The organism is Brevibacterium sp. FAM 27836, from assembly GCF_051351055.1.
Taxonomy (GTDB): domain Bacteria; phylum Actinomycetota; class Actinomycetes; order Actinomycetales; family Brevibacteriaceae; genus Brevibacterium.
Window position 1 is genome coordinate 230,687 of the sequence record NZ_CP195711.1, and the last position, 224,279, is coordinate 454,965.

The 224,279-nt window shown below is 65.1% G+C and carries 214 protein-coding genes, 3 pseudogenes, 1 riboswitch and 1 other annotated feature (2 of these 219 running past the window's edge); of the genes and pseudogenes, 86 read left to right on the plus strand and 131 right to left on the minus strand.

The genetic code is table 11. From position 1 onward, the window contains the following. On the minus strand, positions 1-251 hold the 5' portion of the coding sequence (locus ACSE4D_RS01075) for a YchJ family protein (RefSeq protein WP_135538345.1). 112 nt of this gene lie to the left of the window's left edge; the window shows 251 of its 363 coding nt (coding positions 1-251); its start codon is at positions 249-251; its stop codon lies off the left edge, out of view. A gap of 75 nt (positions 252-326) precedes the next feature. Between ACSE4D_RS01075 and ACSE4D_RS01080 the strand changes: the two genes are divergently transcribed. The 3 genes from ACSE4D_RS01080 (at position 327) to ACSE4D_RS01090 (ending at position 2,565) form a co-directional block, all read left to right on the plus strand. Further along, entirely contained in the window at positions 327-932 is a 606-nt protein-coding gene (locus tag ACSE4D_RS01080; protein ID WP_436326472.1) for an HhH-GPD-type base excision DNA repair protein, read from the plus strand. A 137-nt stretch (positions 933-1,069) separates the two neighbouring features. Then, complete coding sequence (locus tag ACSE4D_RS01085) at positions 1,070-1,714, plus strand: IMS domain-containing protein (protein WP_436326473.1); 645 nt, start codon at positions 1,070-1,072, stop codon at positions 1,712-1,714. A gap of 497 nt (positions 1,715-2,211) precedes the next feature. Continuing rightward, complete coding sequence (locus ACSE4D_RS01090; RefSeq protein ID WP_436326474.1) at positions 2,212-2,565, plus strand: hypothetical protein; 354 nt, start codon at positions 2,212-2,214, stop codon at positions 2,563-2,565. Between the two features lie 59 nt (positions 2,566-2,624). Here ACSE4D_RS01090 and ACSE4D_RS01095 read toward each other — a convergent pair whose 3' ends face one another. After that, positions 2,625-4,130, minus strand: a complete 1,506-nt coding sequence (locus ACSE4D_RS01095) for a DHA2 family efflux MFS transporter permease subunit (RefSeq protein WP_436326475.1) — start codon at positions 4,128-4,130, stop codon at positions 2,625-2,627. 98 nt (positions 4,131-4,228) lie between these two features. On the opposite strand from ACSE4D_RS01095, the gene ACSE4D_RS01100 reads away from it, so the two are divergent. Continuing rightward, positions 4,229-5,506 carry an oleate hydratase gene (locus tag ACSE4D_RS01100; protein ID WP_436326476.1) on the plus strand — a complete coding sequence of 426 codons (1,278 nt, stop codon included), beginning with the start codon at positions 4,229-4,231 and terminating at the stop codon, positions 5,504-5,506. 6 nt (positions 5,507-5,512) lie between these two features. Here the strand turns inward: ACSE4D_RS01100 and ACSE4D_RS01105 are convergent, their stop codons facing one another. Next, positions 5,513-6,181, minus strand: coding sequence for a hypothetical protein (locus tag ACSE4D_RS01105; RefSeq protein ID WP_436326477.1), 669 nt, complete (start codon positions 6,179-6,181; stop codon positions 5,513-5,515). Between the two features lie 110 nt (positions 6,182-6,291). Between ACSE4D_RS01105 and ACSE4D_RS01110 the strand changes: the two genes are divergently transcribed. Beyond that, entirely contained in the window at positions 6,292-7,008 is a 717-nt protein-coding gene (locus ACSE4D_RS01110; RefSeq protein ID WP_436326478.1) for a PIG-L deacetylase family protein, read from the plus strand. Positions 7,009-7,120: 112 nt separating this feature from the next. On the opposite strand, the gene tpx is transcribed toward ACSE4D_RS01110, so the two are convergent. The 7 genes from tpx to ACSE4D_RS01145 form a co-directional block, all read right to left on the minus strand. Further along, entirely contained in the window at positions 7,121-7,621 is a 501-nt protein-coding gene (gene tpx, locus ACSE4D_RS01115) for a thiol peroxidase (RefSeq protein WP_436326479.1), read from the minus strand. Positions 7,622-7,743: 122 nt separating this feature from the next. Continuing rightward, positions 7,744-8,751 carry a DUF368 domain-containing protein gene (locus tag ACSE4D_RS01120; RefSeq protein ID WP_436326480.1) on the minus strand — a complete coding sequence of 336 codons (1,008 nt, stop codon included), beginning with the start codon at positions 8,749-8,751 and terminating at the stop codon, positions 7,744-7,746. Between the two features lie 43 nt (positions 8,752-8,794). Then, positions 8,795-9,313: a DinB family protein gene (locus tag ACSE4D_RS01125; protein WP_436326481.1), complete on the minus strand. Its 519-nt coding sequence runs from the start codon at positions 9,311-9,313 to the stop codon at positions 8,795-8,797. A 77-nt stretch (positions 9,314-9,390) separates the two neighbouring features. Further along, positions 9,391-9,762, minus strand: a complete 372-nt coding sequence (locus ACSE4D_RS01130) for a VOC family protein (RefSeq protein WP_135538327.1) — start codon at positions 9,760-9,762, stop codon at positions 9,391-9,393. A 107-nt stretch (positions 9,763-9,869) separates the two neighbouring features. Then, positions 9,870-10,688: a thioesterase family protein gene (locus ACSE4D_RS01135; protein ID WP_436326482.1), complete on the minus strand. Its 819-nt coding sequence runs from the start codon at positions 10,686-10,688 to the stop codon at positions 9,870-9,872. Between the two features lie 223 nt (positions 10,689-10,911). Beyond that, positions 10,912-13,095: a trypsin-like serine protease gene (locus ACSE4D_RS01140; RefSeq protein ID WP_436326483.1), complete on the minus strand. Its 2,184-nt coding sequence runs from the start codon at positions 13,093-13,095 to the stop codon at positions 10,912-10,914. A 264-nt stretch (positions 13,096-13,359) separates the two neighbouring features. After that, positions 13,360-15,282, minus strand: a complete 1,923-nt coding sequence (locus tag ACSE4D_RS01145; RefSeq protein ID WP_436326484.1) for a S1 family peptidase — start codon at positions 15,280-15,282, stop codon at positions 13,360-13,362. A gap of 244 nt (positions 15,283-15,526) precedes the next feature. Between ACSE4D_RS01145 and ACSE4D_RS01150 the strand changes: the two genes are divergently transcribed. Genes ACSE4D_RS01150 through ACSE4D_RS01160 form a run of 3 tightly spaced genes read left to right on the plus strand, consistent with a single transcriptional unit; the run spans position 15,527 to position 17,328 of the window. Next, positions 15,527-16,006 carry an META domain-containing protein gene (locus ACSE4D_RS01150; protein ID WP_436326485.1) on the plus strand — a complete coding sequence of 160 codons (480 nt, stop codon included), beginning with the start codon at positions 15,527-15,529 and terminating at the stop codon, positions 16,004-16,006. Next, positions 16,003-16,323: an META domain-containing protein gene (locus ACSE4D_RS01155; protein ID WP_436326486.1), complete on the plus strand. Its 321-nt coding sequence runs from the start codon at positions 16,003-16,005 to the stop codon at positions 16,321-16,323. The genes ACSE4D_RS01150 and ACSE4D_RS01155 overlap by 4 nt, the downstream gene beginning before the upstream one ends. Beyond that, positions 16,324-17,328, plus strand: coding sequence for a DUF808 domain-containing protein (locus ACSE4D_RS01160; protein WP_436326487.1), 1,005 nt, complete (start codon positions 16,324-16,326; stop codon positions 17,326-17,328). It abuts the gene before it with no gap. A 79-nt stretch (positions 17,329-17,407) separates the two neighbouring features. On the opposite strand, the gene ACSE4D_RS01165 is transcribed toward ACSE4D_RS01160, so the two are convergent. The 6 genes from ACSE4D_RS01165 to ACSE4D_RS01190 form a co-directional block, all read right to left on the minus strand. Beyond that, the gene (locus ACSE4D_RS01165) at positions 17,408-18,229 is read right to left on the minus strand and encodes an ABC transporter ATP-binding protein (protein ID WP_425119447.1); all 822 of its coding nucleotides are present in this window, start codon (positions 18,227-18,229) and stop codon (positions 17,408-17,410) included. Beyond that, positions 18,226-19,239: a FecCD family ABC transporter permease gene (locus ACSE4D_RS01170; protein ID WP_436327149.1), complete on the minus strand. Its 1,014-nt coding sequence runs from the start codon at positions 19,237-19,239 to the stop codon at positions 18,226-18,228. Before ACSE4D_RS01170 ends, ACSE4D_RS01165 begins: the two co-directional genes overlap by 4 nt. 86 nt (positions 19,240-19,325) lie before the next feature. Continuing rightward, positions 19,326-20,393: an iron chelate uptake ABC transporter family permease subunit gene (locus tag ACSE4D_RS01175; protein ID WP_425119448.1), complete on the minus strand. Its 1,068-nt coding sequence runs from the start codon at positions 20,391-20,393 to the stop codon at positions 19,326-19,328. Positions 20,394-20,491: 98 nt separating this feature from the next. Next, the gene (locus tag ACSE4D_RS01180) at positions 20,492-20,977 is read right to left on the minus strand and encodes a SufE family protein (RefSeq protein ID WP_135538309.1); all 486 of its coding nucleotides are present in this window, start codon (positions 20,975-20,977) and stop codon (positions 20,492-20,494) included. Beyond that, on the minus strand, positions 20,977-21,885 hold the full coding sequence (locus ACSE4D_RS01185; RefSeq protein WP_436326488.1) for a sulfurtransferase: 909 nt from the start codon (positions 21,883-21,885) through the stop codon (positions 20,977-20,979). Before ACSE4D_RS01185 ends, ACSE4D_RS01180 begins: the two co-directional genes overlap by 1 nt. 74 nt (positions 21,886-21,959) lie before the next feature. After that, on the minus strand, positions 21,960-22,748 hold the full coding sequence (locus tag ACSE4D_RS01190) for an alpha/beta fold hydrolase (RefSeq protein ID WP_436326489.1): 789 nt from the start codon (positions 22,746-22,748) through the stop codon (positions 21,960-21,962). Positions 22,749-22,842: 94 nt separating this feature from the next. Here ACSE4D_RS01190 and ACSE4D_RS01195 point away from each other — a divergent pair, with 94 nt between their 5' ends. Then, positions 22,843-23,307: an NUDIX hydrolase gene (locus tag ACSE4D_RS01195; protein ID WP_135538304.1), complete on the plus strand. Its 465-nt coding sequence runs from the start codon at positions 22,843-22,845 to the stop codon at positions 23,305-23,307. 87 nt (positions 23,308-23,394) lie between these two features. On the opposite strand, the gene ACSE4D_RS01200 is transcribed toward ACSE4D_RS01195, so the two are convergent. The 3 genes from ACSE4D_RS01200 to ACSE4D_RS01210 all read right to left on the minus strand — a co-directional run bounded on the left by ACSE4D_RS01200 (position 23,395) and on the right by ACSE4D_RS01210 (position 27,234). After that, the gene (locus tag ACSE4D_RS01200) at positions 23,395-24,348 is read right to left on the minus strand and encodes an iron-siderophore ABC transporter substrate-binding protein (protein ID WP_436326490.1); all 954 of its coding nucleotides are present in this window, start codon (positions 24,346-24,348) and stop codon (positions 23,395-23,397) included. A 38-nt stretch (positions 24,349-24,386) separates the two neighbouring features. Next, positions 24,387-25,871, minus strand: coding sequence for an amino acid permease (locus tag ACSE4D_RS01205; protein WP_436326491.1), 1,485 nt, complete (start codon positions 25,869-25,871; stop codon positions 24,387-24,389). Between the two features lie 61 nt (positions 25,872-25,932). Next, complete coding sequence (locus ACSE4D_RS01210; protein WP_436326492.1) at positions 25,933-27,234, minus strand: FAD-dependent oxidoreductase; 1,302 nt, start codon at positions 27,232-27,234, stop codon at positions 25,933-25,935. Between the two features lie 152 nt (positions 27,235-27,386). Here ACSE4D_RS01210 and ACSE4D_RS01215 point away from each other — a divergent pair, with 152 nt between their 5' ends. Further along, positions 27,387-27,998 carry a TetR/AcrR family transcriptional regulator gene (locus ACSE4D_RS01215; RefSeq protein WP_436326493.1) on the plus strand — a complete coding sequence of 204 codons (612 nt, stop codon included), beginning with the start codon at positions 27,387-27,389 and terminating at the stop codon, positions 27,996-27,998. Here ACSE4D_RS01215 and ACSE4D_RS01220 read toward each other — a convergent pair. Further along, positions 27,976-29,247, minus strand: coding sequence for an alpha-hydroxy acid oxidase (locus ACSE4D_RS01220; RefSeq protein ID WP_436326494.1), 1,272 nt, complete (start codon positions 29,245-29,247; stop codon positions 27,976-27,978). The genes ACSE4D_RS01215 and ACSE4D_RS01220 overlap by 23 nt on opposite strands. Positions 29,248-29,378: 131 nt before the next feature. Between ACSE4D_RS01220 and ACSE4D_RS01225 the strand changes: the two genes are divergently transcribed. Then, entirely contained in the window at positions 29,379-29,954 is a 576-nt protein-coding gene (locus tag ACSE4D_RS01225; RefSeq protein WP_436326495.1) for a histone deacetylase, read from the plus strand. Here the strand turns inward: ACSE4D_RS01225 and ACSE4D_RS01230 are convergent. Continuing rightward, positions 29,908-30,855, minus strand: a complete 948-nt coding sequence (locus ACSE4D_RS01230; protein WP_436326496.1) for a 2-dehydropantoate 2-reductase — start codon at positions 30,853-30,855, stop codon at positions 29,908-29,910. The genes ACSE4D_RS01225 and ACSE4D_RS01230 overlap by 47 nt on opposite strands. Beyond that, entirely contained in the window at positions 30,852-31,535 is a 684-nt protein-coding gene (gene thiE / locus ACSE4D_RS01235; RefSeq protein WP_436326497.1) for a thiamine phosphate synthase, read from the minus strand. The genes ACSE4D_RS01230 and thiE overlap by 4 nt, the downstream gene beginning before the upstream one ends. Before the next feature lie 11 nt (positions 31,536-31,546). After that, positions 31,547-31,650, plus strand: a riboswitch (TPP riboswitch). On the opposite strand from thiE, the gene thiO reads away from it, so the two are divergent. From thiO to moeB, 4 genes are all read left to right on the plus strand, one after another. Further along, positions 31,640-32,767 (plus strand): glycine oxidase ThiO, encoded by a 1,128-nt coding sequence (gene thiO, locus ACSE4D_RS01240; RefSeq protein ID WP_436326498.1) that lies wholly within the window; start codon positions 31,640-31,642, stop codon positions 32,765-32,767. It overlaps the preceding riboswitch by 11 nt. Then, the gene (thiS, locus tag ACSE4D_RS01245; protein WP_346763074.1) at positions 32,760-33,101 is read left to right on the plus strand and encodes a sulfur carrier protein ThiS; all 342 of its coding nucleotides are present in this window, start codon (positions 32,760-32,762) and stop codon (positions 33,099-33,101) included. Before thiO ends, thiS begins: the two co-directional genes overlap by 8 nt. Position 33,102: 1 nt before the next feature. Beyond that, complete coding sequence (locus ACSE4D_RS01250; protein WP_436326499.1) at positions 33,103-33,870, plus strand: thiazole synthase; 768 nt, start codon at positions 33,103-33,105, stop codon at positions 33,868-33,870. Further along, complete coding sequence (moeB, locus tag ACSE4D_RS01255) at positions 33,867-35,090, plus strand: molybdopterin-synthase adenylyltransferase MoeB (RefSeq protein WP_436326500.1); 1,224 nt, start codon at positions 33,867-33,869, stop codon at positions 35,088-35,090. The genes ACSE4D_RS01250 and moeB overlap by 4 nt, the downstream gene beginning before the upstream one ends. Positions 35,091-35,136: 46 nt before the next feature. Here the strand turns inward: moeB and ACSE4D_RS01260 are convergent, their stop codons facing one another. Then, entirely contained in the window at positions 35,137-35,622 is a 486-nt protein-coding gene (locus ACSE4D_RS01260) for an SRPBCC family protein (RefSeq protein ID WP_436326501.1), read from the minus strand. Positions 35,623-35,645: 23 nt separating this feature from the next. On the opposite strand from ACSE4D_RS01260, the gene ACSE4D_RS01265 reads away from it, so the two are divergent. Continuing rightward, positions 35,646-36,290: a mismatch-specific DNA-glycosylase gene (locus tag ACSE4D_RS01265; RefSeq protein WP_436326502.1), complete on the plus strand. Its 645-nt coding sequence runs from the start codon at positions 35,646-35,648 to the stop codon at positions 36,288-36,290. A 58-nt stretch (positions 36,291-36,348) separates the two neighbouring features. Here ACSE4D_RS01265 and ACSE4D_RS01270 read toward each other — a convergent pair whose 3' ends face one another. From ACSE4D_RS01270 to ACSE4D_RS01285, 4 genes are all read right to left on the minus strand, one after another. Further along, the gene (locus ACSE4D_RS01270) at positions 36,349-36,933 is read right to left on the minus strand and encodes a thymidine kinase (RefSeq protein WP_436326503.1); all 585 of its coding nucleotides are present in this window, start codon (positions 36,931-36,933) and stop codon (positions 36,349-36,351) included. Further along, on the minus strand, positions 36,914-37,597 hold the full coding sequence (locus ACSE4D_RS01275; RefSeq protein ID WP_436326504.1) for a PepSY domain-containing protein: 684 nt from the start codon (positions 37,595-37,597) through the stop codon (positions 36,914-36,916). The genes ACSE4D_RS01270 and ACSE4D_RS01275 overlap by 20 nt, the downstream gene beginning before the upstream one ends. 136 nt (positions 37,598-37,733) lie before the next feature. Next, positions 37,734-38,195 (minus strand): VOC family protein, encoded by a 462-nt coding sequence (locus tag ACSE4D_RS01280; protein WP_436326505.1) that lies wholly within the window; start codon positions 38,193-38,195, stop codon positions 37,734-37,736. Between the two features lie 112 nt (positions 38,196-38,307). Then, entirely contained in the window at positions 38,308-39,090 is a 783-nt protein-coding gene (locus ACSE4D_RS01285; protein ID WP_436326506.1) for a hypothetical protein, read from the minus strand. 104 nt (positions 39,091-39,194) lie between these two features. Between ACSE4D_RS01285 and ACSE4D_RS01290 the strand changes: the two genes are divergently transcribed. Further along, entirely contained in the window at positions 39,195-39,482 is a 288-nt protein-coding gene (locus tag ACSE4D_RS01290; protein WP_135538273.1) for a YrhK family protein, read from the plus strand. Here the strand turns inward: ACSE4D_RS01290 and ACSE4D_RS01295 are convergent. Genes ACSE4D_RS01295 through ACSE4D_RS01320 form a run of 6 tightly spaced genes read right to left on the minus strand, consistent with a single transcriptional unit; the run spans position 39,415 to position 44,730 of the window. Continuing rightward, the gene (locus ACSE4D_RS01295; RefSeq protein WP_436326507.1) at positions 39,415-39,954 is read right to left on the minus strand and encodes an HXXEE domain-containing protein; all 540 of its coding nucleotides are present in this window, start codon (positions 39,952-39,954) and stop codon (positions 39,415-39,417) included. The two genes, ACSE4D_RS01290 and ACSE4D_RS01295, sit on opposite strands and share 68 nt — an antisense overlap. A gap of 47 nt (positions 39,955-40,001) precedes the next feature. Continuing rightward, the gene (locus ACSE4D_RS01300) at positions 40,002-41,402 is read right to left on the minus strand and encodes an ATP-binding cassette domain-containing protein (protein ID WP_436326508.1); all 1,401 of its coding nucleotides are present in this window, start codon (positions 41,400-41,402) and stop codon (positions 40,002-40,004) included. A gap of 1 nt (position 41,403) precedes the next feature. Next, positions 41,404-42,237, minus strand: coding sequence for an energy-coupling factor transporter transmembrane component T family protein (locus tag ACSE4D_RS01305; protein ID WP_436326509.1), 834 nt, complete (start codon positions 42,235-42,237; stop codon positions 41,404-41,406). After that, entirely contained in the window at positions 42,234-43,112 is an 879-nt protein-coding gene (locus tag ACSE4D_RS01310; RefSeq protein ID WP_436326510.1) for a histidine kinase, read from the minus strand. Before ACSE4D_RS01310 ends, ACSE4D_RS01305 begins: the two co-directional genes overlap by 4 nt. Then, complete coding sequence (locus ACSE4D_RS01315; RefSeq protein WP_436326511.1) at positions 43,109-44,242, minus strand: nucleoside hydrolase; 1,134 nt, start codon at positions 44,240-44,242, stop codon at positions 43,109-43,111. Before ACSE4D_RS01315 ends, ACSE4D_RS01310 begins: the two co-directional genes overlap by 4 nt. 26 nt (positions 44,243-44,268) lie before the next feature. Then, on the minus strand, positions 44,269-44,730 hold the full coding sequence (locus tag ACSE4D_RS01320) for a DUF2695 domain-containing protein (RefSeq protein ID WP_436326512.1): 462 nt from the start codon (positions 44,728-44,730) through the stop codon (positions 44,269-44,271). A gap of 119 nt (positions 44,731-44,849) precedes the next feature. On the opposite strand from ACSE4D_RS01320, the gene ACSE4D_RS01325 reads away from it, so the two are divergent. Further along, positions 44,850-45,755, plus strand: a complete 906-nt coding sequence (locus ACSE4D_RS01325) for a carbohydrate kinase family protein (RefSeq protein WP_436326513.1) — start codon at positions 44,850-44,852, stop codon at positions 45,753-45,755. Here ACSE4D_RS01325 and ACSE4D_RS01330 read toward each other — a convergent pair. The 3 genes from ACSE4D_RS01330 to ACSE4D_RS01340 form a co-directional block, all read right to left on the minus strand. Continuing rightward, positions 45,706-46,215: an SRPBCC domain-containing protein gene (locus ACSE4D_RS01330; protein ID WP_436326514.1), complete on the minus strand. Its 510-nt coding sequence runs from the start codon at positions 46,213-46,215 to the stop codon at positions 45,706-45,708. The two genes, ACSE4D_RS01325 and ACSE4D_RS01330, sit on opposite strands and share 50 nt — an antisense overlap. Beyond that, positions 46,208-46,540: a VOC family protein gene (locus ACSE4D_RS01335; protein WP_436326515.1), complete on the minus strand. Its 333-nt coding sequence runs from the start codon at positions 46,538-46,540 to the stop codon at positions 46,208-46,210. Before ACSE4D_RS01335 ends, ACSE4D_RS01330 begins: the two co-directional genes overlap by 8 nt. A 103-nt stretch (positions 46,541-46,643) precedes the next feature. After that, positions 46,644-47,033: a DoxX family protein gene (locus tag ACSE4D_RS01340; protein WP_426936444.1), complete on the minus strand. Its 390-nt coding sequence runs from the start codon at positions 47,031-47,033 to the stop codon at positions 46,644-46,646. Here ACSE4D_RS01340 and ACSE4D_RS01345 point away from each other — a divergent pair. Continuing rightward, positions 47,033-47,971 carry a sigma-70 family RNA polymerase sigma factor gene (locus ACSE4D_RS01345; RefSeq protein WP_426936445.1) on the plus strand — a complete coding sequence of 313 codons (939 nt, stop codon included), beginning with the start codon at positions 47,033-47,035 and terminating at the stop codon, positions 47,969-47,971. The genes ACSE4D_RS01340 and ACSE4D_RS01345 overlap by 1 nt on opposite strands. A gap of 12 nt (positions 47,972-47,983) precedes the next feature. Here the strand turns inward: ACSE4D_RS01345 and ACSE4D_RS01350 are convergent, their stop codons facing one another. Continuing rightward, positions 47,984-48,475 (minus strand): winged helix-turn-helix transcriptional regulator, encoded by a 492-nt coding sequence (locus ACSE4D_RS01350; protein ID WP_436326516.1) that lies wholly within the window; start codon positions 48,473-48,475, stop codon positions 47,984-47,986. A 120-nt stretch (positions 48,476-48,595) separates the two neighbouring features. On the opposite strand from ACSE4D_RS01350, the gene ACSE4D_RS01355 reads away from it, so the two are divergent. After that, positions 48,596-49,234 (plus strand): dihydrofolate reductase family protein, encoded by a 639-nt coding sequence (locus ACSE4D_RS01355; RefSeq protein WP_436326517.1) that lies wholly within the window; start codon positions 48,596-48,598, stop codon positions 49,232-49,234. A 109-nt stretch (positions 49,235-49,343) separates the two neighbouring features. Here the strand turns inward: ACSE4D_RS01355 and ACSE4D_RS01360 are convergent, their stop codons facing one another. Next, positions 49,344-50,030, minus strand: coding sequence for an NAD(P)H-binding protein (locus tag ACSE4D_RS01360; RefSeq protein WP_436326518.1), 687 nt, complete (start codon positions 50,028-50,030; stop codon positions 49,344-49,346). Positions 50,031-50,206: 176 nt separating this feature from the next. On the opposite strand from ACSE4D_RS01360, the gene ACSE4D_RS01365 reads away from it, so the two are divergent. From ACSE4D_RS01365 to ACSE4D_RS01380, 4 genes are all read left to right on the plus strand, one after another. Continuing rightward, entirely contained in the window at positions 50,207-50,788 is a 582-nt protein-coding gene (locus ACSE4D_RS01365; RefSeq protein ID WP_436326519.1) for a hypothetical protein, read from the plus strand. Positions 50,789-50,821: 33 nt separating this feature from the next. Further along, positions 50,822-51,427 (plus strand): 1-acyl-sn-glycerol-3-phosphate acyltransferase, encoded by a 606-nt coding sequence (locus tag ACSE4D_RS01370; RefSeq protein WP_135538243.1) that lies wholly within the window; start codon positions 50,822-50,824, stop codon positions 51,425-51,427. 1 nt (position 51,428) lies between these two features. Further along, entirely contained in the window at positions 51,429-51,872 is a 444-nt protein-coding gene (gene arfB / locus ACSE4D_RS01375) for an alternative ribosome rescue aminoacyl-tRNA hydrolase ArfB (protein WP_436326520.1), read from the plus strand. A gap of 61 nt (positions 51,873-51,933) precedes the next feature. After that, positions 51,934-52,428, plus strand: coding sequence for a mycothiol transferase (locus ACSE4D_RS01380; RefSeq protein WP_436326521.1), 495 nt, complete (start codon positions 51,934-51,936; stop codon positions 52,426-52,428). Positions 52,429-52,495: 67 nt separating this feature from the next. Here the strand turns inward: ACSE4D_RS01380 and ACSE4D_RS01385 are convergent, their stop codons facing one another. From ACSE4D_RS01385 to ACSE4D_RS01400, 4 genes and pseudogenes are all read right to left on the minus strand, one after another. After that, positions 52,496-52,714, minus strand: a complete 219-nt coding sequence (locus ACSE4D_RS01385) for a GNAT family N-acetyltransferase (RefSeq protein WP_436326522.1) — start codon at positions 52,712-52,714, stop codon at positions 52,496-52,498. Positions 52,715-52,834: 120 nt separating this feature from the next. Continuing rightward, positions 52,835-53,389, minus strand: coding sequence for a GNAT family N-acetyltransferase (locus ACSE4D_RS01390; RefSeq protein WP_436326523.1), 555 nt, complete (start codon positions 53,387-53,389; stop codon positions 52,835-52,837). Positions 53,390-53,423: 34 nt separating this feature from the next. Then, the gene (locus ACSE4D_RS01395; protein WP_436327114.1) at positions 53,424-53,867 is read right to left on the minus strand and encodes a serine aminopeptidase domain-containing protein; all 444 of its coding nucleotides are present in this window, start codon (positions 53,865-53,867) and stop codon (positions 53,424-53,426) included. Further along, positions 53,779-54,276, minus strand: a pseudogene (locus ACSE4D_RS01400) (alpha/beta hydrolase); the annotation flags it as partial. The gene ACSE4D_RS01395 and the pseudogene ACSE4D_RS01400, both read right to left, overlap by 89 nt. On the opposite strand from ACSE4D_RS01400, the gene ACSE4D_RS01405 reads away from it, so the two are divergent. After that, positions 54,175-54,405, plus strand: coding sequence for a hypothetical protein (locus ACSE4D_RS01405; RefSeq protein ID WP_436327151.1), 231 nt, complete (start codon positions 54,175-54,177; stop codon positions 54,403-54,405). The pseudogene ACSE4D_RS01400 and the gene ACSE4D_RS01405 overlap by 102 nt on opposite strands. Positions 54,406-54,463: 58 nt before the next feature. Here ACSE4D_RS01405 and ACSE4D_RS01410 read toward each other — a convergent pair whose 3' ends face one another. The 6 genes and pseudogenes from ACSE4D_RS01410 to ACSE4D_RS01435 all read right to left on the minus strand — a co-directional run bounded on the left by ACSE4D_RS01410 (position 54,464) and on the right by ACSE4D_RS01435 (position 58,571). After that, on the minus strand, positions 54,464-54,961 hold the full coding sequence (locus tag ACSE4D_RS01410) for a nucleoside deaminase (RefSeq protein WP_436326524.1): 498 nt from the start codon (positions 54,959-54,961) through the stop codon (positions 54,464-54,466). 95 nt (positions 54,962-55,056) lie between these two features. Beyond that, positions 55,057-55,170 (minus strand): annotated as a pseudogene (locus ACSE4D_RS01415) (YtoQ family protein); the annotation flags it as partial. A gap of 50 nt (positions 55,171-55,220) precedes the next feature. Further along, the gene (locus ACSE4D_RS01420; protein WP_436326525.1) at positions 55,221-55,610 is read right to left on the minus strand and encodes a hypothetical protein; all 390 of its coding nucleotides are present in this window, start codon (positions 55,608-55,610) and stop codon (positions 55,221-55,223) included. A 353-nt stretch (positions 55,611-55,963) separates the two neighbouring features. Further along, entirely contained in the window at positions 55,964-56,404 is a 441-nt protein-coding gene (locus tag ACSE4D_RS01425; protein ID WP_436326526.1) for a YtoQ family protein, read from the minus strand. A 138-nt stretch (positions 56,405-56,542) separates the two neighbouring features. Further along, positions 56,543-57,772: an alpha/beta hydrolase fold domain-containing protein gene (locus ACSE4D_RS01430; protein WP_436326527.1), complete on the minus strand. Its 1,230-nt coding sequence runs from the start codon at positions 57,770-57,772 to the stop codon at positions 56,543-56,545. A 205-nt stretch (positions 57,773-57,977) separates the two neighbouring features. Further along, positions 57,978-58,571: a TetR/AcrR family transcriptional regulator gene (locus ACSE4D_RS01435; protein WP_436326528.1), complete on the minus strand. Its 594-nt coding sequence runs from the start codon at positions 58,569-58,571 to the stop codon at positions 57,978-57,980. Positions 58,572-58,652: 81 nt separating this feature from the next. Here ACSE4D_RS01435 and ACSE4D_RS01440 point away from each other — a divergent pair, with 81 nt between their 5' ends. Next, positions 58,653-59,591 carry an NAD(P)H-binding protein gene (locus tag ACSE4D_RS01440; protein WP_436326529.1) on the plus strand — a complete coding sequence of 313 codons (939 nt, stop codon included), beginning with the start codon at positions 58,653-58,655 and terminating at the stop codon, positions 59,589-59,591. 402 nt (positions 59,592-59,993) lie between these two features. Here the strand turns inward: ACSE4D_RS01440 and ACSE4D_RS01445 are convergent, their stop codons facing one another. The 3 genes from ACSE4D_RS01445 to ACSE4D_RS01455 are packed head-to-tail and all read right to left on the minus strand — an operon-like array spanning position 59,994 to position 60,897. Next, positions 59,994-60,275 (minus strand): GNAT family N-acetyltransferase, encoded by a 282-nt coding sequence (locus tag ACSE4D_RS01445; RefSeq protein WP_436326530.1) that lies wholly within the window; start codon positions 60,273-60,275, stop codon positions 59,994-59,996. A 45-nt stretch (positions 60,276-60,320) separates the two neighbouring features. After that, a complete protein-coding gene (locus tag ACSE4D_RS01450) occupies positions 60,321-60,641 on the minus strand; it encodes a HigA family addiction module antitoxin (RefSeq protein ID WP_135538222.1) in 321 nt (106 codons plus the stop codon). Continuing rightward, positions 60,616-60,897 (minus strand): type II toxin-antitoxin system RelE/ParE family toxin, encoded by a 282-nt coding sequence (locus ACSE4D_RS01455; RefSeq protein ID WP_436326531.1) that lies wholly within the window; start codon positions 60,895-60,897, stop codon positions 60,616-60,618. Before ACSE4D_RS01455 ends, ACSE4D_RS01450 begins: the two co-directional genes overlap by 26 nt. 222 nt (positions 60,898-61,119) lie before the next feature. Between ACSE4D_RS01455 and ACSE4D_RS01460 the strand changes: the two genes are divergently transcribed. Then, entirely contained in the window at positions 61,120-61,509 is a 390-nt protein-coding gene (locus ACSE4D_RS01460) for a VOC family protein (protein WP_135538218.1), read from the plus strand. Between the two features lie 114 nt (positions 61,510-61,623). Here the strand turns inward: ACSE4D_RS01460 and ACSE4D_RS01465 are convergent, their stop codons facing one another. Both ACSE4D_RS01465 and ACSE4D_RS01470 read right to left on the minus strand, forming a co-directional pair. Further along, positions 61,624-64,224: a TrlF family AAA-like ATPase gene (locus tag ACSE4D_RS01465; RefSeq protein WP_436326532.1), complete on the minus strand. Its 2,601-nt coding sequence runs from the start codon at positions 64,222-64,224 to the stop codon at positions 61,624-61,626. A 143-nt stretch (positions 64,225-64,367) separates the two neighbouring features. After that, positions 64,368-64,511, minus strand: coding sequence for a hypothetical protein (locus tag ACSE4D_RS01470; protein WP_436326533.1), 144 nt, complete (start codon positions 64,509-64,511; stop codon positions 64,368-64,370). An 89-nt stretch (positions 64,512-64,600) separates the two neighbouring features. Between ACSE4D_RS01470 and ACSE4D_RS01475 the strand changes: the two genes are divergently transcribed. Next, positions 64,601-65,790, plus strand: a protein-coding gene (locus ACSE4D_RS01475; RefSeq protein WP_370035633.1) for an IS3 family transposase whose coding sequence is annotated in 2 segments (ribosomal slippage) — positions 64,601-64,885 and positions 64,888-65,790 — 1,188 coding nt in all. Because the reading frame shifts where the segments join, the coding sequence is not laid out codon by codon here. A 26-nt stretch (positions 65,791-65,816) separates the two neighbouring features. Here the strand turns inward: ACSE4D_RS01475 and ACSE4D_RS01480 are convergent. The 5 genes and pseudogenes from ACSE4D_RS01480 to ychF form a co-directional block, all read right to left on the minus strand. Then, a complete protein-coding gene (locus ACSE4D_RS01480; RefSeq protein WP_436326534.1) occupies positions 65,817-67,082 on the minus strand; it encodes a hypothetical protein in 1,266 nt (421 codons plus the stop codon). A 29-nt stretch (positions 67,083-67,111) separates the two neighbouring features. Further along, complete coding sequence (locus ACSE4D_RS01485; RefSeq protein WP_436326535.1) at positions 67,112-68,236, minus strand: helix-turn-helix domain-containing protein; 1,125 nt, start codon at positions 68,234-68,236, stop codon at positions 67,112-67,114. Beyond that, on the minus strand, positions 68,229-68,921 hold the full coding sequence (locus tag ACSE4D_RS01490) for a hypothetical protein (RefSeq protein WP_436326536.1): 693 nt from the start codon (positions 68,919-68,921) through the stop codon (positions 68,229-68,231). Before ACSE4D_RS01490 ends, ACSE4D_RS01485 begins: the two co-directional genes overlap by 8 nt. 403 nt (positions 68,922-69,324) lie before the next feature. Beyond that, positions 69,325-70,491 (minus strand): annotated as a pseudogene (locus tag ACSE4D_RS01495) (IS3 family transposase). Next, positions 70,165-70,293, minus strand: a sequence feature (AL1L pseudoknot). Its footprint overlaps the pseudogene before it by 129 nt. A 395-nt stretch (positions 70,492-70,886) precedes the next feature. After that, positions 70,887-71,972: a redox-regulated ATPase YchF gene (gene ychF / locus ACSE4D_RS01500; RefSeq protein ID WP_425119463.1), complete on the minus strand. Its 1,086-nt coding sequence runs from the start codon at positions 71,970-71,972 to the stop codon at positions 70,887-70,889. Between the two features lie 72 nt (positions 71,973-72,044). Here ychF and ACSE4D_RS01505 point away from each other — a divergent pair, with 72 nt between their 5' ends. Further along, a complete protein-coding gene (locus tag ACSE4D_RS01505; RefSeq protein ID WP_135538206.1) occupies positions 72,045-73,244 on the plus strand; it encodes a DNA recombination protein RmuC in 1,200 nt (399 codons plus the stop codon). Between the two features lie 52 nt (positions 73,245-73,296). On the opposite strand, the gene ACSE4D_RS01510 is transcribed toward ACSE4D_RS01505, so the two are convergent. After that, positions 73,297-74,283 carry a 4-hydroxy-3-methylbut-2-enyl diphosphate reductase gene (locus ACSE4D_RS01510; RefSeq protein WP_436327115.1) on the minus strand — a complete coding sequence of 329 codons (987 nt, stop codon included), beginning with the start codon at positions 74,281-74,283 and terminating at the stop codon, positions 73,297-73,299. Positions 74,284-74,471: 188 nt separating this feature from the next. On the opposite strand from ACSE4D_RS01510, the gene xseA reads away from it, so the two are divergent. After that, positions 74,472-75,818, plus strand: coding sequence for an exodeoxyribonuclease VII large subunit (xseA, locus tag ACSE4D_RS01515; protein WP_425119464.1), 1,347 nt, complete (start codon positions 74,472-74,474; stop codon positions 75,816-75,818). 91 nt (positions 75,819-75,909) lie between these two features. Further along, positions 75,910-76,149 (plus strand): exodeoxyribonuclease VII small subunit, encoded by a 240-nt coding sequence (locus ACSE4D_RS01520; RefSeq protein WP_135538202.1) that lies wholly within the window; start codon positions 75,910-75,912, stop codon positions 76,147-76,149. 67 nt (positions 76,150-76,216) lie between these two features. On the opposite strand, the gene ACSE4D_RS01525 is transcribed toward ACSE4D_RS01520, so the two are convergent. Beyond that, positions 76,217-76,786 carry a DUF4245 domain-containing protein gene (locus ACSE4D_RS01525; protein WP_240689613.1) on the minus strand — a complete coding sequence of 190 codons (570 nt, stop codon included), beginning with the start codon at positions 76,784-76,786 and terminating at the stop codon, positions 76,217-76,219. Between the two features lie 198 nt (positions 76,787-76,984). On the opposite strand from ACSE4D_RS01525, the gene glpX reads away from it, so the two are divergent. The 3 genes from glpX to ACSE4D_RS01540 all read left to right on the plus strand — a co-directional run bounded on the left by glpX (position 76,985) and on the right by ACSE4D_RS01540 (position 80,272). Next, a complete protein-coding gene (glpX, locus tag ACSE4D_RS01530) occupies positions 76,985-78,109 on the plus strand; it encodes a class II fructose-bisphosphatase (protein WP_205683308.1) in 1,125 nt (374 codons plus the stop codon). A gap of 67 nt (positions 78,110-78,176) precedes the next feature. After that, positions 78,177-78,803 (plus strand): carbonic anhydrase, encoded by a 627-nt coding sequence (locus ACSE4D_RS01535; RefSeq protein WP_135538200.1) that lies wholly within the window; start codon positions 78,177-78,179, stop codon positions 78,801-78,803. 65 nt (positions 78,804-78,868) lie between these two features. After that, complete coding sequence (locus tag ACSE4D_RS01540; protein WP_135538198.1) at positions 78,869-80,272, plus strand: class II fumarate hydratase; 1,404 nt, start codon at positions 78,869-78,871, stop codon at positions 80,270-80,272. Positions 80,273-80,379: 107 nt separating this feature from the next. Here ACSE4D_RS01540 and ACSE4D_RS01545 read toward each other — a convergent pair whose 3' ends face one another. Together ACSE4D_RS01545 and ACSE4D_RS01550 are read right to left on the minus strand one after the other, a co-directional pair. Then, positions 80,380-81,687 carry a PhoH family protein gene (locus ACSE4D_RS01545; protein WP_135538196.1) on the minus strand — a complete coding sequence of 436 codons (1,308 nt, stop codon included), beginning with the start codon at positions 81,685-81,687 and terminating at the stop codon, positions 80,380-80,382. A 243-nt stretch (positions 81,688-81,930) separates the two neighbouring features. After that, on the minus strand, positions 81,931-82,695 hold the full coding sequence (locus ACSE4D_RS01550; RefSeq protein WP_436326537.1) for an isoprenyl transferase: 765 nt from the start codon (positions 82,693-82,695) through the stop codon (positions 81,931-81,933). 103 nt (positions 82,696-82,798) lie between these two features. Between ACSE4D_RS01550 and trhA the strand changes: the two genes are divergently transcribed. Continuing rightward, on the plus strand, positions 82,799-83,584 hold the full coding sequence (gene trhA / locus ACSE4D_RS01555) for a PAQR family membrane homeostasis protein TrhA (RefSeq protein ID WP_436326538.1): 786 nt from the start codon (positions 82,799-82,801) through the stop codon (positions 83,582-83,584). Between the two features lie 49 nt (positions 83,585-83,633). Here the strand turns inward: trhA and ACSE4D_RS01560 are convergent, their stop codons facing one another. Both ACSE4D_RS01560 and mca read right to left on the minus strand, forming a co-directional pair. Further along, complete coding sequence (locus ACSE4D_RS01560; protein ID WP_436326539.1) at positions 83,634-84,014, minus strand: hypothetical protein; 381 nt, start codon at positions 84,012-84,014, stop codon at positions 83,634-83,636. Next, on the minus strand, positions 84,011-85,021 hold the full coding sequence (gene mca, locus ACSE4D_RS01565) for a mycothiol conjugate amidase Mca (protein ID WP_426936451.1): 1,011 nt from the start codon (positions 85,019-85,021) through the stop codon (positions 84,011-84,013). The genes ACSE4D_RS01560 and mca overlap by 4 nt, the downstream gene beginning before the upstream one ends. A 123-nt stretch (positions 85,022-85,144) precedes the next feature. Here mca and ACSE4D_RS01570 point away from each other — a divergent pair, with 123 nt between their 5' ends. Both ACSE4D_RS01570 and greA read left to right on the plus strand, forming a co-directional pair. Beyond that, the gene (locus ACSE4D_RS01570) at positions 85,145-85,570 is read left to right on the plus strand and encodes a DUF4307 domain-containing protein (RefSeq protein ID WP_436326540.1); all 426 of its coding nucleotides are present in this window, start codon (positions 85,145-85,147) and stop codon (positions 85,568-85,570) included. Positions 85,571-85,777: 207 nt separating this feature from the next. Next, positions 85,778-86,272: a transcription elongation factor GreA gene (greA, locus tag ACSE4D_RS01575; protein ID WP_135538186.1), complete on the plus strand. Its 495-nt coding sequence runs from the start codon at positions 85,778-85,780 to the stop codon at positions 86,270-86,272. A 57-nt stretch (positions 86,273-86,329) separates the two neighbouring features. On the opposite strand, the gene ACSE4D_RS01580 is transcribed toward greA, so the two are convergent. Next, positions 86,330-87,784, minus strand: a complete 1,455-nt coding sequence (locus tag ACSE4D_RS01580) for an AI-2E family transporter (RefSeq protein ID WP_436326541.1) — start codon at positions 87,782-87,784, stop codon at positions 86,330-86,332. A 76-nt stretch (positions 87,785-87,860) separates the two neighbouring features. On the opposite strand from ACSE4D_RS01580, the gene ACSE4D_RS01585 reads away from it, so the two are divergent. The 3 genes from ACSE4D_RS01585 to ACSE4D_RS01595 all read left to right on the plus strand — a co-directional run bounded on the left by ACSE4D_RS01585 (position 87,861) and on the right by ACSE4D_RS01595 (position 91,378). Then, positions 87,861-88,769, plus strand: a complete 909-nt coding sequence (locus ACSE4D_RS01585; RefSeq protein WP_135538183.1) for an SGNH/GDSL hydrolase family protein — start codon at positions 87,861-87,863, stop codon at positions 88,767-88,769. After that, a complete protein-coding gene (locus ACSE4D_RS01590; protein WP_436326542.1) occupies positions 88,766-89,443 on the plus strand; it encodes a Maf family protein in 678 nt (225 codons plus the stop codon). Before ACSE4D_RS01585 ends, ACSE4D_RS01590 begins: the two co-directional genes overlap by 4 nt. Positions 89,444-89,566: 123 nt before the next feature. Beyond that, a complete protein-coding gene (locus tag ACSE4D_RS01595; protein WP_436326543.1) occupies positions 89,567-91,378 on the plus strand; it encodes an acetyl/propionyl/methylcrotonyl-CoA carboxylase subunit alpha in 1,812 nt (603 codons plus the stop codon). Between the two features lie 70 nt (positions 91,379-91,448). Here the strand turns inward: ACSE4D_RS01595 and ACSE4D_RS01600 are convergent, their stop codons facing one another. From ACSE4D_RS01600 to ACSE4D_RS01615, 4 genes are all read right to left on the minus strand, one after another. Further along, positions 91,449-92,726 carry an RNA polymerase sigma factor gene (locus ACSE4D_RS01600; protein WP_436326544.1) on the minus strand — a complete coding sequence of 426 codons (1,278 nt, stop codon included), beginning with the start codon at positions 92,724-92,726 and terminating at the stop codon, positions 91,449-91,451. After that, complete coding sequence (locus tag ACSE4D_RS01605; RefSeq protein WP_436326545.1) at positions 92,726-93,067, minus strand: YciI family protein; 342 nt, start codon at positions 93,065-93,067, stop codon at positions 92,726-92,728. Before ACSE4D_RS01605 ends, ACSE4D_RS01600 begins: the two co-directional genes overlap by 1 nt. A gap of 122 nt (positions 93,068-93,189) precedes the next feature. Beyond that, positions 93,190-94,614 (minus strand): NAD(P)H-quinone dehydrogenase, encoded by a 1,425-nt coding sequence (locus ACSE4D_RS01610; protein WP_135538173.1) that lies wholly within the window; start codon positions 94,612-94,614, stop codon positions 93,190-93,192. A 136-nt stretch (positions 94,615-94,750) separates the two neighbouring features. Next, a complete protein-coding gene (locus tag ACSE4D_RS01615) occupies positions 94,751-95,302 on the minus strand; it encodes a gamma carbonic anhydrase family protein (RefSeq protein ID WP_436326546.1) in 552 nt (183 codons plus the stop codon). Positions 95,303-95,564: 262 nt separating this feature from the next. Here ACSE4D_RS01615 and ACSE4D_RS01620 point away from each other — a divergent pair, with 262 nt between their 5' ends. After that, positions 95,565-95,813: a WhiB family transcriptional regulator gene (locus ACSE4D_RS01620; RefSeq protein ID WP_009374875.1), complete on the plus strand. Its 249-nt coding sequence runs from the start codon at positions 95,565-95,567 to the stop codon at positions 95,811-95,813. Between the two features lie 182 nt (positions 95,814-95,995). Here ACSE4D_RS01620 and ACSE4D_RS01625 read toward each other — a convergent pair whose 3' ends face one another. Both ACSE4D_RS01625 and ACSE4D_RS01630 read right to left on the minus strand, forming a co-directional pair. Next, the gene (locus tag ACSE4D_RS01625; RefSeq protein ID WP_135538170.1) at positions 95,996-97,510 is read right to left on the minus strand and encodes a sensor histidine kinase; all 1,515 of its coding nucleotides are present in this window, start codon (positions 97,508-97,510) and stop codon (positions 95,996-95,998) included. 169 nt (positions 97,511-97,679) lie between these two features. After that, the gene (locus ACSE4D_RS01630) at positions 97,680-102,560 is read right to left on the minus strand and encodes an NAD-glutamate dehydrogenase (RefSeq protein WP_436326547.1); all 4,881 of its coding nucleotides are present in this window, start codon (positions 102,558-102,560) and stop codon (positions 97,680-97,682) included. A gap of 141 nt (positions 102,561-102,701) precedes the next feature. Here ACSE4D_RS01630 and ACSE4D_RS01635 point away from each other — a divergent pair, with 141 nt between their 5' ends. Further along, on the plus strand, positions 102,702-103,166 hold the full coding sequence (locus ACSE4D_RS01635; protein ID WP_436326548.1) for a DUF2505 family protein: 465 nt from the start codon (positions 102,702-102,704) through the stop codon (positions 103,164-103,166). Between the two features lie 13 nt (positions 103,167-103,179). On the opposite strand, the gene ACSE4D_RS01640 is transcribed toward ACSE4D_RS01635, so the two are convergent. From ACSE4D_RS01640 to ACSE4D_RS01650, 3 genes are read right to left on the minus strand one after another with little or no spacing between them, the layout of a single operon-like run. Next, positions 103,180-103,665, minus strand: coding sequence for a DUF6912 family protein (locus tag ACSE4D_RS01640; RefSeq protein WP_436326549.1), 486 nt, complete (start codon positions 103,663-103,665; stop codon positions 103,180-103,182). Between the two features lie 18 nt (positions 103,666-103,683). Beyond that, entirely contained in the window at positions 103,684-104,907 is a 1,224-nt protein-coding gene (locus tag ACSE4D_RS01645; RefSeq protein ID WP_436326550.1) for an AAA family ATPase, read from the minus strand. Beyond that, entirely contained in the window at positions 104,904-105,551 is a 648-nt protein-coding gene (locus ACSE4D_RS01650) for a hypothetical protein (protein WP_436326551.1), read from the minus strand. Before ACSE4D_RS01650 ends, ACSE4D_RS01645 begins: the two co-directional genes overlap by 4 nt. Before the next feature lie 141 nt (positions 105,552-105,692). On the opposite strand from ACSE4D_RS01650, the gene ACSE4D_RS01655 reads away from it, so the two are divergent. Then, the gene (locus ACSE4D_RS01655) at positions 105,693-105,914 is read left to right on the plus strand and encodes a helix-turn-helix domain-containing protein (protein ID WP_135538160.1); all 222 of its coding nucleotides are present in this window, start codon (positions 105,693-105,695) and stop codon (positions 105,912-105,914) included. A 37-nt stretch (positions 105,915-105,951) separates the two neighbouring features. Here ACSE4D_RS01655 and ACSE4D_RS01660 read toward each other — a convergent pair whose 3' ends face one another. Continuing rightward, a complete protein-coding gene (locus tag ACSE4D_RS01660) occupies positions 105,952-106,467 on the minus strand; it encodes a hypothetical protein (RefSeq protein ID WP_436326552.1) in 516 nt (171 codons plus the stop codon). Positions 106,468-106,616: 149 nt separating this feature from the next. Here ACSE4D_RS01660 and ACSE4D_RS01665 point away from each other — a divergent pair, with 149 nt between their 5' ends. Further along, complete coding sequence (locus ACSE4D_RS01665; protein ID WP_436326553.1) at positions 106,617-107,423, plus strand: LysM peptidoglycan-binding domain-containing protein; 807 nt, start codon at positions 106,617-106,619, stop codon at positions 107,421-107,423. Positions 107,424-107,515: 92 nt separating this feature from the next. Next, entirely contained in the window at positions 107,516-107,905 is a 390-nt protein-coding gene (locus tag ACSE4D_RS01670) for an Rv3235 family protein (protein WP_436326554.1), read from the plus strand. A gap of 18 nt (positions 107,906-107,923) precedes the next feature. Here the strand turns inward: ACSE4D_RS01670 and secA are convergent, their stop codons facing one another. The 7 genes from secA to mtrA all read right to left on the minus strand — a co-directional run bounded on the left by secA (position 107,924) and on the right by mtrA (position 117,734). Further along, a complete protein-coding gene (gene secA, locus ACSE4D_RS01675) occupies positions 107,924-110,614 on the minus strand; it encodes a preprotein translocase subunit SecA (protein ID WP_436326555.1) in 2,691 nt (896 codons plus the stop codon). A gap of 54 nt (positions 110,615-110,668) precedes the next feature. Further along, complete coding sequence (locus ACSE4D_RS01680; protein WP_135538150.1) at positions 110,669-111,910, minus strand: winged helix-turn-helix domain-containing protein; 1,242 nt, start codon at positions 111,908-111,910, stop codon at positions 110,669-110,671. Positions 111,911-112,008: 98 nt separating this feature from the next. Next, entirely contained in the window at positions 112,009-112,677 is a 669-nt protein-coding gene (gene hpf, locus ACSE4D_RS01685) for a ribosome hibernation-promoting factor, HPF/YfiA family (RefSeq protein WP_135538148.1), read from the minus strand. 66 nt (positions 112,678-112,743) lie between these two features. Beyond that, positions 112,744-113,466, minus strand: a complete 723-nt coding sequence (locus tag ACSE4D_RS01690; protein WP_135538147.1) for a ComF family protein — start codon at positions 113,464-113,466, stop codon at positions 112,744-112,746. Between the two features lie 43 nt (positions 113,467-113,509). Then, positions 113,510-115,234, minus strand: coding sequence for an LpqB family beta-propeller domain-containing protein (locus ACSE4D_RS01695; RefSeq protein ID WP_425119473.1), 1,725 nt, complete (start codon positions 115,232-115,234; stop codon positions 113,510-113,512). After that, positions 115,231-117,057, minus strand: coding sequence for an MtrAB system histidine kinase MtrB (mtrB, locus tag ACSE4D_RS01700; RefSeq protein ID WP_436326556.1), 1,827 nt, complete (start codon positions 117,055-117,057; stop codon positions 115,231-115,233). The genes ACSE4D_RS01695 and mtrB overlap by 4 nt, the downstream gene beginning before the upstream one ends. Further along, positions 117,054-117,734: an MtrAB system response regulator MtrA gene (gene mtrA, locus ACSE4D_RS01705; protein ID WP_135538143.1), complete on the minus strand. Its 681-nt coding sequence runs from the start codon at positions 117,732-117,734 to the stop codon at positions 117,054-117,056. Before mtrA ends, mtrB begins: the two co-directional genes overlap by 4 nt. 116 nt (positions 117,735-117,850) lie before the next feature. Between mtrA and ACSE4D_RS01710 the strand changes: the two genes are divergently transcribed. The 5 genes from ACSE4D_RS01710 to ACSE4D_RS01730 are packed head-to-tail and all read left to right on the plus strand — an operon-like array spanning position 117,851 to position 123,235. Further along, a complete protein-coding gene (locus tag ACSE4D_RS01710; protein WP_436326557.1) occupies positions 117,851-118,918 on the plus strand; it encodes a hypothetical protein in 1,068 nt (355 codons plus the stop codon). Further along, positions 118,915-119,616 (plus strand): DUF4129 domain-containing protein, encoded by a 702-nt coding sequence (locus tag ACSE4D_RS01715; RefSeq protein WP_436326558.1) that lies wholly within the window; start codon positions 118,915-118,917, stop codon positions 119,614-119,616. The genes ACSE4D_RS01710 and ACSE4D_RS01715 overlap by 4 nt, the downstream gene beginning before the upstream one ends. Beyond that, a complete protein-coding gene (locus ACSE4D_RS01720; protein ID WP_436326559.1) occupies positions 119,613-120,866 on the plus strand; it encodes a DUF4350 domain-containing protein in 1,254 nt (417 codons plus the stop codon). Before ACSE4D_RS01715 ends, ACSE4D_RS01720 begins: the two co-directional genes overlap by 4 nt. Then, the gene (locus ACSE4D_RS01725) at positions 120,863-121,948 is read left to right on the plus strand and encodes an AAA family ATPase (RefSeq protein ID WP_436326560.1); all 1,086 of its coding nucleotides are present in this window, start codon (positions 120,863-120,865) and stop codon (positions 121,946-121,948) included. Before ACSE4D_RS01720 ends, ACSE4D_RS01725 begins: the two co-directional genes overlap by 4 nt. Next, positions 121,949-123,235, plus strand: coding sequence for a DUF58 domain-containing protein (locus ACSE4D_RS01730; RefSeq protein WP_436326561.1), 1,287 nt, complete (start codon positions 121,949-121,951; stop codon positions 123,233-123,235). A gap of 68 nt (positions 123,236-123,303) precedes the next feature. Here the strand turns inward: ACSE4D_RS01730 and ACSE4D_RS01735 are convergent, their stop codons facing one another. Then, positions 123,304-124,302 carry a stage II sporulation protein M gene (locus ACSE4D_RS01735; protein ID WP_436326562.1) on the minus strand — a complete coding sequence of 333 codons (999 nt, stop codon included), beginning with the start codon at positions 124,300-124,302 and terminating at the stop codon, positions 123,304-123,306. Positions 124,303-124,369: 67 nt separating this feature from the next. On the opposite strand from ACSE4D_RS01735, the gene ACSE4D_RS01740 reads away from it, so the two are divergent. Further along, a complete protein-coding gene (locus ACSE4D_RS01740) occupies positions 124,370-125,194 on the plus strand; it encodes an RDD family protein (protein ID WP_436326563.1) in 825 nt (274 codons plus the stop codon). 108 nt (positions 125,195-125,302) lie between these two features. Here ACSE4D_RS01740 and ahcY read toward each other — a convergent pair whose 3' ends face one another. From ahcY to ACSE4D_RS01755, 3 genes are all read right to left on the minus strand, one after another. Continuing rightward, positions 125,303-126,763: an adenosylhomocysteinase gene (ahcY, locus tag ACSE4D_RS01745; protein WP_436326564.1), complete on the minus strand. Its 1,461-nt coding sequence runs from the start codon at positions 126,761-126,763 to the stop codon at positions 125,303-125,305. Positions 126,764-126,863: 100 nt separating this feature from the next. Further along, the gene (manB, locus tag ACSE4D_RS01750; RefSeq protein WP_436326565.1) at positions 126,864-128,354 is read right to left on the minus strand and encodes a phosphomannomutase/phosphoglucomutase; all 1,491 of its coding nucleotides are present in this window, start codon (positions 128,352-128,354) and stop codon (positions 126,864-126,866) included. Beyond that, a complete protein-coding gene (locus ACSE4D_RS01755) occupies positions 128,351-128,707 on the minus strand; it encodes a DUF3499 domain-containing protein (RefSeq protein WP_436326566.1) in 357 nt (118 codons plus the stop codon). The genes manB and ACSE4D_RS01755 overlap by 4 nt, the downstream gene beginning before the upstream one ends. An 88-nt stretch (positions 128,708-128,795) precedes the next feature. On the opposite strand from ACSE4D_RS01755, the gene ACSE4D_RS01760 reads away from it, so the two are divergent. Beyond that, positions 128,796-129,158 carry a hypothetical protein gene (locus ACSE4D_RS01760; protein WP_135538127.1) on the plus strand — a complete coding sequence of 121 codons (363 nt, stop codon included), beginning with the start codon at positions 128,796-128,798 and terminating at the stop codon, positions 129,156-129,158. 68 nt (positions 129,159-129,226) lie between these two features. Here the strand turns inward: ACSE4D_RS01760 and ACSE4D_RS01765 are convergent, their stop codons facing one another. Genes ACSE4D_RS01765 through ACSE4D_RS01775 form a run of 3 tightly spaced genes read right to left on the minus strand, consistent with a single transcriptional unit; the run spans position 129,227 to position 134,291 of the window. Continuing rightward, on the minus strand, positions 129,227-130,684 hold the full coding sequence (locus tag ACSE4D_RS01765; RefSeq protein WP_436326567.1) for a DUF5719 family protein: 1,458 nt from the start codon (positions 130,682-130,684) through the stop codon (positions 129,227-129,229). Continuing rightward, complete coding sequence (locus tag ACSE4D_RS01770) at positions 130,681-133,854, minus strand: glycosyl transferase (RefSeq protein WP_436326568.1); 3,174 nt, start codon at positions 133,852-133,854, stop codon at positions 130,681-130,683. The genes ACSE4D_RS01765 and ACSE4D_RS01770 overlap by 4 nt, the downstream gene beginning before the upstream one ends. Further along, on the minus strand, positions 133,851-134,291 hold the full coding sequence (locus tag ACSE4D_RS01775) for a WhiB family transcriptional regulator (protein ID WP_426937518.1): 441 nt from the start codon (positions 134,289-134,291) through the stop codon (positions 133,851-133,853). The genes ACSE4D_RS01770 and ACSE4D_RS01775 overlap by 4 nt, the downstream gene beginning before the upstream one ends. A 348-nt stretch (positions 134,292-134,639) precedes the next feature. Here ACSE4D_RS01775 and ACSE4D_RS01780 point away from each other — a divergent pair, with 348 nt between their 5' ends. From ACSE4D_RS01780 to ACSE4D_RS01795, 4 genes are all read left to right on the plus strand, one after another. Next, on the plus strand, positions 134,640-135,767 hold the full coding sequence (locus tag ACSE4D_RS01780; protein ID WP_426936458.1) for a coenzyme F420-0:L-glutamate ligase: 1,128 nt from the start codon (positions 134,640-134,642) through the stop codon (positions 135,765-135,767). An 88-nt stretch (positions 135,768-135,855) separates the two neighbouring features. After that, positions 135,856-136,554: a hypothetical protein gene (locus tag ACSE4D_RS01785; RefSeq protein WP_135538119.1), complete on the plus strand. Its 699-nt coding sequence runs from the start codon at positions 135,856-135,858 to the stop codon at positions 136,552-136,554. Continuing rightward, positions 136,542-137,312: a CoA transferase subunit A gene (locus ACSE4D_RS01790; RefSeq protein ID WP_135538117.1), complete on the plus strand. Its 771-nt coding sequence runs from the start codon at positions 136,542-136,544 to the stop codon at positions 137,310-137,312. Before ACSE4D_RS01785 ends, ACSE4D_RS01790 begins: the two co-directional genes overlap by 13 nt. A gap of 12 nt (positions 137,313-137,324) precedes the next feature. Next, positions 137,325-137,987, plus strand: a complete 663-nt coding sequence (locus ACSE4D_RS01795) for a CoA transferase subunit B (RefSeq protein ID WP_436326569.1) — start codon at positions 137,325-137,327, stop codon at positions 137,985-137,987. Between the two features lie 294 nt (positions 137,988-138,281). Here the strand turns inward: ACSE4D_RS01795 and manA are convergent, their stop codons facing one another. From manA to ACSE4D_RS01835, 8 genes are all read right to left on the minus strand, one after another. Continuing rightward, positions 138,282-139,631 carry a mannose-6-phosphate isomerase, class I gene (gene manA, locus ACSE4D_RS01800; protein ID WP_436326570.1) on the minus strand — a complete coding sequence of 450 codons (1,350 nt, stop codon included), beginning with the start codon at positions 139,629-139,631 and terminating at the stop codon, positions 138,282-138,284. Positions 139,632-139,916: 285 nt separating this feature from the next. Further along, a complete protein-coding gene (locus ACSE4D_RS01805; protein ID WP_436326571.1) occupies positions 139,917-142,769 on the minus strand; it encodes an NlpC/P60 family protein in 2,853 nt (950 codons plus the stop codon). Positions 142,770-143,031: 262 nt separating this feature from the next. Continuing rightward, positions 143,032-144,552 (minus strand): LCP family protein, encoded by a 1,521-nt coding sequence (locus ACSE4D_RS01810; RefSeq protein WP_436326572.1) that lies wholly within the window; start codon positions 144,550-144,552, stop codon positions 143,032-143,034. 304 nt (positions 144,553-144,856) lie between these two features. Next, positions 144,857-146,005 (minus strand): acyl-CoA dehydrogenase family protein, encoded by a 1,149-nt coding sequence (locus tag ACSE4D_RS01815; protein ID WP_436326573.1) that lies wholly within the window; start codon positions 146,003-146,005, stop codon positions 144,857-144,859. A 37-nt stretch (positions 146,006-146,042) separates the two neighbouring features. Beyond that, entirely contained in the window at positions 146,043-146,567 is a 525-nt protein-coding gene (gene purE, locus ACSE4D_RS01820) for a 5-(carboxyamino)imidazole ribonucleotide mutase (protein WP_436326574.1), read from the minus strand. A gap of 104 nt (positions 146,568-146,671) precedes the next feature. Then, positions 146,672-147,874, minus strand: a complete 1,203-nt coding sequence (locus ACSE4D_RS01825) for a 5-(carboxyamino)imidazole ribonucleotide synthase (protein WP_135538106.1) — start codon at positions 147,872-147,874, stop codon at positions 146,672-146,674. A 14-nt stretch (positions 147,875-147,888) separates the two neighbouring features. Next, positions 147,889-149,067: an alkaline phosphatase family protein gene (locus ACSE4D_RS01830; RefSeq protein ID WP_436326575.1), complete on the minus strand. Its 1,179-nt coding sequence runs from the start codon at positions 149,065-149,067 to the stop codon at positions 147,889-147,891. Then, positions 149,067-149,654, minus strand: a complete 588-nt coding sequence (locus tag ACSE4D_RS01835) for a DUF5998 family protein (protein ID WP_135538102.1) — start codon at positions 149,652-149,654, stop codon at positions 149,067-149,069. Before ACSE4D_RS01835 ends, ACSE4D_RS01830 begins: the two co-directional genes overlap by 1 nt. 98 nt (positions 149,655-149,752) lie before the next feature. On the opposite strand from ACSE4D_RS01835, the gene ACSE4D_RS01840 reads away from it, so the two are divergent. From ACSE4D_RS01840 to ACSE4D_RS01850, 3 genes are all read left to right on the plus strand, one after another. Continuing rightward, positions 149,753-152,425 (plus strand): bifunctional acetate--CoA ligase family protein/GNAT family N-acetyltransferase, encoded by a 2,673-nt coding sequence (locus ACSE4D_RS01840; RefSeq protein WP_436326576.1) that lies wholly within the window; start codon positions 149,753-149,755, stop codon positions 152,423-152,425. A gap of 272 nt (positions 152,426-152,697) precedes the next feature. Further along, positions 152,698-153,252, plus strand: a complete 555-nt coding sequence (locus ACSE4D_RS01845; RefSeq protein WP_135538098.1) for a TetR/AcrR family transcriptional regulator — start codon at positions 152,698-152,700, stop codon at positions 153,250-153,252. Between the two features lie 148 nt (positions 153,253-153,400). Further along, positions 153,401-156,193, plus strand: a complete 2,793-nt coding sequence (locus tag ACSE4D_RS01850) for a DNA gyrase/topoisomerase IV subunit A (RefSeq protein WP_135538096.1) — start codon at positions 153,401-153,403, stop codon at positions 156,191-156,193. A 23-nt stretch (positions 156,194-156,216) separates the two neighbouring features. Here the strand turns inward: ACSE4D_RS01850 and ACSE4D_RS01855 are convergent, their stop codons facing one another. Both ACSE4D_RS01855 and ACSE4D_RS01860 read right to left on the minus strand, forming a co-directional pair. After that, a complete protein-coding gene (locus ACSE4D_RS01855; protein ID WP_240689605.1) occupies positions 156,217-157,968 on the minus strand; it encodes an adenylate/guanylate cyclase domain-containing protein in 1,752 nt (583 codons plus the stop codon). Beyond that, a complete protein-coding gene (locus tag ACSE4D_RS01860; RefSeq protein ID WP_135538094.1) occupies positions 157,968-158,840 on the minus strand; it encodes a biotin--[acetyl-CoA-carboxylase] ligase in 873 nt (290 codons plus the stop codon). The genes ACSE4D_RS01855 and ACSE4D_RS01860 overlap by 1 nt, the downstream gene beginning before the upstream one ends. Positions 158,841-158,907: 67 nt before the next feature. Between ACSE4D_RS01860 and ACSE4D_RS01865 the strand changes: the two genes are divergently transcribed. Then, positions 158,908-160,488: an acyl-CoA carboxylase subunit beta gene (locus ACSE4D_RS01865; protein WP_135538092.1), complete on the plus strand. Its 1,581-nt coding sequence runs from the start codon at positions 158,908-158,910 to the stop codon at positions 160,486-160,488. Next, positions 160,485-160,898 (plus strand): hypothetical protein, encoded by a 414-nt coding sequence (locus tag ACSE4D_RS01870; protein ID WP_240689604.1) that lies wholly within the window; start codon positions 160,485-160,487, stop codon positions 160,896-160,898. The genes ACSE4D_RS01865 and ACSE4D_RS01870 overlap by 4 nt, the downstream gene beginning before the upstream one ends. A gap of 211 nt (positions 160,899-161,109) precedes the next feature. On the opposite strand, the gene ACSE4D_RS01875 is transcribed toward ACSE4D_RS01870, so the two are convergent. The 4 genes from ACSE4D_RS01875 to ACSE4D_RS01890 all read right to left on the minus strand — a co-directional run bounded on the left by ACSE4D_RS01875 (position 161,110) and on the right by ACSE4D_RS01890 (position 166,000). After that, on the minus strand, positions 161,110-162,903 hold the full coding sequence (locus ACSE4D_RS01875) for an MDR family MFS transporter (RefSeq protein ID WP_425119477.1): 1,794 nt from the start codon (positions 162,901-162,903) through the stop codon (positions 161,110-161,112). Beyond that, on the minus strand, positions 162,900-163,607 hold the full coding sequence (locus ACSE4D_RS01880; RefSeq protein ID WP_425119478.1) for a TetR/AcrR family transcriptional regulator: 708 nt from the start codon (positions 163,605-163,607) through the stop codon (positions 162,900-162,902). The genes ACSE4D_RS01875 and ACSE4D_RS01880 overlap by 4 nt, the downstream gene beginning before the upstream one ends. Positions 163,608-163,817: 210 nt before the next feature. Then, entirely contained in the window at positions 163,818-164,615 is a 798-nt protein-coding gene (locus ACSE4D_RS01885) for a nitrilase-related carbon-nitrogen hydrolase (RefSeq protein WP_436326577.1), read from the minus strand. A 188-nt stretch (positions 164,616-164,803) separates the two neighbouring features. After that, positions 164,804-166,000 carry an MFS transporter gene (locus ACSE4D_RS01890; protein ID WP_436326578.1) on the minus strand — a complete coding sequence of 399 codons (1,197 nt, stop codon included), beginning with the start codon at positions 165,998-166,000 and terminating at the stop codon, positions 164,804-164,806. 119 nt (positions 166,001-166,119) lie between these two features. Between ACSE4D_RS01890 and ACSE4D_RS01895 the strand changes: the two genes are divergently transcribed. Next, a complete protein-coding gene (locus ACSE4D_RS01895; RefSeq protein ID WP_436326579.1) occupies positions 166,120-167,796 on the plus strand; it encodes a DUF885 domain-containing protein in 1,677 nt (558 codons plus the stop codon). Positions 167,797-167,807: 11 nt separating this feature from the next. After that, the gene (locus tag ACSE4D_RS01900; RefSeq protein WP_425119481.1) at positions 167,808-168,527 is read left to right on the plus strand and encodes a GntR family transcriptional regulator; all 720 of its coding nucleotides are present in this window, start codon (positions 167,808-167,810) and stop codon (positions 168,525-168,527) included. Between the two features lie 67 nt (positions 168,528-168,594). On the opposite strand, the gene ACSE4D_RS01905 is transcribed toward ACSE4D_RS01900, so the two are convergent. The 6 genes from ACSE4D_RS01905 to ACSE4D_RS01930 form a co-directional block, all read right to left on the minus strand. Further along, the gene (locus ACSE4D_RS01905; protein WP_425119482.1) at positions 168,595-169,332 is read right to left on the minus strand and encodes an aspartate/glutamate racemase family protein; all 738 of its coding nucleotides are present in this window, start codon (positions 169,330-169,332) and stop codon (positions 168,595-168,597) included. A gap of 10 nt (positions 169,333-169,342) precedes the next feature. Beyond that, the gene (locus ACSE4D_RS01910) at positions 169,343-170,860 is read right to left on the minus strand and encodes an NCS1 family nucleobase:cation symporter-1 (RefSeq protein ID WP_425119483.1); all 1,518 of its coding nucleotides are present in this window, start codon (positions 170,858-170,860) and stop codon (positions 169,343-169,345) included. A gap of 199 nt (positions 170,861-171,059) precedes the next feature. Continuing rightward, on the minus strand, positions 171,060-172,541 hold the full coding sequence (locus ACSE4D_RS01915) for an MFS transporter (protein WP_425119484.1): 1,482 nt from the start codon (positions 172,539-172,541) through the stop codon (positions 171,060-171,062). Between the two features lie 108 nt (positions 172,542-172,649). Beyond that, positions 172,650-173,963 carry an MFS transporter gene (locus ACSE4D_RS01920; protein WP_425119485.1) on the minus strand — a complete coding sequence of 438 codons (1,314 nt, stop codon included), beginning with the start codon at positions 173,961-173,963 and terminating at the stop codon, positions 172,650-172,652. Between the two features lie 89 nt (positions 173,964-174,052). Next, a complete protein-coding gene (locus tag ACSE4D_RS01925) occupies positions 174,053-175,432 on the minus strand; it encodes an LLM class flavin-dependent oxidoreductase (protein WP_426936465.1) in 1,380 nt (459 codons plus the stop codon). 55 nt (positions 175,433-175,487) lie between these two features. After that, positions 175,488-176,819 (minus strand): MFS transporter, encoded by a 1,332-nt coding sequence (locus ACSE4D_RS01930; RefSeq protein WP_426936466.1) that lies wholly within the window; start codon positions 176,817-176,819, stop codon positions 175,488-175,490. Between the two features lie 318 nt (positions 176,820-177,137). Between ACSE4D_RS01930 and ACSE4D_RS01935 the strand changes: the two genes are divergently transcribed. Then, positions 177,138-177,668 carry a flavin reductase family protein gene (locus tag ACSE4D_RS01935; protein ID WP_135538071.1) on the plus strand — a complete coding sequence of 177 codons (531 nt, stop codon included), beginning with the start codon at positions 177,138-177,140 and terminating at the stop codon, positions 177,666-177,668. A gap of 85 nt (positions 177,669-177,753) precedes the next feature. Beyond that, positions 177,754-178,839 carry an Rv2578c family radical SAM protein gene (locus ACSE4D_RS01940; protein WP_135538069.1) on the plus strand — a complete coding sequence of 362 codons (1,086 nt, stop codon included), beginning with the start codon at positions 177,754-177,756 and terminating at the stop codon, positions 178,837-178,839. 100 nt (positions 178,840-178,939) lie between these two features. Here ACSE4D_RS01940 and ACSE4D_RS01945 read toward each other — a convergent pair whose 3' ends face one another. Then, complete coding sequence (locus ACSE4D_RS01945) at positions 178,940-179,596, minus strand: TetR/AcrR family transcriptional regulator (protein WP_425120623.1); 657 nt, start codon at positions 179,594-179,596, stop codon at positions 178,940-178,942. Positions 179,597-179,810: 214 nt separating this feature from the next. On the opposite strand from ACSE4D_RS01945, the gene ACSE4D_RS01950 reads away from it, so the two are divergent. After that, positions 179,811-182,204 (plus strand): ABC transporter permease, encoded by a 2,394-nt coding sequence (locus tag ACSE4D_RS01950; protein ID WP_426936467.1) that lies wholly within the window; start codon positions 179,811-179,813, stop codon positions 182,202-182,204. An 87-nt stretch (positions 182,205-182,291) separates the two neighbouring features. After that, positions 182,292-183,029, plus strand: coding sequence for an MgtC/SapB family protein (locus tag ACSE4D_RS01955; RefSeq protein WP_426936468.1), 738 nt, complete (start codon positions 182,292-182,294; stop codon positions 183,027-183,029). Here ACSE4D_RS01955 and ACSE4D_RS01960 read toward each other — a convergent pair. After that, positions 183,026-183,664, minus strand: a complete 639-nt coding sequence (locus ACSE4D_RS01960) for a TetR/AcrR family transcriptional regulator (protein ID WP_426936469.1) — start codon at positions 183,662-183,664, stop codon at positions 183,026-183,028. The two genes, ACSE4D_RS01955 and ACSE4D_RS01960, sit on opposite strands and share 4 nt — an antisense overlap. A 92-nt stretch (positions 183,665-183,756) precedes the next feature. On the opposite strand from ACSE4D_RS01960, the gene ACSE4D_RS01965 reads away from it, so the two are divergent. Together ACSE4D_RS01965 and ACSE4D_RS01970 are read left to right on the plus strand one after the other, a co-directional pair. After that, the gene (locus ACSE4D_RS01965; protein WP_426936470.1) at positions 183,757-185,118 is read left to right on the plus strand and encodes an ABC transporter permease; all 1,362 of its coding nucleotides are present in this window, start codon (positions 183,757-183,759) and stop codon (positions 185,116-185,118) included. After that, the gene (locus tag ACSE4D_RS01970; RefSeq protein WP_426936471.1) at positions 185,078-185,854 is read left to right on the plus strand and encodes a hydrolase; all 777 of its coding nucleotides are present in this window, start codon (positions 185,078-185,080) and stop codon (positions 185,852-185,854) included. The genes ACSE4D_RS01965 and ACSE4D_RS01970 overlap by 41 nt, the downstream gene beginning before the upstream one ends. Before the next feature lie 10 nt (positions 185,855-185,864). Here ACSE4D_RS01970 and ACSE4D_RS01975 read toward each other — a convergent pair whose 3' ends face one another. The 4 genes from ACSE4D_RS01975 to ACSE4D_RS01990 all read right to left on the minus strand — a co-directional run bounded on the left by ACSE4D_RS01975 (position 185,865) and on the right by ACSE4D_RS01990 (position 190,520). Further along, positions 185,865-187,016 (minus strand): fatty acid desaturase family protein, encoded by a 1,152-nt coding sequence (locus tag ACSE4D_RS01975; protein ID WP_426936472.1) that lies wholly within the window; start codon positions 187,014-187,016, stop codon positions 185,865-185,867. Positions 187,017-187,129: 113 nt separating this feature from the next. Further along, the gene (locus ACSE4D_RS01980) at positions 187,130-187,804 is read right to left on the minus strand and encodes a response regulator (RefSeq protein ID WP_436326580.1); all 675 of its coding nucleotides are present in this window, start codon (positions 187,802-187,804) and stop codon (positions 187,130-187,132) included. After that, a complete protein-coding gene (locus ACSE4D_RS01985; protein ID WP_425120021.1) occupies positions 187,801-189,063 on the minus strand; it encodes a histidine kinase in 1,263 nt (420 codons plus the stop codon). The genes ACSE4D_RS01980 and ACSE4D_RS01985 overlap by 4 nt, the downstream gene beginning before the upstream one ends. An 89-nt stretch (positions 189,064-189,152) precedes the next feature. Then, positions 189,153-190,520, minus strand: a complete 1,368-nt coding sequence (locus tag ACSE4D_RS01990) for a purine-cytosine permease family protein (protein ID WP_436326581.1) — start codon at positions 190,518-190,520, stop codon at positions 189,153-189,155. Between the two features lie 425 nt (positions 190,521-190,945). On the opposite strand from ACSE4D_RS01990, the gene ACSE4D_RS01995 reads away from it, so the two are divergent. Further along, entirely contained in the window at positions 190,946-192,217 is a 1,272-nt protein-coding gene (locus ACSE4D_RS01995) for an SLC13 family permease (protein WP_436326582.1), read from the plus strand. 36 nt (positions 192,218-192,253) lie between these two features. On the opposite strand, the gene ACSE4D_RS02000 is transcribed toward ACSE4D_RS01995, so the two are convergent. The 3 genes from ACSE4D_RS02000 to ACSE4D_RS02010 all read right to left on the minus strand — a co-directional run bounded on the left by ACSE4D_RS02000 (position 192,254) and on the right by ACSE4D_RS02010 (position 195,267). Then, on the minus strand, positions 192,254-193,759 hold the full coding sequence (locus ACSE4D_RS02000; protein WP_436326583.1) for an acetyl-CoA hydrolase/transferase family protein: 1,506 nt from the start codon (positions 193,757-193,759) through the stop codon (positions 192,254-192,256). Positions 193,760-193,889: 130 nt separating this feature from the next. Then, positions 193,890-195,023 carry a formylglycine-generating enzyme family protein gene (locus ACSE4D_RS02005; RefSeq protein ID WP_436326584.1) on the minus strand — a complete coding sequence of 378 codons (1,134 nt, stop codon included), beginning with the start codon at positions 195,021-195,023 and terminating at the stop codon, positions 193,890-193,892. A gap of 100 nt (positions 195,024-195,123) precedes the next feature. Beyond that, a complete protein-coding gene (locus ACSE4D_RS02010; RefSeq protein WP_436326585.1) occupies positions 195,124-195,267 on the minus strand; it encodes a GPGG-motif small membrane protein in 144 nt (47 codons plus the stop codon). Positions 195,268-195,572: 305 nt separating this feature from the next. On the opposite strand from ACSE4D_RS02010, the gene ACSE4D_RS02015 reads away from it, so the two are divergent. Next, positions 195,573-196,301, plus strand: coding sequence for a CDP-alcohol phosphatidyltransferase family protein (locus ACSE4D_RS02015; RefSeq protein WP_436326586.1), 729 nt, complete (start codon positions 195,573-195,575; stop codon positions 196,299-196,301). A 31-nt stretch (positions 196,302-196,332) separates the two neighbouring features. Then, positions 196,333-197,703 carry a GTP cyclohydrolase II RibA gene (gene ribA / locus ACSE4D_RS02020; RefSeq protein ID WP_436326587.1) on the plus strand — a complete coding sequence of 457 codons (1,371 nt, stop codon included), beginning with the start codon at positions 196,333-196,335 and terminating at the stop codon, positions 197,701-197,703. Here ribA and ACSE4D_RS02025 read toward each other — a convergent pair. The 5 genes from ACSE4D_RS02025 to ACSE4D_RS02045 all read right to left on the minus strand — a co-directional run bounded on the left by ACSE4D_RS02025 (position 197,621) and on the right by ACSE4D_RS02045 (position 201,933). After that, positions 197,621-198,487, minus strand: a complete 867-nt coding sequence (locus tag ACSE4D_RS02025) for a lysylphosphatidylglycerol synthase transmembrane domain-containing protein (protein ID WP_436326588.1) — start codon at positions 198,485-198,487, stop codon at positions 197,621-197,623. The genes ribA and ACSE4D_RS02025 overlap by 83 nt on opposite strands. Further along, positions 198,484-199,443 carry a hypothetical protein gene (locus tag ACSE4D_RS02030; RefSeq protein ID WP_436326589.1) on the minus strand — a complete coding sequence of 320 codons (960 nt, stop codon included), beginning with the start codon at positions 199,441-199,443 and terminating at the stop codon, positions 198,484-198,486. The genes ACSE4D_RS02025 and ACSE4D_RS02030 overlap by 4 nt, the downstream gene beginning before the upstream one ends. Next, positions 199,440-200,450: a glycosyltransferase gene (locus ACSE4D_RS02035; protein WP_436326590.1), complete on the minus strand. Its 1,011-nt coding sequence runs from the start codon at positions 200,448-200,450 to the stop codon at positions 199,440-199,442. The genes ACSE4D_RS02030 and ACSE4D_RS02035 overlap by 4 nt, the downstream gene beginning before the upstream one ends. After that, positions 200,447-200,830, minus strand: a complete 384-nt coding sequence (locus ACSE4D_RS02040) for a 6-pyruvoyl trahydropterin synthase family protein (RefSeq protein WP_436326591.1) — start codon at positions 200,828-200,830, stop codon at positions 200,447-200,449. The genes ACSE4D_RS02035 and ACSE4D_RS02040 overlap by 4 nt, the downstream gene beginning before the upstream one ends. 110 nt (positions 200,831-200,940) lie before the next feature. Then, positions 200,941-201,933 (minus strand): zinc-dependent alcohol dehydrogenase, encoded by a 993-nt coding sequence (locus tag ACSE4D_RS02045; RefSeq protein WP_436326592.1) that lies wholly within the window; start codon positions 201,931-201,933, stop codon positions 200,941-200,943. A 68-nt stretch (positions 201,934-202,001) separates the two neighbouring features. On the opposite strand from ACSE4D_RS02045, the gene ACSE4D_RS02050 reads away from it, so the two are divergent. Together ACSE4D_RS02050 and ACSE4D_RS02055 are read left to right on the plus strand one after the other, a co-directional pair. After that, the gene (locus tag ACSE4D_RS02050) at positions 202,002-202,769 is read left to right on the plus strand and encodes a 3-keto-5-aminohexanoate cleavage protein (RefSeq protein ID WP_436326593.1); all 768 of its coding nucleotides are present in this window, start codon (positions 202,002-202,004) and stop codon (positions 202,767-202,769) included. Positions 202,770-202,773: 4 nt separating this feature from the next. Then, complete coding sequence (locus ACSE4D_RS02055) at positions 202,774-203,565, plus strand: fructosamine kinase family protein (protein WP_436326594.1); 792 nt, start codon at positions 202,774-202,776, stop codon at positions 203,563-203,565. Positions 203,566-203,631: 66 nt separating this feature from the next. Here the strand turns inward: ACSE4D_RS02055 and ACSE4D_RS02060 are convergent, their stop codons facing one another. Continuing rightward, positions 203,632-204,450, minus strand: coding sequence for a DUF4352 domain-containing protein (locus ACSE4D_RS02060; RefSeq protein ID WP_436326595.1), 819 nt, complete (start codon positions 204,448-204,450; stop codon positions 203,632-203,634). 159 nt (positions 204,451-204,609) lie between these two features. On the opposite strand from ACSE4D_RS02060, the gene ACSE4D_RS02065 reads away from it, so the two are divergent. The 3 genes from ACSE4D_RS02065 (at position 204,610) to ACSE4D_RS02075 (ending at position 207,510) form a co-directional block, all read left to right on the plus strand. Continuing rightward, positions 204,610-205,926, plus strand: coding sequence for a sensor histidine kinase (locus ACSE4D_RS02065; RefSeq protein WP_436326596.1), 1,317 nt, complete (start codon positions 204,610-204,612; stop codon positions 205,924-205,926). Between the two features lie 112 nt (positions 205,927-206,038). Then, the gene (locus tag ACSE4D_RS02070) at positions 206,039-206,707 is read left to right on the plus strand and encodes a response regulator (protein WP_425120009.1); all 669 of its coding nucleotides are present in this window, start codon (positions 206,039-206,041) and stop codon (positions 206,705-206,707) included. 68 nt (positions 206,708-206,775) lie between these two features. Beyond that, positions 206,776-207,510, plus strand: a complete 735-nt coding sequence (locus ACSE4D_RS02075) for a phosphatase PAP2 family protein (protein WP_240689598.1) — start codon at positions 206,776-206,778, stop codon at positions 207,508-207,510. Positions 207,511-207,573: 63 nt separating this feature from the next. Here ACSE4D_RS02075 and ACSE4D_RS02080 read toward each other — a convergent pair whose 3' ends face one another. The 3 genes from ACSE4D_RS02080 to ACSE4D_RS02090 all read right to left on the minus strand — a co-directional run bounded on the left by ACSE4D_RS02080 (position 207,574) and on the right by ACSE4D_RS02090 (position 210,974). After that, complete coding sequence (locus tag ACSE4D_RS02080; protein WP_436326597.1) at positions 207,574-209,430, minus strand: acyl-CoA dehydrogenase; 1,857 nt, start codon at positions 209,428-209,430, stop codon at positions 207,574-207,576. 108 nt (positions 209,431-209,538) lie between these two features. Next, a complete protein-coding gene (locus tag ACSE4D_RS02085) occupies positions 209,539-210,297 on the minus strand; it encodes an SDR family NAD(P)-dependent oxidoreductase (RefSeq protein ID WP_436326598.1) in 759 nt (252 codons plus the stop codon). A gap of 68 nt (positions 210,298-210,365) precedes the next feature. Further along, entirely contained in the window at positions 210,366-210,974 is a 609-nt protein-coding gene (locus tag ACSE4D_RS02090) for an acetamidase/formamidase family protein (protein ID WP_436326599.1), read from the minus strand. A gap of 204 nt (positions 210,975-211,178) precedes the next feature. Here ACSE4D_RS02090 and ACSE4D_RS02095 point away from each other — a divergent pair, with 204 nt between their 5' ends. The 4 genes from ACSE4D_RS02095 to rraA all read left to right on the plus strand — a co-directional run bounded on the left by ACSE4D_RS02095 (position 211,179) and on the right by rraA (position 214,802). Then, complete coding sequence (locus tag ACSE4D_RS02095) at positions 211,179-212,522, plus strand: dicarboxylate/amino acid:cation symporter (RefSeq protein ID WP_436326600.1); 1,344 nt, start codon at positions 211,179-211,181, stop codon at positions 212,520-212,522. Between the two features lie 231 nt (positions 212,523-212,753). Beyond that, positions 212,754-213,230, plus strand: a complete 477-nt coding sequence (locus tag ACSE4D_RS02100; RefSeq protein ID WP_436326601.1) for a hypothetical protein — start codon at positions 212,754-212,756, stop codon at positions 213,228-213,230. Between the two features lie 36 nt (positions 213,231-213,266). Then, a complete protein-coding gene (locus ACSE4D_RS02105) occupies positions 213,267-214,289 on the plus strand; it encodes a D-cysteine desulfhydrase (RefSeq protein WP_436326602.1) in 1,023 nt (340 codons plus the stop codon). Between the two features lie 45 nt (positions 214,290-214,334). Then, complete coding sequence (rraA, locus tag ACSE4D_RS02110) at positions 214,335-214,802, plus strand: ribonuclease E activity regulator RraA (RefSeq protein ID WP_135538018.1); 468 nt, start codon at positions 214,335-214,337, stop codon at positions 214,800-214,802. Positions 214,803-214,909: 107 nt separating this feature from the next. Here rraA and ACSE4D_RS02115 read toward each other — a convergent pair whose 3' ends face one another. Both ACSE4D_RS02115 and ACSE4D_RS02120 read right to left on the minus strand, forming a co-directional pair. Next, complete coding sequence (locus tag ACSE4D_RS02115) at positions 214,910-215,407, minus strand: hypothetical protein (protein WP_135538016.1); 498 nt, start codon at positions 215,405-215,407, stop codon at positions 214,910-214,912. A gap of 133 nt (positions 215,408-215,540) precedes the next feature. Further along, positions 215,541-217,682, minus strand: coding sequence for a heavy metal translocating P-type ATPase (locus ACSE4D_RS02120; RefSeq protein ID WP_436326603.1), 2,142 nt, complete (start codon positions 217,680-217,682; stop codon positions 215,541-215,543). 144 nt (positions 217,683-217,826) lie between these two features. Between ACSE4D_RS02120 and ACSE4D_RS02125 the strand changes: the two genes are divergently transcribed. The 5 genes from ACSE4D_RS02125 to ACSE4D_RS02145 all read left to right on the plus strand — a co-directional run bounded on the left by ACSE4D_RS02125 (position 217,827) and on the right by ACSE4D_RS02145 (position 222,034). Beyond that, on the plus strand, positions 217,827-218,888 hold the full coding sequence (locus tag ACSE4D_RS02125; RefSeq protein WP_436327116.1) for a 2,3-butanediol dehydrogenase: 1,062 nt from the start codon (positions 217,827-217,829) through the stop codon (positions 218,886-218,888). A 355-nt stretch (positions 218,889-219,243) separates the two neighbouring features. Continuing rightward, entirely contained in the window at positions 219,244-220,131 is an 888-nt protein-coding gene (locus ACSE4D_RS02130) for a polysaccharide deacetylase family protein (protein ID WP_135538012.1), read from the plus strand. A 63-nt stretch (positions 220,132-220,194) separates the two neighbouring features. Further along, complete coding sequence (locus ACSE4D_RS02135; protein ID WP_436326604.1) at positions 220,195-220,974, plus strand: SDR family NAD(P)-dependent oxidoreductase; 780 nt, start codon at positions 220,195-220,197, stop codon at positions 220,972-220,974. 38 nt (positions 220,975-221,012) lie between these two features. Further along, positions 221,013-221,765, plus strand: a complete 753-nt coding sequence (locus tag ACSE4D_RS02140) for an SDR family NAD(P)-dependent oxidoreductase (protein WP_425120004.1) — start codon at positions 221,013-221,015, stop codon at positions 221,763-221,765. A 29-nt stretch (positions 221,766-221,794) separates the two neighbouring features. Further along, positions 221,795-222,034 carry a hypothetical protein gene (locus ACSE4D_RS02145; RefSeq protein WP_135538006.1) on the plus strand — a complete coding sequence of 80 codons (240 nt, stop codon included), beginning with the start codon at positions 221,795-221,797 and terminating at the stop codon, positions 222,032-222,034. A gap of 101 nt (positions 222,035-222,135) precedes the next feature. Here the strand turns inward: ACSE4D_RS02145 and ACSE4D_RS02150 are convergent, their stop codons facing one another. Together ACSE4D_RS02150 and ACSE4D_RS02155 are read right to left on the minus strand one after the other, a co-directional pair. Beyond that, positions 222,136-223,176, minus strand: coding sequence for a LacI family DNA-binding transcriptional regulator (locus ACSE4D_RS02150; protein WP_436326605.1), 1,041 nt, complete (start codon positions 223,174-223,176; stop codon positions 222,136-222,138). Positions 223,177-223,287: 111 nt separating this feature from the next. Further along, on the minus strand, positions 223,288-224,279 hold the 3' portion of the coding sequence (locus ACSE4D_RS02155) for an amidase (protein WP_436326606.1). It continues 349 nt past the right edge of the window; the window shows 992 of its 1,341 coding nt (coding positions 350-1,341); the start codon falls outside the window, past its right edge; it ends in the stop codon at positions 223,288-223,290.

Consider the following 224,279-nt stretch of genomic DNA (forward strand, 5'->3'; position numbering starts at 1 on the left):
ACCGTTCCGGTGGCATCGCCGACTCCCCCGTCCGTGGTGTGGAGGATCTCGAGACCGCGCCATTCCGTGTCCTCGTCGACGCCGAGGTCGACGGGCCGAGTCTTCGCGTGCCAGGTGCGGAAGAGGTGGTTCTCATCTCTGCGGACGAATGCGGTGTAGCGGGAGCGCATGAGCGCCTCAGCGGTGGTCGGCCAGTTCTCACCGTCGAGTGCCGGCCGGCAGCAATGGTCGTAGTCGGTGCCAGGCGGCATCCCAAAACAGGGGCAGATCATTCGACGATGATATCCGGAGATGAACGACCGGCGTTTGCGTGCGAGGATGGTCTCATGAGTTCAGTGTTCCTCTCTGGAGACCCGAAGGCCGATGCGCTGTTGGCCGAAGACCGTTTCGCTCTGCTCATCGGCATGCTGCTTGACCAGCAGGTGACCATGGAGAGCGCCTTCGCCGGGCCTGCGAAGTTGGCCGAGAGATTGGGGAAACTCGACGTCGATGAGATCGCCGAGATGAATCCCGACGACTTCCTCGACACTTTCGCGCAGACGCCTGCTGTGCACCGGTTCCCCAAGTCGATGGCGGCGCGGGTGCAGAAGTTGGCTGCGGCGATCGTCGATGACTATGACGGAGATGCCGAGGCGATCTGGACCACGGGTGATCCGAGTGGCGCCGAGGTGCTCAAACGCTTGAAGAAGCTGCCAGGTTTCGGTGATCAGAAGGCGAAGATCTTCCTCGCTCTGTTGGGCAAGCAATTCGCTCTCAATGCTGAGGGCTGGCAGGAAGCCGCGGGAGATTACGGGGCTGAGGGCGCCCGACGGTCGATCGCCGATGTCGTTGATGAAGACACACTGCTGGAAGTGCGTGCTTTCAAGAAGCAGCAGAAGGCTGCGGCTAAGGCCGCGAAGGCGGCGAAGGCCGCCAAGGCTGCGAAGAAGTAGGGTCGAATTCACTTCTCCGCAAGTTATCCACAGATTTGACTTCGCCTGTTCTAAAAGACGCGCCCGTCGAATAATGTAGGGGTTCCGGGTGTCGGCCGAAGGGGCCGCGCCACAGTTGCAGACCACAGAGGCGTGGAATGAGAACTGGAACGACCCGACCGCATCGTCGTCCTGCTCTGCTGTTCGTTGCTCTTTTTGCCGCATTGAGCCTGCTGTCTCTGGCGGGGTGCGCCGGCAGCTCCCCCGTGGCTGTGCCGACGTCGACTCTGTCTGAAGAGCAGCCTGATGATAGTTCGACAGATGGCACCGCCGAGGTGGAGGTCCCCAAATACGAGACTGACCTCGACCTATCGGAGGAAGAGAAGGAAGCTGTCGACGGCGCACTGGTGGCTTTTGCTGGCTACATCGAAACGATCAACCGCGTGTTCTCCTCGGGCGGGAAAGATTCACAACATACCGAAACATTTGCGCGGGACGGGTCGCTCAAATCCATCAATTCAGAGGCGCACGAGATGCGGTCTACTAATACCTATATGGCTGGCGAATACAGAGCGTACGACGTACAGATCGAAAGCGTTGAAATCGATTCAGCCCCTGCCGATCAAAAGGTATCTGTCTTGTTCTGCACAAAAGATTCAGAATGGAGTGTTGTACCTGACGGCGAGCCGCTCCCATCGTCCTCGCCAAAAGGCCTCACTATGCAGTATGAAATCACTCACACTGATGAAAAGTGGAAGGTCGCAAACCAATACTTGCGGAGTAAACAATGCGCGTCCGTTTGAGAAGCGCGTTTGTATTGTTGGCGGTTCTTACCCTCCTGTCAGTCTTTAGCAATGTCCAGATGGCGTTCTCATCTAGTCCCAGTTGCGGGTCTATGGCCGCCCGAGATTGCAGTGTCGTCAAACCTCCGGCACCGGCGCCACCCCCAGGGGGCGGCTCCGGCGGAGGTTCAGGAGGTGGCGGCTCAGGTGGCGGCGGTTCAGCTGGCGGTGACTCAGGAGGCGGATCCGGCGGCGGCAGTGGTGGAGGCGGCGCTGCACTCCCAGACTGCCCGACTGAAGTAGTCGGCCATCTCTGTGTCATCGAACCCGGCCCCGGCGGTGGAGGCTCCGGTGGTGGCGGTGCTCCGGCTCGGCCCGAACCGCCGACTCGGATCCCCGAGTCGCAGTTCCAGAACTTCGACATTCCTGCTCCGACGATCTATGCATGGCCGAAGGATTGGGCCGTCGTCGGCAAACCCGCGGCCTTCTGGACCGACACCGAAGTCAGCTACATCGACATGACTCTGCTGACCTACGCTGTCACGGTGAAGGTCATCCCGGAGCGGTACAACTGGGATTTCGGTGACGGCACTGGTACGACCACCTTCGCGAAGGGGGCGAAACCGCTGCCCGGAAACAGCCCCCAGATCGGACACGAATTCCAGAAGTCAGGGAAGGTCGCGGTGTCGATGACGGCAACATTCAGCGGAGAATTCTCCGTCGACGGAGGTCCCTGGCTGCCAATCGACGGATTCGCCCACGTCGCCAGCAACGACATCGGCATCGATGTCTACCGGTACCACCGCTACCTCGTCGACGAGGACTGCTACACCAATCCCCGCGGACCTGACTGCACCCGCTCTGCCCGATGACACCGACTCCGCCTGACATCTCGGTGTCGACGGGACCGCACCACATCGGGCACAGCGATTCAGCTGTGCACGCGCGGTTTCGGTCGTTCGAAGAACATGACAGCGATGAATCCGACGATGACCAGCCCGGCAGGCACCCACAGTGATTGCCCCATAGCATGAGCGAAACCAGAGGCGATGGCTTCCGGCATTCCTGCCGACGCTCCCCCGGTGGCCTCAGCGGAACCCGCACCCGCCTCGGCGCCGGCGCCACCGACCGCGCCGCTCGAGGAACCGATATTCGCCGCCAGCCGCGACTCCATCGCGACGGAGATCGCGGCGCTGCCGAGCACCGCACCGACCTGCCGCACCGTGTTGTACACGCCTGACCCGGCTCCGGCATGATGCAGCGGAAGGTTCCTCGTGGCCGTGGAGCTGATCGGTGCCCACATGAACCCGTTGGCCACACCCAGCAGCAGCACCGGCGGGATGATTTCCCACAGAGAAGTGTGCGCGCCGAGGATCGCCCCAAGCCAGAACAGAGCGACCGAAAACGAACCGAGTCCGATACCGGCCAACAGTCGCGGATTCCCATGATCGACGAGACGGCCGACGAACGGGGCAAGCACACCGGAGAGGATCGCCATCGGCGCCAACAGCAGCGCCGCCTGAGTCGGTGAGTAGCCGAGCACCGTCTGCGCCCACAACATGAGAGGGAACGCCATCGCCGTGACGCCGAACCCGACCGTCAGCATCGCGATGGCAGCAATCGTGAAATTGCGGTCTTTGAACAGCGACAGCGGCACCAGAACCTCTGAGCGGTTTGCCCTCTGCCACAGGACGAAGGCGATGAGGAACACCACCCCGCCGGCAAGAACGAATGGCACGGTCACCGGCCCGATGAGTGGGCCCCAGTTCACTCCGTGAGCCTGTTGGATCCCGTAGACCAACAGGAACATCCCGCCGGCAGAGAGCACGACGCCGAACCAGTCGAAACGGTGCGGATGCGTCTCGAGCCGTGGCACCAGCCAGATCGCCATGACCAGGGCGATGATGCCGACCGGAACGTTGATGAAGAAGATCCATTCCCAGCCGAGGGCGTCGACGAGCACCCCGCCGAGGATCGGGCCGACCAGGGTGGCGACTCCGGCGACAGCACCCCACATGCCCATCGCCGCACCCCGTCGGTCGGGTGGGAAGATGCGGGTGATCACGGCCATCGTCTGCGGAGTCATCGCCGAGGCGCCCAGCCCCTGCACGACGCGTGCGACGATGAGCGCAGCGACCGTGGTCGTCAGTCCGCACCACAGCGAACTGGCCGTGAACACGACAAGCCCGACGAGATACACGCGTTTCGGGCCGAACCGGTCCCCGAGACGGCCGGTGATGAGCAGCGGCACGACGTAGGCGAGAAGATACGCCGAAGTGGCCCAGATGACGGCGTTGATATCCGCGTCCAGGGAGTCCATGATCTCGCGTATGGCCACGGACACGATCGTCGAATCGACGAGGATCATGAAGAAGCCGAGGCACAGGGCCCACAGCGCCCGCCACGGATTCGATACAGCGTTCTGTTGAGAGCTCACCGCATCATCTTTCTCCCATTCCACCGTCTGGTCAATCCGAACGGTGGTCAGAGCACGCCGCCGGCGACATGGCCGTGGGAACCTGAAACAATGGCGCCATGGTGTGCCGAATAAACGAACTCCTCGTCGACTCACACTGGTCCGTCGTCATCATCGGCGCAGGCCAGGCCGGCCTGTCGGCGGCGCACTACCTGTGGCGCGACGGCTTGGTCCCCGGCAGAGACTTCATCATCCTCGACGCCGGAGACGGACCGGGCGGCGCCTGGCGTGAGCGCTGGGACTCCCTGACCCTGGGCACGACGAACCACATCTCCGACCTGCCCGGCTTCCCCCTCGGCCGGCCGAATCCGAATGTGCCCGCCTCGCGAGTCGTCTCGGACTACTATGACCAGTTCGAACGCGAACTCGAACTCTGCGTCGTCCGTCCCGCCGACGTCTCCTCGGTGACCTCTGAAGAACGCGGGGCGGGAATTCTCCACATCACCACCGACATCGACGGTCAGCGGGTACGGCTGTCGACCGATTTCCTCATCAACGCCACAGGGACATGGACCCAGCCGTATGTTCCCTTCGTCCCGGGGATCGGCGACTTCGAGGGCCGCCAACTGCATACGGTGAACTTCCGTGATGTCGAGGACTTCCGCGGACTGCGCACTCTCGTCGTCGGCGGCGGCATCTCCGCCACCCAGTTCCTCCTCCAACTCGCCGAAGTCACCGACACTGTGTGGGCGACTCGCCGTCCGCCGAATTTCACCACCAGAGAGTTCGACGGCCAATGGGGGCTCGAAGTCGAACGGGCCGTCCGCGAAAGGACACTGTCCGGTCTGGCCCCGGCCAGCGTCGTGAGAACGACAGGTCTGCCGATCCGTCGCGAATTCCGTGAGGGTGTCGACTCCGGGGTCCTCGTCTCCCGCGGAATGTTCGACCGCATCCTCCCCCATGGCGTGCACTTCCCCGGGACCACCGAATCCCCGCCGCCGACCACCTCGGACGGCCTGGGGCCATCAGCCAACGATGTCCTCGCGGTTCCCGAATCCTGGGCGCCGTTTGCCACCGCCCGGGTCGAGGAGATCGACGTGATCTTCTGGAACACCGGTTTCCGCGCCGCACTCAAACATCTTGCCCCCTTGCACCTGCGCACCCCCGAAGGTGGAATCGCCATGGACACCGAGGTGGCGGTCAGGGATGATCCCCGGCTCTTCCTCGTCGGCTACGGTTCGGCCAGCTCCACTCTCGGCGCCACCCGTGCCGGCAGGATCGCCGCGCGCGAGCTGCTCAAGCGGATGTCCGGCCGACAACGATCGCCACGTTCCTCGCGCCCGGAGGCCGGCGCTGAGCCGAGTCCCGAGCCGACAGGAAACACCGCCGAGAGCTGACCGAGCTCATGTGAGATCGGGCGCCCGGAGTTCCTGATCATCTAAGTGAACTGTCGGCAGCATCTGTCGGAAATCGTCGGCAGCTTCCGCATCATCGGCTGGCGCGAGCATGTCGACGCTGACTTTGAACAGTCGTCCGTCGACGGAGATCCCAGCAACGACTCCGAAGAACACCGAATCCTGTTTGTCCACGGCTCGCATGTCCTCAGGGGCGAGCCGGCCGTGAACGACCCAGTACTCGCCGCCGTCGAGTGCCCCGGCGGCTTCGCTGGCCCGGGCCGAACCTGGGGTGCTGAACATCCGCTCCCGGGCCTTGTCGACCAGCTTGCTCGCCGATGGCTCATCGTCTTCGAAGCAGTCGACCGTGATGATGGCTTCCGAACCGCTGGTGAAGAGCCGGTACCCGTCATACCCGGACTCATCCGTCCAGTCCGGCCCCACGGCGAAACTGACCTCGACGGGACATTGGCTGCCGAGGTCGACGGTGGTCTGGGTCATTCCGTCGGGGATCTGTGCTTTCGTCGGACTCGGCTGGGCGGTGGACTTGCCGTCATCGATTCCCACGTGCGCCGGTTTCGGTCCGGCCTCCTCGGTGCTGCTGATCTTCAGTGCCGAACACCCGCTGAGGATCATCGCCAACCCCACCATCGCCGTTACGAGCACGCTGTTCTTCATCGGCTGCCTTCAGTCGGTCGGAGATTCCTCCATATCGTACCCACGATCACTTTCGGACACCGGACCTCGCGTCTCTGGCGGAACCTTCTATTGCCGCCTAGCCTGGAGGCATGACTGAACTCCCGCTCTTCGAAGACAGCGATGTCGACCGGATCCTGTGCGTGGTCGCCCATCCCGACGATATGGAATACGGCGGTTCGGCGGCCGTGGCCAAATGGACCGATGAGGGAAAGGAAGTGTCGTACCTGCTGCTGACGCGCGGTGAGGCCGGTATCCGGAACATGTCTCCGGAGGAGGTGGCCGCTCTGCGAGCCGACGAGCAGCGGCGGGCGTGCAACCTCGTCGGTGTCGATGACCTGGAGATCCTCGATTTTCCCGACGGGCTCCTCGAACCCGATCATGAGCTCCGACGGGCGATTGCGCGCAAGATTCGCCAGTTCCGCCCCAATGCGGTGGTCGTCACGACCTTCGACCTCAAGGTGCGGTGGGGGCTCAACCATGTCGATCACCGCCATGCTGGCATCGCCACCGTCGACGGGATCCGAGACGCCGACAACCCGTGGATCTTCACCGAGCTCAAGGACGAAGGCCTTGAAGCGTGGAAGGCGGACCGTCTGCTCATCAACGGTGCCGAGCCCACCCATGCTGTGGCCCTGACAGCCGCACATGTCGACCGGGGTGTGCGATCGCTCGAAGCCCACGAGGTCTACCTCGAGGCGCTGCCCGACCATCCGGCTCCGAAGGACATGATTCCCGACATCACCGCCTCCGGTGGGGAGCTTGCCGGAGTCGACTACGCACTTCCGGTCACGGTCGTCAATATGTGAGCTTCGGACCCCATACGAGAACCGGGCGGGACGTTGGAGGACGTCCCGCCCGGTTCTGCTGTCACGCTGCTCGCCGAACGACCGATCGCCCGGCGGGGTCACCTGAGGTGACTCAGGCGCCCAGAGCGGCCATCGCTGCGTCGTAGTCGGGTTCGGTGGTGATCTCGTCGACGAGCTGCGTGTGGGTCACGGTGCCCTTCTCGTCGAGGACGACGACGGATCGAGCCAGGAGACCGGCCAGCGGACCGTCGACCATGGTCACACCGAAGTCTTTGCCGAAGGAGCTGCGGAATCCCGAAGCCGCGACGACGTTTTCGATGCCTTCGGCACCGCAGAAGCGGCCCTGGGCGAACGGGAGATCGTTGGACACACAGAGAACGGTGGTGTTCTCCAGCCCTGCCGCGAGTTCGTTGAATTTGCGCACCGAGGCGGCGCAGACTCCCGTGTCGACGCTGGGGAAGATGTTGAGCACGACGCGATTGCCCGCATTGTCCTGCGAGTTCACTTCGCCGAGGTCGCCACCGACGAGGCTGAAGGCCGGTGCCTGCTCGCCCTTGGCCGGCAGATCGCCGACGGTCTTGACCGGAGTTCCCTGAAATGCTGTGTTGGCCATGCTTGTCTCTCTCCTTCTTCAGAGCTGACTGCTGTCTCTCCCACTCTACGTGAGAGGCGCCCATGGTCGTTCCGACGTTCACCGTTAGGCTGCGAGCCACGCGCATCGAAGAGGTTGGCGACTCAAGATGAGCCGGCAGATGCACTGTCGGCTTCGGCCTTCTCGTCGGCGAACTTCGCTTCGACGATGATGAGGACCACGACGACGATCGCGCCGAGGGCGGCGAGCAGAACCGGGCCAAGCACGGGGTCGGCCGGGGCCAGCAGTCCCCCGGCGCCATGTGCTTCGCCGTCGGCACCGATTTCGGCTTCGGCCTGCCAGGGCCACAGGGCACGCAGTGAGCCGAGCATCAGTCCCGCCATGACGAGGAGAGTCCACCATCGGTGGTTGTGGAGGAAGTATTTGAGGATGTTGACGAAGACCGCCAGACCGAGGATCGCGCCGAGCATGAAGATCCCGAGGTATCCGAAGTCGCGGGCGTCGACGGCCCGCAGTGTCGTGGAGTACATGCCGACGGCGAGGAGGAAGAACGATCCCGAGACGCCGGGGACGACAAGAGCGCAGATGGCGATCGACGCGACGAAGAAGACAGCGATGAGCGGAGGATTCTCCACATCGGCTCCGCCGGCCAAGCTGGTCATCCAGAACGCGAGTGCTGCAGCGGCGAGGAACGCGAGGATCCCGAGGAGTATGGGTTGGCGTGGCCCGCGCGCCGGCAGCATCCGCAGGGGCACGGCGATGCTGGCGGCGACGAGGCCGAAGAAGAGTCCTCGGGCCAGCTCGGGGTTGGAGGAGACGAAGGACTCCATGACACCGGCGATGGTGAACACGGCAGTGGCCATACCGAGGAGGACCGGAATGACGAGGAACCAGTCCGTACGTCTCAGCTCGGCCAGGGCTCCGGAGACCCGGTGGGGTCCGGTCACCAGGGTTTTGGCCGCGGAGACGACGTGCGAGGCGGAATCGATGAGCTGGTCGTAGACTCCGGTCACGAGCGCGATCGTGCCTCCGGAGACTCCGGGTACGAGTTCGGCGCTGCCGATGAGGAAACCGCGGGCAAGGTCGAGCGGGATGAGCGCTTTGGGTCGATCGGGCGCGGTCTCGGCGCCGGCAGTCGGAGTATTCGTCATGGCTCCCAGCCTAGAGGATGCAACCTCCGCGCACGGTGAGGGCTCAGTCGCCCGTCTGGCCGTCGATGTCCTCGCGGATGAGGTCTGCGTGTCCGGCGTGGCGGGCATATTCTTCGACGAGGTGGATGAGGATCCAGCGGACGTTGAACTTCGTTCCGTCGTGACCGCTGCGCACGGTGAGCACGTCGAGGTCGTCCACCTCGGCGAGGATCTCACGGGAACGCTCACAAGCGTGTGCGTGCGTTGCCAGCAGTTCCTCGGCCGTCGAACCTGCTGCACTGTCGAAGTCCCAGTCCGGTTCGGACTTCCAGTCGACGCTCGCCCATGGTTCACCGAGTTCTCCGCCTTGGAGGACTTCGAGGAACCAGGACTCTTCGACGAGTGTCAGGTGTCGGACGATGCCGCCGATCGTCAGCGACGAGGATGCGACCGAATGGGTGAGCTGGGCCGGAGTCAACCCTTCAGCCTTGCGCCTCACGACCTGCCGGAAATAGTCGAGGAACTCTTCGAGTCCCTGCCGTTCGGCCGGGGCCTTGTTCGGGTCGGTCAATGGAAGTGTCACGCTGAGCCTCTCTGATCATGCGCAGACAAGTCCCCCGCTTCCCGACGGGCGCATCCGTCGGTCACGAGGTCGGGACATCAGTCTACTGTGCGACGGCCGATGTCGAAGACGTTTCCTTCGGGATCTTTCAGCGTGGTCCATTCGATTCCGTACTCGGAGAAGGATCCGAGTCGTTCCGCCCCCAGTGCCACCGCTCGATCGACATCCGCCGGATAGTGCGGGTCATCGAGGTCGATGTGCACGGGGTTCTTCCCCTCGACGCGTTCGTCGACCTTGAGGAAGAGCATGCCCGGTGTCGGTGATTCGGCATTGTGCACACCGCCGATGCTGGCAACGAATTCGTCGGCCCCGGGGTCGAGGTCCGCGCCGAGGAGCTCGGCCCAGAAGAGCGATTGCGCTTCGACATCGAGGCAGTCGAAGGTGATGCTCAGTGATGACAGCGACGCCATGAGCGTGGTCCTTTCACCGTAGGGTCAGAATGGTTCCGACTCTAGCCCCGACCACGGACACGGATCGCCGGCCTCGTCATCGACGGTTATCCTGCGTCATCTTCGGTTCAGCCGCGCGGCTGGCGTGCCAATTGGCGCGACTGCGCGACGAGGCGCCCGGAGGAGTCCCACAGGTCGCAGTCCTCTTCGAACATGCCACCGGCGATGTTCTTCGTGGAGATGCGGGCGCCGATCCAGCCTGGTGCCGGCAGGGCACGAACATGAGCGGTCAGCTCCATTGTCGGTGCCCAGTTGAATCGGCCGAGGTCGAACATCACCGGAGGGAAGGCATCAAGGAAAGTCAGCAGCGACAGCGGTTCCGGGTCAGTCCCATCGACGAGTCGGATCCAGCCCTGCAGCAGGCCCCTTCCGCTCGGTTTGCCCACGGCGAATCCGGCGGTCGCCGGGTCCAGGCGCATATCGAACCGATCGATGATCGGTGCCGCGTTCTTGAAGTCTTCGCTGGCCTCGGCGACACTGATGCACTCTTCCGGTGGCGGCATCTGCGGCGGCGTGGCGGTGGTGGCGACATCGTCGGGAAGCTCCCCGAGGTTGCCCATTGTGGCCATCGCTGCGATCGTCGGCGCCCCGTTCTGTGAGAGTTCGATGCCGTAGTTTGCCGTTGACCGGCCTTCGCGCAGTGTGCGTGTGGTGATGTCGACGGGGCCTTCTCTGCTTGGGCCGAGGTAGAAGGTGGAGATCACCAAGGGATCCGGGGTTGTCGGACGGAGGTCGCGCAGGGCACGTCCGGCGACGCCGAGCAGGTATCCGCCGTTGACAGCACCAGCGACCTTCCACCCGGCGTCGAGGTCGGCGGTGAAGCTGTGATCGCCGTTCCGTTCGACGGCGGTGGCGCGGGCGAATTCGCTGGAAGTGTCGTGGGTCATAGCGTAAGACTATCAAGCACTGAACGAACGTCCAGCCAGAATCATGGGATGGATGCGGCAACTTTCTTTCCGCCCAGCTCCATCACGGTGCGGCCGATGCGGCGGATGAGAAGGAGTCCGGTGATGAGCGCCAACGTTCGTCCGCCGATGTGAAAGTGCCCCCGACCAGGTGGTCGGGGGCACTTTCTGCTCGACGTTCAGCAGGTGACCATCAGAGCTGGTCTCAGTTGTTCTTCTTGCGACGCATGGTCAGAACGACTGCGGCTCCACCGACGAGGAGGAGACCGGCTCCGGCAGCGAGACCGGTGAGTTCGGCACCGGTGCGAGGCAGATCGGATCCGCCGTCATCGTTTCCGTCGTCATTGCCGTTGTCGTCACCGTCGTTTCCGCCGCCGTTGCCGTCTTCGTCGGCAACGACCTGGAACGAACCGGTCAGAGCGGACTCATCGGCGGTGTCATTGGCTCCGGTGACCTCGAGCTCGTACTTACCGAGGTAGGCCTCGGGGTTCGATGCGCTGGTGCCATAGATCGAGAAGCCGACGACGCCATCCGCGTTGGCGGTCTCGTCGAGGGTGATCCCCTCGACGTTCTCCGGACCGGCCACAACTTCAAGAGTGACCTTTTCGCCCTCTTCGAAGCCTTCAGCGGTGATCTGCACGCCCTTGTCTTCCTTCACGAAGTCCGCAGCGGAGATCTCCTTCGGATCGACAGTCAGCTTGCGCTCAGCGGGAGCCTCTTCGGCTTCAACGGTCACGGTGAACTCGGCTTCCGCGGAGTTCTGTCCGTTCACATTGACGACCGCTGTGTAGTTGTAGTCACCGGCTTCAGCGGGAGCTTCCGTCGTGAACTTGCCGTTGGCATCGGTCTTGACGGTGGTGCTGCCCTGAGCCGGTGCGGCGTGGGCGGAGACCTCAGAAGAACCGGCATTGGCGCCAGCGGGCTTCCACGTCAGCTTCACCTCGGCGTTCGGAGCAGCCTGACCGGTGATCTGTCCGCCTTCGACAACGGTCTGGTCGCCGACCTTAGGAGCTTCGGGCTTTTCGTTGCCGTCGGCGTCGGCGTCGGAATCAGCTTCGTCATCGTTGCCGTCGGCGGCAGCAGAGGAGTCTGCGTCCTTGCCATCCGCCTTTGCATCGCCTTCGGCTGCGGAACCGGCGTCCTTGTCAGCATCGGTGTCGGCCTTCGCGTCGCTGCCCTCGGCAGCCGAATCACCGTTGGCGTCGGAATCCGACTTCGCCTCGGCACCTTCAGCAGCGGAGCCACCGTCCTTGTCAGCACCTGCATTGGCCTTGTCATCGTCATCGCCGCCCTCATCGGGCTTGGTCAGCTGGAAGTCAATTCCAGCCTGATCCAAAGAATATTTCAGGTCGGAGACCCAGCTGTAGGAACCATTTCCGCCTGAGATCACTCCGACTGCAGTATCGCCCTGATAAACGGCACCGCCCGAGTCACCGTGATCAGAGAATGCACCGTTCTCGGGTAGAACCTTCATTCCGTGGACCAAGTGTCCACTGACGTTCGCATAGTCGAGCTCGCCCTCTGCAGGAGCGACGGTTCCGTGAGTGACACCGGTCGTCCTTCCCGACTTGGTAACCGACTCGCCCCTGACTGGGTTTCCAATCTTGCTGACCTCAACAGTGTCGAGCGACAGATCATCCTTTGACGGATCGTTCCATGTGGCCACTTCGGCCTTAGTAGTGAATCCATCGGCGACGTTGATGCTCGCAATATCGATCGCTTCGGCCTCGCTACCGGCGGGAGGCTCCTCCTCGTCCTCGTCTGCCAATAATCCGAACTGAGTCGTACCCCAGTCGCCGGGTGCACCGACACCGGCCAACGCAGACTGCTCGCTTCCAGCTGCCTCAGCGCTCGAGGGCAGTTCCATATCCCACAGAGGCGCTTCGCCAAGGCTGTTTGCAGCCTCATCAAGTTCTTCGGCACAGTGACCAGCGGTAATGACTACTTGTTTGCCACTGCTGTCCCAACCGGCAAATCCGGTCGAGCAAACTGCGCCCGCACCCTCTTCGCCATGGGGGGCCTTAGTGATGTAACCCGCCCCGCCTACAAGGTCTTTCTGGCCCTGGGCTTCATAAGACTCGAACTCAGGCCCGACTTCCACCTCAACGTTGTCATATTTGTTCTCGAGAGCCTCGACAGCGTCCGTCTTCTCGGTCGCCCCGATGTAGAGCGTATTTCCTTCGAAACCAAAACGGCCGATCTCTTCGGGAAGCTTCCCGTCCTCGTCTGCGAGGTACTGATCGAGAGCCTTCTGCATCTGGGCTTCGCTTTGAACCTTGAGCGTCTTCGCTGAATCAGCAACAGCCGGGCTCGCGACGAACGCGCCGCCGAGACCCAACGCTGCAGCCGCCGCCATCGCAAGCGAACTCTGCACGAGTTTCTTCTGCATAAGTAGTTGTCTCACTTTTCTGAGGGAGCAATATTACAAATCGATGACCTAAGTCACGATAAGATTACGGGCAATCCTCAGCAACCACCAAGAAAGTACGTCCGAAACTGTGAACTAAATGAACGAAACTTCAGACGGTGTAGGACCCTTCGGTTCCGTGACGTCCCCTTCGAGTCTGAGTGAATCGACGAAGCCCCCGGTCACACGACCGGGGGCTTCGTGCTGAGTTCTCAGCGGACCGTCATGCGGTCAGCATCACTGCACTCAGTTGTTGTTCTTGCGACGCATGGTCAGAACGACTGCGGCTCCACCGACGAGGAGGAGACCGGCTCCGGCCGCGAGACCGGTGAGTTCAGCACCGGTGCGGGGCAGATCGGATCCGCCGTCACCGTTTCCGTCGTCATTGCCGTCGTCGTTGTTTCCGTCGTCATCGCCGCCGGTTCCACCGCCGGTACCGTCTTCATCGGCAACGACTTCGAAAGTTCCGGTCAGTGCGGACTCATCTTCGGTGTCATTGGCACCGGTGACCTCGACATCGTACTTGCCGAGGTAGGCCTCGGGGTCCGATGCGCTGGTGCCGTAGATCGAGAATGCAGCCGCGCCGTTTTCGTTAGCTGTTTCATCCAGCGTGATGCCTTCGACGTTCTCGGGGCCGGAAGCAACCTTGAGGGTCGCCTTCTCACCTTCGTCAAAGCCCTTGACCGTAATCGTCACACCCTTCTTCTCCTGAACGAAGTCAGAAGCGGTGATCTGCTTGGGGTCGATGCTGATCTCGCGCTCGGCGGGAGCAGGGGTCTCAGACTCATCCTTCTCGACGGTCACGTCGAACTCTGTGGTCTTCGACTCCTGTCCGTCGACGGTCGCAGTCGCAGTGAACTTGTAGTCACCTTCGGCCTTCGGACCCTCGACGGAGAATTCGCCTTCCTTATTCGCCGTAATGGTCTTCGAGCCCTGCTCCTCAGCCTGGGCACCGGTGCCTTCTTCACCTTCTTCACCCGTGGCTTCCCAGGTCACCTTGACCTTGGCACCCGGCTCAGCCTGACCGGTGACCTTCGCCTCGGGCTCGATGGTCTGGTCCTCAGCCTTCGGAGCATCGGGGGCCTCTTCACCCGGCTTCTCGAGCTTGAAGTCCGTGCCGGACTCTTCGAGCGAGTGATCGAGGTCGGCGACCCAGGTGAACGAGGTGTTCGCGTCAAGGTCTCCACCGCCGGAGATGACACCGACCGCGGTGTTGCCCTGGTAGACGCCTCCGCCGGAGTCGCCGGGCTGCGAGAAGGGCTTGTCGATCGGTGCGGTCACACCGAAGCCGTGGACCCAGCGCCCACCGACGTTCTGGTAGTCAAAGTCGTAGGACTCGCGGGGCAGAACCTTGCCCTCGGTCTTGCCTGTGGTCCGGCCCGACTTGCTGATCGCACCTTCCTTGTGCGAGCCCACCTTGGTGATCTCGGTGGTCGATTTGGCCAGGTCGTCCGAATCAGCGGAGGTCCAGTCGGTGATTCCGCCCTTGACGTTGTACTTCGACTCGTCGACGTTGATGACGGCGAAGTCGATGTCGGACTCACTCGGCTCCGGCCACTCCGCTTCGTCGGCACCTTCGAGAAGATCGCCGCCGAAGTTTGCGAAACCCCACTTGCCGATGACGCCGTTGCCGGAGGCCTGGAAGCCTTCGCCGCCGTTGGCAGCGGAGGTCGAGGGCGTCTCGGTCTGGTCGACCGTGGTGTCGCCTTCGAACTCGTTTGAGTCCTCGTTGATGATCTTCGAGCAGTGTCCGGCGGTCAGCACGACGGGCTTGCCGTCGCCGTCCCAACCGGAGAAGCCGGTGGAGCAGGCTCCGCCGCTCTCGCCGGCCTTGACGAGGTAACCGGCGCCACCGACGAGGTCGTTGTCCGCGTAGGGTTTGAGTTCCTTCACGCCCTCGGTGACGTTGATGTTCTTGTACTGCTTTTCGAGATCCTTGATCTCGTCAGTCTTTTTGGCAACGCCGATGTTGAGCTCGCCGTCTTCGGCACCGTAGGCGTTGACGCCTTCGATTCCGGACAGTGCCTTCTGAACGTGCGCTTCGCTCTGCAGGTCAAGCTTCTGCGGGGCACTGTCGGCCATCGCGGGTGTCGCGACGAACGCGCTGCCCAGGCCGAGCGCCGCGGCGGCGCTCAGTGCCAGTGAACTCTGCACGAGTTTCTTCTGCATACTGTTGATTCCCTTGATCGTTGTCGATGCTTCGATTGTCCGGTACCTCAACACGATCCACGGTTACCGATGTTTCGTGCCTCTGGTGTCAGATTTTCAACCGTGTGAAAGGTTACGGTTTGATCACGACGCATAGCAAGAACAATGAGAGTTGTGAGTGAACACAACGTACAGAAGTCGCCAGATGCCCGGCTCCAGCGGTTCTTGCAGACGGCTCCGAATCGAGGCCGTTATGATCAGGGGCATGTCGAACCACACCTCACTACGCACACCGGCCACACCTCGTCTGGCGTCCAGACTGGCGCTTGGCATCGCCACACTGGCGCTGGCCCTGCCGCTGGCCGCCTGCGACTCGGGAACCGACCCTCAGGATCCGAGCTCCCCGACGCCGAGCGAATCGACCGAGACTTCGTCTCCGAGTGATGACGCGGCTGCACCCGACCCGGTCGGCAAATGGACCTCCCCGGAAAAGGGCGATCCGTTCCTCGAGTTCTCCGATGACGGCTCGCTCAAAGGCTCCGACGGCTGCAATGCGATCGTCACGACGTGGGAGGTCAAGGACGATGAGATCGCCATCGACCCCTTCATGACCACGCAGAAGGCCTGTGCCGGTGTCGACCCCTGGCTGAGCAAGGCATCCGCGGCCACGATCGAGGGCACCGTGATGAAGGTCCAGGACAGCAACGGCAAGGTCATCGGCGGTCTGGAGAAGGAAGAGAAATGACACAGGAAGTCATCGGCCGCTGGGTTGCCGAGAAGAACGACAGGGCGTTCCTCGAATTCCAAGAGGACGGAACGCTGCGCGGCAGCGATGGCGCCAATGCCCTCGCTACCTCATGGACGCTCGAGTCTGAGGGCATCACGATCAAGCCCTCGCTGACGACGCTGAAAGCCGCTCCCGGAATGATCACGTGGGTCCCCAAAGCCCGCTGGGTCTCCCCCGACGGAGATCGGCTGCGGCTCTTCGACGCAGCCGACAACCACCTCGGCGATCTTCACCGGCAACCGACGGGAACCACCTACACCCTCGGCGGTCGATGAGTGGCCGGTGGTCTCATCGCACTGCTCGACGACGTCGCCGCGCTCGTCAAGCTCTCTGCCGCCAGTCTCGATGATGTCGCCGCCGGCGCCTCACGAGCAGGCGCGAAAGCAGCCGGCGTCGTCATCGATGATGCCGCCGTAACTCCGAAATTCGTCGAAGGCGTGAGCCCGAAACGCGAACTGCCGATCATCGAACGCATCGCGTTGGGCTCACTGGTCAACAAGATCGTCATCATTCTGCCGATCATCCTGCTGCTCAGTCAGTTCCTGCCGTGGCTTCTCACCCCGCTCCTCATGGTCGGGGGCACATACCTGTGTTTCGAAGGCGCAGAAAAGGTCTTCGAGAAGCTCGGATGGATCGCCCACCATGAGAAGGAAGCGGCCGGTGCGGACACGCCAGCCGATGGCGCAGCCGCCGAGAAGAAGATCGTCCGCTCGGCCATCACCACCGATTTCGTGCTCAGCTGCGAAATCATGGTCATCGCCCTCAATGAGGTGGCCGTCGAGTCCCTGACGAGCCGAGCCGTCATCCTGATCATCGTCGCTTTGGCGATCACGCTGGGGGTCTACGGTGTCGTCGCGCTCATCGTGAAGATGGATGACATCGGACTGCACCTGGCGAAGAAAGATTCGCCCGGTCCGCAGAGGTTCGGTCGCTTCCTCGTCAGTGCCATGCCGAAGCTGCTGACGCTGCTCTCCGTCGTCGGCACCTTCGCCATGCTCTGGGTCGGCGGGCACATCATCCTCGTCGGCACCGACGAGCTCGGTTTCCATGCCCTCTACGGATTCGTCCACCACCTCGAGGTGCCGGCCGCGGCGGTTCCCGCGATCGGCGGGATCCTCGGTTGGGTGGTCAACACTGTCTTCTCCCTCATCTTGGGAGCAATCTGGGGCGGGATCGTCGTCGCGGTGATCGTCGGCGCCAAGGCACTCTTCACCGCGAACAAGAAGAACAACGGTGAGGACCACCCCGAAGGCGAAGAGCACGCCGCTCCCAGAGCCTGAACGCAGCATGGAAAGCCGCTTGGCCCGGCGAAGACACCCCGGGCCAGGTGGAATCCGCCGCTGGCGTGGAGGAGCAGTCTCAGGCGAAGGTCTTCTTCGGCATTCCGGCCACGATCATCGGGGCACCGGTCACCGGGTCATCGATGACGGTGCACCTGATTCCGAAGACCTCATCGACGAGCTCAGCGGTGATGATCTGCTCCGGCGATCCCTGAGCGACGATCGCGCCGTCCTTCATCGCGATGATCTCATCGGCATAACGGCACGCCTGATTGAGGTCGTGGAGCACGGCGACCAGCGTGTGCCCGTATTCGTTGTTCAGCTGCGAGAACAGGTCGAGCAATTCGATCTGGAAGGCGACGTCGAGGAAGGTCGTCGGTTCGTCGAGCAGCAGCAGGGAGGTCTCCTGAGCCAAGACCATCGCTACCCACACACGCTGACGCTGACCGCCTGAGAGCTCGTCGACCAACCGCGAGGACAGAATCTCCGTGTTCGTCGCTCGCAGAGCAGACAGCACAGCCTCCTCATCAGCATCGGTCCACTGGCGCAGGAATGACTGATGCGGATGACGGCCCCGGGAGACGAGCTCAGCGACGGTGATCCCCTCCGGGGCGATGGACGACTGCGGAAGCAGACCCAACCGCTGGGCGATCTTCTTCGTCTTCATCTGCGCAATATTGTGCCCGTCGAGCAGCACCGACCCCTTGGCCGGCGGCAGCAGCCTGGCCAGGGCCCTGAGCAGAGTCGACTTTCCGCAGGCATTGGGTCCGACGATGATGGAGAACTTCCCGTCGGGAATGCTCACATCGAGGTCGGTCACGATCTGCCGGTGGTCGTAGGCCAGATCGAGATTCTGGGCGACCAGCGGCGACTGATCGCCGGGGAGATGAGGAGCGCTCATGATGCCTTCCGAGCTTCTTGGATGAGGAGCCAGATGAGATAGATGCCGCCGATGCTCACGGTGATCACACCGACAGGCAGCTGGATGTCACCGAATGCGTGCTGGGCGATGAGGTCAGCGCCCACGAGCAGCAGAGCACCGACGGCCGCAGAAGTGAGCAGGCTGGTGCCCTGCGCCCGGGCGATCCGTCGTCCGATCTGCGGGGCGGCCAATGCGACGAAGGCGATCGGGCCGGCCGCAGCGGTGACCACAGCGACGAGTGCGACCGCGATGACGATGAGGACGGCACGCACCGGTTCGTTGCGCACGCCCAGCGCCTTCGCAGTGTCATCGCCGAGTTCCAGCGTGCCCAGGTCTCGGGCGAAGAGAGCACAGGCCAAGCCGAGGACGATCGTGGCAACGGCGGCCGGGACGATCGTCGGCCAGCCCATGCCGTTGAGCGTACCCGCGCCCCACGTGGCGGCGGCCATTGCGAGGTCGAGGTCGGCGCGGAGGATCAGCCAGGTGTTGAAGGCGTTGAGCATTGCGGTCAGAGCGATGCCGACGATGATGAGGCGGAACCCCTGCACACCGCCCTTCCACGTGAGCAGGTAGACGATCGCAGCGGTGAGGAGCCCGCCGAGGATCGCCCCGGCGGCCGTGGACACGAAGCTCGAGCCGAAGACGATGATAGTGACGATACCGCCGGTGTAGGCACCGGTGGAGAAGCCGATGATGTCCGGGGAACCCAGCGGATTGCGCGTCAGCGACTGGAAGACCGCACCGGAGACGCCGAGCCCGGCGCCGAGAACGATGCCGGCGATGATCCGCGGAGCCCGCCACTCCCCGACCACGGTGTTGACGATGCGCTTCTCCGCCACGCCGAACAGACCTTGGAACACCTCGGCCGGGGTGAGGGAGAACTTGCCGAGCATGAGACCGGCAAAACCGCAGGCCAGTGCGAGCAGAGTGAGGATGCCTGCAGTGATGACAACCCGCATGTCGATGCGGAATCCGAAGATCCGCAGCATCGGGCGGCCGAAGTCGATCTTCTCTCCAGGCAGAGTGCTCGGGCGTGGTGCGAGTGTGCGGTCGTGCACCGCTGAGTCGGTGGACTTCACAGGCCGCTCGCCTTCTTCCGACGTACGAGTGCGATGAGTACGGGTGCGCCGACGAACGCGGTGACGACCCCGACCTGGAGTTCTCCGGGCTTCATCACGACTCGGCCGATGACGTCGGAGGCCAGCAGCAGAATCGGTGAGAGCACCAGGGAGTAGCCGAGGATCCACCGTTGGTCGGGCCCGACGATCCACCGGGCGATGTGCGGGATCATCAGTCCGATGAATCCGATCGGCCCGGCGGCCGCAGTGGCCGCGCCGGCGAGCAGGGTGACGGCGAGGATCGAGAGAATTCTCGTCCGGTTGACCGAGGTGCCGAGGCTGGCGGCGAGGTCATCGCCGAGTGCTACCGCGTTGAGCGAATGGGACAGGCCCACAGCGAGCACGGTGCCGATGATCATGAACGGCAGGATCGCGGTGACGGTGTCGAAATCGCGTCCGGCGACGGCTCCGACATCCCAGGAGCGGAATGAGTCGAAGGCGCGTTCGTTGGTGAGCAGGATGCCTTTGGTCAGTCCGGTCAGCACGGCGGCCACGGCGACTCCGGCCAGGGTGAGTCGAATCGGGTCGACGGTGCGGCTGCGCCCCGCGGAGCCGATGATGTAGACGCCGACGGTGGTGATGAGCGCACCGGCGAAGGCGAACCAGATGTATCCGGTGATCGTTTCGGCGCCGAAGAAGGCGACTCCGATGGTGATCGCGAACGAGGCTCCGGCATTGACTCCGAGGATGCCCGGGTCGGCCAGCGGGTTGCGGGTCAGGGCCTGAATGAGTCCGCCCGCCAATCCGAGCCCCATGCCGACGAGGATGCCGAGCACCGTCCGCGGCAGACGGAGTTCAAGGACGACGAGCTGATCATCGCTGCCCGTCGGGTTGAAGAAGGCTGCGAGCACCTCGGAGACTGGCATGTCGCGAGCTCCGACGGCCAGGGAGGCCATCACCACGGCGATGAGCGCGATGACGGCCGCCACCAGCCCCACAACCCGCTTGACCCACAGATTCCGACCGGTCGAACGACCTGTGTCGGAGTGCGGTTCCGCCGCAGCGGTGGTGGCAGAACCGGTCATCGGGGTGGTCCTTCGCAGTTAAGCTGATCATCAGTGGACTAAGGGCAGGCTAACCACACTGTAACCCACTGATCCACCTCAGCCAAGCGAAATCGGTCTCACCGAACTGTGATCTTGCCGATCCTCTCAGACACCTGGCGCTGGATCCGGGAGAGCATTCCGCTCATGCCGCGCAGCCGCAGCGGGCTGACGATATCGGACAGCGACAGTCGCAGCGGCAGATCCGACGGAACCGAGAGGATCACTTCGGCGGTGGACCCGTCGAGCCCCTCGTGGAGGATCCCGGCGAATCCGCGAGTCGTCGGCGATTCCGGCGGGGCGGAGAAGTGCAGCCGCACTTCGGCCTGCTCCCCCGCCTCGGGGGATTCGACCTCGGTGACGAGGAAGATCGGAGACTGGCACTCGGGCACGGGCTCAAGCAGTTCGGGATGATCCGTGTACTTCTCCGGCAGATCCGGCAGATCCGTGGCGAACTCGAGCAGCACCTGCAGACGATCGTCGGCCGGTGTCTCAGCGAAATCGGTGACGATCTCGGCCAGCCCCTCGGGCAGGTCGGCGGTCTCGGGGGTGGTGGTCTCGGCCATCAGCGTCCGGAGACCTCCCCGGGCTCGGAGCCGGTGACGATCGGCACGCCCACGACATTGCCCCATTCGGTCCAGGAGCCGTCGTAGTTGCGGACCTTGTCGTAGCCGAGCAGGTGTGTGAGGACGAACCAGGTGTGACTGGAGCGTTCGCCGATGCGGCAGTAGGCGATGACCTCTTCGCTTTCGCCCAGTCCGGCCTGCTCCGTGTAGAGCTCGCGCAGCTCGGCCGCCGACTTGAACGTGCCGTCCTCGTTGGCTGCCTTGCCCCAGGGCATCGACTTCGCGCCGGGGATGTGACCGCCGCGCAGTGCGCCTTCCTCCGGGTAGGCGGGCATGTGGGTGCGTTCTCCGGAGAATTCTTCAGGGCTGCGCACATCGATGAGCGGCAGGTCGCCGAGGCTGTCTCGAACCTCGGGCAGGAAGGCGCGAATGGCCGAATCGTCGCGCTCGACGACCGGGTACTCGGTGGGTGCGGGCTGCGGCTTCTCCGTCGTCATCTCACGGCCTTCGGCCTGCCATTTGGCACGACCGCCGTCCATGAGGCGGACGTCTTCGTGACCGAAGAGAGTGAAGACCCACAGCGCGTAGGCGGCCCACCAGTTGGATTTGTCGCCATAGACGATGATCGTGTCATCGCGGGAGATGCCCTTACGCGACATGAGCGCGGCGAAGCCTTCCCCATCGACATAGTCGCGGGTCACGGAATCGTTGAGCTCGGTGTGCCAATCGACCTTGACCGCTCCTGGGATGTGGCCGGTCTCGTAGAGCAGTACGTCCTCGTCGCTTTCGACGATGACGAGTCCGGGATCGCCAGCATGTTCAGCGACCCAATCGGTGCTGACCAGTCGGGTTCCGTCCGCGTATTCGGCGAACTTCGGTGTGGGATCGGCCGGGATCGAAGTGCTCACGCATTCCTCCTGAAATGTAGTCACGGTGACGTGCTCGTTGGGGCAACGTCGTGCTCAGCCAGCATATTCCCTCTTCAGGGTCGGCCGAGAAATGTCACGAGCGCCGAGACGAAGGCCTGCGGCTTCTCTGAGTGCACCCAGTGCCCGGCCCCTTTGACGGTGAGCAGCGTGGTGCGGGGGAACAGCGCCCGCATCTGGGGCAGATCCTCGCGGCTGACATAGTCGGATCTCTCACCGGCCACCCACAGGACCGGGCGGTCGAATTCTGCGTCACCGAGGTCGGGGAAGTCGCCGATGACATCAAGGCTGGCATGCAGCAGTGCGAGGTTGGGCTGCCAGGCGAGGCCCGCCGAGGTGGGGCGCAGGTTCTGCAGCAGGAATCCCCGGATCGCCGCCTCGGGGATCGGCTCTCGCAGTGCGGCGTCGGCGTCCTTGCGCGATCCGACCTGATCCAGGTCGAGGGCGGCGAGGCTGGAGAGCAGGTGGTCGAAGACGCCGGTCGATCCGCCTGCGTTGGGTCCGATGTCGACGATGACGAGTCTGTTGATCAGCTGCGGGTGGCGCAGGGCGAGCACCATGGCGACCTTCCCGCCCAGGGAGTGTCCGACCAGATGCACGGGCCTGCGATCGTCGTCGATCGCCTCGACGATATGGCCGGCCACAGCATCGGCGATATCGATGTAGTCGAAGGTCTCGGTCCAGTCGGAGTCGCCGTGGTTGGGCAGGTCGACGAGCAGGCTCGAATACTCGGGTTCGAGTGCCTTGGCGATCTGGGTGAAGTTCTTGCCGCGACCGAAGAGCCCGTGGAGGAAGACGATGCGCGGGCCCGAGTCACCGATGAGTCTGCTGCTGATGGAAGTCACCCCTCCAGACTATCCGGTGAGGGGATGCGGTCGAGCTCGCCTCACCGGATTCGGTCCCATCGGCCTCGGAACGGGGCGCGGGTAGGGTGAGGGCATGCACTTCTCCGAATATGACACTCGCCTTGCCGGTTATGCGATCATCGTCAACGATGACGACGAAATCCTCCTCAGCTGGTTCAACGGAGGGCGGGATCACTCCCACGCGATCTGGACGCTGCCCGGCGGCGGGATCGAGTTCTCCGAGAGCATCGAAGAGGGCACGATCCGGGAGATCAAAGAGGAGACCGGCTACGATGCGGAGCTCGTCCGTCCCCTGACCACGCATTCGTTCACGGAATCGCGCCGCAATCCCGCATTCGGAGCTTCGACGGCTCGGCCGTTCAAAGGGGTGCGTGTCGTCTTCGAGGCGCGGATCACCGGAGGGACTCTGGGCACGCTCGAGGTCGACGGGACTACGGATCGGGCAGAATGGCTGGCGATCGAGTCTCTCACCGACATCCGCCATGCCCGCATCATCAACGTCGGTCTGGAGGCGCTGCGCGGCGACCGGCGAGACTGAGAACGCGACCGGCCCCGAGGCACAGAGTCCTCGGGGCCGGTTTCTTCGCCTCGGCCGACGGTCGGCTCAGCCGGCGGCCCGTTCGCCTCAGTTCAGCGTGTCGGCGATGAGATCGGGCATCTCATCAGCGGCGAAGGAGGCCGAGAGCACGGAATTCAGTGAGAAGGCCTGGCGCACATCGTCGAGGTCGTCGGTGAGCACCAGATCGTGGCCGTCTTCGACCGCAGGCACGCGTTTGAACGCGGGATCGTCCGTGACCTCGGCGTCCTTGATGTAGATGGGGAAGACGACGAGCAGGTCGGCGTCGAGCTGGTCGAGCTTCTCCTCGGAGATGCTCACGCTGAAGCCTTCGGGTTTGAGCGCCGCGATCTTCTCCGAGGGCTCGAAGCCGAGGTTCTTCATGAACTCCACACGTTCCGAACCCTCGACGTAGGCACCCCAGCCTTCCGAGGTCTTCGATCCCACTGTCACGGACTTGCCGGCGAACTCCGGGTGATCCTTGCGCACGGATGCGAACTTCTCATCGAGGTCCTCGAGGAGCTTCTTGCCGTCGTCTTCCTTGCCGAGGGCCTCGGCGACGAGATCAACCTGCTGGTCCATCGTCGTCAGGTAGTTGTCTCCGCCTTCCGGCGCACCGACGGTCGGGGCGATCTCGGAGAGACGGTCGTAGCGCTTCTGCTCGCCGGAGCTCTTCGTGTCGAGGATGAGGTCGGGTTCGAGGGCGGCGATCGCCTCGTAGTCGGGTTCCATCGTGGCGATGATCTCGGGAGCCTCATCGTAGAGATCCTCTGCCCAAGGTCCGACGCCCTGACCGCCGAATTCGACCCAGTCGGAGGCACCGACGGGCTGCACCCCGAGGGCGAGGGCCGTCTCGGCGTCGCCCCAGCCCAGAGCGACGACGCGCTGCGGGTCGGAGGGGACTTCGACGGAACCGAACTTCGTCTCGACGCTGGGCCCGGAGGCCTCCTCGGCAGCACCTCCCCCGCCGCAGCCGGCAAGGACGAGAACAGAGGCGAACAGTGGGGCGAGAATACGGCGCATGGATTCCTTCTCAAGTAGTTAGGCGAGCCTAGCTTAACTCATTTTTCGGAATCCGTGATCTTCAACCCGGCGACGTCCATCTCGTCGAGGGCGACGATGCCGGAGGCACGGCCGGTGAGGATGCGGTGGATGAGCCACAGGAGCAGGAACGCCGGCAGCCCGGCATAGGCGCTGGCGACCTGGAGCAGCTGCCCGTTGACGATGGCCTGCACGTTCTGGCCGATGATGACGACGATGAGCATGATGAGCGCGATGACCGGGCCGATCGGGAACAGCGGCGCCCGGTACGGCAGATCGTCGATGCTGTGGCCTTGGCGCACGTAGGCACGGCGGAAGCGGAAGTGACACCAGGCGATGCCGACCCAGACGATGAACCCGGACAGGCCGGAGACATTCATCAGCCACGTATAGGCACCGCCGTCGCCCATGATCTCGGTGAGGAATCCGAACAGGCCGATGACCGCGGTGGCCAGCAGTGCCATGACGGGGACTCCGCGCGCGTTGAGTCGGGCGAACATCCTCGGCGCGGTTCCCTCTTTCGCCATGGCGTAGAGCATGCGGGTCGAAGCGTAGAGACCGGAGTTGCCGGCAGACAGGATCGCGGTGAGGATGACGGCATTCATCACACCCGCGGCGACAGCGATTCCGGCGCGCTCGAAGACGAGCGTGAAAGGTGAGGCCGTGATGTCCTCGTTGTTCGCCGAGGCCAGGAGCGAAGGGTCGGTGTAGGGCAGGAGGAAGCCGATGATGATGATCGCGCCGATGTAGAAGAGCATGATGCGCCAGAACACGGTCCGGATGGCCCGGGGCATGTCTCGGCGCGGGTTCTCGGATTCCCCGGCGGTCACGCCGACGAGCTCTGTGCCCTGGAAGGAGAAGCCGGCGATCATGAACACGCTGACGACCGACATCCACCCGCCGACGAACGGGGCCTGCCCCGTCGTCCAATTCTCCACCCCCGGCGAGGAACCGCCGATGATGCCGATGATCATGAGTACGCCGAGGACGAGGAACGCGAGCACTGCGGTGACCTTGATCGCGGCGAACCAGAATTCGCCTTCGCCGAAGGCCTTCGCGGACAGGAAGTTGAGACCGCCGAGGAGGATGAGGAAGCTGGCCGCCCAGATCCACGATGGCACGCCGGGGTACCAGAAGGACATGATGACTCCGGCGGCCACGAGTTCGGCAGCGAGGGTGATCGCCCAGTTGAACCAGTAGTTCCAGCCCATCGCGAAGCCGAAGGAGCGGCTGACGTACTTCGCGCCGTAGGTATGGAAGGAACCTGCCACCGGAAGGTGCGTCGACATCTCCCCCAGCGACTGCATGACGAAGAGGACCATGACACCGATGGCCGCATACGCCAGCAGGGCACCGCCGGGTCCGGCTTGGGAGATGGTGCCGCCGGATCCGAGGAAGAGTCCGGTGCCGATGGCTCCGCCGATGGCGATCATCTGCAGGTGACGCGACTTCAGCCCCCGTTTGAGTTCGCGGTTCTCCCTCGCCGAGGCGGCTGCTGTTTTCATCGTGTCCCTTGACTGTCGTGCGACCGGCGTCCCGTTCGGGCCCCGGCCATTTTTACCACATTCAGTTGTCGGAGCTGCGCACCTTGTCCGTTCCAGCCGGGTGCTTGAGCAGGTCGATGATCGGTGCCAGTGCGGCCTTGATGCTCACCAGTCGGAAGAGGACTTCTCGCGGACCGGTCAGGATCTTGGGCAGGTGGAACATGAGGCCGGCCAGTTGTCGAGAGGTGGACTGTGCCTGTTCGACTCGGGGCCGCTGGACGGCCTCGTAGCGGGCCAATGCGGCGGGCAGCTGCGATGGCGGGATGCCTTCGAGGGATGCTGCGAGCATCTGCGCCGACTCCATCGACATCCCGGCGCCGATTCCGGCCGTGGGGAGGAATCCCGCTGCCGCATCTCCGAGGAGGACCGTCCTTCCTGTGGTCCACTGGGCACTGCGGAAATCTCGGAGCGACCAGAAGTACGGGTCATCTGCCTCGGCGACTGCGGTCAGCGCCGCGTCGATCCGGGGGCTGACAGTGGTCAGCCGCCTGCGCACCTCGGAGACGAAGCGTTCGGCGCCGAGAGGTTCTCGAGAATCGGGAGCGCCGAGGAAGATGCCGATTCTGTCCTTGACCGGGTAGGCACCGAAGAAGAATCCGTCGCCCCAGAGTTCGTCGACCCGATCGGTTTCCGCATCTGCCGGAGCCCAGGCGACCCATCCGCCCCACGCCGTGTCGACCGAGCTCTCGGATGAGCCTCCCGGAACGAGACGTCTGCTGTGGGAGTTCAGACCGTCGGCGATGATGACGAGGTCGAATTCCGCGCTGTGCACACGATTTTCCCCTCCGTGGACTCCGGTGCGCACCTCCACCCGGTTCGGACGTGATTTCCGGCCGGTCGCGGAGCCGAGGTCGGTGGCGCAGTCGGAGCCGGGGGCGGCGAGGGAGTCCAGCGATGAGTCGAAGGCCACGGGACAGGTCTCGGCCGAGAGGACCGTGATGAGTTCCCGTCTGGCTATTCCTCGGTATTCCCCATAGCGAGCCAGCAGGCTCCCCAGACGATCTTCGCGCAGCGTTTCGCCGGTGTGGGCGTGGAACGCGTACCGGTCGATGGCCACGCTGGCCTCGCGATAGTGCTCACGGACACCGAGTTCGGCGAAGATCGGGTCGACCATCGGCATGAGAGCGAGCATGTACCCGGCATGGTCGTCATCGGTCATCGCCTCTGAGTTTCGGGACCGCTCGATGAGCACGGGATGCCGGCCTTGCCTCCGCAGCAGCTGGGCGACCGTGATTCCCGCGATTCCGGCACCCACGACGAGGATGCGCAGATCATCGCTCGTCGTGGCCTCATACTGCTCATCGAAGGGCGCCTCCGTGATCATGACGTCTCCTCGTGTCGCAATCTCCTGCAGTCGGTTCCCGACTCCGCGGCAACCTCTGAATTGCGCGGTCGATATACGCGCTCTGGACCAGCTGGTCCAATCACGCTAGCATTGCATGGACCACCCGGTCCAGAGAGTGTGAGGAAGAGATCGTGTCAGCTTCTGCCTTCGCACGTATGCCGAGCGCCAAGCGGCAGGCGCTGATCTTCGCCGCCGCCGAGGAATTCGCCTCCCGTCCCTTCGAACAGGCCTCTCTCAACGGCATCATCTCCGGAGCACGAATGAGCAAGAGCTCCTTCTACCACGTCATCGACTCCAAAGAATCACTGTTGTCACTGGTCGTCGATGAGCTTCGGGAGCAGGCGAGGAAGGAGTGGACTCCCCCGGACCCGAGCGGTTTCGCCTCTGATTTCTGGGCGACTGCGGCAGACATCTTCGACGATGCCCTGCATGTCTGGCCGCAGAGTCGGGCCCTCGAACTGCTGTGGCGGATCGTGCATGCCAATCGGGCCGATCCCGGTGTGAGCAGTCTTGACCACGACTACAGGACGTGGATCTCGTCGGTGTTGGAGGTCGGACGGGAGACAGGCGCCGTCGATGCGGACTGCCCGGCAGACCTCCAGGCCCTGGCGGCTGCGACCCTGTTGACGGCCCTCGACGAATGGGCGCTGCGGCAGGTCGACGGCGACAGGCTGACCGGCGGCGACCTCGAGGCTGCCGCCGGTCAGCAGTTCCGTCTGCTCAAACGTCTGCTTCAGGCGTGAGGCGCCGGCCCGGTGCCTCGTCGGGCAAATCGGCAGCTGTCGGAAGCCCTCTGGCCAACTGCGGCCCGAGGTCGGAGATATTCCGGGCGCCCATCAGCCCCATGGCAGTCAGCATTTCGGTCCGGATCAGGTCGATGGCCCGCTCCACCCCGCGCTGTCCGCCGGCCATCAGTCCGTAGAGATACGCCCGGCCGATGAGTACGAAATCCGCTCCGGCGCACAACGCGGCCACGACGTCAGTACCGGACATGATTCCGGAGTCGAGGATGAGCTCCATCTCCTCTCCGACCGCCGCACGCACCTCTGCCAGCGCGGTCAGGGAGTCGGGAGCGCGATCGAGCTGGCGCCCTCCGTGGTTGGACACGACCAGACCGTCGGCACCGATGGACCGGGCCCTGCTGGCATCCTCGGCGGTGAGGACGCCCTTGACGAAGAGTCGGCCCTTCCACTGCTCGCGGATCCACCTGAGATCATCGAGATCAAGCGTCGGATCGAACATCGTCCGCGTCAACTCGGCCAAGGACTGCGAAGAGCTCGACAAGGAGGCATACTTCGGCGGTTCGGTCGTGAGGAAGTTGAACCACCAACCGGGCCGGTAGGAGGCGTCCAGAATCGTCTTGAAGGTCAGCTTCGGCGGAATCGAGAGTCCGTTGCGGTTATCGCGCAGACGCAGTCCCGTGATCGGAGTGTCGACGGTCACGAGCAGGGTCTCATATCCGCTGGCCTGGGCGCGCTGAAGCAGGTCGAGGCTGCGTTCGCGGTCCTTCCACAGATAGAGCTGGAACCACCGCGTCGATCCGGGTGCCGCCTGCGCGACCTCCTCGATCGACCGCGTGCCCATTGTTGAGAGGGAGAAGGGAATGTCGGCCTTCGCCGCGGCGCGAACTCCCCCGATCTCCCCCTCGGAATGCATCATCCGCGTGTAGCCGGTCGGGGCGATGCCGAATGGCAGCGCAGTGTCCTGACCGGCGATCGTCGTCGATGTGTTCGGAACGTCGACTCCATGCAGAATCCGCGGGAGGAGTTCGACGTCGGCGAAGACCTGGCGATTCTTGCGCAGCGTGTGCTCGTCGAGCGCACCTCCGTCGACGTAGTCGAAGGGCGCCGTCGGCGTCACCCGTTTCGCGATGCGGCGAAGGTCCCAGATATCGGCGGCGGATTCGAGTCTGGCCGCGACGCGATCGAACCGGGGCGGCTCGAACTGCAGCAGCGGGGCAAGCTCTCTGATGTCGGGGAATCGACGCTTCATCTCTCTCCTAGCTCACGATCGCGGAACCGCCAGTCTAGGCACGGAGTCTCGGCTCCGGCCGGGCCGACCGCGATGCGAACCGCGCCGCCCGGTTCCACGCGCTGCGGGGCGGAGATGGCATCATGGAGGTGATGTCTCAAACGCATGTGTGGTACGTCAGCTACGGTTCGAACATGGCTCGTGATCGGCTCGCCTGCTATCTGCAGGGCGGGCGACCACCCGGAGCCCAGGTCACCTATCCGGGAGCACGGGACACGACTCTGCCCCGTGCCGAGGCCGGAATCGAACTGCCTGGCACGATCTACTTCGCCGGAGCTTCGAGAGTCTGGGGCGGCGGAATGGCCTTCTACGACCATCACGTGCCCGGCCCCACTCCGGCCAAGGCCTATCTCATCACCGCCGCACAGTTCGCCGATGTCGCATCCCAAGAGATGAATCGGCCCCCGGCCGCCGATTCCCCGCTGGAGCGCCTCGTGTTCGACCTGCCCGCCGGTACCTCGCATTCGGTCGGCCCCGGCGGATATGAGACTCTCATCGTCCTCGACACGCTCGACGACGTTCCGATGGTCACATTCACTGCCTCGCATGGTTCGGCTGACATCGAGCACACTCAGCCCAGCGAACCCTATCTGGCGATGCTGCGCACGGGAGCGGCCGAGGTCAGTGCTGCTTCCGGGCTGCACCTGCACGCAGCTGCACAAGCGTGAGGTCGAGCAGCGGGGTCCGGACTCCCAGCCCGGCGGCCTTCGTAGCCAGATCGCCGAGGATGTGCTCGGCTTCGCTGTCCAGACCCGCAGTGACGTCCCGGTAGAGGGATGAGGTGAACGCCGACCCCTCCTCGGTGAGCATCTTCACCGTCACGGCGTGCGACTTCTCCGACACCGGGTGCCCGGCGGCGGTCGCCACGGCTTCGATCTCGTCGATGATCTGCAGCACCTGATCACGTCCGCCGGCGCTCATGATCGCGCCCACCGGGGCCCGGAAGAGGCAGGTGACGACGCCGGCGGCAGCGATGAAAGCCCACTTCTCCCACAGCCCGTCGATGATGCCGTCGATGACCTGCAGCCGGTACCCGGGCACGTCGAGAGCCGCGGTGATCGGGGCGGGCACCGCCGTCCCGTCGAGGTCGCCGATCGTCATCACGGACAGGTCGGTGAGCTGATGGACCGCATCGTCCTTGATCGTGCCCACGATCTTGACGAGCCCGCCGAGCACCTGCCCCGGGTAGTCCTCCGCCAGCCGATCGATCTGCGCCATGCCGTTGAGGAAGGGGATGATCTTCGTCTCCGGACCGACGGCAGGGCGGATGTCGGTGAGCACCGAGTCGAGTCCATTGGCTTTGACCGCGATGATGACGAGGTCGAACGCACGCGGAGCCTCGTGGAGTTCGGCCGCGGTGAGCACATTCACGGAATTCGTCCGGTCTGCGTCGGGTGAGACGAAGCTCAGTCCGGCGGCGCGGATCCGCTCCGCCTTGGCCTCGCGGAGGAGGAAGGTGACGTCGCGGCCGGCCTCGAGCAGGTAGGACCCGAAAGCCCCACCGGTGGCTCCGGCCCCGGCGATGAGGATCGCGGGTCCGTCGGGTCGGGCATTCGTCGTCTCGGTCATTCCAGCGCCTCCTTGAGTTCCCGTGCGGCCGCAGCGGGGTCGTCTGCCGAGGTTATCGCACGCACGACCACCGCCCGGTTCGCGCCCGCTTGCCGGATCGCCGTCAGCCGCGGTCCTGCCGCGATCCCGCCGATGGCGAACCAGGGTGTGCTCACCGAGGCGGCCACCTCGGTGAGCAGAGACCTGCCCACGGCCGGTCGGCCGGGTTTCGTCGGCGTCTCCCACACCGGTCCGACGCAGAAGTAGTCGACCTCCGGATCCGCCTCGGCGGCGAGCGCCTGGTCCAGGGAATGGGTGGAGCGGCCGAGGATGACGTCGGGGCCGAGGACGGTGCGGGCCTGGGCGCTGGTGAGGTCACCCTGTCCGACATGGAAGACGTCGGCTCCGGTGAGGAGTGCGACATCGGCGCGGTCGTTGACGGAGAAGAATTTTCCGTGTTCGGCGGCGATGTCGCGCAGCACTTCGAGGGCGGCGATCTCGGCTTTGGCCTCAAGGGTCTTGTCGCGAAGTTGGATGATGTCGACTCCCCCGGCATAGGCGGCCCGAAGGAAGTCGGGCAGATCCCCTTCGTCGCCTCTGGCATCGGTGCACAGGTAGAGCGTGGAATCTGCCAACTGGGCTTCCCGTCGGGCCCGCAGTGTTCCGGGCCTTTCGGTGCGCGGTGGAATATCTGTGGTCATGGTCATAGAGTAGAGGAGTTCGCGGGAGCCTCCCAACGAGGCTGAGAGGGCGTAAGAGCCGACCGTCAGACCTGATGCGGGTTATGCCGCCGGAGGGAGAATCCATGCACGTCATCGTCGTCGGCGCCGGAATCATCGGCCTGGCCACGGCTTGGCATCTGCGCCGCCTCGGTGCAGTCGTCACCATCATCGATCCCGCCCCCGCCCAGGGAGCCTCCCATGCCGCGGCGGGGATGATCGCCCCGGCCGCCGAAGTGGTGTGGGGTCAGACTCCCCTGTATCCGCTGATGCGATCATCCGGTGAGTTGTACCCCGGGTTCACTGCCGAGGTGGCGAGCGCAACGGGAGCCGAGCTGGGGCTCAATTCCACCGGGACTCTCGTGTGCGCCGGCGACCGGGCCGATCTGCAGACCCTGCGGGAACTGCGCGGGGCCCAGTCGGCAGCCGGGTTCACCACCGAACTCATCTCCGGGTCGAAGGCCCGGGCGGTCGAGCCCTCTCTGGCCCCCTCGATCATCGGCGCCGTGGACATCCCCGACGACTGGTCGGTCGATCCCCGGCGACTGAGCGCGGCGCTGCTGTCGATGACCACGGAGACGCTTGTCCGAGAAACAGTCACCGAGGTGGTTCGCCGTGGCGACACGACCATCGGAGTCAGACTGGCCGACGGGCGCAGTCTCGAGGCCGACCAGGTGGTGCTGAGCACCGGCAGCGCATCGATCACCGGTGCTCCGGTCCTGCCCGTGCGACAGGTGTGGGGTGATGTGCTCCGGTTACGGGCCCAGGCCGAGCACACTCCCCTGCTCACTCGCACCATCCGTGGTTTGGTCAACGGTCGGGCCGTCTACCTCGTTCCGCGTCCGGACGGTGAGATCGTGCTCGGGGCCAGTTCCCGTGAGGACGGTCGGGCCGCCACATCTGCCGGGGCTGTGCACCGTCTGCTCCAGGACGGTCAGCGCCTCGTCCCCGGCATCCTCGACTGTGACATCACCGAGGTCACGACTCGGGCCCGCCCCGGCTCCCCCGACGATCTGCCGTTCATCGGCCGTGCCGACGACGGCTGTGTCGTGAGCACCGGGTACTTCCGTCACGGAATTCTGCTCGCCCCTCTCGGCGGACGGTTGGGGGCCGAGCTCGCCCTCGGGATCTCCCCGGACTGGTTGCCCGACGGTGCCCTCGATTCCGTCTCCCCACATCGTTTCTCCGAGGCGGCGCCGGTGTCGAATGCCTGATGCCGTGTTCACCCGCCACCTGTTCAGCCCCGACCATCATCACTTCGAAGAGGAGCCCGATATGACCCGATCCGCATCGACACCCCGAGCTGCCCATTCACCGTCCATCGTTCTCAACGGGGAACGCCGTGAGCTCACCACATCCTCGGCGCTCGACCTCGTCGCCGAGGTCACCGGACGGCAGCTGCACAGCGACGGAACCCCGGCCGACGGAGGACGACTGGGCATCGCCGTGGCCGTCGACGGCGAGGTCATCCGTCGCGGCATGTGGTCCGACTTCACTCTGTCCGACGGGCACACCGTCGACATCGTCACCGCGGTGCAGGGAGGCTGAGATGACCTGGACGATCGATGGTGTGGACATGACCTCCCGGCTCGTCATGGGCACCGGAGGGGCGAGCTCGCTGAGCATCCTCGATGCCGCTCTGCAGGCGTCGGGGACGGAACTGACGACTGTGGCGATGCGTCGCTTCGATGCGCAGTCACGTGATTCGGTATTCAAGCTGCTCGACCGCTTGGGCATCCGCATCCTGCCGAACACGGCCGGATGCTATACCGCCCGGGATGCTGTGCTCACGGCGCAGCTGGCCCGGGAGGCACTTGAGACGAATTGGCTGAAGCTCGAAGTCATCGCCGATGAGGACACCCTGCTGCCGGATCCGATCGAACTCTTCACCGCCGCCGAGGAGCTCGTCCTCGACGGCTTCACCGTCTTCGCGTACACGAACGACGACCCTGCACTGGCCAAACGCCTCGAAGATGCAGGGGTGGCGGCGGTGATGCCCGCCGGTGCGCCCATCGGCAGCGGACTGGGCATCCTCAACCCGCACAATATCGAAACCATCGTCGACCGGGCCGAGGTGCCGATCATCCTCGACGCCGGTGTCGGCACCGCCTCCGATGCGGCCCTGGCGATGGAACTCGGGTGCACCGCGGTGCTTCTGGCCTCAGCGGTCACCCGCGCTCATGATGCGCACGCGATGACCCGGGCGATGTCCCTGGCCGTCGAGGCCGGACATCTGGCCGCCGGTGCCGGACGCATCCCGAAGCGGCCGCTGGCGCTGGCGTCCTCGCCGCTGGACGGAATGGTCGGATCACGATGACCGCAGCCGACTCCCGCTTGGCTCCTCTGGTGGCCCCCGGGCCACCGCTGTCACCGGAGGAGATCGCACGCTACTCCCGTCACCTCAGCCTGCCGAGTTTCGGACTCGAGGGTCAACGGCGGCTGCGGGCCGCATCGGTGCTGGTCATCGGTGCCGGCGGACTCGGCTCCCCGGTGCTCAACTATCTGGCGGCGGCCGGGATCGGATCGATCACGATCGTCGACGATGATGTGGTCGAGACCTCGAATCTGCAGCGCCAGATCATCCACGGCACGGCCGATGTGGGCCGGTCGAAGGTCGAATCGGCCGCCGCCGCACTGCACCGGCTCGACCCGGATCTGACCGTCCGGACGATCGAGGGCCGTCTGAATCCGGACAATGCGCTCGACCTCTTCTCCGGACACGATGTGGTCCTCGACGGGGCCGATAACTTCGCCACCCGCTACCTGTCCAATGATGCCGCTGAGCTCACCGGCACGCCGCTGGTGTGGGGCACGATCTTCCGGTTCTCCGGCCAGGTGAGCACCTTCGTGCCCGGCCACGGACCGATGCTGCGCGACCTGTTCCCCGACATCCCCGATCCTGATTCGGTGCCCAACTGCGCCGAGGGCGGGGTGCTCGGTGTGCTGTGCGGGACCGTCGGTTCCGCGATGGCCACCGAGGCGATCAAACTCATCTGCGGCATCGGCACACCGTTCATCGGCAGGCTGCTGCGCTATGACGCTTTGGCCGGGGAGTATTCGACGCTGCGGTTCTCCCCCGATCCCGATCGGCCGACCGTCACCGACCTCACCGAGGTGGCCGCCGCCTGTGCTGTCACCGCATCCACGAGTGCCGCGGCCGACGGCTCAGCGGCCGGAGTGGAGGAGATCGAGCCTTCCGAGCTGCTCTCGCTCGGGGACACGACGGTGCTCCTCGACGTCCGGGAGGACTGGGAGCGGGCGCTGAGAGTCATCCCGGGCAGTCTCCATCTGCCCTTGGAGCGGATCCGCGAACACGGCTGGGATGCCGTCTCCGAGGTGTGCGACTCTGCGGCCGAGGGGCCGGCCCGGCGCGAGGTCGTCGTCCATTGCAAGTCAGGGGTGCGTTCGGCCGAGGCAGTCTCTCTGCTCACGAAGGACGCACCGCCCGCGATGCGGCTGCGGTCCCTGGCCGGCGGGATCGACGCTTGGGCGGTCCAGGACGAGACCGGCGAGGACGCTGCCGGCCGCTTCTCCTGAGCCAGACGCACCCGAGTCAGGCGCACCCGCGTCAGGCACTCCTGAGTCACGCACAGGCGCGTCCGGACAGTCGTCGACGGAGACCGCGTTCACCGGCTCGCATCACGAGTGCGTGCATGAGCCCGGACAGCGGCCGCAGCGCACGGATGACCGGGCGGGTGGTCGTGACACACCACAGCGAATCGATGTGCGTGGACGAGCCATGGGGCGTCAGCGTCCACAGTCCTTCGCCGCGCAGATCACCTTGGGCGCTGAAACTGATGCGCCTCGGTGCGTCGACGTGTTCGGCGGCGATGGTGAAGCACAGAGACATGCCGACCGGCGTGCGCACCTGGATGTCGGCCCGGCTGCCGGGGATGATTCGGTCCTCGAACCAGTGTGCTCCGGCCAGGCCCGGCCACCACTGCGGCCAGGCTTCGACTTCCTCCAGGACCGCCCACACGGACTCTCTCCCGGCTTCGACCGTCCACCGGTCGTCGAAATGGAATGGAGCGGATTCCCCGGCCCGCTGTCGCACATGTTCGTGGCTCATGATACGACGGTAGTGTGAAAGACGTGAGTGAGGAAAGCAGTGTCAGCAGCCGTCGGCCCTCCCCCTTGGGCGGTCGCAAACCGACGAAGGACGACCTCGCCGCGTTCGCCACGGATGATCCTAATGCGATCGATGACATTCTGCCCGGCGATTCCTCCGGGTTGAAGATGCTCATCGTCGGCATCAACCCGGGTCTGTGGACGGCCGCGGTCAACGCCCCGTTCGCTCGGCCCGGCAACCGGTTCTGGCCGTCTCTGCATCAGGCGGGCCTGACCGACCACCTCGTCGATGCGTCCCGTGGACTCGACCCGGCCGATGAACAGCAGCTGCTGCGCCGCGGCATCGGTCTGACCAATCTCATCGGGCGGGCCACCGTGCGTGCCGACGAGCTCTCCCGCGAGGAGCTGCGTCATGGTGCCACTCACCTCATCGACCGGCTTGCTGACATCCGTCCGCGTGCGGTGGCGATCGCCGGCATCACATCGTTCCGGATCGGCTACCGGCAGCCGAAGGCGCAGTTCGGTCGGCAGGACACCTCGCTCATCGACGGCTGGCCCCGAGAGGTCGCCTTGCATGTGGTGCCCCAGCCCAGCGGTCTCAACGCCCACTATCAGGTCGCCGACCTCGCTCGGATCTGGCGCGAAGTCTGGGACAGCATCGACGACTGAGTTCCGTCGCACCGGTCGCGGCTCGTGGCGGCCCGGGGTCGCCGGCCCCGGCTGCGGTCTAATGTGGGGCGCCGGTGAAATGTTGGCGGCACCGGGCGACGTACGCGTCCGATCCGCCGATGTGCCGGGCGTCGATGGCGGTTGCAGCGAGCTCCGACGAGTCGGTGCGCTGGTGGAAGACGGCGTCACGACCGCAGACCGTGCAGACTGCGGTGAGTCTGAGGACGTCTTCGGCTGAGGCCATGAAGCTCGGCAGCGGTTCGAACGGCTGCCCGTCGAAGGTCACGCACAGGCCTTCGACGATGACGTCGATTCCCCTCCTGAGGAGATCATCGACGACGGGGATGAGTTCGAGACCGAAGAACTGGGCCTCATCGATGGCGATGAGGTCGTAGTCGGCGGCCCGGGCCGCCTCGGTGAGGGCCGAAGCCTCGCCGAGGGGAACGGCAGGGATATTCATCCCGATGTGGGAGGTGATCGTCGCGATGTCCACTCGGGTGTCGAGGGAATGGGAGACGACGAGCACCTTCGTCCCAGCGATCGTGGCCCGCCGGACCCGGCGCATGAGTTCTTCGGACTTCCCGGAGAACATGGGGCCGGCGATGACCGCGAGTCGGCCGAAATCAGTCGTCGACGGTGACACGCTTGGTCTCGGTGTCGACGGTGACCTCCGTCTCTTCACCGCCCTTGTCGAAGTCGAACTGGAATTCCTTCATGTTGTCATCGTATTCGAGCTTCCAGCCGACGAGTTTCCCGGATGCCTTCTTCTGGGCGAGCTCGAGTGCTTCGTCGAAGGTCATCGGATCGTTGAGATCGATGGCCTTCTCCTTGTCGTCGGTGGAATCCTGCTCATGTTTGACGATCTTGCCGGAATCGGCGTCGATCTCGACGTCATGATCGGTGCTGCCGTCGAGGATGGACACCTCGTACTGCCACGCCTGGTCCTTCTCGTCCCAATCGAGTTCGATGCCGTGGACGATGCCGTCGCCGACCTTCTTCTCCGCCGTCTTGATCGCATCTTCGGCACTGGTTGCCGGGGTGTCCTTGCTCAGATCGGCATCGGCGGACAGCCCGTCCCCGGACGAATCCTGCTTCGAGCCCTCCTCGGAATCCGTGTCATCGCCGGTGTCCTCGCCCTGGTCCTCGGCGTCCTCGGCGGTGCTGTCGGAGGTCGATTCGCTGGCCGCGGGCGAATTCTGAGCCTCATCGGCTCCGTCTCCGGAGTCACTTCCGGAACACCCGGCCAGGCCGAGAGTGAGTGCTGCGAGTCCTGCCACTGTGCTCATTGCCATGCGATTCGTCTTCATATTTCACACGCTAACAGTCGCCCGCGGCTGACCCTACGTTTCTGAGAGAAGTCTCATCTGCACATCATGCGGATCCGGTCCGACGTGCCCTTCCCGAAGAGAACCCGATGTGACCATCCCGGCCGGGAACAGGCGGTCAGTCGAGACAGAATTCGTTGCCCTCGGGGTCGGCCATGACGATGAACCCGAATTCCAATGGCGGATCCGGATCGACCCGTCGAAGCCGACCTCCCCCAAGCTCCACCAGCCGGGAGCATTCGGCTTCCAAAGCATCCATTCGTTCATCGCCGTCGAGTCCCGGCGCGGCACGCACGTCGAGGTGGATCCAGTTCTTCACCGTCTTGGCTTCGGGCACTGTTTGGAAGAAGATGCGCGGGCCGGTCCCCTCGGGGTCCTCGATGGCGGCGCGCATGTCCTCTGGCCGCAGTTCGATTCCGAGGCCGGCGAGGAACTCCTTCCACGCGTCGAGAGGGTCGTCGTCGGCACCGAGTCGGACCCCGGGCGGGCCCGGCACGATGTAGCCGAGGGCTTCGGCCCAGAAGCGGGCAAGTCTGCCAGGATCGTGGCAGTCGAAAGTGACTTGGACTGTTCTGCTCATAGCGTCCTCTTCATCGTGGAAACGAGCCGACATCGACCCTATTGTGCGCTCTTCGAACTCCTGACACCAGGGTCCGGCCCCGAACTTCGGAAGCCGGCTTCGGTCCCCGAGGTCAGACCGCCAACTGCTCGTCGAGTTCGAACAGGCTCGGCACTTCGTGGCGTACGGCCGTCCCGAAGGCGAGCGCCCCGCCGAAGAGACGCTCGATCGCGTTGACCGTGTGCAGCACACGGTCGCGGGAGACCGGCGGCATGAGCTCACCGTGTTTGAGGTAGCCCTTGAGCGAACCGGTCGCTGCCGCCCGCAGCCCGATCCGCCCGGCGATGAGCCAGGTGATGCACTCGGTTTCGAATCGCACTTGTGACCGCTCGACATGCGGGTCGGCTGCGCTCACGGCGAGTTCGGGCCGCGAACCGCGGTGCCCGCTGTAGACGAGCGCCAATTCCGTGAGGAGACGGGTGAGCATGACGCTGGCGCTGCGTGTCTGCGGCAGGTGCGCGGGAAGCAGGTTCTTCCGGCGCAGTGTGGCAACGACGAGGTGCAGTCCGTCCCAGGTGGGTGCACCGACCGCCGCGAAGGGGGTGGACACTTCAGTCGGCAGTTCGGGCCCTGTGGTGTCGGCGATGTCGTAGACGAAACGGACCGGCCCGAAAGGATGGAGGATGACCATAGAGGTAGCGTCGGCCTCGACGCTTCGGCCGAATCGTTCTCGCCATCCGTCCTCGGTCTCGACGAAGGTGGCAGTGGGCCGCTGTTGGGCGATGAGAGCAGCGTTGAAAGCCGCCAGCTGAGGGAATCTGCGAACGAAGGCGAGCAGCTCGTCCCAGCGCATGAGCGGTCGATGCTCGTACGCGTCGTTGTAGAGAGCGTCGAATGAGTTCGTGTTCTGATCCATGTCCTCACGGTAGACGTCGCTGCTGACATGAGATTCTGCGCAGATCAGCCGACTGCACCAGTAGGCTCGCTGAGAGGACTATTCGATGGAGAGGGGACAGCGCGATGGCTGAGAGCAACCGGGACATTCATCTGCGGATCGGGCGTGAGGAGCTCGTCATCCGGCAGCGCTACCAGGTCATCAGCATCTCCAATGATGTGCTCATCGGTGTGTGGTTCCTCGTCGGCAGCTTCATGTTCTTCTCCGACTCCCTCACGTATACGGGAACGTGGCTGTTCGTCATCGGCAGTGTGGAGATGCTCATCCGCCCAGTCATCCGCCTCATCAGGCACCTGCACCTGCAGAGGCTCCGCAGCCCCGCAGCGGCCGGCGACGACTCCTTCGATTTCTGAAGCCGACAGACCAATCGATGCGCACAGCCAGGTGAGCGGCCGCAGCCACCGCTGCCATCAGTGCACTGCCACCTCGCCAGTCGGCTGCGGTCAGTGGTCGCCCCAGTGCGGCAAGCTCTCGTCTGGCCAAGGCCGCTCCCGGCCACATGATCGGCACGGCAGTGATCACTCCAGCCGTGTAGCGTCGCAGCACGGCCGATGACAGCAGGTGAGTGAAGACGTGGGCTTCAAGACCGGCGACCGCGTATCGGTACAACGGTGACTCCCCCTTGGTCTGCGCCCCACGGACCCCCGCCCCTGCAACGACCGCGCCGACCAGCCCGATGGCTGCCAGACCCTGTCTCGTACTCATCCGCAGCGCATCGATGCCGGTGAGTTCGGCCAGCTGGTTCGCTGTGGCGGGGAACGTCAGCGCCTCCTCGGCGTCATGCAGCGTCCAGGCGATGAACAGCAGCGCTGGTCCTCGCATCATGGTGCGTCCTTTCCGCAGGCGAACATCTGTTCACCATTCCATCATGCTTACGCTCGACCGTTCGCCAGCCGCAGATTGCGGTGCGCCGACTCACCTGCCCAGCGTTGATCGTGGGTGGTCGCCACGACGGCGCCCCCACGCCCGAGGACCCGCCCGATGATCGCATTCAACCGGTTCATCCCGGCCAGGTCGCGCCCGATCGTCGGTTCGTCGAGCAGCAGCACAGGTGCTCCTGTCATCATCGCCGAGGCGATGACGACGTCTTTGCGTCGGGGCACATCGAGGTCGAACGGATGTTCTTCGGCAACGGAGCTCAGCTCGACGTCGGTGAGGACGGAATCCACGACCGACCGTCGTCGGCGGCGCACTTCGGCCCGGTCACGCCGTCGGTGGGCCGGCAGCGGTGCCGAGTGCAGCAGCTCATCTGCCACCGTGGCCGCGCAGAGTTGGAGTCCCGGGTCCTGCCCCACCCACCCGAGGTGGGTGCTGCGCTCATGAGCGGGCAGCACATCCACATGCGTCACCTCGCCGAGGCGGCTGAGCGTGATCCTGCCCGTCACCGTTGCCGTCCGTTCGAGGAGTCCGACGAGCGCCTTCAAGAGAGTCGATTTTCCGGCACCGTTGGCTCCGGTGACGGTGACGAGCTCGCCGTGGTGCAAGTCGAGGTCGACACTGTCGAGGATACGAGTGCGCCCCCGCTCCACTCTCAGGTCACGCACCGTGAGCAGCGGATCCCTCCGCGGAGTCGGTGCTTTCCGACCGGGCTCGGCAGCATCGGGACGAGTGTCCCAAACGCCGATGGACTGTTTTGACGCGGTCGCCGGCCGCAGCCGTCCGGAGTCGAGGTGGTGCACTGCCCGACAGTCGCGAGTGAGTTCGTCGATCTGATGACCGGTGATGAGCGCCGATCCTCCGTGAGCGCAGAACTCCTTGAGCACGGTCGACAGGCGAGCCCGCATCGTCGGGTCCAGAGACTGCGCGGGCTGGTCGAGGACGACCAGGTCGGGGCCCGGCGCAAGGATCCGTGCCAATGCGACCAGTTGCCTCTGCCCGCCGGAGAGCGTGTCCACCCGTCGGTCCCACAATTCGTCGATGCCCAGCTGTCCCAGCATGTGCAGGGCGCGGGCTCGGGCATCGGCCGGGGCGTAGCCGCGCAATCGGCATGCCAGCTGCGTCTCATCGCTGACGTGGCTGGTCATTCCGCTCAGCTGCGCTTCCGGATCGTCACCGAGCAGGGCGACCGTTCCGTCGCAGTCGATGGTGCCGGACAGCGTACCCCGGGCGGCGAGTTCGCCGGCCAGCAGGCGGCACAGCGTCGAAGTGCCCGAACCGATGGGGCCGAGCACGGCGGTCATGGTTCCGCCGCTGAGTTCGAGGCTGATACCGGTCAGCGCGGGATCAGCTTCTCCGAGAAAGGTGAACCCGGCGTCGGTGATTCTGGCGGTCATCTCAGGCACCGCCGATGAGCTGTGAGGCTCCCGGCAGCGGCAGGAGTCCCGCCACCGAGGCGATGATGAGTCCGAGGGTCGCGAGCGGAGTCAGGATGCGCAGGAGGCTCTGGCCCGGTCCGTCTCTGTGGTCCTGCAGCGCGACCGTGGTCGGGCTGGTATCGAGTCCGCTCTGTTCGAGCACTTCGTGACGCTGTTCGACGGTGAGGAGGACCGCGGTGACGAGTCCGACGACGATCCCGGGCAGCAGTCGGATCCGCACCGTCCAGGAGTCCGCTGCCCACCCGCGGGCCTTCCTGGCGTCGATGATGTGTCGGGTGCGTGCGCCGATGAGCGGGATGAGGCCGATGGCCGAGGCACAGACATAGGCGAGCCCTGCGGGCAGGCGGAGTCGGCGCAGCCCGTCGAAGAGCCGTGCGGAATCGGATCCGAGCCCGAACAGGGCGCACAGGCCGATCAGGGCGGCCACGCGCAGCCAGATCTGCACGGCGATGCTCAGTCCTTCGACGCTGAGGTGGGCGGGTCCGGCCTGCCAGAGCACATGCACCTCCGTGCCCGGGTAGAAGAGCCCCTGGACGACGACGAGGACGAGCAGAGTCGGCAGGCACAGCAGACCCACCGTCAGCGACCACGACCGCAGACTCATCTTCGACGAGGAGAGGACGGTCCCGATCGTGCCGACGATGATGAGTGTCGGCACGATCGGTGAGGGCACCCCGAAGACGAGCAGCAGACCGCACAGCAGGATGACGAGTTCCGTAGCCGGATGCAGTCGGCGTGCGGGTCTGAAGATGTCGTCCTCAGGTGTGGCGGGTTCGGGACGAACGGGACTCATTCCGCTCGGGGAACCGAACCGACCGGTGATGTCGACGAATCCTCTCGGGCCGCCTCGGCGCGGGGGCGACTGTGCAGGGCGAAAGGATAGCGCCCGATGATGCGTCGGGGCAGGGACCTGATGACGACACAGGCCAGGGCGAAGATCAGTGCCTTGTCGGCGATGTCGGAGACCATGCTCTGGGCAAAGGTGGCGTTGAACATCTCGAGGCCAGCGGCTTGGAGGATCGCGACGACTCCCCCGGTGCCGGCGCCGAGACCACCGCCGAAGACGTAGGCGGCGACAGGGGTTCCGATGGCTCCTGCGGGAACACCGGCGATGGCACCGACGAGGACCGCTGTCCACGGGGTGCGGAAGGTTCCGAGTCGAGCGGCCCATCCGGCGGCGGCACCGATGAACGCGGCTCCGGAGCTGAAGGCGATGACGCTGGGGCTCAAGGTCACACCCCAGATGAGGTTCGAGATGATTCCGGTGAAGGCTCCCGCAGCCGGTCCGGCGAGGACGCCGATGAGAACGGTGCCGATGGAGTCGAGGTAGAGCGGAACCGGAGTGTAATTGCCGATGACCTGACCGATGACGATGTTGAGCGCGATGGCGACGGGGATGAGCGCCAGGACACTGCGGGGAATGAGTGGGAGGGTGCCGGCGGCCAGCAGGGCTCCTCCGGCGAGGTAGCCGAGCATGACCCACAAGGTGGTGTGGCCGAGGTCGATTCCGAGGTCGGCCGGCTGGGTGAGGAGCACGGCGAGGTAGGTGCCGATGACGACGAGGGAGCCGAGCAGCGTGAGGGTGAGGGGAAGAGCGAGGTTGCGGTTTTGTCCGGGACCGACCGTGGTGGTCGGCCCCTGCCCAGACCGTCTGGAGTGTGTGGTCATGCGGGTGGTCCTTTCATCAGGGTGGTGCTGAGGTGGTCGAGGAATGCGGGAGCATCGATTCCGCGGATGATCTCTGCGTTCACGGGCCGGTTCCACCGCCCCAGCCAGTCGGCGACGGTTTCGCCTCGTGTGAGTGTACCCGTGAGTTCGACATCGACCGGCGCCCACAGCGTCCTCGCCCAGGGAAGTGAGCCGGTCGTGCCGTTCCCCATTGCCGAAGCTGCTCCCGGCCCTTCGCCGGCGCTGGGTCGCTCCGGTGTCGGGTCGGTCGACGCACTGGAGTGCTCTCGAGCCCAGTTGAGGGCGCAGGCAAGCACGAACGGGTCGTGAATGTGGGCGAGGTAGCCGAGCCCATCCGATTCGTGGAATTCGAAGTAGAACCGCAGCGCCTCGGACAGTTGCCTCAGCACCGCTTGCCATGCCTTTCCGGTGCAGAGAGCTCCGTCGAGGATGTGCTCGAATCGCTGAGAGGTCATCTCCACGGCTTCGGTGGCTTCGATCGGTGCGATGACAGGAAGATGTTCGGGGTGAGCGTGCGCATGGACCGATCCGAAAGCGGCGATGACCCGCGAAGTGGATTCCGGGTCGAAGGTGACGTTCCATTCCGTCGTCGGGCGGGTATTGCCCCGATAGTTGAACGCACCTCCCATAATGAAGATCCGTTTGAGCAGTCTCGGCAGTTCCGGGTCGATGTCAAGCGCCAGAGCAAGGTTCGTAGTCGGGCCGATGACGACGCCGAGGAGCTGCCCGGGATGAGCGTGAGCCGCTTCGACCCAGGCCTGCGCGGCCGACACCGAACTGACTGGGACGGTGGCTCCCGGCAGCTGGGCGTACCCGCAGCCGGTGCCACCGTGTGTGAGGTCGGCGTATTCCAATGGTTCGTCCGGCGCTGTCGCCGGAGTCTGCCAGGCCAGGGGAAGTTCGTGGCCGGCATGGACCGGGATGTCGGAGCGTTCCGCCAGTGCCAGCCATCGGCGGGTGTTCTCAACGACCTGCCTGGTGGCGACATTGCCTCCGGACGCCGCGATGCCGACGACATCGACGTCGTCTTGGCAGCACAGGTAGGCGAGGGCGAGCGCATCGTCGATCCCGGGATCACAGTCGAGGAACAGCGGCAGTGTGGAAGACATGGTTCCATTCTGCCGGACGTTTCCGGTCACCACCCGGGGATGCGCTCCCAGTTCCCGCAGGGCTGCGTTGAACCGCGCCTGACGATCTTGCAGCACAGGTACTTCGTGCTCGCCTTCGCCTCATCGATCTCCTCGAGGCTCTTGCCTTCATCGACCTCGACCGTCCTGATCGGGGTGCCGAGAGCTTCGGCGAAGGAGCCGGCTTCGATGATCCACGGGTTCGTCGAAAGCTGGTAGGCATTGCCGAAGATCTCTCCGTCGCAGCAGCACGCCCCCATGCTCCTGAGCCGATCGAACAGGGCCGTGGCCCGCGGGGCCGTCTGATCCCGAAAGATGCGCGAGAAGCGGTGAGTGCCGTTGCAGCCGAATTCGCTGAGTTGGCGGAAGACATAGCAGACCAGGCATTCGCCGGGCCGAGGGGTGAGGATGCGGGCCGAAGCACCGTCGATGATCGTTCTGACGTCTGTGTCAATCGTGTTCTTGTCCATGACCGCACACTTCCAGACGGCACTGACACGAAATCGATCAATCTCATGGCAGTCACCGATTTTCGTCCTATTGCCGCAGGTCACAGTGGAGATATGATTTTCATCTTAGAATCGTGCCCATGAGCATTCTCGTCGTCGGTGAAGCCCTCATCGATATCGTCAGCACCCCCGGTGCCCCCGACCGCTACGCGCCCGGCGGAGCGCCTGCGAATGTCGCTCTCGGTTTGGGCCGCCTCGGCGATGAGGTCGAGTTCCTCACCGATGTCGGTGATGACTTCCACGGTGGATTCCTTCTCGCCCATCTGCGTGAGTCCGAGGTCACCGTGCTCACCTCCCCGCGTGGCAGCACCTCCACGGCACTCGCCCGTCTGGCCGCGGACGGTTCGGCCGAGTACACGTTCCGACTGCGGTGGGATCCCGATGCCTCGCTGTTCGACAGCAGTGGGCGATCCGTCCTGCACTTCGGGTCGATCGCAGCGTTCCTCGAACCCGGTGCCGCTGTGATCGATCGGCTCCTCACCACTGCTGCGGAGGAATCCGGGCCACAGTCACGTCGTCCTCTCATCAGCTTCGATCCGAATATCCGGCCGTCGATCATCGGCTCCCATGAGGAGGCCCTGCCGCGGTTCGAGGATCTGGCTCGACGCGTCGATGTCCTCAAACTCAGCGATGCCGATGCCGATTGGCTCTATCCCGGCCTCGACGAAGAGACGCAGATCGGCCACCTGCTCAGTTTGGGCCCGACGCTGGTGGCGATGACTCGCGGGGGTCAGGGCGCGACCGTGGCGACCGCCTCGGCGCGAGTGGCAGTGGCCTCGGCACACGTCGATGTCAAGGACACGATCGGCGCCGGGGACACGTTCATGGTCTCTCTCATTCACGATCTGCACGCTTCAGCACAGGGACTGTCCGGTCTCGGTGCAGCGGAGCTCACGACGCTGGCCGAACGGGCCACAGCGCTGGCGGCGATCACCGTCAGTCGCGAAGGAGCCGACCTTCCCTGGGCCCAGGACCTGAAGAGCTGAGGAACTCTGCGAGCTGTCGCAGGCAGATTTCATGGCCGCTGCGGTGGCCGTCGATCATCCCCTGACCGGCGAAGGACACGACCTGCTCGACGAGATCCACGCGGGTGCCGGTCGGAGTCGCGGCAAACGTCCAAGTGATGATCGCGGTCGAGAGGATCTCATCGTCTCTGGTGAGGGTCTCAGTGGTCACGAGGTGACGCTCTGGCGCAAGTGAGCAGTACTGCCCAGCGGAGACGAACTCCAACACTCCTGGTGACCCACAACGGGCGCGGCTCGCTCCGCCGGGGCGGAACTCGTCGATATCGCAGATCATCTCCTCTCCCTCGGGGACTCCCCACTGCACGCGCTGCCTCGTATCGGCGAAGGCGTTCCACACCTTCGAGACAGGGTGATCGAAATCAGCGCCGAGGTTGATCGTGGCGGCCACCGGCGCACCCTGATCGGAAGATGCGTCACTCACCGAAGAACACCACCTGATTTCCATCCGGGTCGCTGACCGGGAGGATGCGCTGTCCGCCACCGCGGCTCGGCTCGTCGTGGTCGATTCCGGCCGCTCGCAGATGCTCGGCCATCGTGTCGAGTTCGTCCACGTCGATGACCACATTGGAGCCTCCGGCTCGCTGCGGGTCCTCCCAGATCTGGACGCCGAACTTCTCGTCGAAGCACCATTGGGCCAGCCCCGCCATCGGCTTGTCATCCGGCTGCCTTTCGAAGAGTCGAGAGTACCATTCGGTCGCTTCTTTCTCGCCGGTGACAACGATATTGGCCATGAGTCCTGTGAACATGATCGCTCCTTCGGGATCAGCCTGGAGTATAGGTGCTTGCAGTTTGCAATCACTTGTTCCATAGAAGCACACATCGGCCCCGGGGACAAGAGCGATGTTCAACTCAGCCGCCGAACGGGGCCAGGGCAAATCGACCCCACGCGAGGAACGCAAACACCAGCAGGTATGCGGTGTCCCCTGCCATGAGGCCCCATTCGCTGCGACGAAATCGTGTCGTCGCCGCCCCTGTCATCACCAGCATGAGTCCACACGCCGCGATCGGTGAGAGCACCGGGAAGATCCCGACGAGTGGCGGTACGATCAGCCCGAGCACGCCGAGGAGCTTGATGGTTCCGATGGCTTTGATATGCCCAGGGCCGAAATCATCCACCCAGTGCTGGCTGCGAGCCAGCGCACGGTATCTCTCCTTTGGCAGGACGATCTGCGAGGCTCCGCCGATGCCGAAAGCCAATGCCATCGCGGCGGCGACGACCCATAGTACGATATCCATCATTGCAATTCTCCTTTGCCGAAAGAGCCCGGTCGGGCTCTCACTCCGATGACGCACCGCCGCCCGGAAAGGTAACAGCCATCGCGGAGTCACCTTCGATCTCAGAGTTCGAAGCTCATCGCCCTCGCCTCACCGCGCTGGCCACACGAGTGCTCGGATCCCACTCGGACGCCGAGGATGCCGTTCAGGAGGCGTGGCTCCGCTGGGAGAGACACAGTTCGGAGTCCGTCGACAATCTCGGCGGGTGGCTGACCCGTGTCGTCGGACGAATCTGTCTCGATATGCTCCGCCGCCGTACCGCCCGGGGAGAATCGTCGCTTGACGCCTGGGTCGATGAAGCCATCGTCAACGAGGATGAGCTGACTCCTGAGCAGAGTGCGACACTGTCGGATCTGTTGGGACCGGCCATGCTCATCGTGCTCGACTCACTGCGCTCGGAAGAGCGATTCGCCTTCGTTCTGCATGACATGTTCTCAGTGCCCTTTGCTGAGATCGCCGCCGTCATCGGTTCCTCGGAGGCGGCGGCGAAGATGGCCGCCAGTCGGGCGCGGCGCAAGGTCAAGGACGCACCAAGCCCCTCAGGAGAGCTCGCGCAGCGTCGTGCTGTCGTCGACGCCTTCCTCACTGCCGCACGGAACAGTGACTTCGACGCCCTGTTGCACATCCTCGACCCGAGTCTGACTTGGCACCGCACCACCGCCCGCGGTCACATGGTCCAGATGGGTGCGAACGAGGTGCTCACAGCGATTCGGCGAGGCGATCCGGACAGGATCGAAATTCGAAAGGTCAACGTCAACGGCGAGCCAGGTCTCCTCGTTTTGACGCCGAGCGGCCGCCGCTTGGGATTCATGGCATGCACCGTGGCAGACGGCAGAATGGTCGGCATCGTCTCGATCACCTCAAGGAAGCAGCTGGAGCGGCTGAGACTGCCGAGACAATAGCCCCCATCTGATTCAACTTCCGGCGATCTCCGCCTCGTAGGCGGCCTGCAGTCGCTGAGAGGAACGCGGAGCACCAGGGTTCGGGCGGGGCACTCCGAGGTGGGTCTCTCGGAGTTCATCCATGAGGCCGTCCACGAGCTGCGGATCTTCTGCCATGAGGCGGGAGCGGATCGTCAATTCCCGGGAGGTCTCACGGTGGGTCATCCCCCAGCTCCCGAGAGCGACCATGACCGGCAGAGTCTGGATTCCAGCCTCGGTGAGGGAGTATTCGGCTCGCTGCCCGCGTGCGGCTTCCGCCTTTGTCAGCAGCCCTTCGCCGATGAGCTTCTTCAGACGACTGGCGAGCATGTTCGAGGCTATGCCCTCATTATTGTGGGTGAGCAGCTCGCGGAAGTGCCGGCGATTGCCAAAGATGATGTCGCGCAGGACGATGAGCGACCAGTTGTCGCCGAGGACTTCGACGGCGGCGTTGATCGCACATCCTGAGCGCGGCTGTGCAGGCATCGATCCACCTCCAGTGATTGCATTCTGAAACTACTTAATCTTACACTGGGTCCACTTCCCGGGAACCGACGCTATCCATCCGACTGCAGACATCAGCCGAACCATCACATCGGGGTGCTCATGGCCAAAGCGTGTGTCAACAACCTCTTCGTCTCCCTCGACGGCTTCGCTGCCGGCGAGTTCGTCACCTTCGACCAGCCGATCGGTGAAGCGCAGGCGCTGTTCTCCTACTTCGACGGCCGCGGGATCGAAGGTTTGAATCATGTCGACGCTCCGGTGACCGCAGATCGCGCATTGTTCGCCATGTGGGGTCAGGGCATCGGAGCCGAGATCATGGGCAGGAAGAAGTTCGGTCCCCAGACGGGGCCGTGGCCCGACGACGGCTGGCGTGGCTGGTGGGGTGAGGAGCCGCCGTTCAAGACCCCGTGCTTCGTTCTCACTCATCATCCGCGGGAGCCGATGGAGTTCGACAACGGCACGAGCTTCCATTTCGTCGATGCCTCCCCGGCCGATGTCCTCGCCGAGGCGACCGCCGCCGCTGACGGCGGCAATGTCCGGATCGGCGGCGGTCCTTCCATGGTCAGACAGTTCCTTGCGGCTGGTTTCGTCGACTTCATGCACCTCGTCATCGTCCCGGTCACCCTCGGCCGCGGGGTCTGGCTCTGGGAAGACCTCGACGGGCTGGAGAAGCATTTCACGATCGAGAGCCTCACCACGGCAAGCGGTCTGACTCATCAACTGTGGAACCGCCGAAGCTGAACCTCGACGGCAGCTTCGACATACCTGCACTGAATACACCGATGGCCTGTCGTCTCCGATCGGAGACGACAGGCCATCGCACGGGGCTGTGTCCGTGTGGATGATCAGGTCAGCTGATCGCCTCGGCGATGGGGGTCTGCCCGTCGTAGAAGTTCACGGTCTCACGCACGGCCGCCGATTCGGCGATGACGTGGGTCATGACGTCAGCGACGAGTTCGCGGGAGGTCACGCGCACATCGTCTGCCGGCTTCTGCCCGTCGAGGTCACCAGCGGCGTCGGCGAGGAGGACTCTGCCGCTGGAGGGCTCGAGGGTGAGTCCGCCGGGACCGAGGATCGTATAGTCGAGCGAACTGGCTCGCAGATGCTCATCGGCACCACTCTTGGCCTGCACGTAGGGGTAGAAGGAGCTGTCCGGATCGACGCGGTCGGAGTCGACACTCGCGCTGGCGTAGGAGACCATGACGAAGCGCTTGACGCCGGCCTGTTCGGCGGCATCGACAGAGCGCTTGGCAGCGTCGAGGTCAACGGCCTTCGTCCGGTCAGGGTTGCCGCCGCCTGCTCCAGCAGAGAACACGACCGCTTGGGCTCCGGCGAAGACGTCGGCAAGCGCCTGGGTGTCGGCGGTTTCGATGTCGAGCACGACCGGGTTGGCCTCTGCGGCTTCGACGTCGGAGGACTGGTCAGGATTGCGGATCACTGCGTCAACGGCGAAGCCCGCAGCCGCGAGTTTGGGAGCTGCCAGGAGCGCGATCTTTCCATGGCCGCCGAGAATGACGACACGAGCTGAATCAGACATATCTACCTCCGTTGTCGGTGATGCTTGGTGCTCGGTACAGCGATGTCTCCGGCGCGAATATTCCCGGACAGGTGAGACCGGAGCCGTCGACCGCCTCGGCGAGCGCATCTCAGCCGTCGACGATGATCGTCCGTTCTTCGGTTCGGACCACGCCGGCGCGGGGTATTCTGATGACCATGGCCGACGACTTCTCCCCTACCGCTGTCGTGGCCACGTTGGAGCACGGTCGATCGGTGCTCATCCCCTCCTCGAACCGACATTCCATCCTCGTTCTGGTTCTTGCCTTTGTCATCGGGATCGGCCTGCTCGCCTTCTTCGTCGTCATCGTCACCGCAACGCTCCAGGACGGGCGCAGCCGGTGGATCATCGTCGCCAATCTGCGCATCTGGGCTCTCGTCGTCGGCATCGTCGGGTGCTTAGTCGTCGCACCGATCGCTGTGGTGGTGCGGATGCGCAGGCGCGAGTCCCTCGTTCTCTCCCCCGCAGGCGTCGCGTTGGCCCGGCATGGTGAGGTTCTGCCCGGCACGCTGCTGCCCTGGCACGACATCGTGGAGGTTGCCTTCGAACAGGCGGTGCGCCGAGGGCCGAAGGCACTGGCTTATATTCTCACTGAGGACGCGACCCGTCGACGGCGCGGCCGCAACCTCAACCCACGGCTGCTCGTGAAGGGCGGGTTCGTCCTCAGCCATCGTCGGCTCTACCCGGTGCTGGCGGCCGCCCATGCGCGATTCGCACCCCGCATTCATGGGCGCCGGTAGGCCTGCAGATGCGCGTGCTCTACCGTTGAGATCATGATCCGACGCCTCCTCGCTCGCACATTCTGGACGTTCAGCAAGTGGAAGCTCGTCAGCGAGCCCGCCCCACAGCGCCCGACCGTACTCATCGGCGCACCGCACACGTCCAATTGGGACTTCGCGCTCATGCTCGCCATCGCCTGGCGCTTGGGGGTGAAGGTGCATTGGCTGGGCAAACATTCTCTGTTCACCGGCTGGCGGGGTCCGATCATGCGTGGACTCGGAGGGGTCCCCGTCGATCGGTCCGATCCCAGCAGAATCGTCACCGAGATGGTCGAACGTGTCCGCGCCGGCGAAGTCTTCGGCCTCGTCATCACCCCGGACGGCACTCGCGGCGGACACTCGCATTGGAAATCCGGCTTCCACCGCATCGCCCGTCAGACCGGCATGCCCGTGACCTTGGGATATCTTGATTCGGCCACACACACCACTGGGCTCGGCCCGACCTTGGACATGACCGATGACCTGGTCCATGACATGGACCGGATCCGCGCGTTCTATGCCGACAAGCACGGCATCCGCCCGCATCTGCAGATCGTTCCGAGTCTGCGTGAGGAGAGCCCCGAAGCAGATCCGCGCAGCGGCGAAGCGGAGTCGAACTGAGATGGACGGTGATGTGCGGGTGCCGTCCGGGCCGGGGATCCCGACCGGACTCGTCATCCCCGCAGCAGAGATCTCCGAACAGTTCTCCCGGTCTTCCGGCCCCGGCGGCCAGCATGTCAACACCTCTGATTCGCGGGTGCAGCTGAGCCTCGATCTGGCTTCGGCGAGCTTCCTCACCGAGACTCAGCGCGAGCGGGTGCTCGGCCGATTGTCGCCTCGCCTGTCGGGCACGGTACTCACCGTGACCTCGGAGAAGCAGCGTTCTCAGCTGAAGAATCGCCAGGACGTGCGGAGGCGTCTGGCGCAGCTGCTGCGCGATGCGCTGGCTCCGCCGGTGCAGAGACGAGCAACGAAGCCGTCCAGGAATTCCCGGCGCAGACGAGTCAGGTCCGAACAGCGCCGTTCGGAGATCAAACGCAACCGCCGCAGGCCCCGTCCCGACTGAGGCCCAGTGGTGATGAGTCCCACTGGTGACAGGGATGGTCTCGAAGAGCACAATGGGCGACATGAACAGCATTGAGATTCTCACCGACCTGTCCCAGCGCCCCCTCCAGGCGGCACAGGCGCTGCCTGACCTCTCCCCCGAGGAACTCAACAGCCACCTCGGCGATCATCCGAATTCCATCGCTTGGCTGCTATGGCACAGCGGCCGCGAAATCGATGTTCAGCTCTCCGACCTCACCGGCCGACCACAGCAGTGGGAGGGCTTCCGGGACCGCTTCGGGCTCGGCGAGATCGGAGACTCGTTCGGACTCGGACACAGCCCGGAACAGGCGGCGCAGATCCGCGTGGAGGATCAGCAGCTGCTCGTCGACTATCTCGCGGCTGCGCTGAACGCGTTCATCGACTATCTGTCGACCTTGTCCGAGGACGATTTCGACGAGATCATCGACGAGAACTGGACCCCTGCGGTCACCCGAGGTGTCCGCCTGGTCTCGGTCATCGACGATGCGATCCAGCATGTCGGACAGGCGGCCTTCATCGCCGGCGCACCAGCCTGACGCTAAGCGCCGGTCCGATAGCACGGGGCATAGCGAAGGCGCCGTCCGAGTGCAGACGCCACCGGCTTCACCACTCCGGTCGGCAGAAATCGAAGACTTCACCGAGGTTGCCCATCCCTGCCGCGCGGTAGGCAGCGACGGCGGCCACGTTCGATGGCGGAGTGGCCACAGTGATGCTCGAGGCTTCCATGGACCGCAGTGCGGATGCCGCCCCGAGCGCCATCTCGGTGCCGAAGCCGTGTCCGCGGTGCTCACTGTGCACACCGAGGGGTTCGATGATTCCCACTCACGGCGGGAGGCGGTCGGACAGAGCGGTCCCAAGATCGACCACGACCGCCTCGGAGATGGGCGCGTCTTCTGCGTGTTCCGGGCAGATCGTCGGCGGACGGGATGTGCATGGTCATTCTCATGCCCTCATCTCTGATTGCCAGATGGCTTCACCGTCGTCGATCGCGTCGGTCGGGCGCAGTCCGAGCCGTTCAGCGACTCGGTTGGACGCGGCGTTGTCCGGATGGATCGCGGCCCGCAGCTCAGTCACGTGGTGATCCGACAGCCAGTCGATCATGGCACGAGCCGCCTCGGTGGCGAACCCCTGCCCCTGGTGGTCGGTTCCGATCACCCAAGCGATGTCTGCCTGGTTCCGGGTATCTGCCCTCGTAACTGTGGCTTGCACGTATCCGATGGTGATGGATCGGATTGCGTCGCGGATGATCCAGTTCAGCCAGCCGGCATCACCGTCGGGTGAAGTACCCGCTGATTGCCGGGTATAGAGATGTTCGAGGTCGGGCAGAGTCGGGCTCGTCCCCCCCCCGATGTGGGTGTACAGCTCGGGTGAGGACAGCGTCTCCACCATCTCCGTCGCGTGGTGCACTGCCAGCGGCTCAAGCAGGAGCCGGTCGGTGGCGATGACTGTCGCCTGCGGCCAGTCCACGCTGTGGCCCGGTCTCTCTGCCGTGTTCATGGTCTCTGCTCTCGACCGCGTGGGCGATTCGTAATCAGTCGAAGATGCGAGCGGCGAACTCGACGATCTCCGCCTCCGCCTCGGCGCGAGTGGTCGGTTCGTTGTGGACTTCGTGGCGGACTCCGGCGAAGACGCGGGTGCGCACATCGTCGTGTCCGGTCGCGCGGAGGCGGTTCGCGACGTGATAGGCGCCTTCGCCGTAGTTCGCGACAGGATCCTGGTCACCTGCGAGGATGAGCACCGGCAGACCGCTGGGGATCGTCGCGTACCAGGAATCGGCATTGGCACCGTCATAGAGGTCGACGAACCCCTGCAGGAATCGCGCACTCATCGGGGCGCCGAAGTTGTTGAAGGGGTCGCGCCCATGATCGGCGACGACAGCCTCGTCGAGGGCGACCCAGGCGGTGGGGCCGGCATCCGGACCGAAACGTTCGATGAATCCGTCGAAGAGCTGGCCCCACCAAGTGATCGGATGCAGGGTCGGCCCGTCGGTCGCCGATGGCCGCCTCGGCGAGCTCATCCCGGTCAATGGCCTGGTCGATCCCGTGCATCTGCGCAGCGACCCCGCACAGGGCGAGCCCGGCGAGGTCGGCATCCGGGTGGGAGGCCATGACACGGGCGATCATCGATCCCCAGCTGTGGCCGAACACGATGTACGGCAGGCCCGGGAGAATCTCACGGGCCTTACGCTGCAGCGTCAGCTCATCGCTGACGACGATGCGGGCTGCTTCGTCGCCGGCGTCGCCCCAGATCCCTGATTGCATCGCCGTCCTCCCGTGCCCGGCATGGTCATCGGCGACGACGGCGAATCCGGAGTCGAGGAGGGTCGTGATGAGGTGAAGGTAGCGTCGGGAGTGTTCGCCGAGACCGTGGATGAGATGAATGATTCCGGTCGGCGTGGTGGTCGGTGTGTAAAGCCAGCCGTGGATGGTATCGCGGTCGTTGCTCGAAGTGAAGTCGATTTCATAAATCGCCACGGCAGGACTCCTCGGGTGCAGGTCGAACTAGCAGTATGATCCAGATCACTCTATCGCAGGGCTCAGCTCCTTGGGGAGCAGGCCCGGCCGGCCGAGTTCAGAGTTCGATCCCGTGCAGCCGTGCCTGCAGTCCTCGCACCTGCTCGCTGAGTTCCGAGTCTGGTCCGTCCACGTCGAGGCCGGGGGCCACGGCTCGCACCGGCAGCGGCAGCACGGGTCCGGGTGCCACTCCCCATTCTCTGTGCCAAGTTGTGAGCTGTTCGCTGCTGCTGGCGTAGACGATGCGTCCGAGGCCGACCCACGCGTGCGCCGCCGAACACATCGGGCAGTGCTCGCCCGAGGTGTACACGGTCGTTTTCTCTCGTTCCTCCGGGGCGAGGTGCTCGGCCGCCCAGCGAGCGATTTCGAACTCGGGGTGACGGGTGTGGTCTCCTCCGGCGACATGGTTGCGATCGGCGAAGAGTTCACGCCCATCACCCGAGACGAGCACGGAGCCGAAGGGTTCGTCTCCTGCGTCGAGAGCCTCGCGCGCCAAATCCACACAGCGCTCGAGGTGCCTGCGGTCATCATCGTTGAGATCGAGGTGGTGTGCCATGGCCCCATCCAATCACATCGATGGATTCCGGGAACGTCACCGGCACTGACGAGATGGTGACGGGAGCAGTCCCTGAGAGTGCAACGCAGGGTCTCGACGACCTGATCGGTTGTCGTGCACCATGCTTTGGCCTCGGCGTCGACTTCTTTGAGCGGGTGGATGATGTCGGCGTCGTGAAGAGTCACAAAGGGTTTGCCCAGTGCGGCGCAATATCCAGCGTCGGGTTCACCCTGGTGGGCCCGTCATTCCAGGTCTCGGGTCAGGGCGCTCTGGTGGCTGCCAACTCGTGCCAGGTGAGCCGGACCTCACCCGAGGTTTCCCGAAGTGCCGCAGTGAGGTCATTGGCTGCGCTCAGCACCGAGTCGAATCCGTCCTCACCTGCCGACGCCAGAACGATCTGCAGAGCGCCAGCATCATCCGTCGGCATGGTCTCGACGGTGAAACCGCCCTGATAGTAGAGGTCGACGCCGGCTGGCACTCGGGCATCGGGGTTGTGTGTGAGGGGTTCCAGGAAATGCTGTACCGCACGTGTCGCCGCCGCTCCGGTGACAGAGGCGAGGATCTGAACCGACGTCGACACTCCGTGCGGCCAGTCTGCGTACCAGTCCTCGCTCGGGTTGAACGATGGGATCACCGAGTTGTCACACATATCGGACCTCCCTGCCCGCCAGCGGGGCAGAAGTCATTGAACTCCACTCACGAGCGTCCGCCCGTCACGGCGCGATTGTATTCCATCGCGATCTCGACCCAGGAGGACAGCTGGCTGTTGTCACGGATCGTCGACAAGCAGGGTGCGGATGCGTTCGATGAGAATGTTCTGTTCGGGAGTCATGCCATGTACTCGCTTCAGTTCTGCTCGGGCGGACCGATGAGCATTGGAGCGAAACCGCCGATGAATTTCTGCTAGGCGTCTTTGCCGTCCAAATCAGCTCCTGGAGCACGGCAGGTAATGTCGTCGGAGACGAAGGTCATCGCCGAGTCGATGACGAGATGGTGACAGGCTCAGTCCCTGAGAATGTAGCGCAGGGTCTCGACGACCTGATCGGTTGTCGTGCACCAGGCTTTGGCCTCGGCGTCGACTTCTTTGAGCGGGTGGATGATGTCGGCGTCGTGGAGAGTCACATAGGGTTTGCCCAGTGCGGCGCAGTATCCAGCGTCGAAGGCAGCATTCCATTGTTTGTACTTGTCGCCGAAGCGCACCACAACCACGTCGGCCTTCTCGATCAGCGTGCGTGTGCGGATCGCATTGACCTTGGCTGACTGATGATCCCGCCAGAACTGGCTGTCATTCTCACCGAGGTGGTCACCGGCGGCATCGCTGGCAGGGTGGTCGGTCACCGGTGCCGTGAACACGACATCCAGGCCGGCCGCCTCGGCGCCGTGTTGGATCTCGTCACGCCAGTCGGTGTGGATCTCGCCGGAGAGATAGACGCTGAAGCTCATGATCGAAGACTCCTGATTCGAATATGGGTGGGACCGGTATGCCCCTTCCGGCACCACCATAGCCAATTGGTGATCATCAATCTTGTCCTGCAGCTTCCAGCGCACCTCCGAAGCGCTTTGCGGGTCGTGAGACAGGGGTCAGCGAAGCCGTTCGGACAGGTATGCCTCTGCGATGCTCAGATGACCTTGACTGCCGAGTGAGTTTTTCGATTTCTGCGTGTAGGCATGGTTGGCGAGTGGAATACGCACGGCCTGGACGTCGACTCCACGGCTTCGGGCCGCTTCCGCCCATGCAAACTGGTCGGCTGGGGTGATGACGTCATCACGCATCGCAGTCATCATGAGCATCGGAGGCGCGGGATCCTCGAGATGAGTAACGGAATTCACCGCTGCGTAGCGTTCCGGATATTCCTCCGGTGTGCCACCCGTGTAGCTGGTGGCAAAAAGGCGAGTGCCGGCTCCCGCTCCAGGGCCGGCCGGAGCGTTCTCGTAAAGGCCAGTCACGTCGAACGCGGGGTAGTCTGCGACGACAGCTGCCGGAACCGGAACCTTCCCACCACATGACGATTCGGCGGTGCCTTGGGCTGCGGCGCCGGCGGTGTTGGCGACCATGTTGCTGCCTGAACTCTCGCCCCAGAACGCGAGGCGGCCCATATCTGCACCGAGCGCATCTGAGTGGGTCTGAATCCAGCTCGCCGCACACGCAACCTGCGAGGGCGCGCTCTGCCAGGTTGCGTTGTCCAGGCTGGCGAGTTCGTATTCGACCGAGACGACCAGGTAGCCGTGATCAGCGAGTTCGCGGAGCTCCGAGCTCGAAGCGTTCGGCTCGCCCGCGATCCAACCGCCCCCGTGAACGTACATGATCGTCGGTGCCGAGCCTGTCACGCCCTCCGGTTCGTAGATCGATACGGAAAGGTCGTCGCCGGATCCGGTCTTGTCGTACACTTCCTGTCGATCGGGCGTCGCCGCGTCTATTGCGGACAGCCCGAACGTTGCGGTGAAAAGGTTCACCGTGCCGCCGGCGGCCGAGATGGCGCCGACGAGGACGATGATGACCGCGAAGTTCCCCAGCGTGCCGACCCCGCCGAGCACTGCTGCGACCGTTCCGGTTCGTCGAGTACCCCTGCGCACAGCAGCGATTCCGATCAGGAGCGCAATCAACCCCGCCAGCGCTACCGGCGGCGCCACTGTGGGAGCCCATCGAGATGCGATCGGACTGAGTGGACCAAGCCCGGGAATGAGCGATGCGAGGCCGAAGACCGCAGAGATCGCACCCAGCATGAGCGCGAGGATGAGACCTGTGGCCCGAAGTGTATGGGCGACGTTCTGCGGAACCGACAGCTGTGACGAACTCTTGTTGCCTGTCATCTTCGGTCCTCGACTTTCGATCTTTCGGGCTGGTATTCCCCTGACGCAGATCTCATCGTTGCGATCACATGCTGATGCCAGGGGTCACTCTAACTCAGGTCGATTCGCACAATCTTGCTGTTTCGTGTGCGGCGAAGACGAGGAGCGGGATGTTGCAGACTGCAGAGCGCCCTGCACCCAGGGCAGTCTCTTCGACCCCGCGAGGCTAATCGGACGCACATGACGATGCGCAAATCCCACCGAGCACGAACGCGGTTCGGCGATCGTAGTCGGCCCGAGTCGGCCGGCCACCGTGCTTGAGGGCCAGAGCATTGTCTCGAGCGAGTGCGTGGAAGTCAGCGGGGGTGAAGTCGGGAGCCAGGACGAGTGCCGCATGCCCTTGAGCGACGAGGCTGTCGTGAAAAACCGTCCCAGCATGACACAGAGCGAGCAGAGGCTCGGAGTCGCGGTACTCCTGCAGCAGGACATCATTCACTGCTGGAAGTCGATACTGCAGGTCCCGGAGCGCTCCGACGTAGGAGCAGATCCGCTCTCGGACCTCGACAACGGACCGCGCATCCTCGATGACAGCCCGCAGCTTCACCGCAACGACGTCGTCGATGACGGCATCGATCAGCCCGATCCTCCCGCCGAGCCGATTGAAGATGGTCGCTTTGCTCACTTTGGCGGCTGCGGCGACCTCCTCGAGCGGTGCAGAAAACCCCTGCTCCCGGAAAACCTGCGCCGCCGCATGCCGGATCCGGTCGACGTTTCGGCGGGCATCCGCCCGCAGAGCTGGCGCGCCTCGAGAGTCGGTCATGATGCAGGCTCCTTCCGGATCGACGACTAACTTGATCCTAGCAGTCAAGTTAATGCAGGATGGATCGCAAGGAAGTTGACCATGAGAGTCAACTTCAAGTTCATCCCCGCCCGGCGTTCGAGCAAAGCAGCACGCCAGGTCACCGCCGCACGAAAGGACGTTCAGATGATTGTTGTGACCGGAGCTACAGGCACTCTCAATGGGGCCACGGTCGACCACCTCCTCAGGCGGATGCCGCCACACCAGATCGGTGTCAGCGTCCGTGACCCCACCCGTGCGGCGCACCTTGCCGCTCGCGGAGTCCGCGTGCGGCAAGGCAGCTACGACGACCCCGCGGCCCTGCGCCACTCCTTCGCTGACGCCGAGCAGGTCCTCCTGGTCTCCTCGAGCGACCTCTCTTCTGACGTCGTCGCGCAGCACCATAGGGCGATTGATGCTGCCGTCGATGCAGGAGCACAGCGGATTTTGTACACCAGTGCCCAGGGGACAGCTTTCGACACGCCGTACCCGCCGCTCGCGGTCCACGCCGCCACCGAACAGCATCTCGCAGCATCCGGAGTCGCCTGGACTGCTTTGCGCAACGGCTTCTACGGCGATCCCGCCCAGCTGCTCGGCGCGTGGCAGGAAACGGGCGTGATCGCCATGCCCGCCGACGGCCCCTTCTCTTGGGTCGATCGGCGAGATGCTGCAGAGGCCGCCGCTGCGATCCTCACCGCTGATGACCCCTTCGACGGGCCGATCGATCTGACGCTGCCCCAGCCAGTCACCCTCGCGGACTTCGCCGCCTCCGCGTCCGAGATCACCGGCCGCCAGATCGATCGCGTCGTCATCGAAGACGAGAAATGGGTGTCCGATGCGACCACCAGCGGAATGCCCGAGGCCGTCGCGCGCTTCACCCTATCGATGTTCCAAGCCACCAGGAGCGGACACTTCTCAGGTGCGGACCCCACGCTCTCGCGACTCCTGGAGCGCGAACCCCGCAGCATCACCGATCAGCTGAACGATCTAGAGGTCCGGTAGTGCATGGCTTCATGCTGCGCCCGCGCTCGATGGGGCTGATTGACTCAGCCCGACCATTCGACGTCGACGACGGCAGGTCGGCTCGATTCCGGTGAAGAGGGCGGCCCTGGCCCCGAGCTCCACCGCCAACGGTGGCGCCACGAGCCACGTCGAGCAATCCGATCCACTCCCCCACATACGGCCATGGGCGATTAGCGGAACGACTTCGTCTGCTTCAGCAGATGAGGCCGTTCTGTCGCTTCGACACTCACAGGTTGAACCGGAACTCCACCGAGTTCCGGTCGATACCAACTTCTGGGTGGAACTCGCGCAACGTTCGTGCCCGCATACCTCTCAAAACCGCGATGATGCAGAGATCGTCAGGGCGTGCCTGCTGCTCGCGAGGCAGCGGCTTCACCATGATCAGACAGGGGTGCCTTCACTCCAGAGCGCGGTCTCCTCAAGCGGCAGAAAACCCCACCGCTCATAGAAGTGCCGAGTGCGCACACATCCGGGATCTGGGTGCGAGGCTCCGACGGTCTTCACCTGCAACAGCCGCACCTCACGGCGAACCGCATCGGCTTCGACGGCCCTGAGTATTGCGGTGCCGACGCCGGCCCCGTGAACTGACCGGTCAACGACGGTGAGGTGCACTTCAGCGACATACGGAAAGTGGCGATCGATCAGCGCGGCACCGACGACCACTCCATTGCTGTTACGGACCGTCCATGTCTCCTTGGAGCGAGTTGCTCATGCGACCTGCAACGGCGTGATCGCGGCAACCTTGTCGTGCAGTGCACGGCGCTGGAGCCGCAGCTCGTAGTTCGACTGCAAGTTCATCCACAACTCCTCGGACGTTCCGAAGTAGCGCGCCAGACGGATCGCAGTATCAGCGGTGATCCCCCGCTTGCCGTGCACAATCTCGTTGATCCGGCGCGGCGGCACACCGATGGACACGGCGAGCTTGTTCTGCGTGATACCGAAGCCCTCGATGAAATCCTCCATCAGGATCTCTCCCGGGTGGATCGGCTCGATCAGGTCGCTCTCAGTGGTAGTCGACGAGTTCGACATTGTCCGCACCTCCATCTCTCCAGACGAAGCAGAGACGCCATTGCGCATTGGCGCGGATGCTGCGCTGCCCGCGTCGGTCGCCGACCAGACGCTCCAGGCGGTTGCCTGGCGGTGCCCTGAGGTCCTCGACATCCTTCGCCGCGTGGATCAGTTCCAGCTTCCGCAAGGTCGCCCGCTGCACCGTCCGGTCAACGCTCTTGACGTACTGCTCATGCCAGATTCGCTCGGCGTCCTTGCTCCCGAACGATCTGATCATGAGCCCATTGTATAACGGCGACCGTCAATAACGCTAGACGTTAACCCGGAACTTCACCGTGTTCCGGCACATACGGCCATCTCCTCGACATCGGCGCAGTGGTCGGTTCACCAGGCTCAGGTGGCACAACTCCCTGATCTGCGCGCCGACCAGGTGGCAGCTCGCGCCCGGGGGCTTGCTCTCTCATCCTGTTGTCCTCCCTGCCCATGGCAAACTGACGACATGACGGTCTTCCGAACACCCCAGGTCGTTCTGTTCACGCGCGACATCGACCGTGCAGCGGAGTTCTATCGTGGCCTCGGCTTCGACGAAGTGTTCCGCACGCCCCGGACAGGGACACCTATCCACGTCGATCTCGTCCTCGACGAGTACCGGATCGGACTCGCGACCGAGACCAGCACCCGCGATGACCACGGGCTCGATCCTGTCGCGGACGGCCAGCGTGCAGCGTTGATCCTCTGGACGGACGACGTTCCTGCCGGCTATGCACGTCTGGTCAAGCTCGGCGCGACGCCCATCAAGCTGCCCGAGCCATGGCTCGACCGCCTGCTCATCGCCTGGGTCGAGGACCTCGACGGACATCTGGTGCAGGTCGTGCAGACCGTCAACTGACGAGGTTCCGCCCCAGCACGGATCACACGTTGAATCGGAATTCCACCGAGTTCCGGTACGTACAGCCATGTGGCGTTCGTTCAGGTCAAGCACCCGGGGACCAGTTCTGCACGGTCAGAACCCGTAGAGATGTTGGCGCGCGTTGAAAGCGGCGGGGCCGCCCTCCAAGATGTTCTCAGCGAGCGACCGGATCTCGCGATCATCCAGGGAACCGACGCCGCGCTCAGAGGGGCGAGCGTGAGTCCCGTCGCTCTCGAGCGCAATGATGAGTTCTGCATCGCCAAGAACCGGCACGTTGGCGTTGTGGGTGCTCGCGATGATCTGTCGCGTTCCCTTCAACTCCCGCAGGTGCCTGACCACTCCCTTGTAGACGAAGTTGTTGTCCAGGTCGTCTTCTGGCTGGTCGATGATCAACGGCGCATCGGAGGCCCCGAGCAGCAGGAGCAGGAGCGCGGTGGCTCGCTGTCCCTTTGAGAGCTGATCCAAGCTACGCAGGCCCTGCGCACCATCAATCTTGAGCAGCACCTCGACGGCGAGGCCCACGGTCAGCTCTTCCAGCTCGCGTGCCAGCTCCTCCCCAGCCTCGACGAGGTTCGAGGACTGCGCGCCCTTGATACCGAGCTCAGAGAGCGCGCCGCTTCCGCCTCTAATCGCCGCAGCGAATGTTTGCGGCGTGAACTTCGGATCCTGCACTGCTGCGACAATCTGAGTCCTCTGCCCTGCAACCTTCGCTTTGACGGTGTCAATGACGTGGGAGCGGTCTTTGGTCGGCGTGGGTCTGACTACCACGACACCATCCGTCGCACTGTTCGCTGATCGGATGGCGGCGTGTAGTTTCTCCGTCGCTGCCGTCTCAAGCGATCGGAGCTCGCCGAGCAAACCTCTGCGGTCATTGAGCAATTGTTTGGTCTCTCCTTCTTTCGCTTCCAAGCGTGGCTTCGATGCCTTCACCGACGCCAGTTCCGCCTTGCCAGCGATGTACTTTCCTGGGTCGAGTCCTTCCTCGGCAAGCTGCCGGAGAACTTCGCTATAGCCTTCCCTCTCGTCGGTGGTCGCTTCGTGCCAGTCAGCACGCGTCGCCCCGATCTCGGTCGTCGCGGCCTCGATGGCAGCAACTGCTTGCGCGCCAAGATCGGACAGTGTTGCGTGCAAGCCTTCCAATGCCGTCGTCACGCGGGACAGGCGCTCCGCCTGCGGCGCACCGTCCACGTCATCGATCTTCGCAGCGAGATCGGTCAGCGACTCGGACCGAAGGTACTGGTCCAGCGCGCGTTTGACCGCTTCCACGCGAGAAGAGCCCTCCGTGAAGGCCGCTTCGTCCAGGGCCAGCCGCTCATGCCCCCGAAGCTTGCCCGGGACGTCAGTGTCCCGATACCGGTCGAGCTGCTCTTCGAGCCGGTCAGCTTGCGACTGCTGGCTTTCCAGTTTCGCCTTCGCTTCCTCTGCTCGCTTAAGGTCCTCGCGGTTGAGACGCAACCTCTCGCGCACATCCGAAAGCGCCGGATCCTCTCGGTCGGACCCGTCGAAGCGTCTGACAAGCTCGGCGATGCTCGCCGAGTCACCAGCGAGCTCCGCAAGTTCATGCTGACCGAACACCTCGACGGCCCCGATCGCATCGACAGGCGTGAGCTTGGTGCGCTCACCCGCAGAGTCCAGCACCACGGGCGGCTGAAACACCTCGCGTTGAATGGTGTAGCTCTGGAGCGTCGGAGCGACGCTCTCGACCTCAACTCGCACAACGGTGCCGGGGTTCAGGACGTAGTCCACTATGGCCTTGTGGTCCTTCGCCATCTGAGTCGAGATCGGCCGGATGTCGAGCGCGAAACGAATACTCTCGATCACTGTCGACTTCCCAGCACCACGTCCGCCGATGAGTGCAGTCAGATCAGACGAGATCGGCACGCTGACCCCGTCGAGGTATCCACCGGTCCAGGAGACGCTCTTGATGCACGGCCGCGGCGTCGATTGAGGATCATCCAGTGAGACTCTGGTCTCTGGCGTCCGTACAGCGAGCTTCAGACTCTCAAGTGAAGGCGAGCTGACTTTGAACCAAGTACTTGCGCCTGGATCCTGCAGCTGTCGCGGCCCCATCACGTCATCGGCGTGAATCACCGCCAGAGGGTGGACGCGCTTAAATATCCCGGTACCTTCGACGACCGCGTCCTGATCCCTCGCGGTCTCAACTGCAGGAGATACACCGATAGCGTGTAGGTCCCTGTGAAGGATCATTGTCGCCAGCGGCTGACCCGACCGGGTCGTCAGCAGCCCGGCCGGCTTAGCGTTCACATGGGCAGGCACAGGGAGTGCCCCCGCCGAGGTCATCTGCTCCATGATCTTCGCGTACGGCTCGCCGGGCGTGCCATTGTCGCAGCCCGGGTTTGCTCCGCACCGCCCGATAGCAGCGTCGATCGTCGCAAACGGCGTCCCAGCCTCAAAGAGGACGAGAACATGAATGCCCTCCGAAGAGTTCGCCTCGAACCCAGGGAGCGCAACGATGCCACGTTTCTCGGCAGCAGCAAGCAGGCCTTTCGCAGAGTCGACACGCCAGTGGTCGGTGATTGCGATCAGACCGATACCCAGCTCGTCGCAAGTGTCTAAGAGCGCAGAGTTGTACTCATTCTCGCTGCCGTAGAAGGTCTTCGGGGCATTGCGCCCCTCGTATGCGAACGGATTAACCTGCAGTGCAGCTCGAATCCAATGTGCTCCGATGCTCAACTGTCTGCTCCTACGCGACTCGATCTACTGCCCGGAAACTGTCCTGCGGCACTCGCAAGGAGTCTATCTGCGACGTAAGACATCGCCTGAAACCAGCCACGTTCCCGTAGCGGACAACGCATCACCAAGCAGACCCCGCCCCGTCAGATGTTTGAGGCCGAAGGTGGGCGGCGCGCATCGACTGCCGAGTAGCTGATGTGCTTGTCGGCAGCGGCGGCGGCCGCGCGCACTTCGGCCGGAAGCTGCTTGAGTCGATCGACCGCGCCCTTGTTGCTCCGGTACTGCACAGCGACGAACCATCCATGACGGGACTGATGCAGGGTTAGGTGACATCTAATCTGGCTTGTTCATAGGCAAGCCTGGAAGGATAGACACCATGCCACAGCCCTACCCGAAAGAATTCCGCGACGACGTGATCCGCGTCGTCCAGACCAGGGATTCCAAGACGACGATCGGACAGATCGCCAAGGACTTCGGAGTCCACGAAGGCACCATCAACAAATGGCTCCGCCAAGCAGAAATCGATGCCGGCAACAAACCCGGCAACACCAGCGACGAGTCCGCCGAACTACGAGAGATGCGTCGGCGCAATCGTCTGCTTGAGCAGGAGAACGAGGTCCTGCGCCGCGCGGCCGCGTATCTGTCACAGGCGAATCTGCCGTCAAAAGGCTCTACCCGCTCGTGAGAGAGCTCGCCGCCGACGGGATCCCCGTGGCGGTGTCGTGCCGGGTCTTGAAGCTCTCCCGCCAGCCCTACTACCGGTGGCTGGCAGCACCCATCCCTGAAGCAGTCGTCATTGAGGCATATCGGGCCGATGCGCTTTTCGATGCCCACCGCGATGATCCCGAGTTCGGGTACCGATACCTCGCCGACGAAGCCGAAGCGGCCGGCCAACCCATGGCGGCACGCACTGCGTGGCGGTTGTGTTCGGCCAATGACTGGTTTTCCGCCTTCGGTAAGGGCCGGGCGAAGAACGGGAAGAAACCCGGCCCACCCGTTCACGACGATCTGTGCGCGGTTGTCGATGCCGACGGGCGGACCAGGCACGAGTTTCGAGCTGATGGCCCGAACCAGCTGTGGTTGACCGACATTTCGGAGCACCATACGAATGAGGGCAAGCTGTACCTCTGTGCGGTCAAGGACGCCTACTCGTCGAGGATCGTTGGCTATTCGATCAGCTCGAGGATGAAGGCCCGGTTGGCTGTCGATGCCCTCGAGATGGCTGTGACCAGGCGGGGTGACGTGGCCGGATGCGTGACCCACAGCGACCGCGGCAGCCAATTCAGATCGAAGAAATTCACTCGGGCTTTGGCCTGTCACGGCATCATCGGGTCGATGGGACGAGTAGGCGCAGCGGGCGATAACGCGGCCATGGAATCGTTCTTCGCCCTGTTGCAGAAGAACGTTCTCGACCGTCGCCGGTGGACCACTCGCGACCAGTTGAGAATCGCGATCGTGACCTGGATCGAGCGGACATATCACCGACGTCGCCGACAAGCCCGGTTGGGTCGATTGACACCAGTAGAGTACGAAGCCATCATAGAGCCAGCTGCTCTCGCAGCTTGACACTCAAACTGTCACCTTTCTTTGCATCAGTCCCGACTGGCATCGTCGGACTTCATGTAGCTGGGTAGCTGGTTCCGCAATCCGTTCCAGAACTTGCCGTTGTGCAGCTTCTTGATCTCGATGATCAAACGAGCCGATGTCCCAGACGATGCTTTGAAGTCCACCGGCCCTCGCCCTAGTTCCACCTCGCGATCGAGCTCGACGTCGAAGTAGCGCAGGTACTGTTGCGCGGCCCCCAGGAAGACGAGCTGCACCGCTTCCTCTGGCTTCTCACTCCCGTCCTCATTCCACAGCAGGCTCCAACCGCGCTGGTGCTCAATGAACCGATGGAACTGCTGCACTACCTGTCTGACCAGTTCCACCAGGTCGTCGTGGGTGGACACCGTCCGATCAGGAAGTGGATTCTCAGCAGCGAACCTCGATGGCTCTTTGTCCCACTGCACCACGCCCAGAGGGTCCTCGCCGAAATCGTAGCTGAAGAGGTCCCTGCGACTGGTCTGCTCGCGTGCCCAGTCCCGGACGCGGTCGGGGTGTTGTCGCGCCCATGACACGATGTCGGCCTTGCTGACAGCCTTGCCGACGGGGAGGTTGATCGATTGCCTGATGTCCTCGTTGAAGTGCGAGTCGAACCAGTCGTCGGCGTTGAGCGTCTGGAGCTTGTTCAGCAGGAACTCCGGTACCAGAATGACCGGTCGCCCCGACGTGGGATTGGTCGGCAGTTCAACCTCCTCGTCGTGCCACCTCGCCATCTCCAGAGTCACGCGCGAGTTCCGAACCTTATGCCGGTCCAACGCCACTCGGTGACGTCGCGCGACGCCTTGGGTGTAGCTGATCAGCCGCGCCTTGAGGACATTCGCGGTCGCATCGGAGATCCTGTCGGCTCCGATTCCCACGTTCAGAATGCCGATCTCCTCGATGTGCTCTGGCTGTTCCAGTCCGGCCGCCATGGCCACGGCGATCCCGTCGGCCATCTGAGCCGCGTAGCTGTCGCCTGCGCCAGATCCGCGCGTGCTTGCCGCGGTATAGCCAAGTCCGAGCTCGAACGGCTCTGGAAAGGTCAGCAACCGTCGCGCAGCCTTGGCGGAGACGGAGTCCTTCCCGATGGACTTCGCCACCAGCTCATAGCAGTGCACAAAGTGGGCGATCAGTTCGTCATGCGCATCCGCCCAGTCGCCACCGGCGGTGAGCAACAGCAACGGGTCGATGAAGAGTCTCGTGTCGATGGACAGATGAGGATCGAACCAATCCTCGTCTTCAGCACGCTGGATGCCGAACCGCTCTGAGAACCTCATCGATTGCCCACTTCCTCTGCCTGTCGCAATCAGTCCCCCTCGCCGACGAGGCGCAAGACCGGACGCTGATCGGCCTCTCCCAGCAGGTTTCGCACTTGAGCGGCGCTGATCTTCAGTGCTTCAGCGAGGACGGATATAGGTGCGCCGTGGTCAGCGGCAAGATCCGCAGCCGTCTTCAACAGCTTCGGCACTTCGCCCGGATAGGCGCTCGTCGGGTCGGCAAGTGGGTCATTGATCATCGCCAACCGCTGGTAGGCCCGCCGTGCTGACGATTCGGTGGTATTCCCCCGCTCAACCATGCGACGGACCAGAGAATGTGGCGAGACACCCCACGTGCGTCCGAGCCGGTCAAGCGCAACGAGGTCGAGCCGTTGAGGAAGAGCGGCATCCATCGATGCCGCAGGCGTGAGGAACGCTGCGGCGAACTCGTCGGCTTCCTTCTCGATGGCGGCACTGTGCTCGCTGGACTCGGCGTGCAGAAGCAGGTGGCCGATCTCGTGAGCAATCGAGAACCGGTGCCTGAAGACGTTTTCGGTACGGCGAGGGGTCGTGATGATGATCGGGCGATCGACGATCACAACGGAGAAAGCGTCCACGGCATCGATCTCGGCAAGAGGTCGCACCGCGACGACAACCCCGTGCGACTCCGTGGTGGCGACCAGGTGCTTGACCGGACCATCCGGCAGTCTCCAATGCTCCCGGAGGATCGCAGCGGCTTCGGCCGGTGAACGACCTTGCTCGATGTCCGGCAGATCGACCTCAGGCAGCTGTACGTGGCGCTCCAGTGCGAAGGTGAGCTCCCAGATCAGCGTCGCAGTGGCCAGCGCCTTCTGTCGATCACTCACGCGTGCAGACCGCAGGCTTCGGAAATGCGCGTTGACAGAGTCGATACGCGCAAGCGGACGTCCAACACCGAAGAAGCCCGGGCGGACGTCCAGCGCCTTTGCCAAGCGCTCCAGGACATCGGCGCGCGGTGAGTTGACTCCGGCCTCGTACTGTCCGATCGCCGCGGCAGAGACTCCCACCTCGGCGGCCAAGTCCGTCTTGGTCACCGAACGGCGAACCCTCGCCTGGGTCAGACGCGCCGGCTCGAAGCGGCCGCGGGTCTGCCCTGAGCCGGTGAAATCGAACAGGCTCGGTGGGTCATCAGGCATCGCGATCGACGCCCTCCTGCTTCCGGGGTTGGACAGCCGGAGCGGCCGGGGTGCCGCTGTCGAAAGATTCGCCGACTGCTGCAGCGTCTGCTGCGACGACCTCCGGCACCCAGATGGCCTCTCGACCGTGGTACTTCACCGCGCCGCTCTCCTCGTCCAGCTCGGCCACGGCCCACTCGATCGACTGCAGCTGCCACGGCGAGGACTGGACAATGACCACTATCAACGGCATCACGTCACGAGCAGCACATACCACACCTTCGAGCTTGGGCTCCGCCGGCTCGGCCGCCTCCGTCGTGAATGCACCCCCGAAGTCAGGATCGAGGAGGGCAGGGTCAGGCGGGCGCACATTGAAGGAGTTCTTCTTCGTCAGACTGCCAGCGAAAGCATCCGCGTCGGCAGAGTCAGGTTTGCGCCACACGTACAGCAGGCAGCCGTTCACGATGGGCAACCGGTAGCCGGCAGGGACCAGCTTGTGCGACTCGAACCCGTGCTTGGCGAACTCCTCGTAGGCTTCGGCCAGTAGATCTCGCCATTGTGTGCCGAAGCCCATCGAGTAGCGCGAACCGGACACCAGATGCGACTCGGCGAAGCGGTCGTGGACCCTGCGCACAACGTCGACTAGCGCCTTCTGCGCATCGGCAGCGCGGGGACCGAGCGCATTACCGGGTGAGCCTGAAATCATCCTGGACCTCCTGAATCCATTACCCAATGCCGAGAGCCCGGCCGGGACTGCAACTTCAGTATGCCACACGTTTCGAGCATTATTACTTCATCTGTCACTGCTGGGTCGTCGATCGTGCGGCGACCGGCTCCGCCATGCAGACCATTCAGCTGACGGACATCACCCCGACCAGGTCATCCCACCCCTCCCCTGACCCCTGGCCGGAGGCTCCTGAGCATCCCGCCCACTCACAGGTGCCCCCAGGGCACCTGCGACCCACGGTGGCCACTCAACCTGGCGCTGCGCGCTGTCTGCGGTGCGGAGGACCGGCCTGCGGCCGACAAGGGTCACGAGGAAGGGGCGGCAGGGTGAAGAGCTGAGGGCGTGAGTCACTGGTGTGACTCACTGAATCGCCCCGGGTTTGTCAGAGGCTCGCAAGTGCCGCGTCGGCGGGTGCCGGCACGGGGTGGTCTTGACGGTAGGCGTCCTCGAGCTCGACGGGCGGGATCATGCCGATCTCGCCGTGCAGGCGACGATGGTTGAACCAGTCGATGTACTCAGCGGTCGCTATCTCGAGGTCGTCGATGTTCTTCCAGAGTCCACGGTGGCGGACCAGCTCGGCCTTGAACAGTGAGGTGAAGGCCTCCGCCAGGGCGTTGTCGTAGGAGTCCCCGGTTGAGCCGACCGACGCGACCGCGCCGGCTTCCGCAAGGCGCTGGGTGTAGCGGATGGCGACGTATTGGACGCCCTTATCGCTGTGATGCGTGAGCCCGGAGACGTCATGACCTGCGTGCTCGCGAGTCCAGACGCCCATTTCGAACGCGTCCAGAGCGAGGTCGGTCCGTAGCGATTTCGAGAGCTGCCAGCCGACCACGCGGCGAGAGAACACCTCGATGACGAACACGGCATACACCCAGCCTGCGAACGTGCGGCAGTAGGTGATGTCCGCGACCCACAACTGGTTCGGAGCGGTCGCCCTGAAGTCACGCTCGAACAGGTCAGGACGACCATCCGGACCACGCCCGGGAATCGTCGAGCGAGGCCCTTTGGCCCGGGAGATCCCGCGCAGGCCCGCGGCTCGCATGAGTCGCTCGACCGTGCATCGCGCCACCTGGACGCCCTCCCGGCGCAGCTGGGCGTGCAGCTTCCTTGCTCCGTAGATGCCGAAGTTCGCTGCGTGAACGTGGTGGATCTCGACCAGCAACTCCTCATCCCGCACCGCACGACGCGAGGGCGGACGGGCATGGAAGGCGTAGTAGGTGCTCGGCGCGATCTGCGTGCCCGCTGCGGTGAGCGTGCGGCAGATCGGCTCGACGCCGAACTCGTGCTTGTGCTCGTCGATGAACTTCACGATCAACGCGGTGGGCGGTCGAGCTCCGCTGCGAAAAAAGCCGAGGCCGACCGCAGGATCGCATTGGCCCGACGCAGCTCGCGGACTTCCTTCTCCAGCTCCATCACGCGCTGGGACTCATCCGTCGAGGTCCCGGACACGGCGGAAGACCACCCTCCCGTTGCCCTCCTCGACCTGGTCCAGAGCCATGTGGATCGCTCGCTCCCGAAGTTCAGCGGGGTACTTCCGTGGTGCTGTCATGCTCTTCGTCCTCCTGTGGGATCAGAGCCTCCACCAGACCCGGGGCGATTCAACGGGACATGGGAGGCACTCATCCAAGAGCTGCAAGACTTCGAGTGACCCTGCGCCTTATTGAGACACCGCCGAATAGTGAAACACCCGCGAGACGCGCCGCGGCTGCGCCAACGAGCATTCGAACGCCCGCCATCGAGTCCCGGCACACTCCGTTGCGGCACCCGTAGGACGGGTCGTGCGCCACCCGGACTCTGCCCCTGCGAACATTTTCGGGACAGCAAGCAGCAGCCCTGGACGGCTGAAATCTGCCGTGGGGCGGCCACCAGACGTTAAATGGGAACACCCAGTGGCAAGCTTCCCCAGGGGGCCACAGGGACAAATTCACTGGTCAGACCCGACATTCACACGTTGAACCGGAACTCCACCACGTCGCCATCGACCATGACGTAGTCCTTGCCTTCCATCCGGACCTTGCCGGCGGCCTTCGCCGCCGCCATCGTTCCGTTGGCATCGAGATCACCGAAGGAGACGACCTCAGCCTTGATGAAGCCCTTCTGGAAGTCGGTGTGGATGACCCCGGCTGCCTCGGGGGCGGTGGCACCTTTCGGGATCGTCCAGGCTCGGGATTCCTTGGGGCCGGCCGTCAGGTAGGTCTGCAGACCGAGAGTGTCGAAGCCGACACGTGCGAGCTGGTCGAGCCCGCTTTCGTCCTGACCGGTCGACTCGAGCATCTCCCGGGCTTCTTCCTCATCGAGTTCTGCGAGTTCGGATTCGAACTTCGCGTCGAGGAAGATCGCCTCGACCGGGGCCACGAGGGACCGCATCTCGTTCTTCTTGCCCTCGTCACCGAGCACATCGTCATCAACGTTGAACACGTAGAGGAACGGTTTGACGGTCATCAGCTGCAGCTCACGCAGAGCTGAGACATCGAAATTGTCGGCTTGCATCGCCTGGTACAGCGTCCGACCGCCTTCGAGGATCTCGGTGGCGGCGTCGATCGCGGTCAGCTGCTCGGCAGGGGCACGCTTGCCCTTGACTTCCTTCTCGATCCGCGGCCGCGCCTTTTCCAGCGTCTGCAGGTCGGCAAGGATGAGCTCGGTGTTGATCGTGTCGATGTCATCGGCGGGACTGATCTTGCCGTCGACGTGGACGACATCGTCGTCGACGAACCCACGGATGACCTGACAGATCGCGTCGGCTTCGCGGATATTGGCGAGGAACTGATTGCCCAAGCCCTCGCCTTCAGAGGCACCGCGCACGATCCCGGCGATGTCGACGAAGTCGACGGTCGCGTTGAGGATGCGTTCGGAACCGAAGATCTCCGCCAACCGCGTCAATCGGACGTCGGGCAGAGGGACCACGCCCACGTTCGGTTCGATCGTCGCGAACGGGTAGTTCGCCGCGAGAACTTGGTTCTTGGTCAGTGCGTTAAACATGGTCGACTTGCCGACATTCGGCAGCCCCACGATTCCAATAGTCAAAGCCACGATATCCAAGTCTAGCCGCCGCCGAGGTGGTCCTCGAATTCTCGTGTCCGTGCCCTCTGTCACCCTGGAGTCATGAATGCTTTCCCCGCATCCGGAGTCATCATCGCCTTCGTCGTGGCGATCCTCTTCGCCGCCGTCCTCGGGTTCCTCCTCGGGCGCACGCTCACGCGTTCGCGCTACCTTGAGAGGATCACCCGAGCGGAGACGACCTCCCGCATCCTGTCCGAACGCACCGAAGACCTCGAAGCCGATGCGCAGATGGCCGGTGAGATCACCGCAGCCATCGGGCCGTTGGCGGCGAGTGTGAAGAGCCTCCAGGACAATCTCCAGACCCAGGACCGCACGCAGATCGAACAGATCACCCGGCTGAACTCCCAGATCGGCCACCTCAGTCAGCAGAACCTTCGACTCCAGGAATCGACCGGGTCCTTGGCCAACGCCCTGAATTCGACTACTCACCGTGGTGACTGGGGTGAGGTGCAGCTCAAACGCATCGTCGAATATGCGGGGCTCCTCCCCCACGTGGACTTCGACACTCAAGTCACTGCCGACCGCGACGGGAAGCGTCATCGCCCCGATATGGTCGTCCACCTGCCTGGCGGCGGCACGATCGTCATCGATGCGAAGACACCCCTGTCGGCCAGAATCAGTGAAGAGACCACCGAGGCAGCCGGCGGGGCTGCGGCGGGTGGCCATGACCATGCCCGAGCGCTGCTGCGGCATGTTGATGCGCTGGCGTCGAAGGAGTATTGGAAATCCTTCGACTCCTCCCCTGATTTCGTCGTCTGCTTTGTCCCCACCGACGGTCTCCTCTCGTCGGCCGCAGCCAGCTACCCGAAGATGATCGATCATGCGTTGGGCAAGAACGTCGTCCTCGCCTCACCGGCAACACTGCTCGTTCTGCTCAAGACGGTCGCGCTCAACTGGCGCCAAGCCGACATGTCGACCTCGGCCTCCGAGGTGCTGCGGCTGGGCACAGAACTCTATGAACGCATCGGCACACTGGTCACGCATGTGTCGCGGCTGGGTGCGAGCCTCGACCGGTCCGTCGAGGACTACAACCGGTTCGTCTCCTCCCTGGAGTCCCGGTTCCTCGTCACAGCGCGGAAGTTCCCGTCGACAGGGATCGTCGCCGATGAACTCGACACCGTTGCCGAACTCGATACCCGTGCTCGAGGCGTCAGTGCCGAAGAGCTGTCGCGTCCTCACTCGACGGCATTCGACCACAGTGGCCCCACAGATCTGCGCGATCGACAGACCGGTACGCACTGAACAGTCGACCGCAGGCGGCCCCGGGTTGCCCTGCCGCACAGGGGCTGGAGCTTCAGCCGAGTTTGCGCAGTTCCTTCGGCAAGGAGAACAGGAGGTCTTCCTCGGCGGTGATGACCTCGTCAACGCTGTCGAAGCCGTAGTCGGCCAGCAGCCCGAGCACGTCCTGGACAAGAGTCTCGGGAACACTCGCTCCTGAGGTGAGCCCGACGGTGGCGACATCGTGGAACCAGGTTTCGTCGATCTCGCGGGCGAAGTCGACACGGTGCGCGGCTTTCGCCCCGTGTTCGAGCGCGACTTCGACAAGACGCACAGAGTTCGAGGAGTTCGCCGAACCGACGACGAGGACGAGATCCGCCTCGGGAGCAATCTTCTTCACTGCGACCTGCCGGTTCTGTGTGGCATAGCAGATGTCATCGCTGGGCGGATTCTGCAGGTGCGGGAAACGCTCGCGCAGAATCTCGACGGACTCCATCGTTTCGTCTACGCTCAGCGTCGTCTGGGAGATCCACACGAGCTTCTCTGAATCAGGGACTTCGACGGTGCGTGCATCGTCGGGACTCTGCACGAGCGTGATGTGCTTCGGCGCCTCTCCCATGGTTCCTTCGACCTCTTCGTGTCCGGCATGGCCGACGAGCAGGATCCGGAAACCGTCGCGAGCAAACCGGATCGCTTCTTTGTGGACCTTCGTCACCAACGGGCAGGTCGCATCGATCGTGGACAGTGATCGTTCGGCTGCCTCGGCGTGGACGACCGGTGAGACTCCGTGAGCGGAGAATACGACCCGTGCCCCTTCCGGCACTTCATCAGTGTCATTGACGAAGACGGCACCGCGGTCGGACAGGGTTTCGACGACATGCCGGTTGTGCACAATCTCCTTGCGCACATAGATCGGCGCACCGAAATGCTCAAGGGCACGCTCGACTGCGATCACCGCGCGATCGACCCCGGCGCAGTAGCCGCGCGGGGCAGCCAGCAGCACCCGCTGTTCGGTGCCCTCGGGGGTGCGGATATCGCTGGCAGGCACACGCCGGCGCGGCATCGTCGGGGTGGGTACGGAAACGGCAGTCACCTCTCCAGTCTAAGCAGGGGCCGGCGGTGGCGGCCAGGGTGACCGCACGCACGGTGCAGAAGCGGATGCCCGCCGAAGAAGCGGCGGACTGGCGGGAGCCGAGAAATGGGCTGTGTCCGTGTCGTTCGTTAGGCTTGGGGCTCGGAAGGGGACTTACCATGGCGCAAAGAATTTCCGGCACTCCCGGCACACTCGGCGAAACCGTCGAGCCGAAGGAGCTCGCGGCCACCGCGGCCGAGACCACCGCGGAGAACCCGTGGCCGCTGAGCCTGCTCTCGTCGAAGATGAAGTCCTATATCGATCGCATGTCGAGCGTGTGGATCGAAGGACAGGTCGTCGAGCTCAACCATCGCGGCAAGGCCAGCTACCTCACCCTGCGCGACACCGATGTCGAAATGTCCCTGCCCGTTCAGATCTGGAAGAACGTCCTCGAGCGCACCGGTGCTCCGCTGACCGAGGGCAGTCATGTCGTCGCCAACCTCAAAGCCGACTTCTGGACGAAGACCGGTCGACTCACGATGCGCGCCAACGACATCCGCGCCGTGGGCCTCGGCGAGCTGCTCGCTCGTCTGGAGCGGCTGAAGAAGCAGCTGGCCGCAGAAGGGCTCTTCGACCCCAGCCGCAAACTGCGACTGCCGTTCCTGCCCAATAGGATCGGGCTCATCACCGGCCGTGACTCCGACGCGCAGAAAGATGTTGTGCGAAATGTGCACCTGCGCTGGCCGGCCGCGGAATTCGAGATCCGCAACTGTGCGGTCCAGGGACCTGACGCGGTGCCTGGAGTGATGAAGAACCTCGCCGAACTCGACGAGGACCCGCAGATCGACGTCATCGTCATCGCCCGCGGCGGTGGCAGCATGGAAGATCTCCTTCCCTTCTCCAACGAAGCTCTGGTCCGTGCCGTGTCCGCCGCACGCACTCCGGTGGTCTCTGCAGTGGGGCATGAGGCCGACCGGCCCATCCTCGACGAAGTCGCAGATATGCGAGCTTCGACCCCGACGGATGCTGCCAAGCGGATCGTTCCCGACGTCGCCGAGGAGGGCATGAACCTGCTGCGCGCCCGGGCCGAACTCGAAGCCGCAGTCCATCGCATCCTCGACCGCGAACAGGAGATGCTCACCGCGGTGCGCTCTCGACCGGTCCTGGCCGAACCGCAGACGATGATCATCGCTCATGAGAACGAATTGGCGACGATTCGTCGCCGCAGCCTGCAAGCGACGACCGGTCTTGTCATTCAGGCGCAGAACGAGATCCACCATCTCCGTTCACAGGCCCGCTCACTCTCGCCCCTGCGCACCCTCGAACGCGGGTACGCAGTCGTCCAGACCGATGCCGGACAGGCGGTGCGCAGCGCCGCCGAGGTCGCAAGCGGGGATGCGGTGCATGTGCGCGTCGCCCATGGCCGTTTCGATGCCGCGGTCACCGACGTCACCCCCGAACCCGCATCCGATTCCACCGACGATGCGAACGACGCTGCCGAGACGGCGAACGGATCCGAGAGCTGAAGGTTCACCGGACGATCCCGTTCGTCGACACCGCCCCAGCTCCGCACAGACAGACCAGCACAGTTCCACCATTTCCACGAAGGAGACTCCGATGACCGAACCGACGACCCAGCAGGATCAGCCCGAAATCAATTCGCTCAGCTACGAACAGGCTCGCGAAGAACTCGTCATGACCGTCAAACGTCTCGAGACCGGCAATCTGCCGCTGGAAGAGTCTCTCCGGCTGTGGGAGCGCGGCGAGGCACTGGCCGATCGTTGCCAGTCATGGCTCGACGGGGCCAAGGAACGCCTCGACAAGGCACGCCAGGAAACCTCCGACGACGCCGACTGAGCACTGACCACCTCTCACAGGTCGACAGTGCAGGCACCGACTGATCACTCAGTCCGGCCCACAGCGGTCACTTGAGCTGTGCGGCGACCTGGTCGGCGAAGGTGTTGATGGTATCGGGTGCGGCGGTTGCGGTCAGCACGACGTAGACATCGCCCTTGTTGGTGACCCAGTATTCCTTCGCATCATCGGTGCGGTAGATCTGGAAGTCGGCACCGCCGACGGTGACCTTCTCGGCGGCGATCGCGCCGTCGGTCTTCTTCTTCGCCCAGTTCTCGCTCGACTTGGACTGTTCGATGCTCACCCACTGGTCCTCGGGGCCGATGAACGACATGTACCACGAGGTGTATTCAGAGTCATTGAGCCGATCGAGGCTGGCTTCGTTCGACGTCCATCCGCGCGGAATCTGAGGAACGATGAGATCGAAGTCGGCGTTTCCCTCCGACTGTTCGGCGATGCCCTGGTAGTCGACGACGCGTTCGGAATCGACCTCCGGCTGGGGTGCGAGGAACAGGATCCCCACCGCGACCGCCAGGCAGGCGAGGATCGCAATGACCATGTTGACCCAGTTGGAGTTCTTCCTCAGGAAGCGCATCTCTTCACGGGATCCTGGCAGCATCACTCCGGACTCGTCAGCCATGGACTCTCCCTCAGGGACCCGCGCCGTGTCATCGACGACTGCTCGGGCTCCCGTCTCGTCGGCAGCATTTCGGACATTCACACCGCCATTGTCCTCGGCTCGCGCGCGAAGAGCCAATCCCACAGCACGGAGGTGACTGCGGCCACAACCCGGTGCCGCTGTCGCGACCTCGATCACAGGGGTGGCACAATTGAGAGCATGAGTGACTCCAAAGAGCCTGTTGACGTGAAATCTCACCATGACCGAGGACGAGTCGATGACGAGACTCCCCCTGTCGCAGTGACCGATGCTTGGTCACAGAAGGCACAGGTCGGAGAGGACGCTCCCGACCGCAACCTCGCCCTCGAACTCGTCCGAGTCACCGAGGCGGCGGCCATCGCCGCCGCCCCCTGGGTCGGCCGCGGCGACAAGATCGCCGCCGACGGAGCGGCCGTGGCCGCCATGCGCAATGTCATCTCCACCGTCCGGATGGCCGGCACCGTCGTCATCGGCGAAGGCGAGAAAGACGAAGCGCCGATGCTCTTCAACGGTGAGCAGGTCGGAGACGGCACCGGACCCCACTGCGATGTGGCCGTCGACCCGATCGACGGCACCCGCCTGACCGCTCTGGGCATGCCCAATGCGATCTCGGTCATGGCTGTCACAGAGGACGGCGCCATGTACGACCCATCCGCCGTGTTCTACATGGAGAAGCTCGTCACCGGACCCGAAGCCGCCGATGCGGTGGATCTGCGTCTGCCGATCGCTGAGAACATCCGCCGGGTCGCCAAGGCGAAGGGAACGAAGGATCCCACCTCGGTGACGGTGATGATCCTCGACCGTCCACGCCATCAGCAGATGATCGACGAGATCCGCGCCGCCGGCGCGCGTATCCAGCTCATCACCGACGGCGACGTCGCCGGTGCCATCGCCGCCTGCCGCCCCGGCACCGGAGTCGATATGCTCATGGGCATCGGCGGCACCCCCGAAGGCATCATCACCGCATGTGCGATCAAGGCTCTGGGCGGAGTCATCCAGGGTCGACTGTGGCCGCAGGACGATTCCGAGCGCGAGGCCGCAGCGGCCGCGGGCCTGGACGTCAACCAGGTGCTCAACACCGATGACCTCGTCACCGGCGACAACAGCTACTTCGTCGCCACCGGTATCACCAACGGCGACCTGCTCGACGGAGTGAAGTTCCAGGGCGGTCACGTCACCACGCACTCGCTCGTCATGCGTTCGAAGTCGGGCACTGTCCGTCAGGTCTTCGCCGAGCATCAGTCCGCGAAGACCCACTCCTACGTGGAAGCCGCCGAGGAAGCAGCCCGACGCGGACTCATCTGACATCCCTGCCGGACCCGAGCCCGGGTGCGACGCAACCATCTCGAAATCGGAAGCAGGTTCGAAAACAATGCCCAATGCGGCTTGGAATCGACTCTTGGAGGGAAATCGGCGTTTCGTCGACGACGTTCCACAGCACCCCAATCAGGACACGGCACGGCGTGAAGCGCTGTCGAGCGATCAGACGCCCTTCGTCACGCTCTTCGGCTGCTCGGACTCCCGAGTCGCTGCGGAGATGATCTTCGACGTCGGCCTCGGCGACATGTTCGTCGTCCGCAACGCCGGCCAGGTCGTCGATCCGGTCACCCTCGGCTCGTTGGAATACGGTGTCGAACTCCTCGGCACTCCCCTGCTCGTCGTGCTCGGCCACGACAGCTGCGGAGCCGTGACGGCAGCCTACAACGCCTACGATTCAGGTGAGACGCCCCCGGGATTCATCTCCGATGTCGTCGCGCGCATCCTGCCCACCGTGGCCCGGGCCCGGACGAACAAACGCACCACGGTCAATGAGACCGTCGCGCAGAACACCATCGACACGGTCGACAAGATCATGCAGCTGTCGTCGATCATCAGGACCGCAGTCGAAGAGGGCCGACTCATCATCGTCGGTCTCACCTATCAGCTCCACGACGGTCGCACGACCGTCGTCGCCCAATACGGAGGCGACGAGGCGGCAGTCTCGCACCACGCCTCCTGACGCTCGGCCACTTCGGTGGTCGATCACATCGACAAAACTCAGACAGCCCAACGGAAAGGACAACAATGAGCGAAGAATTTCGCATCGAACACGACACCATGGGTGAGGTCAAGGTCCCCAAGGACGCTCTCTACAGTGCCCAGACCCAACGCGCCGTCGACAACTTCCCGATCTCCGGCAAGAGCCTCGAATCGGCGCACATCGCGGCCCTCGCCCAGGTGAAGAAGGCCGCTGCGAAGGCCAACCTCGAACTCGGCGTCCTCGACGAGGCCCGCGCCAAGGCGATCCAGGACGCGGCCGACAAGGTCATCTCCGGTGAGTACGACGCGCACTTCCCCATCGACGTCTTCCAGACCGGTTCGGGCACCTCCTCGAACATGAACACCAACGAAGTGCTCGCTTCGCTGGCGACCAAGTCCCTCGAAGCCGACGGTGTCGATGTCCACCCGAACGACCATGTCAATGCTTCGCAGTCCTCCAACGACGTGTTCCCCACTTCGGTGCACCTGGCCGTGACCAAGGCACTCGTCAACACGCTCGTTCCGGCCATGCAGACCCTGGCAACTTCGTTGGAGAAGAAGGCCGAGGAGTTCTCCTCCATCGTCAAGTCCGGCCGCACCCATCTCATGGACGCCACCCCGGTGACGTTGGGCCAGGAGTTCGGCGGATACGCCGCGCAGGTCCGCTACGGCATCGAACGCATCGAGGCCTCCCTGCCTCGTGTTGCCGAAGTGCCGCAGGGCGGAACTGCAGTGGGCACCGGCATCAATACGCCCAAGGGCTTCTCCTCGCGTGTGGTCGAGATCCTTGCCGAAGAGACCGGTCTGCCCATCACCGAAGCGCGCAACCATTTCGAAGCGCAGGCCAACCGCGACGGGCTCGTCGAGGCCTCCGGTCAGCTGCGGACCATCGCCTACGGCTACATGAAGATCTGCAACGACCTGCGCTGGATGGGTTCGGGCCCGAATACCGGTCTCGGTGAGATCGCGATCCCCGACCTGCAACCCGGTTCGTCGATCATGCCCGGCAAGGTCAACCCGGTCATCTGTGAGGCCACCATTCAGGTCGCCGCCCAGGTCGTCGGCAACGACACCGCGGTGTCCCTGTCCTCGACGAACGGTGCCTTCGAGCTCAATGTCGGCATCCCCGTCATGGCCTCCAATCTCCTGGAGTCGATCCGCCTGCTCGCAAACTCCTCGACCGTCATGGCCGAGAAGATGATCGACGGGCTCACCGCCAACGAGGAGCGCGCTCGCTTCCTCGCCGAGGCCAGCCCCTCCATCGTCACCCCACTGAACAAGGTGATCGGCTACGAAGCTGCGGCGAAGATCGCCAAGCACGCTGTGGCCAACAAGATGACCGTCAAGGAGGCGACGATCGCCCTCGGCTTCGTCGAAGACGGCTCCATCACCGAGGCGGATCTCGATCAGGCGCTCGACGTCACGACGATGATCGGCGACTACAAGTAAGCACCCGGCCTCTCTGATCAGCAGACGGCCCATGCTGGTCAGCACTCGGCACGGCCGATCAGCATACGGCGCCCGGACAGACCCGTCCGGGCGCCGTTTCGTGCTCTTCAGCCCCGGAAGGGATCGAACTCCTCGAGCACGTCGGTGACCAGCGCCGCGATCTCCGATCGTTCCGAACGCGTCAGCGTGACGTGGGCGAAGAGGTCGTGGCCCTTGAGCTTCTCTATCACCGCAGCGATTCCATCGTGCCTGCCGACCCGCAGATTGTCCCGCTGCGCGACGTCGTGGGTGAGAACCACCTTCGAATTCATCCCGATGCGTGAGAGCACCGTCAGCAGCACATTGCGCTCCAGGGACTGCGCCTCGTCGACGATGACGAAGGCATCATGGAGCGAACGTCCTCTGATGTGCGTCAACGGCAGCACCTCGAGGATGCCCCTGTTGACCACCTCGTCGATGACGTTCTTGCTCACCAGTGCGCTCAGGGTGTCGAACACCGCCTCGGCCCAGGGGTTCATCTTCTCCCCTTCGCTGCCGGGAAGGTATCCGAGGTTCTGCCCGCCCACGGCGTAGATCGGCCGGAACACCATGATCTTCGAGTGCTTGTTCTCTTCGAGCACCTTCTGCAGTCCGGCAGTGAGGGCCAGCGCGGACTTCCCCGTTCCGGCTCGCCCTCCCATCGAGACGATTCCCAATGCGTCGTCGAGCAGCATGTCGATGGCGATCCTCTGCTCCGCCGAACGTCCGCGGACTCCGAAGAGGTCGCGGTCCCCGCGGACCACGGACACACGGTTGCCTGCCTCGACCCGCCCGAGACCCGAACCCCGCGGTGAGGTGATGACCACGCCGGTGTTGACGACCTCCTCGGACACCGCCTCGGTGACGATCGCCCCCGATTCGTAGAACTCGCTCATCTGCTCCTCGTCGAGAGCGAGTTCGCTCATTCCCGTGAAGCCCGAATCGGCGGCCAGCTCCGCCAGATACTCCTCGGCATGCAGTCCCAGCGCAGAGGCCTTCACCCGCATCGGCACGTCTTTGGTCACGACGACCACATCGTGGCCTTCGGCTGAGAGGTTGCGGGCCACCGCCAGGATGCGTGTGTCGTTCTCTGTGCGGTCGAAACCCACCGGCATCGTCGAAGCGTCGATGTGGTTGAGTTCGACGCGCAGCGTCCCACCCGCTTCGCCGACGGGTATCGGCTGGTCCAGTCGGTCGAATTCCGAGCGGAAGTCGTCGAGGATGTGCAGGGCTCTGCGGGCGGTGAAACCGAGCTCGGAATGGTTGCGTTTGGCTTCGAGTTCGGAAACGACGATGAGTGGGATGACGACGTGATGTTCGGCGAAGCGCAGAAGTGCGCCGGGATCCGAGAGCAGCACTGAGGTGTCGAGAACGTAGGTGTGAACATTTTCAGCCATGAGGACCTCTGTGGCGTGAGTTCCGCCGAGATCCGGTTCTGACATCCCCCGATCTCGGGTTGGTGTCGACCAACTACTGTCAACCTAACCCGATTCGACCGCAATCACGTGTCGGCACGCGCGGTCGGGCACGTCGAGGTCGTGAACTTCGCGTGAATGCGAGATGCCCCGGTCCGCATCCCGAAACCGTGGTCTGCTGTCTGTACTCGATGCCCTGCCGGCGGGCACGAGGATGACCATTGCCTATTTGCCGAAGCGGCGTTGACGCAGACCGTAGTCGCGGACGGCGCGGAGGAAGTCCGTACGCCGGAAGTCCGGCCAGTAGGCTTCGCAGAAGTAGAACTCGGAGTACGCGCTCTGCCACATGAGGAATCCGGAGAGTCGCTGCTCGCCGGACGAGCGGATGATGAGGTCGGGATCGGGCTGGCCCTTGGTGTAGAGGTGTTCGCCGATCTGTTCCGGCGACAGTTCCGAGATGATCGTCTCAAGATCCGTGCCCTCACCCCGGCGGGCCCGCAGCAGGGACTTCACCGCGTTGACGATCTCCTGCCGACCGCCGTAGCCGACGGCGACGTTGACGCGCATCCCGCAGTCATTGGTGTTCGTGGTCACCGCTTCCAGGCGGGCCCGCAGATCGTCGGGGAGGATGTCCAGGTCACCGACCAACTGCACTCCGACGCCGTCGAGTGCGGCGATCTTCTCCACGAGGTCCGAGATGATCTCGATGAGAATGGCGACCTCTTCGGCCGATCGTGCGAGATTCTCCTTGGACAGCACATAGAGGGTGACGATCTCCACGTCGATCTCGAAGCACCAGCCGAGGAACTCGACGATCTTCGCCGCCCCCGCCCGATGCCCGTCAGCGGTCGTCGCCCCGAATTCCTTCGCCCACCGACGGTTGCCGTCGGTGATGACCCCGACATGGCGCGGAACCGGCACCGACTTGTCGAGCTCACGCTTGAGCCGTCGCTCATACAGCCGATAGAGCAGGTTCACTGGTCGCGCCACGGCTGTCCTCTTTCGCGTTGGTCTCCGGTCGATTCGAACACTGTACAGACTACTAGCCGCCGTCGCTGAATGAGGCTTCAGACTCACTGGTTACCATGGTGTCATGAATGCTCCCGTCACAGGTCCGTCCCCTATCGTTCCCGACGCCTCCCGGCCCATCGGCGATACCTCCGCGGACGCTGCTTCGACAGGCAATCACCAGCGCATCGACCGCCGTCGCATGGCGTTGCGTGCCGAACTGACCAAGCTCGCCGGGCAGGTCAAGCCGAAGCTGCGCGGCTGGTTCCACGCCGGTGCGTTCCCGCTGGCGATGCTCGGCGGACTCTCGCTCGTGATCATCTCTCCGACGATCGAATCGCGCATCGCGGCGGCAATCTTCGCGATCACCGGAATGCTGCTCTTCGGCACCTCCGCCGTGTACCACCGCGGTCGGTGGCGCACCCGCGTCCGCCTCGTTCTGCGACGCCTCGACCACGCGAACATCTTCCTCATCACGGCCGGCACCTACACTCCGCTGGCCGTGCTCATGCTCCGCACCGATCAGGCCATCCTGCTCCTGTCTGTGCTGTGGGGCGCGGCCGCGCTCGGCGTCGCCTTCCGCACGATCTTCACCACCGCACCGAGGTGGCTCTTCGTGCCGATCTATGTCGGCTTCGGAGTCGCCGGAGTCGGCTATATCCCGCAGATCTGGGCGACGAATCTCTCCGTCGGTCTCCTCGTCGTCCTCGGCGGCGTGTGCTATGTCGCCGGTGCCGTCATCTACGGGATCAAGCGTCCGAACCCGTCACCGAAGTGGCTGGGCTTCCACGAGATCTTCCACATCCTCACGATCCTCGGCTACGGTTGCCATCTCGCGGCGCTCATCGTCGCGGCCGTCGCCGCATACTGATCCTCACACCGAGGCGCGGGATGCCGAGCAGGCCCTGCCGAGCAGAGTCTCAGGACTGTTTGTCGGAGTCTTCGGTGCGCTCCTGCGCCGCTGTCGCCTCCGTGGCTTCGTCCACCTGCTTCTCCCCTGGCGTTTCGTCGCCTGCCACTTCGTCGTCTGCGGGCTTCTGCGCCTGTTCGGGCTCGTCCGGTCCCGAGAGCTTCGACTGGTTCGGAACCACGTGCCTGCGCAGCGGAATCGGGTAGGCGTCGCTGGCCCCTGAACGCGCACGGACCCGGCGGACTCGGCGCAGAGCATCGCGGATGAGGAAGATCGTCACGACGACCACGGCCAGGGTCGCGAGGAAACCGATCGTTCCCGGGGTCACCAGATCCGGATTCGGAGAGCCTCCGTCGGTGGTCGGAGCTGGAGTCGAGGCGAGGAGGATCATGCGTGAGTATCGCTTTCGGTCAGGGTGGAGTCAGCGGCGGTGGTGTCCTCACCGGCTGGCGAATCCGGCAGCATCCCCTCGTCCGGAACACGCCGCCCGTCGTCGCGGGTCACTCCCGCGAAGAGGTCTTCTTCCTGGAAATCGACGTCCGGAGTCAGCGGCGCACGATCGGTGCGGTCGACGGCCAGTTCGAATTCCTCGGTCGGCCAGTAGGTGCGAGCGGCATTGCGCGAAGCGGAGAAGAATCCGCCTTCGGGATCGATCTGGGTGGCGTGCGAGAGCAGCGCCCGGTCTCTGGCGGGGAAGAACTCCGAGCAGGCGATTCGGGTGCTCAGCCAGTTGCGACGGGCACTGTCGCGCTTCTTGAAGTCCTCGAGGTGTTCGGCGAAAGGGGACTCGAGTCCCGCCTCGGCCATCTTCTCGTGGATGGTGATCCACTTCTTCGCTGACAGGTCCTGGTTGTAATAGACCTTCTGCACCTGCCACGGCTCGCCGAGCTCGGGATGCGAATCCGCATCGGCTGCCGCTTCGACGGCAGCCATGGTCACGGCATGGTTCTTGATGTGGTCGGGGTGCGGGTACCCGCCGAGTTCGTCATAGGTGGTCACGACCTGCGGACGGAAGGTGCGGATGATGTGGACCAGCGGCAGCATCGCCACTTCGTCCGGCACCCGATAGAAGCAGCCGGGCGGAGTCTGGTTGTCGAAGTCACCGTCGGGCAGACCCGAATCGACATGGCCGACCCAGACGTGCTCGGCACCGAGCGCGGCGGCCGCGGCAGCCATCTCCTCACGCCGGAGACCGGCGATGTCACGACTGGCCTTCGGACTCTGCAGCAGTGCGGGGTTGAGGATGTCTCCGGCCTCGCCGCCGGTCATGGTGGCGATGAGGACCCGGGCCCCCAGAGAAGCGTACTTCGCGCTCGTCGCCGCACCCTTGGAAGATTCATCATCGGGGTGGGCATGAACCGCGAGCAGTCGCAGCCCATGGTACGGAAGCGAAGTCATAATGAAGATGTCCCTTTCGAATCAGCCTGGTCGCCACCTGCTGCCGGCACAGGGTCTGACATGATCGCCGGCAGAGGATCGACTACTCTAGATTAGTGCGCGAAGTACTTAAAGAGGAATTCAATGACTGAGGTAACAGTGGCCCAACCGCTGCAGGATGATCGTTACGGTCGACCCCGCACGCACAAACGCGGTCTGAGCCGTCGAGCCAGAATCATCTCCGTCGTCGTCCTCCTCGTGGTCGCCGCGGTCATCGCCGTGTGGGCGTTCCGTCCGCAGACGAATCCCACGACACCGCAGACCCTCGACTATTCCGTTGTCGACTCCTCTGCAACGCACGTCAGCGTCGGAATATTTCCCGACCGGCAGCGCGATGTCCACTGCATCGTCCAGGCCACGAACGACAGCGAAGCGATCGTCGGCTTCACCGAGGTGACCGTCCCGGCCTCCGCGGACAACGATCCGAACTCGCCGAAACGCGTCGAGGTCGAATTGGCGACGACACAGCTGGCCGCATCGGGACACGTCGATTCCTGCTGGTTCGAATAGCGCGAATCCCTTCGAATAGGTCTCGCACGCATCAGGGTTCTGCCGCACCACCGGCAGACTCGATTGCGGGAACGTGACTCAGCTCATCGTTTTCGCTCACAGATGCGTTACACTGTAGTTTCATTCAACTTCCGGGCGTGCCCATACGCCCGGTTTTTTCGTTGCCTGACACGCCCGTCAGCGCACCGAACCGTAGAAGGAGAAGTCATGACCGAGGAAGTCACCCAGGAAGAGACATGGTTGACCCAGGAAGCCTTTGACCGCCTGTCGAAGGAACTCGAGCATCTCTCCGGACCGGGTCGTGCAGAGATTGCTGAGAAGATCGAAGCCGCCCGCGACGAGGGTGACTTGAAGGAGAACAGCGGTTACCACGCAGCGCGTGATGAGCAGGGCAAACAGGAAGCACGCATCCGCCAGCTCGAGGTGCTGCTGCGCAACGCGAAGGTCGGCTCCAGCGACAGCGACGGCAAGACCGTGGCTCCCGGAACCGTCGTGACCGCCAGCGTCGCCGGCAACTCGATGCGCTTCCTGCTGGGCAACCGCGAGATCGCCGGAGATTCCGACATCGACGTGTTCTCGGAGAAGTCACCGCTCGGTGCCGCCGTGCTCGGCGTCAAGGCCGGAGACACGAGCTCCTATGAGGCTCCCAACGGCAAGACCATCGAGGTCAAGGTCGAATCCGTGGAGGCCTTCACCGGCTGAATCGGTGTCAAAACAGTTGTGGGCGGGTGAGATCACCCGCCCACAACTGTTCTCAGATCATTTCCTTCGACCGTCGGAATCGTCGGGACTCTCCCCGTCGGCATCCGCAGAACCCGGTCCGAGTTCCTCGGGATCGGTCGCGGTCGATCCGGCTCCACCCGCACTGTCATCCTCGGCGGACTCATGGACCGCCTCGGTGAGTTGTTCCTTCGCCGCATCCAACACGGCCGCGGCCTCCCGGGCCTTCGGATCGCTCGGCGGACCCTCCGCGTCCTCCGCGTCATCATCACCGGCGGCGCTGTCAGCGCGAGCGATGTAGCCGACCACGCTGTTGAGCACGGCCACCAACGGCACGGCGAAGAGCGCGCCGACGATGCCGAAGAGGAAACCGCCGCCGGTGACAGAGAGGATCACGGCCAGCGGGTGGACAGAGACGGCCTTGCCCATGAGGAACGGTTGGAGGGCCTGGCTTTCGATCTGCTGCACGGCGATGACGACGATCAGCATGATGACGGCGCTGCCCAACCCGTTCGACACCAGAGCCACCAGAACGGCCACCGCACCGGAGGCGATGGCGCCGACGACGGGGACGAACGAGGTGAGGAACACGAGCACGGTCAACGGGATGACCAACGGAATCCCGAGGAACGCCGCACCGATGCCGATGCCGATCGCGTCGACTGCGGCGACGAGGATCTGCACCCGCACGTACTGCACGAGCGTGGTCCACCCCCGCTGAGCGGCACCGGTGGCGACGGGGCGGGCGGGGATCGGCAGCAGGCCCACCACCCATTTGAAGATGTTCGCTCCGTCGTAGAGGAAGAAGAACGTCGTGAACAGGCACACGGCCATCCCGGTGAGGAAGGTGCCGACCGAGGAGGTGGCCTCCAGCGCCCCGCCGAGGAGCTTGCTGCTGTTGTTCTGGAAGAAGTTCGTCGCGGTCTTGATGCCTTCTTCGATGTAGCCCGAGACCGTCGTGGAGTCGATGCCGAAGGGGTTCGTCGACAGCCAGCTGCTGATGCCTGAGACACCAGCGATCACCTGTTTGACGAGGTCGGGCATCCCCGAATAGATCTGCTGCCCGACGAGGCCGAAGAGTCCGAGGACGACGACGATGAACCCGACGAATGAGATCGCCGCCGCGCCACCGCGGGGCACGCCCTTCTTCGCCAGCCACCCGGTCGGGGGTGCCAGCAGTGCGGCCAACAGCAGCGCGATGAGTACCGGCAGAACGACGCTGGAGATCTTCGACAGCAGCCACAGCGCCACGCCGACGGCGACGAGGACGAGAAGCGACCGCCACGACCACGCGGCTGCGAGCTTGAGGCCCGGGGCCACATACGGCTTGGCTTCGGCTTCGATGCGGCTGAGGGCGATCTCCTCGGGGCTGACGCTGCGGGCGGGGGAGATTTCTGCTTCGGGCCGGGAACGGGAGGAACCGCGTCCTCGCCGGAAGGCCTCCCAGGCACCACGGAAACGGTTCGTAGGATGCTGCTGATCGTTATCGGTCATGCCTCAACAATAGTTGTTGAGAGACTGACTAAGGTGGAATGATGACGCCTGAGGAGGGAAATCAGTGGGAAGACGCATGATTCTTGCCGTAGCGACCATGGGTGCCACGGCGGTCGGCGCCGGTGCATCGGCGGTCGGACTCCTCCGCCATCAGGCGAGTGCGCTGCGTCGGTCCTTCGACGACGATGAGAATCGTCGCCATTCCACCTTCGCCGAGGCGATCGCCGCCCCCAGAGACCGCGACGATGGCGATTCCGCCGCCTTAGCCGTCATCGGCGATTCCTGGCTGTGCGGGGTCGACGTCGGTCCCGAACATGCCCCGCCCACACTCATCGGCCGCGGACTGGCTCGCATGCTCGGCACCACCGTTCGCGTGCAGACCACCGCACGCCCCTCAGCACTGTCCGAGGACCTGCACAGGCAGGTCGACGAAGTGCTGCGCTCACCATGGCTGTCGCGCCAGCTGTCCGACCGCTGGAGCGAAGACCGTCGCTTCGCCATCATCTCGATCGGCACCGGCGACATCATCCACCCGATCCAAGCGACGATCGGCATTCCCGTGCTCAATCAGGCCATCAACCGTCTCCAGCGGGAGGGCCGGTACACGGTGTTCGTCCTCGTGTGTCCCAACCTCGGCGGCCTGCCGGGACTGCGCGACCCGCTCAAGACCTCGCTGCGCCGCACCTCACGGGTCCTCGCCGGTTCCCAGTGGCTGGCCGCCCTGGCGGCACGCGCCGTGCCGCTGCGGTCGACCGGGTCTCTGAGCGGCACGACACGCAGGTCCCTGCTCAACGAGTCCGGGCGCTTCCCCAGCGAACTCGGCTACGCGCAGCTGTCGTCGACTCTGCTCGCCGCGATCGCCGAACGCATCGAAGCGCCGGTCGTCGTCGATCGCAGCCTCGACATCCCGGAGAAGGGCGAAACCGCTCGCCGCAAAGAACTCGCTCCCGACCAAGATCCGCACCCGTCGGCGGCCGTCTCGTGATCCCGGTCGTCCTCGCCTCACAGTCTCCGTCCCGTCGCCAGATCCTCACGGCCGCGGGCATCGATCCGCTCATCATCGTCTCCGACGTCGACGAACGTGCCATCGAGGCGGAGTTCACCGGCTCCGTCGGCGATCTCACCACCGCGTTGTCGGAGGCGAAGGCCCAGGCGGTCATCGACCGGATCATCGCTTCCCCTCCCCCGGTGCTGCACAGCTCGGAGACCATCGTCGTCATCGCCGGGGATTCGCTGCTCGAATTCGACGGACACGCCATCGGCAAGCCGGGCACCGCGGAACGCACCCGCACCATCTGGTCGGCGATCGCCGGCGAGTGGACGCAGCTGCATTCGGGGCACACGGTTGCCGTGCTCAACCGCGCCTCCGGTGCCGACGCCGAGGCGACGGAACTCGAACTCGGCGCGCTGCGTTCGAAGCGGTCGACCACCTCGGTGCTCATCGGTTCCCCCAGCGCCGAGGAACTCGAGGCCTATATCGCCACGGAGGAACCTTTTCAGGTGGCCGGGGCACTGACGATCGACGGTTATGGGGGTGCCTTCGTCGACCGCCTCGACGGCGATCACCTCACGGTGCTCGGACTCAGCCTGCCGGCAGTACGCGAATTGGTCACCGATAGCGGCCTGTTCTGGCCCGATCTCTGGTCGCATCAGCACTAGACTCGGTTGCGGCAGGGTGACACGCCCGACGCCATTGAAGTTCTCGCCCGAATTTTTTATCGGTGTCCTACAAACCGTTGGTGCCCTTCTCTAAATTGATCTGTGATCATACAAAGGAGCGCCATGACCACAGTTCTCCCCGACGCAGCGACCACGGTACTCAGCACCACTGTGCCGACCGGGGCCGTCCGCCGAGTCCTCATCGCCAACCGCGGTGAGATCGCACTGCGCATCATCCGGGCCGCACATGACCTCGGCATCAAGGCCGTCGCCGTGTACACCCGCGCCGATTCGGATGCCGACTTCGTCGACCTCGCCGATGACGCCTGGCTGCTCGACGGCTCCGGAGCCGGGGAGACCTACCTCGACGTCGACAAGATCCTCGCACTGGCCAAGCGCTCGGGCGCCGATGCCATCCATCCCGGCTACGGCTATCTCGCCGAGAACGCGCACTTCGCGCAGGCGGTCATCGACGCCGGGCTGATCTGGATCGGCCCTCCCCCGGCCGCCATCGAGCTCCTCGGCGACAAGTCCGGCGCCCGCGGCGTCGCCGAAGCCGTCGATGCCCCTGTCGCACCCGGTTCCGACGGTGCTGTGGCCGATCTGGCCGAGGCCGCCTCGGTGGCCGAACGCATCGGCTTCCCCGTCGTCGTCAAGGCCGTCCACGGCGGCGGAGGACGCGGTTTCCGTGCCTGCGCTTCGGCCGAGGACCTCGAAAGCGCCTACACTGCCGCCACCCGTGAAGCCCAGGCCGCGTTCGGTCGCGGCGAATGCCTCATCGAGAAGCAGATCGTACGTCCCCGTCACCTCGAGACGCAGTGCCTGGCCGATGCACATGGCAATGTCGCCATCGTGTCCACCCGCGACTGCACCCTGCAGCGCCGCAATCAGAAGATCATCGAAGAGGCACCCGCACCGTTCCTCAGCCCCGAGCAGGAACGCATCGTCAGCCAGGCCTCGGCCCGGCTGCTCGCACACGTCGGCTACGTCGGCGCCGCCACCTGCGAGTTCCTCCTCGGTGAAGACGGCACGATCATCTTCATGGAAGCCAATGCGCGCATCCAGGTCGAGCACACCGTGACCGAGGAGATCACAGGAGTCGACCTCGTCGGCTGGCAGGTGCGCATCGCCTCGGGCGAGTCCCTGCCCGATGACTTCCCCGCTGTGCGCGGCCACTCTCTCCAGTTCCGGATCAACGCCGAGGATCCCGCGACATTCTTCCCCGCCACCGGTGCTGTCAAGAACTACCGCGCCCCGTCCGGTCCCGGCGTGCGTGTGGACTCGGGCATCGGAGAGGGAAGCGTCGTCGGCACGGACTTCGACCCGATGATGGCCAAACTCGTCGTCACCGGCTCCACCCGTGACGAAGCTCTGGCCCGTGCCCGTCGGGCGCTGGCGGAATACCGCATCGAAGGTGTCTCGACGCTGCTTCCTCTGCATCGCGTCCTCGTCTCCGACCCTGCCTTCGCCGCTGATTTCAAGGTCTGGACCAACTGGCTCGAAACCGCTTTCGTCAACCCTCTCGCCGATTCCCAATCAGGAGAAGTCATGAGTGCTCCAACCGACAGTTTCAGCGTTGTCGTCGAGGTCGACGGCCGTCGGATGACCGTGTCGGTCCCCAAGGACGTCATCTCCGATCTCGGCCATGTGCCCAGCCCCAGCGTGCCGCGGCGCAAGCGCAGCCTCAGCAGCCGCAACGGTGCGAAGCTCGCCGACGATTCGAACGCGCTCAACGCCCCCATGCAGGGCACCATCGTCTCCGTCGCCGTCAACCCCGGTGACACCGTCGAGGCCGGCGACACTCTCGCCGTCATCGAAGCGATGAAGATGGAGCAGCCGCTCAAGGCCGGTCATTCCGGCACCGTATCGGAGGTGCTCGTCGACGCAGGCGCCTCGGTGAAGTCCGGTGAGGCGATCGTCCGCTTCGCCGCCTGAGGACTTGCGACTGCCTGTGTTCGCCGGCGACCGAACGCAGGAGTCCCGAACACAGAAATCCCTGCCCGGGTCACCGCTGAAGATCGGTGATCCGGGCAGTGATGTATTCGGATTCGGCATCGTTGCCGGGGCATTTCAGACCTGCGGCATAGGCGTCCTCGGCTTCGGCCGTGCGACCGAGTTCGTCGAGGGTGATCGCCCTCGCAATGTGGAAGGGCCTGTGCCGCAGCAGCTGCGGATCGTCGGCGAGTTCGTCCAGGGCGATCATGGCCGCTTCGGGGCCTGAGACCTGGCCGAGGGCGATTGCGGTGTTGAGGGCCACGACCGGCGACGGGTCGAGGTCGGAGAGCATCCGATAGAGCACGAGGATCTGCTTCCAGTCCGTGTCGGCGAACCTCACGGCGTCGGCGTGGAGGGCGGCGATCGCCGCCTGGATGGTGAAAGCACCGGCCGCCGGTTCACCGGCGGCCGCACCGACGAGTGCGGTGCCTTCGGCGATGAGGCGGGAGTCCCACTGGCTGCGGTCCTGATCGGCCAGCGGCACCGGCCGCCCCTCCGCGGTCACCCGAGAGCGGTCGCGTGCCCGGGTGAGCAGGAACAGGGCCAGCAGACCACGGGCTTCGGTCTGCTCGGGCAGATATCCGACGAGCAGTCGGGTCAGGCGGATGGCTTCCTGCTGCAGATCGACTCGTGTATGGGCGGGACCTGCAGTGGCGTTGATGCCCTGGGTGAAGATGAGGGAGAGGACGCGCAACACCCCGGGCAGCCGGTCGCCGAGCTCATCGGGTGCCGGGCGGCCGAAGGGGATCCCGGTCTTGAGGATCCGCTGTTTGGCGCGCACGATCCGCTGCTGCATCGTGGCGGTCTCGACGAGGAACCCGGCAGCCACCTCGGCGGTGGTCAGTCCGGAGAGGAAGCGAAGGATGAGGACGATGCGCTCGTCCTCACGCAGTGTCGGGTGGGAGCAGGTGAAGAACAGCCCGAGGCGTTCGTCGGGCATGTCCACTGCGTCCATCTCCTCGCCGATGCGCACAGCGTGGTCGTCGTGGTCACCTGGTCGCAGCTCGTCCTCGATGCGCAGCCGGGCGAGGTGCCGGGTGCGCACCTCGTCGGCGCGGATGAGATCGATGGCGCGGTTCTTCGCTGTAGCCATCAGCCACGCCTGGGGACGTTCGGGCACTCCTCGCCCCTGCCATGTCTCGACCGCGCGGAGCACCGCGTCGTGGAGGGCTTCCTCGGCGAGGTCGAAATCGCGGAACCGGGTGACCAACGCCGCGAGCAGCCGCCCGAAGTCCTCCTCGCCGATGGCGCTGAGGACTCGGGCGGCCGAATCGGGGTCGGGGCCCATCAGTAGTCGGCCACAGGACGGATCTCGATGTGTCCGGACTTCGCAGCGGGACTCTTCTTCGCCCAGGCGATCGCCTCGTCGATGTCGGCGACCTCTATGACGTAGCTGCCGCCGACGAACTCGTTCGATTCGGCGAACGGGCCCGAGGTGACAAGGCACTCGCCTCCGGATTCGCTCACGCGGACCCCGAGTTCGGGCCCTTCGAGGGCGAAGCCGCCGACGACGACCCCCGCCTCGCTGATCTCCTTGTCGAATGCCATGAACTCGGTCGGATCCGCTCCGCCGTCCTCACCGCATGCGGGATCCTGTGTGGCTCCCATGAGCAGAAGTGCGTACTTCATGTCGTTCTCCTTCGTCATTTCCCATGTCATGCCGGGCGGCCTGACACCATGATGACGGTCGAGGAGCGACCGGATCGACAGCTGCGGAGAAAAACTTTCCTGCGTTCGCAGAATCGACCAGATCAGAGGTGGCGGTGGAGCTTCCGCGCCGCCTCGGTCAGCGAACCGCTCACCGAGGGGTAGACGACGAACGTCGCCGAGAGCTGGTCGACGGTGAGTCGGTTCTCCACTGCCATCGTGATCGGCAGGATGAGTTCGCTGGCCCGCGGGCCGACGACGACTCCGCCGAGGATGGAGCCGGATCCGCGGCGCGCGAAGATCTTGACGAAGCCGTCTTCGATGCCGAGCATCTTCGCGCGCGGGTTCGTATCCAGCGGCAGCATCACCGTGTCGATGTCGGTCGGATTCTCCCGGTAGTTCTGCTGAGTGAAGCCGACGGTGGCGATCTCGGGAGCGGTGAACACGTTCGAAGCGACGTTGCGCAGCTTGAGCGGCTGCACGGCGTCGCCCAGTGCGTGATTCATCGCGATCCGGCCCTGCATCGCGGCCACAGAGGCCAACGGGAGCACGCCGGTGCAGTCACCGGCAGCATAGATTCCGGCCCGTGAGGTCCGCGAGACCCCGTCGACGACGATGTGTCCGGATTCGCTGACCCGCACACCGGCCTTCTCGAGCCCGAGGCCTTCGGTGTTCGGGATCGAACCGACGGCCATGAGGCAGTGGGAGCCTTCGACACGGCGGCCGTCGGCGAGCACCACTTCGACTCCGTCGTCGGTGCGGGTCACCGAGGAGGCTCGGGACCGGGAGAGGACGTTCATCCCCTTGTTGCGGAACACGAATTCGAGGACATCGGCCGCGTCTTCGTCCTGACCGGGCAGAACCTTCTCACGCGAGGACACGAGAGTCACCTCGGTGCCCAGGGCGCGGTAGGCCGACGCGAATTCGGCACCGGTGACACCGGAGCCGACGACGATGAGGTGTTCGGGCAGCTCGTCGAGGTCGTAGAGCTGCGTCCAGGTGAGAATCCGCTCGCCGTCGGGCTGCGCGGTCGGCAGTTCCCGCGGGTGAGCGCCGACGGACAGCAGGATGGTCGAGGCATCGAGGGTGTACTCGGTGCCGCCGGACTCGACGACGTGAACCTGGTCGCGACCGGCCAGCGTCGCTTTGCCCTGAATGGCTTTGACCCCGGCCCGGATGAGGCCTTCGTAGATGTCGTTGGCCTGAGCGTCGGCGAGCGACAGGATGCGCTTGTTGACGGCTTCGAGGTCGGCGGTCACCCGGCGGGCATCGGCCGCGGTCTCATCATCGTTCTCGATCCGGATTCCGAGGCCGTCGGATCGTTCGATCTCATCCATCATCTCCGCGGTGGCGATGAGGGACTTCGACGGAACCACATCGGTGAGCACCGCCGCGCCTCCGCAGCGGTTCTGCTCGATGAGCATGACATCGGCGCCCAGCTGAGCCGCGACGAGCGCGGCCTCATAGCCGCCGGGGCCGCCGCCGATGATGACGACGCGATCTGCAGTGGAATCAAATTCAGTGTTCACACTGCGATTGTCTCAAATCGCCACGGACCTTGCGAACGGAACCCCGGTGTTCCCACTCAGGAGCTCACAGTCGGGCTCGCGATCCGAAACCGAGGCTCACGATCGGAAGGGGAGACTCACGATCCGCCCGGTCCGATCACGACGGATCGACCACCTCGGCGGTGTCTTTGTGCAGGGTCGAGAGCTGCACATACGACAGTGCGTTCTGCCGCACCTTCTCCACACCGTCGTCGTCCATCTCCCGGCGCACCTTCGCCGGAACTCCCGCCACGAGGGAACGCGGAGGGATCTGTGTGCCCTCGAGGACGACGGCCCCGGCGGCGACGAGGGATTCGCTGCCGACATGAGCGTCATTGAGCACGGTCGAGTGCATCCCGATGAGCACATCGTCGTCGACGACGGCCCCGTGGACGAGCGCCTGGTGGCCGATCGAGACGCGGGCGCCGATGACCACGGGCTTGCCGGCATCGGTGTGCATCACGGTGTTGTCCTGGACGTTCGAGTCCTCGCCGATCGTGATCGGTGCGGCTTCGGCCCGGAGCACGCAGCCGTAGAAGACGCTCGCCCCCTTCTTCACATGCACATCACCGACGAGGGTGGCACCGGCGGCGACGAACGCCTCGGGATCGACGTGCGGGGTGTGCCCGCCGACGGAGACGATGCGGGGGCTGGCGAGGTCGCTGGTCATGAGTCCTCCATTGGTTCACGAACTGTCTGCTTGCGTCTGACAGTCTAATCCGAGAGCCCTGACACGGTCGGTCGGGACGCATAGCGGACCGATTTGCGCGATCGCGTCCATAGCAGGACAATAGGGAAAATATTTGTCAGAAATTTCACACTGCCGGACCCTTGTGCGCCCAATTGCGTTATGTGAACCTTGACTGAGAGAGTTGCGCGCTCGGAATTCGGGCGCGGTCAACCGCGTTCACCGAATTCGTCGAAAGGTCACCATGGATTGGCGACACCGTGCAGCATGCCTCAATGAGGATCCGGAACTATTCTTCCCGATCGGCAACACCGGACCCGCTCTGCTCCAGATTGAGGAAGCGAAGACCGTCTGCCGCCGCTGTGAAGTAGCCGAGACCTGCCTCCAGTGGGCACTCGAATCCGGTCAGGATGCTGGAGTCTGGGGCGGATTGAGCGAAGACGAGCGTCGCGCGCTCAAGCGCCGCGCCGCCCGTGCCCGTCGCGCCGGCTGAACCACCTGAGACACCGCGGGCGTTGCACTGCGCCCGCCCCGCAAGCCACTGAGTCCCTTGTGCCGACGACGAATCATCGTCATCGGCACAAGGGACTCAGTTGTGTTCGCGCCCTGAGGCCCTGGACAGCCCCGGCGATGCTGCAGCCGGAACCCGGATGATCGGGACGGACAGTCAGCCGCTCAGTCGTAGGAGTCCGGACGCAGCGGAACATCGAGAGTCGCCACGGTGCCGCCTCCTTCACGGGCTTCCCACTGGATCGATCCGGCCAGGTCCGCCGACACCAGGGTGCGCACGATCTGCGTGCCGAGCCCGTTGCCCGGATTCTGTGAGTCGCCGAGTCCGACACCGTCATCGGCAATCGTCACCCGCAGATGGTCACCATCGCGTTCGGGAGTCACCCACACATGCCCGTCGAGCGTCTCCCCCGGCGCCAGACTCTCCTGCTTCTCGGCAGGGAAACCGTGTTCGATCGCGTTCGTGATCAGCTCGGTGATCGCCAGTGCCAGAGAGGTCGCATCCGCTGAGGAGATCGCACCGAAGCTGCCGCACCGTTTGAGTTCCATGTGCACCAGTGGGCTGGTCAGCTCCGGCGTCAGGCGCAGACCTTTGTCGACGACCTCATCGAAGTCGACTTCAGATTCGACACCCTGACTGAGCACGTCGTGGACGACGGCGATGATCGAGACTCGCCGCATCGCTTCGGTCAGTGCGCTCTTGGCCTCGGGACTGTCGATCCGGCGGGTCTGCAGACGCAGCAGAGCCGACACGGTCTGCAGGTTGTTCTTCACCCGGTGGTGCATCTCCTTGATCATTGCGTCCCGCGACAGCAGCTCGCGTTTGCGGCGCCGGATCTCGGAGACGTCACGGGCGAGCACGATCGCCCCGACCCGCTCCCCCTCATCGGTCAGCGGGATGGCGCGCAGAGAGATGCTCGTGCGCCCGACCTCGAGTTCGGTCCGCCACGGGGCCCGCCCCGTGAGCACCAGCGGCAGGGTCTCGTCGACCTGCCGCAGCTCGGCGCCCAGACTCGAAACCACCTCGGCGAGGTAGCTGCCTTCGATCTCTCCCCCGTGGCCGAGCCGGTGCATGAGCGACACGGCGTTCGGGGACGCATACTGCACATGGGAATCGCGATCGAGGATGAAGATGCCGTCGCCGACCCGCGGTTCCCCGTGCCGCGCCCCGCTCGGAGCGGCACGATCGGGAAAGGTGCCCTGGACGATCATCCGCATCAGGGCCATCGCCGTTTCGCGGTAGTACTTCTCCAGTCGGGACGAACCCCGGCGGCGAACCTCTTCGGAGTAGCGGACGACGAGCGCGATCGCCTCGCCGTTCCGGACGATCGGGACCGCCTCGGCGAGGATGCCGACATCGGCCGAACCCGCGCTCACCCCCAGGTCACGGGCCGTCTCCACCTGAGTGACGTAGGTGCGGGTGTCGCTGGCTTCGTCGAGCAGCTCCTTCTCCATCCCGGTCGCGCGGGCTCCGATGAGATCCCGGTTGAACAGGGTCGCCCCGGTCGTCGATCGGGCGTGGGCGACCACCGTGTACGCGCCGCTCAGCGAGGGCACCCACAGCACGAGGTCGGCGAAGGAGAGATCGGCGAGCAGCTGCCAGTCCCCGACGAGCAGATGGATGTGTTCGACGTCTGACTCATCCGTGAGACCCTCGGCCGCCAGCAGTTCGTTGAGCACGATACGTTCCTCCCAGGTGAGATCAGCAGACCCGGGTTCCCCTCGGATCTGCTGATGAGTCGATGATCAGACGCTACCACTTCATCCGCCCATCTCCGGACTCACCGAGGCGGCCGGAAGGCAGTTCGGGTCCGGCCGAGCACTGTTCGGCCGGGCCCGAGCCGTGGAGTCAGGAGTTGTGTTCGCTCTCCCACGTCGAGGAGCGGACCATCGACCGCAGCGACCGCAGCAGCACCGACAGCGGCGCCTGGGTCACGGAGTCGAGCCCGAGGATCGTCTCCGTCGTCTCGATCACGCGGGAGACCACGGTCTCGTTGCGTTCGAGCCATTCGGCCACGCGCTGCTTCGCCCGCTCATCCGGGGTGCCCGAGATCGGCGAATCCGTGGCGGCCAGCACCGTTTCCGCCACCGAGAGGATAGCGGAGTAGAAGTCGTCGCGCATCGAGCCTCGCGCCAGCGCCGACCAGCGGTCGCTGCGGTCGAGCCCGCCGATGAGAGTGAGCACCTGCGACCCGGCGAAGTGTTCGTTCACCGCGTAGTAGACCTCGGCGACGTCCTCGGCGGATTCGTTCGCCCGTGCCGCGAGCTGCGTGATGTCGAGGAGCACGAACTCATCGAGCAGAGCCGCCGCTCGCCATGCCAGATCGCTGGGCACACCGTCGTCGATGTACTCCTGCGCCTTCGCCTGCATGGACTCCGCATCGTAGCCGTCGACGAGCTCGGGCACGCGGGAGCGCAGCGCCTCGACCACCTTGCCGTACATCTCGATGCCCGAATCGACGTCGAGGGTGTCCGGGGCCTGCTGCACGAGCCAGCGCGAGGACCGGTCGAGCAGACGCACATAGTCGTGTTGGAGCTTCACCTGCACCTCGGTGGGCACCTCGTTGTCGAGTGCGCACACCGCCTCGAAGTAGTCGTCGAGGCCGAAGATCTCGGAGACGACGACGAACACACGTGCGATCTGCGGCACCGAGGCGGGTGTCTCCTCGAGCATCCGGTAGATGTAGGTTAGGCCGCCGCGGTCGACGAGGCGGTTGACCAGCTTCGCCGTGGCGATCTCTCGGTGCAGCGGGTGTTCCGGGATGAGCTCCCCGTATTTCTCCTGCAGGGACTCCGGGAAGTAGGAGACGAGTTCCCGCCGCATCCACATCTCATCGGGCACGACGCTGTCGAGGATCTCGTCGGCGGCGTGCATCTTCACGTAGGCCAGAAGCACGGCCAGCTCCGGCGACACGTAGTAGCCGAATCGACGCTTGGCCAGTTCGTCGGCGTTGGGCAGGAATTCGACGGCACGGTCGAGGTCGGCGTGCTTCTCCAGGTAATTCAGCAGTCGGCCGTAGGTACCCGACATCGCTTCGGTCTGCGCCCTGGCCTCACCGAGGACGACGTTCTGCGAGTAGTTGTTCGACAGCACCCGATCGGCCACCTGATCGGTGAACGAGTGGAGCACCTGTTCACGCTCCTCGGCGGCGAAGGCGCCCTTGTGCACCAGGGTGCGCAGGAGCAGCTTGATGTTGACCTCGTGGTCGGAGCTGTCGACGCCGGCCGAGTTGTCCACCGCATCGGTGTTGATCTCAACCCCATTCAGCGCCGCTTCGACACGGCCCAGTTGGGTGACGCCGAGGTTGCCGCCCTCCCCGATGACCCGCGCCCGGACATCGGCGCCGTCGATGCGGATGCTGTCGTTGGACTTGTCCCCGACCTCCGCATGGCTCTCTGTCGAGGCCTTGATGTAGGTGCCGATGCCTCCGTTGTAGACAAGGTCGACGGGAGCCTTGAGGATCTCGGACATGAGATCGGCGGGGCTGCGACGACCGGGGTCGACTCCGAGCACCGAGGCGGCTTCGGCACTGAGGTCGATCGACTTCGCCGACCGCGAGAAGACCCCGCCGCCTGCGGAGATGAGCTCCCGGTCGTAGTCCTGCCAGCTCGAGCGCGGCAGATCGAACAGCCTTTGGCGTTCAACGAAGCTGCGTGCGGCATCGGGGTTCGGATCGAGGAAGATGTCTCGGTGGTCGAAGGCCGCGACGAGGCGGATGTGCTCGCTGCGCAGCATGCCGTTGCCGAACACGTCGCCGCTCATATCGCCGATGCCCACAACGGTGAAGTCGTCGGCGGCGGTGTTGAGACCGAGTTCGCGGAAGTGCCGTTCGACGGACTTCCAGGCGCCGCGGGAGGTGATGGCCATCTTCTTGTGGTCGTAGCCGACCGATCCGCCCGAAGCGAAGGCATCCCCGAGCCAGAACCCGCGGCGTTCGGCGATCGCGTTCGCCACATCGGAGAAGCGTGCAGTGCCCTTGTCGGCGGCGACGACGAGGTAGTAGTCGTCTCCGTCGTGGCGGACCACACGGTCGGGGTGGACGACGACGCTGGAGTCGTCGGCACCGTAGGTGAGGTCGTCGGAGACCTCGAGCATGCTCTCGATGAACACCTCGTAGGCGGCCTGACCGGCGGCCATCCACGCGTCCCGGTCGCTCATCGGCGGCAGCTGCTTGGGGAAGAACCCTCCCTTGGCGCCGGTCGGGACGATGAGGGCGTTCTTGACCATCTGCGCCTTGACGAGGCCGAGGACCTCGGTGCGGAAGTCATCGCGCCGGTCCGACCAGCGCAGACCGCCGCGGGCGACGGCGCCGAAGCGCAGGTGCGCGCCTTCGACCTGCGGCGAGTACACCCACATCTCCAGGGCCGGTTTGGGCTTGGGGACGAAGCTGAGCTCGGTGGGCCGGATCTTGAGCACGAGAGCGGTCGGCAGCTCACCGGACTCATCGATGTAGTAGTTCGTGCGCAGAGTGGTGCGCAGCAGCTCGAGTGAGGAGCGCAGCACCCGGTCGGCATCGAGGCTCGCGACTTCGGACAGTGCGGCTTCGATCGCGTCATCGATCTCGGCCATCGCACCTTCACGGCCCTCGTCGTCGGCGGCAGGATCGAACTTCGCGGCGAAGTAGTCGACGAGCAGCTTCGAGATCTCCGGATGGTCGCTGTAGACCTCACCCACATAGGCGTCGGAGTAGGTGAACCCGGCCTGGCGCAGGTATTTGCCCAGGGCGCGGATGATCGTCACATGCTGCCAGGACAGACCGGTGACGATGAGGCGGTCGAAGACGCCCGCTTCCTTCTTGCCTTCCCATCCGGCCATGAACGCGTCGGAGATGCGTTCGCAGTCGTCGTCGCCCAGCTCTTCGGAGAAGCTGAGCCCGAAATCGTAGATATAACGGTGGCTGCCGTCGGCGAGGTCGAGCTCGTGCGGGCGCTCATCGATGACGGTGGCGCCGAACGCCGTGAGGAAGGGCAGCACTTCGGACAGGCCGACCCGCTCGTAGCGGTAGAGGACGAGGCGCACGGAGGCGTCGGCCGAGCGTTCGGGCCGGTACAGGCGCACCGCCGAACCGTGCCCCGCGTCAAGGGCCTCGAACCGGCCGACGTCAGCGACCGCCTCGGCGGGGGTGTGATGCTCGCCGTAGCTGGGCGGGAACGCCTTCGACCACAGGTCGGCGCGCGCATTCGTCGTTCCGCTGTCGCCGTGTTCGGCGGGGATGAGGAAGGCGTGGACATCTTCGGACCACGAACGGACGGCACCGACGATGCGTCGTTCGACATCCTCGGCGCTGATCTGCGGGAGCTGCTCATCGCGAGCCATACGAGCCACGAAGTGGATGCGCGCCAGCGCCGATTCGCTCAGCAGCACGTCGAAGTCGACGCTGTCGGCATTGTAGAACTCGCGCAGAACCTCCTGCACGCGCACGCGGGCATCGGTGTTGTAGAGGTCGCGGGGCAGGTAGAGGATGACGGAGACGAAGCGCTGGTACGGGTCGGCGCGGACGAAGACCCGCGACTCCCGTCGCTCCTGCATGTCGACGATCTCCATGACCACGTCGAAGATCTCTTCGGTGTCCTCGTGGAGGAGATCTTCGCGCGGGTAGGTCTCAAGCACGCCGAGGAGCTCGTTGGCCGAGTGCGAACCGGCGGGGAAGCCGCTGGCGGAGAGGATCCGGGAGACCTTGCGGTCGATGACGGGGATGTTGAGGACGCTGTCGTTGTAGAACTCAGGTTTGAACACACCGACGAAGCGACGTTCGCCGACGATCTCGCCGGAGGAGTCGAAGGTCTTCACCCCGATGTAGTCCATGAAGGACGAGCGGATGACGCGTGAGCGCGAGTTCGCCTTCGTCAGCACGAGCACATGCGGTTCGAGGGCCTTCTCGGCCACGGCCCGGCTGAGCGGCGATTTCACGAGGGGGCGCAGAGCGGAGATGCCCATCGAGGTGTCTTCGATCGGTTCGAGGCTGCTGTGCTCGGCATCGTGGGTGTAGTCGTATTCGCGGTAGCCGAGGAAGGTGAAGTGACCGTCGAGCCAGTTGAGCAGGGCTGCTGCGGCTTCGGCTTCCGAGGCCAGCTCCGGGCGGGGAGCATGGGCGGAGAGTTCGGCCGCGATGTCCTTGGCCTTGCTCGCCATCGCCTGCGCGTCGCGGGCGGCGGCAGCGACGTAGGCGAGGACTTCACGCAGCCGCTGCTCGAGTTCGGCGAAGTCGTCTTCGGGGATCCGGTCGATCTCGAGACGGATCCACGACTGCTGCTGCGGGTCATCGGAGGACTGAGCGTCCGGCGCTGCGGAGACCTGCGGGAGGCTTGCCGTATCAGCGGTCACCGAGGGGGCCTCGGCCGGGGACACAATCGAGAGGTCGGAACCGGAACCGGAGACGGTGATGATCGGGTGATGGACGCGGCGGATGGCTCGACCGGCCGCCGCCAGGTCGCTGACGATCGAGGACACGAGGTGCGGCATATCTGCCAGCACCAGCGCGACGACCGTGTGATTGTCCCGGAATTCCGGTGAGTCGACGGCCGGGTTGTAGATCGCGATCGCCGGCGTCTGCCCGTCGTATTCGGTGCCGACGGCGAAGTGTCGAGCCGCTGCCGCGGCATAGGCCTCGGGGTCGCTTGCCCCTGTTTCGAATCGCGGATAGTACGCGTCGAGGAAATTCTCGGGGGCACCCTGCCCTCGCAGCTTCCTCCACTCTTCTGCAACGTCCGAAATTGAGACCTGAGTCACTGTGCCACCTCTATGAGAACCGAGCAATCGTCACGCGGTTCGTCCTCGAACCGCCATCTCCCACACTATGCCCAAATATCGAGAAAGGCACGCCGAGCGGCCTGATGTGGTGTACCGTTCATTCGCTGGCAAACTGGAGCTATGCGAACTCTGACCCTCAATCATGACTACTCGGTCGACCTCCTGACATTCCTGGCCAAACTCGCCGACGTCGGCTCTTGGGAGAAGCTCGGATCCCGGGCCAGCTCGGAGCACATCGATCCCGACACCGAGATGACCGTGCGGACTCCGATGCCCAAAGGCGAACTTCCCGCGGCCTTGGCCTCCCGCCTGCCGAATGAGACCGAGCTCGTCGAGGTCTACATGATCCCCGGAGACGTCCTCGGCGATGAGGCGGAGATCCGAATGTCCGCACGTGCCGCCGGGGTTCCCGTGGAGATCGACGCCGTGATCGAACTCAGGCAGGTGAACTCGGAGACGAAGCTGACGGCGCACGCTGAGATCAGCTCGTCGATCCCGATGTTCGGGTCGATGATCGAACAGGCCGTGGTGCCGATCCTGGACAAGCGGCTGAGCGAGCGTCTCCGCCGTTTCGAAACCCTCTGAAGTCGACTCCGACTCAGCCTTCCTCGGCGAGGAGCTGATCCAGTTCCGTGACGTCGTACCACAGCAGATCCGACTCGCCGAGGCGGTCCTCCGCCGCCTGCGCACCCGCAGTTCGGGCGAGTTCCACGGCTTCGTCCCAGACCGCTTCCTCGTCGAGGTGGAAGCTGGCGACTGCGGACATGTCGAGGGTGTCGATGCCGATGAGTTCGAATCCGTCGGTCAGCCGGTGGCGTGAGCTGGACTCGGGTGCATCGTAGGCGACGATGACACGGGCCGCGGGCCCCGCCTCGGCGAGGGGAACTGCGGATCCGGACTCCTCGGTACCGAATGCCGCGCTGGAGGCGAGAGCGGCGGCGATGCACATGGCGTCGAATTCGGCGGTCTCGAACTCCTCGCCGCGCAGGCTGCGGCCGTGCTCATCGGGGGCAACAGCCCGAATGTCGGTCAGTCCAGTGCGCAGCGCGCTCAGGGTGGTCGGAATGTAGCAGCGGATGGCCATGCCCTCATCCTAGTCCCGTCACAATCGGACCCTGGATCTGCCGGGCCTGCTGCCCTGCCTCCGTTTGCGGCCGGGCAGCAGATCCTCGGCCATGGCCGCGATCTCCTGGCAGAGGAGGGAGCGCGGATTCTGCTCGTGCAGGGTCTTGCCCGCCAGCATTGCGGCATCGGCGGTGGCCCGATCATCGCTGAGGACGTAGTCGGGGGTGACGCGGACGAAGCGGTTGAGGACCTCGCGGATCCTCGCCTCGGGCGGATGACCGACCGCGCCGGGTCGCAGCTTCGTGATCACCAGACGCACCTTCTCCCGCAGCTCCTCTGCCCGCGGCGTGCCCAGCAGCTTGACCAGACGCTGCAGACCGATCGGCTCTCCTGCAGCGAGCACGAGAACGACATCGGCCGCCTCGAGCGCCGCCCGGGTGGCGCAATGCCGGTCGTAGAAGGGGTCGGCCATCTCGTCATCGGGATCGACTCGGTCGCTGACGTCGACGACGACGAGGTCGTAGAGCCTCGCGAGCCGATGAAGCACGGCCTCGAGCACTGACGCTCGGATCTCCGGCCATCGCTCGGGCTTCGTCAGTCCCGTGATCACGTGGAAGTCCTCCCGGACCACGGCGTGGGGCACGGAATGCCCGTCGAGGTGGACGGACCGATCGGACTGCGCCCGGCACAGGCTGGCCAGATGCGAGGATTCCTCGGTCAGCCCGAGCGTGGCTGCGACCATCCCCGAAACGGTGTCGGCGTCGACGATGACGGAGCGTCGGCCGAGGCGGGAGGCCTGGTCGGCGAGGTTGACCGCGGTGAGGGTCCGCCCCGGCGAAGAGCCGGTCCCCCACACCGCGATGATCCTCCCCTGTCCTCCGACCGGGCCGGGAGGCGCTGTCGGTCGTGGAGGAACGACGGTGGAGGCGCGGAGATCGTCGAGCGCCGTGGCCAGAGCGGCCGCATCGACGTCGGTGCCGACCCGGACGGTGATGCCCAGCCCGGAAAGCGCGTCGGCATCATCACCGAAGCCGAGGACCTTCGCCCCCGTGGCCGCGACAGCAGCGACCACCTCGGCATCGAGCCCCGGGAAGTAGCGGCCGATGATGACGACCTCGGCGCTGCCGGTCCGACAGTGGGCCAGCAGCTCCACCTCGTCGGCGGGACGGGCGACGATGGTGACGTCGTCGATGTCGCTGAGGAGTTCGAAGAGGATGAGGTCGTATTCGAAGTCGACGGCGAGCAGGACCTGAGTCATCATTGCCCACTGTCTGCCGCGACCGCCGCGGGCGCCCCCACCACGGAGAGCACGCTGCGTCCGTCGAGGGCGGCAAGCACGTCGGAGAGCTGCCCGGTCCCGACGAAGACCTCGATGCGCGCTCCGTCGCCGACTCCGAAGCTGCCCACGTCTCGCGTGATGTGGGCGACGGGCGCGGATTCGACGAGCTGACGCGGCGCGCTCCCGTCATCGTCGAGGCCGTTCTGCTCCGGCTGCGCCCACACATCGACGAGGCTTCCCGCGGCGACGACGCTGGGGACGGAGCCGGCGACATCGATGGCGACGACACGGCCTTCGAGCTCCGTCAGTGGCGCGACCGTCGAGGCTGCCAACAGCTCCCCCGCGGCCACGACGCTGCGCACGCTCGTCCCTGCAGGCAGGGCCTCATCCGCCGAAAGGTATTTGCTGCCGATATCCGCGAGATTGACCTCGGCCACCCTGAGGTCCGTCGCATCAAGGACCTCACCGGGGACGAGAGCATGAGCGCTTGCCCAGACGCGGGTGGTGGAATTCGCCGAGGTGATGAGCAGATAGGTGCCGACCACGGCGAGGACGACGAGCATCGCGCCCGCAAGAAGCCGGGTGTCGGTCCATTTGGGGCGGCGGATTCGTTTCGAGAGCTCCATTGCATCTCCAGATTCGCGGAAGTTTCGCTGACAGAAACTGTTTCTCAGTGATAGTATTAGGCATCAAATGATGCCAAAGCAATGTTTTTGGCAAAGTGAATCAACAAGCAGACAGACATCTGGAATGGGAGAAGTCACCACATGGTCGTCGAAAACCGCTTCCTGCCGCTCACCGATGTGGCCGAACTGCTCAATGTCTCGATCGCTCAGGCCAGGGCCCTGGTCCGCTCGGGCGACCTCCGTGCGATCAAGGTCGGCGGCCGCGGCCAATGGCGGGTCGAGAAGTCGGAGATCGAGGCTTATATCCAGCGCATGTACGAGCGCACCGAGCACCAGATCAAGACCGGCTCGATCGAGGACTGACTCCAACTCTGCCCGTACCCCAAGTTCCACAGCCGACTCACCCGAAGGGGTTGGTTCGGGCGTGGACGGCGGTGATCGCGGCGAACGGGACGATCCGGCCCGCGATCTCGACATAGTCGGCACCGACGAAAATGCAGCGTCCGCGTGTCGGCCCGGGACGGTCTGCGACGTCGATCGCCACTTCCTCATGCATTGCCGCCCAGCGGCGCAGCGCCGATCCCAGACCCAAGCGCTCGAGCCCTCCCGCCTCGATGCGGTGGACACGTGAGTCCGCCCGCAGCCCGCGGATCCAGTTGATCGCAATGACGGAGGCCTCGGCTCCGTCGACGACAAGGATGTCCCGACCGAGGAAGTCGGCCGTGCCCGCGATCTCCCGCCCCGGCAGGACCACCTGCACCGCCTGCCCGAGCGCCCCTCTGATCCTTTCCAGCAGTGTTCGCTCGGCGGCCTGAGCGGCTACTTCGTCACCGAACTCTCCCCTTCTGGCATGCCGTTCGGCGGCGGTCTCGGCGGCTTCGACGTCCGCCAGGAGTGCATCGATGCGATCATCCATAATCGCTAAGCCTGCCCCAGCTGTAGTCGACATTCAAGAGCCGGAACGAAGCGCGTGAGAACTACAGTCGTGTAGTTAGTCGTGATCTATTGACAGCAAATAACATCTAACGACATCATTGGAATCAATATCCAATGGAGGATGTCTAGATGTATCTCTTGATCGCATGCGCAGGGTCTTGGCTGGTTCTGCTCGGTTCACTCTGCACCGCGTGGACACAGCTGCCTCAGCCGCGGACGACGAATGATCTCGTCGTCATCACCATCATCGGCGCCGCCGCTGTGGCATTCTCACGTCTCGGCCTCGTCTCCCTCCTCACCCTGCTGCTGCGGATCCTTCCCTCCGGCCGCTTCAGGGCGCTCCTGGCGGACTGCCTCGTCAGAGCGATGCCGCGGCTTCTCGCTTCGAGCGTGCTCGCCGCAGTGTCGGCCGGTCTCGTCGTCCATGCCGCGCAGGCCGCTCCGGTCGCCGGAGACCTCGGAGACGCGATGCCCGCGGCGGGCCCGTACACGGCGACCGCTGCGCCCGCCGATCCCGCATGGCCGACTGTCGAAGGCGGCGCCTCGGCCGCCGATGGTGAGTACTCCGATGGCGATTCGCCCGCGGACGACGAGCTGCATGATCCGGCCTGGCCCACCGAACCTCCGAAAGAAGCCGCTGCTCCGCCTGAGGATCCGTCTGCACCACCGCGAACCGACCACCGGGAACCCGCCGACGACGTGCACGATCCCGCTGCTGCCGAGGATCCCGAATCACGACCGGATGTTGCAGCCCCCTCGCCGACTGTGCACGTGGTCGAGCCCGGGGAGAGCCTGTGGTCGATCGCCGCCGAACTCGTCGATGCCCCAGAGGACACCCCGCAGCTTGTCGACGACGTCTATACCGCCAACCGCGAGATCATCGGGCCCGACCCGAGCCTCATCATCGCAGGTCAGAGATTGGAGATTCAGCCATGACCGCCCCGCTCACTCTCACCCGTCCGCAGGCGCCGCAAGCTGCGCCCCGGCGGAACTCCTTACCGCTGTCCACGTCCCCATCGGGACGCAGGGTGAGCGCACGGGTCAGCGGACATGACGATGAGTCCGTGGACGAACGGCAGCGGATAGCGGCCACGGCCGCCTCGTTGGCGGTGGCCTGCCTCGAAGTCCTCGCCGGAGTCCGACGCAGCGACACGATCGCCCGCTGGGTCGATCCCGAACTGCTGGCGAAGATCGATCACCGCGCTCAGCTGCGCGCAGAGGTGGCGCCGCGACATCCGGCCAGCGGTCTCGGCGCGCAGCCGGCGGTGCAGCCGGGGAGGGCACATGTGTGCCAGGTGAGTCCCGGGATCGCCGAAGTCACGGTCATCGTCCGCAGCCCGAACCGCATCCGGGCGGTGGCAGTCCGTTTGGAGCTGCTCACCACCCGGTGGACGCTGACGGCGCTGCAGACGATGTGAAGTCTGCGCGCCCCTAAGTCAGCTCTTGGCCCTCTTCTTCGCGCGTCGCTCGGCCCGATTGGCCGGAGCCGGCTCGTCGTCGTCCTCGGATTCGGAGATCGAGGAGGAGCCGTTCTCCGATGGGGCCGACAGCTGCATCTTCGGGGTCGTATGCCGCAGTTCCTCGGCGTCGACTTCGACCTCGGAGTCGTCCCCGGACTCCGCCGGTGAGGAGCTGACCTGGACCTTGAGCGTATTGGTGAGGCGGACGACGTCCTCCTTGATCCCATCCTGCATGGTGGTGAACATGTCGAAGCCCTCCCGCTGGTATTCCACCAGCGGATCACGCTGCGCCATCGCGCGCAGTCCGATGCCGTTCTTCAGGTAGTCCATTTCGTACAGGTGCTCGCGCCAGCGTTTGTCGATGACGGAGAGCACGACACGGCGTTCGAGTTCGCGGGTCGCATCCTCACCGAGTTCTTCCTCTCGCTGGGAGTAGAAGACTTCGAGGTCCGACTGGATCTCCGTATTGAGTCGATTCTTCGTGAGGTTGCCGAGTCCGCCGACCTCCTCGGCGAGGTCTTCGGAGGTGATCGACGGAGTATAGATCTTGCCGAGGGCTTCGAAGAGTTCGTCGACCTGCCAGTCCTCGACCGGTCCTCTCGTCGCCTGGGCGACGTAGGCGTCGATGATCTCTTCGCGGAAGTTCGCGACCTGCTCTTTGAGGTCGGCTCCGTGGAGGACGCGGCGACGTTCGTCGTAGATGACGGTGCGCTGACGGTTGAGTACGTCATCGTATTTGAGGACGTTCTTGCGCTGTTCGGCGTTGCGCTGTTCGATCTGCGACTGGGCGGAGAGGATGGCGCGGCTGACCATCTTCGACTCCAGCGGCACATCATCGGGCACATTGGCCGTGGCCATGATGCGTTCGGCGGCGCCGGAACCGAACAGGCGCATGAGGTCGTCGGTCAGCGACAGGTAGAAGCGGGATTCGCCCGGATCGCCCTGACGTCCGGAGCGTCCGCGCAGCTGATTGTCGATGCGGCGGGATTCGTGGCGTTCGGTGCCGAGCACGTAGAGGCCGCCGAGTTCGACGACCTCCTCCGCATCGGCCTTGACCTTCTTCTCCGCCTCCTTGAGCACGTCCTGCCATTCGGCTTCGTACTGGTCCTCGTTCTCAACCGGATCAAGACCCCGCCGCTCCATCTCTGCGACAGCGAGGAATTCCGCATTGCCGCCGAGCATGATGTCGGTGCCTCGACCGGCCATATTCGTGGCCACGGTGACCGAGCCCTTGCGCCCGGCCAGCGCCACGATCGAGGCTTCCCGAGCGTGGTTCTTTGCGTTGAGGACTTCGTGCTTGACCCCGCGCTTGGCCAGATGTTTGGAGAGGTATTCGCTCTTCTCCACGCTCGTCGTGCCGACGAGGACCGGCTGGCCGACCTCGTGTCGAGAGACGATGTCGTCGACGACGGCGGCGAACTTCGCGACCTCGTTCTTGTAGACGAAGTCCGACTGGTCGACACGCTGCATCGGCTTGTTCGTGGGGATCGGCACCACACCGAGCTTGTACGTCGACATGAACTCCGCGGCCTCGGTCTCTGCCGTACCCGTCATGCCGGAGAGTTTGTCGTAGAGGCGGAAGAAGTTCTGCAGAGTGATCGTCGCCAGGGTCTGGTTCTCGGCCTGGACCTGGACGTTCTCCTTCGCCTCGATGGCCTGGTGCAGGCCTTCGTTGTAGCGGCGGCCCTTGAGCACACGGCCGGTGTGTTCGTCGACGATGAGGACTTCGCCGTCAAGGACGACGTAGTCCTTGTCCTTCTTGAACAGCTCCTTGGCGCGGATGGCGTTGTTGAGGAAGCTGATGAGCGGAGTGTTCTCCGCGTCGTAGAGGTTGCCGATGCCCAGGTAGTCTTCGACACGTTCGATGCCGGGTTCGAGCACGCCGACGGTGCGCTTCTTCTCATCGACTTCGTAATCGCGATCGGTCTTCAGCCGCTTGACGACCTTGGCGAACTCCCCGTACCAGCGGTTCGCATCGCCTTCGGCCGGGCCGGAGATGATCAGTGGGGTGCGTGCCTCGTCGATGAGGATCGAGTCGACCTCGTCGACGATGGCGAAGGAGTGTCCGCGCTGGACGAGTTCGTCGGCTGACCAGGCCATGTTGTCGCGCAGGTAGTCGAAGCCGAATTCGTTGTTCGTGCCGTAGGTGATGTCCGCAGCGTACTGCTTCCGGCGCTGGTCCGAAGGCATGTTCGCCTGAATGCAGCCGGTCTCCATACCGAGGAAGCGGAACACACGGCCCATGAGCTCGGACTGGTAGGTGGCCAGATAGTCGTTGACCGTGATGATGTGGACCGGGTCCCCGGTCAGTGCGTTGAGGTACGCCGGCGCGGTGGCCACGAGGGTCTTGCCCTCACCGGTCTTCATCTCTGCGATGTTGCCCAGGTGCAGAGCGGCGCCGCCCATGAGCTGGACATCGAAGTGACGCAGGCCCAGGGTGCGGCTCGAGGCCTCGCGCACGGCGGCGAAGGCTTCGGGCAGCAGGGAGTCGAGGCTCTCTCCGTCCTTGTAGCGCTCCTTGAACCTGCCGGTTTCCTCACGCAGCTCAGTGTCGGACATCTCGCTGAACTCGTCGGACAGCTCATTGATGGCATCCGTGTATCGGCGGAGCTTCTTCAGAGTTCTGCCTTCACCTGTGCGCAGAAGCTTCTCGAGGAAATTAGCCACTTTTCTCCTAATCGGCATGACTGCCGGACAACAACTCGAACGACTGTATAGTCTCTAGCTTAATGGCAGGTGAGTGCCTTCGAGGTCCACTCCGCTCAGGCCCAGCCATGTGGCCATCGCCTGGAGCTCTTGGACGAGCTCCGCTGTGTGCTCCTCCCCCGGCTCCCATGTCACCCGGTGTGCACGCAGGGTGCCCGCCGCACGGTCCCGGTGCAGATCGACGCGGCCGACGAGCCGATCACCGAGGAGGAACGGCGTCACATAGTAGCCGTACACGCGCTGCGGAGCGGGGGTGTAGATCTCGATGCGGTAGTGGAAGTCGAAGAGCCAGTCGATGCGCGGCCGGTAGAAGACGAGTGGGTCGAAGGGAGCCAACAGTGCTCGCGCGTCCACTGTGCGCGGGGTGCGTGCCTCATGCCAGCGCAGGGCGGTGACGCCGTCGACCTCGACTTCGCGCAGTTCACCAGTGGCAAGCAGTTCCGCGATGGCGGTGTCGGTGGGTGCGCGCAGCTGTCGGAAGTAGTCCGCGATATCGTCGGGACGGGCGATTCCCAAAGCACGTGAGGCGGTGCGGGTCAGGGCGAGGACGTCGTTGTCGACGCCGGAGACTCCCCGCTGACGGGAAGCGACGGGGTCGAGGCCGAGGTCCGGGTTCTCAGGGGTCCCGAAGGCCAAGGGGATCTCGGGCAGTTCCGGGGACACGTGTTTCGTGCGTGCGTAGATCCGTTCGAAGTGATCATTGCGCCCGGAGGCGCTGATCACGCCTCCGGCGAACAGCGCCTCGAGGGCGAGTTTGACCTGGCTGGGGTTCCAGCCCCAGTGCCCCCGGTGCCGTTCGGGCAGATCATGGTCGACGAGTTCGGAGACCTGGCGCGCCGTCTTCGGTCCTGCGGCCAGCACGTCGAGCACGGAGGTCTGCAGCCCACGGAAGGCGGCACCGGATTCGGGGTGCCGTTGTCCGTAGTCGTTGCGCCACCACTCGGCGCGGTTGCGTGCGAAGTGGTTCCACGTCTGCGGGGGCACGAACGCCGCCGCATGGGCCCAGTATTCGACGCCCATCCTCGGCGAGGAATAGAACAGGCGGTCGAGCGTCTCGCGTGGGTACGGTCCCAGGCGGGAGAAGAATGGAAGGTAATGGGAGCGGACGACGCGCGCCACGGAGTCGATCTGGGTCAGCCCCATCGTGGCGAAGACTGATCTCAGGTGGCGAGCCGTGACCCGCTGCGGTCGCGGCCGGTCGAGTCCGGCCGCCGCGATGGCAGTCCTGCGTGCCTGCGCGCGTGTCATCTTCTGCATGATCCCACGCTACATTCCCCTCCCCTATTACTACGTGACGGCGGCCCAGCAACCTCGCGCGAGGTTGCTGGGCCGCCGTCGGGTAGTAATAGGGGAGGTTAGTCGGCTGCTTCTTCGAGTTCGCGGTCGAGGGCGATGACTCCGTAGCTCCAGCCCTTGCGGCGGTAGACGACGGAGGGCTTGCTCGACTCCTCATCGATGAACAGGTAGAAGTCGTGACCGACGAGCTCCATCCGGTTGAGGGCCTCTTCGATGCCGATCGGTGCGGCGGTGAAGGTCTTCTCCCGCAGGACCACCGGCGAATCGCCCTCGGCCTTGATCCGACCGTTCGTCTTGTCGACGTTCGTCGGCTGATCGTCTGCCGCGGCCGAAGAGTCGGCGTCAGGGTCGGGAATCAGCGGTTCGGCAATCGGCATCTTCGCCAACGCTTCGGCGGTGGATTCCTTGCGGTGGTGACCCGAACGCGGAACCTTGTGCCGATCTCTGGCGCGCCTCAGCCGCTCGACGAGCTTGGCCCATGCCAGATCGAGGGCCGCGTATTTGTCGCTGGCCATGGCCTCAGCCCGAATCGCCGGCCCCTTCGCCACCACGGTGAGTTCAACCCTCTCGCTCGTCTCGGGCTGGCGGGAGTTCTTCTCGTGGGTGACGTGCACTTCGACGCGCTGAGCTCGGGGAGCGAGCTGTTCGACCTTCGCGATCTTGTCCTCGATGTGGGCTCGAAAGCTGTCGGAGATGGTCAGTTGACGGCCGTTGACAACGATGTCCATGATGTGTCCTTAGCGACTCGCTCGTCGGATTCATCCGATCCCATGCCCTTGGATGGGTAAACACCGTTATACAGTAAAGGGAGAGACAAATCGAGTGCCCCCGCGGCCGAGCCCGAGAACGGCTCCTGCAGCGGGTCTGATCTGCACCGATGCTAATAATCGTGCGCTTTCTGCCAAGGTCGCACCGGTCGTGGAGAAGTCATCGACGAGGATGTCCGCCGAGGCGGCCCGCCGCCGGTCACGCGGTTCGGATGACCGAATGATCTCCAGTTCCACCGCATCGAGATGCTGGGTGCGAGAGGCGTTCTTCGACCGCTCCTTCGCTCCGAGCCCGACCTGGTCCCGGGACCGTTCGGCCCGCAGCACGTCATGGACTTCCAACGGCAGCTCCGGGGCCAGCTCCTGCGCCCTCCGCGCCAGAGCGGCGGTATGGGAACCGCCGCGACGACGCCTGGCACGAGCTGAGCTTGGGGCCGGGAAGAGTCTGATCGCCCCTCCCCTGTAGCCGATGAGGTCGAGGGCCGCGACGACCGAGCGGTTCAGGGCCAGTGCCAGGGGATCGAGGATGTCGCGGCGGCCTCCGTCCTTATATCCGACGACCATCCGCGAGATGCGCGAGTTGTATTCGCAGACGCCGACGATCGGAATCTGACCGTAGCGCGGCTCCATCGCCCGCGGGATTCCGCCGAGCAGCTGCAGGCAACTCGTACACAGCGAGACGTTCTCCCGCCCGCATCCGGCGCACCGTCGGGGCAGGAGCAGTTCGCCGACCTCCTCGAGCAGCCCCATGGGAGCAATCTACTATGCGCCCGCAACCCCACGGGCCCAGCGGTCAGCCGGGGTAGGACGGATCCTTCGCCGCAACATCGACGAGTTTCTGCCACGCATTCGAGTTATACGAATACAGCGCCCCCTCGGAGCCGGTGACCAGGATCGAGCGGCCATCGGCGCCACCGGCGATACGGCTTCCGCCGGAGACCTCACCGAGCTGCTCCGAGGGACCGGTGACGCCGATGCGGAACGGCTGCGCGGAGTCGCCCTCTTCGGCCGCCAGAGCCACCAGATTGGTCGAACCGGCCCAGGAGACGTCCTTGACCTCGTCGAAGTTCGCGCCTACCGAGATCGGGGTCTCGGAAGCGTGGCCGGACGGATTGCCGGCCTTGTCCCGGGGGATGCCCACGACGTCGATGCGGTCCGGTTCCCCCTTGTGGCGACTGAGCAGGGCGACTCGGGTGCCGTCGCGGGAGACTTCGACGTCGGCGAGCTGCCTGCCGGAGAGGAAGTCCACGGCCACGGTGAAGACCTTGCCGTCACGGCCCACCGCCTTGAGCTCTCCCTTGTTCTTGGCTTCCCCGGTCCACGTCATGTTGAACCGGTCGATACTCGGACGCACGAGCTGTCTGCCCTCGAGGATCGGGGTGGCGTCGACCGCGTCAGATTTCAACCGCATGAGTTCCCGGCGCTCGTTCTGCAGGTACACGTACAGGGAATCATCGAGCGAGACCGCAGGATCGCTGGCCTTCTTCCCCTTGAGGTTCGGACTGTTCTCGACCTTGGCCACGGTGGTGCCCGAGACCCGGGAGAGCCGGTTGTCGGCGAGCACCACGGGAGGACCGTCGACCTGGATGGACGTGTCGGTCTTCGGCTGCAGGCTCGCAGAGATCGTCTGCCCGCCGATGCTCAGTTCGATGCTCGAGACCGAGGGGATGACCTGAAGAGTCGTTGAGATCTGCTGGCGGATCAGCCCCTTCTCCCGGTCCGAGAGGGCGGGGCTCTGCGGTCCCAACGACACATGTGCGACCCCGTTCTCGATCGTCACGACGTTCGATTCGCTGAGCTTCGCGCCGTCCGGGACAGCGGTGATCACCGCGCCCGACAGATACGGGGCCGGCCCGCTGAGCAGTTCGTTCATCAGCGCAGTCGGGGTCGATGAGGAGCGGAGGAACCACCGGGAGTCGGGGACGAGATACGAGTAGTCGGAGGTGAAGAACTGCAGCGAGTAGTTGAGGAAGATCGTGCGGAAATCGGACTGGCTGATGAGCAGGCCGTCCGGGGCCGAGGAGATCCGCCATTCGCCGTTCTCCTGCCGCAGCGAGAACTCCAGAGTCGACTGGGTGCCGGGTTTCGTCGAGTTGTACACGCCGGAGGAGTCGACGAGGCCGACCACCGGGGCCGACATGCTCAGGGTCTTCTGGTCGGAGGTGACCTCTTGGTTCAAGGAATCGATGTCCGTGTCGTTGGGCAGCACCGATACGGATTCCTGCGGACTCCACTCCTGCGCCTCGGCCTCGGTGAGGAAGGAACGGGCGACGGAGAAGTTGTTGCCGGTTCCCGCGCCCGCGGCGAGGAATCCGCGCACGATCTCCGAAATGCTGTCGCCGGGTTCAGGCCCGTCGGGGATGCGGGCATTGCTGGCCCCGGGATCCCCCGAATCGTCTTCGATGTGGCCGACCGGTGAGGAGGTCGGGATCGACGAGCAGCCGACGAGGGCAAGAGAGGCGAATACGGAGACCAAGATCGTCCGCATGCGGAACCTTCGTGACTGCAGCGATGTCATGATCGGCCTCCTTCGCCTTCGCCATCGGTCTCGGCGGCGTCGCCGAGGCGGTTGTCGTCCTCATCGGAATCCGCCGCCTCGGCGGCATCGGTGTCCTGCTGTTCGTCCTCGGCGGCCATCGTCTGATCGGTTTCAACGACGATCGGGATCGACCCGGTCTGGATCCGCACGGATCCATCGGAAGACAGAGGACCGGCGACGAGGGCGGCACCCTGGATCTGCGCATCGCGGGGCGGCAGCGGCAGCGGTGAGGAGGTGATCTCCTGATCCGGGCGACGCGGAATCGTCAGACGGAAACAGGACCCCTCGCCGGGTTTGCCCCAGACCTGCAGCCACCCGCTGTGCAGGTGAGCGTCCTCGAGTGAGATCGCCAAGCCCAGCCCGGAACCGCCGAGGGTGCGTTTGCGGGCCGGGTCGGCGCGCCAGAACCGGTCGAAGACATGCTCGACCTGTTCCAAGTTCATGCCCACACCGTGGTCGCGCACGCTGACTGCGACGGCCTCGGCATTGGAGGCGACATAGATGTCGATCGGGTTGCCCTCACCATGCTCGATCGCATTCACCACGAGATTGCGCACGATGCGGGTGATGCGCACCCGGTCGACCTCGGCCATCACCGGCGAGGACGGGGCGTGGACGACGATGCCCGTCGACATCTGCTCGGCGACCATCGACACCGTCTCGATGACGGAGGTGACGATGGCCCCGATGTCGACGGGTTTGGCCACGAGCGCTGCGGCACCGGCATCGTAGCGGGAGATCTCGAGCAGGTCGGAGAGCAGATTGTCGAAGCGTTCGGCCTGCGAGTTCAGCAGCTCGGCGCTGCGGGCGGTGACGGGGTCGAGTTCGTCACGCGAGTCGTAGATGAGGTCCGCGGCGGCGCGGATCGTCGTCAGCGGTGTGCGCAGTTCGTGCGAGACGTCGGAGACGAACTGACGCTGCAGCACGGACAGCCGTTCCATCTGCTCGATCTGATGCTGCAGAGTGTCGGCCATGTCGTTGAAGCTCTCACCGAGCACCGCGATCTCGTCGTTGCCGTGCACGGGCATGCGTTCGTCGAGGTCACCGTCGGCGATGAGGCGGGCGACTTCGGCCCCCGTGCGCACAGGGGTGACGACGAGGCGTGTGACGATCCAGGCGACGGCACCGACGAGGACGACGAGGACGAGTGCGGCGACGAACATCGACCTCTGCACGAAGTTCAGGGTGTCCTGCTGTTCGCTGAGATCGCCCAGGTAATAGAGCTGGAATTGGCCGGCGCCCGGGATCTGCAGCTCCTGGGTGATGAGCAGTCCGGGGCCGTTGCCGTCCGGCAGACTCACTGATTGGTAGAGCTTGTCATCGGTCGGGGCTTTGCGGATGGCTTCGCGCAGTTCGTCGGTGACGGGCACCTTCGCCGTTTCCCCGTCCTCCTCGGCGACGCCGGCGGTGATCGTGGTGAACGAGGAGTTCGGTTCCTTCGGCTCCAGTGTCAGCGAATACACCGACCCGGCCGAACGGTTGTAGATCGACGACAACTGCGAAGACAGGGTGTCCTGAGTCACCGCCTGACCATCGACGGGAGCCAGAGAACGCAGCTCGGAAAGGATCGACCGGGCCTGTGAGGACAGAGAGTCCAGACGGGTGTCAAAGAGGCCGCGGGCGATCTGCTGGGACATATAGGTGCCGACTCCGAAGATCGCCACCGAAGTGAGCACGATGGTGAGAGCGACGATCCTGACCTGCAGGGAGTGGCTGAACGATCGAAGGATGAAACTCCAGAACGTTCGCAGTGCCGAGGCCGCGGTGCGGATGGGCCCGCCCGCTGCCGACCCGGAACTCACGCGGCTCTGCCGGCCTTATAGCCGACGCCGCGGACAGTGACGATGATGTCGGGTTTCTCTGGGTCGCGTTCGATCTTCGACCGCAGCCGCTGCACGTGCACGTTGACCAGTCGAGTGTCGGCGGCATGACGGTAGCCCCAGACCTCTTCGAGGAGAGTCTCACGAGAGAACACCTGCCAGGGTTTGCGGGCCAAGGCCACCAGCAGATCGAATTCGAGGGGAGTCAGCGATACCGGGGAACCGCCCTTGGTCACGGTGTGGCCGGCCACGTCGACGACGACATCGCCGACGGTCAGCAGCTCCGGGGCCTGCGGTTCGGAGATCCGCAGGCGGGCACGGACACGGGCGATGAGCTCCTTGGGTTTGAATGGCTTCGGCACATAGTCGTCGGCACCGGATTCGAGACCGAGGACGACGTCGACGGTGTCCGATTTCGCCGTGAGCATGATGATCGGCACCGAGGACACCTCGCGGATCTCTCGGCAGACTTCGAGACCGTCCTTGCCCGGCAGCATCAGGTCGAGGAGGACGAGGTCCGGGCTGACCTTCTGGAACTCCTCGAACGCCTGGTCGCCTGTGGCACAGAAGAAGGGCTCGAAGCCTTCACTTTTGAGCACAATTCCGATCATTTCGGCCAAAGCCGTGTCATCATCAACTACGAGGATTCGAGCGTTCATGCTCCCATTGTCCCTTATGTTCGCCTGTTCTTTCGTTCCCGACACTCCTACCCTATCGGGCCGAGCCGACCACCTCGGTCATCACGTGGCCTCTGCTCGGCACGAACAGGAGAATCATGGCAGGATTGGCAGTGATGGGACGCTCGAATGCATGGACCTCGGAGGTCGACTGGCACACCGGCCGATGGCAGGCCCGCACCGCATCCGCCCCGCATCACAGCTGGGCGCCTCCGCCGCCTCGCGGACTGTTGCCCAAACGTCCGCTGACCTTCATCGAGGCACTCGATTCCGGGTTTCGGCTGCTGCGATTCGCGCCGGGGCTGAGCATCGGCTCCTCCCTCATCGTCTTCACGCTCTGGAGCCTTCTGCTCACCGCCATCGGCACATTCGTCGCCGTGCAGTTCCTGCCGTTCCTCTACGATCTCAGCGGCAACGACGAGGCCCTCTCCGGCTTCCTCGCCCTCGCCCAGCTGGGATCGGCTGCTCTCAGCCTGCTCAGCCTCGGACTGGCACATCTGCTCTCCGGACTCATCGCCACCGGCACCCGCGCCTCCTTCGGAGCACGCAGGACCACCCTGTCCGAGGCGTGGAAGGCCCTAGCCGGCCGTCGGCTGCGCCTGGTCTCAGCGACCGTGCTCATGTCGGCGATCAACCTCGGCCTGCTGCTCGCCCTCGCCGCCCCCACCGCTCTGTTCGCTCTCATCGATTCTCCGGTTCTCGCCTTCGTCTGGGCCGGAATCGCCGTGCTGCTGTGGCTGCTCGCACTCCTGTGGATCAATCTGCGCCTGTCCTTCCTCGGCGCATCGATCGTCGTCGAGGATCTCAATGTGCGCGCCGGGATCCGCCGGTCGTGGGCGCTGACATCGCGCGGGTACTGGAGGCTGCTCGGTCAGCTGGCGCTCGGCTATTTCCTGTCGAATCAGCTCGTCCAGCTCGTCATCTCACCGCTGGTCTTCGTCATCTCCATCGCCGTCGGCCTCGGCTTCGCCACGACGGAGGGCAACGACACCGCACAGCTCGTCCTCGGAGTCGTCGCCGGCGGTCTGCTGCTGGCTCTGACGCTGATCTCCTCAGCCGTGCTCTTCGCCTACTTCTCCTGCCTCGTCACGGTCTGCTACTTCGACCAGCAGATGCGCACCGAAGGTCTCGACCTCGTCCTCATCCGCAGTGAGGAGGAGCGATGACCGGCAGCCTCTTCACCACCGCGGTCTCGGTGGCCCAGCTCAGCGCCGCCTCGGCGAGCATCGACCGCAGGACCGGCCGCGAATGGGTCGAACATGAACTGTCGAAGCAGGAATACGCGGCCAACGACCTCACCCCGCTCGAGCAGATCGGCCAGTGGCTGTCCTCGCTGTGGGATTCCCTCGTCAGCGCCGCGCTGGGGGCGAATTCGCCGTGGCTGCTGCTCCTCGTCGTGCTCGCCGTGATCGCGATCATCGCCCTCATCATCTGGCGCATCCGCCGTGCCGGGTTCCGCCGCACCGGCCTCCCGCTGTCGGCCTTCGACCCGGTCGTGTCCCTGCCCGAACCCGGTCCGTGGCGCGAGAGCGCGGCCCGGGCCGCGGCCGCGGGAGACTTCGAGACTGCGGTCATCGACGAGTCCCGCGCGATCTTCGCGATCCTCTCGGTCAAGCAGATCGTGTCGTTGGAGTCCTCGGCGACGGCCAATGAGATCGCCCACGACGCCGAGGCGGCCCTGCCCGACCACGGCCCGGACCTGCACCGCGTCGCTGAGGTCTTCAACGACCTCCTCTACGGACAGAGGACCGCACAGCGGTCGCGACCGGACCGAGACCTGTCCGCGGTCTACGCGCAGCAGTGCGCTCTCGACCGGAGCCTGAGCGCGCTGCCGGTCCGCAACAGGCAGGAGGCACCGGCATGAGCGCACAGCTGGATGTGGCCACCCGCGGCACCCGTTCGAGCACCCGCATCCCCTTCGGCACCCGGATGCGTTCGGTCGGAGTCTGGATCACAGCGGCCATCGTCATCCTCATCGTCGTCATCGCGATGATGGTCCTCACAACCGATGACGAAGTCGACGAGCCCCTCCACTTTGATTCGACCTCGCGGAGCGGGACGAAGGCTCTTGTCGAGACGCTGCGCGCCCACGGCGTCGAGGTGACCACCACCGAGGACAAGAAGACGGCACGCACCGCAGCCGCACGTCCCGATACGACCCTGCTCATCCCCGCCAACACCGATGCCCTGTCGGCCGGGGACATCAACGGGTTCGAATTCACTCTGCGCAAGCACGCCAATCGGCTCGCGCTCGTCGACCCGGGCGCGAACGTCGCCTCATTCACCGACCGCATCACCGTCAATGACAATGGGAGTCCGCTGAGCACCCCGGACCCGGTGTCACAACCGGACTGTTCGGCCCCGAGTGCCCGTGCCGCCGGCACCGTGACCACCGGTGAGATGGAATACGCCGAAACGGCGAAGGGCACCGACGGCATCACCGCGTGCTACCCGTTCGCGGGCCCGGGTGTGACGGAGGTCGACGGCGCCGAGGTGGCTCCCGGATCCGCACGCGGACAGTTCGTCACCGATACCGGTGGTCCGGTCCCCCTGACCGTGATCGGCAATCCGGAGTGGGTGACGAACGAACACATCGATGAAGAGGGCAACGCCGCCCTCGCCCTCTCGACGCTGTCGGAGACCGACCATCTCGTCGTGTACTACCCGCAGTTCGACGCCGATGAGCAACCGCCGCCGTCGCTCATCGACTACGTGCCCAGGTGGTTCCTCGCCGGTGCCCTGTGGCTCATCCCCTGCACGCTCGTCCTCCTCCTCGTCCTCGGGCGGAGGTTCGGCCCCCTGGCCGTCGAGCGACTGCCCGCGATCGTGCCCGCTGTGGAGACAGTCCACGGCCGTGCTGCCCTGAGCTCCCGCAGCCACGACCGTGCCGGTGCTCTGCACACTCTGCGCACAGCGGCGCTGCTGAGGATCGCCAAACGTCTGGCGCTGAGCCCCGATGCCCGCATGCCGGACATCCTCGACCGCATCGCCGCAACCACCGGGGCGGATCCGGCTCTGCTCCATCATGTCTTCGTCTCGGCTCCTGTGCGTACGGATGCCGAACTCACCGACCTCGTCCATCAACTCACCCAGATCGAAAGTGAGATCCCATGACCCAGTCGCCGCAGGACAACTCCGCACCCCAGACTCCCGCTGCCCCGGAGGCCCCCGCACCGGACACGCCCCCTGCTCCGCAGACCCCGGTCGGTGGCGAGGCCCCCGCCCAGCAGGTGACTGCGCCGGGACCGGATCCGCTGCGCGAGGCCTTCACCGGTGTGCGCACCGAGATCGCCAAAGCCGTCGTCGGTCAGGACCAAGCGGTCACCGGAATGCTCATCGCTCTGCTGAGCCAGGGACACGTCCTCCTCGAAGGTGTGCCCGGAGTCGCCAAGACACTCCTCGTGCGCAGCTTCGCCGCCGCCGTCTCCCTCGAGAGCTCACGCGTCCAGTTCACCCCTGACCTCATGCCCAGCGATGTCACCGGTTCGCTGGTCTTCGACGCCTCGGCCGCTGACTTCTCGTTCCGTCCCGGACCGGTGTTCACGAACATCCTCATCGCCGATGAGATCAACCGCACCCCGCCGAAGACCCAGTCGGCGCTGCTCGAAGCGATGGAGGAGCACCAGGTGTCCGTCGGTGGTCGTCCCCGCCGGCTGCCCGAACCGTTCCTCGTCGCCGCCACGCAGAACCCCGTCGAATACGAAGGCACCTATCCGCTGCCGGAAGCCCAGCTCGACCGGTTCCTGTTCAAACTCGTCCTCGACCTGCCGGAACGTGAACACGAGTTCGAGATCCTCGAGCGCCACGCTCGCGGCTTCGATGCCGCCGAGCTCTCGGCGGCGGGCCTGCGCCCGGTCGTCGACGCCGACCTCATCGCCGGCGCCCGTGAGGCCATCGCGGGAATATACATCGCGCCGCAGATCATCACCTATGTCGTCGATCTCGCCCGCGCCACCCGCCGGGCCCCGTCCCTGGCGCTGGGTGTCTCCCCCCGAGGAGCGACGAGGATGCTCGGAGCCGCCCGCGCCCACGCGTGGCTGAGCGGACGGAACTACGTCACCCCCGACGATGTCAAGGCACTGGCGCATATGACGCTCGGTCACCGTGTCATCCTGCGGCCCGAGGCGCAGATGGACGGCCTCGACGTCAATCAGGTCCTCGATTCGATCATCGCCACCACCGAAGTTCCGCGCTGAATGACCGCCCGGCTGTTCCTGCTCACTCTCCTCGGTCTCGTTCCGATCCTCCTCGTGCCCACCTGGACGATGGGGCTCATCGTGATCGGGGTGCTCATCATCGTCGGAGTCCTCGACTTCTTCCTCGTCCCCCGTATCCATGATCTGCGGCTGCAGCGCACACCGGGCCCCCTCGTCCGCCTCGGCGCCGGGACCCACAGCACGCTGACGCTGATCAACGATTCGCCGCGGCGACTGCGACTGGACGTCCGTGACGCGTGGGCGCCGAGCGCCGGAGCGGTGAGGACCCGCTCACATCATGACCTGGCGCCCGGCGAGGAGGCCGAGGTGCGCACAGCACTGCTGCCGGTCAGGCGTGGAGCCCTGCCGGCCGATCTGGTGACGGTGCGCAGCCGCAGCGTGCTCGGTCTCATCGCCCGCCAGAAGAGCATCGAGGTCCCCGCCGAAGTCCGTGTGCTGCCCCCGTTCGCCTCTCGCCGGGAACTGCCGTCGAAGACGCAGAAGCTGCGTGAGCTCGAGGGCCGGTCCGCGGTGATGATCCGCGGCCTGGGCACCGAGTTCGATTCGCTGCGCGACTATGTCGACGGTGATGATGTGCGCTCCATCGACTGGCGGGCCAGTGCCCGCGCTCAGGATCTCGTCGTCAAGACGTGGCGACCGGAGAAGGACCGAAGGGTCGTCATCGTCGTCGACTCCTCCCGCTTCGCCGCCCGCCGCTGCGGTGAGGGTACGGTCTTCGATGCGGCCCTCGAAGCGTCTCTGCTGCTCACCGCCCTGGCCACCGGAGCAGGCGACCGCGTCGATGTCATCGTCGCCGATGCCCGGGTGCGCGCCATGGCCTCGAGCCGACGCGCCCACGACCCGGTCCATGACCTGTCGGTGGTATTGACCCCGGTGCATCCGGAGCTCTTCGACGCGGATTGGGAGTCGATCACCGCCTCGGTGCTGGCCACGGCTCGTCAGCAGGCGCTCGTCGTGCTGGTCACGCAGCTCGATGAGTCGACGCTCGCCGACGACATTCTGCCGGTCCTGCCCACCCTGACCAGCCGTCACCGGGTGGTCGTGGCCAGTGTCGAGGATCCTTCCCTGCGTGTCCTCGCCGAGGCTCGCGGTGATGCCGAGGAGATCTACACCGCGGCCGCCGCCGAGGCGGAGCTGCTGACGACGACCTCGTTGCGGACCCGTCTGCGTGGGCTCGGTGTGTCCTCGGTGCAGGCCGCACCGGAGGATCTTCCCGGTGCCCTGGCCGACCTCTACATCCGGCTCAAGGTCACCGGGGGCCTGTGAACCGGTTCCCGGCCCCGGACTCATCTGCCAGCTCACACGGACCCGTCGGCGGCCGCTGACCGGGTGTTCTAACGGTCGGTGGAGATGACGGAATAACCGGCCTGATGTTCGTCGAGATCGGCGCTGAGTCCGGCCTCGGCCGCGCGTTTGCCGAAGTGCCGGGCATAGAGGACGACGGCCGCGGTGTAGAGGACTCCGATGGCGATCTTGAGCACCGGCGGAATCGGGTTCGGAGTCACGAACCCCTCGATGAGGCCCGAACCGAAGAGCAGAATCACGAGTCCGCCGGCGACGATGAGCAGCGACCGGGCTTCGGAGGCGAGCTTGTCACGACGGAGTCGGGGCCCCGGCACGACCCAGGCGAAGAAGAGTCGCAGGCCGGCGGCTGCGGCGAGGATGATGCAGCTGATCTCGGGGATCCCGTGCGGCAGGATGTAGAGGAAGAAGTCTGACGCTCGGTCGAACTCGAACATCATGGCGCCGGAGAAGCCGACGTTGATCGCGTTGGAGAACAGTCCGGCGACGACATAGACGCCGGTGATGCCCAGGAGGACGAATTGGACGGCGATCCACGCATTGTTCGTCCACACGCCCACCGCGAAGAATCCGTTCGGGTTCTCCTTGTAGTAGTCGACGAAATCGTGTTCGGCGAACTGTCTGCGGAACTCACGGTCGCCGAAGGTCTCGAGCACTTCCGGGTGCATTCCCGCCCACACTCCGGAGACGACGGCGACGGCGAGGAACGCCGCGGCCACGATGACGAAATCCCAGCGCAGGCGGTACAGCGACAGCGGCAGGCTGATGACGAAGAAACGCGACAGACCCGACAGTCCCCCGCTCGGTACGGAGGACAGATGGTTGCGGGAACGGTGGACGATCGCGGAGAGCCGGGCGGCTTCGAGCGAGTCCGGGGCGACGGTCATGATCCGAGAGAGATCCTTCGACGCCGCCCGGTAGAGGTCGAGGAACCGTGTCGTCTGATCGGGGGTCAGCGTGTTCTTCTTCGCCAGTGCCGACAGCTCCTGCCAGTCATCGCCATGCAGCTCGGCCAGAAGGTTCGGATCCATGCCTCCACTCTATCGGAGACCGCATGCCTCATGACGATTTCTCGACTGGATATGACACGATGGACCGGTGAGTACTCTGGTCACCAGTGAAGCCGTCGAACTCAACGTCCAGCCAGCCGCGTTGGCGGCACGCGCGTTGAGCTGCCTCATCGACTACATCGTCTATTCCCTCGTGAACATCGGGCTGCTCATCGCCACGTTCTGGCTGCTGCTGGCCGCGCTCGACGTCAATGGGCTGCTGCTGGCCTCGATCATGACCATCATGACGGTGTCCGTGTTCGTGCTGCTGCCGATGCTCGTCGAGGTGCTCAGCCACGGCCGGTCGCTGGGAAAGCTCATCCTCGGGCTGCGCATCGTCCGCGACGACGGCGGCGCCGTGCGGTTGCGTCATTCGTTCATCCGCGCACTGCTGTGGCCCTTCGAGATCCTGTCCACCGGCGGCGGTATCGCCGCTCTGTCCGGGCTCGTCTCACCTCAGGCGAAGCGCCTCGGCGATTATCTGGCCGGCACCGTGGCGGTGAGCGAACGCAGCGCTCCGCCTCCGCCGATGCACACACATGTGGCACCGCAGCTGCAGGCGTGGCTGGCCCGCACGGACGTGTCCGCAGTGCCCGCGGGCCTGCACCGGCGCATCGTCCAGTTCCTCGCCATGGCGCCGCAGCTCGGCAACGAATCGAGATGGCAGCGGGCGATCGAACTCGCCACCGAACTCAACCCCTATGTCGCGCCGGCACCACCGGAGGGAACCTTCCCCGAACAGTTCCTGTCCGCGGTCATCCACCGAATCCGCGCCGCCGAAGTCGACACGCTCCGGCAGCGCGCGGCCCGGGCGGAGAAGTTCAGAGCCGGGGTCGACACGCTCCCCCACGGCCTGAGCCTCCACCGCCGCTGAGCGAGCCGCCAGCAGGGCGCTGAGCGCGTCGACGACAGCGTGCTGAGCCTGCCCGGCGGCGTCGCACCTGCATATGCCGGCGAAAGCGCACTGAGGCTGCTGGCGGCGTCAGTAGCGGTAGTGATCGGGTTTGTACGGTCCGGCCACGTCGACGCCGATGTATTCGGCCTGTTCCTTGCTCAGTTCGCTCAGCTTCGCTCCGAGCGCGGGCAGGTGCAGACGTGCGACCTTCTCGTCGAGTTCCTTCGCCAGCCGGTGCACCGAATCATCGTAGCGTTCGTGGGCGGTCCACAGTTCGATCTGGGCGAGCACCTGATTGGCGAACGACGCGCTCATGACGAACGACGGGTGCCCGGTGGCGTTGCCGAGGTTGAGCAGCCGCCCTTCGGAGAGGACGAGGAAGTCCGTCCGCTCCCGGTCGAGTCCCGCCTCGGCGGGCACCGGAACGGACCATTCGTGGACCTGCGGTTTGATCTCGATCTTCTCCACACCGGGCAGCCGGGACAGTCCGGCCAGGTCGATCTCATCGTCGAAGTGGCCGACGTTGCCGACGATCGCTCCGGGCTTGAGCGTCTGCAGCACCTCGACGTTCACGACTCGGGTGTTCCCGGTCGTGGTGATGATGATGTCGGCCTGTGGTGCCGCCTCGGCGAGGTGGGAGACCTGGTAGCCGTCCATCGTCGCCTGCAGTGCGCAGATCGGGTCGATCTCGGTGACGATGACGCGCGCCCCCTGACCGCGCAGGGCTTCTGCGGCGCCTTTGCCCACGTCTCCGTAGCCGACGACGACGGCGATCTTGCCGCCGATGAGCACGTCGGTGGCGCGGTTGAGTCCGTCGGGCAGGGAATGGCGGATGCCGTAGCGGTTGTCGAACTTCGACTTCGTCACCGAGTCATTGACGTTGATGGCGGGGAACGGCAGCGCTCCCTGCTCGGCGAGGCGGTAGAGGCGGTTGACTCCGGTCGTCGTCTCCTCGCTCACGCCCTTGATGCCGGTGGCCAGCCGGGCGAAGCGGCCCGGGTTCGCCTCGATCGCCGCTGCGATCTGGGTGAGCAGGACCTTGAATTCCTCCGGGTCGTCCTCGGCTGCGGTGGGTACTCCCCCAGCGGACTCGAATTCGGTGCCTTTGAGCACGTACATGGTGGCATCGCCGCCGTCGTCGAGGATGAGATTCGGGCCCTCGGGGAAGTCGAAGATCTTGTCGGCTGCCCACCAGTACTCCTCGAGCGTCTCGCCCTTCCACGCGAAGACCGGGACCCCTGCCGGAGCCTCGGGTGTCCCGGAGCCGACGACGACGGCGGCTGCGGCCTCGTCCTGGGTGGAGAAGATGTTGCAGCTGGCCCAACGGACTTCGGCGCCGAGGGCCACGAGGGTTTCGATGAGCACCGCGGTCTGCACGGTCATGTGCAGGCTGCCGGCGATGCGGGCACCGGACAGAGGCGCTGAGGCGGCGAACTCGTCGCGCAAGGCCATGAGCCCGGGCATCTCCCGTTCGGCCAGGCGGATCTGGTGCCGACCGGCCTCGGCAAGGGTGAGATCGGCGACCTTGAAGTCGGTGGAATCGAGCACGGTACCTCCATATGGCGGGCTGTCGGATCGTGTTCGAGTCTATTGCCCGAACAGCTGGCTTGTCCCACCCGGCCCGGTCCGCGGACAGAGAACCGGTCGGTCAGGCGCGAGCGGTGACGAAGTCGCTGACCCGATCCCGCAGTTCCTGCATCCGGGCGACGTCCGCGGCTTCGACGTTGAGCCGGACGAGGGGTTCGGTGTTCGACTTGCGCAGGTTGACCCACCAGTCGTGACCTTGGAGTCCGATGCCGTCGAGGTCGTCGACCGTGTTGTCCGGGAAGTCTCCGGCGTGTGCGGCGAAGTCCGAGAGCACGGCGTCGGGGTCGGCCACGGTGAAGTTGATCTCCCCGGACTGCGCGAAACGGTCGAAGGAGTCCACGAGTCGGGAGGCGGGTGCTCCGGACTCGGCCAGGGCCGAGATGAGGTGGCAGGCGGCGAGCATGCCTGAGTCCGCGCCGAAGAACTCCTCGAAGTAGAAGTGGGCGGAGTGTTCGCAGGCGAAGACCGCTCCGGTTTCGCGCATGAGGGTCTTGATCCCGGAGTGTCCGACCTTCGAGCGCAGGGCACGCCCGCCGGCGGCCGTGATCGTCTCGGCCACGCTGCGGGAGGTGATGAGGTTGTGGATGACGGTGGGCTGTTCGTTGCCCTGAGCTCGTGCGCGGGCGATCTCTCGTTCGGCGACGAGGGCGCCGACGGCCGAAGCCGACATCGTCGCTCCTGTCTCGTCGATGAAGAAGCAGCGATCGGCATCGCCGTCGAAGACGAGTCCGAGATCCGCCCCGGTCTCGACGATGGCGTGGGCGGCGTCGACGAGGTTCTCGGGCTTGAGCGGATTCGCTTCGTGGTTGGGGAAGGTGCCGTCGAGTTCCGTGTACAGCCCGATCACCTCGAAGGGCACCGAGGCGGCTCCCGCGTCGGTGCCGAAGACCTCCCCGAGGAGCCGGCCGGCCATGCCGTTGCCGGCGTCGAGGACGATCTTCAGTCCCGTGACCTCTTCGATGCGGGTCAGTGCCCGCATCCGCGCGACGTACTGTTCGCGCATGGTCTTCGCTGCCCCTTCGTCGACGGCGACGGCACGGCCATCGTTGAGAGGTGCCGTGGCGGCGAGCTCCCTGACTCGGGACAGACCGGAGGCGAGGCTGACCCCGGCGGCGCGGGGGCCGCAGATCTTGATCCCGTTGTAGTCGGCGGGGTTGTGGCTGGCGGTGATCATCGCGCCGGGGACGTCGAAGATCCCCGAGGCGAAGTAGAGCTGGTCGGTCGAGCACAGTCCCAGCAGCATCGGTCGTGATCCGGCGGCTTCGACTCCCGCGGCGAAGGCGTGGGCGAACCCGGGCGAGCTCGGGCGCATGTCATGTCCGAGGACCACCTCGGTGGTGGAGTGGAGCTCGGCCATCGTCGCTGCGGTCGCGAAGCCGAGGGCGAAGAGGATGTCATCGTCGAGCTCGTCCGGGATGCGCCCGCGGATGTCATAGGAGCCCACGACCGCGGTGAGGGCTGCGGTGCGGTGCGGGGCCGGGCCCGCGTCGTTCGAAGCGGGGTCCGGTGTCTCGGGCGAGGCTTCGGACGGGGACGAGCCGGTGGGACTCATGAGTCGCCGATGATGCGCAGGTGGCCGTGCTTGCGGCCGGAGTGCGCGGAATCGTTCGCGCTGGTCTGTTCGCCGCGGGCCGGGGTCCGGTCGGCACGGTCGGCGGCTTCCCTCACGGCATCGGCGATGGCCAAGAGGTCGTCGCGACTGCGCTCGGGCGGGGCCTGCCCGGAATCGATGCGGATGAGCTGCCAGTCCACGGGCGCGGTCAGCTTGGCAGCATGTTCGGCGCACAGGTCGTGGGCACCCGGCTCGGCGCGCCTGCCCAGCGGCCCGATGACGACGGTCGCATCAGCGTGCACGTACGTCATAGTGGCGGCGGCGGGGCGCGAGCAGCTGACTTTTGAACACATTCTCACGGCTGACACAGTCCAATACTCTACACGCCGGATTCGACCGATTCGCTCAGGCGCGGCGGCCTCGCACGTAGAATGGCGTCCTATGAGATCGAGGCGACATCGCGACCGGCACGGCCGGGGCCTGCGCTCCCCGCTGCACCGGGCCGCGGTACCGGCCAAGCTGAGTCGGGCCGAGAGCTTCGCCCAGGCCGCTGCCGCCGAATTCGCCCGGATGCGCACCCGCGAACCGGATCTCCTCGCCGAGGTGGTGCTGGCCGTCGATGCGGTTCCACCGGCGAGTTCGACCGAGCCGAGTTTCGGTCGAGTGTTCCCGGCGACGGCGAATCGTGCGACCCATATCGTCCTCTACCGACGGGTCATCGAAGATCACGCCGGCACAGAGAACAGGGACGCGCTCATCGCCGAGGTGGTCGCCGATCAGGTCGATATCCTCCGCCGTACGTGACGGCCGTCTCCGCGCGGTCCCCACAGACTCGGAGCCGAAGCGGCTTCAGCCCGAACCGTGCAGCCGACTCAGCCGAGGCGGATGTCGCGGTAGGCCACACCGGTCGGTGCCGGGGCCGGAGCGACGGTGGAGATTCCATCGTCGGTCGTCACGACGGCGGTGGCGTGCACTCCCTCGGCGCGTGAGCCCGAGGCCTGGGAACCCTTGAGGACCAGAGCGCGCACCGATTCCTCGGAGACCGTGCCGGTGTCGACCACCGTCGTTCCGGTGGGGTTGAGGTCGACCGTCTGCGGGTCGGTCAGCGAACCGTTGTCGAGCATGCCCTGCACCTGCACGCGCCCCTGTCCGGGTGAGAGGTGCAGGGAGGTCTCTCCGGTGCGCGGCAGCGCCATGATCTGGGTTTCGGCCAGGGATTCGCTGGCTTGGACGCTGCCGAAATCGCTGGCGCCCTTCTTGCCGTCCTGGCCGATGAATGCTCCCGCCTGGATCTGCTGATCGGCGTCGATGACGAGACTCGTGGCCTCGAGGTCACCGAGATCGGCTTCGGCGACTCCGTGTCCGACCACGGTCATCGACTGTCGGGGAATGTCGATTTCGCCATCGGGGCCGAAGGCCTTGAGTCCGACCTCGGCCAGCCCCTTGCCCGGGTTCGCCACACGCACCCGGACGTCTTTGCCGTTCAAGCCGGTGAGCACCTGCTGACGGTCGGCATCCGCGCCGGCTGCGGCAAGGTCGATTCCCTGAGGTTTGAGCCCGTCGAGCACGGTCTCCTGCACGGAGCCGGCAAGGACTCCCCCGTCGACGGTGACATCGACGGCCAGGGCTTCGGCTCCGCCTGCCAGTCCGGCCAGACGCACGGCGCGCTGTTCGCCGGCTTTGATGCTCAGTTCGGTCGGCTCGGCTGCGCCTCCACCGGGGGTCATGAGCTTGACTTCGGCCTGGACGGGAGCGTCGCCGGGGTTGCTCAGCAGCAGCTGCGAATTCGAGCCGGTGGCACCGGAGCCGGCGAGGATGCGGAAGCTGCTCGCGGCCTGTGCGCAGGTGAGTGTGGCCAGACCGGTGAGGTCGCCGGAGCTGCCTTCGACGGTTTCGAAACCGGTGGTGAGAGCGGGGGCACCGGGGCGGGCGAATCCCGTGACGACTTTCGTCGAGTCGATGCTGTCGTCGCCGGAGACGAAACCCTGCCCGGCAGGGTTGTCGAAGTCGACCGAGCCGCCGAGGTCGGCGACCTGCAGCCTCGCCGAGGAGGTCGATCCGTCCGCGGCCCCGATCGGTGCCGAAGCGGCGACGACTCGCGTCGAGACCTTCGAATCGTCGACGAACTCCGCGTCCGTGCCTTCGGCCGTTCCGTCGGTGAGCAGGGGGCCGGGGCACACGACGCGCGTGTCGGCGGTGGGCATTCGCACCTGTTCCGGACTGCGATCGAGGGTGCCCGGGGTCATTGGCGCGAGGAATGAGGTCGTGGCCACGAGCACTCCGGGTACGGCGATGGCCGCGAAGGTCATGATGCTGCGCAGATTCTTCATGCGCTCGTCTCCTTGCTGCCGTGGCCGTCGGTGCGCTCGGTCGTCCGACTCGTCCGCTCGATCGTCCGGCCCGTCCGGCCCGTCCGGCCCGTCCGGCCCGTCTGCCCGGTCGTCCGGCCCCTCTGCCCGGTCGCAGCGCCGGACTGCCTGCTGGACACGCGGGTGTGTCTGCGAGATCCGCCGAAGGGGATGGCGGCGATGATGCTCAGCGCACCGAGCACCCAGCCGGCGATGACCCCGACCGGATAGGCCGGCGAGTTGAGCGAGAGCTCGACTCGGCCGCCGGAGGCGGGGAGATCGAATTCGCTCACCCAGGTCTCCTCGGAATTTTCCGGCTGCGGCAGCACTTCGCCGTTCGAACGGGCGGTGATCCCGTCTGCGGCATCGGCGATGATCAGTGTGCGTCCGTCCTCACCGGCGGGCACCTCGGCGGTGGTGCCGTGCATCGGTGCGGTGCTCAGCCGTCCATCGGCATCGCGGATGAGGAAGCGCCCGCTGGAGGGCTTGTCGACTCGCCACAGCTGTCCGGATTCGGTGGGCCCGACGGCGATCAGCCCCTGCGCGACCGAGACGGATTTCTGCAGCCCCTCGGCGTTGGTGCCGACGAGGACGAAGTCGGCGCCGAGTTCGCCGAGGATATCGCTGACGTCTCCGGCGTCGTCGGCCGACAGGGCGGCCGCCGCCTGTGCCACGAGCACCTGGTCGTCAGGGATCGGCAGCGGGCGTCGCTGCCACGGCCATCCGCCGACGGTCTCAGCTGCGGTCACCGTCGAGGTGCCCAACACGGTTCCGTCCTCGGCCGACAGCAGAGTCGCAAGGACCTCCCCGTCGACGTTGTCCAGGCGCAGGGTGCGAGCCTTCGCGTCCCCTTCGGCACGGTCGGCGGCCAGGGCCGGGACCGTGCTGTCCTCGGTGGCTGTGACTGCCTCGGGCGAGGTCGCGGCCCGGCCGGCGCCGATGGCGAGGAGTCCGATGGAGGCGACGGCGACCAGGCCGACGAGGCCGCGCATGGGCATCCGTCCGCTGCCAGTCCGACTCGCCGCGGTGCGATCGGCCCCCAGGGACAGCAGCAGGATCGCCCCGAGGCTGATCAGGGTCAGGCCGGCGGCCGGGTAGGAGCCGATGAGATGGAATGGGCCCGTCTGTGCGGGCAGGTGCACCTGGATTGCGGCGAGGATGAGCCCGCTGAGGTAGAGTCCCACCGCCCAGGTCAGCCGAGTGAGTTCGAGCCTGGCCTCGATGAGAGTGAAGAAGGCGAGGATGAGCATCGGGAGTACGAGGACGGGTGCCCACAGCTGGAGCGCCCCCGGGCTGATTCCGCCGAGTCCGAAGTGTTCGGCGAGGTCCGCCAACCAGGACAGGTCGATCGGTCCTGGGAATCCGACGGCCAGCAGGTAGGTCGGCGCCGTCTCGGCCGCTATGATCTGTCCGGGCATGGTCAGCAGCGTTCCGGGCTCCCGCACGAGAGCCCACAGCCAGGGCCAGGCGAGGAACAGTGTCGGTGCCAGCAGCCACAGATGGCGCAGCCCGCGCCCGGTCATGAGCAGCACCGCAGTGCCGAGCACCGCCACGGTCAGCAGCAGCGGGATGCCGGAGATGATGACGAAGAGCAGCAGTCCGCTGCCGGCCGCGGCCGCGATCGATCCCGTGCGCAGACTCCGTCGCAGGCTCAGCGCCAGCAGCGGCGCGCAGATCCAGACGAGCACCACCCCGAGGCGGCCGTCTGAGAGAGCGGAGGTGAACAGCGGTGAAGCGATCCACAGCAGAGCGGCGAATCCGCGTACCCAGCGGCGTGGGAGCACGCTTCCGGCCCCGGCATAGGCGGTGATCCCGGCGAGGATCGGTGCCGCGAGCAGCAGGGTGCGGACCATGATGTCGACATGGCCGAAGAAGAGGAGTGAGAGTGTCCCGACGACGAGGTGGTAGGGGTCGGCAGGGGCTGCCGCGCCGGTCGAGACATCGAGGTGGCGGCCGAGCAGGCGGGAGAAGATCTCACCGAGGCCGACATCCGTGGCCCCCAGGGCACCGCCGTCGAGGTGGCCGGGTCCGAAGAGCCGGTAGCTGATGAAGCCGCTCATCACCACGGCGGCCAGAACCACGTAGGTCAGGGGCGCACGCAGCAGACTCGAACCGCCGGAGATCTCGAGTCGGGAGAAGGAGTCGATGGCCTCTTCGGTGTCGCCGATCGGATTGAGCTCGGCATCGGCGTCGGGCCCGCCGGTGGGCACCTCGGCAGGATGCGAGTCATCGTCCACGCCGCCCATCGACCGACGCTGGACGGCCAGTTCGTCCGCATCGGCATAGAGTGCCGCGACGTGGGAGGTGGAGGTGCGCTTGGCCGATCGGCTGCGCCGAGCATTGGCGCGGCGCAGCGGCGCCGTGGTCCTCGCGTCCGCAGGCAGACCGAAGAGGGCCCCGAGGTACCAACCGGCGGACCGGAAATTGTTCGACAGCAGCCCACCGAGGATGTGCCCGAAGTTCGAGAAGGCGAGCAGGAAGAGCAGAGCAGCCTGGCCCTGACCGGCGAGACTGAGTCGGTAGCGCTGTTCGGTGCGGATCTGGAACTTCGAAACCGGGGGCTGGGGAGAGGACCGAAGCTGAGCGGCCGCCTCGGCGGAGATCTCCATCCGTGCTCCCGGGGCCAACAGCACACGACGCCCGAGATCACGCAGCCGACGGGAGTATTCGATCCCGCGATATGCGGGACCCAGGACGCGAGAGGGGGCGCCGATGCGCGTCAGTTCGGCGGTGGCCATGAGCAGGCCGGGCAGGTCGAGGCCGAGCGTTTCGGTGCGGCTGTCACGCTGCCCCTGATCGATTTCGCCGGAGCCCACGGGATTGAAGCGCTCCCCCGCCGGAGTGGTGCTCACACCGGCGGAGACGATGCGATCGCCGCGCATGAGCTTCGGGCCCACGGCGGCGATGGATTCGGTTTCCCCGATGGCGTCGAGCAGCTCATCGAGACAGCCGGGTTCCGGTCGGCAGTCGGGGGTGAGGAACCACAGATAGTCCGAGTTCGCGACAGCGGGATCCTCGGTTGCCTCGGTCAGCGTCCGTCCCCCGAGATCCACGACTGGGATCTCGGGGAAAAGCGGACGCAGAGCTGTTTCGAGCTCGACCTTGCTGGCGTCGTCACCGGAAGTGACAACGACAGTGACAGCTGGCCTCACACGACCTTTTTCTTGAGCCGGCGGCGTTCGCGTTCGGACATGCCGCCCCAGATGCCGAAACGCTCATCGTTGGCCAGAGCGTATTCGAGGCATTCGGAACGGACGTCGCAGGATGCACAGACACGCTTGGCTTCGCGAGTCGATCCTCCCTTCTCGGGAAAGAACGCCTCCGGGTCGGTCTGGGCGCAGAGGGCCTGGTCCTGCCACGACAGTTCACCGTCTTCTGCGGCACCGAGAAGCAACGACAGCGGCGAGACCGCGGCGTTGTCCTGCTGCAGCGGCGTCAGATCACTCGGATCGACGGCGAGCGGATCAGGCAGCGTCTCGGGTGTACGTGCTCCCGGTTCGATGAACCAGTCTTCGGCACGGCGGGAGGTGACTCCCGGTGCGGCGGTGAAGTCTTCTCTCTCCCGCCATTCTCTCTGTGCGCTTTGCACGGTCTTCCCCTTTCTCACGCTCGAGCAGGTCCTTCACCGTGACTGAGCCGATCAGTCCGATGTACGGTCGAATCCTGAGATCCATGCTCGGCGCGTTCCCCTTTAGGTATAAATTACACGCGTGTCATTACCGCTCCGTCAAGCCCTCATGGAGTATTGGGACAGCACCTGAGACCCGAATAGAACACATGTTCACATGCACACGCGCCCGGAACACCATATGTAGGGAGAGCCCTTGAGCCCCAGCACAACCTGTGGGATCCGCCTGAGCAAACCTGGAGAATTTAGAAAGAACGCGCCGTCGATGGGATTATGGAGGAATGAGAGTGGAATCACCGGCGGCCGAGCATGAATGACCGACTCCTCACCGTCTACGCTCCTCCCGTCGAGGAGGACATCGCGCCGGGTTCCGACCTCGCCGCGATCCTCATCAACGCCCTGCGACGCAATCGCATCGACCTCAAGGACGGCGACATCCTCGTCGTCGCCTCGAAGGTCGTGTCCAAGGCCGAGGGCCGTCTGCGCACCGTCGCCGATCGCAGCGAGTTCGAAGAGCTCGTCACAGCCACCGGCACACATCTCGTCGCCGAACGCTCCTATGGTTCCGGCACCACCGTCCAGGTCGTGCGCACCCCGGCCGGCACCGTGCAGGCCGCGGCGGGACTCGATCAGTCGAATTCTGCCGGCGCCGTCATCATGCACCCGCTCGACAGCGATCGCTCGGCCGACCGGCTGCGGCTGAGGGTGGAGCAGGCGTTCTCCGTGCGCATCGGCCTCGTCGTCTCCGACACGAGCTCTCGACCGTGGAGGATCGGCGTCGGCGACATCGCCCTCGGTCTGTCCGGCTTCTCCGGGCTCGACGATCAGCGCGGACGCCCCGACGACGACGGCCGCGTCCAGACTGTGACGGTGCGAGCCATCGCCGATGAGATCGCGGCAGCCGCGGATCTCGTCAAAGGCTCTTCCCGCGGTCTGCCGATGGCTCTCGTGCGCGGCGCCGGCGGGTACCTCGACAACGGTCGCGACGGAGCGAAGGCCCTGTCGCGCGAGCTCGGCGACGACTGGTTCCGCTACGGACACGTCGAAGCCGTCCAGCGCAGCCTCGGCGTCACCGAACTTCCCGGCGGGGCGCCCGCCGGGGACAGCAGCGATGACATCCTCGAGCGCGTCTCTCGTGCGATCCGACTGGTGCGCGCCGGGCAGTCGCGGACACCCGGCCATGCGGCATGGCGGATGCGCATCGAAGGCGCGGGCTCGCGGATCACCCTCAACCCCTCGGATTCGCCGGCAACAGCGCAGTCGGGAGGTCCCCCGCTGCTCGAAGCGATGGTCGGACTCGGGTCACTGGTCGAGCGACTCCACACGGCGCTCTTCGCCGAGGATCTCAGCGCCTCCACCAGGTACCACTGGGTCGACGGCGAACTCGGCGCGTTCCCGCGCGGAGTGACCATCGACATCGGACTCATCGTCCCCTGAACGGCACGGTCCTGTCCTACGCAGGTGCCGCCTCGGCGGGCGGAGACGGCCGTGCCACAACTGTCAACACTCAAGGATGGATACGGATATGGATCTGACAGTCATTGCGAACACCGGCGGGCCGGTCCTCATCTGGCGCGGACCCGACCACGACCGCCTCGACCTCACCGGGCCGGTCGTGGCGAACTGGGTCAACAAGGGCGTCGGACTCTTCGGCGACTATGACCTCGGACCCGACTTCACCCTCTTCGCGCCCCTTCCACAACGCCTGCACTGGCGCGAACTCGTCGCGCTGCTCAGCGTCCTCCTCGCCGGCGGTCGTGTCTGCATCGGCGAAGAACCGCCGACGGAGGACTTCATGGCCTTCGTTCCGCTCGGCCACGAGGACCTTGGTTCCGTGGCCGATGCCGAAGAGGTCTTCGTCTTCAACCCGCCGGCGCTGGCTCTGAGCACGCCGGTCGATGAGGACTTCATCGACGTCAATTCGGCGATTCGGGCCTATCCCGATGTCGCCTCACGTCGCCTCGACGCCTCGGGCACTCTCGAAGTCGACGGGCAGATCATCGACTGGGCGGGAGCAGAGCAGGCGGCTCCTGTCGGCGGCAGACCGCAGGGTCTGCTGGCGTCGAACTCGACCCCACGGCCCGATGAGTGGCCGCGGCTGCTGCAGCATCTCCTCGGCGGTGGTGAACTCCTCCTCACCAGCAGTGTCGACGATGCTCGTATGACGGACCTGGCCCACGGCCTCGGAGTGCTTCATGGCACACTGGGCACATGGACAAAGTAGTTGATAGCCCCGCAGAAGCGGTGGCCGACATTGCAGATGGATCATCGATCGCCGTAGGCGGCTTCGGTGTCGTGGGCGTACCCGAATTCCTCATCCGTGCGCTGCAGGACCAGGGTGCCAAAGACCTCGAGGTGATCTCGAACAACGCAGGTGTCGATGGTCGCGGTCTGGGCATTCTGCTCGCCGACGGACGCCTCCGCCGCATCATCGCCTCCTACGTCGGCGAGAACAAGGAATTCGCCCGTCAGTACCTCTCGGGAGAACTCGAGGTCGAACTCACCCCGCAGGGCACACTGGCGGAGAAGCTGCGTTCCGGAGGCGCCGGCATCCCGGGCTTCTACACCATCACCGGTGCCGGCACGCAGGTCGCTGAGGGCGGAATGCCATGGAAGTACGACTCCGAGGGCAATGTCGTCAAGAAGTCTCCTGCGAAGGAGACGAAGGTCTTCGACACCTTCGGCGAAGAGAAGGAATACGTCCTCGAAGAGTCGCTGGCGCCCGACTACGCCCTCGTGCGCGCCGCGGTCGGCGACCGTCACGGCAACCTCGTGTTCCATTCCTCCGCCCGCAACTTCAATCCCCCGGCGGCCCAGTCCGCACGCGTCACCATCGCCGAGGTCGAGAAGCTCGTCGAACCCGGCGAGATCGATCCGGATGATGTCCACGTGCCCGGGGTCTTCGTCCACCGTGTGGTGCCGTTGACGCCCGAACAGGTGGCTGACAAGCCCATCGAGAAGCGCACCGTACGAGAAGCCTGAGGAGACACAGCAATGTCATTGACACGCAATCAGATGGCGGCCCGTGCCGCCCAGGAACTCGAAGACGGCAGCTACGTCAACCTCGGCATCGGCATGCCGACCCTGGTTCCGAACTTCCTGCCCGAGGGTGTCCACCTCGTGCTCCAGTCCGAAAACGGCCTGCTCGGCGTCGGCCCCTACCCGACCGAGGACGAGATCGATCCCGACCTCATCAACGCGGGCAAGGAGATCGTCACCATGAACCCGGGCGCGGCCTACTTCGACTCCGCTGCGAGCTTCGGCATGATCCGCGGAGGCAAGATCAACGCCGCAATCCTCGGCGCGATGCAAGTCGCCGTCAACGGCGACATCGCGAACTGGATGATCCCGGGCAAGATGGTCAAGGGCATGGGCGGTGCGATGGACCTCGTCCACGGTGCTCAGCGCGTCATCGTCATCATGGACCATGTGGCCAAGGACGGATCGCACAAGCTGCTCAAGTCCTGCGACCTGCCGCTGACCGGCAAGGGCGTGGTCTCGCGCATCGTCACCGATATCGCGGTCCTCGACGTCTCCGGTGATTCCTTCACCCTCGTCGAACTCGCTCCGGGCGTCACCGTCGATGAGGTCAAGGAGAAGACCGGCGCCGAGGTGATCGTCCCTGACGACGTGCCCACCATCGAGGTCGTCGCCTGAGCATCTCCGGATGTCCGGCAGTTCGCTGACCAAGCAGCGCCACGCCGCTGACCGAGTAACGGGTCGAGTGCCGAGAAACGGGTTGACACATACCGTGTACACCCGCGTTTCGGCACGCGACCCGTTTCTCGGCGAAAGCAGGCGAGCCTCCCCAGCGACAGAGACCCCCAACAACAGAGAAGTGGTCACGTTCGGATACGGAATCTCGGTTCTGGTATCCGAACGTGACCACTTCTCGTTGTGAGCGCCAAGCCGGAGGAAGCCCCGCGCGTCACGAGCGTGAGATTGCTTCGCTCAGGCGAGAGACGGGGTGGGGGCGAGTCCGGCGGGGGCGAGTCCGGAGGGGGCGAGCCCGGTGGTGGCGACGAACAGGTCGCCGTGGCCGTCGGCGGTCACCATCGGCTCGTTGGCCGCGATGAAGGCACTCTCGCCGCGTTCGAGGGTGAGCGAGGAGCCCAGCGAGTTCAGCGTGATCGTTCCCGCGGTGCACAACACGATAGCGGCTCCGCGGCGTTCGAGCGTGGCCAGCCTGGGGCAACGCAGCGCCTGCAGAGCGAAGTCGTCTGTGGCTCCGAACATGACGCCGGCACGGTCGGGTTCGACCATGCGCGGTCTGCCCGCGCGGAAGTCAGCGACCTTCGTCAGTTCCGCGATATCGACGTGCTTCGAGGTCAGACCCCCGCGCAGCACATTGTCGCTCGAGGCCATGATCTCGATGCCGGTGCCGAACAGGTAGGCATGCAGCACCCCGGCCTCCATAGCCAGCGCCTCCCCCGGCTGCAGATGCACACGGTTGAGCATGAGCCCCACGAGCACACCGGGGTCGTGCGGGTAGTCGTCGACGAGCTCGCAGAAGGTCTGCGCCGGGTCGACGGCGCTGCCGAGTCGGCTCACGTGCCGTTCCGGCAGTTCGTCCATCCCGTGCGCGGCCACCTCGTCGACGAGTCCTGCGGCCCGCGGATCGCCGAGGACGAGTTCGACGGCGTGTGAGAGCGCTCGGCCCTCTCCGAGGGACTTCAGCGCGCCGATGACGGTGCCGAGGAAGTCCAGCGAAGGCGGCGTCAGCGGCTGGCAGAGCATCCGTTCGAAGGTTGCTCGGACAGCCTTGCGCGGACGGAATCCGGTGAGAGCGTGGAAGTCAGTGAGTGCATAGATGAGTTCCGGTTTCGCCGAGGCGTCCTTGTAGTTGCGCTCGGGAGCATCCAGTGCCGGCCCGTGGGCCTCTTCAGCGGCGAATCCGGCCCGTGCCTGGTCTCGGTCAGGATGGACCTGGATCGACAGTGCCTTCCGGGCCGAGAGCACCTTGAGCAGGAACGGGAGGCGAGCACCGAAGGCCTCGACGGATTCCTGCCCGAGCAGACCCGTGGGGTCTCCAGCCAGGTATTCGATGAGGTTGGGGCCGAGTTCGCGCGCGGTCTCCGTCGCCACCGTTCCAGTCGAGTCGATGCCGCCGAGGCGGCTGCGGCGTTCGTCGACCGCGCGGGTCCGATCCTGGTGTATATCGAGCCGGGAAGGACTCATCGGATGGGCACCCAGCCACAATTCCGCGCAGGGGGTGCCGTCGGGGGCGGTGCCCAGGAGCGCGGGAATCGCGTCCGTGCTGCCCCATTCGAAGTTCTTGACCGTGTTGTGCAAGCGGTGCACTGGAGGCCCCCTTGGATGGATCGGTGTCGAAACCACATCCGGCTGTTCCGGGTGTGCACTGTCCACGATAGCGTCACCAGCGCGTTCGGACCCGGCACTTCACTGACTGTTCAGCCGAAGTCACACACTATTCACCGCCGCCACCTGCAAGGACGTATCCGGCCCGCTGAGAGGGCGAGAAGAATCCGCAGGAGAACCTGACAGTGCCCCCGCGGGGTTCCGGAACCGGATCCCCGCGGGGGCACTGTCAGTGGGGCCTTGGAATTCCCGCTGCGAGGCTGTCGATCAGCCGATGACGCGGATGACCTTCGCTCCACGGTTGAGCATCCAGCTGTAGCTGCGCTTCGTGGTGTTCGTCCGGGTCGATCCCGCATCGTACATCTGCCCCTTGGTCTCGGAGATGATTCCGATGTGACCGGGGATCCAGATCAGGTCGCCTGCCTCAGCGTCCTTGATGGGGATCTCCTTGCCCGCAGAGCGCTGCTGGCTGGTCGTGCGCGGCAGCTTGATGCCGTTCTTGGCGTAGACGTACTGGGTGTAGCCCGAGCAGTCCCAACCGGACTTCGGCGAGGTGCCGCCCCAGACGTACTTGACACCGAGGTTGGCCTTGGCATCCTTGATCACGGACGCACGCTGAGCCGCGATCTTCTCTGCCTTGGTCGGCTTATCCTTCTTCTTGTCGTCCTTCTTCTTCGAATCGTCCTTCTTCGAGTCGTCCTTGGACTTGTCGTCCTTCTTGGAGTCGTCCTTCTTGGAATCGTCTTTGGACTTGTCGTCCTTCGTGGAGTCATCCTTGGACTCGTCGTCCTTCTTGGAGTCATCCTTGGACTTGTCGTCCTTCTTAAAGTCATCCTTTGTGGAATCGTCCTTGGACTCATCATCCTTCGAGTCTTCGTCGTCTGCAGAACCTTCCCCGGAGTCTGCAGGCGAATCGCCATCGGTGGACTTGTCTCCCGGCGGTGTCGTGTCGCCCGGAGCATTGTCATCCGTCACTCCGCCGGCGATCGAACCCTTGGGAGAGAATTCGGTGGTGCCGTATCCTTCGGCCCAGACCAGTCGAGCACCTTCGAAGAGCTGCTCGCCGCGACCGTCCTTGAAGACCACGTCGGACTTGGGGTAGCCCAGGTGGCCCTTGACAGTCCCCTTGTCACCCCAGTACTTCATGATCGCACCGGTGGTGTAGTGGGCGCCGGTGGCCTTCGACCAGTAGAAGGATCCCTTCTCGAAGCGCTGTGCGACACCCCCGTCCTTGAGGCCGCCCTTCTCCGCAGAGGTGGGCAGCCCCAAGTTGGTGACCGCGTCGCCCTTGTACGACGAGGCGATCGCTCCTGACAGGTGGTAGGCGCCGGTCTTCTTGGACCAGTAGACGACACCCTTTTCGAACTTCTGAGCCTTGGCACCCGAGATGCCCTTGACCGCGTATTCCTTGCCGACAGCCTTGCCGAGCTTGTTCTTCTCGGCGTACTTCTCGATCGCAGTCTTCGTCTTCGGCTTCTCAGACTTCTTGGAGTCATCCTTCTTGGAATCGTCCTTCTTCGAGTCGTCCTTCTTGTCGCTGGGCTGTTCGCCGGTCTTCAGGATCGAGTTGACCGTTGAGCGGACCTCGCCCAGCTTTGCGTAGAAGGCGTCACCGGGGCAGTCGGTGCTGCCCAGGTCACGGTGGCCGACCAGGTTCGACTTCGTCGCCTTGGAGATTCCGTTGAGCGAGAACTTCCAGGCGATGGCCGAAGCCACGGCGTCACGGGTCTTCTTCGGAGGAGCTGCGCTGTTGTAAGTGCCCAGCACGGAGATACCGAAGGTTCCGGTGTTGTGTCCGGCTACGTGTGCGCCGATGACGGCCTTCGAGACGTCACCGCCGCGAGCGTGCCAGAGGCGACCGTACTTGTCTGCGACGACGTTGTAGCCGATATCGCTCCACCCACGGCCGTCCTGGTGGTAGGCCTGGATACCGCGGATGATTCCCGGGACGTCCTCGGCTGAGTAGCTGTTCGAACCGGAGGTGTGGTGGACCACGGCCTGCTTGATCCCGCTGGCATAGTCAGGGCTGCCCCGGTAGGCCTTCGCACCCCAGGAGCTGCGCGAACCGATCTTCGGCTTCGCAACCTTCTTCGCGACGGTGGACACCGTCGACGAACCGGGCACATAGTTCTGGTTGGCCACGGTCGCGCCGGAGACGTCGCTGAGGTTCTCGGCCTCGGCCGCCTCGGCGTCGGTCGATTCCTCGGACGCGGCATCGGAGGTCTCCGCGTCGTCGGCGTTCTGCTGTTCGAGGTCGACGGGGGCGTTCTCGGCGACGGCCTGTGCGTCACCGGAGTCGCGCTTCGGATCGACGAGGACGAGCTCGGCGTCACTCGGTGCGGAATCACCGAGGATGCGCATCTGCACTCCGGAGGCGTTCGTCACCGTCATCGGCTCCGAACCCTTGTTCTCGGCTTCGTCCTGCTCCTCTTCGTCGAGAGTGTCCCAGCTGCCCCACTCGGATCCGTGCTTGATGCGGATCTGAATGCGGATGTTCGACTTCGACTCGGAGAAGGTGAACCCGACGAGACTCGGGTTCTTCGTCGGAACATCGAGGACATCAGAGATGAGTGCGATGTTCACGCCGTCTTCGGTCTTCTGCCGGACCGAGCCGGAGATGTCTTCGTCGTCCTTGGCCTCCGACTCCTCGGCGGAGTCCTGCCCGCTCTTGTCCTCGGAGTCTTCGGACTTCTCGGCAGGGGTCTGCTCCGTCTCGGACGGGGAGGAACCCTCGGACGGCACGGTCTCGTCGGATTCAGAGGCGAGTCCGGCGGATGTGGTGTTGACCGCCCCGGTCGCAGCGGAGGCGTTGACGGCCGACCCGGTGTCTGCCGAGGCGGATGCGTTGACGAACTCCGGCACCTTGGTCCCGGCCAAAGCGGTCTGCGACTTGAAGATGTTCGGCAGATTGCTCGTGGCGCTCTGGTTGGCGGCAGTGGCGGTGGAATCACTGGAATCACGGGCACCGGGGACGTTGAGTCCCTCTTCGCTGACGTTCAGCGCCTCTTTGGACACGTCAGGCGACGTCGTGGCCGCAGAGGCCGTCGATGCCGTGACCGCTAAGGTGCCGACGAGTGCGACAGAAGCGCAGCCCGCGACAGTGGGCAATAGATATTTCATCGTTACAGCCTTTTCGAGGAAGACAGGGAAGTTCAGGCCTCGAGGTCCCCTGCACCGTTGGCAGTACGGCGGGCAACCCCAACATCTCAAAATTGTTACACATTTTCGGCGTGTCAGACTAGCCACAGAGCGGAATATTCTAATTACACGAGTGTGGTTCCCAGTATTGGCAAGGGACACACCGAGCAAAAGTTTTTCCCGGAATCGTCGTCGGCCGGACGTTTTCGGTCATTGTTCGGCCGCCCGAGCCGCTTCCGGTGCCTCACGGCACGTAGCAGATCGCCTTTGCGTCGGCTTCATCGCCGTTGTCAGCAGAGTTGTCGCCGGCACTCTGTGCCAGCAGCTGCGGCCCGGAACCGGGGTTCGGATCGAGTCCCGCATCGACTCCGGCGGCAGCTGACAGATCGCTTCCGGAAGCCGAGAATGCGTCCTTGTCCTCCTTCGAGGACTTCGACGCCTCCTCGATCCTATCGGCTACGAGCTGTCGTGCCACATCGAAGTCCGGATTCGACGGTGTCACGCGCGGCGGAGTGAGGTCGAGGGACTCGATCTTCTGCGACTTCACCTTGAGAGCCAAGTCGACGAAGGAGTCCACCTGGGAGGACGGAATGTTCGTGGCCACAGCTCCCGGAGTGGCCTTGGCGATCGCCTGGTAGCGAGTGAGCACCGTAGCCGGATCGAGCTGCTTGCCCATGGCCGTCTGCACGCAGCGCTGCCGGATCATCCGCTCGTAGTCGCTGGAGAACTCTCGGGAGCGGGCGAACCACAGTGCGTGGAATCCGTCGAGCTTCTGCTTGCCCGGCTCGATCCACCCCTTGACCGGGCCGTGCTGGCCCGTCTTCGGGTCGACCTTCGAAGAGATCGGCACTCGCTTGCCCGAGACCAGAGTGATTCCGCCGAGGGAGTCGATGAGGTGCTCGAATCCCTTGAGGTTGATCATCGCGTAGTACTGGACCTCAAGCCCGGTGATCGCGGATACGGCGTCCATCGTTGCCTGCTCGCCGGCCTGCTCCGGGTCGTCGAATTCGTCTTTGTGCTGCTCGCCCTGCTGGAATACGGCGTTGAGCAGGCACTCGGAGCCGCAGTTGTACCCCTGCGGGTACTTCTTGTGCAGCGGCGAATCCTCCGTGAATGGCACGTTCTCCATATTGCGCGGCAGCCCGATGATCACGGTCTTGCCCGTCTTCGCGTCGATCGAGGCCAACGACAGAGAATCCGGACGGATGCCCGTGCGCCCCTTGCCGGCGTCGGACCCCAGAAGCAGGATGTTGTAGCGGCCGTCGACGGGTTTGAGGGCCTTGCCGGAGGCGAAGAGGTCGCTCATGAGACCACGCTGAGAGTTCAGCATCGACGTCCCCCAGGCCAGCGGGCCGACGACGATGAGGAGGAGAGCACAGAACGCCGCGACGAAGCGTTTGCGGGCCCTCTGCGAGATCGTGACGAGTCGGATCCGGCGCAAGGAGTCGAACAGGCACACGGCCCAGCTGATCGCGATGACCGGAACCCAGATCGTGAGGAAGGTGAGGATGAAGGGGTTCGTGCCGATGGTGAACAGGAACGTCCGGTTGATGAGGACGGTGACTCCGGCGAGGATGGCCAGAGCCCAGCTGATCACGGTGATCGACAGGGAGATCTTCGCCCACCGACGATGTCCGAACAGCAGCTGGACGCCGCCGGGGACGACGACGGTGACGAGGAGCAGCAGCCAGGCCCGCACATCCCGTGTGGGCTGCGAGGCGTACGAAGGGTAGCGGATCGGGTCCACGTATCTCGTTTCGGCCACTGCCTTCCCTTCGTCTCCTCGGCGGTCTTCACGGCTTCCGGTACACAGTCGCACGCGCCTCGACGACGAGCGACACGGTCTCTGACCGGACGTGCGGCGAAGACAACTGTGCCAAACGTTCTTCAGAGTCCACTGTGTTCATCCATTGTGTCGCCTGCGGGCCGTGGATTCCGGCAAATCCGCGCCGTGCATGTCGGATTGCGCTGCTATGCGATTCTTCACAGACGACGGCGAGGGTGCTGCGTCCCGACCATCTTCGTCGAGTCGCAGCACCCTCGCCGGGGTTCGCACGCGGGCTGAAGGCTCAGCGCAGGAGCTGGCGTCCCATCACCATCTGCTGGATCTGGTTCGTGCCCTCGTAGATCTGGGTGATCTTCGCATCGCGCATCATCCGCTCGACCGGGTGGTCGACGACGTAGCCGGCGCCGCCGAGCAGCTGCACGGCGTCCGTGGTGATCTCCATGGCCGCATCCGAGGCGTAGGCCTTCGCCGCCGCCCCGAAGTAGGTGAGGTCGTCATCGCCGCGTTCGCTCTTGGCGGCCGCGGTGTAGGTCAGCTGACGGGCGGCTTCGAGTTTCATGCCCATATCGGCGAGCATGAATTGGATGGCCTGGTTATCGGCGATGGACTTGCCGAACTGCTGACGTTCCTTGACGTAGGACAGCGCGTAGTCGAGCGCGCCCTGGGCGATGCCGACAGCCTGAGCGGCGATCGTCACACGGGTGTGGTCGAGGGTGCGCAGCGCAATCTTCAGGCCCTCTCCGGGCTGTCCGACGATCCGGTCCCCCGGCAGCCGGACGTTGTCGAAGAGCAGTTCGCGAGTGGGCGAACCCTTGATGCCGAGCTTGCGTTCCTTCTCGCCGAAGGTGAAGCCCTCATCCGATTTCTCGACGACGAAGGCCGAGATGTTGCGACCGCGGGCGCCGTCGGGGTCGGTCACGGCCATGACCGTGTAGTAGTCGGATTCCCCGGCGTTCGTGATCCAGGTCTTCACTCCGTTGAGGATCCAGTCGTCACCGTCGGCGACGGCGCGAGTCTTCATCGATGCGGTGTCCGAGCCCGCCTCCCGCTCGGACAGGCCGTAGGAGAAGCCGGCCTCGCCGGAGGCGACCGAGGGGAAGTACTTCTTCTTGATCTCTTCGCTGCCGCCGAGCTGGACGGGCATGCTGCCGAGCTTGTTCACGGCCGGGATGAGCGAAGACGAGGCGCAGCCTCGGGCCACCTCTTCGATGATGATCGCCACGGCCAGCGCGTCGGCACCCATTCCGCCGTATTCTTCGGGAATGTGGGCGGCGAAGAAGTCGGTCTCGACCAGCGCCTCATGAGCTTCTCGCGGGTAGCGGGAATCCGCATCGACCTCCGCCGCGAACGGCGTGATCCTCTTCTCGACGATATCGCGTACGGCCGCACGGATCTCTTCATGCTCTTCGCTGGGCTGGTAGAGGTCGAACATTCTTCTCCTAATGCTTATCGGACGTTCAGTAACACCATTATCCCTGCAGAGCCCGGCCCTTGTCGAGAGCGACCTGCCGCAGTTCGTCTCGGTAGCCGTCCAAACGCTGCCGCACAGCGGCGGCTTCGTCGCCGTCTCCCGCGCCGAGGATGCGTGCGGCGAGCAGGCCCGCATTCTTCGCTCCGCCGATCGACACGGTCGCCACGGGCACTCCCCCGGGCATCTGCACGATCGACAGCAGGGAGTCCATTCCGTCGAGGTATTTCAGCGGCACGGGAACGCCGATGACCGGCAGAGAGGTCATCGATGCGATCATGCCCGGAAGGTGAGCCGCTCCCCCGGCTCCGGCGATGATGACACGCACGCCTCGGTCGGCCGCGGACTTCGCCCAGGCCACCATGTCTTCGGGCATGCGGTGGGCGGAGACGACCTCGGCACTCGAGGCGATGCCGAGTCCGTCGAGTGCCTCGGCGGCGGCCTTCATCGTCGGCCAGTCTGAATCCGAGCCCATGACGATTCCGACCGGAGCCGCTGTTGCTGTGGAGTCGTGTGCTGTGGTCATCTGTGCTTCCTTCGTCGCAGGCGGTGCGGGATCTCGTTCGCTGCCGTCCGGATCGGCGGTTGCCGATGTGGTTCGGCAGCAGGTCGGTGACAGCCGGTTGGGTTTCAGCCCGTGCTCGACTCCCGGTCGGCCAGGAGATTCTCCGGGGTGGGCATCCGCGGGTGCGGGTCGACATCGACCCCGGCGATGAAGTCAGCGGCATGGCGGGCCCGAGCGAGCACGAGCTCGCGGTCGTCACCGTAGGCGTTGACGTGGCCGACCTTGCGGCCCGGACGCACGCTCTTGCCGTAGAGGTGGACCTTGACCGCCGGATCGTGGGCCATGACGTGCAGGTACGGCTGGTAGAGGTCCTCGTGCTCGGCACCGAGGATGTTGACCATCGCAGACACGTCTTCTCTGGCCGCGGGGCTGCCCAACGGCAGATCGAGGACGGCACGCAGATGCTGCTCGAACTGGCTGGTCACCGACCCGTCCTGGGTCCAGTGCCCGGTGTTGTGGGGGCGCATCGCGAACTCGTTGATGAGGAATCCATCGGCGGTCTCGAACATCTCCATCGCCATCACACCGGTGACCTCGAGGGTTCCGGCGACGGTGAGGATCGCCTCGGTGATGGCCCGGGACTTCTCTGCCGACAGGTCGGGTGCCGGGGCGAGGGCCTCTTTGCAGACGCCGTTCTGCTGCCAGGTCTCGACGACCGGCCACACGGCGGTCTGGCCCATCGGGGAGCGTCCGACCATGACGGCGAGCTCACGGGCGAAGTCGACCTTCTCTTCGGCCAGCAGCTGCCCGACTTCGGCGAGCCACTCGGAGGCTTCTGTGAAGCTCTCGATGACGCGGACGCCTTTGCCGTCGTAGCCGCCGCGCGGCGTCTTGAGGACGAAAGGATAGCCGACGCGATCGGCGAAGGCCGCGATATCGGCCTCCGAGGTGATGTCTGCCCAGGCCGGGTTCGGCAGTCCCAGCTCGTCCATCTTCGTGCGCATCCGGATCTTGTCCTGTGCGAAGATGAGCGCCTGCGGTCCCGGGCGCACGGCATGGCCGGCCTCGACGAGGTCTTCGAGATGCTCGGGCGGGACGTGCTCGTGATCGAAGGTCACGACATCGACGGTCTCGGCGAAGGCCTTGAGCGTCGGATAGTCCGTGTAGTCGCCGACGCTCACCTCATTGATGACCTGGGTGGCGGGGGCATCGGCGGTCTCCGCGAGGACGGAGAAGCGGACACCGAGGGCTTCTGCGGCGGGGGCGAGCATGCGTGCCAGCTGGCCGCCGCCGATGACACCGATTCGAGGAAAAGTCACGTCTGTCATCCTAACTGTCGATCTCAGAGGACGAGGAGCGGGATCTGCAGTTCGCGTTCCGTCGTCGAGCCGTGGTGGCCGATCAGCGCCAGCGCCGAGGCGGACTCCACGTCCGAATCGACGACGGCGAATCCGTCGGAGCAGATGACGACGAAGTCCCCGATCCGCGGGTTCACGTGTGCGGCGACGGGACCGAAGTATCCGCGGGCGATGGCCTGGGACTTCGGGATGATCAGCGCCCGGTCGCCGAGCGTCTCTGACCACGCGGATTCGACGTCGGCCTCGGCGCCGGGCTCGGCATAGAGATGCAGAGCTCGCGGTTCCCCTCCGACGTGGCGCAGCCCGGACTTGAGATCGGGAGCCGAGGCGAGGTCGAGGCGTCGGTCATGATCGATGTCAACCATGCCGTGGTCGGCGGTCACGAGCATCGTCGCATCGTGGGTCAGGTCCGCGGCGAGCCGGGACAGGGCGAGGTCGACGCGTTCGAGCTCTTCGGTCCAGGCCGCCGAATCCGAACCGTGCACATGACCGGTCTTATCCAGGTTTCCCCAATAGAGGTAGACGAGTCGCCGGCCCGGAGCCTTCGCTTCGGCGAGGGCCTGCGCGCAGCGATCCTCCAGTGTCTTCGAATCCCGGAACCGGCCACCGCGCAGAGACGCGCGATTGAGCCCGCGTCCGGCGAACTTCTTCTCACCGAGGCTGACCACATCGACGCCGACGTCGGTGAGTCGTTCGAACAGGGTGGCATCAGGGACCCAGGCGACGGGGTCGACGTCGAGGTTCCAGGTCAGCTGGTTGAATACCGCGTCCTTCTCCGGGTCGAGGACGCGATAGCCGACGACCCCGTGGGCACCGGGCAGCCGGCCCGTGGCCAAGGAGGACAGGGAGTTCGCGGTGGTCGAAGGGAACCCGGCCGACAGAGTCCGGCGGGCCTCTGCCTGCGACCGGAAGAACGGAGTGTATCCGCTGAAGCGGCGCAGCTGCTGCTCACCGAGGCCGTCGATGAGCACGACGATCGTGGTCCGTGAGTCCCGGTCGAGCCCGAGGGCCCGAGCCCGCTCACGCGCCTCGGCGTCGAAGATGCCCCCGGCGCCGAGGCTGAGCGCGGCGGCGGGCACGATGTCGGAGAGGATGGGCCCCGAATAGTCCGGTGGGCCCAAGAGACCGTTGCCTGCGGGTGTCTGCGCGGCCGCGTCGCCCATCAGCGGCGTGACCGCAGCCGGGCGTGGAAGACCGCGGCGCGCAGCTTGCCGGCGAATTCGGTGATCCGGTCGACGGCGGCCTGGCCTTCGGCTTGGGCGGAGACTCGGAGCATGACATCCTCGGCGAACATCGATCCGCCGTAGCCGTGGTCGCCCATGCAGTCGGGATCCCCGCACGTCTCGGGGAAGGCTTCGATCCGCTTCGACGCTCCCCAGGACAGGGTGAGGGAGACCTCGACGGGTTTGTCGCCGGGTTTGTAGGCGGCCGGATCGGCGAAGGTGCGGCCGACCATCACGGTGCCGAGCCGGTCGAGGTCGATGTCCTCGCTGCTCGTGACCGCCCGCGGTTTGGACCCGGGTTCGGCGTTCGGATCGTCATCGACGTGGGCCAGCAGCAGCCGGGTCTCGGTGAGGACGAAAGCGGTGACGTGACGGTGGATGGATTCGATGTCGACATGGGTGTCGATGTGGACGAAGTGGGCCAGTACCGGTTCGTCGAAGAGGGAGTCGGCGAGTATGCCTTGGGTCAGCTGAGGATAGTAGCCGGCCGACTGCAGATCGTGAACGAGAACCTCGGGTAATGCCATGCCCACTATTGTGCCCCACTCCCCTGACACTTCCCAGCGCCCCCGACACTTCCGAGGACGGTCGGCCACAAACGTGAGCAGACGCATATGCTGGGAACATGGAAAACTATCCTGCCGGGTGGGAAGCCGATGTCGTCCTCCGCGACGGCGGCACCGCCCATCTGCGTCCGATCACTCCCGCTGATGCCGATGCCCTGTCCCGGATGCATGAGGCCCAGTCGCCGGAGTCCGTGTATCTGCGCTTCTTCGCCCCGCTGCCGCGGCTGCCGCAGCGCGACCTCGACCGGTTCGTCAACGTCGACCATCACGATCGTGTCGCTCTGATCATGCTCATCGGCGATGACATCATCGGCGTGGGCCGGTTCGACAAGATCTCCGACACCGACGCCGAGGTGGCCTTCAACATCGCCGACGCCCACCAGGGACGCGGCATCGGCTCGATCCTCCTCGAGCACCTCGCCGCGGCCGCGCGTGAGGCGGGGATCCAGAGGTTCACCGCCGAGGTGCTGCCTCAGAACCGCTCGATGCTTCAGGTCTTCCAGGCCGCCGGCTACGAGGTCTCCCGCGGCTTCGACGACGGCGTCGTGGCCGTGAACTTCGACATCGACCCGACGGCGCGTTCGATCGAGGTCCAGGCCTCCCGCGAACACAGGGCCGAGGCCCTGAGCGTGCGCACGGTCCTCCACCCCACCTCGGTGGTGGTCATCGGCGCCAGCCGGAAGCGCAACTCCACCGGTCATCTGCTCATCCGCAACATCACGGCCGCAAAATTCGCCGGCGACCTCTGGGTCGTCCATCCCGAGGCCGATCAGATCGCCGGAGTCCAGGCCTACCCGAGCCTGGAGAATCTGCCCGGCAAGGCCGACCTCGCCGTCATCGCCGTTCCGGCCGAATCCGTCACCGAGGTGGTCAAGGACTGTGCCGTGCACGGAGTCAAGGCCGTGCTCGTCATCTCCTCCGGCTTCGCCGAAACCGGCCCCGAGGGCGCCGAGCTGCAGCGGCGGATGGTCGCGACCTCGCGCGCCTACGGCATGCGGGTGGTCGGGCCGAACTCCTTCGGCCTGGTCAATGAGGCCGAAGACATCTCCCTCAATGCCTCGCTCGCACCGTTCCTGCCCGCTTCGGGCACACTCGGACTGTTCAGCCAGTCGGGGGCCTTGGGCACCGCGCTGCTGGCGGCGGCGAAGAACCGCGGCCTGGGCATCTCCACCTTCGTGTCCGCAGGCAACCGGGCCGACCTGTCGGGCAACGACCTGCTCCAGTACTGGGAGGAGGACCCGGCCACGCAGACCGTCGGCCTCTATCTCGAATCGATCGGCAATCCGCGCAAGTTCTCGCGCATCGCCCGCCGGGTCTCGCGCGTCAAACCGGTCATCGTCATCAAGTCCGACCTCACTGGGCGAGAGCTGCCGCCCGGGCATATCGTGCGCACCTCCTCCCTGGCCCCGAACACGCTCGATCAGGTGCTCGAACAGGCGGGCGTGATCCGCGCCGACACCGTCCACCGCCTCTTCGACCTCGCTCAGGTCTTCTCCTCGCAGAAGCTGCCCGCCGGCCGCCGGGTCGGTGTGATCGGCAACTCCGCGGCGATGGGCACGCTGATCATGCAACGGGCCCGATCCGAGGGTCTGCGCGTCGACACGGACCCGGTCTCCCTGCACCCGGAGGTCGATACGCAGACCTTCCGCGCAGAACTCGATGCGATGTACGACCGCGACGACGTCGATTCGGTCATCGTCACGTTCACCCCGTCGGCGGGGGCCGAGGAAGCGGAGATCGCCGCGCTGCTGTCCGAATCGGCTGCGAGGTCGGGCAAGACCACGGTCGCGTGCTTCCTCGGCATCCAGGGCGTCCACGACGAACTCACCACTTTCCTCACCGATGACGAGGGCAACCGCGTCTCCCACACCGTGCCCAGCTACATCGGTCCCGAGGACGCGGTGTGGGCGCTGGCCCGGGCGACGGACTATGCCCGCTGGCGGGCCGCCGATCACGGCACGTACGTCGAACTCGATGACATCGATGACAAGAAGGTGCGTTCGATCATCGACTCGGCGCTCGACGGCGCCAAGCCGGGCGCTCCGGTACGGCTCGAACGCGATGACACCCGCGCCCTGCTCAACGCCTACGGCATCGAGGTGCTGCCCTATATTGCGGCGTCCTCGGTCGAAGAGGGGCTCGCCGCGGCGGAGACCATCGGCTATCCCGTTGCCCTCAAGGCGGTGACGAAGATGCTGCGGCACCGGATGGAGCTCGGCGGTGTGCGGTTGAACATCGACTCTCCGGAAGAGCTCGCCGAGGATTTCGCCGCCGTCCAGGACACCATCCGTCAGCTCACCGATGAGGACGAACCGCTCGTCGACGTGCAGGCGATGGCCCCACACGGTGTGCCCTGCGTGATCCGAGCCGGAGAGGACCCGCTGCTCGGTCCGTTGCTGGCCTTCTCTCTGGCCGGCGACTCCACGGAGCTCCTCGGAGACGTCGAGCACCGGGTCGCCCCGATCACGGACAAAGAGGCCGAGGACATGATCCGCTCGATCAAGTCCTCCCCACGCCTGTTCGGCTACCGGGGCCTGCCGCCGATGAACATCGAACCTCTGCGCACGGTGATCGAGAGGCTCTCGGTGCTGGTGGAGAATCACCCGCAGATCCTCGAGCTCGTCATCCACCCCGTGGTCGCCACGGAAACCGAGTCCCACGTGCTCAGCGCCCACGTCGATCTGCTGCCGGATCCCACCCGCATCGACGGGACTCGACGGCTCCTCAGCTGAGCCCGAAACGGCGGCGAAAACTGAACGCGGAATCTGCGCCGGCCCGAGACCGGCTCCGAATTTTGGGAACCGACTCTCAGATTGGCGAGTCCTATACCAATTCGCAGACTTGACGGGTAGTGTCTGTATCCATTCGACACGAATAGTTATGAATTCGTGTTTTCCATGAGTGGCCGCTCCGGCGGCCACCATCTGTGGTCAGCATCCTGACCATTCACCGTCCACGGCACCGGCGACCTGCGGATGTCCCACGAGAGCGAGGCCTCACAGTCATGATTTCGCGCAGAGACGTCGTCACCGACTCCGCGATCGCCGTAGTCGCCGAACAAGGTGTCCGCGGACTCACCCACCGAGCAGTCGACGCATTGGCAGAGCTGCCGGTCGGATCGACCTCGAATGTCTACCGCACCCGGGACGCCCTGATCACCGGAATCATGGAACGCATCGGGGAACTGAACTCCCAGCAGCTCGAACGCATTCCCGAGCTGATGCGCTCTCCGGACGCCGATCCGATCGAGGTCGCCATCGATTTCTGCATGAACTGGCTGACCACCGACCGCAACCGCTTCTACACGATGATGATGCTCAGCCTCGATCCGGCGCTGCCGCCGGAGGCCGTGATCGCCAAGGAGAAGAACCTCCGCGCGATCCAGGACTTCATCATGCGCTTCGCGGGAATCGACGCCGAATACGCGCGGCGGGTCAACAGCTCGGTCGCGGGCATGATGCTCAGCGAACTCGTTGCCGGAACCGCTGAACGCTCCCACGTCGAGGCCTACCTCAAGGACTTCTTCGTCTGGCTTCGCTCAACGCGCGAAGAAGCCTGAACTTCCGACACGAAACCTCCGGGAACTCCCGATTGAACCGGAGAACGCAAATCGAACGCTAGAATCGACAGGTGCACGCCCACGCTGAGGCACGGCTTCGGAGCGGGCAGGCGTCCGAATCGAACAGTTCGTGTGTCAAAGGAGTTCCATGCCCGAAGGCAGAGTCATCGATGTCGACGTCTCCTCAGAGATGGAGAGCTCGTACCTCGAGTATGCGTATTCGGTCATCTACTCACGCGCACTGCCTGATGCTCGTGACGGCCTCAAACCCGTGCAGCGTCGCATCGTCTACCAGATGGGCGATATGGGGCTGCGCCCGGAGCGCGGTCATGTGAAGTCCTCCCGCATCGTCGGCGATGTCATGGGCAAGCTCCACCCCCACGGCGATTCGGCGATCTATGACGCACTGGTGCGTCTGAGCCAGAGCTTCATCATGCGGGTGCCGCTGGTCGACGGGCACGGCAACTTCGGCTCCCTCGACGACGGTCCCGCCGCACCCCGCTACACCGAGGCCCGCCTGACCACAGCGTCGATGCAGATGATCGCCGGTCTCGACGAGGACGTCGTCGACTTCGTTCCGAACTACGACAACACGCTCACCCAGCCCGAAGTGCTGCCGAGCGCCTTCCCGAACCTGCTCATCAACGGGGCTTCGGGCATCGCCGTGGGCATGGCCACGAACATGGCCCCGCACAACCCCGGAGAGGTCATCGCCGCCTGTGCGCACCTCATCCGCAACCCAGAGGCCGGTCTGGCCGAGCTCATGCGCTTCATCCCCGGACCCGACCTGCCCACCGGAGGTCGGATCATCGGCCTCGACGGTGTGCGTGAGGCCTACGAGACGGGACGCGGCACCTTCCGGACCCGCGCCACCGTCTCGATCGAGAACATCAGCGCCCGCCGCAAGGGCATCGTCGTCACCGAACTGCCCTACCTCGTCGGCCCGGAGAAGGTGGTCTCGAAGGTCAAGGATGCCGTCGGTGCGAAGAAGCTGACGGGAATCGCTTCGATCGACGACTATTCCGATCGCAAGAACGGCATGCGTCTGGTCATCGGGATCAAGAACGGCTTCAACCCCGAGGCGGTGCTGGCCGAGCTCTACCGGCAGACTCCGCTCGAGGAGTCCTTCGGCATCAACAACGTCTGCCTCGTCGAAGGCCAGCCCTCGACGCTGGGGCTGCGGCAGCTGCTCACGGTCTACCTCAGCCACCGCATCGACGTCGTCCGTCGGCGCACGGTCTTCCAGCTGCGCAAGGCCAAGGACCGGCTCCACCTCGTTGAGGGTCTGCTCATCGCGATCCTCGACATCGACGAGGTCATCCAACTCATCCGCTCCTCCGATGATGCGGCCACGGCACGCACCCGGCTCATGGACGTCTTCGAGCTCTCCGAGCTGCAGGCGACCTACATCCTCGACCTGCAGCTGCGCCGGCTCACGAAGTTCTCCCGCCTCGAGCTCGAAGCCGAGCGGGACGAGCTGAAGAAGCGCATCGACTACCTCGAGTCGCTGCTGGCCGATGAGGCCAAGCTGCGCGAACTCGTCGCCACCGAGCTCGAAGCGACCGCTGAGATCATCGGGACGCCGCGGCGGACCGTCCTCATCGAGGGGTCGATGAAGGAGCTCACCGCCAAGGGCAGGAAGGCGCCGACGAACCTCAAGATCGCCGATTCCCCCTGCCGGGTGCTGCTGTCGACTTCCGGACGCATCGCGCGCACCTCGGATGCCGCACCCCTGGCGCGGGAGGGCCGACGCTCGAGCCATGATGCGCTGACCTCGGAGATCGTGACCACAACCCAGGGCAAAGTCGGTGCGGTGACCACGGCCGGACGCCTGCATATGGTCGATGTCGTCGACCTTCCGGCACTGCCTCCGGCCGCCGCGCGACCGAATGTCGCCGGTGGTGTGAAGATCGCCGAGTATGCGGCCCTGGAGAAGAACGAGAAGATCCTCGGGCTCATCGACCTCGATCGCGAGTTCGTCGTCGGCACCGCCCAGGGCGTGGTCAAGCGCGTGTCGGTGGCCGGACGACCGAACAAGAACGAGTGGGAGACGATCACTCTCAAAGGCAAGGACACCGTCGTCGGCGTCGCCCAGCCGGAGGACATCGATGATTCCCTGGCCGTGTTCGTGACCTCGAACGCTCAGCTGCTCGCCTTCGACGCCTCCGGGCTGCGGGCCCAGGGATGGAATGCTTCGGGCGTGGCCGGGATCAAGGTCGCAGCCGACGCCCGGGTGGTGTTCTTCGGGATGACGCCGAAGGCCGCGAAGACCGATGAAGACGGAGCCGCGGACGCCGAACTCGGCAGCTTCGCCGTCGTCACCATCGCCAGCGGAGAGAACTTCTACGGCGCCCCGTCCTCATCGATCAAGGTCAGTGAGTTCTCCGAGTTCCCGACGAAGGGCCGGGCCACCTCGGGTGTGCGGGCGCACAAGTTCCTCAAGGGAGAGACCGAGCTGTCTCTGGCATGGGTCGGGGATTCGCCGCAGGCCGCAGCCTCGGCCGGCGGTGCTCGCACGTTGCCCGCGGAACTGTCGCGGCGTGACGGCACGGGATCCCCGTTGGAGTCGAAGATCGACGTCATCGGCACTCTGCCCCGCCTCGGTGGGGCCGAGAGCATCGACCATTCCGCAGCAGACGCGGCGGAGGACGCCGAGACCGGTGGCCAGGCGACGACCGATACTGCAGAATCGACCGCCGAGGCGAGTTCCGGTTCTGCCCCGCGCGCCGGGAAGGCGAAGCCCGCAGGCAAGAAGTCCGGGGGCAAGAAGCCTGCGGGCAGGGGACAGCGTGGTCAGCAGGGATTGGCGACGAGTTTCGATGGGCTCGAACTCGATCTCGATGATGCGAAGGACGAGATCGCCCGGGCGAAGTTCGATGACGAGGACGCCGTCATCGTCTCCCACGACGATGAGGACGATGACGGCTCAGCACTGTTCTGAGTCCGTCGAACATCTCGGGGCGCTCAGCCCTCTCCCTCGTCGTCGAGATCGAGGCGCATCCGCGTCGCGGTGCCGCGCTTCATCTCACCGATCGAGGTCTCCCCGAGACCGTGGAGCGAGATCGAATCACGCGGTTCGTAGACATAGTCGTCGGAGGCCGAGAGCACCCGCGCCGTCTCTTCGTCGGTGAAGATCGTGCCGGGATCGGCGACGGCCGTCAGCCGTGCCGCGAGGTTGACGCTGGAACCGAAGATGTCGCCGAGGCGGGAGAGCACACGTCCCCAGACGAACCCGACCCGCGCCTGCGGCAGGTCTTCGGCCGCGGTGACCCGTTCCATGAGCGTCATCGCGATCTCGGCTCCGGCCAGCGGCGTCGAGGCGGCGAAGAACACCTCATCCCCGACGGTCTTGATGACGCGGCCGCCGCCGGTGGCGACGATGTTGTAGGCCATGCCCTGGAACTCCTGGACCATGTTCGCCAGCTGCCGCGGTTCCATCTTCTGCGAGAGACGGGTGAAGGAGACGAGGTCGATGAATCCGACGGCCCTGGCCAAGGGCATCGATGAGTCGTACCAGCCCTGACGGTTGTCCATGGCCAGCCCGTCGGAGACGTTGACGTTGAGTCGCCCCATGACATCGGCGAGGTTGCGTCGCCATGAATAGGTGAGCATCTTCTGCAGAGGGTCGATCATGTCCTCGACGACCTGCAGGGCATCACGTCGGGCTTCCGGATCGGTCAGTCCCTTCTCCTCGGTGAGGAACTCGACGAGCGTCTCCATCTGCCAGACGACGAGACGGTCCGTGGTCTGTCCGATCGCACGCGCCAGCGACAGCGCAGTGGTCTGGTCGATGAGGCCGTCGGCGACGGGCTTCGCCCAGATCCGCAGCGCATGAGCATCACTGACGGTGTAGGCCTTGTCCGATTCGTTCGCCTGAGACATGCCCAGCGCGCGCCACATCTTGCGTGCCGATACCGTCGAGATCCCGCCGAGCTTCGCGGCCTCACGCCGGTCGAGGACGCGTTTGCCGTCGAGCAGGATCTCTTCGAGGCGTTCAGCCGCCGTCCGCGTCTCATAGATCGTGTCATCGAAGTCCGGAGCGTCGGCATCGACGTTGACCGATGCGCTCCCGTCGTCGTCCTCGACGGTCGGCATCGCCGAGGTCCGCGGGTCCTCCCGCAGTCCGCTGAAGAAGTCCTCCTCGTCGTCGGCCCGCGTGTTCGTCTCGCCTGCGCCCCGGCCTGCGGAGTCGCTTGCGTCGGTGGTCTCGATTCCGCGGACCAGATCGTCATCGCCGTATTCGATCCCCGGCACCGAGGCGGCTGCTGCACTGCCCTGCGGCCCCGAGTCGTCGGCCGAGTGAGTCGGCGGTCGGTCTTCGGTGATGACGGGAATCGAGTTCGGTTCGAACGGGGCTCCCGCCTCGCTGGCGGAATCGCTGGCGGAATCGGTGGCGGAATCGGCCTCGGCGCGGGTGCCGGATCGGTTCCCACTCTCGGTCGACGACGCAGGGGCTTCGTCCACCGGCACATCGGGGTCGGACTCTCCGGACTCGGCGGCACGGGGCTCTGCACTGGTCGAGTCGCTCGCGCCCGCTGCCGCCTCGTCGACATCAGCTTCCATGTCGGAAGGGCTCGCTGCGCGGTCCTCCGCCTGCCCTCCGGTGTTCTGCGACTGTGAGACTTCGTCCCGGCTGTCGGCGGCCCCGACTTCTGCGGTGCCGAGCTTTTCGGGGTCGACGATGTCGAAGCCGGCCGTGAAATCGGAGACCGCCATCACCGCTCGCCTTCGGTCGGAGCCGTCGGCGGTGCGACGGGACGCAGGTGGTGGACGTCGCCGGCGCTGACGGACACGCGGTCGTCGATGATGAGGTCAGCGTCGGAGTCGAGGCCGGTGGCGATGCCGATGAGGTCCGAGCCGTCGGGTTTCTCCACTCGGACTCGCGTCCCGAGCGTCACCATGTGCTCACGTACTCTCTGCGCCGCAGTGCTGGAACGGAAATCCGTCTCGCCATACTCAGCCAGCTCTCTCAAACAGGGAATCAAGGTGCTCAGAATTGAGACTAGCAACGCTTCATGATCAATTTCTGAACCGTGTCTGCCGGTTTCTATGGCGATCGAGCTCGCATCGGCACGCGGCAGGTCTGCCGGTTCCAATCGCGTGTTCAGCCCGATCCCCAGCACGATCTGCGGACCGCTGGCCAGGGGTTCGATGCGGGCGAGGATCCCGCACAGCTTCTTCCCTTCGGCGGTGAGCACATCATTGGGCCATTTAATGACGGCGGGCACCCCCACCTCGGCGACGGCAGAGCGCACGGCCTCTCCTGCGATGAGCGCAATCCAGCCCCAGCGGGTGAATCCGGCCGGGGGCGTGAGGAGGATCGACCAAGTCAGCGAGCGACGGGCAGGCACAGTCCAGGTGCGCCCGAGTCGACCATGCCCGGAGTTCTGGAAATCGGTGCCGCGGATGGTGAACTCGGCCAAGGGGGTGCCGTTCGCTGCGTTCTCGCGAACCAGCCGAGCGAGGTCGTCATTCGTCGACGGACAGTCATCGTCCCAGATCAGAGGCGGAAGCGAGAACCCACGGTCCGCCGCTGCGCGGAGCACGGAGTCGGCGTCGACGAGAAGAGGAAGGTGTTGGCTGTTCACCAGTCCACTCTAGATTCTTTTGGTGAGAGTGCACAATGATCGCCTCTTCCATCGTTATTGTGGAGGCATGACGGATACCCCACGGACTACAGCCGAACGCATCGACGCTTTCATCCAGCGCCGGGACGCGGCTCACACCGGCAACCAGCGCTCGGTGGACAATCAGCACAAGCGCGGCAAGCAGACCGCCCGTGAACGCATCGACGCTCTCCTCGATGACGATTCCTTCCAGGAGATCGACGAATTCGCCCGCCACCACAACCACCAGTTCGGGATGGAGAACAATCGTCCCGACGGTGACGGTGTGGTCTGCGGCCTGGGCACGATCGAAGGCAAGACCGTCGCGGTCTTCGCTCACGACTTCACGGTCCTCGGCGGGTCGCTCGCCGAAGCGAACGGACGCAAGATCGTCAAGGTGCAGAAGCTTGCGCTCAAGCTCGGCTGCCCGATCATCGGCATCAACGACTCCGGCGGCGCCCGTATCCAGGAAGGCGTCGGCTCGATCGCCCTCTTCGCCGAGATCTTCCGCCTCAACGTCGCCTCCTCCGGCGTCATCCCGCAGATCTCGCTGATCATGGGGCCCTCGGCCGGCGGTGCGGTCTACTCCCCCGCGCTCACCGACGTGACGATCATGGTCGATCAGATCAGCCACATGTACATCACCGGCCCCGACGTCATCAAGACCGTCACCGGTGAGTCGGTCGGCCACGAAGAGCTCGGCGGCGGCCGGACGAACAACACGGTCTCGGGCAATGCCCACTACCTCGCCAGCGATGAGGACGACGCACTCAACTATGTGCGCGATCTGCTCTCCTTCCTGCCGCAGAACAACCTCGATCCGGCCGATGCCGACGAGTTCGAATCCGATCTCACGCTCACGGCCGAAGACGAGGCGCTGGATACGCTGATGCCGGATTCTCCGTCGCAGCCCTACGACATCCTCGACGTCGTCACCGCTGTCCTCGACGACGGCGAGTTCCTGCAGGTCTCCGAACTCTTCGCTCCCAACGTCGTCACCGGCTTCGGCCGAGTCGAAGGGGTCAGTGTCGCCGTCATCGCCAACCAGCCGATGCAGCTGGCCGGAACCCTCGACATCGACGCTTCGGAGAAGGCCGCTCGCTTCGTGCGCCTGGCCGACGCTTTCAACATCCCGATCCTCACCTTCGTCGATGTGCCCGGGTTCCTGCCCGGAACCGACCAGGAGTACGGCGGCATCATCCGTCGGGGCGCGAAGCTCATCTACGCCTACGGTGAGGCCACGGTCCCGCTCGTCACGCTCATCACCCGCAAGGCCTACGGCGGTGCCTACTGCGTGATGGGTTCGAAACAGCTCGGTGCCGACATCAACCTCGCCTGGCCGAGCGCGCAGATCGCCGTGATGGGCGCCCAGGGTGCGGCGAACATCGTCTACCGACGCAAGCTCAAGGCCGTCGAAGAGGCCGGTGAGGACGTCGAGGCCGCACGCGCTGAACTCATCCAGGACTACGAGGATGCGCTGCTCAACCCGTACCTCGCCGCCGAAGAGGGGTACATCGACGCCGTCATCAAACCCAGCGAAACCCGCAACCGGATCGTGCGCTCCCTGCGGGCGCTGAAGAACAAGCATGTCGACGCCCCCGCGCGCAAGCACGGTAACATCCCACTATGAGCGAGGATGCACACACCGATTCCGCAGCCGTGCCCGAAGCGGACCACACCGCCGGGGCGAGCACTTCAACCGAAGCGGACCCCGCAGCTGGAGTGACCACCTCCATCGAAGCGGACCACACCGCCGAGGCGGTGGCGGAGTCTCCGGAGACGCTGCGGGTGCCCTCGGTCGAGAGTCGATCACGGGTGCATGCCGATGACGGAGAGCCGATCAGCGATGAGATGGCCAGCGCCGCGGCCGTAGCCGCCGTCGTCGCAATCCGCCAGGTGGCGACCGCCTACGCCGCGCAGCAGGCCGAAGCCGCAGCCGAATCCGAGACCCGCAAGGGCGACCTGGCAGGCTTCCGGGCTCCCCGCCGGAATGTGCGCAGACGTCTCCCCCAGACCTGGACCCAGAAACTGGGACGCTGACCTCTCGGCAGAACACGACTCGCCGCAGGAGCTCGCTGAGGGCGCCGACAGATCGACTGTCGGTGCCCTCAGTGTCTCCGCCGGCACCGCATCTCGGAACGAGCCTCGCCGAAAGGACCGCTGCGCGTCGAGCGGACCGGTTGCAACTGGTCCGCTCGACGCGCAGCGGTCCTTTCGGTGCCGCCGGTCGGCCAGGGCCGACACTCCGCGACTATCGCAGGCGGTACTGTTCCTTAGCCGGATCCGCGCCGGTCTCAGGTGCCACCCGGGTCGTGCCGGGCTCAGTCCCCAGCGCACCGGTGTCGGGTGCTACCCGGATCGTGCCGGTCTCGGCCCCGGGTGCGGGACGGGACTGCTCCTCGACCGAGATCGTGCTCAGTCGCTGCTGGCCCTGCGGCTCGGAGTCCCCACGTGCGGCTCCGCCCATGTCCTCTCCGTAGACGGCCTCACCGCGAGCGACCATCCCGGCGACATCGGAGAGTTTGAGCTGCGGGAGGAACCAGGCGAGGACGAAGGCGAGGAGGAAGACCGGAACCATGTACCAGAACGACGGCGCCAGCGCATCGGCATAGGCGTTGACGACGAGGTCGTGGATCGGACCGGGCAGGCTCGCCACCGACTCGGGCGTCAGCGAATCCGTCGTGGGAGCGCCCGCCGCGGCATTGGCCGCATCCGCCGGCAGGCCTGCCATCGCCTCGGCGATCTTGTCCGAGAGTCGGGAGGTGAAGATCGATCCGAACAGTGCCGTGCCGACCGACGCACCGATCTCCCGGAAGTAGTTGTTCGTCGAGGTGGCCGTGCCGACCATCGCCGGGGCGACGGAGTTCTGGATGATGAGGACGATGATCTGCATGACCAAGCCGAGTCCGAAGCCCATGGTGAAGATCATCGTGCCGACGAGGACCATCGAAGTGTCCGCGGTCATCGTCGTCATCCACGCGAGCCCGGCCCCGGCGATGAGGGTGCCCAGCAGCGGGTAGATCTTGTACTTGCCCGTCTTCGACACGATGATGCCCGAGACGATCGAGGTGAGCATGACGCCGGCCATCATCGGCAGCATGAGCAGCCCGGACCCGGTGACATCGGTGCCCGCAGCCATCTGCATGAACGTGGGCAGGAACGCCATCGCGGAGAACATCCCCAGGCCCAGCAGCAGACCGATCGTCGTGGAGAGCACGAAGGTCGGGTTCTTGAACAGCCGGATCGGGATGATCGGGTTCGACACCTTGGATTCGACGATGACGAAGATCACCGCGGCCACGATGGTGCCGATGATGAGGCCGATGATCGTCGGTGAGTCCCAGTCATAGTCGTGGCCGCCCCAGCTGGTGACGAGGATGAGCTGCGAGGTCGCGGCGATCATGAACACGATGCCGAGGACGTCGACCTTCTGGTCGGAGCGGTGGCTGGGCAGGCGCAGAGCGAAGAGTGCGATGAGGAAGGCGATGATGCCGATGGGCACATTGATCCAGAAGCACCAGCGCCAGTCCAAGTGCTGGGTGAAGAATCCGCCGAGCACCGGCCCGAGGACGCTGGAGATCGCGAACAGGCCGCCGAGCGGGCCCATGTACTTTCCGCGTTCGCTGGCGGGGATGATGTCGGCGATGATCGCCTGGGAGAGGATCATCAGTCCGCCGCCGCCCAGGCCCTGGAATCCGCGCCAGGCGATGAGCTCCCAGAAGGACTGGGACATGCCGGAGCCGAAGGAGCCGACGACGAAGATCGCGATGGCGACGAGGAAGATGATCTTGCGTCCCCACATGTCGCCGAACTTGCCGTAGAGCGGCATGACGATGGTCATCGCGAGCAGATAGATGGTGACCAGCCAGGCCTGATGTTCGACACCGTCGAGTTCGCCGACGATGGTCGGCATCGCTGTGGACACGATCGTCTGGTCGAGGGTGGCCAGGAACATCGCAGCCATGAGGGCTGCGAAGATGAGGACGATCGTCTTCTTCGTGAGGACGATCGGGGACTTCTCGGCCGGCTGCACGTTCGTGCTCATTCTTCGTCCTCCTTGAAGATCTCACGCAGTTCATCGAAGAGCCGGTCGACCACCGGGCCCGGATCCCCTTCGAGTCGGCGCATCCGCGTGAAGGTCGCCTTGAGCGCCATCATCGCCAGGGCGGCGACGGCTTCGGCTCTCACCGAGACGTCCTGGTCCTCGGTCTCCGAACAGGAGAAGATCTCGTCGGTGCCCGTGGATTCCGACGCCGAGGCGGTGCCGGGCCGGCCGTCGAGGCGACGTTGGATGATCCGTCGGAAGAGACGTTCGTTGTTGCCCATCCGCGCCATCTGCAGCTGCAGCAGCGAGGGGTCCTGTTTGAACATGAGATGGTACTGGTGCATCTCTTCGCGTTTGCTCATCCGAGTGGCGACGATGAAGGACAGCAGGTGTTCGAGATCGGCGACGAGACGGCCGTGGGGTCCGCCGGCTTCGAATTCCTCGATCGCCGGTTGGTCCTCTTCGTCGAACACGGTGTCGGCGCGACCGAGCAGGGCCTCTTCCTTCGACGAGTAGTAGTTGAAAAAGGTGCGCCGGGAGACTCCGCAGCGTTCGCAGATGTCTTCGACGGTGACGTTGTGATAGCCCTTTTCCAGGGCCAGATCGATCGCGGCACGGCGCAGGGCCTGGCCGCGTTCGCGCTTCTTGCGTTCACGCAGCCCTTCGGACGGTGCCGCTTCCTCTTTGTCGGAACTGAAACTCATGATCCCAGTATTGCACTCAGTGCATTTTTGCCTCAAGTGCAACTAACGTGTTCTGAGGCACATTCCCATCGCTCCCGCAGCGAACCGGATTCAGTGCCCCGTCGACGAACGGGGTCGCCGCCGATTCCGGTCGGGCCATTCGGTCATCGAGTCGAGCCTCGGGGACGGGCCGAAACCGTCAGCGGATGAGCTGCACGGTCGACATGCGCATCAGTAGCCGAGCTTCGCGTTGGCCAGCACAGGGACCGTCTCGGCGGCGGAGTCCGCGGCACTGAGGTCGAGGTCGACGATCTCGAGGCGTTCGGCGCCGTCGAGGGAGACCAGCACCTTGCCCAAGGGGTCGGACACGAGGCTGTGCCCGACACCGGTCGGCCCCTTCTTCGGCACCTCGACTCCGGTGACTTCGGGATCGGCCTGGCCGAGGGCGGCGATGAACATATTCGAGTCCAAGGCCCTGGCCCGGGCGAGGATCTCCCACTGTTCGACCTTGCGCGGACCGGCGCCCCAGGAAGCGGCGACAAGCGCGAGGCGGGCACCGCGTCGGCTGAGTTCGGCGAAGAGTTTGGGGAAGCGGATGTCATAGCACAGGGCCAGCCCGATGTCTTCGCCGTCGATGTCGATGACGACCGGCTCCTCTCCGGCCTCGACGGTGTCCGACTCCTTGAAGCCGAAGGCGTCGTAGAGATGGATCTTCGCGTAGTCACGGCGTTCGCCGCTCGGTGCGTACACGGCCAGCAGATTGATGACCTTGTCCGCGGCCGTGGCGAATTCGCCGACGATGACGGTGATGCCGGAATCGACGGCGAGTTCCTGCAGCGCTGTCCGCCAGGTTTCGGAGTTCTCCTCGGCGATGGCGCGCAGTCCCGACCCGAAGGCCGACATCGTGGCTTCGGGGAAGACGATGAACCGGGCGCCCGCAGCGGCTGCCTCATGCGCATAGGTGCGAACCTTCTCGAGGTTGTCGGACACCGAGGTGGTCGAGTTGATCTGAGCGAGAGCGAACTTCATTCTCATCCTCCGGAAACGGGCGTGCGAAGGAGGGTGCGCCCTCCCTGCGGTTCACTCTCAGGCTATCTCCTCCCTCGCGCCGGCGGAACCGTGCGGAGCTCACCTGGCCGTCGGAACAGCCCAACCATGCGGAGCCACCTGGCTGCCGACGCAGCCCGGAACGGGGTCCCGGTGGCGGCATGTGCCTGTCAGGCGAGGAATTCCCGGCCCGGTCGACCGCCTCGGCGACGTCCGTGGACCCACACGTAGACGACGATGGCCGCGACGACGAGTCCCGCGCAGACGAGGAACATGCCATTGCCTCCGGTCAGCGGATAGAGGAAACCGAGGACCACCGGGCCGATGCCCGAGCCCGCGTCGAGGAGGAGGAAGAACGACGCGGTGGCCTCGGGGACCCTGCTCATCGGCACGGATTTGACCGTGATCGCCTGCATGCACGGCATGAGCGAACCGAAGCCGAATCCGATGAGCACACCGGCGAGGACGATTCCCGGCATCGTCGGCCACAGGGCCAGGAGGAGATTGCCGGCGATATCGCAGATGAAGACGGGGAAGATCACCGCATTGTCGCCGAAGGCGTCCTGCATCCGGCCGACGAACAGGCGGGCGACCAGTGAGGCCGCAGCGAAGGCGACGAAGAACAGCGAAGCCGCCGCAGCGACTCCGTGTTCGGCCGCGTACCCGGCGAGGAAGACGAGCGCCGCGGCGTACGCGGTTCCGGCCAGCAGCATCACCGAACCGATGCGCAGACCGTCCCGGTCGACGAGCGTGCCGAGGGTGAGCTGCCATTTCGTCCGGCGCTGATAGTCGCTGAGCTCCTGGACCGGCAGGCGGATGAGCACACAGGAGATGAGAGCGAACACGGACATGATCGCCGAGGCGATGAAGAGCATCGCGAAGTCGAATTCGCGGGGGATGATCACCCCCAGGTACGGACCGAGGGCCGTCGACAGAGTCGTCGCGGTCCCGAAGTACCCGGTCCCCTCACCTCGCCGAGAGGCGGGGATGATGCTCTGGATGGCGGTCATGATCGCGGTGTTCCCGGCTCCGAAGGCGATGCCGTGGACAATGCGGAGGACGAGCAGGAGTGTGAGACCGTCGGCGGCCATATACGCCAGCGAGGCGAGGACCGAGACCGCCATGGTGATGATGAGCAGAGTGCGACGGCCGATGAAGTCGAGATACTTGCCCGTGAGCACACGGGCGACCACGGCACCGAGGACGAACGATGAGGACGCGAAGCCGGCGGCAGCCTCCCCGGCGGAGAACCGGGCGACGGCGTATCCGGCCATGGACGTCATGAGCAGGTAGAACACCATCGACATCGACAGATTGAGACCGATCCCGACGATGAAGTCCTTCGTCCACAGCTTCGCTCGTGCCACGGGAGTTCGGCCTCTCTTTCTGCTGTGCGTCGGGACCTTAGATACACTAGCGGGTTCGAGAGCACGACAGTGCTCGGGTCCACCGCGGATGTGACTCAGCTCGCGATAGGGTGGAGGACATGACCCAGAAGAGAACCCCGTCCGCCGTCGACGCGGTCGCCGAAGCCTACGTCGATGACATGCTCGCCCTCTCCCCGTCCCTGGCCCTCTACCTCGGGCTCGACGGCAAGCAGGGACTCGATGACTTCTCCCCCGCCGGGCTCGCCGCGCTCAATGATGTCACCGTCGCGACCCTGGCCCGACTCGATGAGGCCGCGGCCGAATCCGAGCTCGACGAGGTCGATCTCGTGACCATCGATGCCATGCGAGATCGCCTCGGTGTCGACCGGGACTGCTACGAAGCCGGACTCAAGCACTCCAGCCTCAACGTCATCGAATCCCCACTCCAGCAGGTCCGCGACGTCTTCGACCTCATGCCCACCGACACCGTCGCCGACTGGCAGACCATCGCGACCACGCTGGCCGCGGTGCCCTCCTCGCTCGCCGGCTATCAGGAGTCGCTGGCGATGGCACGCGAGGACGGTCAGGTCGCCGCTCGGATACAGATCGAGAAGGTCATCGAACAGGCTCGTGCCCTCGCTGAGCCCGGCAGCAGCTTCGACCGCCTCGCCACCGGCGCAGGCGATGTCCCCGAGACTCTGCATGGCGAGCTGAAGTCCCACGCCGAGGCGGCCCGCGAAGCCGCCGCCGGTCTTGCCGACTTCCTCGGTGAGCAGCTGCTGCCCGCCGGCGGAGAGAATGAAGCCTGCGGACGCGAAGCCTATGCGCTGCACTCCCGGGACTTCCTCGGCGCCGAAGTCGACTTCGACGAGACCTACGCCTGGGGGCTCGAAGAGCTCGCCCGCATCGATGCCGAACAGCGCGAGATCGCTGCGAAGATCCTGCCCGGCGCAGACCTGTTCGAGGTCATGGAGGAGCTGAACAGAGATCCCGACCGCACCCTCAAGGGCGCCGATGCTCTGCGCGAGTGGATGCAGGGGGTGGCCGACGAAGCGATCACCGCACTCGGCAAGTCCCATTTCGACATTCCCGAACCCGTGCGCACGATCGAATGCATGATCGCACCGTCAGCCACCGGCGGCATCTACTACACGGGCCCGACCGATGACTTCTCCCGACCCGGCCGCATGTGGTGGTCGGTGCCCGAAGGCGTCACGGAGTTCGCCACCTGGCAGGAGAAGACGACCGTCTATCACGAAGGTGTGCCTGGCCATCACCTGCAGGTCGGCCAGGCCACGTACGTCTCCGACACCCTCAACCGCTGGCGCAGGCTCATGTGCTGGGTGTCCGGTCACGGTGAGGGCTGGGCACTGTACGCGGAGAAGCTCATGGCCGATCTCGGTTTCCTCGACGATCCCGGCGACTATCTCGGCATGCTCGATTCGCAGCGTCTGCGGGCGGCTCGCGTCGTTCTCGACATCGGCTTCCATCTCGGCCTCGAGGCCCCTTCCAGCCTCGGCGGGGGAATCTGGAACCGAGAGAAGGCCTGGCAGTTCCTCACCGACAATGTCGCCATGGACCGGTCCTTCCTCGCCTTCGAACTCGACCGCTACCTCGGTTGGCCCGGTCAGGCTCCGAGCTATAAGATCGGTCAGCGGCTGTGGGAGCAGTACCGGGACGAGGCGAAAACCGCCGCCGGTGCCGACTTCGACCTCAAGGACTTCCACACTCGTGCGCTGGGTCTCGGTTCGGTCGGCCTCGACGCTCTCGGCCGTGCGATGAAGCGCACGCAGTGAGAAGAGGTGAGATGACGTCTGCTGAAACTCCGCGTTCGGAGACCGTGCGGGTCACCGAGGTGCTGCGCAATGAGATCATCGACGGCGACCGGGCACCGGGTGAGAAGCTCGTCGAACGCAATCTCGCGACCGAGCTCGGTGTCTCACGCGTACCGATCCGAGAGGCGCTGAAGAAGCTCGCCTCCGAAGGGCTCGTGACGAATCGGCCGAACACGTGGTCGACGGTCCGGGAGTTCTCCCCCAGCGACATCGCCGACCTCAACGAGGTGCGCACGGTATTCGACGTGCTCTCCTTCGAGCTCGCCGCCCAGAGGCACACTCGCCAGGGTCTGGCACGGCTCGAGGCGACGATGCTCAAAGGCCGTGAGCTCTCGGACGCCGGCGACGTCGTCGGAGCCCACCGGTGCGCCGCGGAATTCCATGCCATCGTCGTCGAACTCTCCGGCAATGAGCTGCTGGCAGAGATCGGCACCCTGCTCGATTCGCGGATGCGCTGGCAGCTGAGCCAGCATGACGACCTGGACGTCGTGGCCACCGAGCATGCTGAACTCTTCGACGCAATCGCCCGTCGGGATCAGGAGCTCGCTGGCGCGCTGGCGGCCCGCCACCTGGGCACGAGCCAGGAGCAGCACGACAAGAAGTCGAAACGGCTGGCCCAGGCCGGCCACTCAGCTGACGGTTCTCCGGCCGATCCCTCCGCCGCACCGCAGGAGTCGGACCCGACCGACTGAGCGGCCGAGGTCAGTCAGGAGACCGTTGCCGAACAGGCGGCCGGGGTCGCTGAGAGGCCGAGGGCGTTCAGGAGGCCGAGGGCGTTTCAGGGAATGGCCAACCGCTCAGGCGCTTCTTCCGGGCCGGGGCATAGGTGCGCACCTTCGAGGTGCTCAGACCGAGCCCGACGAGAGATTCGGCCAGACGCACGGCCGCGGCGACGCCGTCGACGACGGGGACTGCACAGCGTTCGCGGATCGTCTCGCCGAGGTCGGCCATGCCGCCGCAGCCGAGCACGATGGTCTCGGCACGATCCTTTTCGACCGCCGCGGCGGCCTGATCGACGATCGCGGAGACCGCGGCATCGGGATTCTCCTCGATCTCGAGCACGGCCATCCCCGAAGCCCGCACGGACACGCAGTGCGCATCGAGCCCGGCCAGCAGCAGCCGATCCTCGATGAGCGGGACGGTTCGATCGAGCGACGTGACCACGGAGAAGCGGTGGCCGAGGAACAGCGCCAGAGCCGCCCCCGCCTCGGTGATGTCGATGACGGGCACGTCGAGGAGCTCCTGCAGACCCTCCCTTCCGTGCTCTCCGTACCCGGCTTGGATCACGGCATCGAACTGGCCGGAGTATTTGAGCACGGCATCCATGACACCGAGGGCGGCAAGATAGCTCTCGACGTTGCCCTCGCAGGATTCCGCCCCGAATTCGGGGGTCAGGCCGATGATCTCCGTGCCTGCCGAAGCGGCCTGCCGGGCCGCTTCGGCGATGCCTTCGGTCATGGTCTGCGTCGTATTCACGTTGACGACGAGGATTCTCATGGCGCTCCGATCAGTGCTGGGTGGGGACGGCGATCTCCTCACCGTCGACCTCACGGAAGGTGAAGTCGCGGCGGGCGATGACGAAGTAGATGAGGGCGGCGATCGCGGCGCCGGAGAACCACGAGAACTCCGAGAATCCGGCGAAGGCGGGCACGAGGGCGAAGACCAGTGAGATCACAGAGGCCGGGATGAACGCGCCGATGGCTCGCCAGTTGACGCCGCGATGGTAGAAGTACTCACCGTCCTTGGCTTCCGTGTACAGCTGCGGGACATTGACCTTGGTCTTGCGAATGACCCAGTAGTCGACCATGATCACGCCGAACAGGGGTCCCAGCAGCGCCCCGAGCCCGCCGAGGAAGTAGACGATGACCACCGGTGAGTTGTAGAGGTTCCACGGCAGGATGACGAATCCGATGATTGCGGAGATGATCGCCGCGCTGCGGAAATCGAGGTGGCGCGGGAAGAGATTCGTCAGTGCGTAGGTCGGGGCGACGAAGTTCGCCATGAGGTTGACGGCGACCGTGAGCAGCAGCAGAGACAGAGAGGCGAGGGCGAGCAGAACGGGGTTGCCGATCGACTGGACGATATCGGCCGGTGAGGTGATGACGGTGCCGTCGATCTTGTACTGGGCTCCGGCGAGCGAGATGACGACGAGACCGAAGACGAGCATGTTCACCGGGATGCCCCAGAAGTTGCCGACGACGATCGACCCCTTCTTCTTCGCAGCCCGGGTGAAGTCGGAGAAGTTGAGCACGAAGGTGCCGTAGATGGCCACCCACAGGGAGCCGCCGCCGAGGATGTGCATCCACATCGGCCACCCGGACAGGGCGTCATCGGTCGACCAGGCGATGGAGAAGTCGACGCGCACGAGCATCCAGATCGCCAGGGCGAGGAAGGTGACGAGGATGATGGGTCCGGCGATGGCTTCGTAGCGTCGGATCATCTCCATGCCGTAGCTGACGATGATGACCTGGACGATCCACAGCAGGGAGAAGGAGAACCAGCCCAGGCCCGACAGACCGAGGAACTCGGCATCGGCCCACGGCTGCAGGCCCGGGATGATCGTGAGCAGCAGAACGTTGAGCACGCTCGAGGCCAGATAGGTCTGGATGCCGAACCAGGCGATGGCGACGATTCCGCGCACCGAGGCGGCCAGCTGCGCGCCGTGGACGCCGAAGGAGATCCGGCTCATCACCGGATAGGGCACGCCCGTCTTGTATCCCATGAACCCGGAGAGGGTGAGCAGGAAGAACAGCAGTGCGGCACCGACGAGCAGAGCCACGAGGATCTGCCAGGCACCGAGGCCGAGGGCGAAGAGTCCGAGCGCGAAGCCGTAGTTGCCGAGCGAGTGGACGTCGTTGGCCCACAGGCTGAAGACGCTGTACGCCGTCCAGCTGCGCCCTTCCTTCCGCGCCGGAGCAAGGTCGGCATTGTAGAACCGAGGGCTGATCCCATGCGCTGTCAGCTGTTCGGGGCTGGGCCCCAGGCGTGCGGGCTTTGCCGCCTCCGCCGTCTCGGTTTTCCTCATGCGTCCACTCCTCGGTTCCAACGCACCCCACGCTGGGATACCAAAAGTGGGAACACAGCGCTGTAGTGCCGAAATCTGACTCGTTCAGCGTAACCTGGCTCACACGCGATTGGCAATGCAGATCGCAAAGAGAAGTGTGCCGCCGAGGCAAACGGGAATGGCATACCATTCCCGTTTGCCTCGGCGGCGCGGACTGGCTTCAGGCTTCGTCTTCGACGTCCTTGGCCGTCGGGTCCCAGGCGACGACGCCGACGGCGATCGCACCGGCCAGCGGGGCACAGGCGACGATCCAGAACACGCCGGTGCCCAGCGAAGCGGCGAGGATCGGGAACATGATGAGCGAGACGATCGAGAAGGCACGCAGCACGGACTGGTTGAAGCCGATGCCGATTCCTCGCAGCCGCGTCGGATACGACAGCGTCGCGTAGTTCATGAGGTTCGCTCCCGGACCGCCGGCCTGAGCGAAGACGAAGGCCGAGAGCATGGCGACGGCGACGATGACCAGTGCCCCGTTCGGGATGCCGACGATCGCCAGCAGCCCGAGCGAAGCCGCCTGGATGATGAATCCGACGAGAGTGATCCTGCGGGTGCCGAAGCGGTTGACGATGCTCATCCCCAGCAGACCGCCGATCGTGCCGAAGCCGAGGTTGATGATCAGCGAGGAGATGATCGTGATCAGCGGCGTCTGATGGAAGAGCGTGGTGATGATGAGCGGGGTGCCGTAGGCGACGGCGTTGTAGCCGAACGTCGAGAACACGGACACGCAGAGGGCGACTATGGTGCGCACACGGTAGCGAGGAGAGAAGAGTTCGGCGAAGCCACTCCACCGTCCGCCCTTGACTGTGTCGGTCGAGGTCGCGGCCTCGCGATCCTCGGCGGGAGCGAGCTCGACATTGAGGTTGTGGTGGCTGCGCATGACTTCGACTGCTCCGCGCAGATCCCCCTGATTGGCCAGCCATTCGGGCGATTCGGCCAGGTAGCGGCGACGGACGAGGAGCACGATGAGGGCCGGTACGGCACCGAAGCCGACGACGATGCGCCACAGGATCGTGTGCTGGTCGTACGGCAGGGTGATGAAGATGATGAGCACGACGAGATAGCCGACGCCGGTGGCGAAGTACCAGGCCGGAGACCAGGCGTTGACGCGCTGTGAGCGGTTGCCTTTGCCCTTGAGTTTGGAGAATTCGGCGAGGAAGGCCATCGCCACCGGCAGGTCGAGTCCGACGCCGATTCCCATGACGAAGCGGAAGGCGATGAGCACCCACTCGTTCGGCGCCAGCGCGCAGCCGATTGCCGCGACGACGAAGAAGACCATATCGGCCATGAACAGTTTGTAGCGTCCGAACCGGTCGACGAGGTATCCGCCGAAGAGCGCGCCGATGACAGCACCGACCATGATCGAGGCATTGACGAGACCTGTCATGAAGCCGCTGAGACCGAACTGCTCTTGGATCGCGGTGATCCCGAAGGCCAGGGAGGAGAAGTCGTAGGCGTCCATGAAGATGCCGCCGAGGGCGAGGATGATGACCGCCGTCGTCTTCGTGCCCTGGGACCCGAATTCGGCGAGGACCGAGTGGATGTCGGCGGCGGAGGCCACGATCCGCGGGGGCTGGGCGGCCGATGGCGCCGGAGCTGCTGATGCTGTCTGAGCCGCGTCGGCGGCGGGATCTGTCGAAGTCACAGTCGCCAAGTATGACTCCGTCGTCGCTGAGGGTCGGTTCCGGCCGTCACACTTCGTCACCGATGCGACGAGCACGGCCGGCCCCCGCGGTTCTTCACCGACGCCGGCTCAGACGAGAGCGTGCCCGCGCTTCTCCGGAAGCAGGAACATGGCGAGGAACTGGATGACGTAGATGGTCGGCAGCAGCGCCAGTGCGAATCCGAAGCCCAGGGATCCGGCCAGCACAGCGATGACGACGGGGGCCAGGCCGCCGAGGGCTCGGCCGATGTTGAAGATGACGTTCTGGGCCGTGGCGCGGACTTCGGTCGGGTACATCTCCGCGAGCAGCGCCCCATGGCCGCCGAGCATGCCGTTGGCGAAAGCGCCCATGAAGAACCCTCCCGCGAGCAGCGCTGTCGGGTCACTGAGCTGGCTGTAGACGAGGATCGTGACGATCGCCCCGGACTGGAAGATCCAGAAGGCGGGTCGACGCCCGAGGCGGTCGGCGAACTGTCCGAAGATGAGGATTCCCGCGAGCATGCCCATCACGGTCACGCCCGTCCACAGGGAGCCCTTCGTGATGCCGAGTCCCATCTGCTCCGAGAGGTAGTTCGGCAGCCAGGTGATGATGCCGAAGTACCCGAAGTTCTGCACGCTGGTGAGGACCGTCAGGGCGAAGGTGATCGTCACTGTCTCCCGGTCTTTCGCCAGGGCGCCGATCTTCGCGGCGAAGGACTCTCGGACTGCTGCCGAGGATTCCCGCGAGGAGGCCGCGGGCCCCGCCCCGGAACCTGCCTCCTCATCGACGTCGGCTTCGGCGGTCTGCTCCTGCGCCCGGACGAAGGCCTCGGGTTCGCCGACGCCGCGGCGGACGAAGAAGACGTAGACGGCGGGGAAGAGTCCGATGACGAACAGCGCCCGCCACCCCCACCAGGCGATGACGGGAGCAGAGACGACAGCGGCAGCGAACACACCGAGCTGGAATCCCACCCCGACCCATGAGGTGGCCCGGGCACGCTGGTCGGCTCGCACCGCCTCGGCGGCCAGGGCCATCCCGATGCCGAACTCACCGCCGATGCCGATTCCGGCGACGAACCGGTACGCCGCAAGATCCCAGTACCCCTGGGCCAGGGCTGAGAGCCCGGTGAACACGGCGAAGATGAGCACCGTCCACGTGAGCACCCTGACTCGACCGTGTCGGTCGGCCAGCGCGCCGAAGACGATTCCTCCGACCACGGCGCCGAGCAGAGTGATCGTCGACAGAGATCCCGCTTCGACGTCGCTGAGTCCGAAGGAGGCGATGATGCCGGAGAGAGCGAAGCTGAGGATGAGGAGGTCGAAGCCGTCGAGTCCGTAGCCGACGGCGGCGGCGAACAGCGCCTTGCGTCGGTATCCGCGATCCTCGGCGTTGTCGGTGGTGGTCAGCGGCGTCGATGCACTCATGCGGTCTCTGTTCGGTCGACGGATCGGAAAACGGCCGCAGACCATTATGCCCCACGGCCGCTTCCGGCACCCGGCTCACTCCGTCGCGGTCAGACGCGCGCACCCTCCCCGAGGCGGTACCGAGCTCCCGTGTGATCGTCGGCCAGTCGTGGCCCGGACCCGGTGAGCTGCTCACGCACCGTGGCTCCGGCGACGGGTTCGGGCAGGAGGCCGCGGCGGCGCAGTTCGGGTGAGACGTATTTCGTGAAACGTTCGGCGTCGGCCGGTCGGACGGCGGCCGCGATGTTGAAGCCGTCGATATCAGCTTCGTCCATCCACCGCTGGAATTCGTCGACGACCGTGGCAGGCGATCCGGTGATGACCGGTCCGCGGCCGCCGAGGGCGACGAACTCCGCGAGGTCGCGAATGGTCCACGGCTTGTCTCCGGCCATGGTGGTGAAGGAGGCGAGCGCGGACTGGTTGGCATCGGTGGCCACATATTCGAGGGTGTCGTCGGGCGAGGCCCCGGAGAGGTCGACGCCGGTCCACCCGCCGAAGAGGGAGAGCGCGGATTCGGTGTCGACATAGCGGCGGTAGTCGGCCAGCCGAGCCTCTGCGGCTTCATCGGTTTCGTCGACGATGACGGTGGCCAGGGCGAAGATTTTCACGGCGTCTCGGTCCCGTCCGCGTTCCTCGAGTCCGTCACGGACCTTGTCGACCCAGCTGCGCAGGATCTGCGGTGTCGGACCGGAGAAGAAGATCGCCTCGGCGTGGTCGAGGGCGAACTCCTGTCCGCGCTTCGAGGCTCCGGCCTGGAACAGCAGCGGGGTGCCCTGCGGGCCCGGGACGGCGAGCGCCTGACCGGGCACGGTGAAGAACTTGCCGTCGTGGCCGATGTCGCGGACTTCGGCGGGGTCGACGAAGACGTTCTCCTCGGCGTCGGCCGTGAGCGCCTCGGGGGTGATCGAGCCTTCGAAGAGCTTGTACATGACTTCCATGAACTCATCGGCTCGGTCGTAGCGTTCGTCGTGCGGGATCTGCCCGTCCAGCCCGAGGTTGCGGGCGGCAGATTCGACGTAGCTGGTGACGATGTTCCATGCCACTCGTCCGTTCGTGAAGTGGTCGAGAGTGGTCAGGGTGCGGGCGAGCAGGTAGGGCTTCTCATACGTCACCGATGCGGTGATGCCGAAGCCGAGCGTCGTCGTCGCTGCGGCCATGGCGGGCACGGCGACCAGCGGGTCGAGCAGCGGGAACTGGACTCCCCCGCGGTTGGTGACATCAGCATTGCCGCCGTAGACATCGTAGACGCCGAGGATGTCGGCGAGGAACAGGGACGAGAACCCGCCTTCTTCGAGGGTCTGTGCCAAGTCGGTCCAGTAGGACAGCTGAGTGAAGTCCTCGACGCGCGATTCCGGATGGCGCCACAGTCCGGGTGACTGGTGGACGGGGGTCATCATGTCGAAGGCGTTGAGCTGGATCGGTTTCGTCATCGAGAGTCTCCTGTGTCGGTGATTCGTGGTGCTGGTGCAGATGTGTGTCGCCTGTTCAGGCCGGGGTGCGGGAGAGCTCTCGGGCCGGGTCCTTCGCCGCCACGGCGGCGATGAGCGAGAGCAGGCACAGCAGGGTGAGGTATCCGCAGATGAGCCACGGAGTGTAGCCGCCGGCGACGTAGAGCAGGGCTGCGACCATCGGCATGATTCCACCGCCGATGACGGTGCCCAGCTGGTAGCCCATGTTCACGCCCGAGTAGCGGACCTCGATGGGGAACTGCTCAGCGAACCATGCGGCCTGCGGCCCGTAGATCGCATCGTGGGCGAGGTTCATGCCGAGGATGACGATGAGGGGAAGAAGGCTCAGCGGACCTGCGTCGAGGTAGGCGAAGAAGAGCCACCCGAAGACGGCCACGCCGATGATGCCGCCGATGGTCACCGGCTTCCGGCCGAGTCGATCGGAGACCCAGCCCCAGGCCGGCCCCGTGACGAGTCCGACGCCCGAGGCGATCATCACGGCCGTCACCCCCGAGGTCGAGTCGCCGCGGTTCTCGGTCAGGTAGCTGAGCATGTAGACGGTGATGAGGTAGAAGACGCTGTTCTGCGCCAGTCGCAGTCCGATCGTGACGAGCAGGACGCGCGGGTGGGCGGTGAGGACTTCACGCAGCGGTGCCTTCGCAACCTGGCCGGAGTCCTTGAGCTCTTGGAATTCCGGGGCGTCGGAGACGCCGAGGCGGATCCACAGTCCCAAGGCGACGAGGAGGGCGGAGGCGAGGAACGGGATGCGCCAGCCGAAGGATTCGAACTGCTCCGTGCTCAGCAGGTTCTGCACGAGGAAGAAGGCGCTGGTCGCCAGCAGCATTCCCGCCGCCGAGCCGATCTGGGTGAATGAGCCGAAGAGTCCGCGCTTGCGTGCCGGTGCATGTTCGACCGACAGCAGCGCCGATCCGCCCCATTCGGCTCCGGCCGACAGACCTTGGACGATACGCAGCACGACGAGGGCCCCGGCCGCCCACCAGCCGATGGTCGCGAAGTTCGGCACCAGCCCGATGAGAGTCGAGGCGATGCCCATCGACAGCAGGGACACGACGAGGAGGGCCTTGCGTCCGACCCGGTCGCCGAGGTGGCCGGCGATGATGCCGCCCAACGGACGGGCGAAGAACCCGACCGCCAGGGTGGCGAAGGAGGCCAGGCGACTGCCGAGTTCGCTGTCGGAGGGGAAGAACTGGACATTGAAGATCAGCGCCGCAGCGGTGCCGTAGAGGTAGAAGTCGTACCATTCGATCGTCGTACCGGCGAAGGCCGAAGCCAACACCCGTTTCTTTCCCGCCAGCAGCCGCCGAGGCGGGGCCTGCGTCATCGGCTCGGTGACCGGACTCTGTGTCATGGCCTGCTCCTGTGCGCCCGAATGGGCATGTCGTATCGGTGTTCAGTGTCGGTTTCGCTGAGCAATCTATGCTTTGCGGCTCGGGGTCCGCCGTGCACGTCGTCACGACCCGACACCGTCCGTCACATGGGGTCACACGTCGTCGTCATATGACCTCGACCGCTGCATCTGGCGTCACAGTTTGCGATGATCGTCTCCGACGGCCTCACACAGGGGCCGTCACGCAGAACCGACAGTCAACCGAGCGATCCGCGCCGGAGCCCGCACTCGCGGGAAACTCCGATGAGCATTGCTCAACAGAGCAGCAGAGGTGAAGGAATGACGATCCTGGCAGACCCCACCACCACACATCCGTCGAGGGCGAACCAGGTCACCCCGGAAGCACTTCGCGAGACGTTCTCCCACTTCCCGCAGGGGGTCGCCTTCCTCGGCGCCGAAGTCGACGGGACCCCGCTCGGGCTCGTCGCCTCCACCCTGACCGTCGGCGTCTCGCTGACTCCCCCGCTGGTCAGCATCGCCGTGCAGAACTCCTCGACGACCTGGCCCACCCTGCGCCGCGCCCCGGAACTGGGCATCTCACTGCTCGGCACGGACCAGGAATCCTTGGCCCGGCAACTGGCCTCGAAGGATCGCAGCCGTCGATTCGCCGGGGTCGACCCCGAAGTCACCGCCGCCGGCGGGCTGACGATCCCGGACAGTTCGGCATTCCTCTGGACTCGCCTCTACAACGAAGTCGAAGCCGGCGACCACACCATCGCGCTGCTCGAGATCCTCGGCACCTCCAACGAGGACGGCCCCGAGGCACTGGTCTTCCACCGCAGCGCCTTCAAGGGCATGCGCACTCCCTGACACCTCCCCTGCGGCACCGGCCTCACCGGGCCGCTCGCCGGGCCTCACTCTTGACGCTCATTCGAACTCGTGTTCGAATTGGGCCATGAGGTGGAACGAACTGACCGATGACGCTGGCCCGAGTGCTCCCGACCTGTTCGGAGTGAAAGGACTCGTGCGCAGCGTGCGGACACCGGAGTTCGCCGGCATCACCTTCCACGAGGTGCTCGCGAAGTCGGCTCTGAACAAGGTGCCGAAGTCCAGCTCGATGCCTTTTGCCTGGACGGTGAATCCGTATCGCGGGTGCTCCCACGCCTGCGTGTACTGCTTTGCCCGCAACACCCACCGCTACCTCGATTTCGACCCCGGGACGGACTTCGACCGCCAGGTCATCGTCAAGATCAATGCCCCCGAGGTGCTCACCGCAGAACTCGCGAAGCCGAAGTGGACCCGCGAACTCGTCGCTCTGGGCACGAACACCGATCCGTACCAGCGCGCCGAGGGCCGATACAGTCTGATGCCCGGAATCATCAGCGGGCTGGCCGAGCACGGCACCCCGATGTCGATCCTCACCAAGGGCACGCTGCTGCGCCGAGACCTTCCGCTCCTGTCCCGCGCCGCCGAAGACGTCCCCGTGGAGATCAGCATGTCCTTCGCCGTCCACAACGACGCGCTGCAGCAGACGATCGAACCGGGCACCCCGACGACCGCCGCCCGGCTGGCCACAGTGAGGGCGGCAGCCGAACTCGGATTCGACGTCACCGTCTTCCTCATGCCGGTGATGCCCAAACTCACCGATTCGCTGGACCATCTGGACGCGGCGCTCAGAGCGATCCGAGACGCCGGTGCCGCCCGGGTCGTCTACGGGGCACTGCACCTGCGGCCGGGCGCACGCGAATGGTTCTTCGAGTGGCTCGAACGCGAACATCCCGAACTCCTCCCCCGCTACCGGCGCATGTACGCCACGTCCTCCTACGCGTCGAAGGACTACCGTCGGTGGCTCGCCGAGCGCATCAACCCACTCATTGACCACTACCGACTGCGGGGGTCGAGCGATGATGACCATCCCGCGACGCAGAAGGCACAGACGACGGGGACCCGCGGACACGAGGAGACGCAATCCGCGCCCGGGAGAAGACTCGCGATTTCACCGGCGAGCTGGACTCCCCCGCCGCAGGAAGCGCTCTTCTAATCGGAAACCGCCCCTGGAGCGCAGGCCTCCACGACCACCTGCGTCACCGGCAGGCACCGCACAGCCGTCACCCGAGGGCTCCTGCCGAACTTCGTCCCGGTCAGATCAAGGGCTTCGCAGGATAGCGGACGAGCCCGTCGGGGGCGGTCACGGGGGCGGCGAGCATGCCCGCAGCCGCATCGATGAGGAAGCGCCCGACCTGCTCCCAGGTGCCCTGGTGAGATCCCTCGGCCATCTTCTCCTCCTGGTCCGCACACACGCCGATGACCATGTGCGCGAGCAGATAGGCGCGTCCGCGCAGAACGCCTTCCGGGATGCCCTCGACCTCGCCGTTGATGAACCTGATGTCATCGGGGACGCCGAACTCGTCCATCACCGCCTTCGCGACATCGACCGCCGAGGGCACCGATCGCAGCTGGGAGAGGAACTGCGCACGCCAGCTCGGACGGGGCTGGTCGTCAAGGAGTTCGAACAGCGGACGCAGACGGCACTGAACATATTCACGGATTCCGGGCGATTCTCCCAGCTCGGCCAAGAGCGCGTCCCTGCGCTCCGCCATCTCGTCGAGGTGGCGGGTGACGAGCGCACCGAGCAGACCGTCGCGCCCGCCGAAGTGATAGGCGATCGCCGAATGATTCGCGGCTCCAGCGTAATCGACGATCCGCCGATTCGACACCGCATCGATGCCGTACCGAGCAAACAGCTCCTCGGCCGCATTGAGCAGCGCCTCGCGTGCCCTGTCACTCTGCCTGCCCATCAACCCGTCCTTCATCAGCGTCGTCGTCCCTCAGCCGAATCGCCCTTCCGAAGGAATCGGTGCGCCGCCGAGGGAGGGACCCGGCTCGGCGAGTACTGCCATCACTGTGGCAAACGGGAGGCGATTTCACAATTCTAAGTCACGTGTCTTAAACTAGTCGAGTTCAAGGTGGTCAACGGCGATCACGCGACTTCCACACATCAGGAGGACGACAGTGACCACCCCACCGCCGCGCACGCGCCGAGAGGCTCGCGAACTCGACGCGCTCGAGGATTCGAACCGGAGTTCCGCTCAACCCTCTGAGTCTGGAAACGACGACTCTGCCGCTCCCTCCGCCTCGGCGTCGGATCAGGACGCGACGGCAGCGGCCAAGCGCGCCAAGGCCGAATTCATCGGCCGCACACTTGCGATCTTCATCATGCCGCTCATCTTCGTGGGCATGATGATCACGAGCTATCTCGGCACCATGCACTCCCCCACCGCCGACGACAAGCCGGTCGTCGTGGCCGGGTCCCCCTCGAAGGCCTCGGATGTGAAGTTCGCACTCAACGGCTCGGAACCCGATGCTCTCGATGTCGACGTCGTCGACGACTCATTCACGGCCCGCCAGATGGTCTCCGATCGCGACGCCTCGGCGGCCGTCGTCGTCGACGGCAAGAAGGCGACCCTGTACACGGCCAGCGGAGCAGGCATGCAGCAGTCGACGCTGGTCACCGACCTCATCATGCCCGCCCTCCAGGATGAGGGACTCACGGTGAGCACCGAGGATCTCGCTCCGCTGCCGGACAGCGACCCATCCGGACTGGCCGCAATGTTCCTCATGACCGCGATCGTCATGGCCGGCTATCTGCCGTTCAGCGTGCTGCGGTCGAATTCCCCCGAGCTGCTCAAGTTCAAGCGCATCGTCCCGATCCTCGGCGCTTGGGCGGCCCTCATCGCCGGACTCGTCTGGACGGTGACCTGCCCGATCCTCAACGTCGTCGATGCCGAGGACACCGTCGCGGTGCTCGGCATCGCCTGGTTGGGCGTGTTCGCGATCTCCTGCGTGCAGCTGTTCATCACCCGTCTCGTCGGAGCCATGGGTGTGATCTTCGGCATCCTCTTCCTCATGGTCCTCGGAATGCCCTCATCGAATATGGCGATGCCCGTATACACGATGCCGAAGTTCTTCCGCTTCACCCACGAGTTCCTCCCGATGCCGGCGATCGGAGAGTCGCTGCGCTCCGTGCTCTACTTCAACGGCAGCGGAGTCACCGGACACCTGCTCGTGCTCGCGATCGGAGCCGTCGTCGGTCTCCTGCTGACGAAGGGCTATGACTTCCTCTCGCACCGACGCAACCCGAATCCCGAACCGCTCGACGTCAACATCCCGTCGATCCACGGCGGACGTCGCCCCGATTCGAAGGTCATCCGGTACATCTCACTGATCATCTTCCCGCTGGCGATGGTGACCATGATGATCTCGTTCATGCTCGGCGCGATGCACTCCCCGTCCCCGAAGGACATGCCCGTGGCCGTGGTCGGCTCGTCGACCGAGCAGGCTGAAGACACCATCGATGAGCTCAATGCGCAGATGGAGGGAATGTTCGACTTCACAGCACTCACCGACGAGGACGAGGCACGGGCGCTGGTGGAGAACCGGGAGGACGTCGCCGCTCTCGTACTGCCGTCCGAGGACACTCCGGAATTCGGCCTGATCGCGAATCAGGCCGGGAACAATGCGTCCTTCCGGGTGGTCAACCAGATCTTCGAGCAGGTCGCCTCGGCGCAGGACATGGACCTCACGGTCGACGACGTCAAGCCGCTGCCCGACCGAGACAAGAACGGCGTGGTCGTCATGTATGTGGCCATGGGGTGGATCCTCGCCGGATTCATGGTCATCATCGTGGCCGCGAACGCGAACCCCTGGACCCGCCCGCTCAAACGGATGATCCCGATCATCCTCATCTACGCCCCCTTCATGTCACTGGTCGTCGCTCTCATCGCCGGCCCGATCACCGGCGCGGTCGACGGCCACTTCGCGGCCCTGTGGGGTGCGGGAATCGTCGCGATTCCGTGCATCTCGATGTTCGCGATGGTCTTCGAACGGCTGATCGGGATGTTCGCCGTCATCCCCGTCATCGGCACCCTCATGTTCGCCGGTGTGCCCGCGTCGAACGGGGCCCTCTCGAAGTACATGGTGCCCTCGTTCTTCGCGACCCTGCACGACTTCCTGCCGATGGCCGCGTCGGTTGAGACGATCCGCTCGGTCCTCTACTTCGACGGCGACGTCGTCGCCGAGCATCTGCAGGTCCTCGGCCTCTGGGGCCTCGTATCCCTGGCTCTGGTGTTCCTCATCGACGGCATCAACCCCCCGCGCACGGAGCATGACTTCGGAAACCTGCACCTGGAACGCGAAAGGGAGAGGAACAAGGAGGGCCGCCAGCGTGCGCTCGAGTCGGGGCAGCACCCAGGAGAGTGGGAATCCGAGACCGTGCAGGGCTCGATCGTCGAGGACGAGGCAGCACCCGAGCCCGGCCCCTCGCACGCGCCGACCGCGGGTGACGGCCTGAAACGCCCCACCTCCGAGGCGGCCGATGAGCAGGAGCGGATCCCCTCCACCGTCTGAGCTCGGGACCGCCCACGAGCGCCTCATCGAACACGACCGACAGTCCCGGGCTGTCGGTCGTGTTCGTACCCGACTAATGTGAGGTGAATGATGAGTGTCTCAGATTTCTTCGGCTCCACGAGCCTGCAGGAAGCCGAGTTCCTTCTGGTGAGCTTCGTCCTGTGCTCCCTCATCGGATTCGAGCGGCAGTTCCGGCAGAAGAGCGCCGGCTACCGCACGCATGTGCTGGTGGGCATCGGCACCTGCGCATTCACCCTGGTCTCGGCCTACGGGTTCGCAGGAGTGCTCGAAAACGATATCCGGCTCGACCCGTCGAGGATCGCGGCGCAGATCGTTTCGGGCATCGGCTTCCTCGGTGCCGGGGTGATCTTCAAGGGTCGAAACATGGTGCGCGGCCTCACCACCGCCGCGACGATATGGGTGACCGCCGCCGTGGGCATGGCCTGCGGTGCCGGCATGCTGTCACTGGCCACGATGCTCACCGCTCTCCATCTGTTCACCCTCTTCGTCATCGCCCCACTCATCCGGCGCATCCCCGACAGCGACCACAAGAAGCTGCTGCGGATCACCTACAAAGACGGATCCGGAGTGCTGCGCGACATCCTCGGGGTAGCGAGCTCGATGGGATTCTCGAACACCATCGTCGACACGAAGCGCTTCGAGGACGAGAACGGAGTGCGGATGGTCCAGATCGACGGCAAGTTCGAAGGCAAACCACCGCTGCACCTCCTCGTTCCGCAGCTCATCGAGCTGCCGGGGGTGGACAAGGTGAGCATGCGCGAAGACCGCGTGCACTCCGTCGATGCCGACGGCGACTCCGTCTAGCGCAGACCGGGGTCGAGGGATTCCGGTGATGCACTGCATTCGAGGTGGGCGAGCATCGCCCTGAACCCGGCGCCGACAGATGCCCGCGCGCTCGGCCCGAAGACCGTGGTCTGCACGACGGCGCCTTGCATCATCGCCAGGATGGCGGGAGCCAGTTCACGGGCCCTGAGCTCCGCAGCGTCGCCGTCCATGGCTGCCGAGCGCCGGAAATAGGCTCGGAGGTAGTCCGTGAAGAACCCCAACAGAGATTCGAAGATCGTTCCTGCTATCTCCGCGAATTCCTTGTCATGGGCGGACTCGCCCCATATCTGAAGCAGGGTCGGGGCGAGGGGGTTGTCGTCGAGAAGGGAGTCGAGCAGGGGCGGAAACACCTCCCGGGGTGCCGGAACCTCCGCGGCATCGCCGAAGTCCTCAAGCTCTGCCACACGCTGCTCCATCACGCGACGCCCGACGTCGGTCGTGAGCTCGGCCTTCGAGGAATAGTAGACATAGACAGCGCCGGCGGAGAGGTCCGCCTCCTTGACGATATCAGCCATTGAGGTCCCGCTGAACCCCTTGCGGGCGATGCACGCCAACGCCGCATCCTGAATCCGCAGGCGCATCGCCTGTCTGTGCTCTTCGGTGACCTTCGGCACTGCTCCCCCCAAAAACGAACGACCATTCTTGATAAATCATACCGGAAGGCGTAAAAAGAACGAGCATTCGTTTTCGATGATTGGACACTCTCATGGCCACGAGAATTCTCCGCAGTTCGGAGAGCACGAGCCTCCCCGCCGCTGGCCGCGGCGATGACGACACTTCCGACCGCCTGTCCGCCGAGGCCGATTCGAGGCTGCCCGAGCACAGCATCGGGCGCGCGATCGGTATCGCCGTATTCGCCGCGGCGATCGTCAGCCTCATCCTCCTCGCCTTCAGCTGGCCGACCGTCACCTCGGATCCGAAGGATCTGCCGATCGCCGCGGTCGGAGATCAGGAGCAGATCGACGAAGTGACCGAAAACGCACCGGACGGGATGCTCGATCTCAAGGACGCCGATACCCGGGCCGAGGCCGAGACGATGATCCGAGACCGGGACGTCTACGGCGCCCTCGTCCTCGGCGACGAGCCGGAGATCCTCGTCTCATCAGCGGCCTCGCCCGCTGTCGCGCAGCAGCTGCGGGCGATGGCCTCGACGATGCAGCAGCAGATCGACAAGCAGGCGATTTCGGGCATGCAGCACGGGCTTGAGCAGATGCAGGACGCACTCAAGGCGGCCTCACAGCCTGGCGCCGGAACACAGCCCGGACAGCCGAGTGAGGGGCCGCAAGCCGACCGGCAGCCCGCCGATGCCTCGGCGATCGAGGTTCCTCAGGTCGAAGTCACCGATGTCGTGCCGCTGTCCGATGAGGATTCGACCGGGGCGGGACTGGCCATCGCCGGGCTGCCGCTGACCATCGGCGGCATCATCGGAGGCGTGCTCACCTGCATGCTCGTCCACTCGCGACGGATGCGGGCGGTCGCCGTCGTCGTCTACGGAGCCGTCGGCGGTCTGGCACTGACCCTCATCCTCCAGTCGTGGTTCGGAATCCTCCAGGGCAGCTTCGGGCTCAATGTCCTCGCCGCCGGTCTCGCAGTCGCATCGACTGCAGCACTCATCAACGGATTCGTCTCACTCATCGGGACGACCGGCATCGCTGTGGGTGCGATCCTCACGATGTTCATCGGCAACCCGATCTCATCGCTGCAGCAGCCGAAGGAGTTTCTCGTCGGCGCCTGGGGCGATATCGGGCAGTTCTTCGTACCGGGTGCGGCGGGCACGCTTCTGCGCGATCTCTCCTATTTCCCCGACTCGCCCATGGCGACGCAGTGGTGGGTGCTCCTCGGATGGTTCGCCCTCGGCATCGTCCTCATCATCGTCGGCCATCTCCGCGCGCATGCGAAGAAGCTCAGCGGTCCTGGGACTATCCTCGTGGACAGCGGCAACGGGGACTATCCTCGAGACAGGAGGTGGCACGGAGATGAGCGCACTGACCGATGTGACGATCTGCAGGACCTGCGGGGTGGAGACGATGACTCCTCTGCCGCAGCAGTGTCCGATCTGCGCCGATGAGCGCCAATGGATGCCCGATCAGGGACAGATCTGGACGACCCGTGAACAGCTCGAGTCCGAGGGCCACCGCGTCTCCATCTCCGAACGCGAGCCCGGACTCTATGCGCTGCGGGTCGAGCCGAAGCTCGGCATCGGCCAGACCTGCTACCTCGCGCAGACCGCTGAGGGGAATCTCCTCTTCGATGTCCCTCCGTACATCGACGCCGAGGCCGTCACTGCGGTGGCCGAGCTCGGCGGAGTGCAGGCCATCGCGGCCAGCCACCCGCACATGTTCGGACTCCAGCTCGAGTGGAGTGCCGCGTTCGGTGCGGCACCCGTCTTCGTCTGCCGAGCCGATGCCGAGTGGCTCCAGCGCACAGATGAGAGGATCTGGAAGTACTATCACGAGACCCGACCACTGCCCACAGTCACTCTGCAGCGCGTGGGCGGACATTTCGCCGGCAGCGCGATCGCACTATGGCGCGGCCACGACGGTGTCGGGGTCATGCTCAGCGGCGATTCGATCGGTCCCGTGGCCAAGCAGGGATGGGTGACCTTCATGCGCAGCTTCCCAAACTATCTGCCGCTGTCGGCGAATGTCGTCCGACGCATCGCCGCCTCGGTGGCGGATCTCGATTTCGATCGGATGTACGGCAACTTCGGCCAAGTCATCTCGGCCGGGGCGCATTCTGCGGTCCAGACCTCGGCGCAGCGCTATGCCGCGTGGGTCTCCGGCGCCCACGACGACCTCACCTGAGGCCGGGTGCTCAACGTGAGCGGAACTGCGCGGTGACCGGGCAGTCGAAGGGATCCGCCTGGCCGAGACCAACTCGGTTGAGGTAGCGGACGATGATGCCGAAGGACTCGAACAGCGTCGTCTCCGTGTACTTGATGCCCTTCTCACGGCAGTACTCGCGAACCATGGGCTGGACCTTGTGCAGGTTGACGCTCGGCATGCTCGGGAACAGGTGGTGTTCGATCTGGTAGTTGAGTCCGCCCATGAGGAAGCCCATCGGGCGTCCACCGGAGATGTTGCGTGACATGAGTGTCTGACGGCGCAGGAAGTCGATCTTGACGTCTTTGGGAACGATCGGCTGGCCCTTGTGGTTGGGGGCGAAGGAACCGCCCATGTGGATGCCGAAGACCGCGAGCTGGACGAGGAAGAACACGCTGCCGACCACGGGACCGGCGGCCCAGATCGCGAGGGCGGGAAACCCGATGATCCGAACGGCGATGAGGATGCCCTCTGTCCAACGACGCTTGATCGATGACTGTCCCTTGAGGATGGCCTGGACCGACTGCACATGCAGCTGCAGTCCAGCCAGAGTCAGCAGCGGGAAGAAGGCCCATCCCTGCCGAGCGGCGAACCATTTGGCGAAGCCGGTGCGCTTCTGCGCATCTTCGGCCACGAACACGAGAGTTCCCGGTGCGATGTCGCCGTCGACACCGGCCTTGTTCGGGTTGGCGTGGTGGAGAGCATTGTGCTTCTTCAGCCACCAGCCGTAGCTCAGCCCGATGAAGAGGTTGCCGATGATCGTCGACACCCACTCCCCCACCTTGCCGTTGGTGAAGATCTGACGGTGGGCAGCATCGTGGGCGACGTAGGCCGTCTGGGTGAACAGCGCGCCGAAGTAGACCGCGGTCGCGATCTGCCACCAGCTGTCGCCGAGCAGGAAGAGCACGGCGAAGCCGACGATGTAGGCCACTGCGAGGAGGCTGAATCGCAGCACGTTCCAGCCCGGGCGCCGGGCCAGCAGTCCGGCCTCTTTCACCTGGGCCATGAGCGCGCTGAAGTCGCTGGTGAATTCCTGCTCCGCGGTGCCGCGCTTGGCACGCCTCCGTTCGAGCACCTCGGCGCGGGCGGCGGGATTCGCGGCCGGCGTCGGGAGGGAGGTGGTGAGCATGTCGGAGGAGTTCATATCCTCAACGCTATAGTGCGCTGCCTGCCTGCGCGTCACCCTACGGTGCCGTTTCGGCCCCCTACCCGGGTAGGGGGTGACAGCAGGGGACTGTGGAACCTCGGAACTCGGACTCAGCTGCCGGGAACGACGAGACCTGATTCGTAGGCTGCGATGACGGCCTGGGCCCGGTCGCGAGCGTCGAGTTTGTACAGGATGCGGGAGACGTGCGTCTTCACGGTCTGCACGGCGATGACGAGTGCACCGGCGATCTCGGTATTGGATTCCCCGCGGGCGACACGCACGAGGATCTCCCGCTCGCGATCGGTCAGGTCCGGCAGTTCTGCGAGGTTCGGCGGCTGAGGCGTCTGTGGGATCGTTGCGAAGTGTTCGATGACCCGTTTCGTCACGCTCGGGGCGAGCAGGCCCTCGCCGGAGGCGACGATGCGGACTGCCTCGGCGAGTTCATCGGGTGGAGCGTCCTTGAGCAGGAATCCGCTGGCGCCGGCCCGTATCGCATCGAAGACGTAGTCGTCGATGTCGAAGGTGGTGAGCATGATGATCCGCGGTCCCGTCGCCGAGGTGGCCGGGGAATCCGCGACGATCGTCCGGGTCGCTTCGATGCCGTCCATCGTCGGCATCCGCACGTCCATGAGGACGATGTCCGGCCGCTGCTCGGCAACCAGCGCCACGCATTCGCGACCGTCGTGGGCCTGGCCGACGACATCGAGGTCGGGGTGGGCGTCGAGCAGCGCTGCGAACCCCGCCCTGACCATGGCCTGGTCATCGGCGATGATGATGCGGATCATGCGCGCTCGTCTCTCTTCGATTGGGGTTCGGTCAGGCTCAGGGGCAGCACCGCTTCCACTTCGAACCCGCCCGTGCCGGTTTCGCCGCTGCGGATCTCGCCGCCGACGGAGCCGGCGCGTTCGCGCATCCCCACCAGTCCCTGCCCGCGGTGCGATTCGTGCTGGGCGACCTCGCTGGGACCGTCGCCCCGAGTGTTGGTCACCGATATCCGCACCGCACCGCCGCCGCTGCCGATGCGAATGGTGATGTGCGAGTTCCGAGCGTGCCGGATGGCGTTGCTCAGCGCTTCTTGGATGATGCGATAACCGGCGAGTCCGGTGCTTTCGCGCAGCTGAGCCTCGACCGGTTCTCCGCTGCGTTCGAGGGATACGTGGACCCCGGCGTGACGGGCATGGTCGACGAGGGCCTCGACGTCGGAGAGTTTCGGCTGCGGGGCGAGCTCGTGGGTCGAATCATCATTGCGCAGCACGCTGAGCAGACCGCGCATCTCGGTCAGCGCAGCACGGGCCGAGGTCGAGATGTCTTCGAATTCCTTTGTCACGTCCGCGTCGATGCCGGGATGGCGGAATGGTGCACTGGAGGCTTGGATGTTGATGATGGACATGCTGTGGGCGACGATGTCGTGCAGCTCGCGGGCGATCCGGGCCTTCTCCTCGATGGTGACGCGCTTCGAGTGCTCTGCTGCCGTGTTCTCCTGCTCCTGCAGGAGTTGGGAGCGGATGAGATTCCACTGCTGAACGACCACGGCCGCGACGTAGATTCCCCCGGCGATGCAGGCGTAGATCATGATGTTGATGATCGCGGAATCGGAGGATTCGTGGCCAAACAGCCAGCGCCCGATCACCACAGCCAGGACGGATGCGCCGATGCTGCCGAGCACGGCGGAGAGAGCGATGCCCCAGTGCGCCCGAAGACCGATGATGAGGATGACGAGGATCTGCGTGATCAGCGCGGGCACCATCCACGGCCAGGGGGCTCCGGAGATGTGGGACGCGACCAGCGGCAGGGCGGCGCAGGCGAAGGACGAGAGGATGGCCCCGAAGAGCGGACGGAGCATCGACAACGGCATCGTGCCGGCATGGATGAGGCTGAGGCCGAAGGCCAGAGCCACGGGCGCTTCGTAGATGCCGACCGCGATCGAGGATTCGATGGCGACCATGCCGATCGCGGTGATGACGACGGCGATCCATCCCAGAGCCGCAGGGTTGAGCCGGCGGTTCGCGGGCAGGAACCGACCGAACATCTGGTTGACGACCATAGGCAGCGGCTCCCTCCGTGCTTCCGGTCGACTGCTGTGATCAGCGAACCTGGCGCGCTCTTGTCACCGACAATAGCAAACAGCGGGCCTCAGCCGCTGATGCGTGCCAGGTGTCCCGCCTCGGCGCCGGCGAACCGGGCGCGACTCGACCATGACAGTCCGAGGTAGAGGAGGAACGAGATGAAGAACGATGGGATGGTCGCCCCGGTCGGACTCGGAAAGACGTAGGTGAGCAGGTAGGACACGCACGCGCCGATGACCCACACGCCGACGGCGACCCAGTTGATTCCGCGGGCATAGGCGTAGAGTCCCCCGGAGTCGCGGAGGATGTCCCGGGTGTAGACCCCGCGTTTGATGATGTAGTAGTCGACGATGAGGATCGCGAACACGGGGACGAAGAAGGCGCCGATCATGGTGAGGAAGTCCGTGTACTGGTCGAGCAGCGCCAGCCAGGTCGACCCGATCACCGAGATCGCGCCGAGGACGAGTGCCACCGGCAGGAACTTCAGCTTCGTCCTGCGCTGCGCTCCGACGACGGAGTTGACCAGTCCGTAGACCACCATGGTGTTCGTCGCCATCACGGACAGGAAGATGACGATCGCCAGGGCCCATCCGAACTCATCGGCGAGCGCCGTGGGGTCGAAGGGTGCCGGCGCACCCTCGTCGATGAGGATGAAGGTGAAGGCCGTGAGGCCGAGGAGCATTGCCAACACGGTCGAGGTGATGTAGCCGAGTCCCGAACCGACGATCCCCGAGCGCTGACTGCCGGCCAAGCGGTTGAGGTCGCCGGAGAGCACGGTCCATGAGATCGCGGTGGAGATGACGATGTCCAGGGCGAGGACCGGGGTGAAGCCGAGGCCCGGGTCCTTCTCGATCTGCAGATACTCTGCGGTCGAATGGCCGGTGAACGCGACAGCGAACACATAGGCCATGACGAGGAGGATGAGGAGGGCGAACCAGGGCTCGGCCTTCTCGATGCCTTCGTGCCCGAGGATCGCCAGGCCCACGACGAGCGCCTGACAGAGGACGGAGAAGAGGATCGGGTTCGAGAATCCCGTGGTCTGAGCGACGACGTAGTCGACGCTGATTCCTGCGAGCATGGCCTGCACCCAGCTCCACCCCATGAGGATGATGACATTCGCCGCCACCGGCAGATAGCTGCCCTTGGCGCCGAAGGCTCCGCGGGTGATAGCCATAGTGGCGAGCCCGGTGCGGGTGCCGATGTTGCCGATGAGGGTGAGCACGATCGTGCCGAGGACCGTGCCGAGGACGATGACGACGACCGCGGTGGAGAAGTCGACGCCGGGGACGAACAGCGTGCCGGTGAGCATCGTGGTCACGACGAGGTTCGCGGCCAGCCAGATCATGAACATCCGTCTCCCGCTCAGGGTGCCGCGGATGACACCGGAATCCTGCCCGGTCTCCAGGCGGTTCTCGAGTCGGCGGTACCAGCTCACTGTGCGGCCTCCTCGGTGCCGGTGGCCGAGACCGTCGTGAGCACATCGTGCTCGTGAGGTTCTGTGTGGCCATGGTCCCGGCGGTCGGCGCAGGCCGGTGTGGATTCGTTCATGGTCGACGGCGACCTTTCGCAGGCGGAGGGACAGTGGACGGCGCGCGGATCCGGTGGGTCTCACGCACGTTCGGATGAGGCTGACTGCCACACTAACGAGTTTGTGATCGACCGCACTATCCGTCGTGTATGAATTCGGCTCCTGATTGTCCAAAGTGGTGATTCAAGAGCTGCAGCACTGCCTCCGAGCCGGCGTGATGGGTTCACATGGCGAATATGGATGTTCGCGCCAGGTGACATGTACTAATTTGAGCCGGGTGCCCGGCGACGGACGGCCCTCGCCGGCTGAAGATCGAAGGAGAAGCTGAGTCTATGAGTCCAGAACTGATCTGCGTGGTCGTCCTCGGATTGATGTTCGTCATCGGAACGTGGAGGGACATCAATATGGGCTTCCTCGGATTCATCGCAGCGGCTGGAGTCGGCGGCCTCGTCCTGCATCAGGCCCCTGAGGAATTCCTTGCCGGTTTTCCCGTCGACCTGTTTCTCACCCTCGTGGGCTTGACCTACCTCTTCGGCTTCGCGCAGAACAATGGAGCCATCGAAGTGATCGTTCACTGGTGTGTGAAGCTCGTCGGTGGGCGCGTCGGTTTCATGCCGTGGATCTTCTTCGCGCTCACTGCGATCCTCATCTCCCTCGGGGCGCTCTTCGCCGTAGCCATCATTGCTCCTTTGGCGCTGTCCTTCGCACGCCGGCATCGGATCAATCAGTTCATGGTCGGTCTGCTCGTCGTGCATGGGGCATTGGCAGGGGCCTTCTCCCCGATCAGCGTCTACGGCATCTTCATCAACGACTATCTGGCGAAGAACGGGCTCACTGCCACACCGCTGTCCTTGTTCCTTGCCCCACTGGCATTCAACGTCGCCTTTGCCGTGGTCGTCTTCCTCGTCCTCCGGCGCAGGCCGGGATTGCGCGCGGAGGCAGACGACGCCCTGAACCAGGCTGATTCCACCGCGCAGACGGTTGTCGATCCGACCACCCGACTGACACGTTCCCAGATTCCGACGCTGATCGGGCTCGCCGCGATGGCTCTGGCCGTGATCGTCTTCGGCTGGGACGTCGGACTCGTGACGATCACGATCTCGATTGCACTCGCCGCCATCGATCCGGCCGCAGGCAAAGCCGCGATGACGCGAGTGTCCTGGCCGATCGTCATTCTCATCTGCGGTGTGCTCACCTATATCGAAGTGCTGCAGGAGGCCGGCACCGTCGAATGGGTGTCCGCTGGCATTTCGGCGATCGGCGTGCCGCTCCTGGCAGCACTGCTCCTGTTCTATATGTCGGGCCTGATTTCGGCCCTGGCTTCGTCTCTGGCCATCATCGGGGTCGTCATCGCCCTTGCTGTGCCGTTTCTGGAATCAGGCGAGGTCCACGTCGGCGGTTTTGTCGCGGCTCTTGCGATTTCCGCAACGATCGTCGACATCAGCCCGTTCTCCACGAACGGCGCGATGCTGCTGGCCAACGTCCATTCGAGCATTCGCGACCACTACTACAAGCAGATGATCGGCTACGCCGGACTCATGTGCCTCATCGGGCCCGGTCTGGCGTGGGCAGTCGCAGCCGTGCCGACGGCGATCGGCAGCTGATATCGGCCCCTCGTCGGAGGGGACCGATACGCCGGCCTACATGTGCCCGCTCGTCTGGAACTTCTCGTGCCAGGACAGAGCCTCGCCGAGGATATGCGGAGTGTGCCGCCCCGTCGGGTTCGCGACGATCGCCCGATCGAGGTAGTCGGTGAGCCGATCCCGATAATCCGGGTGGGCGCAGCTGTCGATGATCCTGCGCGCCCGTGCGACCGGTGGAAGCCCGCGCAGATCCGCCAGCCCCTGTTCGGTCACGAGGATCTGAGTGTCGTGTTCGGTGTGGTCGATGTGACTGGCGAACGGCACGATCGCGGAGATCGCCCCGCCCTTGGCCTGGGAGTTCGACACGAAGAAGTTGAGGTAGGCGTTGCGGGCGAAGTCGCCGGACCCGCCGATGCCGTTGATGATCGACGAACCGCTCACGTGTGTGGAGTTCACGTTGCCGTAGATGTCGGCTTCGACCATCCCGTTGATCGCGATGATGCCGAGGCGGCGGATGGCTTCGGGATGATTCGACATCTCCTGGGTGCGCAGGAGGATGCGCCCCTTGTACGATTCGATCTTCTCGTTGAATTCCGCGGCCCGCTCGGCGGACAGGGAGAACGCCGTCGCCGATACCGAGGCGAGTCTGCCGCTGTCGATGAGGTCGAGCATTCCATCCTGAATGACCTCGGTATAGGCGGTCAGACCCTCGAATTCGCTGTCGGCGAGGTTACCCATCACAGCATTGGCGACATTGCCCACCCCCGACTGCAGCGGCAGCAGCTCCGGCGGCAGTCGGTCAGCGGCGATCTCATGGCGGAGGAAGTCCACAAGATGGCTGGCGATCGCCTTCGAATCCTCGTCCGCGGGTTTGAAGGGCAGGTTGCGGTCGGGCGCATTCGTCTCGACGACGGCGACGACCTTTGCCGGGTCGACGCGCAGGTACGGGTCGCCGATGCGCTGCATGGGCTCGAGCAGCTGGATGGGCAGCCGCTCGGGCGGGCGGCGGGTGCCGTAGTAGACGTCGTGGAAGCCTTCGTACCCGCGTGGATGCCAGTCGTTGACTTCGAGGATGACTTTGTCGGCCAGGTCGAGCCAGGTCTTCGAATTGCCCACGGAGCTGCCGGGCACGAGCATTCCGTTGGGCAGAATCGCCGCGACTTCGACGACCGCGACATCGAGGTTGCCGTAGAACCCGAACCAGGCCTGCTGGGCGGAGTGGCTGAGATGGGTGTCGACATAGGCCGTGTCACCGGAGTTGATCGCCGCACGCATGGCCGGATCGGACTGGAAGGGCAGTCGTTTGCTCACCGCCTGCGCCTCGGCGAGCACTCCGTCGAGCTCCGGGGCCGTCGAGGCGCCCGTCCACAGTTCGATCCTGAAGTCGTCTCCGCGTTCATGCGCGGCACGTGCCCGGTCGGCCACCGCTGCGGGCACCGCCTTCGGATAGCCCGAACCGGTGAATCCGCTCATCGCCACGCGCTGGCCGTTGTCGATATGACGTGCGGCGGTCTCAGCGGGGACGGTCTTCGTGCTCAGTTCGGGGCAGGTGATTCTCGACATGGCCTGCAGTCTATCGGGCGCACTCCCGCGGCCGTCGCCGAGGTCGTTCCTACTGCCTGGGAGGGACCGAAGCCGGTGCCCGGCGGCAGGGGGCGTTGTTCGCCGCTCAGCTTGTGCCGATGCCGGGCGCTCAGACCGAATCGATGTCGCGCACCACCCGGAACCCGATGTTCGAGGCCGAGGAGTCCGGGGTGTTCGATGACCTCGCTGCGACTCGGTAGCGGTTGCAGTATGAGTCGTGGCAGAGGAACGAGCCTCCGCGCATGACCCGCTTCTCCCCCGTCTCGGGACCTTGGGGATCGGTCTGGGGCGAGCGCCGATAGTAGTCGCGTTCGAACCAGTCGGCACACCATTCCCAGACGTTGCCGACGGTGTTGAATACGCCCAGCCCGTTGGGTTCGTAATGGCGGGCCGGAGCAGTGCCGATGAACCCGTCGTCGAGGGTGTTCGTGCGGGGGAAATCACCCTGCCAGATGTTGCAGTTCCACTGTCCGTCCACGAGCAGACGGTTTCCCCAGGGGTAGCGTCGGCCCTTGAGTCCGCCGCGGGCGGCGCATTCCCATTCGGCCTCGGTCGGCAGTCGAGTCTCCGACCAGGCGCAGTACGCTTGTGCGTCGTCCCAGCTGATCTGGACGACGGGATGATCACCACGGCCCTCGATCGATGATCCGGGGCCCTCGGGTGCCGCCCAGTGCGCTCCGGAGACTTCGACCCACCAGGGCACGCCCGGGGCCTGTCCGAGAACGTGGCTGTGTGCCTGCGGGTTCGATTCGAGCAGCATCGCGAACACGGCCGAGGTGCCCAGACGCTCAGCTGTGGTGGTGAATCCGGTGTCGGCGACGAACCTGGCGAAATCGTCGTTCGTCACGCTCGTCGTGGCGATGGCGAATGCGCTGAGACTCACCCTGTGGCGCGGGCCCTCCCCGTCTGCCGGGTGGCCGTCGCCGTAGGGGTCCCCCATGTCGAAGTCGCCTCCGGCGCTGACGAAATCGAAGGCGAACCCGGCGAACGCAGCTGGGGTGCTGCCCCGAATTTCACCGAGGGCCTCGCCCGGTGCGGGCTCCTCATGGCGGGCCGCGGAGTCCACATCTGTGTCGGACGGAGCGGTCGCCTCGGCGTTCGTGCCGGGGACGCGACGGGTGGCGGCTGGGGCACAGCATGCGTGCCCACTCGACTCCCCGGCCCCGTTCGGCTCTCCGGCAGGACTGCGGTCCCGGGAGATGACCCGGTCCCCGGCCGCCTGCGGGTCTCCGCTCTTCGTCACGTGTGGGTGCCCCTTTCGCTCTCGTCCTGCCGACATGGTGCAGGTTCTGGGATCACCCTATGACTTCAGTCGGTGCCGGGGACAGTCCGGCGTGTGCGGCTCAGGTGAAGACGCTGACTCCACCGGGGCCGACGAGGCAGCCGACGACGATGAGGACGATGCCCCACAGCAGCTGTTTGCGGAAGATCGCGAAGATGCCGGAGATGACGAGGATCGCTGCGATGGTCCAGAGGATGAAAGCCATGATGAGCTCCTAGTTCTGTTGAAACACCTCATTCGAGGTTCGTCCATCCTGACACGGCACAGCACGCTTGCCCAGCCCCTCTTCGGCAACACGCCGTGTCGCATTCGACAGTGATCGTCGTGTGTCTGAGCTGTGACCGGCGAATGACCGGTCCGGTCTCCTCCGGCAATCGTTTCGGCAGCGCCGATTCGGATCATCCCATCGTCTAGGGTGAGAACGGACAGCCTGCCCGGGCGATCGCAGTCTGCGACCGCAGTGTCTGGGTCGAACCGACGGGCGAACGCCAGACGAGAACGGGGACGACGGTGCTGCGGACACGGACGACGACCGGTGCCGGTGCCGTCGTGGACGGTCCTCTGCCGTGGTCGCTGCTGGCCGCCTCGGCGGTCGTCGCAGCACTCATCGAGCCGTCTCTGCTCTGCGGACTTGCGGCACTGGCGGTCCTGGTCATCGGTGGCCTCACCCGCCTGCGCCGCGGTGCGCCGTGGACCCCCGCCGACGCGGTCACGGCCACGCGTTTGGGACTCGCCGTCGTCTGCGTCTCTCTGCTCCTCACCGATGGTCCCGGCTTGAGCTGGTCTGCTGTGGCCGTCGGGTCCGCAGCGCTGGCGCTCGACGCCCTCGACGGGTACATCGCCCGCCGCACCCGGGCCACCGAGGCGGGAGCGGCCTTCGATGAGACCGTCGATGCCCTGTTCGTCCTCCTCTTCTCCCTCGCCCTCGTCCCGCTGTGGGGTGTGTGGACGGTGCTGCCGGGACTGTACTACTACGCGTTCACTGCGATCACTGCCGTGCGCACGCAATGGCAGCAGAAGCTTCCGTATTCGCGGATGCGCAAGGTCGTGGCAGCGGCGCAGGGCATTCTGCTCATCGCAGCGGGCTCTCCCCCGGCACAGGCCCATCCATGGTTCGGCTTCGCCTGTGCGGGTGCGGCTGTGACGGCGCTGAGCTGGTCGTTCGGGCGTGACATCGTCTGGCTCGAACGCCACCACTCTGCTGTTCACGACGCTGCTGGACCGGGTCGGCGTCCCTGATCACCGCAGGCAACCTGCCTATACTGCAACCATGACTTCGATGCATGGCCGCACCGGCACGACCAGGCTTCTGGCGGGACCGCCCAGTTCGCTGCCGACGAAGCACGGGGTCTTCACCATCCGCTCATTCACTCACTGCGGCATCGCTCATGCCGTGCTGAGCATGGGTTCCCCAGAGTCCGAAGGTGCTCCTCTGACCCGCGTCCACAGCGAATGTCTGACCGGGGATGCGCTCGGCTCTCATCGCTGCGACTGCGGTGACCAGCTGGAGGCCGCTTTGGCCGCCATCGCCGAGGCCGGCACCGGGATCATCATCTACATGTCCGAACACGAAGGACGCGGAATCGGTCTGGCCGCCAAGCTCGAGGCCTACGCCCTGCAGGACGGAGGACTCGACACGGTCAGCGCCAACCGGGCACTGGGCCTGCCCGATGATGCCCGCGACTATTCCGCTGCCGCTGCGATCCTCACCGACCTCGGCTGTCCCCGCGTGCGCCTGCTCAGTTCGAATCCGAGCAAACAGGATGCGCTCGAAGCCGCCGGCATCGAGGTCGTCTCCCGGGTTCGACTGCCGGTGGAGGACCGGCCCGAGAACAGGGCGTACCTGACCAGCAAGCGGCAGCGGATGAACCATGATCTCCCGCCCGAGTCCGCCGGCTCGGGCGATGTCTATGTCACTCTGGCGAACGAGGTCGAGGTCGTGGCCCAGTTGGCCCAGAGTCAGGACGGTTTCATCGCCACGAGCACCGGCGATGCCCGCTTCGTGTCCGGGCAGGCAGACCGCACCCATCTCCATCGCATCCGCGCCAGTGTCGGCGCTGTCCTCGTCGGCGCACGGACCGTCATCGCCGATGATCCGCAGCTGACGGTGCGGGCGGTCGAGGGTGAGAATCCCGTCCGCGTCGTCCTCGACCCCCACGCGCGGGTGCCTGTCACCGCCACGGTGTTGGCGACCGGCCCGACCCCGACGCTGTGGATGATCGGCACCGAGGCGGCCATACCGCCCGGCAGCGCCGCTCATGTGAGGGTTCTCCGCCTGCCGCCGGCCGCAGCCGGTGAGCCTGTGGATCCCCGCACGGTCGTCTCCCTCATCCGCGACGAGGTCGACGGGTCCCTCCTCATCGAAGGCGGCGGCCGCACCGTGTCGAGTTTCCTCACCGCCGGTGTCCTCGACCGGCTGTTCCTCACCACCGCACCGGTCTTCATCGGAGACGGTGTGCCCGGCATTCGCTTCCAGGGTTCTGAGGTGATGGCGCAGGCGCTGCGCACCCCGTTCCGTCGCCTGGAGTTCGGTGAGGACATCTGCACCGAGTACCTGCTCAGTCCTGCCGCGCTCGATCATTCCCAGCACGATCCTGTTCGGCCGGTGCGGGCCGGTTCCTGCCCGCCGTCCACACCGTGAACAGGCCGGGCAGAGTGGAGATCATCGCGAGCAGGCCGTAGCCGGTCGCCGCGGTCGCTGCGGTCTCCATCGAGACTGCGACCCCGCCGGCGAGGAGGCTCATCGCCAGTTCTCGCACACCCCAGCCGCCGACGCCGATGGGGATGCTCATGGCGGCGAGACCGACGACGGCGAGCACCGGCACCACCGGTCCTCCGAGCGCGACCATGGCGCTGAGAAAGAGGAGGAAGAGTGCGAGCATGCCCAGCGCCGAGGATGCCCACACGATGACTCCGCGCCGCCAGTCCATCCCACTCATCCCGAGCACGGAGATCGCCAGTGTCGCCGCAGAGACGGCTGCGGCTGCCCCTGCCAGGGACGGTGAGATTCCGATGAGGCTCACCGAAGCGGTCGCGAAGAGCAGAGTCGTCGTGCTCAGCCGTTCGGCGCCGACGGCGGTGAGCGGGGACAGCCATCTGCGGGGCCCGGTGCGTCGGTAGACCGCGACGCGTGCGAGATCGCCGCCGAGTCCGCCGGGCAGCACCATGTTGAGCAGACTCGAGGAATAGCAGTCGGCGAGCGCCGTGGGCCAGGCGATGTCGGTGCCTTTGAGTGACAGGAGCAGCTTCCAGCGCAGAGCCTGGGCCCCGGTCATGACGAATCCGCAGGCCAGTGCCGTCGGAACCGTCCAGACGTTGAGCACTCTCCATCCGTCGAGAAGCGCTTGGGCACCGACGACGCGCGCAGTCAGCACGAGCAGGGCGACGGTGATGAGGACCATGAGGATCCTCTTGGTCCAGGTCACGGTCGGTGGGTTCCGCTCGCGTCGATGAGGAGGTCCGCGTGGTCGACTCGCACGCTCAGGCCGGTACGGAGTCGAGAGCGCCGTGCGGAGAGCCAGTCCCGGCCCGTCTGCGCCAGGTGCGGGGAAGCGCCGATGGCAGCGTCGATGCGTTCGCTGAGGAAGCGGGTGAGGAACTCATGATCGTGTGGGGCGTGCAGCAGCCAGGGGCTCTGCCCGGACGTGATCGTCGCTTCGCGATCTGCTGCCAGACGGGCCAGGGCCTCCGGTGCATCGCAGCCGAGTCTGCCGTCGCGGTGCTGGTGGGCGGTGAACGCGTCGTTCAGGATCGTGTCGTGCGGATGGGCCGGGTCAAGGGTCCACCCGCCGGTGATGCTGAGGAGGAAGAGCCCGATGCCGCGGAAGCGGACGAGCGTGTCGCTGATCGTCTCCAGGTCGGAGCGGGTGAGCACATCGAGTACCGCGCTGCAGGTGAGTAGCAGTCGCGGTGCGCCGGATTCGCCGTTCCCTGAAGCCGGGGAACCGGCGGTGCCGGCCACGGCGGTGTTGAGGAGGTCGGCGGTGATGGCGGGCAGCTCGGAGATCTGAGCGCAGATCGCTGAGGCCTTCGGCATGGTTCGAACCGCCTGGTCGAGGGAGGCCTGGTCGGCGTCGATGAGGACCCAGTCGAGCTCGCGGCCGGGCATGCGTTCGCGCAGGCGGTCGTCGAACCACTGGGCCGAGTTCCCGGTGCCCGCCCCGATGTCGATGACGAGAAGCGGCTCGTGATCGCCGTCCGGTGGGGCCGCACCGGGTGAGAGGGCATCCGTTGGAGCCGCGTCGGCCGAAGCCGGGGCCGCAACTGCCGAGGCCGGGGCGAGCACCCTCACCGCGTGGTCGAGCAGATGCAGGGACTGCTGTTTGGCTGCGTCGTCGACGGGGACGCGCAGGTCCAGCCAGTCGGCATCGGCGGCGGTCATGGGTCTCCTCCGAAGGTCGACACCGCGGCCATCACCTCGTCGACGGTCTCGGCCCAGTCGCGCACCGCTTGTGTCCGTTGGTCGCGTGCCTCGGACTGCAGGCGTGTCCGGAACAGCGAGTCTTCGGCCCACCGGTGCAGGGCCCGGGTCCAGGCAGCGGGTTCGTGCGGGAGGGCGATGCCCGCCCGCAGAGGCTCTTCGGCACCGGTGCCGGCGGTGACGAATGCTGGGACACCGGCCGCCGCCGCCTCGGCGACGACCATCCCGTAGGCTTCCGCTCGCGAGGGCAGCAGCAGAAGATCGGCTCGGCCGAGGAGCGCATCGATGTCAGGAGCGGGCAGCTCACCGAGGATCTCGGTGCTGTGTGTGGGCAGAAGCGTGCACGCGGTGCGCAGCCGCTGTTCGTAGGCGGAGTCGGCGACAGGGCCGGCGAAGCTGCAGCGCCAGTCGAGGGGAGTCTCGCCGAGGTCACGCAACGCCTCGGCGAGGAGCAGCTGCCCCTTGTTCGGGGTGATCGCTCCGATGCACAGGAAGTGCTCTCCGGTCTCACCGACCGACTGGGCACGCGCCCGGTTGCCGGGCCGGGCCACCTCGGCGCGGATCCCATAACGCGAAGACAGCCGCGCTGCGGTGAAGCGGCTGGTCGTGACCACACCGGCCGCGGATGAGAGCGCACGTCGCTCCCGCTCGGTCTCCGCCGTTGGTTCCGGACTGTCTCCGGCCAGGGAATGGACGATCACATGCACCGGTCGGGGCTGGTGACCGGAACCGGCCGATTCGACGATTCCGGGCAGTCCGACGGCGATGAGACCGTCGAGGAGGATCGGCCCGGCCCCCGCGCGGATGGCGCCGGCGACCGCGGCCGCTTCCGCCTCTCCCGGTCGGGTCCAGTCGCCGGGCACGGGGTGGCGAACGATCCGTCGTTCGGATGCCTCGGTCAGGGCCCGGTTGAACGCCAGTCCCCCGCTGATGCGGCCGAGGACGGGCTCAATGAGGTGGAGGGTCATGGGCGGTCGGGCACGGTGTAGGTGACGGAGGCCCGCGGGTTCTCCTGCAGATCGACGCGGATGCCGATATGGGGACGGTCGCTCAGGGAGTCGGCGAGGCGGTCGGCGATGTACTGGGCGACGGTTTCGGTGGTGCTCAGGCGACCGCGGAAGTCCGGATGCTCATCGAGGTTCGCATAACGCAGCGGTGTCAGGGCCGCATCGAGCAGGCTCATCGCCTCCCCGATGTCGAGCACGACCGCATGTTCGTCGAGGTTCTCCCGGGAGAACGTGGCCTCGACGGCAAGCGTGGCGCCGTGCATGGCCTGGGCCGGGCCGAAGAACTCGTTGGGCAGGCTGTGGGCGATCATCACGTGATCGTTGACGGTGAGGCTGAACATCGGTGTCTCCTTGTCGCTGCGGTCACTTCGTTGCGTGCGGTCGCGGTCGGTTCTCGGCCGGTCGATGGGGCGGGCCGATGGGCCGGCCGGTGGGGCCGGTCGTCGGGTGCTCAATCGGGCTGAGGATAGTCGATAATGTGGCACAGGGTGTCTGCGGCGAGGTGGCCGTCTGAGGCGAGTTCGTCGATGATCCCGGGAAGCTCCTGCCACGCGGATGTGCCGGTGATGAGGGCGTCGAACCGGTCATCGGCCAGGGCCCTCAGTGCTGCCTGCAGCCTCTGCCCGCGGGTGCGACGCGCCCGGTGTCCGGCCGCCACCTCTCCGACTTGGGAGGCGATGATGGTCAGGCGGCGGGCGTGGAAGTCCGCGCCGAGCGGCACCGTCGGGCTGGACGAACCGTACCAGGAGGCTTCGACGAGGGTGCCGTCGTCGCCGGTGATCTCGAGCCCGCGCGTGAGTCCGGCTTCGTGGCCGGAGGTGTGGATGACGATGTCGCTGTCGACCGAGGCTTCCTCGGGAGCCAGGGCACACAGCCCCAGGGACTCGAGCATTGCGCGGCGGTCGGGGTTGACGTCGATGACTTCGAGACGTTCCAAGGGCATCCGAGATGCCAGGAGCGCAGTGGAGGCGCCGATCATTCCGGCGCCGATGATGCTGAGCCGGTCGGAGAAGCGCGGGGGCAGCTGCCAGAGGATGTTGATCCCGGTCTCCACTGCCCCGGCCAGCAGTGCGCGGTGGTCATCGACGCCGTCAGGGATCTCGTGGACGTCGTCGACCGTGACGATGTGGTGGCTGTGGTGCGGCAGGAGACCGAACACCCGGCGGCCGATCCAGTCCGAGGGTCCTTCGTCGACGATGCCGACACTGAGATACCCGTAGGAGACGGGGAATGGAAAGTCCCCGATCTGGTGGGGTGCGCGCATCAGAGCGGTGACCCGGTCGGGGATCCGCCCGGTGTGGACGAGTGTCTCCGTCCCCTTTGACACCGCCGAGGCGGTGGTGCGGATCCGCAGCTGTGCCGCCGCATCGGGGTCGACGTGCGGGGTCGGCACCTCACGCCAGGCCCCTCGTCGGGCGGCTTCGGTCCAGTACTGCCAAGCCATACTCCGATCGTACAGGTGAGCCCGCCCCAGGCCTGTACTCCCCGCTGGGAATGCGAGACAGTGGGCAGATGAGCGCACACGCCCCGAACGAACCGCTGCTGCACGCCGCTGTCAACGGTGATCGCGACCATCCGGTGACTCCCCGCACACCGGAGACGATCGCCGCCGAGGCGGCTGCCGCGGTGGCATCCGGTGCGCAGGTGGTCCACTTCCACCCCTTCGATGAGATGGGGCGGCAGACCCTCGATGCTGCGGCGGTCGCGACCACGATCCGCGCGGTGCGTGCCGCCTGCCCTGGGATTCCGATCTCCGTGAGTACCGCGGCCGAGATCGAACCCGATCCGCAGCAGCGGCTGGCCCTCATCACCGAGTGGACCGAGCTGCCCGACCTCGTCAGCGCCAATCAGGGGGAAGCGGGGATCGGCGAGGTGTGCACGCTGCTCAGCGGGCGCGGCGTCGGAATCGAGGCGGGTCTGCTCAGTGTCAGCGATGCGGCAGCCTTCGTCGATTCGGGGGCGGCGGACCGCTGCCGTCGGGTGCTCGTCGAGCCCACCGTGACCGACCCGGATGCGGCCCTGGCTCAGGCTGCGGCCATCGAACGGGTCCTCGCCGAGGCGGACGTCGACCTGCCTCAGGTCCATCACGGTGAGGACATCGCCTCCTGGGTCGTCAATGCGCGAGCCATCCGCCGCGGGCACGGCATCCGCACCGGTTTGGAGGACACCCCGGTCCTCATCGACGGCACGCAGGCGTCCGGCAATGGCGCTCTCGTCTCCGTCGCGGCCGGGCTCCTCGCCGAGCTCGGCTCGTCAGCCCGCGTCCACCCACTACCCTGAGACCATGTCTTCCGACTTCATCAAACAGCGTCCCGGTGCCCCGGCCGGCTTCTTCGCCGCCGAGGCCGCCGGTCTGCAGTGGCTGGCCGAACCCGGAATCGTTCCCGTCGTCGAGGTCCTCGACCACGGAGCGGACTTCCTGCGGCTCGAACGACTTGGCGAGGTGGCCCCGAGCGCTGCCGCGGCACGCGAATTCGGGCGCAAGCTGGCCGGGCTGCATGATGCGGGAGCTCCCGGCTTCGGTTGGACCCCGGCGGATTCGGCATTCTTCGGTCCGCTCGATGCCCCTTTCGAGGTGAGCACCGAGTCAGGGTCCTCATTCGCTGATTTCTGGGCCGATCGACGGCTCCTCCCGCTGCTGTCGTCCCTCTCAGGAGAGCTGAGCGGCGAGGAGGAAGCGCCGATCGCCTCGGCGGCGGAGGCGATCGGCGAGGGCAGCTTCGACGGGATCTGCGGTCACGGTGTCGAGGAGCCTGCGCGAATCCACGGCGACCTGTGGTCAGGCAATCTCCTGTGGACGGCCGCGGGAGGCACCCTCATCGATCCGGCCGCCCATGGCGGCCATCGGCTGGAGGACCTCGCGCTGCTCGCCCTCTTCGGCACTGCGCATCTCGAGGAGATCTTCGCCGGCTACGAGGAGGCTCATCCTCTGCCGGAGGGATGGCGTGAGGATCTGCCGGCGCACAGCTTCTTCGCGCTTCTCGCCCATGTCCGTCTCTTCGGACGCGGTTTCCTCGACCAGACTGTGAACGCGGCCCGGTCGATCACCGCACGGGCGCGGCGCTTGCGCGACTAGGACCGGTTCGATCCGCGGCCGCGGATCGAACCGGTCCCAGCTTGCCGGGCGCGCGGCACCCAGGAGTCACTGCAGCGAGATCTCCACCGGGTCGGAGAAGAGTCCGCCGGCGAAGGTGAGACGGTTGGCGTCGACGTCTTCGGGGACGTCGAAGACAAGCACGCCCTTCGCCGTGTTTCCGGGGTTGATCTCTTCGAGGAAGAGGATGTTGTTCTCGGCGGCGTAGATGCCGGCCTCGGAATCCGCCGAGTAGGTGTTGCCGTTGTCGTCGCCGAGTTTGATGTCGTCTTCGAAGAAGTAGTCCGGTTCCGATCCGGTGTTCTTCACAGACAGTGCGATCTGCACGAACTGGCCCTGCGCTTCGGCACCCAGATACTCGTCACCGACCTTCGACACACCGTCTTCGATGGAGTCGACGGTGATCTCCCAATCGTCGGCGGCCACCGTGTCACCGACTCCGTGCGCGGCATCCTCGGCAGGCTCGTCCGCGTCCTTCTCATCCGCGGATTTTCCGGACTGCTCGGAATCGGCCGAGTTCTCCGCCGAGGAACCGGTGGTGGTTTCGTCTCCACCACCGCCGAGCGCGCTGAAGATCGCAATCACGACGATGATGACGAGCAGCCAGAACCACCAGCGTTTGAGCAGTGGCTTCTTCGGCTTCGGCGGCTTCTGAGCGGAGCCGCCGGACTGCTGCGGCGGGTAGTTGCCGCCGGCACCAAATGCGGGTGCATGCTGTGCGGGCGCCCACTGCTGCGGGTCGTGGGGCTGGGGCGCCGGCTGGCCCTGCGGGCTGTGCGGGATCTGGTACTGCGGGGAATTCTGGTACTGAGGCTGCGAGGACTGGGGTTGCTGCGGGGAATTCTGGGGGTTCTGCGGCTGGGACATGACGCTCCTTCGAGACGGCTTCTGGCTGACTTCTCCAGCCTCGTCGCTTCGACCGTCCTGCACGTCCGCATTCGGGCTGGAGTCTGCCGACCGAACGGTTGACCGTCCCCAGCCCGATGGTGGACTACGTGTGTCAGTGCCCGCAGTTACGATTCATATGTGTCAGAACATCCCGTCCCTCCGCCGACGATCCCTCGCGGCGTGCGCATAGCCGGCAGCCTCCTCGTCGGCCTCATTGTCTATCTCTTCGGGATCCTCACCTCGTCGATGGCCCTGACTGCCAACTCCTGGGCGTTCGCCGAGGGCGAGCTCAATGACACCGGGCTGGTCGCGGTCCTCCTGCTGTTCCTGGTGTGGGCACTGGTGTTCATCCGCCGCCGGTGGCCGTGGGGCCCCTTCATCGCAGGCGCCCTGCTCACTGCGGCCTGGGGCGATGCGCTTCTCCTCCTCATCGCCGTCTTCCACCTCGTCATCCGCGCACCCAGGAGGCAGGCGATCACTGCCTCGGCGGTGGGCACCGGCTTGGTGGTGTTCGCCACGGTGAGGATGTGTCTGGCTCCGCCCGAGTACAATCCCTTCAGCATCTTCTTCCTGCCCGACCCTGCGCAGGTGTCGGGCATCGAAGCCACGATCCCGCCGGACGATTCGCACCTGGCGATCAGAATCATCACGGTTGCGACCTGCCTCATCGGTCTCGGGGCGGCGTTGGGAGTCGGTGCGCTTCTGCGTCGGACCAAGAGGATGAGAGCCGTGGAATCGGTCGCGCAGCGTGAAGCTCTGCGCAATGAGTCGCTCACGGCCGAGATCGCCCGGCAGTCCGAACGAGAGCTGCTGGCACGCGAACTCCACGACACCCTCTCCCACCGCCTATCGGTGATCTCACTGCACAGCGGCGCGCTGGAGGTGGGGGCGCAGACCGATCCTGAGGTCGCGTCGACCGCCTCCGCTCTGCGGCAGGAGGCTCGTGCCTCATTGGCGGATCTGCGCCACTTGGTGGGAGACGTCAGAGAGGGCAATCTGTCCGATCCGCGACCGCAGCAGGAACCCTCGGCACCGCCGAGCCGCGCGACGATGACCGCGCTGCCGCAGCTGATCGCCTCGGTGCAGTCCACCGGAACGCACGTCCGTCCCCTCATCATCATCCAGGACGTCGAGTCCTGCCCTCCGGCTCTCGACCGGACGGTCTATCGCATCGTTCAAGAGGCACTGACGAATGCGATGAAGCATGCACCGGGCTCGCCGGTGACGGTCGATATCGCCGTCTCGGCCGCCGGCGGTGTGCAGATCTCGGTGACCAATCCCCTCATCCGCACCCCGGACGCGCTGGAGCCTCAGCTGGCTTCGACCGGGTCCGGAGCCGGGCTGGTCGGCATCCGCGAACGCACCGATATGTTCGGAGGCGAAGCGTCGATCGGTGTGCGCGGTGAGGAGTTCCACGTCGTGGTGAGCTTCCCGCCGTTCCCGCCGCAGACCTGAGCCGCGCCCTCGTGGCCCGCGTGCCCGTCGCATGCCTCCGCGAGGCCGTGATGGGGCACAGGCGCCCGAGGCACAGCGAATCGTGTCACGGGTCTCGGGTAGTGTGACGCACATGAACCACACCGTCTCTCCGATCCGCGTCATGATCGTCGATGACGACCCCATGGTCATCACCGGAATTCGAGGAATCCTGCAGGCGGCCGACGATATCGAGGTCGTCGGTTCGGCCATGAGCGGTGAGGAAGCAGTTGAGGCCGCGGCCCTCCACTATCCCGATATCGTCCTCATGGACATCAGAATGCCGGGAATCGGCGGGATCGAAGCCACTGAGCGACTGCTCAACAGCGTGCGGGCGCCGAAAGTGGTGGCACTGACGAGCATGAACAGCGACGACCATCTCTTCCGAGCACTCGAGGCGGGAGCCGCGGGTTATCTGCTCAAGGACATCGGCCCGGTGGAACTCGCTGTCGCGGTCCGCAAGGTCCACGCCGGGGAACCGATCCTCGCCCCGCAGTCCATGCGCCAGGTGATCGCCCAGATCACCTCGGACTCCGACCGTCGCCTGCAGCATGAAGCCGCGACTCTGCTCTCGGCACTCACCGACCGTGAAAGGGAGATCGCCGCACTCGTGGCAGAAGGCCTGTCGAATCAGCAGATCGCAGAGGAGACGTTCATGAGTCTGGCCACGGTGAAGACCCATCTCAACAGGATCAACATCAAACTCGACACCGACAATCGGGTCCGTGTCGCGACCACGGTCGTCCGGGCCCGAGGATTCTGAGCAGAATTCACCGTTTCTTTATCACCCACAGCAGAAGTGATTGTCCACGCCGTCTAAACTCGTAGCTGATGGTTGCTGAGTCATATGTCGAATCCGAGAAGCTGATCAGCAGCCCCACAGATCGTGGTCCTTGGAAGACTCGAGTGCGGGGGCTGCTGTCCCGAGCAACCTCAATCTGGACCCTCGCGATCGCCTTCCTTGCAGTCACGGCCGCCGCTGCCGGACCCCTGCGCGTCTGGGACTACACACTCAACCGGCGGTGGCTCTACCTGGCCGAACCCGATCTCGTCTGGTTCTTCCAGCACATCCTCGATCCCATCGCCGGGCAGGCCGTGTGTCTGCCGGTGCTCGCGATCACCGCGATCGTGCTGTCGCGCAAGAGACAGTCGTGGCGACCGGTCCTCTTCGCCCTCGCCACTGAGGCGGCCTTCTATCTCGGCATCGGTTCGATGAAGATCCTGCTCGCGCGACCGGCGACGACGCTGCATGACCCCCGCTTCTTCCAGGACGGTCTCCTCGGACTCGGCGGGCGCGGAATCAGCTACCCGTCCGGACACGCCGCCGAGGCGGTGCTCATCTACGGCGCGGTCGCCTACCTCATCTGTGCCTACAGCACCGTCTCCACCCGCACCGTGCGACTGCTGTGGTGGGGTGTCGCCGCGGTCAGCGTGAACTCCGTCATGGTGTCCTTCGCTCTCGGCTGGCATTGGGCGACCGACCTCATCGGCGGCCTCTTAGCGGGCGGACTCTTCCTGCGCATCCTCATAGCGGCAGACCGACGACGGCCCGTCCTGCGGACGTGATGAGGGGCGAGGTTCCGCCGTCCCGCAGACGAACCCGACAGTCACACGGCTCTCAGCCCAGCCTCACAACCAGGAGTCGTCGAGATCGGCGAACGTCGTCGACCGGCTCTCAACGAGGTCGAACCACGGGCCGGTCAGCGGCAGCTCATGAGTGAAGAAGTACCGCGCGGTTGCGATCTTGCCCCGCAGGAAAGATGAGTCTCCGCGGTCCTGGGCGGTCGCCTCAGCGGCCATACCCTGCTGCAGCCACAGCCACGCCATGACGGTGTGGCCGACCGCTTCGAGATAGGTCCACGCGTTCTCCAGCGCCGAGACCGGATCCCCATCGGACCACACCGCGGCGGTCACGGTTTCGATCCGGTCGGCCGCCGAACTCAGCGCCGCGGCTTCGTCGTTCCAGGCAGAGGTGTCGGCCGCCTCGGCGATGGTCGTACGCATCTGCTCGAGCAGGACCCGCAGTCCCTCTCCCCCGGACATCACGACCTTGCGGCCGAGCAGATCCTTGGCTTGGATGCCGTGCGTGCCTTCGTGGATCGGGTTGAGCCGATTGTCTCGGTAGAGCTGCTCGACATCGTGGTCGCGGGTGTAACCCGCTCCTCCGAGCACCTGAATGGCGTGGTCGTTGGCTTTGAGGCACCATACGCTCGGCCAGGTCTTGACGATCGGGGTGAGCACATCGAGCAGCAGAGCCGCGCGATCGCGCTCGGCCTGGGTTTCGGCCGTCTCGGAATCGTCGAGGAGACGAGCGGCGTAGAGGGTGAGTCCGAGGCCGCCTTCGACGTAGCTCTTCGAAGCCATGAGCATGCGCCGGACGTCCGCATGCGCGGTGATCGGCACCGGCGGGGAGTCGGCGCCTTTGGCGCCGTCGGGACGGCCCTGACGACGATCGCGGGCATAGCGGAGGGCGTCGAGGTAGCCGTGATAGCCCACGGCCACGGCTCCCGCACCGACTCCGATACGGGCCTCATTCATCATGTGGAACATGCAGGCCAGCCCCTTGCCCCGCTCCCCCACAAGGTAGCCGACGGCACCGGCTCTGCCGGCGGGAGTGTGGGCTCCCTCGCCGAAGTTGAGCAGAGTATTCGTCGTTCCGCGCCAGCCCATCTTGTGGTTGAGGCCCGAGAGGACGACGTCATTGCGTTCGCCGAGGCTGCCGTCGTCGTCGACGAGGTGCTTCGGCACGAGGAACAGACTGAGTCCTTTGACTCCGGGCTGGTCTCCTTCGGCGCGGGCGAGGACGAGGTGGACGATGTTCTCTGAGAGCTCATGGTCGCCGCCGGAGATCCACATCTTCGTCCCGTGCACGCGGAAGGCCCCTTCTCCTCCGTCCGGATCGGGCACGGCCTTCGTCGTGACATCGCCCAGCGAGGAGCCGACCTCGGGCTCGGACAGGCACATGGTGCCGAAGAAGCGCCCGTCGAGTTCGGGCAGGACATACTTCTCGATCTGCTCTTCGGTCCCGTATTCGAGCAGCAGGTTGGCATTTGCCATGGTCAGCATCGGATAGCTGGCGGTGGCGATATTGGCCGCTTGGAACCAGGCGAAGCAGGCCTTCGCCACGGTCTGGGGCAGCTGGATGCCGCCGACGGATTCGTCCATCGTCGCCGACAGCAGTCCGATGTCGGCGAACTGGCCGAGTGCGGCCTTGATCTCCGGGATCAGCGTCACCGTCTTGCCGTCGAAGGTCGGTTCATTGAGGTCGGATTTGCGCGCGTGCGGGGCGAACTGCTCCTTGGCCAACTCTTCGCTCGCGGAGAGCACCGAGTCGAAGACTTCACGCGAGTGGTCGGAGAAGCGCTGCCTGCTGCACAGCTGATCGACTCTCAGCCAGTCGTAGAGAAGGAAATCGATGTCGGTGGTCGAAAGGATGGACTCTGTGGTGGCCTGCACGACGCCATTGCCGGTGTTTTCATCAGTCACAGCTTCAGTTTAGGCCAAACGTTCGTTCAGTAAAGGACTGACCACGGTTGCAAGCACGAGGCCCTGCCCGGTCCGCTGTGTTCCTGGGCAGGGCCCTGAGTCGCCTCTTCAGAACTGGATTCCCCTCGTGAGAGCACCATCGATGAGGAGATTCGCGCCCGACGTTCGGCTGCTGCACGGACTGGAGAGGAAGACGACGCTGGCTGCGGTCTCTTCAGGAGTGCCCATGCGTCCGGTCGGGTTGAGTCCGAGCGCATAGTCGAAGAGTTCGGGGTCGCCGGTCTCGATGCCGGGCCATACACCGTTCGGGTGGTATGTGTTCCCCGGAGACACGGTGTTGACCCTCACTCCGGTCTCAGCCAGCTGCAGAGCCAACCCGGCCATATAGCCGATGATTGCGGTCTTCATCGTCCCGTACGGGCCCGAAGCGAAGTCGGCCTCTCGCCCGGAGACACTCGAGATGGCGATCAACGACCCGGCTTCGCTGTCCTTGAGGTGGGCGATCGTGGCTTTCGCCAAGTTCACCGTCCCCATCAGGTCGACGTTGAATGAGCGGTACCAGTTCTCTTCTGTGTCCGGTATCGCCAAGGCGCTGACATTGGCGACGACCATGTCGATTCCGCCGAATTCCGCAGCGGTGGACTCGACCCAGTTGTTCAGCGACGTGCTGTCGCTGACGTCGAGCGCCGTTCCGATGACCCTCCCCTGTGCTGCGCATTCCAGTTCCGTGTCGGCGACTTCTTGAGTGCTGCGAGCACAGAAGGCCACATTCGCGCCCTCGGCGAGAAAAGCCTCGACGATTGCCCGACCGATTCCTCGCGTTCCGCCCGTGACCATGGCGGTCTTCCCGCCGATCCTCAGATCCACTTGTCGTCCCTCTTTCCCGAACTCACCACGACGCACATCACTCGGCTCAGTGACATGCGCCCCTCCGGCTACCGGAGTTCCCGTGCACGCCGACGCAGGTCCGCGTGGATGCCGTCGAATGCCGCGGCACTCGGCAGCAGAGATTTCGCCACTTTCGTCATGACGCTGTAATTGGTGTCGACCACGTTGGCCACCGGGACCAACGCGATCTGAGTCAGCAGCTGGTAAGCATCCATACTGTCCAGACCGAAGAGCTCCGAGAGCCAGCGGATCATCTCGACCTGAGAAATCCTCCACGAATCCTCCATCGGACGCGACGAGCCCACAACCATCCAGTGCTCATCGCTCTCCAACCGCGGCCACAGCGGAGCCCCTCCTTTGATGAGGTCGACGATGATCGTCGAATTCATCGCCCCCTCCACCGCGGTGCCGCATGCCTCACCTTCGCCCTGGCGGTAGTGACCATCGCCGATGGAGAACAGCGCTCCCTCGACATTCACACCGAAGTACGCGGTGCTGCCGACCCGCATCTCCGGCGTATCCATGTTGCCGCCGAAACGCTCGGGAGTCAGCGATGAGTGCGCTTCTCCCCCAGCGGGCGCGACTCCGACCGTACCCAGCATCGGTTCGAGAGGCAGTGCAAGTTCGAAATCGCCTGCCCGGGTCTGGAAGCCCACAGTCTGTGCGGCAGTGTCGATGTCATAGATCCATACCGCTTCCGGAAGTGCGTCGTGGAGCAGCGATCACGCAGCCAATGGCCTACCGCAAGCACTCGGTCGTCCCTCCGACGGCGACATTCCAACCAGCTGATCGTGAATGCCCACTATGATCTCTCCTGGCGGTCTCTCCTGCCGCCACGCACTATGTGAAAGGCAGGCTCTATGCCCTCCCTCGTCGATTCGAGCCCGACGGGCTCCAGCCATCAGCCGCAGAAGTCGGGGCTCCTTCGGGTCCTGCGCAACTATCGCTTCCCGCTGTTCATCCTCGCCGGGGTCGTCATCGGTGCGATCATCGGACTCGTCTTCGGAGAGCGCGCCACCGTCATCAAACCCTTCGGCACTCTGTTCATCAATATGATGTTCACCCTTGTCGTGCCTCTGGTGTTCTTCTCCATCGCCTCAGCGGTAGCGGGAATGTCCTCTGCCAAGCGACTGGGAAAGATCCTCGGCGGCATGCTCGGAGTCTTCGCGGTCACCGGCATCATCGCCTCGGTCGTCATGATCGCAGCCCTGTGGATGACGAAGGCCACCGAGGGGGTCCAGGTCGAGATGACTCAGCCCGACGACGTCGAGGACGTCGGATCGATCGGCGATCAGCTCGTATCCACCTTCGTCGTCGACGACTTCTCGAAGATCCTCTCCGCCGAGCACATGCTCGCACTCATCGTCTTCGCCGTCATCGTCGGCATCGCCACGTCGAAGATCGGTGAGGCGGGCAGGCCGTGCGCTCAGTTCCTCAACTCCGGCTCCGAGGTGTTCCTCAAGTTCACCTCGATCATCATGTACTACGCACCGATCGGCTTGGGCGCCTACTTCGCGGCCCTCATCGGCGAGCTCGGGGCGCAGCTGGTCGGCGACTATGTGCGCGCCTTCCTCGTCTACTACCCGGTGGCGATCGTCTACTTCATCCTCGCGTTCACTCTCTATGCCTTCTTCGCAGGCGGCCGTCGCGGAGTCACCCGTTTCTGGGGCAACATCATCGAACCGACGGCGATCTCCTTGGGCACGTCCTCCTCGGTGGCGGCGATTCCGGCGAACCTGCGAGCCGGCGAGCGCATCGGCGTGCCCCGCGATGTCAGGGAGACGATCATTCCGATCGGAGCGACGATCCACATGGAAGGTTCGAGCCTGTCCGCGATCCTCAAGATCTCCTTCCTCTTCGCCGTCTTCGGCCGCGACTTCTTCACCCCGGGCAACATCCTCATCGGCGTCGCTGTGGCGCTGCTGGCCGGGATGGTCATGGCCGGAATCCCCTCCGGCGGGTTCATCGGCGAGCTGATGATCATCACCCTCTACGGCTTCCCGGCAGCAGCGCTGCCGATCATCCAGATCATCGGCACAGTCATCGACCCGCCGGCGACCACCGTGAACTCTGTCGGCGATCAGGCCAGCTCCATGATGGTCGCTCGCATCCTCGATGGGAAGGACTGGATGGACCAGGAGGAGGACGCACGAGCCACCTCCGCCGAAGCGCGGGCCGACACGACGTCCGCCGACCAGACGTGATCACGATTTGATTCCGTCAGGTCACTTGTTTTCGTCATACTTCTGCGGCTTCATCGTCGGTGACTCAGAGCACTGGTCGAATATCTCGGAGATGCCGCATGATCGCAATGAAACATTCGCAATCGGACTTCGGCTTCCAAGCCTTTGCTCAGGCTCCGGGCGGTGCTTCTCACTTGGGCGGACGATACTCAGCTCCAGCAATGACCACGATCTGCAGGAGGATTCGCCACCATGTTCATCACCGCCGCTCACCGTGTGTCCGCCGCAGCGGCCGCCGTCGTCCTCGGCAGCGGTCTGCTCTCGGCCGGTCCGGCCATTGCCGGAGAGCCGTCCGGCGCGCAGACGACCGCATCGACATCGACTGAGTCGGAGGCGCCTGAAGTGAGACGAACGGCAGCCGACACACACAGCGTCGGTCACCCGAACACCGCCGCGGACTATGCGGACGGCCTCATCCGCGCGTGGGTCTCAGGCACGACCGGCGACCTGGAGAAACGAGCACGGCCAAAAGTCGTCAGAGCTCTCACTGCGCAGGGGGATGCTCATGTGAAGCAGTGGAAGCGCGTGGCCGCCGACGCCGACGAGACGACGGCCACCGCCGTCTATGCCAACCGGACGACCGGCCGTCTGCTCACTCTCGAAGTCGACAGGCATGCCGCTGCGAAGAACGCGGATCGCGCCGTGCTCACAGCGCGCTTCACGAGGTGAGAACTGAGTCCGGACCTGCGGGTACACTCGGAGACCATGGTCACTCTTGAGGCTTTTCCACGTCGCCGCTACAGTTCCGGACCGACTCCGCTCGAACATCTGCCGCAGCTGAGCGCGCACCTGGGCGGGCCGCAGATCTGGGTCAAGAGGGATGATCAGCTGGGACTGGCCCAAGGCGGAAACAAGACGCGCAAGCTCGAGTTCCTCATCGCCGATGCCCTGGCGCAGGGAGCCGACACCTTGGTCACCGTCGGCGGCGTCCAGTCCAATCACTGCCGCCTGACTCTCGCCGCGGCCCGTCGTGAAGGGCTCGACTGTCACCTCATCGTCGAAGAGGATCTCGGCCCCGAAGGGACCGGCCTCGGTCCGGCAGGGTCGAATCCGCCGGAGTTCACGGGCAACTTCCTGCTCTTCGATCTCCTCGGTGCCGATTCGGTCACGGTACTCGGCAACGGCGCCGACCTCCTCGGTGAGGCCGAGTCCCTGGCGGAGTCCCTGCGGTCAGAAGGCAAGAATCCTTATGTCATCCCTGCCGGCGGTTCGAACCCGATCGGTACCCTCGGCTATGTCGACTGCGCGCAGGAGATGCTCAATCAGTTCGCCTCGGCGCGGCTCGAATCCACGACGATCATCACACCCAGCGGTTCGGCCGGCATGCAGGCAGGCCTCATCGTCGGTCTCCAGGCGGCCGGCAGCAGTACCGCCGTGGTCGGGATCAATGTCAGCCGCGCACGCGAAGACCAGGAGACGAAGATCAACGGTCTCGTCGGATCCACCGCCGAGCTTCTGGGCCTGTCCCCGGCCGCCCGGAAGCACACGGTGGGACTCGGCGACTATTACGGTATCGGATACGCCCTGCCGACTGCAGGAATGGTCGAGGCCGTGCGACTCTTCGCCCGCACCGAGGGGATCCTCCTCGACCCCGTGTATACCGGCAAGGCGGCTGCCGGTCTCATCGGCCTCGTCCGGCAGGGCAGGTTCTCCGCAGAGGAGAATGTCGTCTTCATCCACTCCGGTGGGGTGCCCGGACTCTATGCTCGGGCTCAGGCATTCGCCTGATCACCACGCATACACTCGCTCACACGATCAGCGGAAGGCGCAATCATGACAGTATCGACAGCAGACCTCTGGGACGAGCGCGGCGATGAGCTGTACTCCGTCGCACTGAATTTCGGAGATTTCGGGGCCAAGATCTCATTCTCCGGACCCGCCCGCACCATCCGGTGCTTCCAGGACAACGCCTTGGTCAAGCAGACTCTCAACCAACCCGGTGACGGCGCCGTCCTCGTCATCGACGGCGACGGTTCGATCGCCACCGCCCTGATGGGCGACATGATCGCCGAGGCGGGGGTCAGCAACGGGTGGTCCGGAGTGGTCATCAACGGAGCCGTCCGCGACCGTGAAGCTCTGGCCGAGATGGAATTCGGCATCAAGGCGCTGGCCAGCAATCCGCGCAAAAGCGCGAAGGACGGAGTCGGAGAGATCGACGTGCCCGTCGTGATCGGCGGGGCGACGATCCGTCCCGGAGCGATGGTCTTCGCCGATGCCGATGGGGTCGCTGTCGAGAAATAGGTCGAGGCCCCCTCGAGAAATGGAACCGACAGAGGCCGACGCAGAGGTTCTGCGTCGGCCTCTGTCGTTGTCCTGTTGTCCCCGGAGTCGGGCCTGAGGGGGCGGCCTCAGCGGTGGAGGGTGTCGAAACTCTGTTCTGCAGCGTCCCAGACATCGGCGACGACGATGCTTCCATCGCTCGTGAGCTTCTTGACCGTGTCTCGGTCGTAGAGATACGACCACTCCCCGGCCGACACGTCACCGGTGACCATGAGGATGTCGTAGTCGAAGGCGGCCTGCGAGGCCGCTTGGACGATGAGTGCGGTCGCTTCCATGTCCGCTGCCCGCTGCTGGTCCGACGTGAAATCGACGTGGAGGCGGTCGGCTTCGTTCTGCGCATCGAAGTCCGGGTTCGTCTCCGATTCAAGATGCACCTCGACCCCATCCAGCGATTCCGCCACATAGTCGGACAGGTCTTCGAGCGAGTCGAAGCCCTGTGTCACAACCGACATGGTCTGCGTCGGAGTCGAGTCCGCCGCGGGCTCTTCGTCGCTGGAGCCGCAAGCGCTCAGAGGCAGCACCAAGGCAATCGAAGCTGTGCAGATGAGACGGGCAACTGACTTCATGGGCACCAGCCTATCGGTGCAGCCCCTGCCCGAGTGCGGCACCCCCAAAGCCGAACGCCTCCGCGAGGAAGCCGGCTGGCTTTCGATTGAGCCCGATTCCTCCGGGTGCCTCTCCCCCACGCGCGGATCAGCGTCACGAGGACACGTGCTCGACCGCGGATTCGGGACGCAGGTCGAGCCGGCGTAGAAGCTGAGCGTTGAGCGCCACGACGATCGTCGAAATCGACATGAGGATGGCACCGACGCTCATCGGCAGGACGAAGCCGATCGGCGCCAGGATGCCTGCTGCCAGCGGAACCGACAGCAGGTTGTAACCGGCCGCCCACCACAGGTTCTGCTTCATCTTGCGGTAGGTCGCCCGGGAGAGTTCAACGATCGAGAGCACGGAGCGCGGGTCGTCGGACGCGAGGATGACTCCAGCCGAGCCGATCGCCACATCGGTGCCGGCGCCGATGGCGATGCCGACGTCGGCCTGCGCCAGTGCAGGCGCATCATTGACCCCGTCGCCGACCATCGCCACCTGCCGACCCTCGTCCTGCAACTCAACAACCTTGGCAGCCTTGTCTGCGGGATGGACGCCGGCGTAGACGCGATCGATGCCGAGATCGGCAGCCACGGACTTCGCGACCGCCTCGGCGTCACCGGTGATCATCACGACCTGAGCACCGATGGCGTGGAGGGCCACAACAGCGTCGCGTGACTCCGGACGAATCTCATCGGCCAGCCGCAGCGCGCCGATGACCGCGCCGTCGACCAGCACGTGAAGGATGATGGCGCCTTCGGACCGCCACTGGTCGGCGATCTGCGCCTCTGCAGCATCGTGTTCGGCCAGCAGCCTCGGCCCGCCGACCTCGACGGTCCGACCATCGACGACAGCCCTGACACCGACTGCGGGAGACGAAGAGAATTCGGCTGCGGACGGAACGTCGAGGCCCTGTTCGTCCGCGGCCCGGACGAGAGCCCGGGCCAGCGGGTGCTCACTGTCGGCCTCTGCCGCGGCAGCCAGACGGAGCACTTCGGCTTCTGTTCGCGCCGAATGAGCGCCCGGCACCACCTCGACGCCGGTGACCGTCGGTTCACCCTTCGTCAGGGTTCCGGTCTTGTCGAACAGGACGGAGTCGACGGTGCGCATCGTTTCCAGCGCCAGCCGGTCCTTGACCAGCACCCCGGCACGAGCAGCCCGCTCGGTGGCGATGGACACGACCAGCGGGATCGCCAGGCCGAGGGCATGCGGGCAGGCGATGACGAGGACGGTGATCGTCCGGACGACCGCGGAGTCCGGCATGCCGATGAGCGACCAGACGACGGCCGTGACCACGGCCGATCCGAGAGCGAACCAGAACAGCCAGGCCGAGGCCCTGTCGGCGATGCGCTGGGCTCGGGACGAGGAATTCTGGGCATCGGCGACGAGTTTGCGGATTCCGGCGAGCGCGGTGTCCTCTCCGATCGCCGTGATCTCGAGCCGCAGCCCCGAGTCCGTGGCCACGGTCCCGGCGACGACGGCATCGCCTTCGCCACGGCGCACAGTCGCCGACTCTCCGGTGACCATGGATTCGTCCATGCTCGCCGACCCTTCGAGGATGCGACCATCCGCCGGCACCGACGACCCCGGACGGACGAGGACGACGTCACCGACCACAAGGTCATCGGGCGACACCACCACCGCCTCGCCGTCTTCGATCTTCTCCGCCTCATCCGGCAGCAGCGCCGCCAGACTGTCCAGCGCCGAGGTGGTCTGCGCAAGCGATCGCATCTCCATCCAGTGCCCGGCAAGCATGATCACGATGAGCAGCGCCAGCTCCCACCAGAAGTCGAGCTGCGGGTCGAGGAGACCGAGGGACGATCCCCATGATGAGACGAAGGCGACCGTGATCGCCAAGGCGATGAGCAGCATCATCCCCGGGCTGCGTCCCTTGATCTCGGAGACGCCTCCGGTCAGGAAGGGCTTGCCGCCCCAGACGTACATGACCGTGCCGAGGATCGGCGCGAGCCACGACAACGCTCCGACCAACCCGGCATCGGGGACTTCGTAGCCGACCAGATGGCCGAACATCGGGCTGAATGCGACGACGGGAACGGCGATGACGAGCATGATCCAGAACAGTCGTCGGAATTGCGCGACATGATCATCGTGGCCGGCATGATCCGCGTGGCCGGCATGTTCTGCGTGGCCGGCATGATCCGCGTGGCCGGATCCATCTGCGGCACCCCCATGTCCGCCGAAACCGCCGTGTTCCTCGTGATCCGAATGCCGATGAGTGCGATGCTTGTCCATGCCCTCAACATATACCCCCATAGGGTATTGTTCAACGGTGATTCACCCCACCACGCAATCTCGTGCAACCCTGGCTCTCCGGCGGCTTCCGGGCCTATCGTTCGAAGACACCCACTGCCGCGGCACCACTCGAAGGGAAACATGATGAGAGCAGCACGGTTCTACGACCGCAAAGACATCCGCATCGAAGACATTCCGGAACCGGATCTCCTGCCGGGCACCGTCGCCATCGACGTCGCCTGGTGCGGAATCTGCGGAACGGACCTCCACGAATACCTCGAAGGTCCGATCTTCGTCCCACCGGCAGGCCACCCTCACCCGATCTCCGGAGAATCTGCACCGGTGACGATGGGGCATGAGTTCTCCGGGACGATCACCGACCTCGGCGAGGGCATCACCGACCTCAAGGTCGGACAGACGGTGGTTGTCGAGCCCTACATCATCGCCGACGACGTCGACACGAGCATCGGTGAGAGCTACCAGCTGTCCAAGGACATGAACTTCATCGGCCTCGGCGGGCGCGGAGGCGGCCTTGCCGAGAAGATCGTCGTGCAGCGTCGCTGGGTGCATCCGATCGGAGACATCCCCCTCGACCAGGCGGCGCTCATCGAACCGCTCTCCGTCGCCCACCATGCCTATGTCCGCTCTGAAGCGCAGTCCGGTCAGGTCGCCATCGTCGGTGGCGCGGGGCCCATCGGTCTGCTCACGGCTGCGGTGCTCAAGGCCGAAGGCCTGACCGTCTACATCTCCGAGCTCTCCGAAGCCAGGAAGAAGATGGCCTTGACCACCGGCGTCGCCGACGAGGTCTTCGATCCTCGCGACGGTGACGTCGCGGAGGCCGTCCGGGAACGCACCGACGGCAGGGGCGCCGACGTCGGCTTCGAGTGCTCTTCGGTGCCTGTGGTTCTCGACATGCTCCTCGACGCAGTCCGACCGGGCGGGGTCATCGTCAATGTCTCAATCTGGGGCCACAAACCAGAAGTGGACATGCCGAAGCTCGTCCTCAAAGAGATCGACCTGCGCGGAACGATCGGCTACTCCGGCGATCACCCGTCGACGATCGAGTTGGCGGGCAGCGGCAAGATCGATCTCTCGGCATTCATCACCGCTCGCATCGGCCTCGACGAACTCATCACCGGTGGATTCGACGAACTCATCGACAACAACGAACAGCACGTGAAGATCATCGTCGATCCGCGAGCCTGACCACCCGGGCACCAGCACGAACAGGTCCTCCCGCCGCTCTCCCCACACCGCAGCGTGTCGGAGCAGAGCGACGGGAGGACCTCCTCCTTTCGTCGGGGACGTGGATCCGCAGCCACCCTCTCGACTCCCCTCGGCCACACTCGCCCAGCCAACCGCGACCGCGCGAAGGAGTGTTGCGGGCCACATTCGTCTGCGCTACAGTCGCACTATCGGTTTTACAATCGATTGCAACAATGAATGCAGAAGATGCGAGGCTGCGGCAAAATGCACGGCGACTGAGACCGATCCTCCCGACCCCGGTTCGCTGACCATCGACCGCTGCGAAACCACATATCAATGGAGAAATGGAGTCCACATGTCAAAGAAGATCTTCGTGTCCGTAGGAATCGACGTCGACGCCGTTGGAGGCTGGCTGGGCTCATACGGCGGAGAGGACTCCCCCGGCGACATCTCCCGCGGCATGTTCGCCGGCGAGGTCGCCGTCCCCCGACTGCTCGAGCTCATCCGCCGCCGGAACATGCCGGCGACCTGGTTCTGGCCCGGTCACTCCATCGAAACCTTCCCTGAGCAGTTCGACAAGGTCGTCGAGGCCGGACACGAGATCGGCGTCCACGGGTATTCGCACGAAAACCCCCTGGCCATGACGCGCAAGCAGGAAGAGGAGATCCTCGATTACTGCACGGACCTCATCACCAAACGGTCCGGCACGAAACCCGTCGGCTACGTCGCACCATGGTGGGAGTTCTCCACGGTCACCAACGAGCTCCTCGCCGAGCGCGGATTCCTCTACGACCACTCCCTTATGCACGATGACCACACCCCCTACTACGTTCGCGTCGGCGACCAGTGGACCAAGATCGACTACGACGCCGAGTCAGCACACGAGTGGATGAAGCCCTTGGTCCGCGGCACGGAGACGGATCTCATCGAGATCCCTGCCTCCTGGTACCTCGATGACCTGCCGCCCATGATGTTCATCAAATCTTCCTTCACCTCGCACGGCTTCGTCTCACCACGCGACATCGAGGATCTGTGGCGCGACCAGTTCGACTGGGTCTACCGCGAAATGGATTACGCCGTCTTCCCCATCACCATCCATCCCGATGTCTCGGGCCGTCCGCAGAACCTCCTCATGCTCGAGCGCCTGTTCGATCACATGGCCGCGCACGAAGGCGTCGAATTCGCCTATATGAAGGACGTCGCAGCCGACTTCGCTCAGCGCTCACCTCGGAAGAAGGGCTGAAGCGGCCCCGGTCGGTGAGCGGTGCGTCTGATGAACCATTCACCCACACAAGGAGAGGAACCAATGAGTAACGATGACGGACTGGCCGGCAAGGTCGCTGTGATCAGCGGCGGTGCGAGCGGAATCGGACAGGCACTTGCTGTGGCCTACGCCCGTGCCGGAGCCCACAGCGTGGTCAACTACTTCCCCGGAGACGATCACGACGTGCAGCAGACGATCACCGCCGTCGAAGCCGAAGGCGCCAGGTGCATCGCGCTGCCCGCCGATGTGCGCAGCACCGAAGAGTGCGAAGCCATGGCACAGGCCGCCATCGACGAGTTCGGGCGACTCGACATCGCGGTGGCTGCCGCCGGAATCCTCCGCCGCAACGCCCTCGACGATATGACTGACGACTCATGGGGCGAGATGCTCGATGCCGACCTCAACGGCGTCTTACGCGTCTTCCAGGCAGCAGCGGCGAAGATGAGCAAGGGCGGAGCGATGGTCGCCACCTCTTCGATCGCCGGCGGAGTCTACGGCTGGGAAGAGCACGCACACTATGCGGCTGCCAAGTCCGGCGTCCTCGGTCTGTGCCGGTCTCTTGCCGTCGAGCTGGCACCGCGGGGCATCCGCGTGAATGCGGTCATTCCTGGGCTCATCGAGAGTCCCCAGTCACTGGACGGGGCGAATTCTCTGGGCAAGGAAGGACTCGAGGCCGCGGGCTCCATCATCCCCTGGGGCCGAGTCGGCACCACAGACGAATGCGCCCGCACCATCCGGTTCCTCACCAGCGATGACAGCGCGTATGTCACGGGCCAGGAACTCATCGTCGACGGTGGGCTGACCATTCGCTGGCCCAGCTGAGACACCGCCCTGAGACACACCATCTGGAAGAGGAACACATGACACAGGAACAGCTGAAGTCCAAGGTCGCGCTCATCACCGGAGGCGCCAGCGGAATCGGAGCCGCGATCGCCCAGCTCTTCGTCGAGCAGGGAGCCGCGGTCGCCGTCCTCGACATCAACAGCGAGGCGGCAGAAGCCTCTGCCGCGTCGCTGTCGAACAGCGGAACCGCCATCGCTGTCACCGCAGATGTCACGGACGCCGAATCGATGCAATCCGCGGTCGATCGCGTGGCGCAGCGCCTCGGCGGGCTCGACATCGTGGTCTCGGCGGCGGGGACACTCGACGAGACTCCGCTGGCCGAAATGAGCGTCGAAACGTTCGAGAGGACGATCGACATCGACCTCAAGGGAGTCTTCCTCGCCGCCCGCTTCGCACTGCCGCACCTCCAGCGCCGAGGCGGCGGCAGGATCATCAACGTCGCTTCGCAGCTGGGGATCAAGGGTGGAACCGGACTGACCCACTATGTCGCGGCAAAGGCCGGCGTCATCGGCATGACCAAAGCGATGGCCCTCGAGCTGGCTCCTGAGAACATCCTCGTCAACTCGATCGCTCCCGGCCCGATCCACACGCCTCTGGTCGACGGCCTCAGCGATGAGTGGAAGCGCGAAAAACAGGCCGAGCTGCCGATCGGTCGCTTCGGTACTGCGGAGGAAGTGGCTCCGACAGCACTCCTTCTGGCGTCCTCTCCCGGGGGCGATCTCTACACCGGGCAGACGCTGGGACCCAACAGCGGAGATGTGATGCCCTGATGTGCGGTGCCTGCAATTCGTCACGGGCAGTGTCGGAGGCCACGGCCCACATCAATGAGAAGGGCGTGAAGTATCGGCTGTTGGGGCAGCTGCGCTCTGCCTTGCCTCCCGGTCAGACACTTGTGACCATGCAGGACCGGTGGGCGCTGCGCGGCCGGAACGGCTCGCATCTCGTCTTCGACGACATCGACGAGCTGCTCGCCCATGTCCGCAGCCGATTCGGCATCGACATCAGCGGTTGGAAGCACGGCCGCGTCGAACGCACCTGACCTCCCGAGCACATCGCCCGCGCCACATGATCCGAGTTCTCTGTGCGAACCGAGCACGCCCTGCTGCCCGGTCGTTCCTTGCGACCGGGCAGCCCGTGCGTTCACGGCTGGTTCGCGAGCGGAACAGATGACTCCCTCACCACCAGCTCCACGGGCAGCTGCACCGACTCCGGATCGCCCCCGCCGATGATCCTCAGCAGTGAGGAGGCTGCCAGATGTCCCAGCTCGCGGGTGGGGCTGACGATCGTCGAGAGCGCGATCGGAGTGGCCTTGGCCAACGAGATGTCATTGAAGCCCACGACGAATACATCGCTTCCCGGAGTCAGACCGGAGCGCGAGAATTCGCCCAGAGCGCCGATCCCTGCCGTGTCGTTGACGACGAAGGCGCCGAAGGGTGCGTCGCATTCTGCGATCATCTCCCGAGCCGCCAGGATTCCGTCCTCGGCGTAGATCCCGCCGTTGAGGTGGAGCCCGTCGATCGGGGTCCGACCCTGTTCTCTGACCGTTCGGATGAATCCCTCGGACCGATTGACGAGGTTCTCGGCGTAGTCCATCGCCCTGTACACCACGAGGGGACCATCGGTGAGTTCCATGAGATGTTCGGCGGCCAGGACTCCCCCGTGGAAGTCATCGCAGGTCACTGACCGGTGCCCTTCAAGGGGACGGTTGAAGAGCAGATACGGGATACCGGCCTTCTCGACCTTGGACAGCACTTGGGACCCGACCATCGCATCACCGAAGAGGATCCCGTCGACCCCGCGCTGAATCGCGACGTCGAGTTTGGCCAGCTGAACCTCCGGATCATCCCCCGTCGAGAGCACCATGCACTGGTACCCCTGCCCCTGCAGCTCTTCCTCGATCCCCTCGTACATGAGGGCGAGGACTTCATCGCGCAGACGTGGGACGAAGACGGCGATGAGTCTGGTCGTGTTCGTCCGCAGCGACGAAGCGGTGAGATTGGGCGAATAGCCCAGCTCGTCGGCGATCTCCCAGATGCGCCTGCCCTTCTGGGTTCGGATAGAATCCCGTTCCCGGCCCAGCGTGCGCGAGACCGTTGACACGTCGGCATCGGCGGCAGCGGCGATATCCGCCATGGTGATGCGGCTGGCTCGCCTACCCTCGGAACCGCGTGGACTCTGCATCTTCCTATCGTACAAACATCGGCGCCTGTTCTCCTCGCTGCACACGTGCATTGCTCCTGCTGAGGCGACTTCCTCCACCGCCGAGGTGGTGGTTTTCGCCCCAGCGGCTGCTCAGTCCGCGCAGCGCAGGTCGCCGACGGCCTCGGCAAGAGCGAGAAGCTGACCTTCACTTCCGGATCTGGAAATCAGCTGCACGCCCACGGGCAGCGGTCGCCCCGCGCCCCATACAGGGATGTTCACGGCAGGCAGGCCGAGCACGCTGAAGGGAATGGTGTGATGCAGTGCCACTTCACGCACCGTCGATCGTCCTGCGGCGAAATCGGCGCGAGCGCCGACCGGCGGAGCCGCCACCGGCGTCGTTGCGCACAGAAGAATGTCCGCACCGCCGAAGACCCCATCGGAGTGCTCGCGCATGGTGGTCAGTTCCTCAAGGGCGTTGACATACTGCCACCCAGGGATCTCACGTGCGCTTTCGAGCCGGCCGCGGACTTCTGGTTGGAACAGCTCGGGATGGTCGGCCATGTTCTCGCTGTGCACAGCAGCGGCTTCGGCGCCTTGGACGAGACCGTAGAGCTCGATGGTTCGTGCAGTCTCAGGCAGTTCTCTCCTCGTCATCCGGTGTCCCATCTCGGCAAGCCTGGAGCGGACGGTCACGATCGCCTCGGCGACCTCGGGCTGCAGATGTGACCACTGACCACCTTCGGGTTCGGCGATCGTCAGCCGGGCAGAAGCGGCTGGAACTTCGGTCATCTCTCCGGTGAGCGCCGTCCACAGATCACTCAGCCCTTCCGCGCTTCCGGCCATCGGGCTGACCGTGTCGAGGCTCTTCGAAAGCGGGAAGACGCCTACCGAACTCAGCGAGTTCGAGGTCGGTCGCAGACCATAGACTCCGCAGAAGGCGGCCGGCGTGCGCCCGGAACCTCCGGTGTCCGTTCCCAACGCCAGATCGACAGAACCTTCGCCCAGCAGCGCCGCCGACCCTGCGCTGGATCCGCCCGCCATCCGAGTGTCATCGTGCGGATTGAGAACAGGTCCGCTGTTCGTCACATCTCCGGTGGGACCGTAGGCGAACTCGTGCGTGGTCGTCTTGACTCCGACGATCG

What these genes read in the sequence shown, in the direction of transcription:
- ACSE4D_RS01080 (WP_436326472.1), top strand. Translation starts at nt 327, where the DNA reads ATGAGTTCAGTGTTCCTCTCTGGAGACCCGAAGGCCGATGCGCTGTTG.
- ACSE4D_RS01085 (WP_436326473.1), top strand. Translation starts at nt 1,070, where the DNA reads ATGAGAACTGGAACGACCCGACCGCATCGTCGTCCTGCTCTGCTGTTC.
- ACSE4D_RS01090 (WP_436326474.1), top strand. Translation starts at nt 2,212, where the DNA reads ATGACTCTGCTGACCTACGCTGTCACGGTGAAGGTCATCCCGGAGCGG.
- ACSE4D_RS01100 (WP_436326476.1), top strand. Translation starts at nt 4,229, where the DNA reads ATGGTGTGCCGAATAAACGAACTCCTCGTCGACTCACACTGGTCCGTC.
- ACSE4D_RS01105 (WP_436326477.1), bottom strand. Translation starts at nt 6,181, where the DNA reads ATGAAGAACAGCGTGCTCGTAACGGCGATGGTGGGGTTGGCGATGATC.
- ACSE4D_RS01110 (WP_436326478.1), top strand. Translation starts at nt 6,292, where the DNA reads ATGACTGAACTCCCGCTCTTCGAAGACAGCGATGTCGACCGGATCCTG.
- tpx (WP_436326479.1), bottom strand. Translation starts at nt 7,621, where the DNA reads ATGGCCAACACAGCATTTCAGGGAACTCCGGTCAAGACCGTCGGCGAT.
- ACSE4D_RS01120 (WP_436326480.1), bottom strand. Translation starts at nt 8,751, where the DNA reads ATGACGAATACTCCGACTGCCGGCGCCGAGACCGCGCCCGATCGACCC.
- ACSE4D_RS01130 (WP_135538327.1), bottom strand. Translation starts at nt 9,762, where the DNA reads ATGGCGTCGCTGTCATCACTGAGCATCACCTTCGACTGCCTCGATGTC.
- ACSE4D_RS01135 (WP_436326482.1), bottom strand. Translation starts at nt 10,688, where the DNA reads ATGACCCACGACACTTCCAGCGAATTCGCCCGCGCCACCGCCGTCGAA.
- ACSE4D_RS01140 (WP_436326483.1), bottom strand. Translation starts at nt 13,095, where the DNA reads ATGCAGAAGAAACTCGTGCAGAGTTCGCTTGCGATGGCGGCGGCTGCA.
- ACSE4D_RS01145 (WP_436326484.1), bottom strand. Translation starts at nt 15,282, where the DNA reads ATGCAGAAGAAACTCGTGCAGAGTTCACTGGCACTGAGCGCCGCCGCG.
- ACSE4D_RS01150 (WP_436326485.1), top strand. Translation starts at nt 15,527, where the DNA reads ATGTCGAACCACACCTCACTACGCACACCGGCCACACCTCGTCTGGCG.
- ACSE4D_RS01155 (WP_436326486.1), top strand. Translation starts at nt 16,003, where the DNA reads ATGACACAGGAAGTCATCGGCCGCTGGGTTGCCGAGAAGAACGACAGG.
- ACSE4D_RS01165 (WP_425119447.1), bottom strand. Translation starts at nt 18,229, where the DNA reads ATGAGCGCTCCTCATCTCCCCGGCGATCAGTCGCCGCTGGTCGCCCAG.
- ACSE4D_RS01170 (WP_436327149.1), bottom strand. Translation starts at nt 19,239, where the DNA reads ATGCTGCGGATCTTCGGATTCCGCATCGACATGCGGGTTGTCATCACT.
- ACSE4D_RS01175 (WP_425119448.1), bottom strand. Translation starts at nt 20,393, where the DNA reads ATGACCGGTTCTGCCACCACCGCTGCGGCGGAACCGCACTCCGACACA.
- ACSE4D_RS01180 (WP_135538309.1), bottom strand. Translation starts at nt 20,977, where the DNA reads ATGGCCGAGACCACCACCCCCGAGACCGCCGACCTGCCCGAGGGGCTG.
- ACSE4D_RS01195 (WP_135538304.1), top strand. Translation starts at nt 22,843, where the DNA reads ATGCACTTCTCCGAATATGACACTCGCCTTGCCGGTTATGCGATCATC.
- ACSE4D_RS01200 (WP_436326490.1), bottom strand. Translation starts at nt 24,348, where the DNA reads ATGCGCCGTATTCTCGCCCCACTGTTCGCCTCTGTTCTCGTCCTTGCC.
- ACSE4D_RS01205 (WP_436326491.1), bottom strand. Translation starts at nt 25,871, where the DNA reads ATGAAAACAGCAGCCGCCTCGGCGAGGGAGAACCGCGAACTCAAACGG.
- ACSE4D_RS01210 (WP_436326492.1), bottom strand. Translation starts at nt 27,234, where the DNA reads ATGATCACGGAGGCGCCCTTCGATGAGCAGTATGAGGCCACGACGAGC.
- ACSE4D_RS01220 (WP_436326494.1), bottom strand. Translation starts at nt 29,247, where the DNA reads ATGAAGCGTCGATTCCCCGACATCAGAGAGCTTGCCCCGCTGCTGCAG.
- ACSE4D_RS01225 (WP_436326495.1), top strand. Translation starts at nt 29,379, where the DNA reads ATGTCTCAAACGCATGTGTGGTACGTCAGCTACGGTTCGAACATGGCT.
- ACSE4D_RS01230 (WP_436326496.1), bottom strand. Translation starts at nt 30,855, where the DNA reads ATGACCGAGACGACGAATGCCCGACCCGACGGACCCGCGATCCTCATC.
- thiE (WP_436326497.1), bottom strand. Translation starts at nt 31,535, where the DNA reads ATGACCACAGATATTCCACCGCGCACCGAAAGGCCCGGAACACTGCGG.
- thiO (WP_436326498.1), top strand. Translation starts at nt 31,640, where the DNA reads ATGCACGTCATCGTCGTCGGCGCCGGAATCATCGGCCTGGCCACGGCT.
- thiS (WP_346763074.1), top strand. Translation starts at nt 32,760, where the DNA reads ATGCCTGATGCCGTGTTCACCCGCCACCTGTTCAGCCCCGACCATCAT.
- ACSE4D_RS01250 (WP_436326499.1), top strand. Translation starts at nt 33,103, where the DNA reads ATGACCTGGACGATCGATGGTGTGGACATGACCTCCCGGCTCGTCATG.
- moeB (WP_436326500.1), top strand. Translation starts at nt 33,867, where the DNA reads ATGACCGCAGCCGACTCCCGCTTGGCTCCTCTGGTGGCCCCCGGGCCA.
- ACSE4D_RS01260 (WP_436326501.1), bottom strand. Translation starts at nt 35,622, where the DNA reads ATGAGCCACGAACATGTGCGACAGCGGGCCGGGGAATCCGCTCCATTC.
- ACSE4D_RS01275 (WP_436326504.1), bottom strand. Translation starts at nt 37,597, where the DNA reads ATGAAGACGAATCGCATGGCAATGAGCACAGTGGCAGGACTCGCAGCA.
- ACSE4D_RS01280 (WP_436326505.1), bottom strand. Translation starts at nt 38,195, where the DNA reads ATGAGCAGAACAGTCCAAGTCACTTTCGACTGCCACGATCCTGGCAGA.
- ACSE4D_RS01285 (WP_436326506.1), bottom strand. Translation starts at nt 39,090, where the DNA reads ATGGATCAGAACACGAACTCATTCGACGCTCTCTACAACGACGCGTAC.
- ACSE4D_RS01290 (WP_135538273.1), top strand. Translation starts at nt 39,195, where the DNA reads ATGGCTGAGAGCAACCGGGACATTCATCTGCGGATCGGGCGTGAGGAG.
- ACSE4D_RS01295 (WP_436326507.1), bottom strand. Translation starts at nt 39,954, where the DNA reads ATGATGCGAGGACCAGCGCTGCTGTTCATCGCCTGGACGCTGCATGAC.
- ACSE4D_RS01300 (WP_436326508.1), bottom strand. Translation starts at nt 41,402, where the DNA reads ATGACCGCCAGAATCACCGACGCCGGGTTCACCTTTCTCGGAGAAGCT.
- ACSE4D_RS01305 (WP_436326509.1), bottom strand. Translation starts at nt 42,237, where the DNA reads ATGAGTCCCGTTCGTCCCGAACCCGCCACACCTGAGGACGACATCTTC.
- ACSE4D_RS01310 (WP_436326510.1), bottom strand. Translation starts at nt 43,112, where the DNA reads ATGACCACACACTCCAGACGGTCTGGGCAGGGGCCGACCACCACGGTC.
- ACSE4D_RS01315 (WP_436326511.1), bottom strand. Translation starts at nt 44,242, where the DNA reads ATGTCTTCCACACTGCCGCTGTTCCTCGACTGTGATCCCGGGATCGAC.
- ACSE4D_RS01320 (WP_436326512.1), bottom strand. Translation starts at nt 44,730, where the DNA reads ATGGACAAGAACACGATTGACACAGACGTCAGAACGATCATCGACGGT.
- ACSE4D_RS01325 (WP_436326513.1), top strand. Translation starts at nt 44,850, where the DNA reads ATGAGCATTCTCGTCGTCGGTGAAGCCCTCATCGATATCGTCAGCACC.
- ACSE4D_RS01335 (WP_436326515.1), bottom strand. Translation starts at nt 46,540, where the DNA reads ATGTTCACAGGACTCATGGCCAATATCGTTGTCACCGGCGAGAAAGAA.
- ACSE4D_RS01340 (WP_426936444.1), bottom strand. Translation starts at nt 47,033, where the DNA reads ATGATGGATATCGTACTATGGGTCGTCGCCGCCGCGATGGCATTGGCT.
- ACSE4D_RS01350 (WP_436326516.1), bottom strand. Translation starts at nt 48,475, where the DNA reads ATGCCTGCACAGCCGCGCTCAGGATGTGCGATCAACGCCGCCGTCGAA.
- ACSE4D_RS01355 (WP_436326517.1), top strand. Translation starts at nt 48,596, where the DNA reads ATGGCCAAAGCGTGTGTCAACAACCTCTTCGTCTCCCTCGACGGCTTC.
- ACSE4D_RS01360 (WP_436326518.1), bottom strand. Translation starts at nt 50,030, where the DNA reads ATGTCTGATTCAGCTCGTGTCGTCATTCTCGGCGGCCATGGAAAGATC.
- ACSE4D_RS01365 (WP_436326519.1), top strand. Translation starts at nt 50,207, where the DNA reads ATGGCCGACGACTTCTCCCCTACCGCTGTCGTGGCCACGTTGGAGCAC.
- ACSE4D_RS01370 (WP_135538243.1), top strand. Translation starts at nt 50,822, where the DNA reads ATGATCCGACGCCTCCTCGCTCGCACATTCTGGACGTTCAGCAAGTGG.
- arfB (WP_436326520.1), top strand. Translation starts at nt 51,429, where the DNA reads ATGGACGGTGATGTGCGGGTGCCGTCCGGGCCGGGGATCCCGACCGGA.
- ACSE4D_RS01380 (WP_436326521.1), top strand. Translation starts at nt 51,934, where the DNA reads ATGAACAGCATTGAGATTCTCACCGACCTGTCCCAGCGCCCCCTCCAG.
- ACSE4D_RS01390 (WP_436326523.1), bottom strand. Translation starts at nt 53,389, where the DNA reads ATGAACACGGCAGAGAGACCGGGCCACAGCGTGGACTGGCCGCAGGCG.
- ACSE4D_RS01405 (WP_436327151.1), top strand. Translation starts at nt 54,175, where the DNA reads ATGGTCATCGGCGACGACGGCGAATCCGGAGTCGAGGAGGGTCGTGAT.
- ACSE4D_RS01410 (WP_436326524.1), bottom strand. Translation starts at nt 54,961, where the DNA reads ATGGCACACCACCTCGATCTCAACGATGATGACCGCAGGCACCTCGAG.
- ACSE4D_RS01420 (WP_436326525.1), bottom strand. Translation starts at nt 55,610, where the DNA reads ATGTGTGACAACTCGGTGATCCCATCGTTCAACCCGAGCGAGGACTGG.
- ACSE4D_RS01425 (WP_436326526.1), bottom strand. Translation starts at nt 56,404, where the DNA reads ATGAGCTTCAGCGTCTATCTCTCCGGCGAGATCCACACCGACTGGCGT.
- ACSE4D_RS01430 (WP_436326527.1), bottom strand. Translation starts at nt 57,772, where the DNA reads ATGACAGGCAACAAGAGTTCGTCACAGCTGTCGGTTCCGCAGAACGTC.
- ACSE4D_RS01435 (WP_436326528.1), bottom strand. Translation starts at nt 58,571, where the DNA reads ATGACCGACTCTCGAGGCGCGCCAGCTCTGCGGGCGGATGCCCGCCGA.
- ACSE4D_RS01440 (WP_436326529.1), top strand. Translation starts at nt 58,653, where the DNA reads ATGAGAGTCAACTTCAAGTTCATCCCCGCCCGGCGTTCGAGCAAAGCA.
- ACSE4D_RS01450 (WP_135538222.1), bottom strand. Translation starts at nt 60,641, where the DNA reads ATGTCGAACTCGTCGACTACCACTGAGAGCGACCTGATCGAGCCGATC.
- ACSE4D_RS01455 (WP_436326531.1), bottom strand. Translation starts at nt 60,897, where the DNA reads ATGATCAGATCGTTCGGGAGCAAGGACGCCGAGCGAATCTGGCATGAG.
- ACSE4D_RS01460 (WP_135538218.1), top strand. Translation starts at nt 61,120, where the DNA reads ATGACGGTCTTCCGAACACCCCAGGTCGTTCTGTTCACGCGCGACATC.
- ACSE4D_RS01480 (WP_436326534.1), bottom strand. Translation starts at nt 67,082, where the DNA reads ATGAGGTTCTCAGAGCGGTTCGGCATCCAGCGTGCTGAAGACGAGGAT.
- ACSE4D_RS01485 (WP_436326535.1), bottom strand. Translation starts at nt 68,236, where the DNA reads ATGCCTGATGACCCACCGAGCCTGTTCGATTTCACCGGCTCAGGGCAG.
- ACSE4D_RS01490 (WP_436326536.1), bottom strand. Translation starts at nt 68,921, where the DNA reads ATGATTTCAGGCTCACCCGGTAATGCGCTCGGTCCCCGCGCTGCCGAT.
- ACSE4D_RS01505 (WP_135538206.1), top strand. Translation starts at nt 72,045, where the DNA reads ATGAATGCTTTCCCCGCATCCGGAGTCATCATCGCCTTCGTCGTGGCG.
- ACSE4D_RS01510 (WP_436327115.1), bottom strand. Translation starts at nt 74,283, where the DNA reads ATGCCGCGCCGGCGTGTGCCTGCCAGCGATATCCGCACCCCCGAGGGC.
- xseA (WP_425119464.1), top strand. Translation starts at nt 74,472, where the DNA reads ATGGCGCAAAGAATTTCCGGCACTCCCGGCACACTCGGCGAAACCGTC.
- ACSE4D_RS01520 (WP_135538202.1), top strand. Translation starts at nt 75,910, where the DNA reads ATGACCGAACCGACGACCCAGCAGGATCAGCCCGAAATCAATTCGCTC.
- ACSE4D_RS01525 (WP_240689613.1), bottom strand. Translation starts at nt 76,786, where the DNA reads ATGGCTGACGAGTCCGGAGTGATGCTGCCAGGATCCCGTGAAGAGATG.
- glpX (WP_205683308.1), top strand. Translation starts at nt 76,985, where the DNA reads ATGAGTGACTCCAAAGAGCCTGTTGACGTGAAATCTCACCATGACCGA.
- ACSE4D_RS01535 (WP_135538200.1), top strand. Translation starts at nt 78,177, where the DNA reads ATGCCCAATGCGGCTTGGAATCGACTCTTGGAGGGAAATCGGCGTTTC.
- ACSE4D_RS01540 (WP_135538198.1), top strand. Translation starts at nt 78,869, where the DNA reads ATGAGCGAAGAATTTCGCATCGAACACGACACCATGGGTGAGGTCAAG.
- ACSE4D_RS01545 (WP_135538196.1), bottom strand. Translation starts at nt 81,687, where the DNA reads ATGGCTGAAAATGTTCACACCTACGTTCTCGACACCTCAGTGCTGCTC.
- trhA (WP_436326538.1), top strand. Translation starts at nt 82,799, where the DNA reads ATGAATGCTCCCGTCACAGGTCCGTCCCCTATCGTTCCCGACGCCTCC.
- ACSE4D_RS01560 (WP_436326539.1), bottom strand. Translation starts at nt 84,014, where the DNA reads ATGATCCTCCTCGCCTCGACTCCAGCTCCGACCACCGACGGAGGCTCT.
- mca (WP_426936451.1), bottom strand. Translation starts at nt 85,021, where the DNA reads ATGACTTCGCTTCCGTACCATGGGCTGCGACTGCTCGCGGTTCATGCC.
- ACSE4D_RS01570 (WP_436326540.1), top strand. Translation starts at nt 85,145, where the DNA reads ATGACTGAGGTAACAGTGGCCCAACCGCTGCAGGATGATCGTTACGGT.
- greA (WP_135538186.1), top strand. Translation starts at nt 85,778, where the DNA reads ATGACCGAGGAAGTCACCCAGGAAGAGACATGGTTGACCCAGGAAGCC.
- ACSE4D_RS01580 (WP_436326541.1), bottom strand. Translation starts at nt 87,784, where the DNA reads ATGACCGATAACGATCAGCAGCATCCTACGAACCGTTTCCGTGGTGCC.
- ACSE4D_RS01585 (WP_135538183.1), top strand. Translation starts at nt 87,861, where the DNA reads ATGATTCTTGCCGTAGCGACCATGGGTGCCACGGCGGTCGGCGCCGGT.
- ACSE4D_RS01595 (WP_436326543.1), top strand. Translation starts at nt 89,567, where the DNA reads ATGACCACAGTTCTCCCCGACGCAGCGACCACGGTACTCAGCACCACT.
- ACSE4D_RS01600 (WP_436326544.1), bottom strand. Translation starts at nt 92,726, where the DNA reads ATGGGCCCCGACCCCGATTCGGCCGCCCGAGTCCTCAGCGCCATCGGC.
- ACSE4D_RS01605 (WP_436326545.1), bottom strand. Translation starts at nt 93,067, where the DNA reads ATGAAGTACGCACTTCTGCTCATGGGAGCCACACAGGATCCCGCATGC.
- ACSE4D_RS01615 (WP_436326546.1), bottom strand. Translation starts at nt 95,302, where the DNA reads ATGACCAGCGACCTCGCCAGCCCCCGCATCGTCTCCGTCGGCGGGCAC.
- ACSE4D_RS01620 (WP_009374875.1), top strand. Translation starts at nt 95,565, where the DNA reads ATGGATTGGCGACACCGTGCAGCATGCCTCAATGAGGATCCGGAACTA.
- ACSE4D_RS01635 (WP_436326548.1), top strand. Translation starts at nt 102,702, where the DNA reads ATGCGAACTCTGACCCTCAATCATGACTACTCGGTCGACCTCCTGACA.
- ACSE4D_RS01640 (WP_436326549.1), bottom strand. Translation starts at nt 103,665, where the DNA reads ATGGCCATCCGCTGCTACATTCCGACCACCCTGAGCGCGCTGCGCACT.
- ACSE4D_RS01645 (WP_436326550.1), bottom strand. Translation starts at nt 104,907, where the DNA reads ATGATGACTCAGGTCCTGCTCGCCGTCGACTTCGAATACGACCTCATC.
- ACSE4D_RS01650 (WP_436326551.1), bottom strand. Translation starts at nt 105,551, where the DNA reads ATGGAGCTCTCGAAACGAATCCGCCGCCCCAAATGGACCGACACCCGG.
- ACSE4D_RS01655 (WP_135538160.1), top strand. Translation starts at nt 105,693, where the DNA reads ATGGTCGTCGAAAACCGCTTCCTGCCGCTCACCGATGTGGCCGAACTG.
- ACSE4D_RS01660 (WP_436326552.1), bottom strand. Translation starts at nt 106,467, where the DNA reads ATGGATGATCGCATCGATGCACTCCTGGCGGACGTCGAAGCCGCCGAG.
- ACSE4D_RS01665 (WP_436326553.1), top strand. Translation starts at nt 106,617, where the DNA reads ATGTATCTCTTGATCGCATGCGCAGGGTCTTGGCTGGTTCTGCTCGGT.
- ACSE4D_RS01680 (WP_135538150.1), bottom strand. Translation starts at nt 111,910, where the DNA reads ATGCAGAAGATGACACGCGCGCAGGCACGCAGGACTGCCATCGCGGCG.
- hpf (WP_135538148.1), bottom strand. Translation starts at nt 112,677, where the DNA reads ATGGACATCGTTGTCAACGGCCGTCAACTGACCATCTCCGACAGCTTT.
- ACSE4D_RS01690 (WP_135538147.1), bottom strand. Translation starts at nt 113,466, where the DNA reads ATGGGGCTGCTCGAGGAGGTCGGCGAACTGCTCCTGCCCCGACGGTGC.
- ACSE4D_RS01695 (WP_425119473.1), bottom strand. Translation starts at nt 115,234, where the DNA reads ATGACATCGCTGCAGTCACGAAGGTTCCGCATGCGGACGATCTTGGTC.
- mtrA (WP_135538143.1), bottom strand. Translation starts at nt 117,734, where the DNA reads ATGAACGCTCGAATCCTCGTAGTTGATGATGACACGGCTTTGGCCGAA.
- ACSE4D_RS01710 (WP_436326557.1), top strand. Translation starts at nt 117,851, where the DNA reads ATGGCAGGATTGGCAGTGATGGGACGCTCGAATGCATGGACCTCGGAG.
- ACSE4D_RS01715 (WP_436326558.1), top strand. Translation starts at nt 118,915, where the DNA reads ATGACCGGCAGCCTCTTCACCACCGCGGTCTCGGTGGCCCAGCTCAGC.
- ACSE4D_RS01720 (WP_436326559.1), top strand. Translation starts at nt 119,613, where the DNA reads ATGAGCGCACAGCTGGATGTGGCCACCCGCGGCACCCGTTCGAGCACC.
- ACSE4D_RS01725 (WP_436326560.1), top strand. Translation starts at nt 120,863, where the DNA reads ATGACCCAGTCGCCGCAGGACAACTCCGCACCCCAGACTCCCGCTGCC.
- ACSE4D_RS01730 (WP_436326561.1), top strand. Translation starts at nt 121,949, where the DNA reads ATGACCGCCCGGCTGTTCCTGCTCACTCTCCTCGGTCTCGTTCCGATC.
- ACSE4D_RS01735 (WP_436326562.1), bottom strand. Translation starts at nt 124,302, where the DNA reads ATGGATCCGAACCTTCTGGCCGAGCTGCATGGCGATGACTGGCAGGAG.
- manB (WP_436326565.1), bottom strand. Translation starts at nt 128,354, where the DNA reads ATGAGTCCCACCGGCTCGTCCCCGTCCGAAGCCTCGCCCGAGACACCG.
- ACSE4D_RS01755 (WP_436326566.1), bottom strand. Translation starts at nt 128,707, where the DNA reads ATGTGTTCAAAAGTCAGCTGCTCGCGCCCCGCCGCCGCCACTATGACG.
- ACSE4D_RS01760 (WP_135538127.1), top strand. Translation starts at nt 128,796, where the DNA reads ATGAGATCGAGGCGACATCGCGACCGGCACGGCCGGGGCCTGCGCTCC.
- ACSE4D_RS01765 (WP_436326567.1), bottom strand. Translation starts at nt 130,684, where the DNA reads ATGAAGAATCTGCGCAGCATCATGACCTTCGCGGCCATCGCCGTACCC.
- ACSE4D_RS01780 (WP_426936458.1), top strand. Translation starts at nt 134,640, where the DNA reads ATGAATGACCGACTCCTCACCGTCTACGCTCCTCCCGTCGAGGAGGAC.
- ACSE4D_RS01785 (WP_135538119.1), top strand. Translation starts at nt 135,856, where the DNA reads ATGGATCTGACAGTCATTGCGAACACCGGCGGGCCGGTCCTCATCTGG.
- ACSE4D_RS01790 (WP_135538117.1), top strand. Translation starts at nt 136,542, where the DNA reads ATGGACAAAGTAGTTGATAGCCCCGCAGAAGCGGTGGCCGACATTGCA.
- ACSE4D_RS01795 (WP_436326569.1), top strand. Translation starts at nt 137,325, where the DNA reads ATGTCATTGACACGCAATCAGATGGCGGCCCGTGCCGCCCAGGAACTC.
- ACSE4D_RS01805 (WP_436326571.1), bottom strand. Translation starts at nt 142,769, where the DNA reads ATGAAATATCTATTGCCCACTGTCGCGGGCTGCGCTTCTGTCGCACTC.
- ACSE4D_RS01815 (WP_436326573.1), bottom strand. Translation starts at nt 146,005, where the DNA reads ATGTTCGACCTCTACCAGCCCAGCGAAGAGCATGAAGAGATCCGTGCG.
- purE (WP_436326574.1), bottom strand. Translation starts at nt 146,567, where the DNA reads ATGACCACAGCACACGACTCCACAGCAACAGCGGCTCCGGTCGGAATC.
- ACSE4D_RS01825 (WP_135538106.1), bottom strand. Translation starts at nt 147,874, where the DNA reads ATGACAGACGTGACTTTTCCTCGAATCGGTGTCATCGGCGGCGGCCAG.
- ACSE4D_RS01830 (WP_436326575.1), bottom strand. Translation starts at nt 149,067, where the DNA reads ATGGGCGACGCGGCCGCGCAGACACCCGCAGGCAACGGTCTCTTGGGC.
- ACSE4D_RS01835 (WP_135538102.1), bottom strand. Translation starts at nt 149,654, where the DNA reads ATGGCATTACCCGAGGTTCTCGTTCACGATCTGCAGTCGGCCGGCTAC.
- ACSE4D_RS01840 (WP_436326576.1), top strand. Translation starts at nt 149,753, where the DNA reads ATGGAAAACTATCCTGCCGGGTGGGAAGCCGATGTCGTCCTCCGCGAC.
- ACSE4D_RS01845 (WP_135538098.1), top strand. Translation starts at nt 152,698, where the DNA reads ATGATTTCGCGCAGAGACGTCGTCACCGACTCCGCGATCGCCGTAGTC.
- ACSE4D_RS01850 (WP_135538096.1), top strand. Translation starts at nt 153,401, where the DNA reads ATGCCCGAAGGCAGAGTCATCGATGTCGACGTCTCCTCAGAGATGGAG.
- ACSE4D_RS01855 (WP_240689605.1), bottom strand. Translation starts at nt 157,968, where the DNA reads ATGGCGGTCTCCGATTTCACGGCCGGCTTCGACATCGTCGACCCCGAA.
- ACSE4D_RS01865 (WP_135538092.1), top strand. Translation starts at nt 158,908, where the DNA reads ATGACGGATACCCCACGGACTACAGCCGAACGCATCGACGCTTTCATC.
- ACSE4D_RS01870 (WP_240689604.1), top strand. Translation starts at nt 160,485, where the DNA reads ATGAGCGAGGATGCACACACCGATTCCGCAGCCGTGCCCGAAGCGGAC.
- ACSE4D_RS01875 (WP_425119477.1), bottom strand. Translation starts at nt 162,903, where the DNA reads ATGAGCACGAACGTGCAGCCGGCCGAGAAGTCCCCGATCGTCCTCACG.
- ACSE4D_RS01880 (WP_425119478.1), bottom strand. Translation starts at nt 163,607, where the DNA reads ATGAGTTTCAGTTCCGACAAAGAGGAAGCGGCACCGTCCGAAGGGCTG.
- ACSE4D_RS01885 (WP_436326577.1), bottom strand. Translation starts at nt 164,615, where the DNA reads ATGAAGTTCGCTCTCGCTCAGATCAACTCGACCACCTCGGTGTCCGAC.
- ACSE4D_RS01895 (WP_436326579.1), top strand. Translation starts at nt 166,120, where the DNA reads ATGACCCAGAAGAGAACCCCGTCCGCCGTCGACGCGGTCGCCGAAGCC.
- ACSE4D_RS01900 (WP_425119481.1), top strand. Translation starts at nt 167,808, where the DNA reads ATGACGTCTGCTGAAACTCCGCGTTCGGAGACCGTGCGGGTCACCGAG.
- ACSE4D_RS01905 (WP_425119482.1), bottom strand. Translation starts at nt 169,332, where the DNA reads ATGAGAATCCTCGTCGTCAACGTGAATACGACGCAGACCATGACCGAA.
- ACSE4D_RS01910 (WP_425119483.1), bottom strand. Translation starts at nt 170,860, where the DNA reads ATGAGGAAAACCGAGACGGCGGAGGCGGCAAAGCCCGCACGCCTGGGG.
- ACSE4D_RS01920 (WP_425119485.1), bottom strand. Translation starts at nt 173,963, where the DNA reads ATGAGTGCATCGACGCCGCTGACCACCACCGACAACGCCGAGGATCGC.
- ACSE4D_RS01925 (WP_426936465.1), bottom strand. Translation starts at nt 175,432, where the DNA reads ATGACGAAACCGATCCAGCTCAACGCCTTCGACATGATGACCCCCGTC.
- ACSE4D_RS01930 (WP_426936466.1), bottom strand. Translation starts at nt 176,819, where the DNA reads ATGACACAGAGTCCGGTCACCGAGCCGATGACGCAGGCCCCGCCTCGG.
- ACSE4D_RS01935 (WP_135538071.1), top strand. Translation starts at nt 177,138, where the DNA reads ATGACGATCCTGGCAGACCCCACCACCACACATCCGTCGAGGGCGAAC.
- ACSE4D_RS01940 (WP_135538069.1), top strand. Translation starts at nt 177,754, where the DNA reads ATGAGGTGGAACGAACTGACCGATGACGCTGGCCCGAGTGCTCCCGAC.
- ACSE4D_RS01945 (WP_425120623.1), bottom strand. Translation starts at nt 179,596, where the DNA reads ATGGGCAGGCAGAGTGACAGGGCACGCGAGGCGCTGCTCAATGCGGCC.
- ACSE4D_RS01955 (WP_426936468.1), top strand. Translation starts at nt 182,292, where the DNA reads ATGATGAGTGTCTCAGATTTCTTCGGCTCCACGAGCCTGCAGGAAGCC.
- ACSE4D_RS01965 (WP_426936470.1), top strand. Translation starts at nt 183,757, where the DNA reads ATGGCCACGAGAATTCTCCGCAGTTCGGAGAGCACGAGCCTCCCCGCC.
- ACSE4D_RS01970 (WP_426936471.1), top strand. Translation starts at nt 185,078, where the DNA reads ATGACTCCTCTGCCGCAGCAGTGTCCGATCTGCGCCGATGAGCGCCAA.
- ACSE4D_RS01975 (WP_426936472.1), bottom strand. Translation starts at nt 187,016, where the DNA reads ATGAACTCCTCCGACATGCTCACCACCTCCCTCCCGACGCCGGCCGCG.
- ACSE4D_RS01980 (WP_436326580.1), bottom strand. Translation starts at nt 187,804, where the DNA reads ATGATCCGCATCATCATCGCCGATGACCAGGCCATGGTCAGGGCGGGG.
- ACSE4D_RS01985 (WP_425120021.1), bottom strand. Translation starts at nt 189,063, where the DNA reads ATGGTCGTCAACCAGATGTTCGGTCGGTTCCTGCCCGCGAACCGCCGG.
- ACSE4D_RS01995 (WP_436326582.1), top strand. Translation starts at nt 190,946, where the DNA reads ATGAGTCCAGAACTGATCTGCGTGGTCGTCCTCGGATTGATGTTCGTC.
- ACSE4D_RS02000 (WP_436326583.1), bottom strand. Translation starts at nt 193,759, where the DNA reads ATGTCGAGAATCACCTGCCCCGAACTGAGCACGAAGACCGTCCCCGCT.
- ACSE4D_RS02010 (WP_436326585.1), bottom strand. Translation starts at nt 195,267, where the DNA reads ATGGCTTTCATCCTCTGGACCATCGCAGCGATCCTCGTCATCTCCGGC.
- ribA (WP_436326587.1), top strand. Translation starts at nt 196,333, where the DNA reads ATGACTTCGATGCATGGCCGCACCGGCACGACCAGGCTTCTGGCGGGA.
- ACSE4D_RS02030 (WP_436326589.1), bottom strand. Translation starts at nt 199,443, where the DNA reads ATGACCGCCGCCGATGCCGACTGGCTGGACCTGCGCGTCCCCGTCGAC.
- ACSE4D_RS02035 (WP_436326590.1), bottom strand. Translation starts at nt 200,450, where the DNA reads ATGACCCTCCACCTCATTGAGCCCGTCCTCGGCCGCATCAGCGGGGGA.
- ACSE4D_RS02040 (WP_436326591.1), bottom strand. Translation starts at nt 200,830, where the DNA reads ATGTTCAGCCTCACCGTCAACGATCACGTGATGATCGCCCACAGCCTG.
- ACSE4D_RS02045 (WP_436326592.1), bottom strand. Translation starts at nt 201,933, where the DNA reads ATGGCTTGGCAGTACTGGACCGAAGCCGCCCGACGAGGGGCCTGGCGT.
- ACSE4D_RS02050 (WP_436326593.1), top strand. Translation starts at nt 202,002, where the DNA reads ATGAGCGCACACGCCCCGAACGAACCGCTGCTGCACGCCGCTGTCAAC.
- ACSE4D_RS02055 (WP_436326594.1), top strand. Translation starts at nt 202,774, where the DNA reads ATGTCTTCCGACTTCATCAAACAGCGTCCCGGTGCCCCGGCCGGCTTC.
- ACSE4D_RS02060 (WP_436326595.1), bottom strand. Translation starts at nt 204,450, where the DNA reads ATGTCCCAGCCGCAGAACCCCCAGAATTCCCCGCAGCAACCCCAGTCC.
- ACSE4D_RS02070 (WP_425120009.1), top strand. Translation starts at nt 206,039, where the DNA reads ATGAACCACACCGTCTCTCCGATCCGCGTCATGATCGTCGATGACGAC.
- ACSE4D_RS02075 (WP_240689598.1), top strand. Translation starts at nt 206,776, where the DNA reads ATGGTTGCTGAGTCATATGTCGAATCCGAGAAGCTGATCAGCAGCCCC.
- ACSE4D_RS02095 (WP_436326600.1), top strand. Translation starts at nt 211,179, where the DNA reads ATGCCCTCCCTCGTCGATTCGAGCCCGACGGGCTCCAGCCATCAGCCG.
- ACSE4D_RS02100 (WP_436326601.1), top strand. Translation starts at nt 212,754, where the DNA reads ATGTTCATCACCGCCGCTCACCGTGTGTCCGCCGCAGCGGCCGCCGTC.
- ACSE4D_RS02105 (WP_436326602.1), top strand. Translation starts at nt 213,267, where the DNA reads ATGGTCACTCTTGAGGCTTTTCCACGTCGCCGCTACAGTTCCGGACCG.
- rraA (WP_135538018.1), top strand. Translation starts at nt 214,335, where the DNA reads ATGACAGTATCGACAGCAGACCTCTGGGACGAGCGCGGCGATGAGCTG.
- ACSE4D_RS02115 (WP_135538016.1), bottom strand. Translation starts at nt 215,407, where the DNA reads ATGAAGTCAGTTGCCCGTCTCATCTGCACAGCTTCGATTGCCTTGGTG.
- ACSE4D_RS02120 (WP_436326603.1), bottom strand. Translation starts at nt 217,682, where the DNA reads ATGGACAAGCATCGCACTCATCGGCATTCGGATCACGAGGAACACGGC.
- ACSE4D_RS02125 (WP_436327116.1), top strand. Translation starts at nt 217,827, where the DNA reads ATGAGAGCAGCACGGTTCTACGACCGCAAAGACATCCGCATCGAAGAC.
- ACSE4D_RS02130 (WP_135538012.1), top strand. Translation starts at nt 219,244, where the DNA reads ATGTCAAAGAAGATCTTCGTGTCCGTAGGAATCGACGTCGACGCCGTT.
- ACSE4D_RS02135 (WP_436326604.1), top strand. Translation starts at nt 220,195, where the DNA reads ATGAGTAACGATGACGGACTGGCCGGCAAGGTCGCTGTGATCAGCGGC.
- ACSE4D_RS02140 (WP_425120004.1), top strand. Translation starts at nt 221,013, where the DNA reads ATGACACAGGAACAGCTGAAGTCCAAGGTCGCGCTCATCACCGGAGGC.
- ACSE4D_RS02150 (WP_436326605.1), bottom strand. Translation starts at nt 223,176, where the DNA reads ATGCAGAGTCCACGCGGTTCCGAGGGTAGGCGAGCCAGCCGCATCACC.